This is a genomic window from Verrucomicrobiaceae bacterium (assembly GCA_016713035.1).
Classification (GTDB): Bacteria; Verrucomicrobiota; Verrucomicrobiia; order Verrucomicrobiales; family Verrucomicrobiaceae; genus Prosthecobacter.
In genome coordinates this window covers 748,992-971,779 of sequence record JADJPW010000002.1, presented here as the reverse complement: position 1 = coordinate 971,779, position 222,788 = coordinate 748,992, and the positions used below count along the sequence as shown (strand labels likewise).

The following is a 222,788-nucleotide window of genomic DNA, read 5'->3' as shown; positions in this document are numbered from 1 at the left end:
GGTGGAGAAGACCTCGGGTGGTGGTCGCGGCCGCCTGCTGCTGTTGATCTTGGGGCCACGGCCGAATTCGGAGCAGAGGACGACCAGTGTGGTTCTAGCAGGCCATGCTGGGAAAGGCCCTGGAGCAGGGCGGCGAGTGCGGTGTCGAGTTCGGCCCTTTTCTTCCAGGCCTCTTCGATGTTGTTGTGCATGTCCCAGCCGCCGTTGGCGAGTTCTGAGCGTAGCGGATGCCTTTTTCGACGAGGCGGCGTGCGAGCAGCAGCCTTGGCCGAATTTAAGGTGACCGTATTTTTCTTTAGGGCATCGGGTTCGTCCGCGGTACCTGAAAGGCCTCCAGATCGGCGCTGGACATGATGGAGACGGTTTTCTCGTAAAACTCGCCGTAGCCTTCACGGCGGCGGTCTTGAAGGGTTCGCGGAAGCCGGCGTCGAGCTTGTCGAGCATGGCGAGGCGCTTTGCATGACCTCAGCACCGGCGTCGCTCTGCGAGTATTGCAGGCCTGCATCAGGGTCGAGATGGGCAGTGGGCAGCTGGCGGGGAAGAAACCGTTGCCTGCATTCGGCTGGCGGTTCACGCAGACGCTGGAGGGTAGTGTTTGTGGCTGGAGCCTGAAGTGCTGTGCCCAGGCGCCGATGTTCGGGTGTTGGATGGTGCCACATTGCTCAGCCGCTGCGGGATCGCCGACTGGCCGCTGGCATGCACGCCCGTTTTGGAGGTCATGCTGTGGATGATGGACACTTCGTCGGCCTGTTAAGCGAGATTGACCATGGTCCCACCGAGTTGGAAGTCAATGGGGCCGTTTTGATCGGTGCCAGCAGGCCTGAGGCCGTTCCTTGGGGTCCAGCGTGTCGGATGTGGGCTGCGCCGCCGATCATTTGCAGGAAGATGACGCTTTTGGCCTTTCCGAAGCCTGTGGCCGGCAGTTTCGGCGAAGGACTGGCCGCCCAGGCCATGCAGCACGGTGACGCCGAGGGAGGCTGTGGCCCACTTTTCGCAGAAGGTGCGGCGGGAGAGGGTGTCGAGTTGGTTTTGGAGGTTCATGGGGGTTAGGCGTCTTTGAATGAGGAATGGCAGTTCGAGCATTGAGTCGTATCAGGCGGAATCCAGTTGCCACACCGGGGGAAGGAGTCTTTGCCCCCTTCTTGAGATCAGGGCCGTCTGGGGAACTGTTATTGGTGCTGTTTTCTCATCATCTCGTGAGTCGAAGAGCTGCATCAATCCCAGGAACCAATAAGTGAGCAGACCACCTGACTGTAGCCAAAGTGATGACGAGAAAACCAAAGGATGCGCTCTGGGTGCTATATGATTCTTAGAGAGAATGTAGAGTAGCGTCCCCCAGTAGGCGACCAAATATAGGATGAATCCAGCTCCAACAAAGCCGGCGGGAAGACTTGTGAGGAGAATTGGATTGGGTTCATCATTTAGAATATATATAAAGGCATTGCAGCGGGTTCGTTGGCCTTTGGGCGTGTGTCGGCCTGCGACAGCGGTGTCGACGGGGCAAGGGCTTGCGCCTTGGCCCTCTGCCACCGCACTCCGCGACGCTGGCGCGAGGTTTGTCTGCCGGATGAGCTTCATGTGAGCGCTTTCTGGTTTGGAGCTACTCGACGAAGACGAACTCACGCGTGTTAAACAGCACCCGCCTGAGGTCGCGGGGGTGAGGCCGTTGCCGAGGGCGGCGACGGAGTCGGCGAGTTCGTCCTGAGTGGGTTTGCGGCTGAAGAAGCTCAGATAAAGGCTTTCGACTTGCTGCTCGGGTGTTTTTTGGGCGGTGGCGGTTTGGATGACGAGGGAGTCGCTTTGACCGATGACGCGTTGGGCTTCGCCGTTCATGAGCATGAGCACTTGGGGATGCTGCCTTCGTCGCTGCTGCTGTCGGCGATCTGGCGGTCGCTCTGGCCGAACATGCGGAGGAAGTGCTGGTCTTTTTCCGGCTGCGGTAGTTCGCTGGCGCGGGCGAGGACGAGGCCGTTGCGGATGGGCGGTGTGATTTCGACGCTGTCGTCGCCGTCGGTGTTGGCGGCCTGCATGGGGCGCTTCTTTTTGTTCTTTTTGGGCGCTGATTTGGCTCCGCCATATTGGCGCATGCCTGAGCGGCTTTTGGCGATGTCGGCGACGATGCTTTCTTTGGTGGCGTCTTCGCCGAAGTTCACTTTCATGACTTTGGAGTAAGTCTCGCCGCGATGGGCGTGGAATTTGTCCACGTCGGCGCCGACGACGAGGGTGGCGCAGGAGTCCCAGGCCTGCTCGGCGCTCATGCGGCGCAAAACGGGGCCGGGGAAGAGGTAGGGGCCGCCGTCGGCGATGTCGTAGCTGGTGGCTTCCCGCTGATAGGCCTGGGTGTTGTAGAGCAGGCGCATGAACTGCTTCATGTCGAACTTCAGCCGCACCATCTCACTGGCGAGGTGGTGGAGTAGGGCAGGGTTCACACTGGCGGCGGGGTCGTCGAGGTCGGTGACGGGTTCTTTGATGCCGATGCCGAAGGCCCGCTTCCACAGGCGATTGGCGATGGTCATGGCAAAGCGCGGATTGTCCGGCGAGGTCATCCACGTGGCGAACTGGGTGCGGAGGTCTTCTTCGTTTTTGGTCTGGACGCCTTGGTAGGCCTTTTGGTCTTGTCGTCGCTCCAGGTGACGAGTTTGGGCTTCACGGGGTCGCCAGGTTTGCCGTCGGTGTATTTGTAGTCGTCGGGGAGTTTGAGGTCGTTTTCGCTGCCGTCGGCGACGGCCATGGCATTGACGCGGAGGATGTTTTTGGCCTGCTGCTGGAGCCGTTTGTCGTCGATAGACTGGAGCACTTGGCGCATTTCTTTGCCGTTGTAGCCAGCATTGCCGCGTGTGCCGTAGGTTCGGTAGCGCCAAAGAAGGCGGCCATTTCATAGAACTGGCGCTGCGTCCAGTCGGCGAAGGGGTGGTCGTGGCACTGGGCGCAGGAGACATTGGCCCCGAGGAAGGTGCTGAGGGTGAGGCTCAAATTATCGAGCCGCATGCCGGCGTCACGCAGGAGGTAACCGGTGGCACCGTTGTCGAGCAGTTTGCCGTCGGCGCTCATCATGTTGCGCACCATTTTGTCCCACGGGATGTTGTCGTTGATCTGGCCCTTCAACCAGTCCTGGTAGGTGTAGAAGCGTGCTTTCTGCGCCACGTCGGCCACGCGGAGCATGTCGGCTAGGTAGTTGAAAAGATGGCTGCGGTAGCCGTCGGAGCCGAGGAGCTGGTCGATGACCTTGGCCCGCTTCGAAACGCTGGTGTCGGTGATGAAGGCGAGGGCTTCCTCCCGTGTGGGGATGCGGCCTGCGATGTCGAGATAGACGCGGCGGATGAACTGCTCGTCGCTGGCGAGCGGATTGGGCTTTGGCCTGCTTTGGCGAGCACACCATCGACGAAGAGGTCGATGAGTGCGGCGGCCTGGGCGAGATTGGGGTCGGCGGGGATGCCGAGGCCTTCGGGTTTGAGCTTTTGGCGGCTTCTTGATCTGCGGCGCTGAGTTTGGTGAGTGGAAGGCGGTGGACGAAGCCGTTGCGGACCTGGAGGAAGATGTTTTCGCCCTCGATACCGCGGAAGGTGGCCTCGATCTTGCGGCCCTGTGTGTCGGTCCAGGTGCGATAGACCTCATTTTCTGCTCGGAGGCCGCTGGTGAGCAAGGTGAGGGCGACTAGGGGCAGGATTGTCAATTTCATGGCGTGAGTGCGGCATGAAACGATGAGTCGGCGGGCAAGTTGCGGGAGGTTTCCGCCTGATTGGGCCTGACGGGGGCAAAACGCGATGTCGAGGGGTCTTTGAACAGAAAATGTCCAGTTTTGTCAGTTTTGGATAGCATCATATTTATAATTTCTTTGGACATTGTATTCAAATTGTAATAAATTAAGTTCTATTAACCAACATGGCCTCTTTTCTCGAATCCCCCTCTGTTTTGCGCCACGGTCGTCTTCCGACGCAATTGATCGTATGGGTTTTTACCGCCCTGGGCGCATTTTGGCCGCTAGGGAGTAGCCAGGCTGCGACCTCGAGCATTGTAGGCTTTACAACTTGGGATCTGCCCTCGGGGAACTCGGCATGGGTGTGTGGATTGGTTACGGCGAATGCCTACGAAGGGGCCGCGGCGACTGTGACGGCCGATGGGGATGGAAAGGCGCTGGTGCAGTTCTCAGCCCCAGGATGGACGGTGGGGGCCTTTAATCAGCATTATGCGGAGCCGCTTTCAGGCGGGGGTGCCGGGCTGGCACTGGATATTCTTTGGAATACGGAGGATACGCTGAAACTGGACACGACACCTGCGGAGGCTGGATTGACCAATGGCATGGTCTTTGTGGTGCGGAAGCACACGACGCTGGGTGGCCTGCTGCCGGATGGCGGTGGATTCACGCCGTTTAGCGATACGATCAGTCTGTTTGGCAGCAATGGGCTGCAAACGAGTTATTTTTACAGCAGCTTTCCAATACCTGGATCACCGTGCTGGGAGTGGACTCGACGAATGTGGTGGTGCGGCCTGGACAGGGATTTGTGATACAGGTGGGCACGGCGAAGGCGGTGCTCTTCGGCAAAGGCGAGGTCTGCCATCTGAAGACCACGCCGACACGCATCCGGGCCCATGCGAATGTGCCGAACATCATCGGCGCGATGAATCCGTTGGGGGGGACCAATACGACGCTGGGAGCACTGGGGATCACGACGAGCTTACAGCCCTTCAATGACTCGCTGGTGACGCTCAATCCAGGCAGCTTGACGCAGACAGGCACTTACCTGAGCACCGGCAGTAGTCTGATGAATGTCGGCACGGCCCAAAATGGCGACGCGGTGAACGTGAGCGCCGGCACGGGTGCGGTGATCAATGTGAACTCAGCCAAGAACGTAACTGGCCCCTGTGGGCGTAGCCCCTGATGAGAACCCTGCAAAACACACGAGTAAGCCCATGAAACTCTCCTCGATCCGTTTTGGAATGACGCTGGCGATGACCAGCACCGCACTGCAAGCAGGCACGATCACTCTAAGCAGTGTGGGTGGTGCGAAATTCACGACGAAAAATGGCACCGCGCTGCCTGCGGGCTGTGCGGTGCGGCTGGGCACCTTTTCATTGCCTGATGAGACGCGTGACGCGGTACTCAATAGCCAGGGCGACTATGCGTGGCTGAAATCGGTCTTCTCGCCGCTGGCGGAGGGCTTCGTGGGTGCGGGAGCCTGCCGACCAGGCGGATGGAGCAGGCTCCGTGCTGCGTGCGAATGGCTTCCCTGCTGCGGGGGATCTCTTTGGCTCGATCACGAACATCAGCGCGGCGTATTTGCCACCGGGCACGCGGCTGTATGTGGGGTCTTTAATCATGCTGATCCTGATCAAGCGACGCAATGGGGACTCTACACTGCGCCTGAGTGGACGGCACCGCCAGAGCTGGGGAATCGCACGCTCAATACGGGGGCCAGTGTCTCGACGCTCCAGGTAGCACCGCCACGGGGCAGCTCCGCCTCATCGATGTGCCAGCGACGTATGGGAACTGGGCTTGGCAGAATTACTCGATCCATGCCCCTGCCACTGTGACGAATAATCTGGCCGACCCAGATGGTGATGGGGTGCAAAACATCGCCGAATATGCGTGGCGGCTGAATCCTGCGGCCCGCAGCGATCCGCGCACAGAGCTACTGGCGCAGACTGGCGGTGGCACGGTGACTTTCCGCTTCAAACGTCCGAAAATCTGCCCGGCGTGACGGTGGTGGCAGAGTGCTCTGCGGATCTGAAAACGTGGCAGCCTGCGGCAGCGGCTGTGACTGCCACGGATGCTGATTTTGACACTCTGGAGAGCACCGCCAGCAGCTCCACACCCTGCTTCTGGCGGGTGCGCTTTGATACGGCACCGTAATTTTTATTTTCCACACTTTTCGCCCCAAAAAACATTCCCCGCTCTGATATGAAAAAGCTCGTCCTCACTCTCCTGGCCCTAGTAGCCGCGCAGGCTGCGCAGGCCGCCGTGTCCATCTCTGTGACTAGCCTCGCGGAGTCTCCACTGGGGCCCAAATTTGCAACGAGCGACGGGAATCTGCTGCCTGTGGGCAGCGTGATCCGTTACGGCAGCTTCAATACCAGCGGCGGGAATGTTGCGCTGATGCAGACGAGTAGTGACTACACGATGCTGAATTCACTTTTCACACCACTCGCTGAGGGAGTGCTGGGAGCGGGCACGCTGTCCCAGTCCGGCAATCCAGGAAGCATGGTCATCGTGAATGACTTCATGACGCCAGGCGGATTCATGGCGGGATTCAATAACATCGCCATCATACCTGCCGACAGGCACCCAACTCTACGCATGGGTCTTTAACAGCTCCAGCCCGATCACCGCGACAGAGTGGGGTATCTTCACCGCCTCATCCGGCTGGTTCTTCCCGAATGATCTGGGCTCCGAGACGCTGAACAACATGGAAATCGACACCATTGTCCGCGGCAGCAGCACGGGCGATATTTCGAATAGCGACCGGCTCATGCTGGTGCCGCTGCCAGAGCCCGCAGGGGCCGTGTTGCTGCTCAGTGCAGGATTGGCGCTGCATCTACGCCGTGCCCGCATGATTCGTTGAGCTGGTTTTTTCCTTTTTCTCTTTCTATGAATATTCGCACCATTCTCATCGCCTTGGTGGCGGTGGTCGCTCCCCTCACAGGGTCTTACGGGCAATCCGTAGCTCGTATCTGGAACGAAGAGCTTCTCGATGCCATCCGCCGCGACGTGCCGAATCCGCCAGGACATGCGCGGAATCTGCATCACGCAGCGATGGCGATGTACAATGCCTGGGCGGCTTACTCGACGACGGCGGTGGGATATCAGTTCAATGAAAAAATATCGCCCTTGCCCGTGGATATCGAGCTGGCCCGACATGAGGCGATCAGCTACGCAGCGTATCGCGTGCTGCGCAGTCGATTCGCCGCCAGTGTCGGAGCGGGCACCACGCTACCGAGTCTGGATGCCACCCTGACCGGACTCGGATACTCGACTAGCTTTGGCCAAGGAGCCGTGACCAGCGGCACCACACCAGCCGAAGTAGGCCGTCGTATCGGCCAGATGGTTTTGAATTGGGGGCCTACGGATGGTTTTAGCAACACCACGCATCCACAGGCCTATACCAGCAGCGTGAATCCGAACATGAGCGTCCCCATGAGTGTGCTGGGCACGAATGTGAACTTCCAGCCCAACATGCCTCTCGGCTACGGCATCCCCTCAGGCACCGATCCAAATCTCTGGCAGCCGCTCGATCTCAGTACCGGCGTCACACAAAATGGCATCCCCATTCCCGGCGGGGCGCAGTCTTTTGTCGGTGTGCAGGGATTGAGCACGAAAGCCTTCAGCCTGACACGTCCGAGCAATCTCCTCCCGTGGATCGACATCGGCCCACCATCGAAGCTAAGTACGCCAGGGAACCCAAGCAGCACTGATGCGCTGTACAAGGCTGGTGGAATCGATGTGCTGCAAAAAAGTGCCGTGCTCAACGACACCGGCACCATCGACATCTCACCCGCCTCTTGGGGCAATAACCCAATCGGCACAGAGTCTGGCACAGGCTACGCGACGAACCCCGTCACGGGTGGCACCTACACGGCCAATAATGTGCCCAAGGGCGACTTCTACCGCGTCCTCGCAGAGTATTGGGCTGATGGACCACACTCTGAGACACCGCCCGGTCACTGGCACGTCATTGCCAATCAAGTCGCAGACATGCCCGGCTTCTCCAAGCGCCTCCGTGGCACTGGGCCAGTCGTCAATGACCTGGAATGGGATGTAAAGACCTACATGTCCCTCGCCGGCTCTGTCCATGATGCAGCCTGCGCCGCATGGAGCCTGAAGCGCTACTACTCCGGCACACGCCCCATCACCATGATCCGCCACATGTGCACGAAGGGCCAGTCCAGCAATCCCAGCGGCCCATCTTACCACACCGAGGGCATCCCACTCCAAACCGATGTCGTCGAAGTCATCACCGCCGCCACCGCAGGCTCTGGGGGCAAGCATCAGAGCATCTGGAGCGTCGCACTCAATAGCTACCAGCCCGGCACAAACTACATCGGTCAAATCGCCGTCAAATCATGGCCAGGCGAGCACCCGAATAATCCACCTGCAAGCTCCGGCCTCCCCGCGACGAACCAGAGCACCGTGCGCTGGATGCTGGGACGTGATTGGCTGCCCTTCCAGCGGAAGACCTTCAACACACCTGCCTTCCCCGGCTACATCAGTGGTCACTCCACCTTCAGTCGTGCAGCGGCAGAGTCTCTAGCCCTCATCACGGGCTCCCCCTACTTTCCTGGTGGCTTCCACCATCATACCTACCTGGCCAACACCATGCAGATCGACCTAGGCCCTAGCGTCGATATCGACCTCCAGTGGGCCAGTTACTATGATGCAGCGGATCAGGCTGGTGCCAGTCGGCGCTATGGCGGCATCCATCCCGTCGAAGATGACCTCCCCGCACGTATCGTCGGCTCCACGGCAGGCATCACGGCATTCACCAAGGCAGAGAAATTCTGGCTCGGCACCATTCAGAGTGAGACCGTCATCCCGCTCGTCACCATCCAATCGAATGGAAATGCACTCATCACCTGGACACAGACTCTCGGGCGCTACTACAAGCTCCAAGAGAGCACCAACTTCTCCACCTGGACGGATAGCGCTGAACGAATTTTCGCCACCAGCACCAGTGGCAGCTTCACCGACATCGCACCCGCCGCAGGCATCGCCTACCGCATCATTCCATGTACAACGCCTGGGCCGCTTATCACAGCACCGCAGTCGGCTTCGTACAAAACGAGAAAATCAGCCCCCTGCCTAGCGATATAGAAGCCGCACGCCACCAAGCCATCAGCTACGCCGCCTACCGCGTGCTGCGCAGTCGTTTCCTCTCCAGCATCGGCGCCGGAGTCACCCTGCCACAGTTCGATGCACAGATGACCGCCTTTGGTTACTCGCCCTCCACCGCGCAGGCAGCACTCACCTCCCTCACCACACCCGCCGAGCTGGGCAAGCGATGCGGCCAAGCCGTCCTCACCTGGGGCACTGGAGACCAATTCACCAACACCACCTATCCCCAGGCCTACACCACCGCCGTGAACCCAAACATGGACCCGAACCTCAGCCTCAGCGTCCTCGGCAACAACGGTGAATTCCCCACGCACTACAACATGCCCCTCGGCGTCGGCATCCCCACCAATACCGACCCGAATTTCTGGCAGCCCCTCGCACTCTCTGCCAGCGTCACTCAAAACGGCATCCCCACACCTGGCGGCATCCAGGGCTACGTCGGCGTCCAGGGACTCGCCACACTCCCCTTCTCCCTCACCCGCGACAACCCCGTGATGCCATGGATCGACCTCTACGGCGGCCCCTCAAAGCTCAGCGTCCCCGGCACCCCCAGCAGCACAGACACCATTTACAAAGAAGGAGCACTCAGCGTCATCCGCGCCTCCAGCGAGCTCAATAGCACCGCCACCATCAACATCTCCCCAGGAGCCATCGGCAACAACACCCTCGGAAACGATGACGGAACCGGCTTCACCACCAATCCCATCACCGGCCAGCCCTACCCCACCAACAACGCCACCAAAGGCGACTATTACCGCGTCCTCGCCGAGTTCTGGGCAGACGGCCCACACTCCGAGACCCCCCCAGGTCACTGGCAAGTCCTCGCCAATGAAGTGAGTGACGATCCAGGCTTCGTGAAGCAATTCCGCGGTAGCGGCCCCGTGCTCAACGACCTCGAATGGGATGTAAAAACCTACTTCACCCTCGCCTCAGCCACCCACGATGCCTCCTGCGCCGCCTGGGCCCTCAAGCGCTACTATTCCGGCTCACGTCCCATCACCATGATCCGCTACATGGGCACCAGGGGCCAGAGCAGCAATCCCTCCGGCCCCAGCTACCACAGCCAAGGCCTGCCACTCGAGACCGACGTCTGCGAAGTCATCACCTCCACCACTACTGCCACCGGCGGCAAACACGAATCCATCTGGGACATGTACACCCACAGCTATCAGCCCGGCGCATGGCACATCGGCGAGATCGCCGTGAAATCCTGGCCAGCCGAGCATCCAGATAATCCCGCCGCCAGCACCGGCCAGCCCGCCACCTATCAGAGCACCGTGCGCTGGATGCTCGCCAAAGACTGGGTCCCCTTTCAGCGCAAGACCTTCAACACACCTGCCTTCCCAGGCTACATCAGCGGTCACTCCACCTTCAGCCGTGCGGCCGCAGAGGCGCTCACACTGCTCACCGGCACGCCGAACTTCCCCGGCGGCTTCCACCACCATACCTACGCTGCAAACAGCATGCTCATCGACCTCGGACCCGCCGCTCCCGTCGATCTCCAATGGTGCACCTACTACGACGCCGCTGATCAGGCAGGTCAAAGCCGCCGCTGGGGTGGCATCCACGTCCCAGAAGACGACTACCATGGCCGCGTCATCGGCGCAGAGGCAGGCACCAGCGCAGCCACCCTAGCCTTCAAATACTTTGATGGCAGCATCCTCACTGAAGCACTCATCCCCGAGCAAGTCTATGGCCCCAGCGGTACCGTCACCCTCACCTGCCCCATGCGCCGTGGCCTCTACTGCCACTGGGAATACAGCACCGATCTACAAAACTGGACCGCCCTCACCACCATCTCTCAGGCCACCGAAACCACCATCACCACCACCGACACAGCCCCCGCAGGCGTCCGCCGCTTCTACCGCGTCCGCTACGATGCAGCCCCATGAGCCACGGCGATCGCTGCGTGATGCCCCTCTTGTTCTTGAGGAAGCCAATCGCGCCTCTTTCGTCGGGAGCACGCAAGATGGTCACTGAGTCAGGATATGGCTTTGCACACGCCTCGACCGACATCATTCCTTTGACCGAGCAAATGGGTGCATGCACCTCACGGCACGGTGGTGAAACGATAGATCGTCTCGCTCTCGTAGCGCTCTTCGGGGCTGAGGAGTGTGGAGGGAAAGGCGGGCTGATTGGGTGAATCAGGGAAGTGCTGGGTTTCCAAGCAGAGGCCGCTGCGGTAGGCGTATTTCACCCCACCTTTGCCCTGCTGGGTGCCATTGAGGAAGTTGCCGCTGTAAAACTGCATGCTGGGCTCGGTGGTGAGCACTTCCATGAGCCGCCCACTGATGGGTTCGAGCACACTGGCGGCGAGGCGCAGTATGCCTGGCCTGCCATCAATGACAAAGCAGTGGTCATATCCACGGCCGCGCACGATTTGCTCATCCGTGGTGGAGTCGATGCGGTCACCGATGCGGCTCGGATTACGGAAGTCGAGCGCGGTGTCCTCCACATCGGCGATGTGGCCAAGTGGGATGAATCCGGCATCGATGGGGATGTATGACCGAGCGGAAAGGCAGAGCTTATGATCGAGAACGGTGCCAGCGGCATGCCCAGCGAGATTGAAGTAAGCGTGGTTGGTGAGATTGACGTGGGTCCAGGCATCGGTGACGGCTTGGTAGCGCAAGGATAGCTCTCCTACGGCATTGAGAGTGATCCATACACGAGCTGTGAGTGTGCCTGGATAGCCGTCTTCGCCATGCGGGCTCACACGGGTGAAGCAGACGCCTCCTTCTGTTTCCTCGGCGTCCCACAGATGCCGCCCGAAGCCGACTAGGCCACCGTGGAGATGATGCGGGCCGTCATTGCACGCGAGCTGGTGCGTGTGCTCATTTACGGGTAGGTGCCCACCCGCGATGCGGTTGCCATATCGACCGACTGTGCAGCCAAAGTAGGAGCTGCCCTGTTCGTAACCCCGCACGTCGTCGTAACCGAGGGTAATGTCTTGGAGCTTGCCGCGGCGGTCTGGGGTGTGGAGTTGCACGATCGCTGCGCCGTAGTCGGTAAGGGCCAGGCGGATGCCATTGGCAGCCTTTAAGGTGAACAAGGATGCCTCGCGTCCGTCCGCGAGTTTGCCGAAGGGCTGTCTGGTAATCTCGATCATGGGAGCGTACATCGTAGGCCGCTGTGAGGATGGAGCAAACGGCTTCCACCTGGGATTGGTCTGAAAAACTCAGGCAGCATTGTGCACGATGCCTCTCAGTGCCGAGGCTGACATCATGGGCTGGAGCATGGCGAGTGCTGCCCGGACACAATTTGCATCTGCTCGGTGACGATTATGCACGAGGAGGACATCGGTGGCGAGCGGAGCGAGCGGGGCCGTATCTGCGTAGCTCTCCAGCACCGGTGCGGCATCTAGGATGATCCAGTCCACATGCCCCTGGGCGCGGCTGATCCAGGCACGGTAGCCATCCAGCAGATCACTAGTGGCGTGCGCTGGCAAATCCAGGCCTGGGAGAAGATAGAGGCTACTACTGCCATGGCGGAGGTGCTCGAGGCTGGTGGCCCAGGCACCACGCCCTGTGCTGCCACCACACGGCGGGAAGCACTCATGCAGCATGCCGGAGCGTGGATGACACTCCATGAGGAAGACGCGTCTGCCGAGGTGGCAAAAGGCAGCTGCGATGGCAGCCGAGAGTAGTGACTTCCCTTCCCCACTGAGTGAGCTGGTGATGAGTACGATGCCACTGGTGCCAGTCTGACGGGGAGACTGGCGCTCTAACTCGGAGGTGAGCAGATGGAGTGCGCTACTCGCCCCGACGGGCTCTGGCTTCATCATCTGTTCCAGGGCTCTCTCAGGTGAGGCGGCCCGCACCCATGGAAAAGTGACCAAGGGCTGCGGGATGAGCTGAATGGAGCGTGTCTTATGCATTGGCTGCTGCATGACTGGCTGCAAATTGGGCGATTCTACGACAGTAAGCTGCTGCGGAGATTCCTTTGGCCGATGCAGCGAACTGCCGAGAGCTCTAGCAACGCTGAGCACTCCACGACGCAGATCGAGAGCTCGCATGAGCATTGGAGCCATGGAAAACACGAGTCCGAAAACGGCCACAATCGCCGCGAGTGCGAGCAAAGACCCCGTGCGTTGAGTGCGTGTGGGTATGCTGGCGAGGTTTTGCACTCGGAGCTGGCCTAGGCCATCTTTTGGCGATGCTAAGGCAAAACGGGCGAACTCGTTTAGGATGTTCGCCGCGAGCGTGGCATCTGAATCGGTGAAAAAAAGCTGCAGGGCATTTTTTTCTGCCAAGTGCTCGATGCGGAGGTTTTTCAGCACCTGCGTAGCGAGCGCAGCACGGGCAGCGGTGCCGACTAATGCGGGATTTTCACGTTGGGCGATGATTTCGACGACTTGCGCTGGGAATCCAGCAATGAACCGCTCCATGATGGCCGGATCACGCAGACGGCTCATGTGATGACTCAGCAGCATGGGGACACTCAAGGCAGAACCGCCAGCTTGTGCCGGCTGGTCCAGGGTGAGCCGCGCTTCTGCCTGGAATGTATTCTCACGCCCTCCTAGCCAGGCATAGACCAATGCCCCGAGGCACATTCCCGCGAGCAGCCGCAGCATAAAGCCGCTCTCCAGCAGCGAGAGCAGTCCACTACGCTGATTTGACTCCATGGGGAGAAAGGCCTGCGGCTCTAACACTGGAGATACGCCACTGCTCGGTGCCAGAGGGTGCAGTACCCTCGTGCTGGCAGTGGAGCTGTAGTTCAGCGGCATAGGAGGTGCTTTTTTGACTTCAGTAGGAGGCTGCTGTCTGCCGTCGCTTCAGCACTTGCTCGATCATTCGAGCCAATTCGAACCGAGCGGCCATGAGAGCTGGCATATTGGCATCCCAATCCCCGAGCGAGCGGGCAAAAGTCTCCGTAATCTGGCGCTTTCGATCTGCGAGGCCGAGATCGCGGGCGAGAACGAGGTAATCATAGTCCTCCAGGGCCTCACGTAGCCATTTGAGCCGGATAGAGGCGACGGGAAAGTCACGCCCATGCTGTGCAGTGGTGGCTGGATAGATCATCGCTGTGTCCATGCCAGTGAGGGCAGCCCATGCGCCCGCCTGCGGTGCGGGTGCCAAAGCTTTCTCATGCAACAAACCGGTGATGCCGTATTTGGCGAGGTACCAGGTGAAGACGCGATGCGCCTCTGGTGGAAACGAAGGGCCAAGCACCGGTGGATGGCTGTGGTGGAGTTTCCCAGCCTGCTCGGGGTGGCGTCTCACCCACTCAGCAGGTGGTTGCTGGGGCCGAGTGGCCAACCAGAGCTGATCGCCCGCCTGGCGCCGCACGGCGCTCTCATGCCCGCCTCCCGGCCACTCCATATCCGTCCAGAGATCCGCAGCACTGAGCGCCCAGATGTCTGCCACACCGTCAAGTCGTCCGAGTTTTTTGCTCGCTGGCACAGGTGATGTGGTGACGAGCAACGGCAGCTTCACCCCGTGTTTTTTTTCGACTTCATTTAAAAATGCACCCCACTCTCGCAGTGTGGCATAAGCTGCTTCATCCGCTGGATGATGGAGATGATCGAGAATGACGGGCATGCGACCGACTTGGTGAATCTTTTCCAAAAGTCGGCCATAATCGGCCAAGCAAGTCTCAGCGCGGAGGCGGTCTGCGTGGAGAGGTGCTGCAAATGGCCACTCCGCTCGAATCGGCAGCGCGGTGGCTGGTGCATGGCGATGGAGCAGGTGCTTGCGCAGGGAGAACTCGACCTTCTCCATACTTATTGTGCCGTCGGCGTTCGGTAACAGGGTGTGAACTCGCTCTGCTCCGACCCTGTGCTCGGCGAGCAAATCGTAGTAATCATTGAGTAGTCCAGCCTGACGTAGGCTGATCCGTGCAGGATCCCAGGGCAAGCCATGCGCAGCGGAAACAGCCTCTGGAGTGATGCCGAGGATGCTGTGTAAACTCGGCGTGGCGGGCATATCAAAGTCCCACACATCGAGCGTGAATTTTGCCAGCAAACTGCTGCCATCGGCTAAACGAAAGCTCAACCGCCCGTGGTAGCGACCCGGCCCAGCGGTGTAAGGCACGAAAAAATCGACCCACAGTCTCTGGCACCCGGCTTGCGCTGCTGAGTCTGCTTCAGGTGATGTAGGCACCTCCAGCGGAACTAGTGCGTCTGCGTGGCGGCCCGCTGGGAGTGGGCCTAATTCGGCCCCGGCAGTGATTTCCACATCCATTTGCCGATAAATCCGCGCAGTCGGTAGTAGCGCTCCCGTTTCCGCATGGATGAGGGAGGCTTCCTCTACGATCACAGTTTTGAAGGCAGCGGGTGAGGCATAAAGAATGGCCTGAAGTGGCTCCCACTCTCCTCGGGCGGCATGAAGAGCGGTCGTCTCTTTCAGATTCGCTGGTGGGCTGGCCGTGGCCTCGATTCGGCGCATGGCATCGACAAGCAAAAGGGTAGGCTTCGCCCAGGCCGGTGAAATCCCGACAAATAAGCAAAAAACGAGGGCACAGTGAGCGGCAATACGCATGATCAAAAGCAAAGATACCCTCCTAAAGCCCTCAAATCAATGCACGAGTCGTAAATATCATAATGGGTCGCTTTTTCAGATTTCCTTGTCATCTGCCTTGAAAAGCAAAACACCCGGTCAATCGACCGGGTGTTCTGAAGTATTGAGGAACTAGTGACTCGCCGCAGATTAGGCGAAGATGTCGATGACCGGCACGCCCTTGTCGCCGACGGTGAAGGGGCGATTCGAGGGGGACATGACGACTTCGTCCACGGGGAGGCCCATGGCGTGGCCGATGGTGGCCTGGAAGTCCTGTGGAGTGACCTGCTTGTCAGCGACACGGCGACCATCCTTATCGGTGGAGCCATACACAAAGCCACCCTTCACGCCGCCGCCTGCGAAGACGGTGGAGTAAGCGAGCGGGTAGTGGTCACGACCTTCATTTTCGTTCACATCAGGTGTACGACCGAACTCAGAGGCCATACAGACGAGAGTGGACTCGAGCAGGCCATTGGAGGCGAGGTCTTCGATGAGCGCTGCATAAACACTGTCCATCGTGGCACCAGTGCCGTTGAGGGCGGTGTCGATGTTGTTGTGCATGTCCCAACCACCGAACTGGACTTCGACAAAGCGGACGCCAGCTTGGACGAGGCGGCGAGCGAGTAGAGCACCCTGACCGAAGGAATTACGGCCGAATTTCTCACGAGTAGCGGCAGACTCAGCAGAGAGATCGAAGGCCTTGAGGTCTTCACTCTTCATGAGCTTCATGGTTTCGTCATAGAACTCGGTGTAAGCCTTCACTTCCTCAGATTTGAACTTCTTACGGAAGGCACCATCGAATTCGTCCATGAGGCTGATGCGCTTTTGGAACTGGCTTTCGGTGTTGGTGGTGGGTTTGATGTTTTGCAGTCCAGTCTCAGGATTGGAGATCGGGATGGGGCTGAGTGCAGGTGGGAAGAAGCCAGCTCCAGGATAGGCACTGCCGCTATTCACGACAACGCTGTCTGGGAGCGTGACACCCTTGATGCGTCCCAGGAAGTGGGAAGCCCAAGCACCCAAATTCGGGTGAACGATGGTGCCGCGTGGCTCATAACCAGTCTTCATGATGTAAGTGCCAGACTCATGCACGCCAGTCTTGGAGGACATGGAGCGGATGATGGAAATCTTATCGGACACGGCTGCCATTTTGGTCATGGTGCCACCAAGGAAGTCCACGCCGCCTTTGCCTTTGATAGGATCAGTCGGGCCCTTGGTAGCGCCGGTTTTTGGATCCCAGGTGTCGATGTGGGTCATACCGCCACCCATCCAGAGGAAGATGACGTTTTTAGCCTTGCCGAAGCCAGGGGTGCCTGCGCCAGTGGTGCCAGCAGCCTTGAGGTTCAGCGCAGGCATGACCGTCACGCCGAGGGCGGTCTGGGCGGTGCGCATCATGAAGTCGCGGCGGGATGTCTGCGAGAGCTTGTTCAATTCAGTTTTCATTAGTTTGGTAGTGTGTGGTGTGTTGAAAAATGGGGAGGATTACTGGACGAAGATGAACTCACGGGTGTTGATGAGAGCCCAAATCATGTTGGCATAGCCGTCATCGCCGCTGGAAAGCGCACGCTGGGCGATGTCTTTCTCTGCAAGGGTGGGGCGACGGCTCATGATGGACATGAACAGCGCTTCGACCTTCTCGCCGGGTGATTTCACTTTTTCCATGGTGCGGAAGATGAGCGAGTCATTGTTGGTAAGCATGCTCTGAGCAGCACCATTCATCATCATGAGCACTTGAGGGACAGAACCGACTTTGGAGCTGCCATCAATAAGGTTACGTGGTGATTGGCCGAAGTCAGTCAGGAAGTGACCAGCACGGGCTGGCTGCTCCAACTCCGCAGCACGGCGCAGAGTCATGCCTCCGTAGCTGATGGATGCATTCTCCATCATCATGTCGGAGGCTTTTTCTGCATCCTTACCTTTGGACTTGGATTTACTGCCTTCCATCATCATGTCTCCACCTGCGTCAGCGAGGCTACCGCCCTGCATGGCATTGAGTTTTTCGCCCATTTTACGGAAGGCGTCGTATTTCATGAGGATGGTCTGTGCATCGAGCTTCGGATTGTAGAGGTCGAGGTCGATCGACTTGCTGTAGAGGTCTTCGAGGGGTTTTTTGTATTTGTCGGGCTCGCCAAGAACGAGGGTCATGTAGCTATCCCAGGCCTGCTCGGCAGTCATGCGGCGAAGGACGGGCCCCTGGAAATAATAGGGCTCACCAATGGCGATGACTTCCGTGGTAGCCTCGGACTGATAGGCACGAGTGTTATAGATGATGCGCATGAAGTCCTTGAGGTTGAACTTCACTCGTTTCATTTCTTCAGCGAGATGCTTGAGCAGCTCAGGATTGGTGGACTGGTTCGGATCGTCGATGTTGGTGACAGGTTCCGCCACTGCGACCCCGAACGCACGCTTCCACATGCGGTTGGCGATAGCCATGGCGAAGCGTGGATTGCTCGGATGTGTCGCCCAATTTGCAAAGGAGCCGCGCAGGTCTTCCTCGACCTTGGTCTTCTGCTTATAGGCGGCGAGAGCTTTATCGTCTTTGCTCCAGGTGATGAATTTCGGAGCGACGGCATCACCGGGCTTGGCGTCTTTGTATTTGTAATCGTGCGGGAGCTTGATCGAATTTGTCTGCAAGTCTGCGACAGCGAAACGATTCGCGCCGATGTATTGGTTGATCTGCTGACGGAAGCGAGTGAGGTCGCCGCCATTCTTTTCCACGATGGCTTCGATTTCGGGCATCAGCTTGCGTCCCATGTCTTCCAGGGTTTCACCCTGTTTGGCTTTACGATTATTGGCGACACGTGGGGTGAAACGGGTGCTGGTAGCTCCAAAGAAGGAGGCCATTTCATAGAACTGGTACTGGGTCCAGTCAGAGAAAGGGTGATCATGGCACTGGGCACAGGCCACGTCCGTGCCAAGGAAGACGGCGAGGGAGTTCGCCAAATTATCCAACGGCATGCCGGAGTCACGCAGGAGATAGCCTGCTGCACCATTGTAGGAACCATCTTCTTTTTTGTCCCACATCTTGCCCGTGGCTGTGAGCATATTGAAGACCATTTTGTCCCAGCTCACGTTCTTTTCGACCTGCTGCTGGAGCCAATTGATATAGGGCAGACCACGCACATTATTACCACCACCGAAGTCGTCCTTCACACGGAGCATCTCGGAGATGTAGTTATACATGTGGCTGGAGTATCCAGGGCTATCGAGGAGCATGTCGATGAGCTTTGAACGCTTATCCGGGGCGCTGTTTTTGATGAAGCCAGTAGCCTCTTCAAAGTTCGGAATACGTCCAACGATGTCGAGGTACACACGGCGCACGAACTGCTCATCGCTGCAAGGTTCGTTAAACTTCGTGATCGGAGCCTTGCCGATCTTCACACGCTCTGGATTGGCACGCACGAGGCCACGGGCAACAAAACCATCAATGACCGAAGCAGCCTTTGCGACGGTAGCGTTGGCGAGGTAGGCGGGCTGACCTTCGGCGCCAGCAGCGGGGGCAGGAGCAGCCGCCGCGAGCTTCTTCGCCTCTGCCTGATCTTCTGCGGAGAGAATGGCGAGGGGGAAAGAGTGAGTGTTGCCATCCGCAGTCTGTAGGGTGATTTGGTCACCGTTGAGGCTGAGGAAGGCAGCGGGGATTTGGCGGCCTTTGTTGTCCGTCCAAGTACGCTGCTCCGCTGCGAAAGCGGAACTAGCGAACAAAGCGGAAACGAGGAGGCTGCCGAGCAGTTTCGACGTGGTCTGTTTCATGGTGTGTGTGGATAGAAAAGGGGAATCCGGCTCAAAAACGCGGAAGGAGGCACCTGTATTAGGCGGATCAGGCGAAAATGTGCGTTATTTTGCACTTTTTTGGCGAAAGAGGCAAGACCGACCTTGTTTGAGGCGGAAATAATTCCCTACCACCACACAAAAGGACCTGTGGGGTGGGATTTTATGGTTTGGCCGATTCGATGACCGCCCAAGCGTTGTGATTATGGATTGACTCATAATTTTCCGCCTCGACTCGGAACCAAGTGATACGTGGGTCCATTTTTACCTTTTGGGCGACATTCCGAACCAAATCCTCCACGAACACGGGGTTATCAAAAGCAGCCTCGGTGACGTATTTTTCATCCGGACGCTTCAAGAGGCTATAAAGTTCACTGCTGGCCGATTCCTCGACCAGTTCGATGAGTTCTTCGATCCAGACGATTTCCTTAAATCGCACCGACAGGGTCACTACGCCGCGTTGATTATGAGCTCCCCGAACACTGATCGCCTTTGAGCAGGGACAAAGGGTGGTAACGGGCACCTCCACGGTCAAAAGAAAGTCGGATACCATCGTATCCGCATTGACCTCAAACCGGACTCCATAATCGAGAAGTCCCTCCGCTTGCGTCACCGGAGCTTTTTTTGCCCGGAAGTAGGGGAAACGAAACTCGACGTGCGCCTTGTCCGCATCGAGCTTTTTCATCAATTCTCGCGGCATTCCAGCGATGGTACTAACGGTCAATTCCGTCCCATGGGCATGCAGCACTTCGACAAAACGGCTCATATGCGTTCCCTTAAAGTGATGTGGCAAATCCACTGCCAGGGAGACCGTGGCGACGGTGTGCTGCACCGCACTGTCCCTGTCACGAATACGGAGGGGAAAGCGCAGGCTACGCACACCGACTCGATCAATCGGGAGCTGGCGGTCATCACGTTCGTTCTGGGTATCTGTGAGAGTAGGCATGTTCAAGATTTCTGAGAGACAAAAATCCCACTGCCGCAGGTGCAACAGTGGGATTAAGATGAAGAATCAACTAACCGAGAATAATCAAGGCAGCAGGTTGACCGCGCGGGCACGCTTCACCTCACGAACGACTTTGCGGTGGAGCCAAGCAGGCAGACCGGTGACGCGGCGGGGGATGAGCTTACCCGATTCCGTGGTGAAACGGGCGAGGATTTCTGGATTCGTGTAGGATACTTTTTCCACAGGGATGTCCACGCGGCGGCGGGGCATCTTGCGGTTATGACGGCGCAGGCTGATAAGGCGCTCTTTGGTCTTCGGTTGCATGAGTAAAGGATGTGGGAGTGCTAATTAGCGGATTTCGCGGTGCAGCGTGCGCTTTTTCATGAAGTGATTGAACTTCACCTTCTCGAGGCGGTTCGGCGTTCGCACGCTCTTCTTGTTGCGTGTGGTCACGTAACGCGAAGTCGGCATTCCTGCTGCTTTCGCTTCCGTGCATTCGAGTATGATGATTTCTCGCGGCATAAATTTTTTGGGGCGCGGAGGCTAGGCTACTCTTTACTGAAGTCAAGTGACTCTCCACTGTTGTTCGTATTCGATGCTGTATTGGTCGAGGTTTCCTCCTCATCCTTGTCATCATCCTTATCGTCTTCAGCACTGTCATCCAGGCCGAAGAGGCTATGTACGGGGCGATTCCAGCTGCTACGGCGGCCTTCACGCTCGATTTTCTCCTGCCATTTGATGCCATAGCGGGCAAATGGCATGGCCTCCAAGCGCTCCTCCATGATTTTTTCTCCGGTTCCCTCGCAGATACCGTAGGTGCCATTATCGATACGTTTGAGGGCCTCATTGATCTCATACAGTGCATCTTGCTCCTTGCCCAAAAGGCTCAGTGCGAAATCACGGTCATAAGCGTCACTACCTGCGTCGGCCTGATGCATGCCGAAAGCGGAGGCATCAGCCCCCTCGCGGAAAGTTTCCGCAGAAACGCCCTCGATAGAGTTCATGTAAGCATCGCGCAATTCAAAGAGGCGTTGCTTTTGCTTTTTGAGAAACGGCGTCATTTTCACCGGACCTTTAGCGATCTCGATAGTAGCCCCCTCATCCTCGACCAAGCGAGAGCGCGGAGTGCCTGTTTTAGGGCCACTCGTGAGACTCCGTTTTGGCATCACGGCCAAAGCTGGCTTGGCTGAAGAAGATTTGCTGGAAGGCTTCGCGGTGGGCGCAGTTTTTGCAGCAGGGGCGGCCTTGACTGGTGCTGCCACCTTTACTGGAGCCTTGGCCGGAGCCACTGGCTTCTTGGCTGGAGCGGCGGCGGCTTTTTTCACCGCCACTGGAATTGCCTTTTTGGCTGGGACTACCTTCTTCGGAGCTGGCACAGCTTTTTTAGCGACCGTGTTTTTAGCAGCAGTTTTTTTTGCTATGGGCTTTTTCGCGACGGGCTTTTTGACGGGCGCTTTTTTAGCGGATGCTTTCTTCACAGATTTTAGGGGGGATTTTTTAGCAGGAGCAGGTTTGCTCGCAGCCTTCGGCTTCCCTGATGGTTTAGAAAGAGCTTTTTTTGCGGGTTTCGCAGCAGGCTTCTTAGCTGCGGGCTTAGTTTTCTTCGCAGGCATGTGGTCAGCAGGGTTGAGTTGAGCGGTGAGCTATGGGTGGAGCGGCCTTGCAGGCCGGAAAAAGAGGCGCGGATTCTGGCGTGCCTGCCCGAAAGCGCAAACGGTATTCCTAAAGAGGGAAACTGCTTTAGAAGCCCGTATTTTGGGCGATTGCCGCATCTTCGGGCCGCGCTTACTTTACCCCATGAACAACGAATCCCCCTCCAACTCGCCCGTGAGTCGTCTCTGGTCATTCATCCGCGCCATCCTCGATCTGGTGCTCGACCTAAGTTTTAAACGCCTCGTCACGCCAAAGTTAATCCGAGTCATTTATGCCCTCAGCCTGGTCGGGGCCGCCATCTACACTTGGCGCTGGATTGATGGCTTTTTCGGCTTTTTCACCGCCCCGCTTGCCTTTCTGGCCTACGCAATCTTTGCCCGCGTCATAGTGGAGTTCATCTTGGTCATTTTTCGCATCGCGGAAAAAATCGCCCCACAGGATGGCTTAGCCGCATCCGACACTGACGATGTGCTCTCCAAACTCAAAAAAGCGCCGTAAAACGTCAAACCGAGACGAATTTGCCAGGGTTTAGAATGCCCTTCGGATCAAGAGCCCGCTTCAAGTCCACATGCATCGACCGTGCCGCCTCCGGCACCGCATGCGGATACCAACGAGCCTTCGCAAGCCCAATGCCGTGCTCCCCCGTGATCGCTCCGCCCCAAGCAATCACTTGGTGAAACAGTCGATCCAGAGCGACCTCTGCTCGTTCGCGGATAGAAGGCTCATCCATTGTCGGAACCATGATGTTCACATGTATATTCCCATCCCCAGCATGCCCAAAACAAGCCACCGGAAAACCGCATTCAGCCTGCAACGTTTCTGCGAACTCCACAAGATCGACCAAACGACTCCGAGGCACGACAATATCCTCGTTTAATTTAATCAGCCCCGTATTTCGTAGGCTGTAGCTAAACTCCCTGCGCAGCTTCCAAAGCACTTCGCAAGCATCCTCCCCCACGGCCTCCTCTAAACAAACACAGCCTAGTCCTTTCACCAAATTTGCCAGAGTCTTGAGCTCACCTTTGACAGACTCAGGCTGCCCATCGATCTCCACCAAAAGGTGTGCCTCTCCACTCGGTGTCACTGACTCGCCAAGATACTCACGGGCAGCCCTGAGGGTGAATTTGTCTGCAATCTCCAGGGCCGAAGGCAAAAAGCCACTTCCAAGAATGCACTGGACCGCATTCGCCGCCTCCGCGAACGAACCAAAGCCCGCTGAAAGCATCGCCCTCATCGGTGGATGTGGAATCAATCTTAAAGTGGCCTGAGTCACCACCCCAAGGAGACCCTCGCTCCCCACCATCAGACCCACGAGATCAAAGCCCGTCTTATTTTTGTGACACCGCCCACCAGCCTCGACGATCCTGCCATCGGCCAACACAGCTTGCACCCCCAGCACATAGTGACGAGTGACGCCATATTTAAGGCATCGCGGCCCACCCGCATTGGTGGCAATATTCCCCCCAAGACTGCATTCCTTGAGCGAAGCAGGATCTGGGGGATAAAACCAGCCGACCGCCCGAGCCCTTGCCTGTAAATCCCCTGTGATCACTCCGGGCTCCACCACCGCCACACCGTCCTGGGTATTCACCTCTAAAACACGGTTCATCCTGGCCACCGAGAGTGCGATCCCCCCCTGCATCGGCACCGCCCCACCCACATACCCCACACGCGCTCCCTGCGGCGTAACGGGAATATGATGCTCATTGGCCAGCCTCAGAGTACACGCGACATCTTCAACGCACTGAGCATGCACCACCACCTCCGGAGCATTTGCAGCGAACCATTTGTCCGTACTGTGTAACGACAAATCCCCCTCCGAAACCGAAACACGGTCCGAACCCAAAACCCCCGTCAGCAAATCAATAAGCGAAGCCATAACCGAATATGATCAGTCGCACAAAAAAAGCCAGTGACTTGCTTTTATTTTAATGCCTGGCATTATATTATTGCGCACGAAACATGAAACATTCCACCTTCTCTGAAATCGAATCTAACCGCCGCACCCGAACCATCCCTGATCCTGAAAATTGTATTTCCACATGGGTGAGTGTCGGTGATTCTGCCAGCGCCGCTCTCACTCCAGTGGATGCGAAGACCTCACTCTATCCTTGGGATACGGGGTGGAAGGGGCGGAGGCGGAGGATTCTCGGGGGGCGGGGCTGTCGCTCGCATTGCTACCACGCGATGTCGCGCACTTGCGGTGGGGCGGTGCTTTTCGATGCGGTGGAGAAGGAGGCTCTACGGCGCATTCTCTGGCGGTTGTCGGAGTTCTCTGGCGTGCGCGTGCTCACCTACTGCATCATGAAAAATCACTTCCATGTGCTGGCTGAGGTGCCTGATCAAAAGGCGTGGCTGCAAGATCACTTCGAGGGCGCGGATGGTGAGCAAAAGCTCATGCACCATCTGCGCATTCTTTACAGCAAAAGCTACGTTGAGCAGCTCCAGGCAGAACTGGCTGAGTGGCGACGGCTACGGCATCATCACCTCGCTGAAAAGCGCATTGCGGCTCTCAAAAAGCGCTTTTGCGATATCTCCGTGTTCATCAAGGAGGTCAAGGAACGCTTCAGCCGGTGGTATAACAAGCGGCATGAGCGCAAGGGCACGCTGTGGATGGATCGGTTCAAGTCGGTGCTGGTGGAGGGCAAAGGTGATCCGCTGCTGACGATGGCGGCTTACATTGATTTGAACCCTGTGCGGGCGGGTATCGTGAGCGACCCAAAGGACTACCGATGGTGTGGCTACGCGGAGGCGCTTGGCGGGAATCGGGAGTGCCAGCGCGGCATTTGCCGGGTGACAGGGCGTGATGAGGATGGATGGAGACGCCAGGGCGCGGCGGAGGGCTATCGGCAGATGCTTTTTGATACGGCCGTGGAGCAAAAAAATGCGGAGGGCGAGGTGCAGCGCCGAGGAGTGAGCCGGGAAAGGGCCCAAGAGGTGCGGCTTGAGCGTGGAAAGCTATCTGCGAAGGAGCTGATCCGGCAGCGAGTGCGGTATTTCAGTGATGGGGCGGCACTGGGGAGCCGAGAGTTCGTGGAGGAGGTGTTTGAGCGGCAACGAGGGAGTTTTAGCCCGCGAAGACGCTCTGGGGCACGGAGAATGCCACGAACGGAGGAGCCGTTTTACACGCTGCGGTCATTGGTAGTCGATTCGTGATTCGACTGAGACTTGCGCAGAGGCGGAAATGGATGTTTCGGCTGCTTTTGCCATGCCCACGCCTGACTCTCTCCCCACGAAAATCGATATTCACAGCTTCGTCGAACCTATTTACCGGGGTTCTGTGCAGACTCTGTATGCAGTGCCTTCGCATCCTGGGCTTGTGGTCTGCGAGACGACGGAGGCGGGCTCCGTTTTCGATGTGGGCTCGATTTTTAAGATTGAGGGGAATGACCTGAACCGTGCGGCCTTTCGACATGCGATGTATTCGCGTCTAGGGAAGCCTGAGACATGGCAGCGGGTGAAGTCGGCGATTGAGAAGACGCCGATGGATGATGCTTGGCGCAGGGAATTGCTCACTGGGCCACTGGAGTCGATGCTGGAGCGCGGGGCGACGACGCATCATGTGGGTATGCTTGATTCGGTGACGGGGGAGCTGGTGCGTGAAGGTATGCCTGCCAATCCGAGCTGTTTGAATGTGGTCAGGCGATTTCCGGTGATGCATCCGCCTCAGCGCACGCTTCTGGGGACTCATGTTTTCGATTACATGCAGTTTCACCAGAGCGGGACGTATGTGGTGCCACTGGAGTATATTGTGCGTTTTGGGGTGACGAGTGGCTCTTCTGTTTTGAAGAAGTACCAAGGCCTTTCTGACTCGGCAAAGCGTGCTTATGAGCAGGAATTGGGCTTGAGTGGCCCGATGCGCGTGTGGGAGATGCTGGAGAGGCCGGTTTATGATCTCACGAGCAAGTATGAGCCTGAGGATCGAGCTGTGAGTAAGCAAGAAGCGCTCCTGATGAGTGGGCTGAGTAGTCAGGCCTTTCTGGATACGGTGAAAATGGCGATCCTGGGCGGCTGGGCGGTGCGAGAGCTGCTGGAGTCGGCGGGACTGTTGCTTTGGGATCTGAAGTGGGAGTTCGCGGTGGATGGCGAGGAGCTGCTTTTTGTCGATACGATCGATGCGGACTCGTTCCGTGGGACGAGCTTCCTCGATGTGGATGGACGACGGCTGGTGATTCATTTCAATAAGCAGGCGATGCGTGATTATTACCGCCTCGTGCATCCAGAGTGGTATGCGGGTATCAATGAGGCGAAGCAGCAGGCGCAGAGGAGCGGGGTGCCTTTCAAGCAAACGCTGCGTGAGGGCCAAGCGGCTGGGAAATGGCCTGCGACGCCTGTGGTGGATGCAGAGTTCCTGGCGCTGCAGGCTCGGAAAACAGCTCTGCTGCGTGAGCATGTGCTGGCGGAGCGTGATGCGGCAGCGATTCGGGTCGATCTGGCAGCGGCGGGTCGTGCTGAGACGGAGTTTTATCGTCAAAAGGGCCTACTTCCCGCGCTGCTGGCGATGAATGCGGCTGATTGAGGCGCTTCTCTTCGATTTACCAGATAAAGACAAAGCCGCGCTGTTGAGCGCGGCTTTGCTTTGATTGGTTGGTGGATGTCGAGCGGCTTATTCGGCCGATTTTTCTTCGGAGGCGGCATCTTCGGCTTCAGCGCCTTTGTCACCAGAGGCGGTGACAGCGACTTTGATCTCTGTGGAGATGTCGTAGCCGAGTTTGATCTCGATGTCGAAGTTGCCGGTGTTTTTGATGGGACGCTCGAGGACGATGTTGTGGCGATCGACTTCGATGCCAGCCTGATCTTTGATCCCTTTGGCGATGTCCATGGTGGTGATGGCTCCGAAGGCTTTGCCGCCTTGGCCAGTGGCCAGCGTGAGCTTGAGCTTCACTTTCTTGAGCTTGGAGGCGAGTTTGGTGGCCTCAGCCATTTCAGCGGCTTCGCGCTCGGCGCGGACTGCTTTGAGACGCTCCGTGTGACGCAGGTTGCCCTTGGTGGCCTCGTAGGCCTTGCCCTGGGGGAGGAGGAAGTTACGGGCGAAACCGCGCTTCACTTTGACCACGTCTGCTTCAGCGCCGAGGCCTTTGATTTGTTCTTTGAGGATGACTTGAGTGCTTGCCATAAATGTTTGCCCCCTGGGGAAAAGGGGCGCGATACTACCAGCCAGCTCAGATGTGTCAAATGCTCAGAAACCATCCTTTTCGTGTTCTGGGCTATTAAATGCCTCTGGAGGGCCCCCAGGGAGCCTCAGGAGGCGTGGTGGGCGGCGGCGAGGAGCGCGAGGACGCTGACACTGTCGCGTATGCGTCCGTCACGGGCCATTTGGACGGCTTCACTCAGTGGGAGGCGGAGGAGCTCGAGTTTTTCGGTTTCTTCAGGTTGGGCGCTGCTTTGGGTGAGGTCTGTGGCGAGGAATAGGTCACAAACTTCATCGGTAGTGCTGTTGGAGAGCTGGAGGCCGGTGAGTAATGGGGTGAGCGTCTGGGCGATGAGGCCCGTTTCTTCGCGGAGTTCACGGAGGGCTGCTTCGGTGGGGGATTCGCCAGCGGGGCAGCCGCCTTCGGGGATTTCCCATTCATATCGGTCGTGGCAGTAGCGCCATTGGCCGACGAGCCAGGTGTAGCCTTGTTCATCCACGGGGAGGATGCCGATGGCGCGGTTTTTGTAGTGGACGACGCCGTAGATGCCTTTTCCGCCGGAGGGGTTGATGACTTGGTCCTCGCGTACTCGGATCCACGGGTTGGCGTAGGTCTCGCGGGTGGCGAGCGTTTTCCAGGGATTCGGCTGGGTGGGGAGTTCTCGGCTCAAATGGGTCAAAAAAGGTGGTCTGTGGCCGTGGGGAGCACGTTGAGGCCATCAACGCGAAATGGAAACAAGTGCAGGCTCTGGATAATCGAAGGTTTTGCCTTCGTAATTGCGCAAGAGGACGCGTTGCTCATCACGCAGGAGGACGTAGTCGGGATTGACGGGTATTTTGCCGCCGCCGCCGGGGCCGTCGATGACGTATTGTGGGACAGCGTAGCCGGTGGTGTGGCCACGGAGTTGCTCGATGATTTCGATGCCGTCGATGACGCTGGTGCGCAGGTGTGAGCTGCCTTTGATGAGGTCACACTGATAGAGGTAGTAGGGACGCACTCGGCACATGAGGAGCTTGTGCACGAGGCTTTTCATCACGGCTGCGTCATCGTTGACGCCGCGCAGTAGGACACTCTGATTTCCGAGCGGGATGCCGTGGTTGGCGAGGAGCTCGAGTCCGGCGCGGACTTCGGTAGTGAGCTCACGCGGATGATTTGTGTGGATGCTCATCCAGAGGGGATGATGCTTGGCGAGCATGCGGCAGAGCTCGGGTGTGATGCGCTGTGGGACAAAGATGGGCACACGGGTGCCGATGCGGATGAATTCGATGTGCTTGATGGCGCGGAGCCGTGTGAGCAGGGCATCGAGCTTGGCGTCGGAAAAAAGCAGCGGATCGCCGCCAGAGAGCAGCACGTCGCGTATTTCGCTGTGCTTTTCGAGGTAGCGAAAGGCGGCATCGAATTCGGTGTGCAGTTCCTGCTCGCCGACGCCGCTGACGACACGGCTGCGTGTGCAGTAACGGCAATAACTGGCGCAGCGGTCGGTGACGAGGAAGAGCACGCGGTCTGGATAGCGGTGGACGAGGCCAGGGACGGGCATGTGGCTGTCTTCGCCGCAGGGATCTGCCATTTCATCTGGGTCGTCCCAAGTCTCCTCGATGCGAGGGATGACCTGGCGGCGAATGGGGCAGCCTGGGTCTGAGGGGTCGATGAGATTGAAATAGTGTGGCGTGATGGCCATCGCTAGCTTGTTGCCAGAGAGCAGGACGCCGGCGCGTTCCTCATCGGTGAGGGTGAGATGCTCTTCGAGACCGGCGAGGGTGGTGACGCGGTTTTTGAGCTGCCAGGTGGCGCTGTTCCAGTCTGCGGCGGGGATGCCTTTTTCGGACCAAAAACCGGGTGCATAGGAGCGGAACTCCTTTTCGGGCAACTCTGTGGTTTCGTGCATGTCTGGGCGTGATGAAATAAAGGTGCGAAGCAGCTTTTCGCGAGTGAATCTAACTTTCTGCGGTTGTGGCGGCGGCTTCGACGGAGTTTTCTGCGCCGGATTCAGCCTCAGTACTTTTTTCTCCTTCGATTTTGATGGGATCGACGCGGAGAGAGATTTTGATGCCGTGCTTTTCTGCGGCCACGTTCATGAGCGAGCGGATGGAGCTGATGGTCATGCCATTTCGTCCGATGACGTGTCGCACATCGTCTTTGGCGAGGGTGACGCGGTAGCTGGTGGCACCGTTGGAGCCGGGCCCGACCGCGATGGTGGCCTGATCTGGGTGGTCGATGAGATTGGCCACGATATAGCCGAGGAATTCGCGGAGGGCTTCAGGTGCGTCCATGGCGTGTGTGCAGGTGAATGTTGAAAAAAGGGGGGCTGCCTTGATACGGAAGAACCCGGGCCTTTTCAAGGCTCCGGGTTCTCCAAATACGAATACTCGTCCTGAGAGGAGTGGGTGCGAATCAGGCAGCGGCCTTTTTCGAGGCACGCTTCAGGATGCTGGCGACGGTGTCCGAGGGCTTAGCGCCTTTGGAGATCCAGCTTTGCGCGGCATCGAGATTGATCGTGGCTTTGTCCACGCCCTGCTGAGGGTCGTAGTTACCCAGGATTTCGAGGAATTTACCCTCGCGGCGGATACGCTTGTCCATGGCGACGATACGATAGACCGGGCGACCTGCGGCGCCCTCTTGACGGAGACGGATGACAACTGCCATGATACGGAGTGGGGAAGGGGGAAACGGAGTGGTTTTCTTTGAAGCGGGGGCGGATGGTGGAGACTCTAGGCACGAAAGCAAGCGGTTTTTCACCCCTTGGCATCCTCTCCGGCCCGGCTATGACCTGCATCTCGGTTTTTTTACCCCCTCCCATGGACCGCCCCGCCGCCATTTCCCAAATCCGCGAAGCCTGTAAACAGGTCGCTCTCCAATTCATGAAAATCCATCCTGCAGTGCCGGGTCTGGCCGAGGAGGAGACCCAAAAAGAATGCCTCCGCTGCATGCATGAGATGACGGTGCTGCTAGAGACGATCAAAAAGAAGATCGGACGGCTGGAGCGGGAGGATGGCAGCTCGATTTTATAATCCGGGCAGGCCAAGCAGGCTCTCTCCTCCCCTGCCCTGATGCCGATGGAGCTATTTTCGATTCCACTGACCTAGCCGTGCTTGGTAATCGGCAGCAGGTGCCCCAGCTTTGACGTGGTTGGTGATTTGCGTGACGATGAGCACGCCATTTTCCATGACCACACGTAGATCAGCCCGATCCCCGTCTTTTAGTGGGAGCTCATCTCGGAATGTGACGGTAGTGCGGATCATCTGGGTGCTTGGACGCTGAAGAGCATGGCCGCAAGCCGGGATATGCAAGACTTGCGAGTGCGTTTATGCTCTGCGCATGCCTTCGCCACTCACACTCCATCTCGCTGCCACCTGGATGGTGGTAGGGCTTATTTGGGTGATACAAATCATCGTGTATCCGCAGTTTCTCCGTGTGGGCACAGCGGACTTTCGGGAGTTTCATTTCGGCCATTGTGTGCGCATCGGGCTCATGATCTCGGTGCTGTTGCTGGCAGAGCTAGGGACAGCGCTATGGCTGTATCTGGATGGAAACCGAAGCTCTCCGTTTTTGATCAGCCTGGGCATGTTTCCGGTGATCGGGCTGAGCACGGCTCTTTTTCAGGCTCCGATGCATATTAGGCTGATGGGTGGTTTTGATGCGCCCGTGATCCGTAGGCTCATTTTATCAAACTGGCTTCGCACACTGGCCTGGACGGCGAGAGGCGTGCTGCTTTGCTTCGCAGAGTGAGCCTCCAGGCGCATTGCGTGTGACAGAGTTCATTTCCCATCTGCGTTCCTTGCGCCGCATGCGCACCACTTCCCTTCTCTTCCTTTTTTCGTCCTCACTCCTCATGGCGGCTGATTGGCCAGAATTCCGTGGTCCCACCGCGCAGGGCCACTCGGATGCCACGAATCTGCCTGTGACATGGAGTGACAGTAGCCACGTCAAATGGAAGGCCACCGTGGCTGGTGTGGGCTGGTCATCACCCGTGGTCATCGGTGACCGCATCTTTTTGACCACGGCGGTATCCACCAGCGGGAAGGAAGAGGCTACGGCAGATCGCTCACTACGTGCGCTGGCACTGGATGCGGTGACAGGGAAGCCCGTGTGGGATGTGGAGGTCTTTCCGTCCAAGTCTCCGCGTGCGCATCGTAAAAACAGCCACGCCAGTCCCACTCCGATTCATGAGAATGGGCGGCTCTACGTGCACTTTGGCCATCTGGGCACGGCATGCCTGGATGCCGCCACGGGGAAAGCTGTGTGGGCGACCCAGGAGCACGCCTACACTCCCGTGCATGGCAATGGCGGCAGTCCGGTGCTTTTTGAGGACATGCTCATCTTTTCTGCCGATGCATCAGAGGCTCCAAAAGTCATCGCTTTGGACAAAACCACGGGCAAGCAGCGCTGGGCCTTCGCACGCGAATCGGGAGCAACGCGGAAGTTCTCCTTTTGCACACCGCTTCTCATCGATGTGGGTGGGCAAAAGCAGCTCATCACTCCCGGCAGTGGCGTGGTCAATGCGCTCAATCCAAAGGACGGCACCGAAATCTGGCGCTGCAGCTATGATCAGGGTTACAGCGTCGTCCCCCGCCCCGTTTTCGCCCACGGCATGGTTTTCATCAGCACGGGCTACGATAAGCCATCCGTCCTCGCCATCAAAGTGGATGGAAAAGGTGATGTCACCGATACCCACCTCGCCTGGCGCATCGAGAAAGCAGCACCGCATAATCCAAGCATGGTCGTCATCGGTGAGGAGCTCTACTTCATCGCGGATAATGGCATCCTGAGCTGCGTGGACGCCAAAACGGGCGCAGTGCACTACTCTGAGCGCTGCACGGGGCCGGTCTCTGCCTCCCTCATCGCTGCGGATGGCAAAATCTATGTGCAGGACGAAAAGGGCCTCGGTGTCGTGGTCGCAGCAGGAAAGACCTTCAAAATCCTCTCGCAAAATGAGCTTGAAGGAAAAAAGCCTCGCCTCCTACGCCGTGATCGACAGCGATCTGCTCATCCGCACGGAGGGCCATTTGTACCGAATCACGAAGTGATTCCTGCACGATCTACCTACCGAGTGAAATGCATGTGCCATCACTCCCGTTCTGCTTGCCCCCACTTTCATCATGAAGCGCCTCTTTGCCCTCCTCGCCGCCGTCTCATTCATTAGCCCCGCCATTGCAGCGGAGAAAAAATCCATCGTCATGATCGCAGGCCGCCCCTCACACGGCCCCGGCCAGCACGAGCACAATGCGGGAATCCTCCTGCTCAAAAAGTGCCTCGAGCAGGGCGCTGCAGACAGCCTGGAGATCAAGCATCACCTCAATGGCGAATGGCCATCGCAGGAGGAGCTGTCCAAGGCAGACACTGTCGTCATCTACTCCGACGGCGGCGGCGGACACCCTGCACTCCAGGAAAACCGCCTCCAGCAGCTCGATAAGGAGATGAAACGTGGCTGCGGCTTCCTCACGCTGCATTACGCCGTGGAGCCCGTCATCGAAAAGGGCAATAAAGAATTCATCGACTGGATGGGCGGCTGCTTTGAGATCAACTGGAGCGTCAATCCACACTGGGATGCGAACTTCAAGCAACTGCCCCAGCACCCCATCAGCAGCGGCGTGAAGCCCTTTGGCACGAACGACGAATGGTACTTCTACATGCGCTTCCGCAAAGGCATGGAGGGCGTCACCCCCATCCTCAGCGATGTGGCACCAGACAGCACCATGAGCCGCCCAGACGGCCACCACAGCGGCAATCCTGCCGCGCGTGAATCCGTGAAAAATAAAGAGCAGCAGCACGTCGCCTGGGCCTGTCAGCGTGCCGATGGCGGACGCGGCTTCGGCTTCACCGGTGGTCACTTTCACCAAGGCTGGGCGAACGACGACCAGCGCAAGCTCGTGCTCAATGCCATCCTCTGGACAGCACATGCAGAAGTGCCAGCCACGGGCGTAGCCTCCACCATCACCGAAGCAGACATGAAGGCCAATCTCGACCTCAAACCCGGCCAGGGACTGCCAGAGAAGCCAAAGAAGGCCCCACAGAAGTAATTCACCGGCTCTGGCTCTCCATCCCCATCATCGGTGGCGATTGCTCACGCAAGGCTCTTGCCTCGCCGCCCAGGGAGAGCGAGCTTGGCAGCCTCTGCGATGAATCTGACCGAAAAAGCCGCTCTTTACCGCGAACTGGCGAAACTCGTCGGCTCGGCCTTTCATCTCGATCGCTCCCTGGAGCTGCTGCTCGGGCAAAATCCCTCCCACGCCCGGCGGCGATGGCTGGAGGGCCTAAAAGATGGCCTGAAGGCAGGAAAAACGTCACCGAGTCTCTGCAAACACGAAACGGCGCCTACACCGATGGGCTTGAGCTGACGCTCATCGACGCCGGAGAGCGGAGCGGGCGGCTCGCAGATGCCTTCAGCCACCTCGCACGGTATTTTGAAGCATGGGACATCGGCCTCCGGCAGATGCGTGGAGCGCTGCTCTATCCTCTGGTCCTCGCACATCTGGGACTACTCCTGCCAGAGCTGCCTGCCATGGTCGTCGCAGGCATGGGCGGCACCGAAGAAAGCCCCCTCCGGCGCACGGTCGTGACGCTGCTGGTTTTTTGGTTACTCCTAGTGCTGCTCATCGCAGGCTGGCGCTGGCTTTCACGCAAAGGCCGGGACTCAGCCGAGGTGGAGAGCTGGCTGTGGCGCATTCCCCTCATCGGCAGTGTCCGGCGGCACTGGGCTCTGGCGCGGTTCGCCCAGGTATTTCACGCCTGCCTACTCGCGGGCATGCGGATGACCGAATGCATGCGCCTGGCTGGAGAGGCCTCCCATAGCGGTGTGCTGCGACAAGCCGCACGCGATGCCGAGAAAAAAATCGCCACCGGAGAGATGGTGGCCGGAGCCATGGCCGATGTGCACGGCTTCCCACTCGTCTTCGTGCATAGCGTAGCTACAGCAGAGGAATCCGGCACACTGGACCGTGAGATGAATAGCTGGGCAGCCAGTGAGATGATCGAAGCACAAGAATCCCTGCGCCGTGTGACGGAATGGACGCCAAAAGTCTTTTATGCCCTGGTAGTGTGCTACGTCGCCTGGCGCATCATCGGCATGGCCATCTGGCAGGGGGAGCAGTACCGAAAGATATTAGAGATGTGATCACGGCTTGATACGTAGAGCGAAGGGCTTAGTAGGCACCGAGTGGCCTGCCATACAGCAAACCAAACCGTGCCCCTTTGCCCTGCGCTCTTCGCACTTGGCGATTACGCTCCGAAGTTGATCAGCGGAAAGGGATTCGCCTGGGGCTCCATGGCGTACTCGCGATCCTTGAACTGACCCGCCTTCGGGAAGGGATAGTTACCATCTTTATCCGCGACGATCGGCGGAGCGCTCTCCAGCGTGAGCTTATCCACACCAGGAGAGAACTCGAAGGGACTGTTGATGTAGTCGTTGTAAGTGATCTTCTGGCCCGTGTGAGCAGCCCAGCGGCCCATCGCGGTCGTGACGCTGGATTTGATGCCGCGCTCCACTTCGTTGTACTCCGTGTCGTCGCTGATGGCCTTCACCAGATCTTCCCATTCGAGGTCATAGGGATTGGGCTCAGGCTGCTTGCCACGCCAGATGAGGTTTTGACGGTTGGTGAAGTCCTGGCCTTTGAAAGTCATCGCTTTGGATGGGAAGTGACCCGCCGTGGAAACGATGGCGCAGCCCTTGGTGCCATGCACCTGCGTGGCGAACTGCGTGTGCACATTCAGCGCAGTGCGCCCTTCCAGGAAGAGCTTCGCGCCGTCCTTAAAGGTGTACTCACAGGAGTAATGATCGAAGTTTTGGTCCACATTGTCACCACGGTCGGTACGGCCACCGCTGGCCTGCACTTCGACGGGCCAGTCATTTTTCATCCAGCATGCCTCGTCGATGTTGTGGATATTGAAGTCGCTGAAACCACCACCAGAGGCCCAGAGGAAGCTGTGGAAGTTCCGGAGCTGCCAGAGGAGCTCACTCGGATGCGCTTTCGGATCACGGCGTGGAGTGAAGACACTACCAATGATGCCCTGCATGCGGTAAGCACGCAGCAGCATCAGATCACCGATCTCGCCGTCCTGGATGCGATTGAAGAGCTCTCCACGCACACGGCAGTGGCGGCACATCAGGCCGACGCCGACTTTGAGGTTCTTTTTCTTGGCCTCTTCATTCAGGGCGAGGAGGCGGCGAGCCGTAGGACCATCGGTGCAGATGGGCTTTTCCATAAAGACATTCACGCCCTTCTCGATGGCGTATTTGTAATGCACCCAGCGGAAGGCCACGGGCGTAGTGAAGATAGCCACATCACCTTTGCGCAGGCTGTCGATAGCGTGCTTGTAAGCATCAAAACCGATGAATTTGGCATCCTCCGACACGGACATGCGATCCGGGTGCTTTTTGGTCAAGTTTTCAAAGCTCGAGTCCAGGCGGTCCTTCATCACATCCGCCATCGCGACGAGGCGCGGCATCCGCTGCTTCACGGTCATCGCATTGCTAGCCGCACCCGTGCCACGTCCGCCGCAGCCGATCAGCGCCGCTCGGATCTCATCACTGCCCGCCGCGTGCACATGGGGCAAACTGATACCAGAGAGCACCGAGAGGCCAGCAGTGGCCTTGGTGGCAGTTTTCAAAAAATCACGACGGGAGGCGTTTTCGACGAGGTTTGTATTCATGGGTTGGATTTAACGGATATAGAGACAGCTAATTTACGCAGGAATCAGCGAGACGGTCAAGCATTCGTCAAAACGGCCAAGACAAGGAGCATCTCCATCCTCATCAAGCGCCCAACTTGGTCCGCCGAGCATCCGCAGCGGGCTGATCAACTGAAACGCCTACACGCCTCATTCCAGCGTCCAGATCACGCAAAGCCATCAACTCACAGTCGGCACCACGAATCCTCCGTGCACCGCTCATTCGCGAGGGACCAAACAACCCTCGATTCTGAGCAAAAAACTCGTTCACAAACTCCTTGCTCCCAATCACCGCTCCATCCGTGAAATGCCGCACCCGCGAGCGCACCAACTCAACCAGCGATAGCCGCCCTTTTTGCGCCACAACATCCTCCGCCTGCTGCGCACTCACCCCACGCCGAGCCACCGCCTTCCCATCCGCCGTTTTCACCTCACGCCCCACCGAAAACAACATCTGCCGATACCCCTCCCGCGCTCCGCTCTTCACCCAATCCTTCCCCCCCATATCTCGCCCCGTCACTCGGCAAATTCCCCGCTGGCATTCCTTGTTCCCACCCAACGCCTCCGCATACCCACACCACCGATAGTCCTTCGGGTCCACGACCATCCCCGCTTTCACCGCATTCAGATCAATATACGCCGCCATCGCGAGAAGAGGGTTCCCTTTCCCCTCCACCAGCACACTGCGGAACCGATCCATCCACAACGTGCCTTTCCTCTTGTGCCGCTTGTTGTACCACTTCGTAAACCGCGTCTTCAGCTCCTGCATAAACACCGGCAAATTGCAAAACCGCCTCTTCAGCAACTCCAAGCGCCACCGCACCAGCCCCTCTGCCCCACGCTTCCTCAGTTCCTCGAACTCTTCCCGCAGCCCCTGCACAAACGCTTTGCTATACAGCACCCGCAGATGCCGAAAGAGCTTCGCCTCGCCCTCCGCGTCGCTGAGAGCACCAAATTGCTCTTCGAGCCACCGCTTCTGATCCGGCACCTCCAGCAACAGGTGAAAATGGTTCCCCATCACGCAATAAGTCAGCACCCGCAGACCGCAGAACTCCGTCAGCCGCCAAATCACCCTGCGCAGCGCCTCCTTCTCCACATCATCCCAAAACACCGCCCCGCCACAGGTGCGGGACATCACGTGGAAGCAATTCGTCTGCGCCTGAAACCCCCGAATCCGCCTGGAGCCCCGCCCCGAGCGCAAATACGGCCTCGTTTTGGCATTCACGCCTATGAGGTGTTTTTCAAAATCATCTGCCGTTGAGGCAGTTGAAGCTGTAAACAGGGAAGTGGAGCTATCAGAAGAGTTCATGGCTGGAGAGAGCAAGACTTGGATTACCTCAAGTTGGTTAAAATGCCGCGACATGCAACAATAATATTGCAGCGTGCTTTTTAGCCGAGGAGGCCCCCTGCTATGAAACGGCTACCAAGCCAGAGCGGACCCAGCCTCGCGGGAGGAAGTCCACGCCCACGCACCATCCGAGTGCCATCCGAGCGCCGAAAACGACAACAACCCCGTCACGCTGAACACATCAGATGGAGAACAGAAGTCCAGCGGTGCAGCTCGCCCGCCCGTTTACATGGGTCGTCGCCGCCGTCTGGTCACTGCATCGTCGTATCGACACAAGGGTCCGACAGGTCCTGGGCCAAGCGCCCCGGTGCCCAAGTCGCGACCGGATGAGACCATGGAATGCCAAGGTTCCAGCCGCAAGGCGGGCCACCGGCAGAGACCGCAGTGACACCGTCTGGACAGATTTCAATGCACCCCGCCCACTTTCAACCGTCTCACCAGTCATGTAAAAAAGACCGCCAATCGTTCAAACTTCGCTCTTGCCAACTCCAACTGCCCATGAGGCCTGCATCCGTTTTGTTCGCCCTTGTTGGTGGATATGTGCTGTTCATGCTGTGGCTGATACAGGGCGTCTCCCGGCAAGTAGCAAGCCCACTGTGGCAAGTGGGATACAAATGTGGGGCAGGTAGTATGTAATCGCTGATGACTGACGGGCCAATGTGTCGCGGTCATCCCATGAAGAGTAATGCTCTGCCCACTCACCTCTCCAGAAAGACAGCGTCCAGTAATGCTGGTCCAAGCCCTCTTTCGGGGGTGATGGTGCATCGGGAAAACCAGCGTTAATCTCGTATTGGTAGTTCGTGTAACGAGTCGGCAGCAAGGCAGATATACTCGTAAACTCATCTTCAGTAGGCAATCTGTGCTCTCTGGCGATGAATGAGTGAACTGCGGCTATTCGATCTCGCATGTCCGCTCTCACTTCGATGTTCTTGGCTAGCTGACCCGGAAGGACGATTTCCGAAATCAGCATCACTGCCGACCAAAGAGCGCCGATCAATCCGAGACTGAACAGTAGGAATCGCATCACGAGAGGCTGTATTTGTTGGGCGAACAATGTTGATCATTCACAAATCGCGAGGTTTGTCAGCAGCTTTATAGCACACGTTTTGACAGGAATATCACGGGTTTTTGAGTTCATGGCGGAGTTTTTCCCTCCTATGCCGTACTCGTTCCACTAAAAAGTAGAATATCACTCACATAGCGGATAATGAACCTGTTCTATGAGCAACAGACCTGAAGCCAAACTGGAGCCGACCTTGGAGGAGCGCATCATCGGATTGATGCGCTTTCGTCATTACAGCAGCAGAGAGTGCCGCCACAGCCACGCCGAAGTTTAGCTGGCTGATTAGCGCTGCACTTTCGCATCGCCGCCTTCGGCGAGTTTTTGCACCTCGGGCAGGGTGGCCATGCTGGTATCGCCTGGTGTCGTCATCGCCAGGGCACCGTGCGCGGCGCCTAGATCGACGGCTATTTGCGGATCATTCTCCACCAGCAGACCGTGGATCAGGCCAGCGACAAAGCTGTCCCCTGCCCCGATGCGGTCCAGGATGTCAAAACGCGGGTAATTCCGGCTGCGGAAAAACTCACCACGGTGCCAGCACAGCGCACCCCAATCATTCACCGATGCCGTATGCACACGCCGCAGCGTCGCGGCGATGGCACGCAGATTCGGGAACTGCGCCGCCAGCTTTTCCATCTGCGGGCGCAGCTTCGCGTCCTCGGAGGCGAAAATATCCTCGCTCCCACTCACCACCGCACCGGCTGCGGGTGGCTCATCACTCAGGACGCCGATCATCACGTCGATGTATGGTGCCAAGCGCCGATTCAGCGCCTGCGCTGCGGGGAATCCACCGCGCTCTTGCCACAAGGATGGGCGGTAATTCAGGTCATAGCTCACCGTCACACCGTGGCGCTTCGCTGCCTCGCAGGCCTCGATGGTGATCTCCGCCGTGGACTCGCTCAAACCGGCAAAAATGCCCCCGGTGTGCAGCCAGCGGCAGCCCAGCGTGCCAAAGAGGTAATCAAAATCAAAATCCCCCGGTTTGAGCTGCGAGGCCGCACTGTGACCACGATCCACGCTGCCCTTTGCCCCACGCACGCCGAAGCCACGCTCGGTGAAATTGATCGGATTGCGCACACGCTTGCCCATGCCGTCATACGGCACCCATTTGACCAAAGAGGCATCCACACCGCCCTGGAGGATCAGATCCTCGATCAAACGGCCGATCTCATTGTCCGCGAATGCCGTCAAAATGCCTGTGCGCAGGCCAAAACAGCGCCGCAAGCCGCGTGCGACGTTGTACTCGCCCCCACCTTCCCAAGTGGTGAATTGGCGTGATGTACGCACCCGCCCCTCACCGGGATCGAGGCGCAAAAGGACTTCACCGAGGGAAAGAACATCGTAGGCGGCAGCAGGGCGTGACATAGCGCTCCGTCTATGAAACGGCCCGCGAGCTCATGCCAGTGCAAAGATGCACCGACTCGCCTCACTTCAGCTCCAGCAGCCTCTTGGACTCCTCCAGAATGAACTTCGTATCCGTTAAGGGGATGTAGTTAATGTCCTGCCAGCGCTGCTTACCAGCTGTATCGACCAAGATTGCCGCATGCAGGGCCTCTTTCTCGAAGTCATCATAGGCCCGCACCTTCTTAAAGCTCTCCAAGCTGCTATCACACAGGATCGGGAAAGGCATCGGCGCATCCGCCTTCAGCTCCAGTTTTTTGCGGATATTCTTTGCCACCGGGCTCGGCTCGATGGTCACCGCCACCAGTTGGATGCCCGCCTTCTCAAACTCCGCCTTTGCCTTCGAGAAGGCTAAGATCTGCTCCACGCAGTGCCCACACTCATGCCCGAGGTAGAAAAGAAACAGCGTTGGCTTCTTCGCTGTGAAATCGCTGCTCATCACAGGCCGTGCATCCAGGTCCAGAGCCTCAAACACGGGTGCCACTGGCGGCTGCCAATGCACCGGGCCCAGCGTATCCAGCGCTGGACGAGTGCCGCTATCCGTGCGCTTCGGGGCGGCACCACACCACTCGCCCTGCACGCCGAAACCTGCCGCGAGTGCCTTCATCCGTGGCACCACGGGCAGATCGCCATCCATGGCAAAAGCCAGCTTCCGCATCTCCTCGAAGGCTTTTTTGGCCTCCTCCGCCTTTCCACAGGCATGCAGCACCTCCACCTTCGCTAATTGGCCCGCGAGGTCCTGGGGGAAGTTTTTCACCAAATCTACCGCTTTTGCCTTTTCACCGATTTGCACCCAAAACCGCGCTACACGCTCTTTGGGCACATCCGTGTCCTTCAGCGCTTCGACGAGTTTTTTTGCCACCGCAGCATCCGGCTTCAAAAGTGCCGCTAGAGCCTTCAGCTCGGCCAAGGCGTGGTTTTTTGCCTTCACTTCGGGCTTTTCGGCCGGTTTGGCGCTCTTCGCCTTCGCATCACTCTTGGCTTTCGTATCCGCTTTGGCCTTCGCTTTGTCTGCATCCGCATTTTTCGGCGGAGCAGGTGGTTTCACGGCCTCTAGCTCCTTTTGCGCCTCTGCCAGCAGCTTCGCGTCCTTCAAATAAAACGCCGCCAGTCCCTGTGCACGCAGCCGCGTGATGTCATGCGCAGGATGGCCCGCAGGCTTCGCCGTGAAGGCCTTCAGGTCGTCCCACAGCTCCCATTTGGTCATGGTCTCGATCAACCGTGTGCGGCCATAGCTCGCAGAGGTGTTCTGCTTATCGAGCGTGTTGTTCGCCGGATGGCGTGGATTGCCCATCAGGCTCCGTGAGAGGGCGATGGCATCCTTGGCGCGGCCGAGTTCATTGAAGTTCCGCACCAGCCACTCCTCATTGTGTGCATAATTGTGGATCTGGTCCGGGAGGATGTAGCTGCGGATCATGTAGGCGTGATCTACCCGCGTGCTGGCCTCCTGCTGCCACACCGCATCATCAAAGCGCCGCAGTTTTGAGTAAGTATGCCCCGGCATGTGCCACATATGCGCGATCCCTGGCGAGACCTGCCCACACTGCGCCGCAGAGCCCAGCGCACGCACTGGCTTGCTGCCATCCCACAGATGGATGCGGTAATGATGCGCCGGATGCTGCGGCGACATGGCAAAGATCTGATCCAGCAGCGCATCCACAGCCTGCGGGCTACCGATGGGCACTTCTTCCTTTGAAACATAAATGCGCCACACTAGAAAAGCCCGCGCCTCCACATCCTTCGGGTCATCCTGCATCAGCGCCTCCAGATCGCGGATGTAGTCCAGGCTGCGCTGCTTCTTGTCCCGCTTGTCCTCTTTGTAGAAAGTCTCCAATACGCCGATCCACTGCCGCTCGCGAGTGCTCGCCTTCGCTTTGAGAGCCACCGCCTTTGCGGTGAAGGCCTTTGCACGCTTCTCGTTGTTCACATTGGCCATCGCCATGCCCCAGAAGGCCATCGCGCACTCAGGATCAAGGGCCGCTACTTGGCGGAACGACCGCTCTGCCTCATAATACCAAAACCCGTGCAACTGCCCCACTCCCTGGGTGAAAAAAGCCTGCGCCTCCGGCTTCTTCGAGCTGATCGGGAACTTCACCGCAGCCCCACAGCCAGGCATCAGCACCGCAGCCTGTCGCGGTCCCTCATTAAAAGCCTCCCCATGGGCTGAGTGCCCCGGCAGCGGCTCGGCCGCATGGATTTGCCCGACAAGAAAAAGACCCAAGATCAAATAACAACGCATGACTCTCCAAAACCACTCCCGCCGCCCGCTTCTATCGCCTCACTATCCCGAACGACGCTCGCAATGCATCCAGACTCCCACCGCTTGACCCGCCGCCCACGCTCGCCTTCATAGCCACCCACCGAAACCCTCTAGCACCACCACTATGCCACTCTCCGTCGGCTCCAAAGCCCCCTCCTTCACCCTCAAGTCCAAAAACGCCAACGGCCTCGCCGATGTCACCATCCCCGCTGCTGGTAAAAACACCGTGCTGCTCTTTGTCCCGCTCGCTTTCACTGGCGTCTGCACCCAGGAACTCTGCGAAATCAGCGCCGGACTCGGAGCCTACAGCGCCCTGAACGCCGACGTGATCGGCATCAGCGTGGACAGCCCCTTCGCGCAAGAAGCCTGGGCACAAAAAGAAAAGATCACCATCCCGCTCGTCAGCGACCTCAACAAAGAAGCCACCAAAGCCTACGATGTGCTCTTCCCAGGCCTCGCTGGCATCGGCGACACCTCCGCCCGTGCCGCCTTCGTCATCGACAGCAACGGCGTCATCCAATACGCCGAGCAGACCGCGACGCCGAAGGATCTGCCAAACTTCGATGCCGTCAAAGCCGCGCTCGCCAAGCTGGCCTAAACGAAGCCACCCGCTCACTCCAAGAACGGAGCCCCGCAATGGGCTCCGTTTTTTGTGCCCACGTGGTCCTACTTCGCTCCCATCTGGGCGATGCACTCACGCACGATCCGCAGGCACTCATCCGGGCTCGCAGGCATCGGCAGCGTCAGAGGGTGCCCCTGCACACGAAGATGGCGTGACATTCCGATGCGCTGTACATCTGTCACCACGATGCCGTGATCGGCAAAGAACTCCACCACCTCCTGATCACTCGCATAACGGCTCATTTTCCGGCCCAGAGTTGAATGTGATCGATCTGGCACGTCCCGAAATCCACCGCCTTGAAGTCGATCTGAGCCTGTCCCGTCATATCGATCTTCGCGCTCTCGAAAAGGTGCTTCGCCCCGTCGATTTGCAGCAAAAGAGTCCCCTTCTTCAGCTCGATGACCACATCATGCCACTCATTCAGCGTGAACAATGGCTTTTCGATACTGACCTTCTCCACATCCTTCTTGATCGTCAAAGTCGTGGCCTTCTCTGCAAAGCTGATCGTGTGGATGTGATGCCCTAGATCCAGCAACGGGAAGCCCTTTTGATACGCCTTCGCGTCATAACGCACCCGCATGGCACAGACGAAATTCTCTGGCACCTTTTTGAGCCAGATCACCGGCTTCAGCCCTGCATGAGAAGGATCACCACTAGCCTTCTTCATCGCCTGAAACTCCTTTGACGACTCACAGCCGTGCAGAACACCCTTCTCCACCTTCCAAGTCGAACTCTGCCGCACCTCCCAGAACTCCGTCTGGAGCGCTCCAGCATCAAAAGTGTCCTCATAGACTAATTGAAGGCTCTGGAAAAGCTGCGGCTTATAACTGCCCCCATCTGCGCCATGCAGCGAGACGGAACAAGCCCCCAGCGTGGCAAGAAAGGCGGCACAAAGATAAAAACATCGTTTCATGGCCCCCGACAACGCACACCAAGCACGATCTTTTCACCCACCCTACCCGATCTGAGCCCGAGACCGCTCAATCTGCCTCATGGGGCTGTCCATGAGACGAGGCGGACAAAGAGGTGGTGTTTTGCTGGGCGGTGTAACGCGCGGCTTGTGGCGGGTTTTGGATGAGCGGGCAAACCATTCATCCATCATGAACACAAAACTCATCCGACTGCTGCCTTTTACGGCCTGTCTCATGCTGACGCCTGGTGCGTCGGCTCAGAATCATCCCAAGATGCCTTCTCAGCGCACACAGCCGCCGAAGCAGCAGGCTGGCCAAGCTGGACCACAGGGACAGCCACCCATGCGCCCGCCAATGAATGCGCAGCGTGCGCAGTTTGGTGATCCACTGCCAGGATTGAATCAACGGGAGCTCCAGGAATTCCTCGATGGAAAGGCGGAGTTCGAAAACACCGAGACGGAGGCAGGTGGTCTCGGGCCCATCTTCAACCATTCGAGCTGCGTTAGCTGCCACAGTGGCCCAGCAACAGGAGGCAGCAGCGAGATCACGGTCACGCGATTTGGAAAAAGCACGAATGGTGTGTTTGATGCGCTGGATTCGCTCGGCGGCTCTCTTTTACAGAGTCAGGCGATCAATCCGGCGGTGCAGGAAGTGGTTCCACCAGAGGCCAATGTCACTGCGCAGCGACGCAGCACGGCGCTTTTCGGCCTGGGTCTTGTTGAGGCCATCCCTGATGGTGAAATACTGCGAAATGCACGCCAGCGCCCGCAGGATGGAGTGCTAGGAAAGCCGAGTTTTGTGCTCGATGTGGCTTCTGGAAAGACGCGTGTTGGCCGCTTTGGCTGGAAGGCCCAGCAAGCCACGCTGCTCGCTTTTTCGGGTGATGCTTATCTCAATGAGATGGGCGTCACGAGCCGTCTTTTCCCAGTGGAAAATGCTCCGAATGGGAATCAGGCCCTCTTGCAGCAATATGACCAGATCATGGACCCTGAGGACACGGTCGATCCGGCCACAGGCCTCAGTGACATTGATCATTCAGCGAATTTCATGCGCTGGCTGGGAGCGCCACCGCGGCGGGCTCCCACGCGCAATAGTGCGCTGGGCGAGCGGCTCTTTCACGGCATTGGCTGCGCGATCTGTCATGTGCCGATGCTCATGACGGGCCCGCATCGCTCTAGGGCTCTGGATCGGAAGCCAGTTTTTGCGTGGTCGGACTTTTTACTGCATGACATGGGCAGTTTGGGGGACGGGATTACTCAGGGACGTGCTACGGCACGCGAGATGAAAACAGCGCCGCTATGGGGACTCGGTGCACAGACTAGCCTCCTGCATGATGGCCGCGCACGCACCATCGACGAAGCCATCCGCGCTCATGATGGTGAGGGCAAAAACTCCAAGGACCGCTACGCAAAGCTGACAGATCGCGATCGAGCGATGCTCCTCGAATTCCTACAGACGCTGTGACAAGCCACGTCACGCCTCTGTTTGGCAAACCACGCATCGCAGGCCGTTGGGAGGCGGCCTGCGATGTTTTTTTACTTGGCTGATACCAGGTCGAGGTTAGCTCGCTAGCGCGGACTGACGTGTGTTTTTGGTTACGAGAGCCATCAGGGCTTCGACGAGGCCGCCATTGGCACCGCCGCCGTTCACGAGCACATCTGGCACCACGCGGAGATTTTTCTCGGCGATGATTTGGAAGAGCTGCATGAGGGCGTAGGTGTCTTGGCCGACGGCCTGAATACCGGCGTAGTGGGCTTCGGCTTTGGCCTGACCGGTGCTGCGGATGGCATCAGCTTCACCAGCGGCACGGAGGCGGGTACTGGTGGCATCGCCCTCGCTCTTTTTGACGGCGGCACTGGCTTGCAGCTCGGAAATGCGCACGCCTTGCTCGGCGCTGACGACTTGGTTTTGGATGTCGGCCAGCGAGGTCTGACGAACGAGCTGCTGACGCTGCATTTCGGCGGCTTCCTGCATTTCGTAGGTCTTGCGATGCTCCTCGGCGATCTTGCGATCGGTTTGAGTCTTCATGAGCGACTCGGGTGGCGTGATGTCGCCGATGAGCGTGTCGATGGCCTCGACATCGTATTCACGCAAAGCGGCGGCGATGTGCTGCGCGGCCTCGTTTTGCCGCTCGGTGCGGGCGCTGAGGAAGTCCAGCACGGTGTAGGCCTGGGCGCTGTTGCGGAAGTAGTTTCCGACAATCGGCTGCAAGGCGTGGTCGATGAGGTTTTGCACCGAACCGGCCCGCGAAATGACTTTTGGGGCTTCATTGGCTCCGATGTGGATGATCTGCGAAACGTCGAGATTGAAGGCGAAGCCATCGCGTGAGCGCACGGTGATGGAATTGAGCTTTTCATCAAACTGATGCGCTTCGGTGCGGTTGGCCCAGTTGAGCACGATGTTGGTGGTGGGCACGAGTTCGACCCGCATGATGCGAGTGTTGATGGGATGCTTGCCGGGCAGCAATGGACGCACCCACACGCCTTTGTGGCCCACTTCGACGAGGTCGCCGTGTTTGAAATCAGGACCGCTGACGTCTTCATGCAGATTACCGACATAGCTGATGACGACGCCGACGTGGCCGATGGGGATTTCGACCATCTCGACCTGCTCCACATGGGCGAACCACGGATTGAGGTTCCACTGACCGCTGAGCAAGATTTGCTCTTGCAAACCACGGCGACCTCCGGCGCTGAGGAAGGCCTGGGCGTCTTGGAAGTTGTTGTGGCCGGGCACGATGGGGCCTGCGATCTCGCCTTGCTCGATACAGGCACCGTCTAGCGTGGTGACGATGCCGACTTTATCGGGCTCGATGTTCAGTAGGCGCAGCGCGGCAGGTGAAATGCCATGCTCATGGCAATTCCGCGTCACCAGCACCTGAAAGAGCGCGGGATTGATGCGATACGATCCTGCGGTGATCACCGCGAGCTGGCGACCCTTTTCACCGCCGTTTTGGAGGAAAGCGCGGGCGTCTTGGAAGTGGTCACACTTCACTACGCGGCCCAAAATGCGCTCCGGCGGGATGGCGCTGCCTGTGCGAGCCACGACGAGCGCTAGCTCACCCTGCGGCACGACGACCATCGGCACGCACTGGACGCTGAATTGCCACTTCCAGTAACCAAAATGAAGTCCTGGAGGCAATGTATCGGCCTGATAGCCCGCTTCGCCATTAAGAGCGATGATTTCGCCTGCTGGCAAGCTACGCATGGCAAAGCGTTTGATGACGAGTCCCACCTGCTGCTCGCCGATATGGACGACGCCGAAGAGATTGATGAGGAGAAAGAAGAAGAGGATGAGCGTGGCCCACCAGTAGGTGAGCATGAGATGAAAGAGAGTGTTCATGAGATTGATGATTTTAGATTTCTGATTGATGATTTGGATCGTTCGGATCTGACCGATGAGTAGGATTGCGCGGCATGAGTGCCTCCTACGGCGGCGTCACCGCGCTCACGAAGGCCTCGGGATCGTCGCACGAGAGGACGATGGTCTTCTCTGACAAGCGCAGCACGACGGGGCGCTTCCAGTCGTTCACAAAGGCGCGGTAGTGACCGAGCCGTTTGTTCCAGTAGCGGCCCGTGTTGGAGAAGCCGCCGCCATTGCCAAAGGTACGGAGGCTACCACGGCAGGCGTCTGGAATGCTCTCTGCGCTTTGCAGGCCTGTCAGCGGGATTTCGGTGTCCCACCACAGTCGATGCACGAGCAGCGTGCTGTTTTGTATCGTGAAGCCTCTCACCACGAAAGGAATCATGGAGAGCAGGCAAACAATCGGCACCAAGATGGGAAACCAGATGCCGGAGCCAAGCTGGCGAAGCGCGGGCACAAAGAACCCATCAAAGATGCTGATGCCGAGGCAGATCAGCGTCACCAAAGCTGAGCTCCATTTCAAACTCGTGCCCCAAGGGGCCTTGAAGTGTGTTTTCATGATGATGGGCCTCCTATTTGGTGATGAGATCGAGGCGTTGGCACTGTGGGCAGTGCCAGGCGCTGACTTTGCGGGCTTCGCGCTTCACGCCGAAGATCCAGGTATGGAGCTGACGCAGGATGGTGATGTCCATCGGTGTGGGACTGACCCAGACGTTGTTATTGAGGAGGCAGCCGCGTGTCATCGGGCTACCGCAGTCGCGGCAGGTGGCACGGGCACGGGATTCCACGGGACGGCTGAGGGGAGCCGTGCCGCAGGATGCGGTGAGGTTCATGGATGTGTTGGTTTCTGTTCTGACAGGGAAACCATGGTCCCGATGCACTGGCACCGGGCAGAGGATCGCCCTTCCAAATCGGCCTGCGAGGTTAGCTGTCGGGCTGGTCCTTGGAAGTGGACTGGTCAGCGGTTGCCCGCTTTCCTGCGCCCCGCCCTGGGTCTTTCGACTCAGGGAGTTTGGGTCCCCCGTGCCAGTGCTCAGGAAGGAGCACCGACTTCGGCTGCGGCGCAATTCACGCACGGCGCACACACTTTGTCAAAGCCAGCGATATGCGATGAATGAACAGCGCGGCATTTTGGCGCTGAAATGCTGCTTGACCGCTTGCGCCATCAGCAGCTCGCGTTAAGAGCAGTGGATGGAAAAATCTTCCAAATCCGTTCTGACCGACCTCCAGTCTCTCGACACCGCCGCGCATAAAGCACGGCTCGGTGAGCTTCGGAGGTATCTTTGACGTCCCTAGACTCACCGACGAACTTGCCATGCTGGAGGACCGCATGGGCGCACCTGGATTCTGGGATGACCCGAATGCGGCGCGAAAGACCATCGACCGCACCAATGTGATCAAGAAGAAGATCATCCCGCTCGGAGAGCTGGAGACGCGTGCTGCGGACTTTGATGGCTTGATCGAGCTGGCCAAAGAGGCCGGTGACACAGACACCTGGCGCGAAGTCGAGCACGAGCATAAAAAGCTGACCGCCGATGTGGCGAACTTTGAGCTCCAGCAGCTCCTCAGTGGCCCATTTGACCGTGGGAATGCCTTCATCACTATCCACAGCGGTGCAGGTGGCACGGAGGCATGCGACTGGGCAGATATGCTGCTGCGCATGTATCAGCGCTGGTGCGAAAAACGCAGCTACAAGGTCGAAATGATCGACTTCCAGGCCGGTGATGAAGTGGGCGTGCGCAGCGCCACACTCGAAATCATGGGCGAAAACGCCTTTGGTTTCCTCCAGGCGGAGCGCGGCGTGCATCGACTGGTGCGCATCTCGCCCTTCGATGCGGCGAAGAAGCGCCACACGTCCTTTGCCTCCATCGACGTCACCCCAGACTCGGAGGAGGAAATCGACATTGTCGTGCGTGATGAAGACCTCCGCGTGGATACCTACCGCGCGGGTGGCAAGGGCGGTCAGAACGTCAATAAGGTCGAAACCGCCGTACGACTGACGCACATCCCCAGTGGTGTCATTGTCGCCTGCCAGATCGAGCGCAGTCAGCCCAAAAACCGCGCGAAGGCTATGAGCATGCTCAAAGCCAAGCTCTACCAGATCGAGGAAGATAAGCGTGCCGCCGAGCTCAATAAGCAATACGGCGAAAAGAGCGACATCGGCTGGGGTAGTCAGATCCGCAGCTACGTCTTCCAGCCTTATCAGATGGTCAAAGATCACCGTACGGGCGAAAAGACGAGTAACATCGACGATGTGATGAATGGCGACTTGGATGCCTTCATGGAGGCGAAGCTGCGTGGTAAGAAAGCTGGCGCAGATGATGCCGGTGATGACGTATGATGCAGGACCATGAGAACACTCGCATTCCTCCTCTGCGCCATCACATCGATCCAGGCTGCTGACCCAGCTGAGATCCGGCTATGGCCAGAGGGTGCTCCAGGGCAGATGAAGCCGCACTCAGAGGCCACGGCGGAGTTTATCCGCACAAAAGCGGGCAAAAGCACGATCACCGACATCCATGAGCCCACCCTCACGTTCTTCAAGCCTGAGAAGCCGAATGACACGGCGGTGATCGTGGCACCAGGTGGTGGCTACGTGTTTCTTTCTGCCGTACATGAGGGCACCCAGGTCTGTGAGTGGCTGGCCAGCACCGGTGTGACTGGCGTTTTGCTGAAATACCGCACTCCAACGCGGGATGAAGCAGCTCCGCATGAAAAACCAGTGCAGGACGCTGCAAAGGCGATCTCCTACCTGCGTGAGCATGCGGCGGAGTATAGCATCAATCCACAGCGGATCGGCCTACTGGGCTTCAGCGCGGGCGGGAATCTGCTAGCGCATCTGGCCTGTGATCGCTCGCAGGACATGGCGAGGCCCAATTTTGGCATCATGATCTACGGCGGTGGTTTCGTGGACTATAAAGAGCCCACGAAGCTCAAAGCTGGCTTCACCGTACCTGCGGATGCTCCGCCGATGTTCCTAGCCTGTGCGCATGATGATGGTCAAAATCCCATCGCGGCGGCTACGATGTATCTGGAGCTCAAAAAGCACCGCATACCGGCCGAGCTGCATCTTTACACACAGGGCGGACACGGATTCGGCATGCGGGCCAATAACAAGCCGATCAATGCCTGGCCAGCACGCGTGGCAGAGTGGATGCAGTCGATGGGCTGGATGCCGTGAGAGGTGTTTTTATCGCCGTGACTCAACTCAAGGTTGAGTGACACGCATCCTCGCAAAGCGGCGCTGAGTACTGCTGGTGACGGGAATGATGGCCTGTATCTGCTGAGTACTGCCATCTGTGGATACAACGCTGCTGGTGACGCCTGCGGTGCTCCAGTCGTTGATGAGCGTATCGCTCCACTCGATGGTGATGCTGACATCGGTGGCAGAAAGATTTTTCGTGTAGGTGAAGGCGAGAGAGTCTGTGAGGAGTGCGCAGGAGATGGGCAGGGTGTCATTGAGATTGGGAGACATGCCGGTGGCATATTCGAGCAGGTTTTCGACTCCGTCTTGGTCGCTGTCTGCGGTGGGGAGTGCCGCGTCACCCGTGAGGTTATTGGCGGTGGCCCAGGAGTTGTAGGGCGGTTGATTGATGACGAGTGTGCCCGTGGCACTGCCTTGGTAATTCGGGTCCGTGATGGTGGCGAGGACAGCGTAGCTGCCTGCGGCGGTGGGTGCGGTGCTGGTGCCGTCGTAGGTGATGGAGACAGAGAGTCCGGCGGGTGTGGTGGTGGCAGTGATGGGCTTTGGCGTGCCGTCGTAAGACTGTGTGAGATTGCTCAGCGTGATGGCCGCTGGTGCGGGATTCACCGTGAGAGTGGCGATGCCGGAGAGCGAGGCATTCGTGGCCGTAATGATGTATGGACCGCCCGCGCTGGTGGCGGTGAAAGTGCCGGTACTGCTGCTGATGCTGCCACCGCCACTCGTCGTCCAGGTGAAGGATGTCGGCTGTGGGCTCACTGCCTGGCCGAACTGATCGAGCTGACTCGCTGCAAAGGCCTGTGTGCTGCCGACAGTGATGCTGGCAGACGCAGGCGTGACACTGATGCCTGTGGCCGTGGCCAAGACACGCACATTGACGCTGCTGCTGGTCTGGAGCCCCAGTGCATCGCGTGCGACGACGGTGAGGAGGTAGTCGCCCGTGGCCTCAAAGAGCACGGTGGCTGTTTTGGATGCATTGGTGCCATTGATGCTAAAGGAGGGGGCGATGCCGCCACTGTGTATGCCACTCCATGTATAAATAAGGGCACTCTCGCCGCCGTCGTCACTGGCGGTGACGCTGATTTGCACATCCTGACCACGCACGATTTCAAAGATGGTGGAGTCAGGATCGGTGACGGACTCCGTGGAGGCCGTGTCTGCTGCGATGGTGATGACGGGGGCTTGATTGGTCTGATTCGCACCCCCTGTGAGAGCGATGGTATCCACATACCATCCGATGCTGGAGGTGCCGACATTCGTAGCGATACGCCAGCGTGCCCGCAGGCTGTGCCCAGCGTACTTCGCTGTGTCGGTGAGATTGATGATGGTCTGGATGAAGCCGTTGCTATTCCCCGACCAAGCGGGCAGCCCGGCGAAATCACTGCGATCTGCGGGCTTGCCGCCGCTGCTCATGGTGGTGTTGTAGCCATTGCTGGCAAATGCTGCGCCTGAGCCACTAGCGGTCACGTCGAACCAAGCGCCGCCATCGAGTGAGAACTCGAGCTTTCCTCCATCACGAGCACTTTGCAGATTGTAGCTGTGCCAGAAGGTGAACTGCATGTTCGTGGCATTCCCAGGGATGCTCACGCTCGGGCTGGTGAGATTGCATGTCGTCTTTGTAGCAGGACCTGGGGCGAAGTAGGACTTCGTCGGACTGTGGCTGGCAGTGGAGACGACAGACCATGCATTGCTGCCCGTGGTGGCCTGGGAGGTCCAGCCACTGAGAGTACCGTCAAAGCTCTCGCTCCAGAGTGCTCCGACGATGGTGAAGGCATCTGCGAGCACGGTTGTCTCGCTATCTGGATTCGTCACCCGCACACTCCAGGTGCCTGCCGCTGCGCCGGTGAGGTCAAACTGGCTGCGCAGGCTGGTGGTGCTGTTCCATGTGGTGCTCGTCGCGGTGATGTCACTCTGGCCACTGCGCTGGAGCTTCACCACCGCACCCGTTTTAAAACTCACGCCTGCAAGATCCATCGTTACGGCACCAGGGAGCGCGGTCGTCGGTGTGATGCTGGTGATGGAGAGCGGAGGAGGTGGTGGTAGCTCATTCGCACTGCCGCTGATGAGGAGGGAGTAATTCTGAGTATTATTCGTCAAAGTGCCCGTGTAGGTCACGACGCAGCGATAGACGCCTGCGACCGGAGGTGCTGCGAGATAGACTTGCTCCACATTGTCCACATTGTTCACGCCCGTCGTGGCGGGTAGGTCCATGGAGGCCTGCGTCCAGGTGCCGACAAAGGGCATCACATACGGCAGATGCTCGCTGCCAGCAGGCCCGGTGATCTTGAGCTGGAGATTATTGATGAGTCGCGGCGTGCGTAGATCATTGGTCGTGGTGGCGGTGCCTGCTGGGTCCGTCCAGGCCAGTGTGGCACGGATGGGCGACACGCCATCCCACACAAACTCATGGTTCACTGTGGTCGTGGTGCTGGTGATGACACCTTCATTCAAACGCACCTTCAGCGGATTGGCCGCGTGGTCGCGGATCAAGTCTGCTGCGGCGACGCCATTGACTAGGCCCCATCCGTATTTGTAATCCGGCCCTGCATTGCCGCGATCATCCGCCGTGTGGATGAGCAGGCTCTTCAGCGTGCTACTGCGCATCGCGCCGCCTGGAAAGAGCTGGCCATACTGCTGGATGATTAGCGCTGCCGTGCCCGTAGCGTTCGGCGTGGCCATACTCGTGCCGCTGTATATTCCGTACGACGTATCGCTGCCATTTAGGGAGGAAAGGAGCTGATCCCCGTTCGCCACGATGTCCGGCTTGATGCGTCCATCATCCGTAGGTCCCCAGGAGGAGAAATAGCTCACTGTAGCCGCAGCGACACTGCGCAGACCACCACTCACCGCATCCGAGGTGGAGCCCACAGTGATCACATTTTTCCCCAACGCATCAAAAGCCATGCTCTCAAAGCCACCCCGGTAGCTCCCGTCCCCACCTGGATGCGTACTGCTGCTATAGCTGACCACGGTAGAGCTACCGGGTGAGAGCGCCACCGCCGTGCCATCCGTAGGATTATCAGCACGCTCATTCCCAGCGCTGCGGAAGATCAGGTAATACGGTGCGCTAAAGGCCAGCGCATCACTCTGGCGTGAGTAGGTATTGTAGCGGCCAAAATCATACTCATAGCCCGCTGTTGTCGTCCCATCACCATACCATTCCCAAGTGCGTGCAGGACTACCTGCTCCACCGACATAATTCCACCCACTGACGTAGCCGTAGCTGTGATTCGAGAGGTAGAGCATGCCAGACTGCGCAGGGGCCGCCGCAGCGCGGGCTGTCATCTCGGTGATGTCACTATTCCAGTCGTAGCTGTCCACCGTGGCCACGGGGGCCATGCCTTTTGCATTCGCATTCACTCCCGCTGCCGCGATGGTGCCTCCTACATGCGTCGCGTGGTCGATCGAGGCCGATCCGTCCTTCACCACCGCACGTGATCCGGTAGCGAACTCCTGGTGCGTCGCCCGCACGCTACCACCGTCCCACACCCCCACCGTCATCCCCGTGCCCGTCAGTGCATAAGGCGCATTCCGCAGGACATTGGCACCGGTAGAAATCGCCGCATTCACATTGTGTGTGGTGAAATAGACCGGCTGCCCGTGTTCAAAACCTGCCAGCTCCTGCACCACACCACCAGGCCGCTCCACGCGCAGCGGCAATCCTCGCCGCAGAGCCTCCGCCACCGCGCTTTGGCGATTCTTCATCTCGATCAGCTTCATCCGCGCCACCGCTCGCTCGCGGGCTCCCGGCACACTCAGGTCTCCCACCTCCTCCAGTACATCCGCGAAAGTTTGCTCCGACATGGCAGGCAGTTGTGTCGCTTGTGAAGCCGAAACCGGCTGCAGGGCAAGTGGGGCTGCCTTTTGAGCCTGCGGAGCCACAGAACCCTGTGATGCATCATTCGTGGCATTTTGCCGCTCTGGGCCCCGCAGGTGCCAAATCACCACCACGGCCAAAACCAGGCCGAGGAGCAAAAAAATCAGAGTTCGGGTATCGCGACGAAACATGCAGCAAAGCGACCCAAACCTACTGGAACCGGAATCGCCCCACAATAGACATTATCAGCGCCAGGGCGTTGCATCATCACTCCCCCCAGGGGAGAAACCGACTCACAGAGCCTTCACCGCATCCACAAGCGGCCTGACAAAGGCCTCCAGCTTTGCCGCACAATCAGGCGATGAGCCATTTTGCTCGATCAGCTTCACGATAGCGCTGCCCACCACGACGCCATCCGCCTTGCTCGCGATTTCTGCGGCTTGGGATGGATTGGATACACCGAAACCGACACACACGGGCACCTGCGTCGCCGCCTGGATGACCGCCACCTGCTCCGCGATTCCGGTAGCGATCTCCGCCTGCGCACCCGTCACGCCAAGGCGGCTCACATAATAGACAAACCCCTCCGCCGACTTCGCGATGCTGGCGATTCGCTCCGCAGGGCTCGTCGGAGCGATGAGCTGGATATGTCGCAGCTCAGGTGTGGGCCGCAGCTCCGAGTTTTGCGCTGCTTCATCCGGTGGTAAGTCCAGCACCAGCACCCCATCCGCCCCAGCCGCAGCGGCATCATGGTGGAACTGCTCATAACCATACGTATAGACCGGATTGAGATAGGTGAAGAGCACCAGCGGCACCTGGGAGCGAGTGCGCAGCGTGCGGATCATCTCCAGCACCTTTGGCGTAGATGCACCGGCCTTCAGAGCACGATCTGCCGCCATCTGATTCACCACGCCATCCGCCAGCGGGTCCGAAAAAGGCACTCCCAGCTCCACGATGTCTGCCCCAGCACGCTCCAGCGCCAGCACGATGTCAATCGTGGCATCCAGGGTCGGATCACCCGCACAGACATAGGCGACGAAAGCCTTCTTCTTCGCATCACGAAGGGCAGCAAAACGGGCATCAATACGGTTGGTCGGGGCGGGCATGGGGCAGTCTGCGTAGCACGCGAAAGCGCCCATGTCGAATGCCAGCTTGGGTAGAAGAAAAGGTCTCCCTCCTGCATCATTTTCTTCTCGCCACGCCCCCGTCTCCGCTGCTATCACGCTACCCAGCGCACCATGAAGCACCTCCTCACATTCCTCCTTTTGACCAGCACCGCCCTCACAGCGGAAAAACTCAGCATCCTCATCGTGGATGGCCAAAACAATCACAAATGGGACATCACCACCCCCGTCCTACGCCATGCCCTGGAGAGCAGTGGGGCCTTCACCGTCACCGTCGCCACCTCACCGCCCAAAGGAGCCCCCGCAGAAGCATGGGCATCCTTTAACCCCGACTTCAGCGCCTACCGCGCCGTCGTCAGCAACTACAACGGCGAGCCCTGGCCCCAAGCCGTCCGTGACGCCTTCGTGAAATACGTCGGTGCAGGTGGTGGCTTCGTCTCCGTCCACGCCGCCAACAATTCCTTCCCCGAATGGAAAGAATACAACGACATGATCGGCGTCGGTGGCTGGGGCGGTAGAAACGAAAAATCCGGCCCCTGGCTCTACGTCAAAGATGGCAAGCTCTTCCGCGACACCAGCCCCGGCAATGGCGGAGCCCACGGCCCCCAGCACCAGTTCATCGTCGAATTCCAGACCAGTGAGCACCCCATCACTCGCGGCCTACCAAAGCGCTGGCTCCACGCCCAGGATGAGCTTTACAGCAAACTCCGCGGCCCCGCGCAGAATGTCGAAATCCTCTCCGCCTCCATGAGCGACCTCACCGCCGTCCCAGAGCCGAATAACATGGTCCTCAACTACCAAAAAGGCCGCGTCTTCCACACCACCCTCGGCCACGCAGACTACTCCATGCTCGACCGTGGCTTCTACGAGATCCTCCAGCGCGGCACCGAGTGGGTCGCCACCGGTGATGTGAAAGCCACCGCAGACGTACCCACCGATTTCCCCACCGAGCAAGCCGTCAGCGCCGTCCAACTCGAAGGCCACCCAAAGCAAGAGCGCCAGAAGCCGAAAAAATAAAGCTACGCCTCACCTTTCCGTGCGCAGCTTCCCCGCGACTCAAGAAGCCAAGAAAATCAGCGACTTAGGGTAAAGGGTCGTGATCTCAAGGCTGTGCCAAGCGGGCGGCGAGGAGGAGGGCTTCGACGAGGCTGGTGCCGCTGGCTTTGCCCTGCCAGGCGATGTCGCAGGCGGTGCCGTGATCGACGCTGGTGCGGGGCACGGGGAGGCCCAACGTGGTGTTGACGGCGGTGTCAAAGGCGAGGGCTTTCAGCGGAATGAGCGCCTGATCGTGGTACATGCAGATGTAGGCATCGGTCGCTCGACGACGTGCGGTGATGAAGGCGGTGTCTGGCGGTAGCGGGCCTTCGATGGTGATGCCTTGGCTGCGTGCGGCGGCGATGGCGGGGGCGATGATGTTTTCCTCCTCCCCACGTCCGAAGAGGCCATGCTCGCCAGCGTGGGGATTGAGCCCGAGGACGGCTAGGCGGGGCTTTTTGCCACGTACTCGCCGCACGGCGGCTTCTGTGAGTGTGATGACCTCCAGGATGCGCTGGGTGGTGAGCGCGGGGACGACGTCCTGATAGCCGATGTGGACGGTGACGAGGCTGCATATCATCTCCTGGGAGAAAAAGGTCATGCAGGAGTGCTGCGCGGCCATTTTCTCTGCAAACATCTCGGTGTGGCCGGGGTAGGTGATGCCGGCGGCATGCAGGGCTTCTTTATTGAGCGGTGCGGTGGCTACGGCGGCAACTTGGCCTGCGAGGGCGGCTTGGATGCTTTTTTCGACGTAGCGATATCCTGCGGCTCCTGTGCGGGCACTGATCACACCTGGCTCAAAACCCTCTGCATCAAAGCCAAAGAGATCCAGCACTGCGGGCTGGTCCAGGGTGCTGCAGCGCTCTGGCCACTCGATTTCACTGAGGATGCGTGTGGGTGCGGGGAGGCCAGTCTGGCGGGCACATTTGGCGAGGAGGCGTGCATCTCCAAAAATGACCGGGGTGGCGATTTCGCGGACGGATTCGTTGGCGAGGAGTTGCAGGCAGATTTCGGGCCCGACCCCGGCGGGGTCGCCCATGGTGACGGCGATGAGTGGTTTTGACATGAGGTTGCGCGGGAGAGTTATCCCCCGCTGCGGCCATCTGTCACCGTTTTCCTGCTGGTGGGGCTTTTAGTGGTTAAAGAAGAACTCTTTGGAGTTCATCAGTGCCCAGAAGAGGTCTTCAAAGACGGATTGGCGGGCTGCTCCGGCATCGGCTGAGATGGCCTGCTGCAGGGTGCCCCATTCTTTGTCATTCGGCATGCGGCCAAAGACGCGGAGGAAGAGGTCCTCGGCGATTTCGCGGTCGGTTTTCTTGTCGGTGATCATCTTCGCGACGACGCGGCCTTGCTTGATGCGGTCGTTGACGGCATCGCCGTTCATGAGATGGAGGGCCTGGGAGAGAGTGGGCTCCATTTTGACTTCACAGGAGCAGACGGACTCGCGCTTCGCACGGCCAAAGGTGGTGAGGAAGTAGGTGCTGGTGGCTCCATCTGCGATCTGGACGGCGCGGGCTCCGAGCGGCAGGCCCTGGAATTTATTCGGTGTCTCGGTGATGGCGGAGATTGCATCGAGGAGCACTTCTGCACGGACACGGCGGACTTTGGCGTGGGAGAAATTGAGTTTATCTCCTTCATTGGTGGTATTGACGTGAGTGCTGCGCTGGTAGGTGGCGGAGGTGCAGATGTCGCGCACGAGTTTACGGAAGTCGTATTTGTACTCGGTGAATTTATCCGCCAGGGCAGTGAGCAGTTCTGGATTGGAGGGTGGATTACTCACGCGGACGTCATCGACGGGCTCGACGATGCCGGTGCCGGTGAAGTGTGCCCAGATGAGGTTGGAGATGTTGCGGGCGAAGAACGGATTGCGCGGAGAGGCGAGCCACTCGGCGAGCACTTTGCGGCGGTCTTCGCCGGGTTTGAGCTCTGGGGTCTCTCCACCGAGGAATTTCGGCTTCATGACGGCATTGGTGAGGAAGTGACGTGATTCGCCGCCTTTGGAGTTGTACACGATGACTTCCTGCGGGTCATCGGTCTGCTTGCGGCCGATCTGGCTGAAGAAGGCCTTGAAGCCGTAGTAGTCATCCATGGTCCAGCGGTCGAAGGGGTGGTTGTGGCACTGGGCGCACTGCATGCGCATTCCCATGAAGACCTGGGCGACGTTTTCGGTGAGCTTGAGCTGATCGAGCTCGGTCTGGTAAAAATTCACGGGCGGATTGCTCACGGTGCCGCCGCTGGAGCCGAGGAGCTCGATGACGATTTCATTGAGCGGCACATTGCGGCCGATTTTGTCGCTGAGCCAATTGTAGTAGAGCAGTGCGTTTTTGTAGAAGGGAGGCTGGTTGTTGTTGATGGAGGAGCGGATTTGCAGCAGCTCGGCGAATTTCATCACCCACATCTCGGTGAATTCTTTGCGATCGAGCAGGGTGTCCACCATGGCGGCACGTTTGTTCGGATTCTTGTCGGTGATGAACTTGCGCACCGATTCGGCATCTGGGTAGATGCCTGCGATGTCGATATGCGCACGGCGGACGAATTCCTCATCCGTGCAGAGGCCGCTGGGGATGATGCGCAGCTTATGGAGCTTTTCATTGACGTGCTTGTCGATGTAGCTGCTCTCGGCGAGCTGCGGGCGATCGTAGGTGAGCTTCTCTGGGATGACGAGCACTTGGGAAACGATGGAGTACACATCGAAGCGGGCGAGCATGAAGGCCTCACCGCGGTCACCGGAGGTGACGAGGCCGCTTTTGTCGATGGCGGCGGTGGGGTCATTGTTCGACATGAAGAGTGCGAGATTCGTCACATCGCGATCGGTGCCGTCGGAGTAGGTGGCACGGACGGTGATCTGCTGGGTGGCGGCTTTGCCCTCCATGACGAACTGCTTCGGGAAAATCTCGATACCGGTGCACTTGGCGACGTCGGGCTTATCATCCTGGGCTCCGTTGCTGATCCATTCGATGAGGGTTTTGTTATAGACGGAGTCTGGCTCAAAGCACTGGTTGCCAGAGTGAGGCACGGCACCGACGGATTTTTCGATGAGGGCGCTTTCCTCTGGGATGGCCAGATTGATGCGCCGGCCTGGCATCTCGCGAGTGATGCGGATGAAGTCCCCTGCTGGGTCCATGCCGAAGAGAGAGGTGCGGAAGCCATCCTTGCCGCGTGCGGCACCATGGCAGCCGCCCTGATTACAACCACCGCGCATGAAAACGGGCATGCAATCGAGGCGGAAGGACACGGGACGGTCCTGCTGGCCACCTTTGACGGCCACGGTGGCTTTCACCGTCTGTCCACCGAGGCTGGCGGAGATTTCTGTCGTGCCAGCATCGGCTACAGGCTTCAGGCGCAGGTCTTCGAGTGCGGCGATTTTGCTATCGGCCACTTTGAGGTCACAGAGGGATGTGACATCCTTTGTCGTGGCGTCATTAAAGGTGGCCAGTACGACGACGCGGTGGCTGTCACGCTTCGTTTCGAGCGAAAAGGCACCAGGCAGGATGTCGATCTGCTTGAGCGCAGGGAGCTTGGCCTGGAGCTGGGCGAGCGCTTTGACCTCTTCGGGTGATTTGTAGCGGATCGCTACGTTTTGGGGCCAGATGGCTCCTTCAGCCACCCATTGACGAATGAGCGCGATCTGCGCCTCAGGCAGCGGTCCACCCTTTGGCGGCATGATGTCATCATGATCATGTGGGAGCACCATGCGCTTGACGATCTCACTTTGATCCGGTTGGCCCACGATGAGGCCTGCGCCGCTCTCACCGCCCTTGAGGAGATTGGCGGCAGTGTCCATGAGCAACTCGCCCTTCACTTTTTTCGGATTGTGGCATTCGAGGCACTTCGTCTCAAAAATCGGCTGAATGTCCCTCACGAAATCGACGGCAGAGGCCGTAGCGAATGGCAGGACAAAGTAGGCGGTTTTGAGAAGTGCGTGTAGCGGGGCGCACAAGGAGCTTTTCATGGTATTGGAGATTGGTTTGCGACACCTACGGCTTAAACCCGCTTTTTTATCAAGTCTGCGAAAGGTTTTGGCAATTTCACCCCAGGCAGCCCTTTGTTAAAAACCATCTGGGGCTCCGGAAGATGCACAAGGCCTAAACTGGAGCCGTAAGCGGCAGGGCCTCTGAGTCCGCATTTGCACGAGTGCCGGTGAATGGTGCCTGTTTGCCCGTCGCGGCGGCCAGTTCTGTTTCTAGGTTTCGGATATGTTCGGCACTCCGAGCAGCTGCTTCGGTGGTCTGGCGCTGTTTTTCGAGCAGCATCAGGATTTGGGCATTGCAGGCACCGACTTCGTTACGCATCGGCTCTAGTGCCGCCTCGATGGCATCGTGGCGAGCTTTCCACTCCTCGCACTCGCGGGCGAGGCGGCGCTGTTGGCTGCTGAGGGCTTTGTACTCGCTACTGAGTGCTAAATAGGGATCACTCGCTCTCACTTGCTCCTCACTGAGGGCGGAGCCCAGCGGGAGTGCCGATGACCCCACCTCCGCAGGGCTGGCCGTGGTGCCCTCATTGGCGGGACTCTCCAGTGCAGCCTGCGGTGCTATACTCTCTACGGGTGCCAGCGGAGCATGCGCCCGCCCCATTCTCCGCATGAGCGATGCCAGCACCATGCCCATCACCATGCTGAGGAGCACGACTGGCAGGATGAACGGGAATATTTCCTGATACAGATGGAGGTAGTCACTCATGGGGGGCTGACAGAAGGTGCGGGATCAATTTGGAGCTGATCGGTGAGTATCATGTCCGGTAATGCTTGGTGCAATGCCGCGAGCAGCTCATCTCGTTTGGCCTTGGCCACCACGCGACCACGCAGGAGCACATGGCCATGTATCCAAGTGAGGGAGGCATCACGGACATCTCTTTTGAGGAGGGGAAAAAGTGGTGCCACACGCTTCGTGATGTCTGGCGGAGCCTCTTTGCCGACTTTCAGTGTATCATCCACCTCCGCACCAGGGGGCAGCGCCGCGCGGAGGGTGGCAAGAAGCTGTGTGCGGCTCTGGGCATCTGATACCTGGCCAGACACGGATACTCCGCCAGACTCTGCGAAAGCGATGTGCACTCCTGCTTGGCCAGCAGGAATGGCGAGTGGGGGCGGTCGCCATTCGATCGCGGCGAGCGGGCGAAGCACCATCTCCGCAGGTGGCGGCACGACGAGTGCATCTGTGACCTCCATGCTGGGAAAGCGCCTGCGCGATTCTGCGAGCAAAAACAGCCGTGCAGTGGCATCTGGCACCTCACCCGCGAGATGGATGGTTTGATCACTGATTTTGAATTCACCTTTATTCACCAAACGCAGAAAGTGCCGGGTGAACTCACCTGCCTCTGCGATCCATGCTGCCTCACGCACCTGCGGCGAGAGAACGCCCCCCACTGGTAATGTGGTATCACTCAGCGTCGCTAGCAGCGCCCGTGAAGCAGGATCAAAATGTGAAAGCCTGATTCGGAGCGCCGGCTTTTGACCACTTTCGAGTTTCAGGATCAGGTAGGGGGAGAACTCGGGCGCGACCACCCGCAAGTCAGACAAATCAGCACCCGCCAGGCCCGCCTTCTCAGCCCAGGATACCATGGCAGCACGATCCGCATCGGCAGGGACCGTCCCGGACACATACCACTTACCGCCCTCGAAACGGACTGCGCCATTCCAGCTATGCCGCCAAAGCTCACGCAAAAAGTCCGGCAACTCTGGCGGCACAGGCGGCATCGACACAGCGTCATCCAGAGTGATCAGATCCTCCAGCGCCACTCCCTTTGGAAGAGACTCGCGTGCATGTGCCAACACATTGCCCCGAGCTCGTGCATTCGGCACCATCCCAGTGACCTTCAGCCACCCCTTGCCATCATCTCGCAGAAAACCATACGATGCAGGCGGTGCCAGCACCTCCACGCCTCCCACGTCCATCTCCCGCAGCAAAAAGCCGCCACGCTCTGGTGCCCCAGCATTGATCTGCTCAGCCCATGCTTGGACCAGTGCCTGCTGCGCCGCAGACACTCTCCCCACCAGCCGCGCATCACGACCGCGCACCGTCAGCTCTAGCGCACTCGCCAGCCCCGGCACCATCGACTCCATCTCCTGCCGCAGCACCTCGCCTCGATAGGACTCCAGCCTGCCCCGCGCCTCCTCAGTGACATAGACCGTCCCCAGGGACGACCCGAGAAGCACACATCCAGCAGTAAGCAGCGATTTCTTCATTCTCCAGAAAAATGCCACACACTCAAAGCGGCGACCGGACTGAAGTGACGAGCAAACATGCACGGTCAAGGAACTCCATCACCGCCCCCCACCAGCGAATTGACCTGCCTCACCATTTGCACCGCCGGACCCGCCCGGCATACTCCCCATCCCGCACCCTCAACAAACATGGCACACCCTTTCCTCACCGAGGACTTCCACATTCGCTGGTCCACCCTCGACCCCACACACATCCAGGCGGATATCCGTGAAGCGCTCGCCCAAGCGGAATTGCGCCTCGATGCCGTCATCGGACAAGATCGTGGGAAAATGACCTTCGAGAGCGTCGTGCTCGGACTGGATGAATCCACCCGCCAGCTCAACGAAGCCTGGGGGCTCGTCCAGCACCTAGACGCCCTCTGCAACTCCCCTGCCCTCCGCGAAGCACACAACGCCATGCTCCCAGAGGTCACCTCCTTCTTCGCCAAAATCCCCCTCAACGAACACCTCTGGGACCTCCTCGTCACCTACAGCAAAACCGAAGAAGCAACCAAACTGCCCCCCCTGCGCAAAAGAGCCCTCAGCGAATGCATGGAGAGCTTTATCCAAGCCGGGGCCGATCTCCCCCCCGAAAAGAAAAAACGCGTCGAAGAGCTCGAATCCGAACTCTCCCAGGCCACCCAAAAATACTCCGAAAACGTCCTCGACTCCACCAACCAGTGGGAACTGCTCATCGACGACAGCAACAAGCTCCTCGGCCTGCCCCAAACCGCCATCGACGCAGCCCTCGCAGACGCCAAAGCCAAAAACCTCGGCACCGACGAAAAACCCATCTGGCGCATCACCCTCAAAGCCCCCTCCATGATCCCCGTCATGGAATACCTCGAAGACAGCGCCATTCGCCGCCAAGTCTGGGAAGGCACCACCACCATCGGACGCAGCGGCGACCATGACAACACCGCCCTCGTTTGGAAAATCCTCCGCCTCCGGCATGAAAAAGCCCAGATCATGGGCCGGCCCCACTTCGCCGATCACATCCTCTCACACCGCATGGCCAAAACAGGCCGTAGCGCACTCCAATTCATCGAAGACCTGCAAAGCCGCGTCCGCGACGCCTTCCAGAAGGAAACCATCGAGCTCCAAGAATACCGCGCCGACAGCACCCACCAAGCAGCCGACCTCTTCCAACCATGGGAAGTCGCCTACTGGGCCGAAAAACAGCGGAAAAGCCGCTACGACTTCGACGAAGAACAACTCCGCCCCTACTTCCCACTCCAAAACGTGCTCGTCGGCATGTTCCACCTTGCCGAGCGAGTCTTCGACCTCCGCATCACCGAGCGTCCCACCGTCTATCTCGGCCACGGAGCCCCCACCAGCACCAATCTTCCCAGCACACAGCCGGGTAAAACCGGCCCCGTCGAAGTCTGGCACCCCCAAGTCCGCTTCTACGAGGTCAGAAACGAAAAAAACGTCCACATCGGCTCCTTCTACGCCGACTGGCACCCACGTGATGCCAAACGCGGCGGAGCCTGGATGAACTACCTCAAAATGGGCACCCCACCCCACGGAAACCAGGACCGCCGCCTCCACCTCGGCCTCATCTGCGGCAACATGTCCCCACCCGTCGGCGACAAGCCCGCCCTCCTCACCCACGACGAGGTCTGCACCGTCTTCCATGAATTCGGCCACCTCCTCCACCTGCTCTGTGGCAGCGTCGAAATCCCCTCCCTCAACGGCACCAACGTCTATTGGGACTTCGTCGAGCTCCCCTCCCAGCTCATGGAAAACTTCTGTTGGGAACGAGAAAGCCTCGATCTCTTTGCCACGCACCACGAGACCGGAAACCCCATTCCGGCAAAGCTCTTCAAAAAGCTCATCGCCGCCAAAAACTACCGAAGCGCCAGCGACATCATGCGCCAGTTAAGTTTTGGCAAGCTCGACCTCGACCTGCACATGAAGCACGCCGCCACGGCCACAGAAGCCAGCGACCTCGATGCCATCGCACGCCACACCCTCGACGGCTATCTCATGCCCCTGAAAACGGAGGCCCCCACCATGGCGCGGCGCTTCGGCCACCTCTTCAGCAGCCCCGTCGGCTACGCCGCCGCCTACTACAGCTACAAATGGGCCGAAGTGCTCGACGCAGATGCATTCACCCGATTTCAGAAAGAAGGCATCCTCAACCCCACTGTTGGCCGTGCCTTTCGCGACACCATCCTCAGCAAAGGCAACAGCAAAGACCCCGCCCTGCTCTTTGAAGACTTCATGGGCCGCCCCCCAGACGCCCAAGCCCTCCTCATCCGCGCCGGACTCCAGTAAAGCCGCTCTTCACCCTTTGCTGGCGCACAGATCTTCCTGCTTTTTACACAGTGGGAGATGAGGCTCAGCGGATGGCGGTCAGTCGTCGCCGCGTTGCTTGCCGCGGCCGCTTTTGATGCCGGCGCGGCGGCGCTTGGACTCGACGAACTTTCTTTTGAGGGAGCGTGGTTTGGGGCGGTTTTGGCGGCGGGCTTTTTCGCGCTCATTTTGTGCGGTGAGGCGCTCCTGGGCATGCGCGGCCTCGATGCGGTCACACAGCTCTGTGCGGGCGACTTGGCGGTTCTGCGCCTGGGAGCGCTCACGCTGGCAGCGCACCTCGATGCCGGTGGGGAGGTGCCGGAGCACCACGGTGGAGCTGGTTTTGTTGATTTTTTGCCCGCCGGGGCCCGTGCCACGCACAAAATCCTCCTGCAAATCCTCTTCGTGGATGCGCAGATGCCGCATGCGTGCGGCGAGGCCGTCTTCAGCTTCGTTCATGCCGGGCGATCTTGCTGTTTGAAATGCCAGTCGCAACCGCTATGAGGGCCGGATGGAAGAATATCATCGCCTGCTCCGCAAAGTGCTCGATCACGGTAGTTACCGTGAGGATCGCACGGGAACCGGGGCGTACTCCGTTTTCGGTGAGCAGAGCCGCTATGACCTGAGCAGCTCTTTCCCCGTGCTCACGACCAAGAAGCTCCACCTGCGCTCGATCATCCATGAGCTGCTGTGGTTCATCAAAGGCGATACGAATGTGAAATACCTCCAGGAGCACAAAGTGAGCATCTGGGACGAGTGGGCGGATGAAAAGGGCGATCTGGGGCCTGTCTATGGTGCGCAGTGGCGGCGCTGGCAGGGTGCGGATGATGCGGGGACGCATGATCAACTGGCTGGACTGATCGAGGGGCTGAAAAAGAACCCCTACAGCCGCCGCCACATCGTCAGCTCATGGAATGTGGCGCGGATCGATGAGATGGCGCTGCCGCCGTGCCATTGCCTATTTCAGTTTTTCGTCGATCGCGGGCGCTTGAGCTGCCAGCTCTACCAGCGCAGCGCGGATTTGTTTTTGGGCGTGCCTTTCAATATCGCCAGCTATGCACTGCTGACGATGATGGTGGCGCAGGTGTGTGATTTGCAGCCGGGTGAGTTCGTGCACACGTTTGGGGATCTGCATCTGTATCAAAATCATCTGGATCAGGCCCGCCTCCAGCTCTCCCGCGAGCCACGGCCCCTGCCAGTGATGAAAATCAATCCAGCGGTGAAGAGCATCGACGACTTCGTGTTCGAGGACTTTACGCTAGAGGGCTACGATCCGCATCCAGCGATCAAGGCACCCATCGCGGTGTAGTAGAGGTACTTTTAATGGGCAGTGGTTTAAAACCTGCCAGCAAAGAGCAAGCGAAGCAAAGTAGCCATCTCGCTCCGTCGAGATGAGCGGAAAGCTGTCGCCAGCATGCACGATGCGCGTAGATCGCAAACCGGTAAACTTGCCCCGCGTCCAGCTCATCTCGCGGAGCGAGATGGCTACTTTGCTAACGCCTCTTCGTTGCCTGTGGGCGATTTTCAAACACGGCCTAACGGGGCTTGGGTGAATTCTGTCCGTCGCCACGGTTATTGCCACCTCCACCCGTGCTGGTGGGAGCCGGGGTCGGTGCCGGGGTGCTGCTACTGCTCGTCGGTGCACGGCCTGCGCTGATGGTGATGACAGGCACGCCGAAAACCATGCGGATGGGGACGGTGCGGTTTTTGAGGGTGAGATTCGCCTCGATGAGGTCGGGCCACTCGGTCTTGCTCCACTCTTCGTACCAGGTTTCCTCTTTTTCGACGTAGAAGCGCCATTTGAAGGCGATCACGTCGGGTAGCAGTGGCATCCAGTAGCGGCCTTCCTCATCAGTGGTCTCGAGTCCGGCGTCGATGTCGATGCTGCTGGGCTGGAGGCCATCGCGGTAGATGCAGAGATTGTGCACGGGCATGTTGGCATCATCGGTGATGCCTGCGGGATGCGGGCGCAGGCTGAGGAGGGTGTCTTTGAAGCTGATGGGCTGCCTGCCAAAGGGGAAGCAATCGGGTGAGCCGGTGATGGTGAGCTCTTGGATCACGGGCTCGGTGTTTTGCACGAGCTTGAGCGTGAGTGTGCCGCTCGCCGGCATGGTGGTGAAAGCACGGCGGCAGTGCTCGATGAAGCGATTGATGGAGTCACTCTCCCGCTGGGCGTGCTCGATCTCACTGCTGATGTCCACGGAGCCACGGATGACGGCAAAGACACTGCCGACGATGAGGGAGAGCAGCGTGATGCCAAAGACGACCTCGATGAGGGTGAAGCCGGAGAGCGATGGGTGGCGACTAGGCCTACTGTTGAGCGGGCTTGTGGACATAGACGCTGAGGGTGGTTTCTTCCGGGATGCCGTTGTAGGTGCTGCTGGCTTTGATGCTGAGATTGTAGAGATCGGTGAGGGTGCTGCCGCTGGTGGTGATGAGGCTGATGGGCTCTGTGGTGCTGGTGTAAGTGATGCCGTAAGTGGGATCGACGTAGGTGGTGCTCATCTCGGTGAGCGGCTTGCGGCGGATTTCTTCGAGGAAGTTCCGCATGCCGACGCGGGTGATCTGATCGCGGCGGACGAGGCGGGCGCTGTCTGCGGCCTGGCTGAGGCATTTCACCAGCCCTAATGCAGCGACGGAAAAGATGACGAAGGCGATGGCGAGCTCAAAGAGGATGTAGCCCGACATTTGATGCCTGGAGAGCCTGGAGGAGGCTTTGCTGCGCTGGCCTGCGGGTAGTTGGTGAGGCGTTTTCATCGGATTTCGACGGATTCCTTGATGATGTCGCCCGTGAGTGCTGCGAACTCGATGTCGAAGACAGCGGACTGCCGCTCGATGCGGATTTTTAGCGGCATACAGATGCCACTGGGCTGAAAGACCCAGAGGATGACGTTTTCGCCCTCGATGGGCACGCGGTCGTCTTCGACCATGCCTTTTTCGCCTTCCTCCGTGGTTTGGCCGCTGATGCGCCAACTGTTGAGTGTTAAGGTCATGTCGTCGGGCTTGTCGTAGCTCTCGGTCCAGTGTTCGTCGAATTTCGGAGGTGGCGGCGCGAGGGGCAGCTCGGTGGTCTTGGTGGCTCCGCCGCCGTTTTCCTGGCTGTTTTTTTCATAGTCCTCCAGCGGCGCAGGTGGGTTCTGACTCAGATGGATCATGTCCATGAGCTGCGTGCGGGTGAGGTATGGATTCGAGAAGCGTGATGCGGTGAAGCCCGTGGCGTGAAAGGCGATCTGGTAGGGCCGTTTTTCCGTCATGGCGCGGAAGCGTGCTTCACGGGCCAATTTGACCAATGCAGCGACGGGCTCGCGTGCGAGCCGCTCATCCCGGAAGCCCTTCAGCAGCGGGATGGTGCCCGCTGCGAGCACGCCGACGATGGTGAGGGCGATGATGATCTCGATGAGGGTGAATCCTGATGTTAGATTCGTGATTCCTGATTCGCTCCACTTCGACGGTCTTTTGCCGCCGAGAGTGGATTGGGGGAATCTGGGTTCAGGATTCATAAATCAGGAATCACTTCTTCACGTCGCTCTTTTTCCAGTTCCCCAGGTCGTCTTCGGTGCCGTCTTTGCCATCGGGGCCGATGGACCAGACATCGTAGTCGTCTTTGGAGTTCTGGGCGGGGATGCGGTATTTGTATTCTTGGCCCCAGGGATCTTTCGGCATCTCCTTCATGAAGGAGCGGTAGTTTTCCGGCACGGGCTCGATAGTGGGCTTCTCGACCAGGGCGATGAGCCCCTGCTCCGTGGTGGGCTTGCGCAGGGCACGGGATTCGTAGCTTTGGAGTGCGAGGCCGATGGCCTGGATGTCACTGTCCACGCGGGTGTCCTTGGCAGAGTCGATCTGGCCTTTGAGCAGGTAAATCGAGCCAGAGGCCAGGATGGCGATGATCGTGAGCGTGATGACGATCTCGATCAGGGTGAAGGCTGACGAATTCCTGATTTTAGATTCCTGATTCCTGATTTTCATGATGGGGGTGGGTTGTAGGTGTTGGTGATGGTTGAGTGGAAAAGGATGAATCAGGATTCAGGAATCTAAAATCAGGATTTTTACCGGCGATTGATGCCCGTGACGCTCTGGGCGATGGCCGCGACGATGGAGTAGGCGACGACGCCGACCATCACGGCCATAATGACGAGGATGATGGGCGTGATCATGCTGGTCATGCGCTTGATGCGGGTATCGAGCTCTTTGTCGTAGCGCACGGCGCATTTTTCCATGGAGCGGCCCAGGGTGCCGGTCTGCTCGCCCACGGCGATCATGTCCGAGAGCAGCAGCGGGAAATGCCCCACTTTTTTCAGCGAGTTGGAGAGTGGTGCGCCCTCTGCGACCATGCTGGAGACTTTTGCCAGGAGAGACTGGATGAAGACATTCGCCGAGATCTTGGAGACGAGCCGCAGGCTATTCATGAGCGGCACACCATTGGTCACCAGACTGCCTAGGGAGTGCGAAAACTGGGCGTAGAAGCGCATGGCGATGATCGGGCCGAAAAGCGGCAGCCCCAGCCGAATCTGATCCCACCACATGCGGCCAGCAGGTGAGCTGATGTAGCCACGAAAGGCCAAAAAGACCGCCGTGATGATGATCAGAATGACCCACCACCACGCTGCCATGAAGTTATTGAAGCTGATGAGAGCCTGCGTCACGGCGGGGAGCTGTTGGCCGTTTTTGGACATCAGATCCGTGATCTGCGGCACCATGAAGGTCATGAAAACGATCATCAGCATCACACAGGCTCCGATGAGGAAGGCTGGATAAATCATGGCGGATGTCACCTTCGCCTGGAGGTCGGCCATGACGGTCAGATTATTCGCCAAACGGCGCAGGATGCTGGGCAGTGAGCCGCTGACCTCACCGGCAGCGACGAGGTTGCAATACAGTTCATCGAAGCTGGGAGAGGCTTTTTTCAGTGCCTTTGCCACGGTGGAGCCCTCACGCACCTCATTGCGCAGCGTGGCTGCCACGCGGCGCACAGACTCAGACTCCTGCCGCTCCTGCAGCACGCGTAGCGCCTGCTCGATCTGCAGGCCGCCATCCAGCATGTCGGCGAGTTCTTCGGTGAAAAGGATGAGTTGGGCTCTTTTCAGCCGCACAGGGCCGGTAGTCGCCTCGGCAGCTTTTGCCTTCGCGGCATCGGCTTTTTCATCCTGGGCCACTTTGACGGGAGTGAGGGCCTGAGACTCGAGTTTTCGGAATGCCTCGGCCTTCGATGTCACACTCAGGGTGCCAGACACAGTCTGTCCAGTCGTGGTGAGGGCGGTGTAGGTGAAGGAAGGCATCGGCAGGTCGATCGGGCGGTTCTCAAACGCGTGGAGGGCACAGAAGTTGCTGCTTTCCTCATCAAACGCCACCTGCCAATGCAGAACCACGCATCAGCAGAGCGAGGAAGCGCTCCTCAAAGGCCTCCTCCGTGCTCACCTGCATGTAGTCGATGCGGTGCGAGGCACACTCCCGCTCCAGATGCTCGGTGAAGTCGTCAAAGGTCCGCGTGTAGCGCTCGGCATCGCGCTTGGTGAGCCAAAAACGGCGTTTTTCGCCGGTTTCCACCTCGGTGAGCTCATACTCACCATTCAGCTCCGGTGCCCGCTCCTGCGGATGGACGATTTGTAGGAAGTGATTCTCCCCCGCCCAGGCCGCCACGCGGGAGACGGCCTCTGCGGCACTGCCGATCTCATGGCCAAAAAATCACTGATGATGAAGATCACGCCAAATCGCTGCCTCGATGGCCGGAACTCCTCAAAACTCCGCCGCATGTTCGTCACGCCCTCGAATTTCAGGCGCAGCACGGCCTGGATGACCTTTTCGATATTCCCCTGCCCTCTCAGAGGAGGCAGCTCCTGCCGTACGGTGCCATCCACGCTGTAGAGGCTCACTCGCTGCTGCGCACTGAGTGCCAGATACGCCAGCGCCACGGTGAAGCGCAGCGCCTGCCGCCGCTTCTCCGGGAAAGGCCGTGCCATCGACGCACTGGTATCGACGAGCAGATGCAGATTCAGCTCCTGCGTCTCCTCATACAGCCGCACAAAGAGCTTATCCAGCCGTGCGTAGAGCCGCCAATCAATCGCCCGGTAGTCCTCACGCGGTGCGTAGTGGCGGTAGTCCTTGAACTCACGGGTGAAGCCCGTCGCCGGGGAGGACTGCGCCCCGCGCCGCGTGAGCTGCCGCCTTTTCCGCAGGCGCAACGACAGCACCCGCAGCCGGTCGAGGAAGGCTGCGTCAAAGAGATCGTCGTGTGCGAGTGGGGCGTCGTCCGCCATGCTGCGCCATCTGGCCGTGAATGCGCGGCACGGCAAGAGCGCAGGCCTGCTTTTCTTCTCCCCCCAGCCCGAGCGGCTACCGAAAAGTGCGCATAGCTTCTCCACCGCCCTCGCGTTAGCCTCCGCAGCGAATCGTGCCCCCATTTCCCCCCACCCAGAACACCTTCCTCCAGCAGTGCGCAGGCCTGCTCATGGCGTTCTGTTTTCTTCATCCCGCATTTTCCGCAGAGAGCATCACCCGCGCTCTCGACATCCGCACCCTGCCCTACGAGCGCAGTTTGGAAAAACTCCCCGTCGAGCTGACCGCCACCGTCGGCTTCGTGGAGAGCGGCGGGACCGTTTTCGTGCAAGACGACACCGCAGGCACGCATCTGCACTTCAAACCGGCTCGCAATGACCTCCGCGTCGGCGACCGCGTGCGGGTGAAAGGCGTCACCATGGCTGGACTCTACCTGCCGGGCGTCGAAGTGACGGAGATCGACGTTTTGGGCCACGAATCGCCTCCGGCGGGCGTTTCGGCCAGTTATGACGACCTCGACACGGGGCGCTTTCATTATCAAAGAGTCATCGTCGAGGGCCTCGGGCGCACCTTGACGCCGCTGGATGAAAACCGCTCCCTGCTGCGCCTCGCCATGGGCAGTCGTGTGATCGAGGTGCGGGTCGATGCGCCGCTGGAGGCCGCGCCTTCGCTCATCGATGCCCGCTTGCGCATCACCGCCCTTGCCGCCGGTGGCATCAATGACCGCCGCCAGCTCGTCTTTCCCTATTTGCGTGTCACCGACTGGAGTGATGTCGCCCTCACGCAAAGCGCCGCCGCGCCGGACTCGCTGCCCGTCATCTCCGTCGCTGCGCTGCTGCGCTTTGGCGCGGCGGATGAGCCGCATCACCGCGCCCGCATTCGCGGCACCGTCTTGGCCGCGTTTGAAGATGGCCGCGTCTTCCTGCGAGATGTCACCCCGCCGCCACCGCCGCGTGAGGTCAAAAAAGACGAGCCGCCGAAGCCGCCACTCTCACCAGCCATCGCCATCCATCTCTCCACCACGCCATCGCTGCGCTCCGGTGATTTGGCCGAGATCACCGGCTTTCCCGTCATGGCCGGCTTCAGCGCCTCGCTGGCCGATGCGCAGGTGCTCAGCAGCCAGCCAGCCGAGCCGCCCACCGCCGCCGCCGTCACATTGCGTGATTTTCAGGACGGCTCGCATGATGCCGATCTCGTCCAGCTCACCGCGTCGGCCGTGTTGAACGACTTCTTCCGCACCCGCGACGGCTACGAGCTGCGCCTCACCTCCGGCGGCACCTCCATCCGCGCCTTCCTTCTGCAAAACACCGCGCCCAGTCTCCAGCTCGGCTCCCTCTGCCAGCTCACCGGCATCTGCCTCGTCGAGTCCGCCACCACCGACAAAAGCTTCCGCTCCGAGCCCGACCGCGCCTCCCTCCTCCTGCGCTCCGTTGCGGACATCCAAGTGCTCAGCACCACGCCCTTTTGGAATGCCCGCCGACTCGTTTTCGCCATCGCCCTGCTCGGCGGGCTTGTCCTGCTCACCCTCGTCTGGATCACCCTCCAGCGCCGACAGATCACCCGTTTGGAAAGCAAAATCGCCCACCAGGCCACGCTCGACGAGCGCCAGCGCATCGCCCGCGAGTTTCACGATACCTTGGAGCAGGAGCTCACCGGCCTCTCCCTCCGCCTCGATGCCGCCACCACCCGCCCCCTGGAGGAAAAAGCCCGCACCCTGCTCGAAACCAGCCGCAGCCTCGTCTCCCGCATCCAGAGCGAAGCCCGCAACCTCGTCTCCGACCTGCGCGAAACCGGGCACGCCACCACCTTGACCGAGGCCCTCCAACTCCTCGCCACCCGCGCCCCCGAAGGCATCGCCATCACGCTCGATCTCCACCCCATCGGCCCCATCCCCCCGCACGTCACCCACCACCTCCGCATGATCGCCCAAGAGGCCATCACGAATGCCCTCAAACACGCCCACCCCACCCAAATCCAGGTCCACCTCTCCGAGTCTCCGCATCTCCCCCTCTCCTCTTCTCCCCGCCTCCCAATCTCCCCCTCTCCGAGTCTCCTCACCCTCCGGGTCTCCGACAACGGCCACGGCTTCGACCCCACCGCCCAAACCCACGGCCAACCCGGCCACTTCGGCTGCATCGGCATCCGCGAACGAGCCAGGAAAGTCGGCGCGGAGGTAAAGTGGGAGAGCGAGCCGGGAAAGGGAACGGTGGTGTGTGTCGAGCTACCGCTGGGGAAATGAGGAAGGCCGGACTTCTCGGGTCAGATGAGGAAGAGAAAGACTTCTGAACGTCTACAAAAAACACGAGTCGATGGCATTAGCGCTTTCATTTTAGGTGCGCTTGAGCGCTTGCTTGATGGCTTCCCATGGCTCGAAGCCGTCGAGGTTGAAGATTTCCGCGCGTTTCAAGATATCTGCAGCCGCTAGGGCACCGTCCTGTGGAATTGCGATCTGCTTTGAATTGGCCAGCAAGCGATGCAGTAGGACAACCGCAGCACGAAAGCGTCCATAGGTCTGTTGTCTGGCTGCAATTGTGGCGGCACCCACCAACAATTTGTAAGCAGCTTCGGCTTTGATGTTGATGAGCGAAAAGAAGAGATTGTAGTCGCCACTGCGGCGCTTCCATGACTCATAGACTTCGTAGCGAGCGGCTGACTCCTCAAAGTAGTTCTCCAACAGCATCGGATGCGGATGGTCACGCAGAATCTTGAACTCGTCACTACGATCCTGCGCATCGGTTGGCAGCTCGCCCTCATTCTTCAGGTAGCGTTGCCATGCCTGTGCGGCGTATGCGGAAAATGAATCGGCCAGTTTCTTCATTCCGATACACTGTGACGGATCAGAGTCGGTTGCGGATACCTCGTGATCGGCAAGCCACACAGCGTCGCCTTCGATAGTTGTGTCGAAGTACAGAACATTTCCGCCGGGATCCTCACCAATTGCCAAAAATGAATCTGGCCAACCGGGCGAGATGGACCAGCCCTTAGCACGAAGGTCTAGGTTAAACGCAATGATACGCGACGGGTCGGTGAAGATGTCAGATCCAATTCCTGGCAACCTCTCAGGGTGGCCAAGGATGGCACGATAGGCAGCAGGAATCGAAAAATTCGATGCCAAAAAAAAGCGCTCAACAACCGAGATCTTGGCGGCGAGGATTGTGGACTCTGGCATACGAGTAAAAGGTGTCTAACGCGGGTTGAGTTATGAAATCGGAGAAGATTTCTCCAAGTGTAAGACTTTTGAATCCATGCGCCGATGGAAGCGGAAAAGCCGCCTGAGATCAAGCCTTGGCTGCGGCGGGTCGTTGAGGCGGCGGGCGTGTTGGGTGCGATGCCGCCCTTTTTTGGGCCACCGCATGAAGACCACGGAATGGCTTTGAATCTCAACCTTCTGCTGCCCCCATGCTATTGCCATGATCTCCCCGTTGGCAGGGATGACCGAACTTCGGCCCTGGACGGTGGAACGGGGAGCCGCTTCCGAATCCAACCCTGAGAAGACAAAATCATGATTTTACCCTCCATGATTTTGTCTTACCCCGATACGTTAGCCGGGAGACAAGCGCTTGGCTTTGCGTCATGGCATAAGGTGAATTTTTCGGTGATTAGCAGACCAGAAAACCGCTAATTTGACGCTAATCAGACGCTGATATCAGAGGATTGGGATTAGCGTCAAATCAGCGTCTTATTAGCGGTTAAAGATCCCCCATTAGGACGCAGTGCTGCCAAACCCAAAATTCTGCCGATTCAGGAAAACCGCAGATGGAGTTGTTGAGTCAAAAAATCTGTGGCTTCCCTGAATCTGTGGCAAACCCCTCTTCGCAGCGGCATTGATTCTAAACTCGTCTCCCCCCCTCGCCCCATGATCTCACTCCTCCTCATCGACGATCACTTTGTCGTCCGCAGCGGCCTGGTGGCCTCGCTGGAGCTTGAGGATGACCTCCAGGTCGTCGGGGAATCGGATCGCGGGGAGGACGCAGCCCGGCTTTTTGCGCAAAAGAAGCCCGAGGTCGTGCTCATGGACCTCCAACTGCCCGGCATCAGCGGCATCGACGCCACCGCCGCGCTGCTGCGGGAGCATCCCGGTGCCCGCGTGCTCATTTTCTCCACCTTCGCCCGCGATGACGAGATCCACGCCGCGCTGAAAGCCGGAGCGCTCGGCTACCTGCAAAAATCCTCTTCCCGCGATGCCCTGCTGGCCGCCATCCGCAGCGTCGCCCGCGGCGAGCGCTCCCTGCCCGCCGAAATCGAAAAGCGCCTGCAAGACCGCCTGTCCGAGCCCGAGATCACCCCCCGCGAGCGCGAGATCCTCACCCTCGTCACCCGGGGCAACGCCAACAAAGAAATCGCCGCCACGCTCGGCATCGGCGAAGACACCGTGAAGCAGCACGTCAGCCGCATCCTGATGAAGCTGAAGGTCAATGACCGCGCCCAAGCCACGGCAGAGGCGATCCGGCGGGGGCTGGTGCAGGTGTAGCCCTCTGGCTCGGATTTGGTTCCGTGTGCTACACCTGGCCGGAGCATTTGCTGGGCACTCAGAGGCCTGAGGTCCTTTTCAGGCTTTGAGTTATGCGGTCATCATTCGGAGAACTTCTGCGCTCGCATTTCCGCCACTGAGGATGCAGGCCACGCGGGCACCACTCCAGAGCGAGCGCTGCTTTTTCAGCGCGGCAAAAGCGAGTGCGCCGGCTCCTTCTGCGATCTGCTGGGTGCCGAGCTGTATCTCTCGCATGGCTTCGAGTGCTTCATCATCGGTCACGGTCACTACATCATGCGCATGGTGTAGGATGTGCTGGAGGGCGGCCTCATTCGGGGTGCGGCAGGCGACGCCTTCGGCGATGCGGGTGGTGCTGGCCTGCTCGGTGAAGGCCCGGCGCTGAAAGGATAGCGCATACGCCGGTGCATGTGCGGAAACCACGCCAATGATGCGTGTGCGCAGCCCTAGTGCCGCCCGTGCGGCCGCGAGGCCACAGAAACCTGATCCCAGTCCGATGGGGACAAAAACCACGTCTAGCTCTGCGGGGACACGGCGAAAGAGCTCCAGACCATACGTGGCTACGCCACGCACGAGCCAGGGATGAAAGGAGGGCACCGCATGCAGCCCCTCCTGCTGCGCAAGTAAACGCGAGAACTCCAGCGACTCCTGAAACTCACGCCCGTGCTCGATGAGCTCGGCTCCGAGGTCACGCATGGCTTGGTTTTTAGCAGGATTGTTGCCCTGTGGGACGACGATCACGGCACGCAGCCCGTGCTGCTTTGCTGCCGTGGCGATGGAGCGGCCATGATTCCCGGTGGAGGCGGCGATGACGCCACGGACGCTGGGCTCCGCAAGGCGAAGCTCATGTATGTAGATCAAACCACCGCGAATTTTAAATGCACCGGCAGGTGTTTGGTTTTCATGTTTGAGCCACAGCTCGCCATCCCATCCGCTCTCGAGCATGGGCCAGCGCTGGGTGGGTGTCTCCGGTATCTGTGGCCGGATCAGGGCCAATGCGGACTCGATTTCGGCCAGTGTAGGAAGCGGGCAACTCACGCTGGGCATATCATCGGGAAATGAAGGTCACTGCTCGACGCGGAAGATGTGCATGGATACGCCATCGGGCTTCAGCTCCACGTAATTATCTGCGCCGCGCCAGTCGTAGGTGCCGCCATGCAGGAGGTCGATGACTTTGTAGGAGCGTGAGCCATCGAGCCCCAGAGCTGCGAGATCCAGATGCACGAGGCTGGCGGCGGAGTGATGCGCATTGAGACTGATGCAGCAGAGGATGCGATTGCTGAAGTCCGGCGTGGCTTTGCTGTAGGAGATGATGTCGCCGTGATCCGCGTGATGGAAGCGGATGTTGTCGTAGAGGTGCAGAGCGGGGTTTTCGCGGCGGATGAGGTTTAGCTTACGGATGAAGCCGTTGATGTTACCGGGCTGATGGTAGTCCCGCTGGACGAGCTGGTACTTTTCACTGTGATTGTATTCTTCTTTGCCGGGATAGGGCTCGTTTTCGCACAGTTCGTAACCGCCGTAGATGCCCCAGGTGCTGGACATGGTCGCAGCGAGTGCGGCGCGGATACGGAACATCTGTGGTGCGGCATTTTGGAGATGCCCAGGTAGGATGTCGGGCGTGTTGGGCCAAAAATTGGCCCGGTAGTACCATTTCATTTCGCCGTGCATGAGTTCACGGGCGTAATCTTCCAGCTCACGGCGGCTCTCACGCCAGGTGAAGTAGGTGTAGCTCTGGGTGAAGCCGATTTTGCCCAGCACCTGCATCATTCTGGGCTTGGTGAAGGCCTCTGCGAGGAAGAGTACATCTGGGTCCTTCCGCTGGATGGTGCTGATCAGCTCCTCCCAGAAGGCGACGGGCTTTGTGTGTGGGTTATCGACGCGGAAGATCTTCACTCCCAAATCGACCCAGTACTGCACCACGCTGATGAGTTCTTTCCACAGTGCTTTCCAGTCTGCGCAGTGGAAATTGATGGGGTAGATGTCTTGATACTTCTTGGGCGGATTTTCGGCGTAGCGGATGCTGCCGTCTGGACGCTGATAAAACCACTGGGGGTGCTCTTTGACGTAGGGATGGTCTGGGGAGCAATTGATCGCGAAGTCGAGCGCGATCTCCAGATTGCGTTTTTTCGCCTCGGCGATGAGCCAGACGAAATCTTCCTCCGTGCCCAGAGCGGGCTCGATCGCTCGGTGACCGCCGGCCGGTCCACCGATGGCCCAGGGGCTGCCGACATCGTCTGGATGGGCGGTGAGGGTGTTGTTTTTCCCTTTGCGGGCGGTGATGCCGATGGGGTGGATCGGTGGGAAATAAATCACATCAAAGCCGAGATGCGCAGCGTGATCCAGACGGCCTAGACAATCACGGAAGGTGCTGTGTTTATCACTCCTCCCCTCTGCACCGCGTGGGAAGAACTCATACCATGCGGAGAAGCGTGCCCGCTCACGCTCGACGATGACCTGCAACGTCGCGGAGGTGGTGGAGAGGTCACGGTCGGCGAACTGATCCATCAGTGCCTGCATTTCATCGGATTGGAGGACTTCGAGGATGTCCTGTGGGGCGACGGTGGTGAGTAGCTCGGCGCATTCTTCGATGTGGCCAGCGGCGGCGGCGGCACCTGCGGCACGGGCACGCTGCGCAGCCTCTTGGAGCAGGCGTGCGCCCTCGCGTGCTTCGATGGGGACATCTGGGTCATGTGCACCGACGCGGACGGCGAAGGTCTTTTTCCAAGAGCGAAAGGAGTCTCCCCAGGCCTCGACTTGGTATTCCCAGCGCCCGGCTTTCTCTAGGGCGCAGGTGGCGGTCCAGCGATCATTATCGACAAAACGCATGTCCGTCTCGAACCAGCGCCGTGTGCCTGCGAGCCGCCAGCGCAGTACGGCACGCATCACATCGTGCCCGTCTTTGAAAAGATCACAGGCGACTTCCAGGGGCTCGCCAATGACCCGTTTGACCGGATGGCGACCACCCTCGATGCAGGGTGAAAAATTCTCAATGACGACGGTGGGAGCGTGGGCTGGAGCAGGCATGCAGGGCATGGATAGCGGCGCATGGCAGCTTGGCAATGCCGCGTCTGCTACGGAATCTGCTGGAGGCTGCTTATTTGCCTTCCAGTGCTTGCTCGAGGGCTCGCCAGGCGAGCATGGCGCATTTGACGCGTTGGGGGAATTTTTGCACGCCTTCGAGGAGGGTGAGCTCACCGAGGGAGTCTTCATCGGCGGGTTTACCATCACCCATGACGATGCGGCGGAAGTCCTCACGCATGGCGGCGGCCTGGGCGGTGGTTTGGCCTTTCATTTTGACGGTCATCATGCTGGCGCTGGCTTGGCTGATGGCGCAGCCTTGACCGGTGAATTTGAGGTCTGCGATGCGGTTTTGGTCATCGAGCCGGACCCAGAGGTCGATCTCGTCGCCGCAGCTCGGGTTGTCGCCATGGGCGTGGAGGCAGGGTGGTGGTAGCTCGCCCTGATTGCGCGGTTTGCGGCTGTGATCGAGGATGACGGACTGGTAGAGGTCGCGGAGTTCTTCGGGGGACATGAGAGCGGGGCAGTTAGGAGAAGAATTTTCTCGCGGTATGCAGGACTTCGGCGAGGCGGTCGATCTCTTCGGGCGTGTTGTAGAGGTAAAAACTGGCGCGGGTGGTGCCGGGAACTTTGAAGCGCCGCATGAGTGGCTGTGTGCAGTGGTGGCCACCACGCATGGCGATGCCGTGGCTGTTGGCGTATTCGACCATGTCATGCGGATGTGCCCATTCGGCATGAAAGGCGGCTAGGGAGCCTCTGGGGCCTGTCTGGGGCCCTAAAATGCGGATTCCGGGGATTTCGCTGAGTTTGGCCACTGCGAGCTCTGCGAGCTGCAAACCGTGTTTTTCGATGTTTTCGAGCCCTATGGCCTCTAGGTAGTCGATGGCGGCTCCGAGGCCGATGACGCCAGCGATGTCTGGAGTGCCTGCTTCGAATCTGGCGGGTGGTGGCTTGTAGGTGCTGGCTTCGAGTTTGACCTGGAGGATCATTTCGCCGCCGCCGTGCCATGGGGGCATGGATTCGAGGAGTGCGTAGCGTCCGTATAGCACGCCGATGCCTGTGGGGGCACACATTTTATGCCCGGAGAAGGCGAGGAAGTCACAACCGATGTCCTGGACACTGAGTGGGATGTGCCCGGCACTCTGTGCTGCATCCACATAGGTCACTGCGCCCATGGCGCGGGCACGGGTGCACATGTCACGCACGGGATTGATGGTGCCGAGGGAGTTGGAGATGTGGACGAGGGCGAGGAGGCGGACCTGCGGTGTGAGGAGCTGCTCAAAGGCCTGCATGTCGAGCGTGCCATCATCGAGCACGGGGATGTGCTGCAAGGTAGCGCCTGTGCGCTGGGCGGCCATTTGCCAGGGGACGAGGCCGCTGTGATGCTCCATGCCGGTGGTGAGGATGATGTCGCCGGGCCGTAGATTGGCGATGCACCAGGTGTTGGCGATGAGATTGACGCTTTCGGTGGTGCCACGGGTGAAGATGATTTCGTCCTCACTGGCTGCATGGATGAAGCGGGCCACTTTCCGCCGTGCGGACTCGTAGGAGTCGGTGGCACGGTTGCTCAGCTCATGCAGTGCACGGTGGACGTTGGCGTTGTCGTGCTCGTAGTAATGAACGAGCGAGTGGATGACCTGGCGTGGCTTTTGCGAGGATGCGGCGCTATCGAGATAGACGAGTGGGTGGCCATTCACCTGCTGCTGGAGAATGGGGAAGTCAGATCGTATGCGCTGCCAGTCGTGACTCATCTCTTTAGCGTGCGGCCATCTGGGTTTCCTCTGGCTGCACGTGAGGTGGGGCGGGATGCTCTAGTACGGGCCCGGTGCGGATGGGCATGGGTTTTGATTTCCCATTGTTATCAATGAGCAAGGGCCAGGCTTTCATGCCGAGATTCAGCGCCTGATTGATGAGTTGGCAGCTACTCAGCGCCAAGGTGGCGGGGGTGAGGATGAGCAGCAGCAGGGCGCGGGTATGGGTTCTCATGGAATGGGGGAGCTTTGATACCATACCAGGGCGTTCCGCGCAAAAATTCTCTGTAAACGCCTCCGATCAGGGAGGTGGGAAGCGCTTATGGCACTTCCTCACCACTGCCAGTGTAGAACCAGCCTTGGACCTGACCATTCACGACGAGTGCCTGGGCATCCACGGCCTGCGGGCCAAAGATGGTATCGGCGTTGTAGCTGATTTTGACGGCGTAGCCGGTTTTGCCCTGGATTTGGGTGACGACGGGCTCGCCCCAGGAGATGATGGCGGAGGGTTTGATGTCGGTGACTTGGCCGCGGCGGATGCTGGTGAGGAGGAGTGGGTAGCTGCCATCGGCTGCACGGACGGGGCGGCCTGCGTCATCCGCCTCGACGCGGTTGGTATTGGCGGCGGAGGTGACTGGGGCGAGGGCCTTTTTCTGCTCGGCGACTTTTTTGAGGTATTCGGCACGGGCGGCCTTCCATTTCTCATAGCCTGCGGTGAGGATGTCTTTGAGGTCGGTGTCATCGAGCGGGACGATGGCGCTGGCGGTGGAACCCACGGCAGGGATGAGGGCAAGCTGGCCGTCTTTGAAGGCGGTGGCATAGACTTTGCGGCCTGCGGCGACTTTGGAGGCACCAGCGGCCATTTTGAATTCGGTGTCTTTTTTCAAAGTGACCTCACGCGGTGTATGGAAGGCGCTAGGAGGGATATTGGACCAGTTATTGGTGAGTGCCTCGATGGAGCCTGCCTTGGGAGCGGCTGGGGCGGAGGGCGTTGTGGTCGCTACGGGCGTGGTGGGGACTGGAGCGGGTGCGGGGGCTGTTTCTGCTGGTTTCGCTGGTTCGGGAGCAGGTGCTGCAGGCTCGGCTGGGGTCGGCGGGGTGTCCGTGGTAGCGACAGCGGGTGCTGGTTTGGCGGTTTTGGGCGGATTGAGCTCGGTGAAGATGATTTTTTGCCCAGGAGGAGCCAGGAAGTAGTCATACGCGGAGAAGGCACCGCCGAGGAGGAGGAGAGTGATGAATAGGGATTTCATTTTTTTTGGGGGGGGGAGTTTTCAGTTCCTGACCACCACGTAGGCCGTGGGACCAGGACCGTGGGCAATGGCGACGTGTATTGCTTAGGTTTATTGGCGGGGACGTTACATTTTGCCGGAAAAATTTCCACCGAAGGCCGCGAGATGATTTAAATAATCTCTCCCATGTCCAATTCCCTTCTACTCGGTGTCAATATCGACCACGTCGTCACTCTGCGTCAGGCGCGTTACCGCCAGATGCTGGATTCTCCGAATGCGGAGCCTTCAGTGCTGGCTGCTGCCCAGGTGGCTGAGGCTGCGGGCGCGGACTCGATCACGGTGCACCTGCGGGCAGACCGGCGGCACATCCAGGATGCGGATGTGCTTCTGCTGCGGCGAGAGATTGGCACCAAGCTGAATCTGGAGATGGGCAATACGCCTGAAATCCTAGCCATCGCACTGAAGGTGCGGCCGGATTTCGTCTGCATGGTGCCAGAAAGTCGGGAGGAGGTGACAACGGAGGGGGGCCTGGATGTGGCTGGCCAGCGTGATGCTCTGCGAGCGACGGTGGCAGCGCTGCGTGCCAATGGCACACGCGTGAGCATGTTTATCGACCCCGACGAGGCGCAGGTGCGGGCGAGCGCAGAGGTGGGCGCGGAGATGATCGAGCTCCATACGGGTACCTTCGCGAATCATGCTGGGGCACTGCGTGCTGCTGAGACGGCGCGGTTAGTGGCTGCAGCGAGGCTCGGACATTCATTGGGCCTGCAAATCAATGCGGGTCACGGCCTGACGACGGCGAATCTGCCCGAACTGTGGGTGGTGCCGCATCTGCATGAGCTGAATATCGGCCACCACATCGTCTCACGGGCCATTTTTATCGGCCTGGAGGCTGCTGTGCGTGAGATCCGATTTGTAATGCAGAGTTACCAAGGTGGAGTGCTATCATGATCACGGGTATCGGCATTGATTTGGTGGAGGTAGCACGCATCCGCAGCATGCTGGAGCGACATGGCGAGCGCTTCAAGGAACGCACCTTCACGCCTGCGGAGGCTGCTTACTGTGAGCGCTGCGCTGATGCCGCGATGCACTTTGCGGCACGCTTTGCAGCGAAGGAGGCTGCTGCAAAGGCGCTAGGCACTGGCCTGTGGTCTGCTGCGGGTGTGAACTGGACAGACATCGAGGTGCTGCGTGATGAGGAGAGTGGACGCCCCAGTCTATGCATGCATGGAAAGGCAGCACTTTTGACGGAGGGGATGCGTGCGCATCTCTCGATCACCCACACTCAGGACCACGCGATGGCGCAGGTGATTTTGGAGCGGTGTGCCTGACTTAGGGACTGCCACCGCGCCCAGTGGGATTGGGGTCGATGTCGAGATCGAAATTGAGCTGGGGGAATTCTTTGAGCGTAAAGCCGAAGAGCACCCCGAAGTCACTGGAACCATTGCGGTTGTCACGCACGAGTGCCCCGATGGAGAGGAGCCAACTACTAAGGTCACGCGTGAGACTGTAACTCTGGAATTCCATGGTGCCGTCATCTGCTTCGAAAATGTGATTCATGCTGAGTCCCCAGTTTTCCGTGAGACGTGCGTGGATACGTGAAAAGAAGAGATTACTATCCTGGGCGAAAAATGGATGATCCGAGAGGTATTGATGACCGATCTGGAAGGAGAGGTTTTTGCTGGGGAGGAAGGTTATGGCGTGATTCACATCCCAGAAGCTGCCCTGGCCACTAGAGAGCGGGAGCTGCACATTGGAGGTGACATTGATCCACGGCACAGGCCGCCAGAAGAGCTCGTTGTAGAGATTGGACACGCTGCGTGAGAATTCGGGATCCTTGGCGAAAAGATCGACATAGGTGTTCATGCCGGCCCAGGTGTAGGTGCGACCAGCCGAGTCATCGGAGAGACCCGAGAAGCTGCCGTAGCCGTCTGTGGTGTAATAATCGCGGCGTGTCTGGAGGAGGTTATAGACACCGACGCGGGCGACATTCCAGGAGCGCAGGGCATCCACAGCGGTGAAGAGTGCGGGATCGATGGAGCGCGGACGCGTGGTGGCAGAGAGGCGGTCGATGCCGGGCAATCCTTTGTCCATTGGTGCATTGAGATAGCTGTAATTTAGGTAGGGCCGGACGACGTGGCGCAGGCCATCGAGGCCCCATTTTTCACTGCGGAGGTCACTCCATGTCCGAGTGAGCTTGAAGGAGGCCTCCAGCCCTGCATGCAGGATGCCACGAGAGAAGTTTTTCAGGCCAGTGGGGCTGCCGTCGATGCTGTGGTAGCTGGTGAAACCAAAACCGAGGCGCGGAATGAGATTGAGCCATCCAAAGTAAGTCTTCGGGTAAAGGAACTCATGGTACGAATGCATGCGAGCGAAGCCTGGCTCATCGAGCCGTGCATTGAGGATACCCAGACCACTCGTGACCTGAGCCGGGGTGATGACCGAGCCCACAGGCAGGCCAAGAAGGCCAGCATAGAGACTAGCGGCACCAGCGGGGTCTGCATTCACAGCAGGGGCACCGAGGATGCCTAAAGCAGCCAAGCGCTGAAGCTCGGCCTCTTCATACTTCCCGAGCTTTTCATTGTACATGCCGAGAGAGGTGGTGCTCTGGTACTGGATGGCACTGCCAAAGAGTGGGCGGCGAACAGTATCGAGTGAGAATTCAGGGAGGCGCTCGGCACTGCGGTAGAATTTGTTGAGCTGGAGCCTCGTCATGAGCGTGGCCACATAACGATCATCCGTTTTGATGAGGGAGATCTGATTGTCCGGCTCTGGATTGGTGCGGAAGTCATTGAAGAAGAAATCCTCCAGGAAATGCACATCGCTGAACTTATTGATGTCGAAGTCGATGTACCAAGTGCTCACATCTGGACCAGGCAGGTAGATGCGGTGCTGAAAACCGATTTTGTAGCGTGTGTTATCGACCACTTGTCTGGGGGCACCCGAAACATTGAGTGAGGGCTCACGATCATTGAGTGCGTAGAGGCTCAGAGTGCCGAAATTACGCCGATTCGGCGTATGACGCATGGAAAAGAAGTCCACCCCAGCCGCTATCCCACGACGATGGCGAAGATCCAGCTTGTAGCGTGCCTCGGTGTGGGTGCCGTGAAACACCGTGTATTGTGTGAGCATGAAGGCACCCCAGCGGCTGTTGTAACCAGGGCCGAAGCGGAATGCCGCTTCACGATTGATCGACTGACCGACATAGGGCAGCCATAGCAGCGGGGTACGGCCACCGTAGTATTTGAGATCACGCAGTTCGGCTTTGTCTTCCGGCTGGAGATTCATCTCCCGGGCCTGGATGCGGAAGTTCGGGTCCGCCAGATCATGCATGGTAAAAGTCACATCCTCGGCCTCCAAGTGATCGAGCAGCTTGGTATCGGTCTCGAAGCGCTTCGCCGCGTAGTAGAAGGAGCCCTGCCCAGCGGGTAGCGAGGAGCGCACATTGCTGCCACTGAGCACACCAGTGATCGTATTGTAGTCGATGGAGTCTCCGCGGTAAATGGTGCCATCCTTCCAGATGAGCACACCACCAGTGGCATGCACGACACCCGTGACTTGATTGTAACTGGCGCTATTGCACCGCATCTGCATGTCATCGTATTCGACACTCACAGCACCTGTATAGGTCACCATGCCAGTCTCTGGGTCGATGGTGGTGGTGGCTCCATTGATGACGACGCTGCTCTGGAGGCTATCGAGGATGCCCTGGGCATGCACCTTGCTGCCTAGCAGCAGGCAGCAGGCCAGTGACACGGAACAAAGTCTGCGAAAATTCATGATATAGGGAGTAGGGATGAGCCACCCCCGTTCCAGATGAGTGACCGTGGATCGTTTCATAGGCTACCCAGCCATGAGTGACAAGAAAAAGGCTCGTTTTTTGCGATCACTGCCCGGTTCATTTTTTTCAAATATGACTATAAAAACCAAAGCGGCATCCCGGAGACTCCAGGATGCCGCTTGGGGGGCAAAATCTACCAGCATGCAGTTCCGGCCTGCCGCAGCTCAAACCGTGAAAGCTGGAAGCTTCACGATCTTGCCACCCGCCAGCGCAGATTCATGAGCGCAAAGGCCTACACAGGTCCAGTTCGCCGATTGTTTGGCGTTCGGGAAGGGCTGGCGCTTCTCAGTCAGTGCGGAGGCGAATTCATGCGCCAGATGCGGATGGCTGCCACCATGCCCACTGCCCTGGGTGAAGCTGAGGTGCGTCTGCTTGGCCAAATCGTACACGCCTTTGGTCGTGAAGCGCTGAATCGGCTTCGGGAGTCGCTTGGCGAAGTCTGGGGCCTTCACCAGCTTCGGGATTTTGTGCTCGGGCAGCTTTGCACGGTGCATCACCAGTGGCTCATGCTCGATGAGTGGCCACTCGATCGTCGCTTTATCGCCATAGACGTCGATGCTCTCCCGATACTGCCGCGCGGTATCAAATAGGCTACGGATGATGCGTGCGTTCACATCGGTGCCTTTGAATTTAATATGCGCCGTCTCCACGGCGAAGGGGCTGCCATAGCACTTTTGCAGCTCTTTGCGCACAGTGCCGGAGCCAAAGCAGCTCACATATTCCGCCGATTTGCCGATCAAACCAGCCACTGGTCCCACGCAGTGCGTGGCATACCACATCGGTGGCAGCCCAGGCCAGTAATTCGGCCAGCCATCCATGTCCTGCTGGTGGGATGCTTGCACGAATTGCAGCTTACCCAGCTTCCCCTGATCGAGCTGCTCTTTCATGAAGAGATACTCGCGGGCATACACCACCGTCTCCATCATCATGTAGCTCAGGCCGGTTTTCTTCACCAGCTCGACGATTTTTTTGCAGTCAGCGATGTTCGTCGCCATCGGCACTGTGCAGGCCACGTGCTTGCTGGCTTTCAGCGCCTCGATGCTCATCCAGCCATGGTCTGGGATCGGTGAATTGATATGCACGGCATCCACATTGGGGTCCTTCAGCAGCTTTTTAAAGTCCTCGTAACGCACATCCACCCCGAAGGCATCTCCCACGGCATTGAGCTTCTTCGGATCACGCTGACAGATGGCGTAGCAGTTTGTCAGCGGGTGACGCTGCCAGATGGGGATGAATTCTGCCCCGAAACCGAGGCCGACGACGGCGATATTGATCTTTTTGGACATAGGAGGCTGCTTGTTTGCCAAATCCGCCGTGCTTTGCAAAGGACAAAATCACCTACACCATGCTCACCGCCGACTTTGACTACGATCTCCCACCCGCGCTCATCGCCAGTGAGCCGCTAGCGGATCGCTCGGCCTCACGCATGCTCGTGCTCCACCGCGACAGCGGGGTGATGGAGCACCGCAGCTTCAGTGACTTCGCTCAATTCCTCCGTCCTGGCGATCTCTGCGTGCTCAATGACACTCGTGTCGTCCCCGCCCGCTTTTTTACCGCAAAGGGGCATGAAATCCTGCGGCTCAAAGCGCTCTGCTCCACCCGCTGGCAGTGCATGGTGCGTCCAGGTAAAAAATTCCGCCTCGGGCACACCTGCCAGATCGGGCCCGCCACCGGTCGCGTCGTCGATGTTTTGCCAGAAAACGGCGACCGCATCATCGAGTGGGATCAGATCGTCGATGAGGCCGCACATGGCCACCTAGCGCTCCCACACTACATGGGCCGTGATGACCGGCCCGCAGACCGAGAGCGCTACCAGACAGTCTTTTCTCATCATGACGGCTCCATCGCTGCGCCCACCGCCGGCCTTCACTTCACGCCAGAGATCCTCGCCTCTGTGCCGCATGCCTTCGTCACACTGCATGTCGGAGTGGGCACCTTTCAGCCAGTGAAGGCGGAAAAAGTCACCGATCACGTCATGCACCGTGAGGAGTACGAAATCAGCGCCGCAGCAGCAGCTCGCATCCAGTCCGCGCAGCGTGTCCTCTGTGTTGGCACCACCTCGCTGCGCACGCTGGAGTCCGTCGCTCGTGGTCATAGCGGCCAGATTGTGCCTACACGCGGCAGCACAGACATTTTCATTTACCCAGGCTTCCAATTCCGCGCCGCAGGGGCACTCCTCACGAACTTTCACCTGCCAAAATCCAGTCTCATGATGCTGGTCAGCGCCTTCGCCAGCCGCGAGCTCATCCGCGCAGCTTACGAAGAGGCCATTCGCGAAAAATACCGCTTCTTCAGCTATGGTGACTGCATGCTGATCCTGTGAGTAGGAAACATCAGCTCGATCCGTAAAAAACAGAGCCTCTACCCACACACGGAGGTGAGCAGGTTCTTCGTCCGTGGGGTGAACCTGTCGTTGAGTTCTCCAAAACCCGCGCATGATGGCCTCCTCATGTTGAAACGACTTCTTTTTCTCCTCTGTGGGCTCGCCCTCGTCACCCAAGCTGCTGCACAGCGCTCTAGCACGGCGCTGGCCACCACACTGGCGGATGCCTACAATGCATGGCGCAGTGCCATGATCCGTAAGGATGCCCAGGCCTGGGCAAGTGCGATCACCAACTACCGCCAAGTCGTCACCCGCAATGAGATCGTCAGTAGCCGGAAGGCCTTTCCAGAAGCCGTCTTCACCGGCGCGATCGAGCCACCTGATCTCGCAGACATGAAAATGCTCGAAGCTGAAGCTGGGGGCACCACAGCCCACCTGGTCTATTTTGGTGTCGCCGATGTAGAGGAAAAATCTGGCAAAAACGGTGCCGTACTCATCAAACTGAAATTCGGCCTCGAAGGCGGTGTTTGGAAGTTCGACTCCAATCGCGTCACCAGCCTGGAAAATGCCCCTACGGAGCTCAAAGCGCTCGAAAGCGGCCAAAAGCCCGAATTCCTGAATGCGCCGGAATTCACTCCACCAGGCAGTTTCCCACCCACACCGCCACTATGCCGTGTACCTGACTTTAAAGCCGGATTTAAGCTCCAATCCTTTGGCTACGAGACCACGCTGAACATGAATGGCATCGACTATCCGCCAGTGGAGCATGCACTCGATCAACAACTCATCATGGGTGGCCTCGTGCGGGGCAAAAATGAGGTCACACTGCGGCTGAAACCCGCTGCACCAGCAGAAGGGCAGAAGCCCTCCGTGCAGCTCCGCATCTACAAGCTCGATGCCGCCGCTCCAAATAAACCAGGGATCGAAGTCCTGCGCTGGGAGGCCCCCACTAGCGGTGCCCCGGCCACCATCACCCTACCGATCCAGATCGAATAGGCCCGCTCTGCGAGCCTTGGAATCGACAGAAAAGGCGCTCCTTTCATTCTCCACGCTGCACTTTGACCGCTCTAGGCGGGTGGCGATCTGCCTGGATCCACTGCTGGGCCTGAGTCCAAAAAATCTCCATCGGTAGCGCAAAGGTCGTGACACGATCGACGCGTGCGATCTGGACGCCGATGATACGCCCTTCGAGCGTGCTCAGAGGCCCACCCATGTCCACAGGATCGAGTGGGATCGTATGCTGGATCACTTCCGGGAAATTATCCGTGCGGCGGGAGACACCACCATTGGCAAAATCGTCACCAGCCCAGTTTTGGATGACTTTCGTGCGACTAGCAAGTCGGACACGGACGATGTGCTCTCTTTTCCCACGGAGGTAGCGTACTTCGAGCACGTCGCCGGGTTGGCGTGCCTTGATCAGCTCATGCATCTGGCGGTGAGAGCTGGCGGCCTCATCGTCAATGGCCAGGAGGATGTCGCCCTTTTGCAGACCAGCCTCCTCGGCGGGGCTATCTGCGGCGATGCTTAGCAGACGCACTCCTGGGCGAGCGGAGGCACCAGCAGATGACTCCTCCATTTGGATTCCCATCGCAGCGCCATTGCCAGGGATACGGCGGCGTGCAGCACTGAGGACGCCCAGATGGGCCTGCGAGACATGTTTATCATCTTCACCCTGACCACATAGCCACTGGCCCACGCTGAGTGTGCGTGAGGGGCCAAAAGTGGCAGAGCGTGCCGCCGTGATTCCTGCGGCATGAGCCAGAAGAAGATCGAGCCGCGTGTCACGATGCACCTCACGGAGATTGGCACTGCGTCCGTCCGAGAGACGCAGTCGCACGGCCTCTACATCAGGCACATCACTCGCCTTGGTCAAAAGATAGCCATCCTCGCTAACAAGTGTGGCAGCACAAATATCTCGACCGAGTAGGCTCTCAATGCGGGCAGCACAATGAAGCGCCTCGGGGGCCATTTTTCCGATGGCTAGGAGTGTCTCCGCGCCATTGGTGCGCTGCTCAGGAACCAGTGTGGGCCGAGAAAGCTCAGCGGACGCTGGTTTGATGAGAGCGGCACCAAAAATAAACGCAAAGAGCTTCGGCATGATCAGCGGAGCGATGCCCGCGAACGGCTGTGTAGCGTGTCTCTGGAAGTGAACCGAATTTTTCATGCAGTTTCAGCTTTCCGAGGGTTTGCTACCGAGGACGACATTGACCTTGCGGCGCTGGCCATCACGCAGGAGCTGGAGAATCACCGTTTCGCCAGATGGCAGTGCACGGATCGCCGCACGGAACTGGGCTTCGAGCGTCATAGGCACGTCATTGAGACTGAGGATGCGGTCCCCGGCCCGGAGGTCTGCCTTTTGAGCAGGTGAGCCATCAAAGACATCCAGCACCTCCAACTGATAGCCATCCATAATGACGACACCGAGAAAGCCACCTGCCCCGCTATCCCATTCTTTGATGACTTGAGAGGCGAGCATAGCATCCCAAGAGCGGAGGAAAGGTGCCATAGCGATGTGGACATTCTGATCCCGTTCCTCCCAAATGAGGCTGTGGATGCCAATGACTTCCCCCTGGAGATTGAATAGCGGGCCACCACTGTCACCGCCCATGAGCACGCAGTCAGTCTGTAGATTGTTAGCGGTTTGGCGGATGATTTTCCCGACACGCAGCACGGGGCCTCTTTGTGTATCCTGCCCACCCGGATGGCCTAGAGCGAAGCACCATTCACCCGGAAGTGTGCGCCGTGCATCTCGGCAGATCAGCATATGAGGCCAGGGTTTGGTGCTTTTTTTATTGAGCCGGATCATGGCAGCGTCGGTCGTCATGTCCATGCCCAGAGAGGTGGCGGTAGCGATGCTCCCGTCCGCCAGGACCACCCGCAGCTCGCGCCCAGGCTTATCCACGACATGAGCCGCGGTCAGGATGAGCCCGTCAGGACTGATAATGACACCGCTAGCGGCAGCTCCTTCAGGGTCCCGCGCAGCTCCTGGACCTACCTGAACCGCCACCAATGTCTCACGAGCACGCGGGAGAAATTTTTGCACCAGCCCCTGGACCTGAATGAGCTCGGAGAAAGTGTGGACAGGCGTAGCCGGAGCGACCTCGAAAGCACTCTCCGCACGTATCGGCACAGGGCAAAGCAGGAATGCGAGCATGAGCTGCACTGCAATGCGATGGCGAAAACTCGTACGATGAAGTGGCATGGAGAATGGTCGGCTTATAGTCCGCCCAAGACAACGGTCAATCCCCCGCCTCCTCGCAGCCGAAATCCTTACTCTTTCAAGATACCCCCAAGGCATCCCGCTGCAAAAAACCGATCGTGGGTTTGGTTTTATCCATCAGAGCCACATATCTACGACAATAACACTGATTAGCTACGGCTGGCCGACGTCGCTACGTTTCGTGGAAACTAAAACCGTCCAACTTTTGAAGCCATGATTAACAAATGTCCATTCTCGATGCGGTAGGCATTCAAGTTTGAATTCTTCTTTCAAGAACCGGAAATCTTTGTCTTACGATTTGATCACAGGTGCAGCCACGGCTGGTTGCGGGGTTGTTTTAACTGGTGCGTAGTAGTAGCTGGCGTAGTTGTAGTAAGTGTACTCTTTGAGGTTGGAGCTGGAGCGATTCAAGATCACGCCACCGATGTTCACTTGGCGCTCATAGAGAAGATCGAGCGCTTTTCCAGAGAGGCGGGCCATCGTGGAGGACATACGCACAACGAAAAGCACCGTATCAAGCTTCGGCGCAAAGGAAGCGGTGTCATCGGCCACGAGGACAGGAGCGCTGTCAAAGATGACATAATCGTATTCCTCCGACATTTCCTTGAGCATCTCCTCGGCAGTTTTGGAAAGGAGCATTTCGGATGTCTGGTCAAAGACATCTCCACGAGCGAGCAAGTCAAGGTTCCGTGTGCTAGTTTCCTGCACTGCGTCACGCCAATGCAGTTTTCCACGCAGGGCTTCACTAAGGCCAGGTGTGGAGGGGAGTTTGAAGAGCTCACTCACACCACCACGGCGAAGGTCACAGTCCGCGAGCAATACGCGAGCACCAGCGAGGGCCATGGTAACGGCTAAGTTGGAGGTAACAGTCGTTTTACCTTCATTGGGCACAGCCGAAGTGCAAAGAATGGTCTTCGGCGGCCTTCCATTCCAATTTTTGAAGAGGATGGATGAACGAATATTGCGAAATGCTTCGGCGTAGAGATGGCGGTCATCATTGGGGCGAAGGAGTGCCACATCACCGCGCTGCCGCTGCTCTGGAATCTGGCCAAGCACCTGCTCACCGGGAAAGAGTGCCTGGAATTCACTAAAGGAGTTCATGCGGTCATCCAGACGATCAAAGAGAAGGAGAATAATAATGCCAGCGCCTAAACCCACGATCAAACCGACAATGATGGGCATTTTCCAGTCCTCCGTGTGCTCAGCAGCAGAGGTGGCACGCTCCTGCACGGCAACATAGTCACTTTGTGTGTTGAACATATTTTGAAAGCTTTCTGCTTTCTCGAACATCGTTTGGTAGGCAGTCTGAGAAATTTCGGCTTCCTTTTTGAGCTTTTCGTATTCGGACATTTTGGCACCTAGCTCGAGTGCTTCTTTCTGGCGTTCAGCTATCTGCTTGTCGAGAACTTGTACACTGCGCTCAAGGGCTTGCTTTTGAGAGGTCATTTCGGCCTGAATTTGCTCTTCGTATTTGAGAAGCAGAGCTCTTTGCCCCGCGATGTCTTGGCTAATGTCCACAACTTGAGGGTGACTTTCTTTAAAAGTTTCCATCAAAGAATTCTTTTGGGTCGATAGAATGGTGATCTGTTGCTTTGTGCGCAGGTAATCCATCTCGGTCAAGGTGAGACCATTATTCATGGATGATGGATCTGAGTTCACTTGCCCAGCATTACTAGCTTCCGTTGTCTTACCCGGTGCGTTTCCTGCACCACTGACAGCACCAGCATTGGCAAGTCGCTCACGGTTTTGCATTGCGACGCTTACGTTTGTTATGGCCAAATCGATTTCAGCCAAGGCGGTGCGTTTTGCCTCTCTCTGTGCCTTTAAGGCAGTGAGGAAACTAGCTGCCTCATTATTACCATTCGTAATGGTGAGGATGTTGTTGGCCGCGCTGAATTTGTTAAACGCCTCATTTTTTTCCTCCATGGTTTTCTGCTTATTAACCACCTCTTGGAGAAAGGTACTCAGCACTTTACCCTGCGCCTGCTCACGGATAATTTGACGAAATGCGATGAACTCATCGAGCAGTGCATTGAGGAAAATTTGTGTGTATTTTGGTTCTGATCCGGTCGCTAAAATGTTGAAAATAGCGGACCCCTTGGTCTGACGAACGACGATTTCGACATCTGAGTCTTTAAGATCGGGGTGCAGAGAGTGAACGCGTTCGCGTGCCTTGCGGATCATTTCTGCGCTCTCGATGGTCTCGATGATGGTACCATAGAAGTCCTGGAGTTGCTCTTCCCACTTATAATCGGACCCTGCAACCATTCGGCCACCAGCGACCATCTTTGCCAGGGAACGAAAAACTTGCGGTTTACCTGTAATTGTAAGTGCCTGCACGCAAACTCCAATACTGGCTGTCAAAAGGAGAAACCACCAGCGACGCCGCAGGAGGATTTTATACCGCTGGAATTTTGCAGAAGCCTCGTGGATGCGATTCAGGGTGCTGGACTGCATCTGACCGGCATTGGGGAGTGATAGATTTTGCTCCATAAGACGGGATTTGGTTTGGGCTTTTTAAAGTAAAATGTGACGGTCAGCCTGCACCTAAAGGTGCATGATTAGAAATTCACTTTTTTCTCCGGAATGATAAGAACATCATTTTTCCGCAGATAAATGTCATTATGCATTTGGCCTTTGCTCATAATGCTGTCCACATCCACGAGCATAGTTTTATCTCCATTGGGCGTGTGACGGACAACTTTTACATGACCTTTATCAGCAAAGGCCGCAAAGCCCCCGGCACGAAGGATCGCCTGACTAATGGTTACATCCTCTGTCTTGGGTATGTCGTACTTGCCTTGGCGTAACACAAAGCCAAACACGGTGTAAGTTTCTATTTCATCAACACCGGTTTTTAAGGCTTCTGGTGGATAGGCATCAATGGAAATGAGAACTGTTGCGGTTATAAAGAAGCTCTTTTCCAATTCTCGCTTCACATCCAATGCCAACTGTCGGCAAGTCTTACCAGCGGCACGAACCAAGCCAACATAAGGAACCTGCACCTCTCCTGTTTGGGCCACCTTTTGTTGGACCGCGTCTTTTCGGTCTTCCAATACTCGAATACTAATCGTGTAGCCTGCATCAATTGGCTGGCGATCATCAAGTCGATCCATGGACGCAAGTGTTGAGGCACCTGAAACGATACCTGCCCCGCCAGAGTTGTTGGCTGCCTGCGGTGCTGCCGTGGGCCTTGACTCTGGCGGTCTAAAACCTGGGTCTTGGGCAAAGGCGTTCAGTGATAGAAGAATTGCCGTACAGCAGATACTAAATAAGGAACGTTTCATACGGGGACGATGGAGGAAGTGGAGAGGGGAGAGAAAAGGGTCGGCCGAAGGCCGACCCTGTGTGTGGAGCCAGAGCTATGACAGCTAGGCGGAAACCGCGTTAGAAATTGTATGTATATCCAAGAATCACACGATGCTGGTCGAAATTGAGCCCAGAATTGTCAGCTCTGGTTGTAAAGTACCGATAGCCCATGTTGATGGAAGATTTTTGAGTGAGCGCCCACCCAAAATCCACGTTGAAGGCATGCTGATCGAAACCTTGACCTGGGAAGATAGAAGCATCAGGTGGGGCAGAGTGACCATAGTGATAACCTAAACCCATGCGGACCTTCGAGGTGATCTGATGGCTGTAATATGCATCCAAACCATATTGGCGGATGGAAGACTGATTCCTCTCGGAAGAAGGTGTAGCGTCTTCGTAATACCCTGTCAGCGATAGGCGGCCACCCTTGGATGTAATTATTGATACTCCATAATTGATGTAATCGGCAGTAATGAAGTTAGATGTCAGATTGAGAGCTGATTCATGACCCAAGCTCAGAGTGTGGCTCAAGCGGTTGTTGATTTGGTTCGTGATCGAGAAGTTAAAGTAGTAGTCGTCCAAATCATTGAAGTCGCCAATCGCAGGGGCAAGCAAAGTTGTGGGCTTCGAAAACTGCATTCCTTGGTAACCAGCGGCCATTTTGAGGTAAGTTGCACTGCCAAGTTGTGTGCGAAAGAAGGCACCTAACGTAAAGGTATCGCCATCATTCAGAGCAGGTTGCTCGTAGCGTAGGCTGCTATAGCTACTTTCGATTCCTGCACTCCATGTGCCGTGTGGGCTGTAGGTGATATTGCCAGAGATGGTATTGATTATGCGATTATAAATATCAAACCTGCCGTCCAAGGAATTGGCATAGGAATTGTTGAAGCTCAAGGAAGCGGTCCACTTTGAATTGACAGCCCAGTTCATGACGGCACCCAAGTCATTTTGGAACACCCCAAAGATGTTCTGGGTATTGAGCGTAAACGCATTGCTGACAGCAGGGCGAACTGCGACTCGGTCATAAAGCGTCACATAGACAGGCCCGATTTTCATATCAAAAGCCAGCGTACTACCAGGAAGAATATTCAACACCATGTTGCCACCGCCATAAGGAGATGCCTGAGGGTTGCTGAAGTAGTGGTCAAAGCCAAAGCTTGTGGTGAGACTGAGAACGTTGTTTTTAGTGACCCTGTAGTTCGCATCTACGTTGAACAACGTCGTGGATATAAAGTCCGAAAGGCGGGCATTACCGCTGGCACGGTTGATATTGGAATTCCACTCCAAGCCTTGATACAGGCCCAGCCCGACATTGACAGGCCCTAGTTTGAGATTGCGGCGTCCTGAGAGGAATGGATCGGACGTGTATGTCGGAGCAAAGTAGCCGGTGGAAGATGTGTATTGACCAGAATAGTTCGTGTAATCCCCGACAGCACGCGATGCGACTGCTCCACTGCCGCTATTGACAGAAGGTTGAGCGATGGAGCGGGCCTCACGCAGGAGGTCTTCAGGACGCATTTGAGACTCTCCATCTGCTCCTTTGTAGGTCCCGCTATCGTAGTCATACACGACATCACCGCTACGGACGCCTGAACCTGCTTGCTGCATGTGACTGGCACGTCCACGAAAGTCGTCAAAATACGAACTGGTTTGAGAAGGTGAAATTCCAAACTGTGCATAAGCTGCTGTAGTTGCGAAGAACACAATCAAGGATACAGCGAGTTTAGAGGCACGTAACGTCATATGGGGATTCGTTGACTTCGTCAGCATACAGTCTGGGGAGATCTGGTTGAATATTGTGCATATAAAAGCAACCCGTTCTCATTTTGTCTATCTTTAAAACCTCTCAAGTTTGAAAAACCGCACCTAATCATGTGATTGAAGTATGCCATCGGCGGGCTGGACGTGAGCGGAAATCGAATTCGAGCTGAATTTCTCTGGATTCGGCTGTTCCCCAGCCACGAATCGGTAAATCTTGGTTCTTTTTCAGCCATTTTTGATGAAGCTGCCCTAGAAAGGTGATGATTTGTGATGATGGATGACGGGTCATGGGTTTGATCTGCTATATTGAACACTATAACAAGCTGTTCAAGTAAACATACCAATCTTTTCCTCTTCTCGTGGACACCTAGGATACACAGAGGCATCGGCTGCTGTTAACTTGTCCGTTTTCGCATGCCTATTCCCGCTCCCACTCCCTCACGTATCGCCATCCCTGAGTATGCAATGGCATTGGCCCATGTCGCGAGTCTGCGATCTGAAGATCCTTTTCGCAAGGTTGGGGCGGTAGCCTTCGATTTCGCAAATCGCGTCATCGGCACAGCCTACAATGGCCTTGCGCCGGGTTACGACGCGGATGAGGCTTTTTGGCAGGACCGTGATGCACGGCGCAAATTCATGCTTCATGCAGAGGTGAATCTGTGCAGCCTTTTTACACGGGGAAATGTGAAGCTCGTCGCCTGCACGACCAAGCCCTGCACCAGTTGCATGCAGATGCTCTGCGCCTATGGCGTCAAGGAGGTCTATTACCGTGATGACTACCCAGAGTCCGAGGCTGATGCTATCGCTGGGCGTTACGGCATCCCGCTCATCCAGCTCACCAATTACCCCTCCATCGTCGCGGGTATCGACACTTCGCCCGTCCCCCGTTGAAGAAAAGTGGCTGATTTAGCCCAAAAACGCCCGCGCATTTCTCTCCGCTATCTGAGCCGCTTTTTCGCCCGAGAGGCCTGATTCCTGCATTTTTAGCAAAGCGGCCTCTGGGTAAAAAAACGGCGCATGCGTGCCCAGGCAAAGTTTATCCACTGGCCAGATCTGGAGGGTATTTTCCAGCCCACCGACTCCCTCGATCATCGCACAATCTAACCACAGCGAGTTGCAGCCTCGTAGCGCCGTGGTGATTATCGCAGAATTGGCATTGAGCACCATCACTCGGGCCTGCGGGGTGGCTTTCAGCAGTGCTGGCAGCGGCTTCAGATCGACTGGGGGCATCCGCAGGAGTGGATTCTGCGTCCGCACATCCTCCATCTGCGCCACGATCTGTAGTGCCAGACCACATTTTGTCACGGCATCCAGACACTCTCGGAAAACTGGGCTCTCCAGTGTGTAGCCATGGCAAGCCGGTAGCAGCCGAAGTACCTTCATCCCATGCTCCTCCACACAGCGCCGCAGATCTTCCTGCCAGGCCGGCAGGAGCGGATTCAGGCAGCCTGCGGGAAGTAGCACTCCTCCAGAGGCAGCACAGGCCGTTGCCAGCCGCTCATTCACCGCAGCTAGATCGCGATGCAGCACAGCCTCCAGTGAGCCCGTGATCGCATGCGATATCCCACGGCGGCGCAGGCCGGCCACATCCACCGCAGGCACATCCCGCGTCGGCCACTCACCCAGGGAGAAGTTCACATCCAGCATGGCCTGAGGCTCCTCTGCATGGATTTGCAGCGCTGGGGCAGCTAGGAGCGTTGTCGTCGTCGCGATGAAATGCCGTCGATTCATGGTGGAGTGAGATAGGGGTTATGCGTCGATCCTTTTCGCCTTCAAAATGGGCTGCATCAGGCCGCGTAGCGTCTCGCGGAAGATTTGTTGCTTCTGCACATCCGAAATCGCCGCACCATGCACTTTCGCGAGCTGACTGGCAAAACTACGCCCCCCGCAGTCGCTCCCGTAGATCACACGTTCAGCCCCCAGCTCCCGCACAGCCATCTCCGTGTAGCCGGCACAGGGGTCACTGCCAGCCAAGTCCGCGAAGAGGTTCTTCTGATCGCGGATCGCCCGGATTCCCAGCTCCCAGTTCCCTCCCGTGTGGCCGCAGATGATCTTCACATCGGGGAAGCGCCGTGCCAGCGCCACGAGATCCTCTGGCGTGGACTCCCCGGCATCGTTCCCACCGGTCTTGAACCAGGTGTGTTGAAATATCACCGCATGCAGATCCGCCGCACGGCGAATGAGAGGATCGAGATTCTCGTGCGAGCATTTCTCTGCCACCCACAGCTTCACACCCAGCATCGGGCCTTTCGCCACGCAGCGCTCGATCTCCGCTAGGCTCGCCTCCACATGCTTTGGGTTCAGCGTCACAAAGCCGAAGGCACGATCCGGATATTTCGCGATGGCACGCAGCACCTCATCATTTTGGCGGCGCAGATCCTCGGGTCCAGGATCACGCGACCACTTCATCCCCATGTACACGCACAGCCGCTCGATGCCCATGCGATCCGCATACCGCAGTAGCTGACCTAGCCTCTCCTCCGGCGTCAGTCCCGGCACCCCGGAGAGGTGGCAATGAAGATCCCAGATGTGAAAAGATAACGAAGAGGCCATTTCACTCCATCAAACGCCCGTTGGACACGAATTCTCCGAGCCCTCCCAAAAAACTTCGCCGAGAAGGCGAACGGACGAGAATGAGTCGGCTCATTATTCCATTTCACAAAGTCGCGAGATGTGAGGTATAGGCGCGACGATGCCTCATATCTCCTGCGAGACTCGCTATTCATCATTTCCGCCTCACCGCCCTAGCGGAGGCGGTGTCTTATTTACTGCTGCTTGGCATCGCGATGCCACTGAAATACCTCTGGGGCATGCCGCTGGCAGTGAAGATCATCGGTAGCCTCCATGGACTACTTTTTGTGGTCTTTTGCATCACGCTGGTGCGGGCTTGGCAGATGGCGGGGTGGCCGTTCGCACGGGTGGTGATGCTGTTTATCGCCTCTTTGATTCCGCTGCTGCCGTTTTGGCTCGATAGGCAGCTCCAGCGCTGGCAGGAGGCTGCGGCATGAAAAAAATCATCATTCACAGCGACGGCGGTTGCCATGGAAATCCTGGCCCCGGCGGCTGGGCGGCTGTTTTGGCCTATGGTCGGCATTTGAAGGAAATCACCGGCGGAGTGCCCGCGACCACCAACAACCGCATGGAGCTCCAAGCGGCCATCGAGGCCCTCAATGTGCTCAAGGAGCCCTGCGAAGTCGATTTCCACACGGACAGTGAGTACGTGCGCAATGGCATCACGACCTGGATCGCAGGCTGGAAGCGCAATGGCTGGCGCACCGCCGCGAAGAAGCCGGTCAAAAACGCAGATCTTTGGCGTCTGCTCGATGAGGCAGCAGCTCGTCACACCATCCGCTGGCATTGGGTGAAGGGCCACTCAGGTCACAGCGAGAATGAGCGCTGCGACACCCTGGTGCAGGAAGTCATCGCAAAGGTGAAGGAGAGCCACTCATCCGCGCAGCTCGCAGCGGCGCTGAAGGAGTTCCAAGCTCAGGAGTGACCCGCTGCATCTTGCTCTCACTCTTGCTCTTCATCTTACTCTCTCCTGCCGTGCCGAGATCAAAGATGAAGAGCGAGAGCAAGGGCAAGAGATGAGCCTACGGATTGCTCACGGGCAGTGGCTTGGCGACGACTTCGTTCGGCGGCATGATGGTGACGTTGATGCGGGTCATTTTGCCATCGAAGGGGGTGCTGTTGGGGTAATCTTTGGCATTGAGGATGCCAAAGCTCTGACCGGCCACGAGGCCGACTTTGGGCTCTGCGGGAAAACCGCCGGGGAAGGGCGTGAGGTCGAGGATTTCGCTCTTTCCAGGCACCGCGATGGACATGAAGCCACTGTTGCTGATGAGGGCGCGGATCTGGGCCGATCCAGCTTCCAGGGTGTCGGCGGCGATGCTGGTCGCCTTCCCATCGACAAAGAGGGTGAGCGTGGGCCTGCTAGCGACGAGGTGGAGCACGTAGCCGAGCTGAGAATCTCCGTGGGAAAGGAGCGTGCTATCGCTGTCGATCTCTGGGTTGTATTCAAAAGCAGCATTGATGTAGATGCCGCGCTCTTGGATTTTCGGGGCATTCTGCGGGGCGATTTCATCTCCGGCCTGGAGCCCTAGCTCCACACTGCCAGCGGAGCTGAGTTTACCATTGACCTCGGCAGCGGGGCGGCTGGCCGATTTGAACTCCGGGGGGAAGGATGCGGCGAGGCGGGTCTTTTCGGCAGCGAGCTCCGGTTTCGCAGCGAGATTGGTCCACTCATGAGGATCTGTTTCATGATCATAGAGTTCCTCACTTCCGTCTGCATAGCGGATGTAGCGCCAGCGGGCATCCCGGGCGGCGTAGGAGGCGTTTTCGCCACCGCCACTGGTGGTGATGGCGGGTTTTTCACGCGTAGCGGTGGGATCAGCCAGGAGGGGCTTCAGGCTTGTTCCATCGAGGTGGGCGGGAGGCTTGACGCCGGTGATGTCGCAGAGTGTGGGATAGAGATCGACGAGGGATGCGGGTTGGGCGCTGACGCTATCAGGTTGGCTGATTTTCGGTGCGACGATGGTGAGCGGAACGTGGGTGGTTTCCTCCCAGAGCTTGCCTTTATGCCACATTTGCTTTTCGCCAAAGTACCAGCCGTGATCGCTGGTGAAGACGATGGCGGTGTTTTTGGAGTGTGGGCCTTTTTCGAGCGCATCGAGCACTTGACCGAGCATGGCATCGCAGAAGGCCACATTGGCCAAGTAGGCTCGCACGGCTTCTTTCCACTTACCGGCTTTCGTGATGATCTGGTGGTGATTTTCGCCTTTGAGATGGCCTTTGGCGGCCTCTGGCACGTCGTTGAGGTCATCTTCACGCACTTCGGGCAGGGTGATGCTCTCCAGCGGAAAGAGGTCATAGTACTTCTGCGGCACATACCAGGGCGAATGCGGGCGGTAGAGCCCTAGAGCGAAGAAAAACGGCTTTTTCTGCTTTTTGCCGAGGAAGTCCGCCGCGTAGGCCACGCACTGGCCATCATCGGTCTGGGCGTCTTCGACCGGGATTTGGCCCCAGTCCCAGTGCCAGATATTCAGGCCATTGAAGTTCTGCCCGGTGTGTACGGGTAGGTCAGGGATCTGCACGCCTGCACGCGGAAAGCGCTGGTCCCAGGCGCTATCGAGCTCAAAGCCGCGCCTACCGCCGTGCCAGCCTGCGAGCCGACCTTCTGGCCCGCCATGGTTGGCGTGAAAAATTTTCCCAGCTGCAGCGGTCATGTAGCCACTGGCTTTGAAGTGCTCTGGCATCGTAGGCTTGCCGGTGAGCTGCACGCTGCGCCGCCAGTCCTGCTCATTGCCAAAGACGCCACTGCTGGAGGGCAGCATGCCCGTCAGCAAGCTAGCGCGGGAGGGATTGCAGAGGGCGTAATTGCAGTGCGCATTGGTGAAGCGCATGCCCAGCTTCGCCAGACGGTCCATGTTCGGCGTCTTGGCCTGGGGCAGCAGTCGCAGATCATCCGCGATGATAAAGAGCACATTCGGCTTGCCGTAGGCAGAGGCAGAGCTGCTACGGCTGCTTTTCTTGCGGGTGGCAGCATGTAGCGCCGTAGCGGTGAGAAGAAGGAATACAAAAAGGAGGCGCATGGGGCAGGTTTTAACTCAAGCGGATACGCCCTCTGTCAACCAACCTTCCGTCAGAGGTTTGGTGCGCTCGGATCAAATCATGCCGTGGGTGAAAGTGCTCAGTCCCCAGTGCTCAGTCGGATTTTCGGCCGTTCGACTACTGAGCACTCCGCACTGAGCACTTTGGCGAAAAGCCCCGAAATCAGCAAAACCTTCATCCCCTGCCCTGCCGGGCACGCTTGGCCTCCTGCTTGATGAAGAGCGGCTCCAAATGCTCACGTATCCAGCAGAAGGCTGCTTCTAGGCCCTGCTGCTGATAGAGGACACCGATCTGCGCCTCGACCTCGGTCGGATTTCCCGTGCAGGAGAGGAATTGGTTGCAGGTGAAGCGTGTCTTCATCTCCGCATCCACTTTACCATGCTCACGCAGGATGTGGGAGCGCACGTAGAGCTCCAGCACGGCGTCTCCGATCCACGCTTTTTCGCGTACTCGCTGAGTGAGTTGGGGGGTCGTCATGGGTGGGGAGAAAAAATCGCTCGCCGTGGCTCATGGCTCATTCCCACGCCAATTCGGTGCCCACGGGCAGCAAGCGCAGTGCACGGGCCAGATCCCAGTTCGTGAGGCGGAAGCCGCCAATGCTCTCCTGCTTCGCCATGTGGCCGGGGATGCTCGTGCCATGCAGACCATAGGGCAGCGGTTTCAAGTCGCTGGCCTTTGCCAGATGGACCCACGCGAAGCCGACCGGATTATTCGGCCCCTGTGGCAGGCGGATGGGGCTGCTCAGTGTCAGCGTGTCACTGCCGCTGCTAATGAGGCACGGGCGGTCGATGTGCTCCAGGATCACCCAGGCCCCACGACCTCGCAGGCCGGGCCGAGCAACGGAGATGGGCATGTTTGCGACCACCACGTCACCACGGCGGATGATGAGGCGCTTCAGTCCAGCGATGACGGCCTTCACTGGCGCAGCGGCATCCGCAGCAGGCCGTTCCGTGCCTCTGGCTGTCTTCTCGATCTCAAACGGCTCCACATTCGGCACCAAGAAAACGGTGCCAGGTGCCTCTGCATTCTTCAGAGCGGGATTGATCCGGCGGAGGAAGGACTCGGACGCGTGGAAGCGCTCCGCGACGAACTCCCACGCATTTCGGTAAGCGAGGAAGCTCTGCGATGTCAGCGACTCCAGCGTGACGGGCGGAGCGGCATCTTTTTTGCCAGTGCTGATCACGGGCTCTGGCGAGATCCAGCGCAGGTCTTCATCCCGCAGGGTGTACTCGGTGTAGGCACCGCCGATGGCGAGCATTTCGGCGGAAGGCTGGCCCTGTGGTGTGAATAGCCGCCCCGGTGTCGCAGCTTCAAAGGCCGTGAATGCCGCATTGTAAGTCGGGCCCGGCTGTCCGTCGATCGGGCCGATGGTGTAGCCCTGCCGATCGAGAAAGACCTGCGTGCGCACCAGCGATGCAGCCCCCCACGCATAGGTCCCGATGGAGCGACGCGGCTTGTGAGAGATGAGCAGCTCAGCGAGCTGCTCCTCACGCGTTTTGCGCTTGGGCTTCTCTGTCGGTGGGGGCGGTGGAGCTTCTTCCTTTTTGGCCTCAGCGCTTTTGGGCTCCTCTTTGGCCGGTGGGGGCGGTGGAGGCGGCGTCATGGCCTTGATGTCGTCCACGCCGGGGATGCGGAGCTTTTTGCCGACGAGGATTTTGTCCGTCGTCATGCTGTTGAATTTCTTGATTTGCTCCACCGTGACGACGTAGCGCCGTGCGATGAGGCCCAGCGTCTCACCACGGCCGATGGTGTGATCGAGCGCCTGTGCTGGCGCGGTTTTCACGGGCTCTGGAGCCTTGACGGCTGCGGTGGGGGATGTCGTCGGGGCTGCGGGCGCTGGGATGGCGGACTGCGGGGGCAGCTCTGGCTTCTTCACCTCGATGGGCAGGCCCCACCCGGCTGCATCCGTGGCCTCTGGCTGCCAGAGCCACTTCACGGCCTGCTCCAGACCGGGCTCGATGGTGGGCGCGATGAGTGACGGTGGCGTGACCTGCTGCGCGAGCGTGGCGGTCATGCCGAGGGTGAAAATGAACGCGGCGTGTTTCATGCGGCCTGCTGGGCTGTAGATTTACTCGACGAGATAAAGGATGCGTCCGCAGGAATCGCAATGCGTGAGGCCCGTGGCCTGCCGTAGGGACTGCACAGTGCTGCTGACCACCTTCACATGGCAGCCGCGGCAGACACCGCCCTCCATCGCCACCACGGCGTCGGACTTCTTGGAGAAAATGCGTGTATAAAGCTCCATCATGTCTGCATCGACCGGGGTGGCCAGTTTGACCCGCTCTGCCTGGAGTTCATCCACGCGGGCCTTCACCGCTGCGGAGCGTTCATCGAGTGCCTTGATCTCCACATCCACGCGGGCCTGTGTCTCGGCCAGTTTCGCCTGCGCGGTCTTCAGGGTGGCTTTGGCCGTCTCCAGTGCCTCCATCTGCTCCAGCTCGCCATCTTCCAGCTTGGTGACATCCGTCTTGTAGCGCTCGATTTCATGGCCCAGGGCGGAAAACTCGTCGTTCTTGCGTGTCTCGAACTGCTGGTCCTGGAGGCGCTTGATGGTGTTTTGCCGGGTCTGGATGTCGAGCTCGATGCTTTTGATCTTCACTTCGATCTCCTTCATCTGCTGGGTGGCCTTTTCGACGGCGGCCTGATCCCCTGCGAGCTGCGTCCGTGCCCGCGCCTGCTGGAGCGGGATGTCTTTGAGGTCTTTTTGGAACTTCAGGATGCGCTGATCGCGTTCCTGGACTTGGAGGAGCTGGGTAAGGACTTCGAGCATGTGTGTGAGATGCTTCTAAGTGGTTTCGCAAACCACTTCAATGCCTATATGGGCGACGCATGCCTCTTTCCGCCCCTGACACACCTGTATCCACCGCGCCGCTCGGCATCGAGACGGCGCTGGGGCTACGCCACAGCCCCGCACCGGGCTGGCGGCGTCTGCGCCTCACCGTGGCCTACTGCGGCACGCCCTGGCGCGGCTGGCAGACGCAGGAAGGCGGCGGTGGTGTGCAGGATGAAATCCAAAAAGCCATCCGCAAAGCCACCGACATCACCACCACCGTGCATGGCAGTGGCCGCACCGATGCCGGCGTGCATGCCCTAGCCCAGACCGCTCACGCAGATGTGCCCGAGAGCGTGCGCATGAGTGCCGATGCCTGGATCAATGCGCTCAATGCCTGCCTGCCCCCCACCATCCGCATCACCAGCGTGGAGGATGTGCCACCGCTCTTTCACGCACGCTTCGATGCCTGTGGGAAGATCTACCGCTACCGCATCTGGCGTCCGCGCATGCTTTCGCCCTTCGAGGCGGATCGTGCCTGGCATGTGTACGGCCCGCTGGATCTCGATGCGCTGCACTGGTGCTGTGAGAAGCTCATCGGCACGCACAACTTCCTCCGCCTCAGCGCCAATCGCGGTGACATGCCCGAGACACTCCGCCGCACGCTGCCAGAAAAAACCACCCGCACCATCCACCGCGCCGACATGCGTGAAACCGAGGGCGGCAATGTGCTGGAGTTCGAGTTCCAGGGCAGCGGCTTCCTTTATAAAATGGTCCGCCTCATCACTGGCAGCCTCATTCACGTCGCACGCGGTCGCGAGCCGCGCGAGTGGTTCGGCAGCCTCCTGAGTGATCCCACCGGTCGCCAGAGCAACCAAACCGCACCCGCACAGGGCCTCTACCTCGTCCATGTGCTCTACCCAGACACAGCACCCTAATTTTTTCCCAACATGCCGCTCCAGGCCCCATCCGACACCATCGCCCACATCCGCGCCGCCTTCCCGCCGCAGGGATTCTTCGCGGACAAAGAATGGCGCCTCTCGCCCCAGGCCTTCCCGCTGGATGCAGCCACGCTCGGCCTCATCCGTGATCTCGGCCCCGCTTTGCGAGCCTTTCAGCGTGCCTGCAACGAGCTCTACTTCGACGAAAACCACGCCTGGGTCGCAGCCTTGCTCGATCAGGGAAAACCGGAGCACGTCCGCCGACTCGGTCGCCTAGCCGCCACTCGGCACGAGCTCCCCCGCGTGCTGCGGCCCGATCTCGTGCTCACGGAAGACGGCGTCTGCATCTCCGAGCTCGATTCACTCCCCGGCGGCATCGGACTCACCGCATGGCTCAATCAGACTTACGCCCAACTCGGACAATCCGTCATCGGCGGAGAAAACGGCATGCTCAGCGCCTTTGCCCATGCTTTTCCCACCGAGGACATTCTCATCTCCCGCGAGTCAGGCGACTACACACCCGAAATGAGCTGGTTGGCCGAAAAACTCGGCCGCCGCGTCCTACGGCCCTGGGAGCTCATTCCTCATGAATGGATCGGCGGTGCCCTGTACCGCTTCTTTGAGCTTTTGACCTCGAAAACGTCGAAAATGCCCCCCGCACTGCTCCGCATGGCCGAGCGCGGAGAATTGGCCTTCACACCGCCCCTGAAGGCCTTTTTGGAAGAAAAACTCTGGCTCACCCTCTTCTGGTCACCCGCGCTCGAATCCTGGTGGCCCACGCATCTCCGCCCAGAGCACCTTCAACTGCTCCAGCGCTGCATCCCGCGTGGCTGGGTGGTCGATCCCACTCCCCTGCCCCCGCATGCCGTCCATCCCGAGCTCGACATCCACTCCTGGCATGAGCTGAAGACCTTTGGCTCACGCCATCGCCAGCTCGTGCTGAAAATCAGCGGCTTCTCCGAGCGCGGATGGGGCTCACGCGGCGTCTTCATCGGCCACGATCTACCGCTCGACCGCTGGTCCACCGCCATCGACGAAGCGCTCACCAGCTTCCCCGCCCATCCCTTCGTCCTCCAGCGCTTTCACCACGCCAAAGTCATCCCGCATCCCGTCTGGGATGATACGACTCAAAGCACACGCCCCATGCCCTCCCGCGTGCGACTTTGCCCCTACTACTTCGGCCCTGCCGAGAGCCCCGATCCCGTCCTCGGCGGCATCCTCGCCACCGTCTGCCCCAGCGACAAAAAAATCCTCCACGGCATGCGCGACGCCATGATGCTGCCCGTCAGCGGCTAAACAATGGCAGGCACGGGCGTTTAATCAGCCATCATCATGAACGCTCGCGCCCTTCTCAGCCTCCTGCTCCTCACCACCGCGCAGCCCCATCTGCACGCAGCAGAAACAGCCGCATGGACACTCTGGTCCCCACGCCCAGAAGCCGCACCGCGCTCCACCTTGGATCAAACCTGCGGCCATCATGGCCAGCCCTCCTACATCCTCGAAACCGGTCCCGGCGAGCACTGGATCGGCTGCTGGCAGCGCACCATCCCCGTCCGCGGCGGGCAACATTACGAATTCAGCGCCTGGCGAAAACACAGCGCCATGCCCCTGCCCCGTCGCAGCATCTACGCACGCGTCATTTGGCAGGATGACCATGGCAAACCCGTCACCTGGGAATCCCCCGCCAAGCAAGGCTACGCCAAAGGCACTATCCCCCGTGCAGAGCCCGAATACCCGCTCGATCCCACTAGCCCGCCCGACACCTGGGCACAGACCAAAAGCACCCTTCGAGCCCCCGCCCTGGCCAGGCAAGCCAAGCTCGAACTCTACCTCCAGTGGGCCGCCAATGCCCGCGTCGAATGGAGCGACATCAACCTCCGCGAAGTCCCCGCACCCGCCCCACGCATCGCCCGGCTCGCCACCATCCACCTCCAGCCCCATCAAGGCAAAATCCCCAGCGACAAGCCCCCGCAATTCGCCACACTCATCGCCCAAGCCGCCCAGCAGAAAGCCGATCTCGTCGTACTACCCGAGACCCTCACCTACTACGGCACCGGCAAGACCATGCACCAATGCGCCGAGCCCATCCCCGGCCCCAGCACCACCTACTTCGGCCAACTCGCCAAAAAGCACGATCTCTACATCGTCGCCGGCCTCGTCGAGCAAGACGGACTCACCCTTTACAACACCGCCGCCCTCCTCGGACCCGATGGCAGCCTCATCGGCAAATACCGCAAAGTCACCCTCCCCCGCAGCGAAATCGAAGCCGGCATCACCCCCGGCAGCGACTACCCCATCTTTGACACCCGCTTTGGCAAGCTCGGCATCATGATCTGCTACGACGGCTTCTTCCCAGAAGTCGCCCGCGCCCTCACCATCCGCGGTGCCGAAGTCATCGCCTGGCCCGTCTGGGGCTGCAATCCCCTCCTCGCCCGAGCCCGCGCCTGTGAAAACCACGTCTATATCGTCAGCAGCACCTACACCGATGAAAAGCAGCACCAGTGGATGATCTCCGGCATCTTTGATCACTACGGCGACGTCCTCAGCAAAGCCACCGAATGGGGCACCCTCGCCATCGCCGAAGTCGATCTATCCAATCCCACCCACTGGAACAGCCTCGGCGACTTCAAAGCCCAAATCCCCAGCCACCGCCCTCCTCCACTCAAAGAATAGCCGCCCAAAGAATTCAATTTTCAGTTCCTCCATTTTCAGTTCTCCCATTCAAATGCGTTCACGAGCCGGGCATGCTCTACAATGGCCATTGAATGCATGCGTGATTCGAGAAGTTCAAAGCTGCTTATCCTGAGGTGTGCTGGCCATACCACGAGACCTGACTCCCCAAGCACGAAACATAAAACTCACTCCAAACACCAACCAGAATATCGGCAGGCCGATACCAATACCTACCATCCACTGAGCTGTGAAAGCAGAACCCAAAGCGGGTTCCTTGGTAAATGCGAAAGAGAGGAGGAGATGCGCCATCCAAATTGAAGCGACGGCAATAAGGAGAAAAACAGCAGCCTTAATCCGATCTCGTTTTGGCTCGGTAAGCCGCATGAACGCCGCCGAGATGAGAGCCACGACAGTTGCGAACAATAAAACTAGCAACAGGTGCCATGAATGCTGGCTGTAATACTCGATCACCTTGTATCGGCTGACCGAATCAATGATGTCATAGGCAACGAAAGCGCCGACCAAAAGGCAAACCACTATGTTTATTGTCGATCTCATTGAGAGGCACCGCATTTTTAGGCCTACTGTAGTATGATCCCAATCAACGTTGGACAGCCCTAATTCGTCCACCGCTTTTTATGGAATAACCGGATTATATCGAGGCAAAACCTGACTTTCACATCTCTCCCCTCCCCCGCTCCACTTCTGCCAATTGATTTCAGACGCCAATGACCGTGCAGCAAAGCTCGCCGAGCACAGCCATGATTTTGCCCTCTCAGGGTTAGCGTTTAGCACCTCATAAATCAATCTGCTGGCCTCCCTGAATCTGTTGGTTCAGCTCTCAATCCATACCCGCCATCAGAACCAACCGATGACCCAAATTCGCACCTCACTACATTTGTAGTTGCCAATTCACGACAAATGTAGTGAAATACATTGAATTCATCAAATCATGCCCGCTGCCCCTGACATCTCCGACTCTGAATGGACCATCATGGAAGCTCTCTGGGAATCTGCTCCCCAGACTGCCTCCGAAGTGACGAAGACGCTCCGCGCCTCCACCAACTGGGCCGAAAACACCGTCCGCACGCTCCTCACACGCCTCGCCGACAAAGGAGCGCTCAAGACCAGCGAGAACGCATCCGGCACCCGCACCTACTCCCCCGCCGTCAAACGTGAAACCTGCGTCCGCGCCGAAAGCCAGTCCTTCCTCGACCGCATCTTCGGCGGCGCAGCCAAGCCCCTACTCGTCCACTTCGCCCAAAACTCCAAGCTCACCGCCGAGGAGGTCAAGGAACTCAAAAAACTCCTCGATCAGCAACTGAACTCCTAACTCACCACTCACATGCACTCGCTGATTCCATTCTTCGACTGGCTGGTCACGGCCAGCCTGCGGGCTTCGGTATTGATGGTGGGTGTTTGCCTTGTTCAGTTCGTACTGCAAAAGCATCTCTCGCCGCGTTGGCGCTATGCTCTGTGGCTGCCGGTGCTCATCGTGCTCCTCATGCCCATCCAGCCGGAGAGCCGCTGGAGTGTGGCAAGCGTGATGGAATGGAACGCGCAGGTGATGGAAACCTCCTCGCTGCCAGTGGTCACGGATGCCGTCCCATCATCAGTCCCGTCGTTATTGCCATTGCCGACCGAACACTCTCGGGCATTCGATTGGCAGAAAATGCAAGTCTTGAGCTGGGCAGCAGGTGCCATCTTAGTGCTCCTGTTCGGTGCCGTGTCATTCGCTCGCACCTTGATCCGATTTCGGCGCACACGCCTGTGTATCAGCGATCAACTGACAGCCAGCCTAGATGAAGTGACGCGTGAAGTGGGCCTGCGGCGTAAACCGCGTGTACTGATCTCTCCGAGCATACAGAGCCCCGCTGTCACAGGCCTGTTGCGCCCCCTACTGCTTCTACCAGCCGATTTTGATCGCGAGTTTACCACCGAGGAAAAACACCTCGTCCTTCAACACGAATTGATGCATCTGAAACGCGGTGATCTGCCGCTCAATACCCTGCTTTGCGTGCTCATTGCCCTACATTGGTTCAATCCGCTTCTGTGGCTCGCCTTCCTCAAAGCCCGCGCCGACCGTGAAGCGGCCTGCGATGCCCAGGTGCTCGAAAATGCCACGCCACAGCGTCGCAGCGCCTACGGACATGCTCTACTAAAGCTGGAATCCAATTTTGCTCCGCTTCGCCTGAGCCTCAGTTTCATCGGCATTCTTCAAAAGCACGCCTCCCTCCGAGCCCGCATCCAGAGCATCGCCGCACCGACACGCACAAAACCGCTCACAGGCATCCTCGCAACCACATGCATGCTGACGATGACTTTTCTCGGTGTCACTCGGGCAGAAAAACCTGCCAAGGAGGAAGAATTCGTATTCACCTCGAAAAAGCACCACCTTGAGATCCTACTTATCGAATTCGATCAAGAAAGCGATTGGCGCTTTGGAAATAGGCTGGGAGCACCACCTGCAAAATTAAGTGACTCTGACGAGGGCCAGTTTTTGAAGCAGGAAGTCGTATCGCAGCAGGAACGCGCTATGCTCGTGGCAGAAACTTTGAAACAGAAAGGCGCAAGGAAAACGGTCAATCCCAAAATGGTAGTAGAGGACGGGGGGAAGGCCTCCATCCGCTCCGTGGTGAACCAGCCCGTCATCTCAGAGAGTAAACAGGACGGAAACACCGCAGAAGCTGCCATCGAATACTTGTCCATCGGCTTCATCGGAAACTTTATGATAAAGACTCTCGCAAACGACAATCTCCGTCTCGACATAGACATCACGAACACCCGAATCATTGGAGAAACAATGGTCAATGGTAACCCTTACCCCATCGTGAGCAGCCAAGTTATTCAGGCTCCTATCGAGTTAGCCGCAGGTATGAGTGCTCTGTTCTACGGATGGAAGGATGAATGGAAGAATGGCAAGCGCCAGAAGCCGAGGCCGGTGCTCTATGTCTTGACACCCAGCGAAGCCAAAACGGATACTTCCCCTGAAAACAAAACACCAAGGTCTAAAACCACTTCCGGTAAGAAGCCCGTCGCCACACCGGTCATCACGGCCAATAAAGCCGCCTTTGACCAGCAAAAAAAACTGAGTCGTTACATCGGTGACGCAAAGCTAGAGATGCCTCAAGGCAAGGAAGGCAAGATGACCGCATCCGCGAGCGAGATTGTCCACCTTCAAGCAGAAGATGTAATCGTGCTCAAAGCACCGTGGGAATTGGTAGCCAATTCGACACGCATGTCCTCGCAGCACGATAATTGCGAAGCTCGTATTTATTTAAAACCATGGAAATTTGAGTTCCATGGTGGTTCCGTCAAAACGGAAAGAATAAATGCCACCCCCTCGCCTGAAGAAACTCTTCGCTCCGCCAAACCGAAAGCATACGAGTTCAAAAAGATACCCCCTTCATCTTGTTCTTCTCCGTTTGGCAGACGAAGCAGAATTGAACCTTGTCGGCGGTCTTCCAGATAACTCTCCAGAAGCCGAAAAGTTAATCACTTTCACCACCCACGGCAGTCCATTCCGAGTTCTGGAGACCATCTGCAAGGCGAACTCCCTAACGCTGGTTCACGACAACCAGTCTTGGTATATTCGTCCTTTTGATGAACGTGACTTCATTGGAAAAAGCTACTTATACACAGAAATATCTGCGGAGAATTTGGAGACAGTTATCCATGACCTGAAGTCTTTGCTTAACATCGATAAAAAGCCTGATGTGCCTGGTGAACCTAGCATTGTTCAACATCAAGATTCTTCCGCTCTCTACATCACGGTGCCCCAAACTCAGCACAGTTGGGTCAAAGGATATTTGGAGGCCCTCAGTCGCAGCAAGGCACCTTAGCCAGCTCTGTACCCAGACCACCAAACTCAATTCAACCATCGAAAAATGAACACGCTCACCGCCTTCTTCGACTGGCTCCTCACCACCAGCCTCCGCACCTCGATACTGACGCTCCTCGTGCTCGGGGTGCAGTTCATGCTGCGTCGCCAGCTCAGTGCTCGGGCACGATATGCGCTGTGGCTGCCGGTGCTCATCGTGTTGCTCACCCCTGTCTTCCCGGAGAGCCGTTGGAGCCTTGAAAATGTCTTCCGTGCCGAGACCGCGCCGCTGCTGCCGTTGCCCATGCTCACTGAGGCTCTCATCTTTGACGCTGTTTCGGAGCCGATCACGCCACCGCCTGCACCCATCGACTGGGCCAAAATCGGCCTCCAGGTCTGGTTTGGCATCAGCTTGGCTCTTTGGGGTTTCATCAGCTTTTCCTTTATCCAAACCCTGCGCCGCTTCAAAAGCACGCGACTGCCCATCAGCGACGAATTGAGCGAAAAAGTCGCCCAAATCGCCCGGGAGGTCGGTTTGAGCCGCACACCGCGAGTGTGGACCTCAGCGGCTATTCAGAGCCCCGCCGTCACCGGGCTGTTGCAGCCCATTTTGCTCCTCCCCGCGCTGTTTGAGCGTCATTTCACCGCTGCGGAGTCACGCCTCATCCTCAAGCACGAACTCACGCATCTGAAACGCCACGATCTGCCGCTCAATGCGCTCCTCTGCCTGCTCATGGCGCTGCATTGGTTCAATCCGCTGCTGTGGATCGCCTTCTACAAAGCACGCCTCGATCGCGAGGCCGCGTGCGATGCGCAGGTGCTCGAAAACGCACCGCCGCAGCGTCGCGTCGAATACGGCCATGCGCTGTTGAAGGCCGAGACAGCCTTCGCGCCGTTGCAGCTCAGTCTCGGCTTCGTCGGGCTCTTCCAGCGCGGCGTGGCTCTACGATCCCGCATCCAGTCCATCGCCAGTCATCACCAACCCCACCCAGCCATGAAACTCATCACCCTAGCCAGCATCAGTCTTCTGACTTTCCTCGGCATCACTCGTGCTGAGGAGCCCTTCAACGTCATCGGCAAAGCGGAATTCCGTCCCGGTGACAGCATCCGCATCACGAATGTGCAACGCGCCGACGACTTCCTCACCGTCACCGCCGATTACGAGCTCGCCAGCGAGTCGGAGGCCACCATCGCGCTCTACATCACCGCCACAAAAGGCGACGGCAGATCGAAAACCGCCGAGACCCAATCCAAAACCATCACCAAAGGCAAAGGCACCGTCACCCTGCATCACCCCGCCATTAGCGAAGGCATGCCACACATATCGTTCTACCCGCCCAAGGGCGGGCGTGTGTTTGGCGGCGTCTATTTCGGCACCGCAGCCGAAGCGGCTGCCTCGCAGAAGATGGAGTGGAGCATGACGAAAGCCCCCGTTGCACCAAAAAACCCGCTCGCGGCCAAGCTGAAGGCCATCATCCTGCCGCACGTGGCTTTCACCAACGCCACGCTCGAAGAAGCCATCGAATTCATCCGCCTCAAAAGCCGTGATCTCGATAGCGCCACGACGGATGCCGCCCAGAAAGGCGTGAACATCATCCTCAAAGAGTCGGCGCAAAAGACGACAGCAAAGATCACCCTCCATCTCAAAGACGTGCCGCTTGGCGAGCTTCTCCGCTACGTCACCGAACTCAGTCAGACGAAGTTTCAGATGACTCCCTTCGCCATCCTCATCACCGGCATCAGCGAACCGGAGGTGAAACCAGCCACCGCCACTGCCCGTGCAGTTCCTGTAGCCGCGAAGAACGAAATCATCCTGCCGCAGGTCGAGTTCCAGGAGGCCACGCTGGACGAGGCCATCTCCTTCATACGCATCAAGTCACGCGATGCTGATCCTGCCAAACAAGGCGTGAATATCCTCCTCAAGCCAGGTGGGGGTGCCAACGCCAAGATCACGCTCTCCCTCAAAAATGTGCCAGTGAATGAAGCACTGCGCTACATCGCCGAGCTCACGGGGCACAAGCTCAGTGGAGAAGCTGGGACCTACATCATCGCCCCGATGAAATAAGTGTCACCCCAGACGCTATTCACACACGCCCGAAGGCACAGACCTCATTTTTATTCGCGCAGAGTCGCTTCAGATGGAAGTCCTCGCATTGCGATGCGGCATGCTCTTTGAGCTGACGGAGCAGCCCATATTCATCACCACCCTGGAACTTGATCGTGACGACAAAGTTCCGCATGCGGCGGTCTCGCAGCCATTCGAGCAGGAGGTCGATGCTGCGCAGGGGTGCGGCGATCACATCACAGATGAGCCAGTCCACCACCTCTGGCGGCGCAAACTTGAACGCATCTCCTGTCTGGAAGCGCAAACGCGGATTTCGCATCAGATCCTCACGCAGCTCACTGCGATCCAGCGCCGTGACAAAAGCCCCGCGTTGCAGGGCGATGTAGGTCCAGCTCCCCGGAGCCGCGCCGAGATCGACCACGGTCTCTCCCGCCGCGATTTGCTTGCCCAGGCGGAGCTCAGACTCGACCAGCTTCGCAAAGGCTCGCGAAGGGGCATTTTTGTCCTCCGCCCACGGCAGCCAACCTCCGATAAAGGGCGAGATGAGGCCCCGCAGCGCATGTGCATCTGGAGCCCTGCACACAGAGAGCCACCCCGCATCCGGCGCGGTGAGCACTGCCTGCACGAGGGAGGTCTGTGGTGTCAAAATGCTGTCCGCATCCTCCAGTGAGCGCAGCAGATGCCGACGGCGCTTCTTCATGCGCTCCATCAGCGCCGTGCGGATGAGTGCGCAGCGATTCATGCCTGCCCTGCCCTCTCCATACACAGGCCAGAGATGCAGCCGCCACGGCTGCTCATCCGGCAGCACACCCGCCACGGCGTCGATGATGGTATCTGCCCACGCATTGATCGAGGCAGCGCTCACCGCATGCACGTCTGGCAGCACCTGCCGGGCAAAAGCTGCGCAGCGCAGCGCTGCAAGATCGACTTCCGCCATGAGGCCGAGATCTGGCACTACCTGCGTCACGGCAGGGCGCAGCTCCTCCACCAGAGGTTTTTCAAAATCAGGGTCCGAGAGGAAAAGATGCACGATGGTGGCTGGTAGGCCGCGTGAGGCCAGTTTCACTCAAAAATCCACTCCACCATGCTCAACGCCAATTTCCTGGTGCTGAGGAGTGTGACCGATAAAACGACTCAAACTGCCCCCGCGAGCCATTGAAGAGATTCCGATCACAAAAGTGCCGCAGTGAGGAACTACCGCCACTGCGGGTGTAGGCCGCGCCGACTTGTCCGCTGAACTCATGCGCCGCTAGGGCATGCTTTGGCCTGCCAGACACATCACCGCAGTACTGCCACAGCGTCCAATCACCAAACACACGCGGCACACTGAAGGTCACGCTACCAGATGCCCCATCTCCATAGCGCGGAACCCACAGGCCACAGGCACGCAGCGTCTCCTTGTCATGCGAGGAGAGATAACTCAGCTCCCGCGTCTGTTGATTGAATGCAGCCGTGCCAGGCGACGGCACACTGCAATAGAGCAGCGGCCACACACCTGTATGCCCGCGCACCTGCCGCGCTGCCACAGCCAGCCGGTCCCAGGAGACTCGATCCGTGCCCTCATTATCGAGCACCAGCATCACGGGGTGCCCCCAGGTGCCATTGCGGGCGGAGATCGCCCGCACCGTGCTGACAAAGCGGTGGATCTGAGCGGAGAGATTCTCGCTGCGCTTGATGTAGTGATACGCACCCCATTTCAGCCCTGCGGAACGCGCAGGCCCCTCTCTCCGGGCGTAATCATCGTCCGTCTTCGTGCCGCCGCGTGTCGCCCGGTGAATGAGCAGATCCACGCCGATGCGCCGCATCTCGTGGTAGTTGATCACTCCTCCATCCCAGCCGAAATCGACCACATTATTCGAGCATGATCGGGCCTGGCTGATCGTGATCCGCTTCGTCATGATCTCGGATGTGCAGGAAGTGAGTGCCAGTAGGACGGCGAACAGGGCTGGTGGTAGAAATTGCTTCATGGATAGGGGATGAAAATCTGTCCCTTATACAAGCTGCCGCGTTCAGAGCACAAGGCTCTTCTCACTCCACCTTCACGGCCACCATTTTTTCTGCATCACGCGCATAGAGCACGCCAGCGGAGTAGGCCGCATGGCTGCGGTGCCCGCTGCGCAGGATTTGATCTGCCCGCACTCGCTCATACTTCTTCCCGTCTGCCTTGACGATCCAGAGCTCGCCTTTTTCGGTCACGATGAGGAGTTTATCCCCCACACGGATCAGCGTGCCGCCCGGCACTCGATCAGATGACTCCCACTGCACTTTTCCATCCGTAGCGGAGATGCAGCGCAGCACCGCACCGCTCTCCTGCCTGCCATGAAAGCCAAAAACATAGCCCGCATGCGCCACGGGAGTCGAGTAGTGGCAATCCAGCACATCATGCGCCCGCCATGCATTCTCCAGCTTTCGCGTCTGCGCATCCCACTGCCACACACCGCAGCCCACGTCGTAACTGGCGCTAAAAAGCAGCCGCCCCGGCCCACACGGCACAGGAGTAGCCGCATTCACGCTGGCGTCGATGTCTGCACGCAGCGGCTCGTCGGCCAGCACCTTGCCACTGGCTACTTCCAGCAGCGAGATGCCGTTTCGCGTGAAAAAGGCTGCCACGCCCGCATCTCCAGGCATCAGAATGGGTGAGGCATAGCCCGCCTCATGGTCCGTGGCCTTCCAGGCGATCTTACCGCTCTTTGCTTCCAGCGCGATGATGCCTGCACCACCACGCCCACCCACATTCAGCAGCACTTTCCCATCCGCGACCAGGGGCGAGCAGGCCCGGCCAAAAAAGCCCTGCGGCGACTGCAACTCCGCCACCGTGTCATAGGACCAGACTTCCCTGCCATCGGCCAAATCGAGTGCCTGCACGATCCCATCCGCACCGTGAGTGAAAACTAGCCCATCAGCCACACACGGCACCGCACGCGGCCCATCATCAAAGCCAAAGCTATCCCTGTAATTTGTCCCGCGACGATGCACCCACTTCGACTGACCAGTTTTGGCATCCAGAGCCTCCGTCAGCATTTCACCACCCATACGGTGGCACACGATCACCACTCCAGCCGCCACCACAGGACCCGCATAGCCGGACCCCAGGCTTTTTTTCCAAAGCGTCACAGACTCCGCCGCGCCAGACAGCGCCTTTTCATCCTGCGCTGCACCATCACGCCCAGCCCCGAGGTACTGCGGCCAATCCCCGGCGCAAAGCAGACTCACAGAACAAAGGAGAGCGAAAAGTGATTTCATCATACCCACCAGACTGCGCTGGAAGCTCCGAAAGATCAAAAAGACTTTGAGCCTTGAACTTCGCTCCCAAAACCTGAATAAAGACCGCATGCGTCCCTTTCTCCTCCTGCTCTCCCTCACCGCCGCGTCGCTGGCGCAGTCGCCGGGCGTGCCGGTTTACCCAGAAGGACGCGGCAGCAAAGCCGAAGCTGCTTTGATCGAAAAAGCCTCTGCACTGCATGCCGCGAAAAGTCTCCTCACCGAAGCCCAGCGCAGCGCCCAGATGCAGCGAAAGGCCTGCTCCCTCGCCCTTCCCACCGCAGCCACACAGACGCTCTCTGGCCGCGAGCGCTGGCAGCGTGCCCGTGCTGCTCATCTGCGAGTAGGCCATCTCTTCCTCTGCAACAAATGCGATGAATGGCATCTCAATCTCGCAGGCGGCTTTATCATCAGCAGCGACGGCGCTGTGGGCACCTGCGCTCATGTTTTGACAGCACCAGCGCAGTCCAAGGAAAGCTACCTCGTCGCAGCGACCGACATGGACGAAGTGCTACCCGTCAGCGAGATCCTCGCCGTCAATCCTGCCACGGACAGCGCTATCCTGCGGGTGAAGTCCGATATAGCTCTCACTCCCCTGCCCCTCGCTACCGATACCTCACCCGGCGATGACGTGTGGTGCTTCAGCGATCCCTCTGGCGCACGCGGCTACTACAGCGAAGGCATCGTCAGCCGCTTCGTCCAGCGCCCCTTCCTGCGTAAACGCGAGCGTGAACAGGTCAAAGACACCGCCACCGCACAGCAGCGCCCTGTGTGGCTAGAGACCACACTCGACTGGGCTCCTGGATCGAGCGGCAGTGCCCTCATCGACCAATGCGGCAACTGCGTCGGTCATGTCTCCGAAATCCAAGCCGTGCTCGAAAACACACCACCTGCCCGTGCAGCCAAAAAGAAGGACGACACCGCCACCAAAGTCAAAAAAGAGCCCCAGCCCTTCACCCCAGGCACCTACATCGTCTTTCACCACGCCATCGCAGTCGCAGAGCTGCGCAAACTCATTCAAGAGCCCAAGAAGCCATGAAATGCATCGTCATCGGCGGAGGCGGACATGCCCGTGTGCTGCTGGAAACCATCGTCAACTGAGGCCGTCGTGGAAGAATGATCCGCACCTTTCTAACCGCCAAACGCCCATGGAACGCCGCGTTCTTCGTGCTGTGGGTGCTGCTGTTCACGCTGTGTGATGCGCTGCTGCTCCGCGATTCGCCACCGGGACTGCTCGCCGCGGCGGATGCGCTTTCCGCACGCTTTTTGACGCATCTCATCGTGGGTAGCTTGCTGTGGATGGCGCTGCTCGTGTGGGACCGCTGGCCGCTGCGGATCGTCGCCATGGCCACGCCGTTGCTCGTCATCACGAACACTTGGCTCAAACTCTGGTGGGGCAAAGGCATGCAGGAAATGTGGGGCGAGCTCGACATCGGCGGACGGATCGAAATGGAGCGAGCATGGGCTGCTGGCGGAGTCCAAATCACACCTGGAACGGTGCTCGGCATCGCCGCGGTCATTTTGGCCGTGTGGGGCGTTTTTTCGGCCTGTGGGCGTATTTCGCGAAAAAACGGCTGGAGGGTCAGTGTGCTCCAACTCGGCGTTTTGGCCGCCATTTCGTGGATCGTGCTGCAAATCGACCAAGCAGCCGGTTTGAGCCTCAAAAGCCGCGCATGGCTCTGGTGGGAGCGCAAAACCTACTCTCGCCGCATGACCTGGATCGAACCAAAACCGGGCCTCGCTGGATATGCGGTGGAATTTCACAACCCCAAACCCGCGATCACCGCCCAGCAGCTCACACGCAAGCCGGACATCTTCATCTTCATGATCGAGTCGCTGCGTGATGACGCCGTGCGACCCGATGTGATGCCCTTCCTCCACCGCTGGCGTGATCAGGAGTGCCAGCCTCTCGGCGTCACCTGGGCCGCGTCGAACGTGACACATCAGTCCTGGTTCAGCGTGCTCAGTGGCCGCCTGCCGCTATTTTTTTCCGAGGCACGGAAGGAGAAAAAAATGCTCACCCTGCCCGCGCTGCTCAAAGCCAGCGGCTACCGCGTCGAAGCGCGGATGGTGAACGACTTCAACTACATGGACATGGTCGCCACCAACTTCGGCGAGCCACTCGAGGCCGATGTGATGGAGCAGGTCCCTCTCGATTCGCCGGAGAACTTCCACAACGTCCCTGCCCGTGAACAGCGCATGCTCGGAAGGCTCAAACACAGCGTCGAAAGCCGCAGCGCCGGCTCCTTGCTCGCCATCACAGGCCTCGACAGCACTCATTACAAATACCACTGGCCACATACATTCACTCCCCCCATCAGCGACTACGAACAGAGTCCCGTCTTTCCCATGCGGCCGAGCGAAACGGACCGCGTGCTCATCTACAATCGCTTCCTGAACTCTGCCGCGTGGGTGGACACACTACTGGCCGATTTTGTCACCTGGTTAAAAGAAAAAGGTCGCTACGACGACGCCATCCTCATCGTCACCGGCGACCACGGCGAGGAATTCAAAGAACAAGGCAGTTGGTTCCACGGCACGATGCTCAATGAACCGCAAACACGCGTGCCCATCCTCATCAAATGGCCACGCAGCATGACAAAACCGCCCTCACACCCCTGCGCCAGCCACCTCGACCTCACTCCCACGCTGCTCGCCGCACTCGGTGCAGACAAAAAGCTCTACACCAGCCTACCAGGCATCTCTTTACTCGATCCACCACCTCCTGACCGCACCATCGTCATGACCACGCACTTCTGCGGCAAAAATGGCGAGGCTTTGCTCCTCAAACGCGGCGACCACGAAGTCGCCTTTGGCTGGCGTGATTTCTGGCTCCCCGTCGAGCCCCACCACATGTGGCTCGAACGCCAAACCCTAGGCTCAAAGGTTGAAATGCTGCCCTCTATTTTTTCCAAGCTCACACCAGAATGAGCTTGGCAAAAGCGACCGGCTTCGTGTTTGAATGTAGCATGCGTTACGACCCCCCCCCCGGGGCCCCCCCGCGGGCGCCCCCCCGCGGCCCCCCGCCGCGGCCCGCCGGGGGAACCCCGCCGCCCCCCGCGCCCCCCGGCCCCCCCGCGCGCCCCCGGGGGGCGCCCGGGCGCCCCCGCCCCCGCCCGCGCCCCCCCCGCACGGGCGGCCCCGCCCCGCCCCCGCCCAAGCCCCCCCCCCCCCCGGGGGCCCCGCGGGCGCGCCGCCCCCCCCCCCCCCCCGCCCCGCCCCCGGCGCCCCGGCGCCCCGCCCCCCCCCCCGCCCCCTCTCTCCCCCCCCCCCCGGCCGGCCGCGGCGCCCCCCGGCCCCAAACAGGCGTTTCCCCCCCCCCCCCCCCCCCCGCGGGGGGGGGGGGCCCCCCCCCCCCGGGGGGGGGGCCGACCCCCCCCCCCTCGCCCCCCCCCCGCCCCCCCCCCCCCCCCCCCCCCCCCCCCCCCCCCCCGGGGGCCGCCCCCCCCCCCCCCCCCCCCCCCCCCCGGGCCCCCCCCCCCCCCCCCCCCCCCCTGTTTCTGGGCTTGAAAAATGTGGCACTCGCCCGCAGAATGGCGCAGAAACGGAGAGAACTTATGATCGAATCCCCCATGTACGAAATCATCAAGGCCGAGGGCCGCGTCGAAGGCCATGTTGCTGGTCTAGTTGAGGGCCGTGTCGAAGAACGCCGGATCAGCTTGCTAGCGATCCTTGATGAACGCTTCTCGCCTTTGCCTGAAGCGCTTAAGCTCAAGCTTCGCTCCGTCACAGACTACGAAAAGCTAGGCACTTTGGTGACCGCTGCTCTACGCAGCAAGTCACTCACGGAGTTCCAGGAGACACTCTGATTTGCCTCATTCGTAAACCGTCGGATCAGCCAATCCGGCGAGCGCAAATGCCTCAATGCGCTCCACACAGGTGCCGCACTTACCGCAGTGTAGCTCACCGCCTTTGTAGCAGGACCACGTCTTGCCGTAATCCACCCCCAATGCAGAGCCGACCTTGGCGATGCCTGCCTTGTCGAGGTGAATGAATGGGCGCAGTAGCTCCACTGCAGCGTAGGTGCCCTCACGCATCGCAGCGGCCATGGATTGCATGAATGACTCTCGGCAGTCGGGATAGATCGTGTGATCGCCCGCATGGGCCGCGATCACCAGTCCCTGCGCCCCACGGCTCTCCGCGATCCCACAGGCGATGGCTAGCATGACGCCATTGCGAAAGGGCACCACGGTCTTTTTCATGTTCTCGTCCGCGTAGTGCCCCTCTGGCACCTCGCCACCGCTTTTCAGCAGATCGCTGGCAAAAAGCCGGTTCACAAAATCCAGCTCGATCACGTCGTGCGGCAGGCCCATTTCCGCACAGTGCCATGCTGCCAGCGGTAGCTCGCGGTGATTATGCTTCGCTCCGTAATCGAAGCTCACTGCCCCCACCACCTCATGCTCGGCCCGCGCCCAATGCAGCGCTGTCACCGAGTCCATCCCACCAGAGAGCAGCACGAGCGTCTTCATTCCGGTAGGCGGATTTTTTCATCACAATCAGGAAACCGGGCTTCGCATGTGAGCTGGATACCGCCCCGCGCTCCGAATTTCCCACGCACCACCGCCTGCTTCGGCGCACAGGCCTTCACGATGTCATCGAGCACGCGGTTCACGATCGCTTCATTGAACGATGCGTGATTGCGATAGGACGCTAGATAAAACTTCAGCGACTTCGTCTCCACGCACTTCTGATCGGGGATGTAGAGGATTTCTAGATGCGCTGAGTCTGGCTGCCCCGTCACCGGACAGATCGAGCTGAACTCCGGCGCACTGAGGTGAATGCGGTAGTTCCGTCCTGGAGTGCGGTTCGGGAAAGTCTCCAGCACCGCCACATCGGGCGAGGCTGGCAATCGGTTTTCGGAGCGTCCGAGGAGGGTGAGGTCTGTTTCCTGACTCATGGGGCGTCAGTAATGGCTCTTCACGCTCGATTTGCAAACCGCACGATAGCTCCGCCTCGCATTCATCGTCTCCATCTACAATGACTCAGCGCTTTCTCAGCCTTTTTGCCGCACTCACGCTCACCTCTGCACTCCACGCAGCTCCTACACCTGCGCAGATCGAGTTCTTTGAGTCAAAGATACGCCCCATCCTCGCACAGGAGTGCTACGAGTGCCATAGCGAGGCCACCAAGCAGAAAGGCAACCTCGTGCTCGACTCACGCCCCGGCTGGCAACGCGGCGGCGACAATGGTGATGCCATACGGCCCGGTGATCCCGCCAAGTCCCTCCTCCTACGCACCATGCGCTACGAGATCGAGGATCTGCACATGCCGAAAAATGGTGCCAAGCTCGATGAGCAGACCCTCGCCGACTTCGAGCACTGGATCCGTGATGGAGCACCCGATCCACGCGACACCGCCCCCAGCAAAGAACAAGTCGCCAAAGAAACCGACTGGTCCGCCGTGCTCCAGCGCCGGAAGCAATGGTGGGCCTTCGCTCCACTCGCCCCCTACTCACCGGAAAAAACCATCGACAGCTTCATCGATGCCGAGCTCACCAAAAACGGCCTCAAACCCACGCCACACGCTGATGCGGCCACTTTGCATCGGCGCATCTCTTTGGTGCTCACAGGCCTCCCACCTGAGCACTCCGCGATCAAAGACCCCGCCTCAGAAATCGACGCCCTCCTCGCCAGTCCTGCCTATGGCGAAAAATGGGCTCGCCACATGATGGACTGGCTGCGCTACGCTGAGTCCTACGGCTCTGAGGGCGATCCCGCCATCCCCTACGCCTACCGCTACCGCGACTACCTCATCCGCGCCTTCAATGATGACGTGAAATGGCCACAAATGATCAAAGAGGCCATCGCAGGTGATTTACTGCCGCAGCCACGACTCCGGAATGGCATCAACGAAAGCGCCATCGGCCCAGCGCAGCTCCGCATGGTGCTCCACGGCTTCTCCCCCGTCGATACACTCGATGAAATGGTCACCTTCACCGATAACCAGATCGACACCGTCACGAAGGCCTTCCAAGCCCTCACGGTGAGCTGCGCACGCTGCCACAATCATAAATTCGACGCCATCTCCCAGGCCGACTTTTATGCCCTCTACGGCATCTTCACCAGCACGCATCCGGCCGTGATCGACGTGAACGCACCTGGGGCTGGCGAAAAAATTCGTGCTGAAATGCGGGCACTGAAAGCGCAGATCAAAGTCGCCATTCTCAAAGAATCATCCAGCCCAGCAAGCACATCAGACACGTCCGACGCATTCAGATGGCACGGCCTCACTCCCAGCACCGCGGGCGAGCGCTCCCTCACCGAAAAGAGCATCCGCATCTACCCCAGTGGCTTCATTTCGGACACACTCAGTCAAAAAGACCGCAGCGTGCTCTTCTCCGACCGCTTCACCTGCCAAGGCGGCACACTCTGGTTCCGCGTCGCGGGAGGTGGCGGCGTGAAGGCCAAATACGTGGTGCAGAATTACCCACGCACCGGCACCATCCACAAAGCCATCGAGCTGAAGGAGCCCAAGGACGAAAACTTCGCCTGGCGCAGCCTCGATCTCGATTTCTGGAAGGGGGATGAAATCTTCCTCCAGGTCGCCACTAGCGCCGACATGCCTGCGGAGCACAAAGACGGCCCCTCCTGGTTCGCACTGAATCACGCCGTCATCACGCCGGATAAAAACCCACCGCCAGCTCCAAAGCCCTCCACCGCCAGCCCAGAGCAGCTTTTCACCGCCTGGAAAAACAACACGCTCACAGATGCCGATGCAGAGGCGCTCAACACCCTGCTCCAGTCCAAACCACTGCCCCCAGAGGCCACGGCACTCATCCAAAAATACCGCGCACTCCAATCACGCCTACCTGAGCCCACTCGCGTGCCCGGCGTGATCGAAGCAGATGCCAAGGACGCAACCCTCTTCGTCCGTGGCGATCACAAGCAACCTGCCGAAATCATCCCCCGGCGCTTTCTCGATGCCTGGGACGCCACTCCCTTTAAAACCGCACAAAGCGGCCGGCTGGAGCTCGCCCAGCGCATCGCGGACATGCAGAGCAACCCACTCACTGCACGCGTCATCGTGAACCGCCTCTGGCATCACATCTTCGGGCGCGGCATCGTCGCCAGCACGGATAATTTTGGCAAGCTCGGTGAACTTCCCTCAAATCCCGCGCTGCTCGACCATCTCGCCAATGAGTTCATCGCCAGCGGCGGCAGCATCAAGAGCCTGCTGCGTCGTATCTTGAACTCACAGGCCTTCCAGCGCTCCGCAGACACCTCAGAGGTCCAGAATCCGAAATCCGAGATCCTCCTCGCGAGCTGGCCCATCCATCGACTGGAAGCGGAAGCCATCCGTGACTCCATCCTCTCGCTCACTGGCAAACTCGACCGCAAGCTCTTCGGCGAAGCTGTCGGCAGCGGCGAAGAGCGGCGCAGCGTGTATGTGAAAGTCATTCGCAACTCTCTGGATCCCTTGTTGACCACCTTTGATGCACCCGTGCCCTTCAGCACACGCGGCAATCGTGATAGCACCAACGTCCCCGCTCAATCCCTCACCCTCCTCAATGACCCGAACGTCATCCGCTGGTCCAGTGACTGGGCCAAGCGCATGCTCACATCGGACAGCGAGGAGGCCAGCGTTCGTCAAATGTTCCGCGAAGCCTTCGCCCGAGAGCCCGCCGCAGAGGAGGTCACACAAAGCCTCGCCTATCTAAAAGCCATCGAGTCTGAAAATGCCGCTCAGAGCCGCAAACTGGTCTCCCAGCAGCAAAAAGTCGCCCAAATCAGCTCCCAAATCGCCGCCATCCTCGATCCAGCTCGCGAGAAGCTTCAGAGCAAAAAAGCGGCTCCGCAGCCCATTTCCGCCACACCTGCTCCATTGGCCGAATGGCTCTTTGAAGGCGATTTGAAGGATGTACACGGCAAACTCGACCTCAAAGCCGTTGGAGCAGCTCGCGTCGAAAATGGCGCTTTGGTGCTGGATGGTGCCTCCATGGCCAAAAGCGACTCTTTGCCGAAAAAACTACGCACCAAGACATTTGAAGCCTGGGTCATGTTGGACGATTTGAAGCAACAAGGCGGCGGAGTGATTACCGTTCAGGGCAAAGACGGCGGATTGTTCGATTCCATGGTCTTTGGTGAAAAACAAGCCGGCCACTGGGTCGCGGGCAGCAATCACTTTGAGCGCAGTGAACTCTTTGAGGGCCAGGAAGAGACTGAGGCGACTACTCGGCCCATTCATATCGCCATCGTGTATCAACCAGACGGCAGTGTGAGCGGCTACCGCGATGGCAAGCCCTATGGCCGCACTTATCGCAAAGCGCCTGGTGCCACTTTCGAGCCAGAACTCAGTCAAGTGCTCCTCGGCTGCCGACACGGTGCCCCCAGTGGCAATCATGGCCTGCGTGGCCGTATTTTCCGCGCCCGACTTTACGACCGCGCGCTAACCGAACCCGAAATCGCCCAGACTGCCCACATCGAGTCCAGCACCGTGACGGAGGCCGATGATACTCGCCGCACTATCTGAAGAACAACGCCGTGCAATCACCCGCCTGCAAACGGAGCGGGATCACCTCACTCAATCCATGCCCCAAGAACCCGTCGTCGATCCCAAGCTGCAAGCATGGACCAGTCTGGCGCAGTCGCTCATCAACTTGAAGGAGTTCATTTACCTGCGCTAGGCGGCGCATACACCGCAGCGAGCTCACGCAGCAGCTTTTCGAGCTGCGGATAATACGCCGCGTCTCCCAACTCCGCACGGCGAGCATTCAGAGCCTTGATTGCAGACTCCAAGCGGTCTCGGGACTGACGCTGGGCCTCTGTCAGCTTCTTCTCCTCTTCACTGAGCACGAGGACGAGCTGCGCAGCACGCTCTCCATCGGACTTTGCCTCAGCTTTCGAGGTGGTGAAAGCCTCATGCCGCGTGCCGGTGCCATCTCCATTGTCTTCGAGGAGCGCATGCTCCGTGGCGAGGCGTTCCTCGTTTTCATAAAACTGCGCCGCAGCTCGTCCTGCATGCCGAAAAGCCTCCAGCAATGATACCTGGCCATCTTCGTCAAAATCTGCCTCCTTCAGGCCTGTGATGGCCTGGGCGAAGTACTCACCGAAGCGGGCATAAAACACTTCATCCGGGCTTTTCGTCGCGGTGATGATGACGCGGCCCTTTCCAGCCAGTGGGCGCAGGAATCCGCCACTGGATGAGCCAGTGTGAATGAAGACGACTTCCTGCTTCAGCGGCGCGATCCATGCCGCCAGCTCCTTTGCATCAAAGTCTGGCCCCTCCGCATTGAACCGTGCGGAACGACCATCAAAAGTGCCATGACCGATCAGCACCAGCCACAGCGGGCGATCTTTTTTCGCCGCAGCCAGTCGTTTGGCGAGCTGGGCTGTCGTTTCTGCTCCGCGCAGGACTTCTGGCTTCACGTCGCTCTTGGCGCAGGCTGTTTTCCAGGCTTCGAGCTGTGTTTCGAACTTTTGACCATACTCTTTCGTGCCAGCAGTGCCGACGACGAGCAGCACATCCAGATCACGGGCTTGCACCGTCATCGTGAATAACGAACCAAGCGCCAAGCCAACGAGAGTCTTCATCATGCCAGCCCTCCTTTCCGTCGCAGCACCCACTCAGCAAGCAGGAGCATCAAAATGAGGATGAAAACCCACGGCGCATGCCACAGTGGCGTGGAGAGCGTCTGCTCCACTGGCACGCGAATGTGCCGCCGTAGGATGTCTGGGAGCCTAGCGACGTCGTTTAACTTCAGAGCCTGACCACCTGTCTCCTCGGCCATGCGCTTCATGAGCTCGGTGTTGGGCTCCAGCTTGGCAAATTCTGCCGCCAGCGGGTCATGCGTCCAGCCAGTGTGGCGTGTACCCAGAGTGCTGCGCTTTTCTGCATCTTCGACCGTCGCTGTGACACGGTAGTGACCTGGTGCTGCAGAGAAGAACTCGGTCTCGAACAGTCCTGACTCCTTCAGGCTTGGCTCTGCGAAAAGCTGCGATTTGGAGCCATCAGGCAGCGTGACCTCGAATTTCACGAGGGCATCCGTCTGCGGCTTGAAGGCGCGATCACGCAGGCGCAAAATCAGCCTCACCCGCTCGCGATCGGCTGCATCAGGCTCTGCCGTAAAGGCAATGCTATCCGCCACATCGACGACGAGCCAGCGCATGAGCTGACGCCAGAGCCGATCCATATCCTTGTGCGATTCCTCGTTATGCAGCCCCCAGCGCCATAGATCACCGATGAGCACGCTGCCGACCCGCCCTTCACCAAAACGCTGCACCGCAATGGCTGGATGCGTAGCCGCTGCATCACTCACGGTGGCGAGAATACTCGCTCCCGGCTTGATGCTCATGGAGGTATTCACTGCGTGGAATGCCGTCATCGTCGTGAGCCGCTGCTCATCCTCTGCTCTGTCCGTGCGTAGGCGCATCCACGGCTCTAGCCACCCTTCCCGAGTGAGATTGAAGCGTGCATCTGCTACTGGAGAGGCACTGCCTATTTGATCCAGATAGACCGGCAGCATACGACCGATGGGAGTATGCTCATAGCCTCCTTCGCGGAAGCTCTCCTGCCCACCCAGCATCATCAATGCGCCACCGCGCTCACTCACAAAGCGCTCGATGAGATTCATCTGTTCCTGCGTGAAGAAAGCGGCCTCCACATCATCGAGAATGATGGCGCGGAAGTCGGCGAAAAGCTCCTCCGCCGCTTTGGGGAAGCCGTCACTGAGCTCCTTCGCGTCGCGAGTGCCTAGCCGCTGGATCACGGGCTGATCATAGCGCTGCGCCTCCTCGCCCTCTTTGGCTCCAAAACCACGGAAGAGCGGATTCACATTCTCTCCTGCCCGGCCACGCCACTCGAACTTCGGCTCCCGCCTTGCGATGCGAATGAGCGCCGGCATCTGGATGTCCTCGTCTCCTGCGATGGCCCGGCGCAGGAATTTATACTCCCAATTCGGTCGTCCAGAAACATAGAGCACACGGTAGGGGCCGGTGCCGCGATCTGCGGCGAGCAGACGTGTATTGTTGGCCAAAGTGGGCTCATCAGATGCCTCGCCACTGAGTTTCGCCTCATAAAAGGACACTCCAGGCTTTGCGATGGGCACACGCAGGCGCAGAGTTTGTGCGGAACTGCCGCTGAAAGTGATCTTCTCAGTGGCGACGACCTTCTTCTGCTCATCGAGGACTTGTAACATGCCTTTCCCTCTGCCACTCACCCGCGCCGTGATCGTCACCGGCGCATCCTCGAATGGGCTCGTGGCCACGGTCGCATCCTCGATCTTCAGATCGTTTTCCGGTGCCTTTTCGCCTGCGAGCACGGTGAAGACGGGTGCCCCAGTCGGCTCTGCTTTCCACGCAGTGGCATCGGTCGCATTTCCATCGCTGAGGAGGACGACCGCAGCCAGATTCCGGCTACCACTGCGTAGCGTCATCACCGTGCGGCAGAGGTCACTACGCGTGCCATCGAATTTCAACGCACGGAAATGCGGCACGCTCACAGCCTGTGTGCCGACTGTCAGTAAGCGCAGGCGAAAATCCTCCCCCAGAGCATGAATCCAGGCCGCATCTGCATCGCCATGACTGAGTGCGGCCAGCACAGCCTCAGCACGAGATTTCCCGCCACTCTTTTCTACCGCCGAGAGTGAAGCACTGTTGTCCACGATCACGACCACCTCATTTTCGCCCTTTTTCGGCTGAGTGCGTGTCCATTGTGGATCGAGCAGGCACAGAGCCAGCAGTGCAAAGGCAGCCGCCTTGAAAAAGAGTGCTCCAAGACGCCGCCAACCACGCAGAGATGACCGCCGATAACCCCAGATGAGCAACAGCACCGCACACACCCCGATCCCGGCACCGAGCCAGGTGAGTTCGAGGTTTTGCCAAGTGAGGTGCTGCATGGGTGGGTAAAGTTCGATTCCTGAATCCTGATCGTGGGCCGGGATAACGGATATCCGCGCCATAAACTTCTGACCATCTCACAAAGGACTGCTCACAATACCCCAGCAAAGCAGCGCCGCGAAAAGCAGGAGCTGTATCCCGCTCAGGGCCAGGAGGCGATTATGCCCACGGCTGGGCGGCTCCACCAGGATGCGCCACGTGATGAATAGACCGATGGGCAGCGTCAGCAGCGGCAGAGTGAACGCACGCTCCCACCCATGGGCGAACCAATGACAGCCAAAGGCGTGTGCCGCGAGGATGAGCACCACCACCTCCCACCGCGCAAAAGGCACGCCAAATCGAACAGCGAGCGTCCGTTTGTCACTGCGGGTGTCTTCCTCGACATCACGTAAATTATTGATGGCGATGAGTACCGTGCTCAAGCAGCCGATTTGTGCCCCTGCGGCCAATGCATCGAGAAACCACTCACCTGTCTGCACAAAAGCAGTGCCGATCACGGCGATGAAACCGAAGAATAAAATCACAAACAACTCCCCCAGACCGTGGTAGGCCAGGGGCAATGGGCCACCCGTGTAGCCAAAGCAAAAATACAGGGACGGCAGCCCAATGAAGAGAATGGGCATCCCACGAGCCTCGATGAGCGGCAGGGATAACACCGCCGCCAAGACCAACGTGCCCCAAGCCGCTATCCGCATGGTCGAAACACCGATCACGCCTGTCGCCGTCATTCGCTGTGGCCCCAGGCGGGCTCTCGTGTCTGCACCTTTTTGAGCATCCAGCAGGTCATTGAAAAAATTCGTCGCGATCTGCAACGCCAAACAAGCGGCCAGTGTAAAGAAAGCGAGTCGCCAACTCAGGCTGCCGCTGATCCGCTGCGCCAATGCACACCCCACCGCCACCGGAGCCAGGGCGGCTCCGAGCGTCTTCGGCCGAGCGGCGGCGATCCAATCAAAGATGATGCTCATCATAGGCACCGTCATTTATCTCGCAGTTTACAAAAAGTAAGCATAAAAAGAAATCCCCCCCTCCAACTCCGAGCAGGAAGGGCGAACTTTATTGTGCCGCCGTGGTGCTGAGAACCAATTGCCCTTTCCCTCCGGCTCGATACAGGCCTCCGCACCCCATTTATGAGAGTCGAACTCGTCAATACCGGCACGGAACTCCTCCTCGGCGACACTGTGAACACGAATGCCGCCTGGATCGGCCAGCGCCTCGCTGCTCTGGGCATTCAGGTCGCTCGGCAGACCATCGTGCCCGATGGCGCAGTCATCCGTGTCGCCATCGCAGAGGCAGCAGAGCGCTCTGATGTGGTCCTGGTTTCCGGCGGCCTGGGACCTACCAATGACGACCTCACGCGGGAATCCACCGCCGAGCTTCTGAGTCTCCCGCTCGAGCCAGATGAGACCGTTCTCGCCCATCTCACCAACTATTTCGCAAAGCGTGGCAAAGTGCTCAGTGAGTCCAACAAGCGCCAAGCTATGGTCCCACGCGGCGCGGTCGTTTTGCCGAATCCTCTCGGCACCGCACCGGGCCTTTTTTTCCCAGCCTCACTGGGGACACCGCTCGGATGGAATACACACATTTTCCTCCTCCCAGGCCCGCCGCGTGAGCTAAAGCCGATGCTGGAGCACGAAGTGGAGCCCCGTCTCCGCGATTGGTTGCCGGATGGAGCCCTGCGCTGCGTTTTGTATCTGAAAATCACAGGCGTGGGTGAGTCGGAGATCGTCGAGGCGGTGGAAAAAAAGCTCGAGGCCATCCCTGGGCTGGACCTCGGCTACTGCATCCGCAATGGGGATGTCGATGTGCGACTCGCAGGCAGTAAGAGTGCCGTCGATTCAGGCGCGGATATCGTACGGGCAGCTCTGGGAAGTTGCATCGTTTCTGAGGACAGGCGTATCATCGAGGAGGTCATCGTCGGACGCTTGAGTGAGCGGGGGGAAACTCTTTCTACTGCCGAGTCCTGCACGGGCGGCACCATTGCTAGCCGCGTGACCGACATCAGTGGCTCCTCGCGTGTTTTCGGCCACGGTTGGGTCACTTATGCCAATGAGGCGAAGGAGCGGCACCTCGGAGTCGATCCAGACTGCATCGCCACACACGGCGCAGTCAGTGAGCAGGTCGTCCGTGCGATGGCGGAGGGTGCCTTGCGCCAGAGTGGGGCAGATCACGCTCTCGCTGTGACCGGGATCGCCGGCCCGACGGGCGGCACGGAGGAGAAGCCTGTCGGCACTGTGTGGATCGGTTTGGCATCGAAAAATGCCAGCACATGGGCCGTGCGCCGCTTTTACCCAGGAGCGAGAGATCGCTTTAAACTGCTCACTTCCCAGGCTGCGCTCGATTTGCTCCGCCGCCGTCTATTTGACCTGCCTGCGGAAAAATAGCGCCGATTCGTCCATCACGGCGGGCAGCAATCCGCCACACCATCGCCATTGAAGTCGAGCTGCTTTTTCATCTGCTCCAGCGTCTTCGGGCCGATGCCCTTGACTCGTTTTTCCATATCCTCTGCGTCTTTGAATGGGCGCTCTTTGATGATCCGATCGGCGATTTCCGGTCCCACCTCTGCCAGGGTCATGATCTGCTCACGCGTGGCAGAATTGGGATTCACAGGACGAGCCTGACCGCGCCACAGCAAAAAGAGCACCACTAGGACCAGCAGCACCGCGCCACCTATGAGCAGCAGGCGCTGCGTGCGGGCCTCTGCCGCGCTTCGTTGCTTACGTTCTTCGATCAGTTTTTGAATGGCTTCGCTCATAGGATGGAGCGCATCTTTCGACGAGGACGCTCCAAAAATCAAAAACGATCGTTGAGCGCCTCATTTGGGCTCGTAAGGCCGATAGTACTTTTTCGCGCCGAACTCGATGTAGCTATTATCGGCTACTTTGAGATACACAGGCGGCTTGGCGTCTCGCTCGGCGGTCACTGGCTTATACACATGGCAGCGCCCTCCCGACTCGCGTGCTAATTTAAACATGATCGCATCATCGTAGCTCTGAGGCTGCTCCGCACGCCGATAAAGCCCCTCTTCCTGGCCATGAAACTTCAGATTTGGATCATAACGATCATCCTCAGGGCCGAGCACGCTGTAATAAGCCGTATCCCCTAGTGCAGTGGGATACTCCGTCCATTCATAATCCGCAGGATGTAGATGGACTCGCCACGCCAGCACCACCAGCGCGGTGAAAAGCACCGCCCAGGCCAGCAAAAGCCGCCCAGCGGTGTCACGTTGCAGATTTTCACTCATGCTAGGTGGCGGCGATAAATGTCCTCTAGTCGATCGAGCATCACATCGAGACTGTGATGTGTCTCCACCATCACTCGACCCGCCTGGATCATGCGTTGCGTCTCAGTAGGCTGCTCCACAGCCTCGATGATCCGCTTAGCAAATGCCTCAGCATCCCCGATGGGGAAAATGCGACCCGTCTTCCCCTCCTGGATGATTTCTGGGATACCGCCACATTCACTACCAACGACAGCGGTGCCGCAAGCGAGAGCTTGGAGGCCGATCTGCGGCACCCCCTCATGTTTTAGAGAAGGGATGCACAGTACATCGAGTGCACGGAGCACCTCTGGCACATTCTCCAAATGTCCCGTGAAGCGCACCGCATCTTCTACACCATGATGACGAGCCATTTCTGTATAGCGCTCCATGGGAGCACCACCACCGACGACGATGAATTGATAATTCTTCCCCAGGCCACGTAGGAGCCGGATGGTATCAAAAAAGAGAGAATGCCCCTTCCAAGAACGGAGCACCGAAACCATACCGATCACTGGAGGGGCATCTGGCCCGCGCTGCACTGGCAGCTCCGCCCGCGTGCCCTGTGGATGAAATCTCTCCACATCAATGCCTGTGGGCAGTGTGGTGATGTGGTCAGCAGTGAGCTGGAAGATGTCCTGAAAATGGTCGGTGATCTTCTGGCTCGTCGTCAGCACATGATCAGCGAATGTGGTGAACGCATGCCGACTCACCGCAGGATTCGGGTAACTGACGTCGATATGACGACTCCGAATGAGCAGCGGCACACGAGCGATTCGTGCGGCCAGCCCCAGGAGCCATCCATCTCGCGAGCTATGCGGATTGACGATCTCGATGCGATTCTTGTACAGCCATCTCGCCATTTTCATGATGTAAAATGGCAGCAGCGCACGCTGGTCAAAGCGCTGCGCTAGCACTGGAATACCCTCCTTTTCCGCCCGCAGATAAATCTGGCTCTGGGATGGAGCCACCAGAGACACCTGACAGCCGCGCCTCTGAAACCCTCGCAACTCGGCCATCACACGGTGCTCCTGTCCTCCCCAACCGAGGGAGGCTTCCGAGTGAACGATGCGCCAAGGGCGGTGGGAAAAAAACGTTGCGGGCATCGCGTCCCTTTTGCCACACACCACCTGAAATAAAGCAGCTTTTTGGCAAAAAGTTCTCGCTAGGGCCTCATGCTGACTTCATATCCTTCTTTTACTCTTTTCTTTTTCATTGCATGATGTCATCCACCATCGGCATCACCGGTCTCGGTTATGTGGGGCTGCCCCTTAGCCTCCAGTTCGCCCGTTCGTGTAGCACGGTGCTGGGTTTTTATATCGACAGCGTGAAGACGGACGCACTCAATGCAGGTGAAAGTTACATCCTGCACATCCCAGCAGAGGCGGTGAAGGCGCAGCGGAATGCGGGGCGTTTTGCGGCGACGACAGACTTCGCCCGCGTGCAGGAGTGCGAGGCGATTATCATCTGCGTGCCTACACCGCTGGCCAAGCATCGTGATCCTGACCTCACTTATGTTTTGAATACAGGCCGCGCCATCGCCCCGCACCTGCTGCGGGGACAGCTCGTAGTGCTGGAGTCCACGACCTATCCAGGCACCACGGATACAGAGTTGCGTGAGATTTTAGAGAGTGGAAGCGGCCTCAAGGCGGGGGAAGACTTTCACCTAGCCTTTTCACCCGAACGCGAAGATCCCGGTAATCCGCAAAGCGATGTAGCGCACATCCCAAAGATCGTCGGTGGGCTCACTCCAGCCTGCCGGGAGCATGCACTAGCGGTGTATGGCCGTGCGATTCAAACCCTGGTTCCCGTTGAAAGCTGCCGCGTAGCTGAAGCGGTTAAATTGACCGAGAACATCTTCCGCGCGGTCAACATCGCCATGGTGAACGAACTCAAGGTCGTCTATGCGGCCATGGGGATCGACATTTGGGATGTGATTGATGCGGCAAAGACGAAACCTTTTGGATTCATGCCTTTTTACCCCGGTCCAGGTCTGGGCGGGCACTGCATCCCCATCGATCCTTTCTACCTCACCTGGAAAGCCCGCGAGTACGGGCAGGAGACGCGTTTCATCGAGCTAGTGGGTGAAATCAACACCGCCATGCCGGCTTACGTCATCCAACGTGTAGCAGAGGCGCTGGCGGATACGCGGCAGACGATCCGTGGCAGCCGCATCCTCATGATCGGGATCGCCTACAAGGCGAATGTGGATGATGATCGCGAAAGCCCAGCCTACGTGCTGTGGGAAATGCTAGAGAAGCAAGGCGCAGTGGTCGCCTACCATGATCCGCATGTGCCCGTGATCAGACCCTCCCGCGAGCACGCTCACTTCGCAGGCCGCAAAAGCGTCGAATTGACCGCAGATGCCATTACCGGCTACGACCTTGTTTTGGTCGCGACGCACCATCAGGCGGTGGATTGGTCTTTGATCGCCCAAAAGGCCAAAATCGTGGTCGATAGCCGCAACGCACTCGGCAAGGCCATGAAAGGCCAAAAGCACTACTACAAAGCATGAAGGTACTCGTTACCGGCGGAGCCGGATTCATCGGTTCACACATCACAGAGGCGCTTTGCCGTCGCGGAGCTAGCGTTATCGTCCTGGACAATTTGAGCCTCGGAAATGCTGCAAATCTCGCCTGGAAGCAGCCAGGGGACCAGATCGACCTCGTCGAAGGAGACATCCGAGATACGGCACTGCTTGCGAAGCTCATGCCCGGTGTGGACTGGGTCTTTCACCAAGGTGCGCTGCCTTCCGTGCCACGCAGCGTAGCCTCGCCACATGAAAGCAATGACCACAACCTCCAAGGCACTCTCAATGTCCTGATCGCTGCCCGTGATGCTAATGTGAAGCGACTGATGTTTGCGTCCTCATCCTCCATTTACGGAAACTCCGACGCTCCAGCAAAAGTCGAGACACTACCGCCAGCACCACTGTCCCCGTATGCTTTGCAAAAATACGGAGGTGAGCGCTATGCCCAGCTTTTCTACCAGCTCTACGGCTTTGAGACCGTGGCGCTACGTTACTTCAACATCTTCGGTCCTCGGCAGGCCTTTGATTCGCCCTACTCCGGCGTGATCGCGAAATTTTGCACGCTGATGCTCCAGGGCAAAGCACCAATCATCTTCGGTGATGGCTCCCAAGGTCGCGACTTCACCTACGTGACAAATGCCGTGAGCGCGAACCTGCTCGCGGCCGAAGCTCCGGCGGAGAAAGCAGCGGGTAAGATCTTCAATGTAGCTACGGGCCGTAGCATTGGCCTTTTGAAGCTGGTCGAGGACCTCAATGCTCTGACTGGGCAGCAATTGAAGCCTGAATTCCATCCCGCACGCATGGGTGACATCCTACATTCACTGGCAGACATCCGCGCAGCACATGAGGCACTGGGCTACAAGGTCACAGTGAGCTGGGAAGAAGGCCTGGCACGCACCTTGGAGTTTTATCGCCAGCAAGGTTGATTTTGACTCCGGCCCTACCTTTGGGTGCCCACCACCTCTGTGCCTGCCGCCCTGGCGTGAGTTGCGCGTTTTTCTTTCTTGCCGAAAGTGCAGACCTCGGAACAAGATGCGCACTGAAATGCAGTCCCCCTCCCTTTCCGTCTTGCGCCTCCTCGCTGCCGCCGCAGTCGCCGCCGCCGCGCTCACTTCCTGCTCATCGCCACAGATCGGCGAGGACGTCACCGCCCAGGGATACTGGATCGGCGACCGCGTCAGTGGCAGCCCCAAGATCGTCATCGACCTGAGTCGCCAAATCGTCCGCTACTACAAAGGTGGCACCCTCGTCGGCGCGGCACCCATTTCATCCGGGCGGGAGGGGCACGGCACCGTCCGAGGCACCTATCGCATCATGGAAAAGGACGCCGATCACCGCTCCTCACTCTACGGCTCCTTTGTCACACCAGATGGACGCATCGTGGAGAGTGATGTCGATGTGCGCAGCGATGTACCACCTCCAGGCACCCGCTTTCTCGGTGCCAGCATGCGCAGCTTCATGCGTGTCACAGGAGCCATCGGCATGCATGAGGGCTACCTACCCGGTTATCCGGCCTCCCATGGCTGCATCCGCCTGCCCTCACGAATGGCCGCCATTTTTTACCATGCCACACCTCATGGCACCCCAGTGGAGATCATCGGCGATCCACCAGACGGCCATCTCACCACCTACCTGCCCGTCCCCCAAAAACTACGGCCAGAAGACATCGTCCTCGCGCCCAGCGATGATAGCACAGCCCATCTAGCCCGCGGCCGAGTCGCACTCGGAGAGCCCGCACCACCACCCGCGCCGAAAAAGACCCAAATCGCAGCCACCAAGCCCGACACCACCACCACCAACACCCCCTCCATCTGGAGTGGCCTCCTCGGAGGCACCACCTCCTCCGAAGCAAAAGAAAAAACTGCGCCAGCCAGCCCTACAGGCACACGCTACCTTGGAAGCCCAGATCCCAAGCCGATCAGCATAGCCTCCGCACCAGCCACGCCGCGATTCGGCACAATTCCCCCTCCACCACCAAAAGCCGCCGCCCCAGCCCCACTCCCAGCAGCAGCCCCCGAGCCGCAGCTCATCACCTACAAGCCGCTCGCCAGTCTCGCATCCCAATCCGGCTCCAGCAGCAGTTCCACCTGGTTCGGCAGCCCCCAAAAGACCACTCCGAAAGCCCCCAAGCCCGCCAAAGTCCCCAAAGTCACCGTCAAAAAAGCCATTCCCGCCCCACGCGGACAGACCTACTTCCTCCCTGGCTACAACTGACCCAGGCAATCTGTGCCATCCAACAAGCCGCACAGCCCCTCACTTGAGCTTGGATAATTTTACCGTCAGCGCCTCTGTCTGCTGCCGTGGCGTGAAAAGCGCTGTCTCAAACGGCTCATAGCCCTCCGCGCTGATGCGCAGCTTGTGCTCAAAGCGCATCCACTCGCTATCGAGCGTGAATTGTCCATCATGGAAGGTCTGTATATCCCGATCCAGCCAATAAATGTCCGACGAGTTCCGCCCGGAGTCGCCGGGAGTGACTTGGAAGGTATTCAGCGGCAGTCCCGTCTCTACATCCACCACCGTGCCAGTGAAACGCAGCGCCGGACGCAGCACCACCGTGTGCTCCTTGGCACCAGCGACGAGCGGCAGGTCACGCAGCACTCGATCCGAACTCAGCAAAGTCCACTTCACGGTATCCGGTGGTGCTCCAGCCCATTCTAGGCGGCCTTCAACATCGGTAACGCCCTCAAACCATAGCGTGCGCTTCTCTTGCCAGCGATCCGCGATCATGCGCACGCCAGACATCGGCTTGCCGGCCTCATTGACCACCTTGGCTTTGAAAACCGCAGCGGGCTGCAACGTGACCACCACCAGTCTTTTCACCGACTCGGCATTCACATCGAGCTCCACCATCTGCGGTGCAAATCCGGGTGCCTCGAAGGTGAACCACTCTTTACCGGCCTCGTGCATCAGCACCGCGAAACGGCCAGTGGCATCGGTTTTCGCGTTTGGCTCATCAAAGCGGCCATTTTTGTCTTCCGTGATAGTCACCGAGCAGTTCGGAATCGGCTTACCATTCGTATCCGAGATCACGCCGCCCACTTCTAGGCCATCGGATTTCAAGACAATGCGACTGGTGCCATCCCGCAGCGATTCCAAAGGCTGACCGCTCGCCATTTCATAGCCGATGGATACCCGCTTGTATTTCGGATGCTCCACCCGAATGCTCAATCCGCTCAAATCCTCCGGGAATCCTTTCATCGACCATTTCCCCTGCGCATCTGTGGCAGTGTAGCGATCCGTGTTTGCATGAATGTCCGCAAAGACGCCCCAAGTCCTTTCACCGCCAGTGTGAAAGATGAATACTTTGGCTCCCTGTACCGGCTTGCCCGCTACATCGGCAATTATGCCCCCAATCGGCTTCCCGGCCGGAAAGAGCTTCGTTTCATAGGTTTCCGGCAGATTCAGCGGATCGCCGTAGCGACGCCATTGCACGGACTGCATCACAAAACCCGGCTTCATGCCCCAGTAGCGCAAATATCTGACTTCATCCTTCGGGAGCGGGAGGCGCAGCACGCCATTGGCATCGCTGATAAGCTCGGTGCGCTCTGCTTGGTTAATAGCAAAATGCACCTTCACCTCCGGCACCGATTTTCCCGTCTTCGCATGAACAAACCGCGCTTCCAGCCACTCGCCGTGTCGGTGCACACCGTCTTTGGAGACAAAGTGTGAGTCTGCTTTCTCGGGAGGAGCCAGCATCACAGGCGGAATGCTAGGAATCGTCTCGATCGAATTCACCTGTCGCGTGTAGGTGTCCAAACCATCGCTAGAGTGATTTTTTTGCTCTCTGCGGGCAGGATAAGGCGTGCCGTCATTTAGCGATCCCCACGCGAGAACCGACCATTCACTTGAATACGGCTCGGGGCGATTGGGGAATGTTTCACGATACAGAACCAGCCCACGCTTTTCCGTGTCGATTTCCCAAAGCTCGTTTTTGGGATGCTGGCTGGCTCTGCGTTCGATCTGGATGCGACCTTCTGTTTCGCGAATGAGAAAGCTCGAAAGAGAAAATTTTTTGCTGCCGCTGGACTTCATTTGCTGCAAGGAGATCAACAGCTCGCGGCTATTTGAACCGCTCTCCCAAAACGAGAAAAATGCAAAGCTGGGATCTTTGCTGAAGCGAACTTCATCGGTTTCAGTGCCTTCATAGCTCCAGCCTCGCAGGCCATCCGTGGCCTCGGTTTCGTCTTTGATATACCAGGGAGCAGCACCCGCATTCCATTCAGTGACGCGGGGGCGATATTCTGCCCGAGATTGCTTGGCTGGCGCATCCACCCATGCCTCGATCACGCTGGGACGTGGGCTGCTTTTCGGTTCTTTGCCTTCGACGCTCCAGGACTCAGTGAGCTTCACATGCACGCGGGCGAGTTTTGTTACTTGAGTCTCCAGAATGGCCAGCGCACGCTCGACGAGGGCTTTTTCTGCCTCCGTGAGCGGATCGGTTGGTTTTTCCTTCTGATAAACATGCCGCACTTCCACGCCTGCGGCCATCACAGCGGCGAATCCGACCAAAAGAAGAGCAAATCGGGCTTTGAAGTCAAAAACGCTGGATCGGCCCACGCCGCGCAAAAGCGACTTTACGCGATTTTTTACGCCTCCGCGTCCCAGCATAGCCACACCGGCCGCAGGTGTTCCCAGCTCACTGCCAGCAGCAATCTCTACCAGTACCTGAGCGTAATCCGTGGCGGTTATGTTTTGCTGTAATGCACTCTCATCCGCGCTCAGCTCGGCCTCGGCAGTCAGGCGGCTCAGTGCTAGCCAAGCGAGCGGATTCCACCACCAAACAGCGGTGGTGAACCAGCCGAGCCACTGCCACGTGGCATCATGCCGTGCGTGATGCGCCATCTCATGCAGGACTACGGCACGCAGTTTCGCCACATGCCACTGCGCCGCTTCAGTTGGCAGCCAAATTTGTGCTTTTCGCCAGCCTGTAACCACAGGTGACATCAATCCGCGCACCAATCGATGCTCCGTGCCATTCAAGAACTCCTCTGAATGCCGCCGCAGCCAAAAATGGCCGCACATAGCCCGAAACACCCGCCACGCGAGCAGGAGCAACGCCACGCTCCACCAGACGTGGAAGACACGTTCCTCGATCTCGATCATCCAGCCTTTCCGCATCGCCGTGAGCGGCACGGCTATCTCGTTTGCATCACGATACGCGAGCAGCGGTGCCAGCGGCAAAATGACCGGCGGCTGTGTCGCTGTCTCGTTGCCCAAGATGTCGAGGGATTGCGCTTGTTTGACCGTCTGCGACATCAGGCGTGTCGGATAGACATGCACATCCATGCGCCAAGAATCTAGCCATGATGGAGCTAGGCCCCAGAGCAACACGCCGAGCAAGGAAGCGACACAGGCACGCCATGCCCAAAGCCGAGCGAGCGCGGGCTTACGCCGCATCACGACGGTGAGGCCGAGAGTGAAGACCACGATGGCGCTGCTTTTCAGTGCAGCGCTGAGCAGGAAAGTCAGTGCCGGATAAGTGAGGCCGCCGATCAGCCAAGTGTGGATGAAAGTGTAGAAGGGGTTCATTTTTCGCGGGCCTCCTGGATGAGTTTCATGAGTTCATCGGCTTCCTCTTTGGAGAGTTTGGATTTACGGTCGCCGAGCAGCGCCATGGCGGCTGCGCCGACGGAGTTGGAGAAAAAATCATGCACCATTTGGTGCAGCGCCTTCACGCGTGCTTTCTCGGCTGGCATGGGCAGCGTGTACTCGTCGGTGCGGCCATTGAGCGTCTTCACGAGCAGCTCCTTCTCGATCAGCAGTCGCAGGATCGACCTCACCGCCGAATACGTCGGCGCATCAGGCAAGTCCTCTTCGATTTCGCGGGCGGTGGCCGTGCCACGCCGCATGACGATTTCCAGCACCTGGCGTTCCCGCCGGCTGACATTTTTGGAGGCTTTGCTGTCCCACATAGATGTGTTGAATTATCAACACATAGAAAAACCGTCAAGGACTATGTGTTGATATTTCAACACAAGGCCGCTTCGGCCCAACCTACCATAAACACGGCTTACTGTTGCTGCACGTTGACGACAAGCGGCGGCCTCTGGTCGCACTCACAGGCCTCTGAGGAGGGTGCGTTTTATTGTTCCCTACGGCGCAGCACTGCGATCCAGCGGTCCACGGATTTGCCGGGGGCATCTTGGAGGGCGCGGCTGGCTTTGTTGCGCTTGTTGCTGACGACTTCCATGCCCAGAGCCTCTAGGGCACGTAGGGCGAGTCGGTGCTCGACATCAAAGTAGCTGGTGATGACGAGCATGCCGTCTGGACGCAGCTTGGCGATGCCTTGGTCGAAGATTTTTTTCCACAGGTCCTGTCCGTGCCAGAAATTCTGGTGGCGCAGGAAGACTAGATTGAAGTCGTCGCCGATTTCTTTGTGGCGGCTGATCTGGGTGGCATCTTCGATGAGGAACTCGGCTGGCAGGCTGGCGTGGTTTTCCCGTGCCTGGCGGATTTCGCGGATGCGGATGTCTGCGCCCACCATCTGCACTGCGCCGCCTTGCGCGAGCTCGCTGCCGGTCTGGATGAGTGTCTCTGCCTCGTCACAGCGGCCACAGGCGAGATTGAGGATGCGCATGTCTTGGCGCTGAGCGGGCACATGTGGCTCTAGCGACTCGCGCAACATCGTGCGTAGCCGTGCTAGATCCTGCTGGATGCTGTTGGCCGGAGTGATGAGGGGGGAGTCGTGCATGCGAGGGGGGGATTTTAAGACGCAAGCGCTGCTCCTATGCAAGGCTCTCGTGCATGGTTTCTGGTGGTGCGTAGATACGGGATAGAATCGGGGCTAGCAGATCGTAATTTCGCCCCCCCCCAAACTATTAATCGTCTCGCAGCTCGGCTGCGCGGCCTTGTTGCTGCATGGTTTTCCCCTCACTTTCCCGCCCATTTCGATCCGCCGCTTTGCTCGCGGTGGTCTGTGTGGCGGTGTGCAGCTGCACAGGTGCAAAATACCGCTCCTGGGCCGATAAGGAGGTCTTTAGCCTGCTGAAGAAAAAGACCAGCAAGGTACCGAACTCTGGTCAGCACCTGATGGACATCACCCCACCGCCGCCAGCGAATATGGCGAAGCTGACGAAGAACAGCAAAACCGTCGATTTCCTGGGCGAGCGTGCCAACGTGGAGAAAGATGCCCGCGTCATCTCGCTGGCAGATGCGCTGGATTTCGCGGTGCATCGGAATCGGGGCTACCTTTTGCAAAAGGAGGTCGTGTATCTCGCCGCGCTGGATCTGACTCTCACACGGCAAAATTACACGCCGATCTTCAGCGGCGGCGGTGCTAGCACGCTCGACCGTTCCAAAGTCACCAATGGGGTCAATACGCTGGTGAATACGGGCACGCTGACCACCAGTGGCGATTTCGGCCTGGGGATGCTCACACGCACGGGGGCACGATTGGCGGCGGATTTGACGACGGACTTTGTGCGCTTCATCACCGGGGGACTCGACTCGGGGAATTCACGGCTCGCTTTCACCCTGACGCAGCCGCTCCTGCGAGGTGGCGGCTATCTTGCCGCTTCGGAGGCGCTGACACAGGGCGAGCGCTCCGTTCTTTATGCCATCCGCGCCTTCACGCAGCAAAGAAAGGCCTTCGCCGTGGATGTGGCCACGCAGTATTTCCGTGCTATTCAGAGCCGCGAGACAGCAAAGAATGCGCACCTCGGTTTCCTGAGCTTCAATAACACGGTGGAGCGGCAAAAAACGATGATCGCCAATGGCCAGGGCACCTATTCCTCGCTCGGTCAGCTCCTGCAGGCACAGCTCAATTTTGAGCGCATCTGGATTAACGCCATCCGCAACTACGAGCAGCAGCTTGATGACCTAAAGATCACTCTGGGCCTGCCAGTGACGGAGCGCATCGTCCTGAACTACAAGGACCTGGACTCGCTCCAGATCCTGCCTCCACCCGGCACGCTCGATGAGGCACTCCAGACGGCCCTCACGACGAGGCTCGACCTTTGGAATCAACGCGACCGTGTGGAGGATACCACGCGGAAGATCCTCATCGCCAAACAGGATACACTACCAGGGCTCAATATCATAGCCTCCCAGCGCACCCTTGATGATCCGAACCGCAATGACTTCCAGCTCCAGACCGGCAATCGCGGGGCCACCGTGGGTCTCACCAGTGACTTCAATCTCAATCTCAAACCCGAGCGCAACAACCTCCGCGCCGCCATGATCGCTGAGCAGCGTGCCCGCCGTGAACTCGAGCTCGCCGAGGAACAAATCCGCAACGACGTGCGCACCCGCTGGCGTGACTTGGAAGTAGCACGCAAGCAGTACGAGTTCGCCCTCAAGGGCATGGAGATCAGCCAGCGCCGCCTACAGGCGGAAGAGGAATTCACCGCTGTCGGCCAAGGCACCGCACGCGACCTCGTCGAGGCCCAGCGTGACATAAATACGAGCCGCGATCTCATGGTCTCCACCCGCATCAATCATAATCTCGCCCGACTTCAGCTATGGCGGGACATGGGAGTTCTCTTTATTGAGAAAGATGGTTCATGGGTGGACGTATTAAAACGCGAGAAACCCAAGGGAAAATGATGAAGAAAGGAAAAACCATAACCTGGATCACACTCGCCGCCCTCAGTGCGGCGGCTGTTTACATGGGGTGGACGTGGTTCTTCCCCTCCACGGCGGGTGTCGCAGATATCCCTACACGCCCTGTCGAGCGTGGAGACCTCCTCATCAATGTGCTCCAGGGCGGTGAAATCCGCGCCCTCCAGAATCTCGAGATCAAATCCGAGATCGAAATCCCCACCAAAATCCTCTCCCTCATCCCCGAAGGCTACCTTATCACTGACGAGGATGTCAAAAGCAGCAAAGTCCTCGTCGAGCTCGATGACACCGAGGTCAAACAGCGCATCCAGACACACGAGATCGAATTCCAAACGACTGTCTCAAACTACATCGACGCCGATCAGGCCCGTGAAATCCAAAAGAGTGAAAACCAGAGCCTCGTCCGTGCTACCAAAGAGCTCGCCATCTTTGCACTCATGGATTTTGAGAAATACCTCGGGCGAGAAGTGACCGCCGCGATCCTCCAAAAAGCAGGATTGCCCAAAAACGCCGCTGACTTTGAAAAATACGCCGCCGTGCTCGAAACCCAGGCAGATACACCCGTCGATCCAGACGCTGGCAAACCCAAAACTGCCGCCAAATCCACCCCTGCACCCGCGCTCAAGCCCACCAGCACGATCATCGACTTCAGTGCATTCCTAGACTCCAAAACGGCTGGCGACGGTGAGGCCCAGCAGAAGCTCCGCCAGCTCGGTGACGAGCTACTCGTGCGCAAATCTGAGCTGGCCGTCGCACAACAAAAAGTGGAGGCCTCCACCCGCCTCAACTCCCGCGGCTACATCACCAAAGCCCAACTCGAAAACGATCAGGTCACTTATGAAAAAGTAGCTCTCTCCGTGAAGACCGCAGAGACCAATCTGCACCTCTTCAAAAACTACGAGTTCAACAAACAGTGCTCCACCCTCATCTCCGCCTACCGCGAGGACATCAACAAGCTCCAACGCACCATCCGTGAAAATCGCAGCCGCATGGCACAATCCGAAACACGCTTCAACACGGCCAAGCGCCGCCATGAGATGGAAATCGCCCAGCGTGATGACTTGGAGCGCCAGCTCAAGGCCTGCGTCATCAAAGCCACTCAACCAGGCCTCGTCGCCTACGGTGATCTCAATGCCTCCTCCTCCTACAACTACAACAACAGCATCGAAGAAGGCATCAGCGTCCGCTTCCGCCAGACCATCCTCACCATACCGGATATGAGCCAGATGGGCGTCAAAGTGAACATCCACGAATCCCAAGTCAAAAAAGTCCACATCGGCCAACCAGTGCTCGTCCGAGTCGATGCAGAGCCCGGAAAAGTGCTCCAAGGCAAAGTCGCCGAGCTCGCCATTCTCCCAGACAGCAGCAGCAGCCGCTACACGCCCAATTTGAAGGTCTATCCCGCCACCATGCATATCGAGGGCTTTCACCCATGGCTCAAGCCTGGCATGAACGCCAAAGTCGAAATCATCATCAACCAGCTCGCGGATGTGCTCTACGTCCCCGTGCAGTCCATCGAAGTGGACCAAGACGACAAACATTACTGCTACGTCAGTGCGGATGGTGCCCTGCAACGCCGCGCCATCACCACTGGCCAGTTCAACGAAGAATTCATCGAGGTGCGTGATGGACTACAACCCGGAGAAAACGTCGCCATTTCACTGCCGAAAAAAGCCGAAATCGACAGCCCAGCCAGCCTCCCCGCCGCAGGTGGAAAATCCGCCCCGGAGACCAAAAAAGCCAAAAAGGATAAAAACATCGCCGCCAGCGCTGTGAAGCCCACAGCCAAAGAAAGCGGCACTGCAACCGGGGGCGAGTAATTCTCCTCTCCAAGCCGAAAAAGATGCCGCAAGGCCGCAAAGCGGCTCGTAGGCGCACAATCACATCACCAGCGCCGCGACGCATGCCGTGCAGTAACACGCCAGCAAGCCCCCAAGCATCGCTTTAAGGCCAAGCTGGGCCAGTTCTCCACGCCGCTCTGGCACGAGCGCCCCGATCCCACCGATCTGGATGGCAATGCTGGCGAAATTGGCAAACCCACACAGCGCATAAGTGGCGATATGCGCACTGCGAGGCTGTAGGGACGCACTTTTCACCGAATCCGCGAGATGCATGTATGCCATGAACTCATTCAGCACCACTCGCTCGCCCAAAAGAGCACCCACGCGGTTACAATCCTCCCACGGCACCCCCATCAACCAGGCGCAAGGTGCATTGATCCAACTGAGCAAAAGCATGAGTGGCTGAGGCACATCTTGGCCGAAGATCCGCAGGCCTAGCGAGAGCAGGTAATTCCCCAAGGCCACGATGGCGACAAACGCGACCAACATGGCAAGGACATTGATGGCCAGCCGCATGCCATCCGCCGTGCCATGACACAATGCATCCAGACTATTGACCGTCTCACGCTCGATAGGGCGCTGCGCACCCGCGGCAGTCTCGCTCGCCTCCGTTTCGGGAAGGAGAATCTTTGCCATCATGATCGCTGCTGGTGCAGACATCACAGATGCCGTGAGCAAGTGCCCGGCAGACACGCCAAAGGAGACATACGCCGCCAACACGCCTCCTGCGATGGTCGCCATGCCACCTACCATCAGGCACATCAGCTCACTACGTGTCATGCCAGCGAGGTAGGGCTTGATAACCAAAGGGGCCTCCGTTTGGCCCATGAAAATATTCGCAGCAGCAGCCAAGGTTTCACTACCGCTCGTCCCCATGATCCGGCGCATCACCCATGCAGCGGCACTCACGACACGCTGAAGCACACCGAGGTGGTAAAGCAGTGAGGATAAGGCAGAAACAAGGATGATGCTGCCCAGAATGATGAGTGCGACGACCGGCTGATCCGTTTTCCCAAAGACGAACTCGATCCCCTCATCCGCAAAACCCAGTAAACGACGGAAAGCGCGGTCCAGAAACTCAAAGAGCCCCTTCCCTGCATCCGTGCGCAAAATAAGCAGCCCCAGAATGAACTGAAGCGCCACCCCAGTGCAGACCACACGCCATGGGAACAAGCGCCGCGCCTCAGAGCACCCCCACGCCGGCCCCGATGAAGATGACGAGCCCCAAAAGACTGATGTATTGATCCATGGACGAGGAGGCTAGACCAAGCCGCATGCGCTGCAATGAACAAACGGGGTGAAAGCACCTCGTCAGGACAGAAAGAAAAAGCGGAGCCTATGAGGGCTCCGCTTGGTGACTTTGTTGGGAGGAGGAAATCAGCCCTGAAAGGGTTATTTCTTCTTTGGCGCGGCCTTTTTCTTAGCTGGGGCTTTCTTCTCCTTTTTGGGAGCGTCGGCCAGCTTGACGTTGGAGATAGCCAGGGGTGCTTCCTTCTCTTGGAAGCCGCCTTGCTGGTTCTGCTGCGTCGGCTTGACAGCCTTTTTGATCATGTTGACGCCTTCGACCAGAACGCGGCCTTTAGCAGGAGCACACGCAGGACGGTGCCCTGGCTGCCTTTATGCTCGCCGGTGATGACGGTGACGGTGTCGCCTTTTTTGACGTGGGTTTTCATGAGTAAAATTAGAGCACTTCGGGGGCCAGGGAGACGATCTTCATGAAGTTCTTATCGCGCAATTCACGGGCGACAGGGCCGAAGATACGTGTGCCCTTGGGGTTGTTGTCCTTGTCGATGACGACGATGGCGTTTTTGTCAAAACGGAGGATGGAGCCGTCATTGCGGCGGATCGGGTGCGCAGTGCGCACGACGACAGCACGAATGACTTCACCCTTCTTTACAGCAGCAGTCGGCGTAGATTCGCGGACGTGAGCCGTGATGATGTCGCCGACAAAGGCGAAACGGGTGTTTTTCTTGCCGAGCACGCCGATCATTTCGGCCATGCGAGCGCCGGTATTGTCGGCGATCGGGATTTCGGATTCCATTTGAAGCATAAGGTCGGTCCTCCGTGGGTTGGGTGGTTATTGAGATGATTAGTGCTTGAGCACCTCGGCCAGATTCCAGCGCTTGAGCTTGGAAAGAGGGCGGGTTTCGCTGATGAGGACTTTGTCGCCTTCTTTGGCTTCGGACTTTTCGTCGTGAGCGTAGAATTTGGAAGTCTTGCGGACGATCTTTTTGAAGCGTGGGTGGGGAACACGACGCTCGACTTCGACCACGATGGTCTTGGTCATTTTGGCGGAAGTGACGACGCCAACGCGCGTTTTCTGCACGGGCTTCTTGTCGGTAGGGGCGGTTGCGGTAGTGGCCTCGCTCATGGTTTCAGGTGAAAGGGGTGTTTAGAGGCGGATTAAGCGGCTTTCTGGGCCGTTGCGGCCTGGGAGCGCTGGGTGATGATGGTTTCGATACGAGCGATCTCACGGCGGATGTGCTTGAGACGTGCTGGATTTTCAAGCTGGCCGCTCTGCTGCTGAATGCGCAGGTTCAGGGCTTCTTGCTTGAGCTCACGGCGGCGGGCAGAAAGCTCTTCGACGCTGGATTCACGGAGTTCTTTGATTTTCATGACGTTTTCTCGGTTCGCGGGTTCGCTGGGCGCCGTTTCTTATTTGTGGAGGGATTCGCGGGTGACAAAGCGGCTGCGGATGCCGATCTTGTTGGCTGCGAGGCGGCAGGCTTCGCGGGCGGTTGCTTCATTGACGCCGGAGATTTCAAACATCATATGGCCTGGGAGCACCACTGCGACCCAGAACTCTGGAGCGCCTTTACCTTTACCCATTCGGACTTCTGGTGGGCGCTGGGTGACTGGCTTGTGTGGGAAGATGCGGATGAAGACCTTACCTTTACGCTTGAGGAAGCGGGTGAGGGCCACACGGCAGGCTTCGATCTGGTTGTTTTTGATCCAGCCGCGATCAAGAAGCTGCAAACCGTAGTCGCCGAAGTCGAGCTTGTTGCCGCTGGTGGCATTGCCAGCGCGGTTGCCGCGCTGCTGCTTGCGGTATTTGGTTCTGCTGGGGAGTAAGGCCATGGAAGTCTAAATTGGAGATTTGAAATTTGGATTGGGTAATCAGGCGGCAGCAGGTGCTGCAGCTTCGGCAGGAGCGGCTTCTGGGCCGGCTTGCGGGGCTCCACGGCCACGTTGGCCGCCACGGGCACCAGCGCCACCACGGGGGCCGACTCCGCCAGGGCCGTCGTTACGGTCACGGCGTGGGCGGCGCTCTTCACGTGGACGAGCGTTTTCGGATGCATTGCCACGGTTGAGCCAGACTTTACAGCCGATGATGCCGTACACGGTGCGTGCTTCAGCAAAACCATAGTCGATCGGGATACGCAGGGTCTGAAGGGGCACTTTACCCTGGCGATACCACTCTGCGCGGGCGATGTCAGCACCACCAAGACGGCCAGCGACGCGGATTCGGATACCATCGGCACCCATATCCATGGCGGTCTGCACAGCACGCTTCATGGCACGGCGGAAAGAAATACGACGCTCAAGCTGCACGGTGACGGCCTCAGCAACGAGCTGGGCATCGAGTTCTGGTTGCTTGATTTCGAAGATGTCGATCTTGACCTGTCGGCCACCGCACATTTCGGAAATCTTTTGGCTCATGACCTCGATTTCTTGGCCTTTACGACCAATGACGAGACCTGGGCGTGCGCTATGCAGCGTCACGCGGACCTGATTCCAAGCACGTTCGATGACGATTTTGGAGAGAGCGGCCTGCATCAGCTTTTCCTTGAGGTAAGTGCGGATGGCGATGTCGCTGTGAAGGGAATCGGCGAACTCCTTCTTAGGAGCATACCACTTGGAGCGCCAGTCTTTGGTGACGGCGAGGCGGAAACCGATTGGATTAACTTTCTGGCCCATAAGGTGCGTATCGAGGTGTTAAGTGACGAGAGGGATTATTCGGCGGATTTTTTGGCGGCCTTTTTGCGGGCCGGTCTTGCGGCTTTGGAGCTTTCTTCAGCCTTTTCTTCGGGTTTTGCGCCGATGATGACTGTGATGTGGCTCATGCGCTTTTTGATGGCAGCGCCTGAACCACGTGCGCGTGGCATCATGCGGCTGAGGGCTGGTCCAGGAGTGCTGGTAGCGCTGGTGACGATCATTTCGCTGGCGTCTAGCTCGTGATTGTTTTCTGCATTGGCGACGGCGCTGCGCAGAGCCTTGGCAACAATGAGCGCTCCTTTTTTGGGAGTGAAGTCGAGAACGCTGAGGGCCTGGCTCACGGGCATGCCGGTGATTGCGCGGGTGACCTGACGGGCTTTCTGGGGAGAAATCCGGGCGTATTTGTAGGTGGAGCGGACGGTGGCGGGTGCTGACATAATCAGTGACGATGAAAAGGGGATTTAAAACTGGCGGGCGGTGATTTCTGCGCGGCCAGCATCACCGACGCGAACAGGGTCGGCAGGGTTGGCTAGCTCTTGAACAACAGCTCCAGCGACGGTGCTGCGAACTTCTGTGATGAGGACTTTTGCGATGGGCTTGTCCTCGCGATAAATTTCAAATGGCATGCCTGGCTTCACGCCGTCTTTACGGCCCAGATTGATCACGGCGATGCCTAGCTCGGGTTTCATGGAGACGACGCGTGCATTTTGCAGGTCTCCGGCAGCGGCTCCATCCGCTGGTGCAGTGCCGCCGATCTTGCTAAGAAGGCCATCAGCGTTGGTAAGCGTTTTGTTGAGTTTGTCAGCTGCCGCTGGATCTGCATTCGGAGCGCTGCGTGCGAGTGCGACGCTGGCTTCTGCGACTTCCATGAGAGAGCCTGCGAGCTCGTCGCGCTGTTGCTTGATGATGCGCAAGTCGCTGAGGGCAGCGAGGAGGCGCTCTTGGCTCTGATCTTTGCTATTTTCGAGTGCGCCGATGCCCAGGCCTTCGAGTAGTCCGCGGAGTTTTTCGTAGCGGTCTTTGAGTTCGGCGGCTTCCTGATTGGCAGCCGCAGCAGACTGGGCGAGTGCATCGCTCTTGGCCTTGGCGGCTGCGGCGGTGCTTTCGAGCGTTTTGATCTTCTCCGCAGCGACAGCGAGCGTGGTGTGCAGCTCGCGATTCTCCAGTGCGATCTCTGCCACGTTCTGCGCACGCAGGGACGACACGGCTACGAAGAGCAGTGTGGTCATGATGCGTGTTGTGGAACGTGTGAGCATGAGATGTCGCGAGAGAGGAATCGGAGGGGTAGAAGGGATTACTTAGCAGCCTTCACAGTGACAGCACCGTGGGACTTGAAGATACGTGTGAGAGCGAATTCGCCGAGACGGTGACCGACCATGTTTTCCGTGGCATAAACGGAGACGAAGTCTTTACCGTTATGGACGAGGAAGGTATGACCGACAAGATCAGGGGTGATCATGGAGGAGCGAGCCCAGGTCTTGATGGGGCGCTTGCCGCCTTTCGATTCATTCATTTTGTCCACCTTGTCGAGGAGGGCTTGTTGGATGAAGGGGCCTTTTTTCAGGGAACGTGCCATAGGAGTCGGAGAATCAGAATTGAATTACTTACCTTTGCGATGCTGGACGATGAGTTTGCCGGTCGCTTTCTTCTTGTTGCGGGTTTTTTCACCCTTTGCATGGCCCCATGGGCTGAGAAGATGCTGACGACCACCACCCGACTTGGAACGACCTTCACCACCGCCGTTAGGATGGTCAATAGGGTTCATACACATACCGCGGACGGTTGGACGCACACCCTGCCAGCGAGTGCGGCCTGCTTTGCCGGAGACGACATTCATGTGCTCGATATTGCCCACTTGACCGATGGTCGCGTAGCAGACAGCGAGGATTTTGCGGATTTCACCGGAAGGCATGCGCACTAGGGCGTATTCACCTTCACGGTTGCTCAGAACAGCGGCCTGACCAGCAGCACGGGCGGCGACGCCACCACGTCCAGGGACGAGTTCGATGTTATGAATGCTCATACCCAGAGGGATCTTAGCAAGAGGAAGAGCGTTGCCGACATCAGGAGCGGCATTTTCACCAGCCATGACGCTGGCACCGACGCCGAGCTGTGCAGGGGCGAGAATGTAGGCGCGTTCACCGTCCTTATACTCAACCAAGGCAATGCGGGCACTGCGATTTGGATCGTATTCGATGGCGATGACTTTCGCGGCTTCACCACGGCGGAGACGCTTGAAGTCGATCAGGCGATAACGCTTGTCATGACCACCGCCGATATGACGGCAGGTGATACGACCGGTGTTGTTACGGCCACCAGAACGACGCAGAGCCACGGTGAGGCTTTTCTGCGGGGTGTCCTTGGTGATCTCGTCGAACGAGTTCCACTCCTTGTAACGATTCGTCGGTGTGTTGGGCTTGAAGGTTTTCAGCGCCATGGTGGTGTCAGTGTAAAGGGTTGACTAGGGTGTCAAAAAGGTGACGGGGAAACGTAGAATCAGGCGAGGTCGAGTTTTTCGCCCTCTTTGAGACGGACGACGGCCTTTTTCCAATGATTGGTGCGGCCATAGTCGGCGCGGCGTTCGCGCTTAGCTTTGCCAGAAACGTTGGAGGTGCGGACGCCTTCGACTTTCTTACCAAAGAGCTTTTCGATTGCGTGCTTGATGTCGATCTTCGTGGACTGCGGATCGACACGGAAGACGTACTCATTGTTCTTCTCGCCGAGCAGCGTGGCTTTCTCGGTAAGGCGGATGGTCTGGATGACTTTATGCAGGTCTCTCATAATCAGGCGGTCCTCTGGGCAAGGGTTTGAAGGGCGTCACCGGCCACGACGATGGCCTGGTAGCGGAGGAGGTTCTCAGCGTTCACGTCGGTTGCGGCCATGAGTTGGACGTTTTGGACGTTGCGTGCTGCGCGGAAGGTGACTTCGTCGAATTTGTTGCCGATGAGCAGCACGTTTTTAGCGATGCTGAGTTTGCTCACAGCGGAGACGAACGACTTGGTTTTGCCATCTGCTACGGCGAAATCGCCAGTAGTGATGACAGCACCGTCATTGATGCGAGCGGTCAAGGCAGCACGGAAAGCGAGCTTCTTGGCGTTTTTGGTGATTTTCTTGGAGTAATCACGAGGACGAGGGCCGAAGACGACACCACCACCACTCCAGATTGGGGAGCGCTTGGAGCCCATACGAGCATTACCGGTGCCTTTTTGGTTCCAGAGCTTTTTGCCGGAGCCAGAGACTTCTGAGCGGTTTTTCGTGCAGGCAGTGCCTTGACGACGGTTCGCGCGGTAGGCGACGACGGTCTCATGGAGTGCCTGTGAGCCTTGATGGCCCTCAGTGAGGTTGATTTGGGCCGCTTTGGCGGCGTCTGCTGTTAGAACTTGGGACATGGCGATTCAGTTCCTCTGGTGATTATTTAGCGACGGCTTTCTTACCGGGGCGCACGACGACGATGCTGCCTTTGTTGCCGGGGATGGAGCCTTTGATGAGCAAGAGGCCTTCTTCAGGGCGGCTCTGCACGACGACGAGATTCTGGGTGGTGCGGCGGTCCACACCGTCATGACCAGGCATCTTTTGGTTTCTCCAGACGAGACCGGGTGTGAGACGGCAACCGATGGAACCAGGGCGGCGATGCATCATGGAACCGTGCGACTGGGGCTGACCAGCGAAGTTGTAGCGTTTCACGACGCCTTGGAATCCTTTACCTTTGGTGGTGCCGATGACATCGACGATCTGGCCAGCGGCGAAGATGCTTGCGTCATACTTCGCATCAGCGGCGGGGAGCGCTTCGTCGTTCTTGAGGCGGAATTCTTTCACGATCTTCTTGGCAGCGCTGCCATGCTTCTTGAAGTGGCCCATGAGGGGCTTCGTGATGCGGAATTCTTTTTGCTCACCGTAGCCGACCTGCACGGCGGTGTAGCCGTCCTTGCCGTCGCTGCGCTTGACTTGGATGATTTGGTTGCCGCTGACGTCCACTACGGTCACAGCGATAGCTTCGCCTTTTTCCGTGTAGATTTTCGTCATGCCGAGTTTTTTGCCGATTAGTCCGAGACTCATGATGGTGTCCTCCTGGGTAGTGTTAGGGGTGCTCGCAGGAAAAATTAGATGCGGATGGTGATGTCCACGCCGGAAGGGAGGTTGAGCTTCTTGAGCTCATCCACGGTGCGGGAGGTGGGATCGACGATGTCGAGGAGGCGCTTGTGCGTGCGCAGCTCGAACTGGTCCATGGACTTCTTATCGACATGCGGAGAGCGGTTGACGCTGTATTTCTCGATGCGGGTTGGAAGCGGGATAGGGCCTGCGACGCGGGCGCCGGTGCGCTTAGCGGTTTCGACGATGTCCGCTGTGCTCTTATCGAGCGTGCGGTAGTCATACGCGCGGAGACGGATGCGGATGCGCTGCTGGTTAGTCATGACGATGCTGCGAGGTTAAAAAGGGGTTTTTTGAGATAAAATGGAGAGAACGGATCAGGATTTGCCACCGCCGCGCTGCTCGACGATTTGATCGACGATCTGCTGCGGCACCTGCTCGAAGTGTGAAGGCTGCATGCTGTAGCTAGCGCGGCCAGAGGAGAGGGTGCGGATGGCGGTGGAGTAACCAAACATTTCAGCGAGCGGCACTTCAGCGCGGAGCACGGCGGTTGCACCACGCATGTCCATGCCTTGAATCTTGCCACGGCGGCGATTAAGGTCACCGAGGATGTCTCCTTGATAATCTTCCGGTGTGGAGGCTTCCACGGCCATGATCGGCTCAAGAAGGATGCACTTGGCTTTCTTCAGTGCGTCTTTGACGGCGAAGATGCCGGCCATTTTGAAAGCGTTTTCGTTGGAATCGACGTCGTGGCTGGAACCGTCGATCAATTCAATGTGCATGTCGATAACCGGGTAGCCAGCGATGATGCCATTGAGGGCAGCTTCGATACAACCCGCTTTGGCAGGATTGATGAACTCCTTCGGAATGGTGCCGCCGACAACTTTGTTTTCGACGACGATGCCGGAGCCTTTCTCACCAGGGCGAACCGTGATGACAACGTGGCCATACTGACCACGACCACCGGACTGCTTGACGAGCTTGCCTTCACCACCAGCAGCCTGCGTGAGGGTTTCACGGTAAGCGATCTGGGGTTTGCCAGTGTTGGTTTCCACTTTGTGCTCGCGCTTGAGGCGGTCGCAGGGAATTTCGAGGTGAAGTTCACCCATGCCAGCGATGATAGTCTGGCCGGTTTCTTCGTCGGTCTTGACGAAGAAGGTTGGATCTTCTTCGGACAGGCGCTGGAGAGCGTTGCCCATTTTTTCCTGGTCTGCCTTGGTCTTTGGCTCGACAGCCATGGAGATAACGGGTTCAGGGAAAGTTGGCGGCTCAAGCTGAACGTCGAGATCTTCGGAGCAGAAAGTATCACCCGTGCGGACGTCTTTCACACCGACGAGAGCGGCGATATCACCCGAGTAACAGCAGTCGATGTCCTTATGGACAGCAGCCTGGATCTGAATGAGGCGGCCGACACGCTCAGATTTACGTGTGCGCGGATTGTAGATGGTGTCACCCTTCTTCACACAGCCGGAATAGACGCGGAAGAACACGAGGCGGCCAAATTTGTCGGACCAGAGCTTGAAGCCAAGAGCGATGAATTTGCCGTTATCATCCGGCTTCGCTTCGATGATGTTTTCTGGCTCGTCCACCACGGTGCCCTTTTGCGCTTCGATGTCGAGAGGACCAGGAAGGTAGTCGATGACGGCGTCGATAAGATACTGAACGCCCTTGTTCTTGAAGGCGGAACCACCAGCCATCGGGATGATTTTGTTGGCGATCACAGCGCGGCGGAGACCTGCTTTGAGCTCTACAGGGCCTATGGGCTGCTCTTCGAGGAACATCATGCCCAGTTCATCATCCGCACTGCAAACAGCATCGAGAAGCTCGGTGTATGCCGCCTTGCCTTTTTCGATTTCAGCGCCTTCGAGTTCACGCACGTTGTACTTGGAGCCGAACTTTTCGTCATCCGAGTAAATAATGGCTTTTTGGTTCACCACGTCGATCTGGCCGATCAAATTGTCTTCAGCACCGATTGGGATAAGGATGGGGAATGCTGGAGCACCCAGCTTTTTGCGAACGTCTTCCACCACATTGTCGAAATTGGCCCCCGTGCGGTCCATCTTATTAACAAAGGCGATACGTGGAACGCGGTATTTCTCAGCCTGACGATAAACCGTCTCAGACTGCGGCTGCACACCTGCCACACCGCAGAGCACGAAGATCGCGCCGTCGAGCACGCGAAGGGAACGCTCCACTTCAGCGGTGAAGTCCACGTGTCCAGGAGTGTCGATGATATTGACGCGAATGTCTTCCAACTCACGGGACTTGTAGATGCCAGCTTCCTTGAGCTGCTTCCACTTTGCGGTCACAGCAGCAGACGTGATGGTGATGCCGCGCTCCTTTTCCTGCTCCATCCAGTCTGTGGTAGCAGCACCGTCATGCACCTCGCCGATCTTGTGGATCATGCCGGTGTAGAACAGAATACGCTCAGTCAGGGTGGTCTTACCCGCGTCGATATGGGCGCAGATCCCGATGTTCCGGGTGCGCTCAAGTGGGAATTCGCGGTTGGGGGAGTTAGGGTTCGACATGGGTCAGAAAAAAGGCGTGAAGTGTAGAAAAATGCGGATCAGGAGCCTGTAGCGGCAATTAGAAGCGGAAGTGGGCAAAGGCGCGGTTCGCTTGCGCTTGCTTATGCACATCATCACGCTTGCGGACGGCGTTGCCTTGACCTTGAGCGGCGTCACGCAGCTCATTGGCCAGTGCATTGAACATAGGCTGACCTTTGCGACCACGGGCATAACCGATGATCCAGCGCATCGCGAGAGCGACCTGACGATCAGGGGAAACCTCAAGCGGCACCTGATAAGTAGCACCACCGACGCGGCGAGCTTTCACTTCCACGCGAGGCTTGGCGTTTTCGATCGCACGATTGAAAAGCTCAAGCGGATGAACGCTGTCACTCTTTTCGTTGATGATGTCGATCGCACGATAGACGGTACGTTCTGCCAGAGCCTTTTTACCGCTCTGCATGACGCGAGCGATGAGGGCGGAGACGAGCTCACTGTCGTAGCGACTGTCTTTGTGGACTTCCTTGTTATAAACGCGCTTTCTGCGGGCCATGATCGGTAAGAGGAAAAGGGTGGAACGGAATAAGTGACGGAAATTATTTCTTCTTGGCGGCGGCAGCGGCAGCACCGGCCTTCGGGCGTTTTGCACCGTATTTGGAGCGGCCACGACGGCGAGCATCCACACCAAGGCAGTCAAGAGTACCGCGGACGATGTGATAGCGCACACCAGGCAAGTCTTTCACACGACCACCACGCACGAGGACGATGGAGTGCTCTTGGAGGTTATGACCTTCACCACCGATGTAGGCGATGACTTCGAATCCATTGGTCAGACGCACCTTGGCCACTTTACGAAGCGCGGAGTTCGGCTTCTTAGGCGTGCGAGTCATCACCTGGAGGCACACACCGCGACGCTGCGGGCACTTCGCGAGCGCGGGCGACTTGGACTTCACCGCTTTGTCTTTGCGGCCGTGTCTGACGAGTTGATTGATGGTGGGCATGGTGGTTAGGAAAGATCTGTTGCTCTGCGAAACTTCGTTTTCAGTTCCGAAAGACAGTGCCACCACCCACTAAAGGGTCGCGCACAGATTTTTCCGGTTCTGGCTCCGATAATTTGCCGATTCACCGAGGTGAATCTAAACCGGTTTCTCTGGGGGAGGTCCGGGCTGGGGAGCGCGGATGTTGGCGAGTCCCCAGAAGTCCGCAAGCGCTTATTTGGGCTTTTTGCATGTTTTTACCCTTATTTGCCCTCTTGAGACAGCTTGCTGCACCTTCAGCGACGATCCTTTTTACCGCAGGTTTAGGTGCTGCATCAGGTTTTCTGAAAATCAGCGTGGTACGACCGCGATGCCATTCCGCACGACCCAGGCAGGTTTTCCGTAGTCTTCACGGCCATCTTCGGTTTTGAACCACAGGCCCGTCGAGGGCCCACCATCCAAATTCAGCGCCCGTTTGACCTGCAACTCCGGAATGGCTCCAGGCGTCGTTAAAAGCCGTGCCAACTCCACCAAACCGACATTTTGCGCGGTTCCGATAGCCCATTTACCTGCGCCATCGGTGAGGATAAAGGTGCGTGCGTTTTTCGGCTCGGGTTTGTCTAAAGGCAGCGGCGTCCATGGCTTGCCATCACTCACCAGCCAAGGGCTGCACTGCACCATCTCCGTGATCTTCGGGTCATCCTGAAACTCGGTGTCCCAAACCAGCGCCGCTTTCCCATCCTTCACCACCAAACTGCCGCCGAATTCACCGCGATTCAAAAACGCACCGCTGCGCACTCCACCAGCGACTTCCAAGCCCGAGGGCAGCCGCTTGCCCACTTCAAAGTAACCGCCATTGCACACGGCCAGCGCCTTCTGCTCACGCCCCCAGTCATCGAGCTGCTTTTCCGAATTACGGTCCGGATTACTCAGCACCCGCAGTTGGCACTTCGTTTCATCAAAGAACACCAGCCGCAGCATGACGCCATTCACCCGCCGTGGCACAAACTGCGCCCCATGGCCGAGATTCAGGGGCTGTGCGAACAGATCCATCCTCCAGACCGTGAAGATGGACACAGCAACGAGCGCGTACAAAAAAATCGGGCGGACCTTCATGCTCAGACGGTAGTTGCAATTCATGAATCTGCGAATGGCATCTGACACATGCCAAAACATCATGAATAGAGGTGACCGAGCCACGTGACGGCGGCCATCCTGCATCAGCGGCACTGCTCACCAAAGCCAAAGGCTAAAAGCTAGCGCGATAGCCCCTTGATCTCGGTATCAGCGTGAATTCAGCACACTCAGATGGAAAACACCTCGCGGGCATCTGCAATGCTGCCGGTGAGGGCGGCGGCGGCGACCATGACGGGGCTCATGAGCACGGTACGGCCCGTGGGGCTGCCTTGGCGGCCTTTGAAGTTGCGATTGGAGGAGGAGGCGCAGAGTTGATCGCCGATGAGCTTATCGGGATTCATTGCGAGGCACATGGAGCAGCCTGCAGCACGCCATTCGAAGCCTGCTTCGCTGAATACCTTATCCAGGCCTTCCTGACGGGCCAGCACGTCCACGATCTGAGAGCCTGGGACAGCGATGGCCTTCACACCAGCGGCGACTTTGCGACCTTGGATGAATTTCGCCACTTCGCGGAAGTCGCTGAGGCGTCCGTTCGTGCAGCTTCCGATGAAGGCCACGTCGATCTTGGTGCCTTTGATCGGGGCACCGCCCTGGAGCTTCATGTAGGCGAGCGCCTCTTCGGTCGATTCACGCTGCGTGGCGGATTTCGCATCGGCCACGGAGGGGACGTTTTCGGTCACGGCGATGGCTTGGTCCGGGCTGACGCCCCAGGTGACGGTCGGCGGGATGTCCTCGGCCTTGATGTTGACCACGTCGTCAAAAACGGCGTCGGAATCGGTCGCGACGGCTTTCCATTGCTCGACGGCTTTGTCCCACTCCGCGCCTTTTGGCGAGTAAGGACGGCCTTTGAGATATTCGAAGGTCTTTTCATCGGGATTCACATAGCCGCAGCGTGCACCGCCTTCGATGGCCATGTTGCACACGGTCATGCGCTCCTCCATCGAGAAGCTATCGAACAAACTGCCGCCGTATTCATAGGCGTAGCCTTTGCCACCACCAGCACCGAGCAGGCGGATGATGTGCAGCGCCACGTCCTTGGCATACACGCCGGGCTTGAGCTGCCCATCCACATTGATGCGGCGGACTTTCATGGCACTGAGGGCCATGGTCTGCGTGGCCAGCACGTCGCGCACCTGCGTGGTGCCGATACCGAACGCGATCGCGCCAAAGGCTCCATGCGTGGCGGTGTGGCTATCGCCGCAGGCAATGGTGGTGCCGGGCTGCGTGATGCCCTGCTCTGGCCCGACGACGTGGACGATGCCCTGCTTGCCGCTGGCGAGGTTAAAGTAGGTGATGCCTGTTTCGCGGGCGTTCTTATTGAGCTCCTGGATCATCGCTTCAGCCAGCGGATCGGCAAAGGGGGCCACCTGGCTGTCCGTGGGCACGATATGATCCACGGTCGCGAAGGTGCGCTGCGGGTAGGCGACCTTCAGCCCCAAATCACGCAGCATGCCAAAGGCCTGCGGGCTGGTCACTTCATGCACCAGGTGCGTGTCGATGAGGAGCTGGGTTTGGCCATTGGAGAGTGTTCCGACCGAGTGAGATTCCCAGACTTTGGCGAAGAGAGTTTTGCCCATGATGTGATGCGTGCGATTTGGAGGATTTTGGAGGGGCTGTGAGGCTAGCACGCGCCCCTAACAGCGCAAGGCCGAGCCTCGGGATCAAATCGTCATCGACGAATAACCACCGTCCACGACCATCTCATGCCCTGTGACGAAGCTACCACCGCTGCCTGCCAGCAGCAGGGCCGCAGCGACGAGCTCGCGGGCCTCGCCAAAGCGATTCATCGGCGTGTGGCCCATGATTTTCGCCACGCGGTCTGGTGTGAGCACCTTCTTATTCTGCTCCGCTGGGAAAAGCCGGGGACGAGCGTGTGCACCCGGATGCCCAGCGGTGCCCACTCACGGGCGAGGTTTTTGCTGAGATTATGCACCGCCCCCTTCGACATCGAGTAGGTGAAGACACGGCTCAGTGGCAGCAGACCCGACATGGAGCCCAGATTGATGATCGAGGCAGGCGTCTTGTGCTCCACGAAGTATTTCCCGAAGACCTGGCAGGCCAAAAACACCGCTTTGGTGTTGATGTTCATGATCCGGTCGTACTCCTCCTCAGGGATGTCGAGGAAGGGCGTGGGAGAGTTCACACCGGCACCATTGACCAGGATGTGGCAGCCACCGCTGCGCTCCAGCACCTGATCGAGCAGGATTTGCAGATCCGCTTTGCGACTGGCATCTGCGGAGATGAAGTAGGCCTTACCACCCGCGGCATGGATGCTCTCCAGGCGCTTTTCCGCCTTGGTAGCATCACGCCCTACCAGCACCACCTCTGCGCCAGCCATTGCGTAGCCTTCTGCGATCGCGCCGCAGAGTTCGCCCGTGCCACCGATCACCACGGCGGTTTGATTTTGCAGAGAAAAAAGCTCAAAAATGGATGTCATAAGGCCGCGCATGTATGCCAGGATGCCCCTTGGCCGCAAACACCTTCTCGCACTCTGATGAAGAACTCCCTTCCATGAAGCAAAAACCACCGACACCGCACGTTTGATGCTCACTCATTATGAAACTCCAACTCTCCGCCCTGATCGCCCTCACCGCATTCTGCCTCCTCCAGGCCGAGGATAAGCCAAAAACGGCTCCAGAAGCCACACCTGCCACCCCCAAGCCCGCCATCGTGAAAACTGAAGAAGACTGGAAAAAAATCCTCACCGAAGATCAATTCTCCGTCACTCGCATGCGTGGCACGGAGCGTCCCTTTGGCCACATCTATGAGGAATTCGAAAAGCAGGGCGAAGGCACCTACTACTGCGTGTGCTGCGGCGCAGAGCTCTTCACCTCCAGCACCAAATTCCACTCCGGCTGCGGCTGGCCCTCCTTCTACGACAGCTCCAAGGCCAAAAATGTGCTCGAAAAGGTCGATAACAGCCACGGCATGAAACGCATCGAGACCGTCTGCAAGCGCTGCGATGCCCATCTCGGCCATGTTTTCGAAGGCGAGTCCGTCTCCGCTGCCACACCCACAGGCCGCCGCTTCTGCATCAACGGCATCGCCCTCAAATTCATCCCCAAAGGCGGTGAGGCCCCCAAACTGCTCGAAGTCGCCTCCGAAGCCGTGCAGAAGAAAAAGGACGAAGTCGCCAAAGGCGATGCCGCAGCCCCAGAAACCAAAAAATAGCTCCTAGCGGCCAAAAAAAGAACTCCACACGGCCTTTTCGCCATGTGGAGTCCTTCAAATCACTTTTGCAGAGCCGCAGATCACTTCGCGCCACCGAGGAGGCCGCCAAGCAGGCCACCTAGGCCGCCGCCGTCCTTCATCACGCTACCCAGCACATTTTGGAGCTGATCCGCGCCGGGCTCATTTTGCTCGATCTGGCCTTTCGGCGTCAGTTTGTCGATCACCAGGGGCAGAAACTGCGCCAGCAGCGGCGTGAGCGATCCCGCATTCAGACCCAGCTTGCTCGCCAGACCCTGGATCGCATCACCGCCCAGGGCATTCTGCACCTGGTCAGCGTTCACAGGCTGGTTCTCGCCCGTGCCCACCCAGGAGGAGAACTGGTCACCCAGCCCGGCCTTTTGGAACTGGCCCATCAGCCCTTGCAGGCCACCGGATTGATTCAGCAGCCCACTCAGCATCGCTGCTGGGTCTTGCTGTTGGCCGCCGGAGTTTCCGCCGAGCATGCCGCCCAGCACATTTTTTGCGAGTGAATCGAGTAATCCCATAGAGGCCGCGAGATTCAGGGCAGCGGCAGGAATGTCAAGCCCAGTAACCTCTCTTGCCCCACGAGGCACGATCCGCCGCCCGCGAGCGAGGGAATTGCGTGACGGCTTGACCATAAATCGCCAACCGCTACTCTCCGCCCCCCTCAAACCTACCCATACGATCACCATGCCCCAGACCCACGAATTCCAGGCCGAAGTCAAACAAGTCCTCGATATCGTCATCCACAGCCTCTACACCGACCGCGAGATCTTCCTCCGCGAGCTCGTCTCCAATGCCGCAGATGCGATGGAAAAAATGCGTCTCACGCAACTGACCGAAAAGGACATCTTTGATGCCACCGCCGAGCTGCAAATCAGCATCACCACCGACGAAGCTGCCAAAACCCTCACCATCGCCGACTCCGGCATCGGCATGACACGGGCCGAGCTCATCGAGAACCTCGGCACCATCGCCCACAGCGGCTCCAAAGCCTTCGCCGCAGCTTTAAAGAACGCCGGCAAGCAAAACGACGCCACCCTCATCGGCCAGTTCGGCGTCGGCTTCTACTCCGCCTTCATGGTCGCCGACAAAGTCGAAGTCCACACCCACTCCTGGCGCAACGACGGCGAGCACCTCATCTGGACCAGCGACGGCACCAGCAGCTACACCATTGAAGATGCTCCCGGCCAGGCCCGAGGCTGCAAAATCGTCCTCCACCTCAAAGAAGACGCCGCAGACTTCGCCCAGGCATCCACCGTCCGGCAGATCATCGAAAAACACTCCAACTTCGTCAGCTTCCCCCTCCTGCTCAATGGAGAACGCGTCAACACCGTCGAAGCACTCTGGCTCAAATCCAAAGACAGCATCACTGACGAGCAGTACAACGAATTCTACAAATTCACCGCCCACGCCTTTGATGATCCCAGCTACCGCATGCACTTCCAGGCGGATAGCCCCATCATCATCAATGCCCTCCTCTTCACTCCCACCCAAAACATGGAGTCCTTTGGCATGGGGCAGATGGAGCCCGGCGTCTCCCTCTACTGCAAAAAAGTCCTCATCGACCCCAAACCGAAAAAACTGCTCCCCGAGTGGATGCGCTTCGTCCGCGGCGTCATCGACAGCGAAGACCTCCCGCTGAACATCTCCCGCGAAAGCATGCAGGACAGCGCCCTCGTCCGCAAAATCGGCGACGTCGTCGTCAAGCGCCTCCTCAAGCACCTCGACAAAGAAGCCACCGACGACGACGCCAAGTACAGTAAATTCTATGCCGACTTCAGCCGCTTCTTCAAAGAAGGCGTCGCCACCGACCACACCCACCGCGACGCCATCGCCAAGCTCCTCCGCTATGAATCCAGCATGACCCAGCCCGGCGAGACCATCGGCGTCGCCGACTACGTCAAGCGCATGACCAGCGACCAAAAAGCCATCTACTACCAAGTCGCCCCCTCCCGCGCCGCCATCGAAAGCGGCCCTTATTTGGAGGCCTTCAAAGCCAAAGGCATCGAAGTCCTCTACATGTTCGAACACATCGACGAATACGTCATCAGCAGCCTGCACAAATTCGATGACAAGGACCTCAAATCCGTCAACGCCGACGACATCGACCTCGGAGACAGCGACGCCGAAGGCGAAGCCCTCCCCGAAGCCGAAACCACCACCCTCTGCGACTGGATCAAAGAACGCCTCACCGCCCAGGTCGATACCGTCCGCCCCGGCAAGCGCCTCGTCGGCTCCCCTGCCCTCGTTTTGACCCCTGAGGGCGAAATGACCCCGCAGATGCGCCAGATGATGAAAGCCCTCGGCAAAGACAGCGGCATGCCCGGCCCCAAAGTCGTCTTTGAGATCAATCCGCGCCACAACCTCGTCAAAGGCCTCTCCAAGCTCCACCAAAGCGACCCCGAAACGGCAGCCCTCATCTCCGAGCAAATCCTCGACAACGCCCTCCTCTCCGCCGGCCTCCTCGATGAGCCTCAACGCATCATCGAACGCACGCAGAAGCTCATGGAGAAGCTGGCGAAGTAAGGGGGACCGTTCTAGGTTCCTGGTTCGTCGTTCGAGCTTAAGCCAGGTCGGGCGTTCAATGTTGAACGTTCGATGTTGAATGTTCGTAAGCGTCACTGGAAGCACCTAACGCCGCTGCGGCGGGCCCAGCCCCAAAGCGACATGGACGATGATAGGCAAATGTCGATTCACGGCAGGCTGAACAACAACTTTGTCTCAGCCTGCTACGACCGCTTTTTCCTTTGATTTGACCCTATCCTCAGGGATTCGCCATCATGCTCTTGAGTCTCTCCGATTCTGCTGGAGGCATGCTTTTAAGAAGCGGCTTCAGGGTTTCGTTGCCAACCATTTTCCCATCTCGAATGTAAAGCCAATCGGATATATCGACATCAAGGATGTCAATCCGATCTCCGAGCTTCACACTCGCGACGATGCCCGGATCGTTATTGATGGTGCCCAAAGTCTTGCCGTCTCGACGCTCAATGTCCGTGGCCCAAAAATGCTCCGTACCATTCTCGTCGGTGATCTTCACCTTCAGGGAGAAGTCGCTCTCCCCCAATGCTCGCTTGTCAAAGACCTGCCAAAACTGGGGGAGCGTCTCACGCGCCTTGGCAATCGCCGCGATCATTTCAGGATCATTTGCCTCGACGTTAAAGACCTTATCCTTTTTGGAGCACGCAGGAAGCAGCGAGAAAAGGACGGCAATGAATGCGACAACGGAAGTTGGGAAAAGTTTCATGGCATATTCTGGCTCCAAACCGAGCACGTTTGCTCTTTTAACATGGACTTGCCCGGAGCACTATTATTTCAGCTTACCGCTTCGGATGCTGTTTGAAGCACTTCACGATGACCTCGGGGGCTTTTTTCGGGAAGCTGTGGTTGCCAGGGTGGATGGCAGTGATGACGGGGGTGCCGGTGGCGGAGGGATACAGGGTGCAGCTCGGCTCCTGATCCCAGGCGACTCCGGCGCTGCATGCATTGAGCTTTAGCAGGGCCTGGATGGTGGCCTGCTGCCAGGCGTATTTCACGAGGGGATCGTTTTCACCAGCGATGTGCAGCACGGGTTTGGGCTTCAGGGAGGATCGGCTACGTGTGGCGGCTGAGGCGGATGGGGCCATGGCGGCGAAGACGTCTCCGCGCTCTGCCCACAGCAGGTAGGTGAAGCCGCCGCCATTGGAGTGGCCGGTGGAGTAGATGCGTTTGTCATCGACCTGGTAATCGGCCCGCAGGCCTGCGAGTACGGTATCGAAGAGCTTTAGATCACGATCCCCCAATATCCCGGCGGTGCTTTGCCAACCCGGCTTTTTCCCCTCAGGATCGGTGAGTCTGCCGGGTGTGTTGAGTCCTTGGAGAAAGACGACTAGCGCCTCAGGCCACAGTTCATGGATGGGAAACATGCGGGTGGCGTTGTGCATGTTGCCGCCATGTCCGTGGAAGGCGAAGACGACAGGCGTCGGCTGGGTTTTGGCGGTGGCGGGCACATGCACGAGGCCTACACGCTTCACGCCTTCGATCATCCATTCACGCGGCATGGGCTCGGCGGCCAGACTGACCGTGATGAGAGACATGAGGCTGATGAGGGCGAGGTGGTGTTTCATGTGGCTTTATCAAACTCCCCGCCGGGGATAAAGATGCACTTTTTCTGCGGCCGATGGGCAGCATGTCGGGGTCGCTGCTTTGCAGACATGGAGCTTGTCCGCCACAAAAGAAGACACTGACCAGTGTGCTGCTCTGGGCAGCGACTGATCAGTGTCCAAGGGGAGCTTTTGAGCCGGATTAGTGATTGTAACCGGACTCGCCATGCTCGGCGAGGTCGAGGCCCTGGCGCTCGTCGTCGCTGGTGACGCGGAGGCCGATGGTGAGGTCGATAGCCTTCAGAAGAATGATGCTGACGATGCCGGAGAGCACGGCTGTATAGAATGCGGCGAGGAGCTGGGTGGTGAGCTGGGAGCCCATGGTCATTCCTTCGGCGTAACCGAGACCTCCGAGGTCTGGTGAGGCGAATACGGCGACGAGGATGGTGCCAACGAAGCCACCGACACCATGGACGCCAAAAACATCGAGTGAGTCGTCGTAGTTGAACTTCTTTTTCAGCTTGGCGCAGGCGATCCAGCAGACGAGGGCGGAGACGCTGCCGATGCAGATGGCTCCGAGTGGCCCGACTTTGCCCGAGGCGGGTGTGATGGCCGCTAGACCAGCGATGGAGCCTGTGGCGATGCCGAGGGCGCTGGGCTTGCCGAGTTTGATTTTTTCGATCAAGGACCAGACGACGCAGGCGGCACAGGCGGAGAGGTGGGTGACGACGACGGTGAGCGCCGCATTGCCATTGGCTCCGACCTGACTGCCGCCATTGAAGCCGAACCAGCCGACCCAAAGCATGCCTGCACCCGCGATGGTGAAGGGCAGATTATGCGGCATCATGGCGGTGTGTGGGAAGCCCTGACGCCCCCCGACCATGATACAGGCGACCAATGCGGCGACGCCGGCTGTGATGTGGACGACGATGCCACCGGCGAGGTCGATCACATTGGTGAGGCCAAAGAAATTCATCTTATGCCACACGCCCCAGCAGACGGGGACATAGACGAGGAGGCTCCATAGCACGCTAAAGATCATGATGGCGCTGAATTTCATGCGCTCGGCGAAGGCTCCGATGAATAGACCGGGCGTGATGAGGAAAAACATCATCTGGTAAGCGAACCAGAGGTGCTCTGGGATGCCTGGATAGGCAGCGTAGCTACTGCTAGGTGTGACGCCTTTGAGGAAGATTTTATCCAAGGTGCCGATGAAGGAGCCGTCGCCAGTAAAACTGAGCGAGTAGCCACATACTAGCCAGACGAGGCTGAGCACGGCGGTGAGTGCAAAGCACTGCATGAAGATGGAGAGCACGTTTTTCGAGCGCACGAGCCCCGCATAGAAGAGCGCTAGCCCAGGAATCATCATGAATAGGACGAGTGCGGTGGAGGCGAGCACCCAGGCGGTATCGCCAGAGTTGTGTGCGGGGCCATCAGCGGCATGCAGGGCGGGCGCGGCACAGCAAAGCACCGCCGTGGCAACGGCAGCGCGGCCGCGCATGGACAATGCGGGTCGGATCATGATTGGGGAAGGTGATTGGTTGGTTGGAGTGGCTATTCCTGGTTGGGAGAATAGCCAGCTCGTATCAAGCAAGGACCGTGCCAGTTTTTTGTCCTATTTTATTTATGAGCCGTGACTGCCTACCCACGCAGCCCCGGCGGCACCGGGGTGCGTTTTCGCGGCCTTATTTCTTCTTTTTGAGGATGACGTCCCCGAGGCTGAACATGGGGCCGTAGATGGCGTAGATGAGGAAGCCGACCATGACGCCGAGAATGAGCATGGTAAGGGGCTCGATCATTTTATCGAGTGTGGCAGCGAGGTTATCGAGCTCTTCCTCATAGTCATCTGCGATCTCGGAGAGCATTTCTGTGCCGGAGCCGGTCTCCGAGGCGAGCTCGATCATGCCGCAGAGGTTACGTGCATCTGGCCCCATCCAGTGGGCTTCCATGAGGAAGGCCTCATGGAGTGTACGGCCGACGCCGATGTGATCCCGCAGCCGGAGGAAGAGTTCCTTGTAATGGTAGTGCCAGCTGGCCTGTGAGGTGATCTCTAGCGCGGAAGTGAGGCGTACGTTCGACTCGGTGAGCATGGCGAGCGTGCGAAATCCGACGGCTGCGGCGGATTTTCGGACGAGGACGCCTACGACGGGCAGTTTGAGGAAAAAATCCTGCACACCGCGGATGGATGCGATCTTCCCCCAGTTCGAAAAGAAGATATAAAGCCCAACAAAGGGAAGAATGGCGATGTAGGGCCGCTTGAGCAGTATTTCAGAGAGCGCAATCAGCGCCCGTGTGCCGAGAGGCAGCTCCGTTTTGAAGGAGGCGAACAAGTTCGCCATGGCAGGCACGAGAGTCATACTCATGGCAATGACGACGATGACCCCGAGCACGATAACCACAGCAGGATAGATCATGGCTCCCTTGAGCTTTTTGAGCACTTTGGAGGACTTTTTCGCAGCGATAGCGATACGGCGGCAGACTTTGGGGAGCTGTCCCGCCTCTTCACCCGCCATGATGAGCGAGAGCATGTCCTCTGGGAAGAGCTTGGGGAATTTCATCATCGTGTCGCTGAGCTTGTCACCGACAGAGATGCCGTGGATGAGCTCGGCGATCATGCCCTTGTAGCTGGCAGATTTGACGCGATTGGTCTGGAGGGAGAGAGATTTGGTGAGGGAGATATTTCGCTCCAAACAGCGTGCGAGGCCGGAAAAGAAGGCCGCACGATCATCCACATCAGGCTTGGGGGAGGTGAGACGATGCAGCTTTTCATCGACACCAATGATGGTGGTGATGCTGGTTGATTCATTGCTGCTGACGCCTGCGCCTAGGAGGGCCTTGTCATCGGAGTCCGTGTCCACGAGTGCCTCGGCTGATTTGCCGGTGTGGACATTGGTGATTTTGACTTTCTTGAGCATGGCGTGGGCTGTTGGAGAGGCGTTTTTGGACGAAAAAGGGGGCTGCTACGGCGAGACGACGGGGGTGCGCAGGGTCGTGATCAGTCGCGGGCGGTAAGCACGGAGGGTGAGGTCTGCGCCGGAGATTTCTGGCAGGGGTGCATCATCGGTGCCGGGGTCTTTGGAGATATTGACGATGGCCCGGCAAGAGACGGACTCCATGAGGAGGCCGTTGACATTGACGACGCCATTTTCGATGAGGTCGGGGCCTGTGGCATCGTGGCTATCACCGTAGAGAGCGGTATCGAGCAGCGTATTGGCATCCTGCTCCGGCATGATGGCGAGGACTTGCGCACGCGAGAGCCCGAGCTGCCAGAGACGGAGCATGTTTTCTTGGTAATTACGCGTGATGGCGACGCGGAAGGCGAGCTCCTCTTGCAGCATGGAACCACTGGCGAGGCTGACGGCGGCGGTGGCTCCGATGGCTACGACGGCACCTGCGGCGAGTACCTCGATGAGGGTCAGCGCATGGGTGAAGCAGCGATGGAGGCGTGTATGTTTCATGTGTCCTCAGGGTCTGAAATAGGTTTCCTGCCATGCCTCACGGGGCAGAAAGGTGGAGAAAGCAGGTCCCTCTGGGGCATAGCCAGAGGCACTAGGGTCCTCATCTGCTCTGAAGACGAGGCGACTGGGATTCGGGGAGCCCTGGGCACGGCGCTTGACGGTCCAGTTCGTCATGATGCCGCCGTAGATGTGGACATTCCGTGTGGCATTGCCGGGCATGTTAAAGAAGAGGGTGTGATACTCATTGATGAACATGCAGCGCCAGCGGTGGGTATCGCCAGTGAGGGGTGCATTGATCCAATTCAGGTCCACATCACGAGCAGAGTCACTCTTGAAGGCGAGGACATGGCGGCGTGAGTTCTCACGCTCAAAGCGGATGTCACGTATCCAGCGCCCGCTGCCATCTGGCAGGATGGTGATGATGACGGGCTGGAGCTTGGAGGCGTTTTTGAAGTCGTTCGTGTTCGATTGGCCTACGAAGACGATTTGATTGACCACGCCGCTAATGCGGAGATTCCGCAGCGTGGCGGAGCCTAGGACGATATTGAGGATGCGGAGCTTCGGCTCATAGCCAGAGGGCCAGTTCGGTGGTGGATAGGTGGGACTTGCCGTTTCATACATCCACCAAGCGGGCGGATTGACGGATGCCTGCCGGCCATGCACGAAGACGTCGATGACGTCCGTCTGGTTTCTGCCTGCGGCAGCCTCCCGCGCTTGGAAGTTCCACAGGGAGTTATCTGGGTTGTGCGAGTTGTTGATGACATTGAGATAGCCATCGTAGCTTTTCCCCACTCCTGTGCTGCTATCGACGGGGCCGGTGGTGGTCAGTGTAGCCGGTAGATTCGATGGCAGCAGGTCTGAGGAGGGGCCGCCGCCAGTGCTGATGGCGGTGCCATAGATGGGATGCGCCACGGTGGTGTCTGACGCTGTCTGACTCTGCACGTACAGCGATTTCGTCTGAAAGGGCAGCTTTAGTGGACTCGGAGTAGTCGGGACAAAGAGCGAAGGTGCATGACGGATCACCGTGCGCCCCTGGACGATCCACTTCGCGATGTGACCAGCATCCGAGCCCGAGCCGGGGACTTCCGTATGAATGTCCAGCGCAGTGGTGACGCCTTCCGGTTTGCGATAAACGCAGAACAAATCTCCTGCGAGCAGCGGCGACATCGACTTGAAGAAATGCCAGCTCTCAAAGTCATCAAGCACTCCTGATTGGGCCTCTGCAGGACGGGTGAGCCGCTCAGAGCTATAGTAGGCAGCTCCTGGCCGAAAACCCGTGTAGTTATAAGGATACACACTGCCCGTAGAGAGAGCGGGGAAGAAGGTGTTGGAGTAGAGATTGAGGCCTGACCAACCATCCGAACTATTGATGCTGCCTTCTCCAGTATCGAGCAGAAAATCGGTCTGCGCTGCGAGACTGCTGTTGCGCTGAAAGGCAGCGAGGTAAGTCAGCTCACGCCCAAGCTGGCGACTAGTCTCTAGCGCCACGCGACGACGGCTAAAGTCCTCCATGAAGCTGACCTGCATCGCCCGCACATTCATGAGAGAGACCCATGAGGAGATGAAGAGCCCTGCCACGACCAAAAGCATGAGCGAGACGGCCATCAGGGCGCCTGTGGTCATGCGGGTAGGACGTCGAGAGCGAGGTTGCATGATGATGAGTAAGTGCGTGACTTCAAAGAGCGGGGAACATGCGCACGGTAAACATGTAGGAGGAGCGCCCTCCCATGCGGTTATAAGCGGCACGCGGATCAGTCGCGTCGAGTGCGTCAGAAACAGGGCCTAGGTGCCGTGCGAGGGGATCTGGCCACCAAACAAAATAAAAGGGCGACTCTGCGGCACGCTTAAATCGGTCGATGGCACTGCCCTCACGCAGGGCCATGCGAGATGACCGCTCAAAGCTGACGAACACGGGGGCGAATCCATCATCAGCCCATTCATTCGGACGAAGGTGTGAGTAATTCGGCACCGAGGGTGGATAAAACACTTCGTAGCTATGATTGTAGGCTAGCGCAGCGTCATCCATGGCGGTAGCTGGGGCTGCATAACGACGCACGGAGGCGAAAATGCCCTGTGGATCACCCAAGGAGCCCCCTGCGAAACGGACGAGGTCGATTTCATAGATGGCATTGACCTTGAGGAACCCACTGAAGCGACTGTAGCCGAGGATGAAAATACTGGCGTTTTGTGGCTGGATGCTGCCAGAACCTGGATTGCGATAATCGACGTATAGTGTGCTGCTCACCGCTCCGATGGTGATGAGATGCTGACGAAACTTCTGCGGCGTATCGAGCTCAGAATGCGTGAGAGGGTCGTAAGCGATGAGTGAGGGCCGATAGGTATTCAGGCCATTTCGTCCGAGGCAGAAAACGGCCGTCGCTTCATGCACATCGTTGTTAAACTCCTCCCGCATCTGCTCGGCCAATGTGGAGGCACCCGCACTCGGGGCAGGCACGGCTTCAAAGGTGCTGCTAGAGCCATCACCGTAAAAATTGACCATGTTTGCTGCACCTAGCGGCACACTGACCGGACCAGAAAGCGTGCCCTGATTTTGAACGATAGTCCCATACGTCGTCACAGCACCACCGATGACGATGGCGCTGAGTGAGACGACAAGTAGCAGCTCTATCGTGGAGAAACCGCTTGGTCTAGGATGTCGCAGGGATGGCAGCATTAGGGTGATTTAGGCGGTGGGGATGATGGCAGCGGAGCAGATGGGAGGAAGAGCATGCGCGTCATCGTCTCAACGGAGGCATCCTGAGGGCTCGTGGGCGCTGGCTCTGCACTGGCACCGCGGCGTGAGGGCATTTCGGCACCGGGTATCTCAATTTCGACGGGCAGTGCTGCGGGCGCGGTTTGGTTGGGTTTCATGCTTCCAGCCCCCTGCCCTCCTGAAGGAGGCTGCGGCTCTCCATTGCGCCGGATGAGCTCTTGGTAGGTCCTTTTGCCAAAACGGCGGCCTTCTTTCGGCGGAGAGCCAGGCATGACGAAATCGACGCCAGGCCCGAGATCGACCGGGATGACCATGCTCTTGGGTGGGAGGCCCGTGATTTCCTTATCCTGCCATTCGAGCTCAACATATTGATGACTGATGCTTTTGACTCGTAGCTCCACCCGCTGGCCAGTGAACAGAGCCGGGACGGGCTCACCGGGGATGAGCATGATGTCACCGAGCATGATTTTCTCTGGAATGCCTGTGGGTCCGATACGGCGTCCGCCGACGGGGAGCTTCAAAAGCATGTCTCGCACGCGATTTTCCTCAGTGTCACCAGGCGAGTTGCGGTTGGCGACTTCTGCTGCGGATTCAAAGGGATTGGGCTCGTCTGGTTTGACGGTTTCGGGGCTTTTTTCATCTGGGCGGACGAATTGATACTTCACCCGGTTGCCGCCCTCCTCGGCAGCGGCCTCCTGCGCCTGTAGCATGGCTGGAGTAGCCAGCATCAGGGCAACGAGGTAAAAAATGGGATGTCTGATTCTCATGATGGTTCTGTGGGCTGGAGTCAGGACTTGGTGACAGAGGCGAGGTCGAAGAGCGGAGTCTCGAAGGAGACCTCCATTTTAAGTTGGCGGATATTGCCACCACCCGAGACACGGAGGACGCGCACACGCGTGAGCGGTAGGCGGCGCTCGATCTCTCCGAGCCAGTTCCACACCTTCGCGTATTCTTCTTCGACTTCGATGGTGTGCATGACGGTTTTCGGCAGGCCTTTTAAGTTGGTGTTTCGTAGTTCAGAGCGTCCAGAGCGCTTCAGCACACCGCTCTCACGGATGCTCAAGTCCACGATTTGATCCACTTCCGTCTGGGTCTGGCTTTTGCTCAACTGGGATTGCCATGCCTTGTGAAAGCCACGCAGCTCCTCGGTCTCTACTTTCACACGCGTGGCCATGATCTCGGCGGTGGTCCGTTCCGTATCAGCGTTACGAGCAGCCTCTTGGGCACTCTCTGCCTCGTCACGCATGATGCGCACTTTCCCGTGCACGATCTGGGAAACGTACACGATCATGCCGATGAAGATCAGCAGAACGAGGCAGGCAATTTGCTTGGGATTCATGGGGTAAGAAAAGGAACGGTTTACTGATTTGAGCGAACGAGGGTGGACTTGTAATCGACCGTGTCGCCGCCCTCCTGGAGCTTGGAGATTTGGGGAGAATAGCTGCGGTATTGGAGCTGACCGAGAGCAGCCTCGATGGCGGAGATTTCCGAGGAGGAGTTATCGCTAGTGAGGCGTAGAGTGAGCGAGATGTTCGATGGAACCTCTTCACTGCGAGTCAGGGAGAGTTCTCCGAGGCGAGTATCCTGCTTTACTGCACGGGCTAAACGGACTGCGATGGGCTGCATGTTTCTTGCCCCTTCCATCCAGCGTGCGACGACTTCGCCCTTCGCGGCATCTACTTCCAGCCCATCAAGCTCGGACTTAAATGCGTCACGCTCGGACTCAGTGACTTTTCTTTGCTGATCTGCCTCCATTTTCTCCCTCTGAGCCCGCTTGTAGGTAAAATAATCCATCGTCATCATGTAAAGACCACCGATGAGGGCGATGTAGAACATGATCGGTATGAACCGGAATGAATGTGGCAGACGACGCGCAGCATCCGTGCGCGGTGTCTTGAAATCGTGGCAGAGATAATCGCTCATGGTTGGAGAATGAGTTCTGGTTCAGGTTTTAATGCTCGCCGATGACCTTCCACAGCAGGTCATCCTGCGTGAGGTCCACACAGCCGACCTTTTCGAGGTGGGGCATCATTTCGGAGCGGAATTTCCCATCCTGGCCATCGCCGAGGAAGTAGATGGGGCTGCCCTGTGGCACTTTGGAGAGCAGTGGGCTGATGATCTGGAGAGATGTCTCCACCGCCTCTGGCCCCAGGCCGCTGCGGCATCGGATGTCCTTCCACTGACCCTCCTGCTGCACGAGGACGGCAATGGAGCCCTCACACGCGGCGATGAGGAGGAAGTTCGATGGTGTGCCTCCATCTGCTGATTTGGAGATACTGAGCACCGCATGCTCGATGAGGGAAAATAATCCGCAGCAAACGCGGCCAGGCTTCAACTGGATTGCCTTAAGTTGGTCCTCGGTGACCTTCACCATCGACTCCTCCACAGCGAGCAGCAGGCTGGCAGTCGTTTCTGGGTGATGACACACGGCGTAACGCTTTCCGCGATCATATTTAGGCCCCAGCACAGCACGGGGATTCGTGCGCAAGAGCGAGACACTATTGTCACCACGCATGAGGTTGTTTTCCAAGCTAATGATGAAGCGGTGATTGACCGAAACGACACACCAGCCGGCCTCCGTAAGCCCGCGCCAGTCTTCACCTCGCTGCTGCACCACATCCGCGAATTCGCCGTCCATCGCTCCACCTTCGTCGAATTTGCCTTTTTTGCCAAGACCACGCCAGCTCGTCTGATTGCGGCTGATGTTCATGAGTATGGATTTTCGCCCCTCGAAGCGTTTGCCCCAAGCAACGGTAGAATCGTCCGCGTCTGCCTTGAACGCGGAGAAATTGAGGACGTTTTTGATTTCAGCTAGTAGCATAAATGGAAGTGAGTTGTTCTTTGGAAAGGAAGTCGTACACCTCATGCTCGGTGTAACCGGTCTTGCGTGCCTGCGCGGGCTTCCAGCCATCAGCCATGCGCATATTCAGACACCGCTCGAAACTCTGCATCCCACGTGTGAATCCGGCTTCGAGCTCTTGATCGAGGTTTTTAAACTCCCCACGGCGAATCATTCCGCAGACGGAGTCATAAGGCAGCAACAACTCGTGAATGGGGAAGCGCTTGCCCCGCTGCTCATCAAAAAGCAGGCGCTGACAAAGAATGCCACGAATGGAGTCTGCGAAGGAGAGCATGGCGTTTTCCATGCGGTCGGAAGGGATGAGCTTCAGGTAGCGCTGCACGGTCTGAGCAGCGGAGGAGGTGTGTAGAGTGGCGACGACGACGTGGCCCGTCTCAGCGGCCTGGAGTGCGATTTCCGCCGTTTCACCATCTCGGATCTCACCCACGAGGATGACGTCTGGTGCCTGACGGAGAGCGGCGCGGAGTGATTTATTGAAGTCCAACTCATCAGAGCCGATTTCTCGCTGCGAGACCAGCGATGGGATGCCGGATGGATAGACGAACTCGATGGGGTCTTCAAAGGTGAGCACATGCTCCTGGCGGCGCTTGGCACGCTCTAGGATCATGGAGGCAATGGTGGTCGATTTTCCAGAACCCGTGGCTCCACAGACGAGAAAGAGGCCATTTTTAGCTTCCAGGAAGGCTTTAATCGCTGGTGGTGGCACCATGAGCTTGCTGATCTCTGGGATATTTTCTGGCAACAAACGCAGCACCCAGCGCGGACGCCCACGCGTGACCATACGATTCACACGATACCTGCGGGAGCCGAGCTGGAGTGCGTAGTCCACGCAGCCAGGGGTGAACTCAAGCGGTCGCTCTGGCTGATAAACAAAGGAGTCAAAGAAGAGCTTACCATTGCGCTTATATGTCAGCGCCTCCCAGGGAGTGACATAGAAGTCACTCACTCCGGAGTCCTTCGAGAGATGGAGCATCCGGTAGCCGAGTTGACTGCGTTCGTGAATATCTTCCATGAGAGGAGCGTTAGTTGATGATGGGTGTGCTTTTGAAGCGTGCGCGGATTTCAGCGCGGGCAGTGGAGCCCTCAAAGATGAGGAACTGGTTCCCCTGCACGACTCCCGCACCAGGATCGAGCGTGGCCCAGGTGAGCTCCAGCGTGTACTTCACCCCATCGATGGTCACAGAGGCGTCAGTAGTGGCATTGCGGAACTCCACGATGTCTGCACTGGCGAGTCGGTCACTGCTGTTATCCGTGCTAACGAGCCCCAAATTGATATGTGCGACCACTGACTGCGCGAGCGGAGCCGAGAGATTCAACTGTGTGGTCAGCGTCACACCAGCGGCCTCACTGTCATAAAAAGTGGTACCATTAAGCATGCTCATGGAGCCAAATTTAAACCATTTATTCGGCTCGATGGCGCTGAAGTCACTCCGCGTGAAGGACAGGACGTTTTGAACGCCTGCATCCAAGAACTCCCCATTACCTAGATCGAGTCGGGTGTTCCCATGGCGGAATGTGGAGGTGGGATCTCCATTCTCTGCGGCTGGTGCGATCATGTTGGAGCCCCCAGTAGGATTCCCCCAGCTAGTGGTGCCACCACCTGCGAAATTCTGCACAAGGCGGTAATAGCGTTGCTCAGTCTGGGCACTGCTCACCCATAGAGAGGAGTCGAGCGTTTCGTTTTTTGCCCGGATGAGCTGCCCAGAGGCAAAAGGTCCAAAAGTGCCTCCACTGCTAAAATCAGTCCATCCTGATCCTGTATCGACGATGAGCTTCGAAACGGCGGCAGTGGCTCCATTGCTGGTGATCGTCACAGATGAGGGGAACTCGGAGTATTTAAATACGGCCCCAGCAGGTGTTATCAAAGGTACCGGCAACACCGAAGGCGGCGTACCACCGCTGCCACTGCCGCTACCGCCACTACCTGTGCTCGTAGTAGGCCCTGTCGTGGGTGCTGACTCTTCGGGATTGAATCCACTCGCAGGATTTGTCCCAGAGGTATCAAAGCTCGTTGGCTCCACGGCAGTCGGAGCTGGTGAGGTGCCTGCGCCTGTCCAAACCCACCCTTGATTGGTGCCATTGTACTTTATTCCCATGCTACGGCGGGGCTCTGTGCCGTAGTTTTTGGCCGCGAGTGATTCTTCCAGGTAGAATTCATTGATGGCCGATCCACTGGATGCCTGGGTGAGTGCGAATCGCTTTTTCGTCGAGTCCCAATAGGCCCGCACCTGCCTGTTATCCTGCAATGTGGAGCTCATGCGCACACTCATGCGTGGGTCCAGCAAGCGGCCAGAGGCACTGCCAGTGTGTTGGCGGCTATCTGCTTGGGTGCGCGTCCTCTTTAATTTATCGAGCACCGCTTGGGCGTTGGTGACTCCTGTCAGGTCGCCACCATCAGCGAGATAGATGCCCACCATTTGATTTAGAGTGGAGACATCTGACTCTATTTTGGCGCGGTGGATGGCGCTGGTATCATCATACATATATCCGACTAGGACTCCCGCGAGCACCCCGATGACGGCGATCATCATCAGCAACTCAACCAGCGAAAAAGCAGGAGAGCAGCCATGTGACTTCCCGCCTTTTATTTTACTGGTAATGGATTTTTGAATCATCTCACAACAATTAAATATCCAAAGACTGCCAATTTCAATCTAATAATTATTAAATTAATACATACTACTCCAAATTGATTCGGTTGAATTACATTTTGTCACATCTTCCATATATTGTATCAATGAAGTAATTTTTGTAAATTTTAGTTGTTCTTACTTTCTACCTTTTGTATAATTTCAATAATCATGCACCTTCTGCACTTTCCCATGCCTCTCCGCGCTGCCGCACTGTCCTTTTTAGGCATTGCTGTCCTGAGCAGCTCTCTTCGCGGGGAAGTCTCCTCTTTAGAGAGTAGTCTGCGCCTCATGGCCCCTCAGTATGAGGAAGAGGCCCAACGTCTCCGAGAGGCTCCCCCACAGAAGTACGACTTTTCCAAAGCGATGCTCAGTGATGTTCTGCGCTTCCTCGCCACTGACGCGGGCATTTCCTTCTTTTCTCTGCCAGACGACAACCCAGAGGGCAGCAAATTGATCACTTTCTCCATCGAAGCGAGCCCATTCCGCGTGTTGGAGACTCTCTGCAAAGCGAACACCCTCGCCATCCTACCGGACAACGGCATCTGGTACATTCGCCCAGCTGATGACCGCGAGCTCATCGGCAAATCCTACAACATCCGCCACAATGCCATGGAGATGGTGGAGTATAATAGCGCCGCCGGCTTTACCGCCAACAATGGAGCCAGTGGCGGAGCCCAAAGTGCCGCCATCACTGCTCCCAGTGCCAGCAAGACATTTACCGTCGGTCGCAGCCTGATCATCAACTCTGTGCGCGAACTCCTGGGACTCCCACCAGAGACGGTCGGGCCAAATGGCGCTGCTATATCTCCGACGATGACCGCTCAGGGAAGCACCGCCAAAGGAGGTGCCACAGCAGGCAATGGCATGGACAAACCCAAAGTGATCTGGATGTCCGACACCAATACCCTCTTTGTCGTCGCCACCCGCATGCAGCATGTCTGGATCGAGGGCTATCTGGCTGTGGCGGATAAACCCCAGCCGCTCATCGCTATCGAAGTCAAATTTGTCGAAACCTCCAAAGATCCCCGACGTGAATTTGGCATCGACTGGACCGGCACGCTGGAGTCTGGCACCTTCCGCGAGGTCGAGGATGTCACCGTCGATCCCACCACTGGCATGGCCACGGTCGAGACAAACAAGGTCCCCACCTCCGGTGGCTATCGTGCAGACCTCGCCCCATTACTCGGTAGAGTCGCTCTGAATGCGGCGGATGGCGGTGCGAGTTGGATGACCTCGGTGCTCTCTGCGCAGGATCTCAATGTGAAGCTCCGTGCCATCATGCGTGATGAGCAGACCAATACCACCTCCTACCCGCGCATGGTCACTCTCAACAACCGCGAGGTCGCCATCCGCAGCGTGGTCAATCAGCCTGTGCTCGGTGGCTCCTCCACCAGCGTGGGCACGGGGGCCTCTGTTGCAGCTTCCCAGATCACCTACCTGCCCATCGGCACGGTCTTGAACATCCTGCCCAAGAAAATGGATGCCGATAAAATCCTCCTCAATGTCGATGTCACCGTCTCCAACATCATCGGCGAAACCGTCATCGACCTCAATCCTTACCCCATCGCCTCCTCCCGTGTGTACAATGCACCTGTCGAGCTCGAATCGGGCTACACCGTAGCAGTCGGCGGGATGGATGAGGCGCGTGAGCGTGAAGGTGAAGCCGGCGTGCCCTTCCTCCAGCGCATCCCTGGTCTTAAGTGGCTCTTTAGCTATCGCAACCGCAGCAAAAACCACAAGAATCTCATGCTCTTCATCACCCCCACGCTCATCAATGCGCGTGACGGCGGCCTTCCGAGTGAGCCACAGTCCATCGTCCCCCAGCGCCCGAATCACCTCCTGCCCAGCAAGCCCCGCGTGGACTATCACACTGGCGCACTCGCTGGTGGTGTCGCAGATCTTCAAAACGCCGCCGCCTTCGTCTCCCGCGAGGCCGACAAGCTCGAAAACACCATCTTTGAAGCTCGCATCACCGACGACACCAGCGCCAAAGTCCGTGAGCTCAAAATCGCCACGGATCAGCTCATCGTCCAATGCCAACAGCTCAAAGTGGCGCAGCCAGATAGCTTCGCTGTCATTGACCAACATGAACTGGTGCTGCGTGGTGTCTTACAGCGCCTCAGCAAAATGACCCGCACTCTCTGGACGAAGAAATACTTCTGATTGGTGGTGCCCACAGAGCATTCTTACCTCGACGCCACACGTTCAAACACGCGTGGCGTCTTTATTTGTGCGGACTTCGGTTTTGGCTGTGGTTTGGGGTCCAAATTCGCCTTCAGTTCCTCTGGTGAGAGCTTCGATTCGACACCGCTTGCGGGCACCGCAGACTTTGTCACCCAAACCAGGGCATTGAGCACCACTTTGCGCACCTGATCATTGCCCCAGTTCTCATGAAAATGACCGCCCGTGAAGCCAAAGCCACGACCACCATCCTGGCGCTCCACGGTCCACATCATCGTTTCCCCCTGCCCTTTCTCTGCCTGAATATGCGGATACGGCCCCTTCGGATACACATAGGGGCCGTCACGCGTCGCGTCAGTCGGAGACGCAGTCAAAATGGGAGCGAAAACCTCAGCTCCCTCCTTGGCGGGAGCGATCCCATCGCCAAAAGCGGGCCGAAAGCGCATCTGGAAGTACCACTCGTCTTTCGTCGCAAAGGGCTGCACACCCCGCGTCACTTCGTGCTGCGGCAGGCTCGTATAATTGGCCTCCCAGATCGGATTGCATGAAAATGAATTCTCGTAATGCCCGCCCAGCCACGCTTGGAACTCCTTCCCCGCCTGGTCTGGAACCACCTCCACGCCGTAGTGCATGCAGCCAAGACCAACCCCCTTCGCCATGAGGCCCCGCAGCGTCTCCAGATGCCCCTCCACCACCGCCGGATGCTTCCCACCGCCATCTGCATAAATCACCACTGCATCCGCATCGGCGAAGGTCTTTTCATCTTTCACCCAGCCCATCTCATGTCGGTCCACCACTAGGTTTGGCACACTTTGCAGGCACTTCTCCAGCAGGATCGTCCCTGCACGGAATTCATGCATCCCAGGCGGATGAGATGGCTTGCCAGCGATCAGCACCAGCTTGTGCTTTCCATCCGGCGTGATGGCTTGCGATGAGGTGGCGGCTACAAAAGCGGCAAAGGAGCAGAATAGGAGGGTTTTCATGGCAGGTGCAGCATGCATCCCGACTCCACGCCCCAAATCAAGCGCCCTCATACTCGGAAAACTCCACCCACAGCTAGCGTTCACCACCCCACCGTATGAATCGCCGCTCACTCCTCCTCACTGCCGCCAGCGTCGCGGCGGCCATTCCAGCCCCAAAAGCCCGTGCGGGCCTTTTTTCCGGAAAAATCCGCAAATCACTCAAATGGAGCATGGCTGAAAAAGCGGCCAAAGGCATGACTTTGACCGATGCCTTCAAAAAACTACGTGAATGCGGCTTTGAAGGCGTTGAGCCCAGTTTGCTCTTTAAACATGTGACCTTAGAAAATGCCGCCGAATGGGCCACGGCCAGCCGTGACAGCGGCCTCATCATCGACGGCACCGTCGGAGGCCGTGCAGAGAGCCTAGAGGCCGGGATCGACATCACCAAGAAGCTCGGTGGAGACTCCATGCTCGTCGTCCTCGCTTACCCACTCGATCAACCGATCACCAAGACCTGGCGTGAATCCCTCGCTCGCATGAAGCAGGCCGCCCCCTACGCGGAAAAGATGGGCATCAAAATGCTCATCGAAAATGTCTGGAACACCTTCCTCATCAGCGCCTACGACATGGCCCGCTTCATTGATGAAGTCGGTAGCACGCATGTCGGCGTGCATCTCGACATCGGTAATCAAATGCGCTGGGGCATCGCAGAGCACTGGGTGGAAGTCCTGGGCAAGCGCAGCCTCAAGCTCGATGTCAAAGAATACGATCTCGATAAGGCCATGTCCGAAGGCATGCGCAAAGGATTCGACAAACCTCTCGGCGAAGGCAGCATCAACTGGCCCGCCGTGCGTGCCGAGCTCGCCAAAATCTCATTCACCGGCTGGGCTGCAGCCGAGGTGAAGGCCGGAGATTGGAGCTACCTCGCCGATGTAGCGAGGCGCATGGATCAAGTGCTCGACCTCTAGGAGGCGGCCAAGGGGCTTATTTGTCGCCCTTTTTAGCTTCACTGCCTGCCAGCGGCGTGATGACCGGGCGGTCCTTCATTTCGGGAGAGATCAGCCAGGACTTCGAGTTCTTCGGATTTGGCACAAAAGAGATCAGGAAGAGCTCATCAATACGATCCACCAGCGTCTCCTGGGATGTACGCACCGTGACATGGACATAGTTTTTGGCCGACTCACTGCACACGCCCAGAATGCTGACCTTCAGCGTCTCCTTCTTCCGCTTCACCGTCTCCGGCGCGATCTTCAGGCGTGCCTGCCACGCCGCACGGTCTGCGGTGTAAAACTCCTGAGGGGTGAGCTTTTCAAGATCACGGTAATCCTTCACGTTGTAGCCTTGGAGCAGCGCAGCCTCCTCGGTCATCGTCGGAGCATTCTGGATGATGGACACCGTCTCACGCTGGCGGCGCTCGAGCGTCTCTGGCAGCAGCATCGACGCGGCGGTCTTCCAGTCCTGCTCCACCACGGCGGTGAGGTATTTTTTCACCATCTCTGCACAGGGATGATCGAGTGGCAGCACTTCCGCGCGGAGCGCTGCGGAGGATAAAAGTAGAACGGCGGCGAGGAGAGCGGGAACGCGGAGCATGGGGTGGGGGGAGCGGCGGGATCAGCCGCGTGCTGTGTTTATGCGCCGTGTCAGCAGGCGTCAAATGGAGAAAAGAAGCCTCACTTGCTGAAAAAAACCTCTTTCTGTATGAACAAAGACTGCCTAGCTTCCGACGAAGCAAGGGTGCCACAAAGGCCCCCGACATCCCACACTCCATCCTATACGACCATGAAAAAGATCATCCTTATTCTCGTCTCCTCCCTCTCCATCGTCTCCTGCGCATCGGGACCTAACGCACAAACGGGTGCCGTTATGGGCGGCCTCGGTGGCGCTGCCGTAGGCGGCATCATCGGCTCCCAGAGCGGACGCGGCCTCGAAGGAGCTGCCATCGGCGGTGCCATCGGTGCTCTCGGCGGCAATGCCCTCGGCAACTCTCGCGACCAGCAAAACAATGGCGGCTACTACGACCGCAGCCGCACCTACCCGCAGCAGCAGCAAAACAACCAGCAGGGCTACTACGACCGCTACGGCAACTACCACGCCTATTGATGAACTGCGGCAAATCAGCCGCTCTTCACTCGCCCATATTTGAGCCTGTCCCGCGAAGACTTCGTTGGACAGGCTTTTTTGTTTCCGTATTTGCCTAGCACATGACACAGACACTTGCAGATGCGCGGCGCTTCCTATCTGAGAATAACTGGCGCACCATCCTCGCCCGCATTCATGCACGCGACACACATCCGATCATCCAGTTCCTCAAATACGGCATCTGCGGCGTCGGGGCACTCCTCGTCCATCAGCTCATCTGCGCTCTCGTAGCCACTTGGTTCTTCCCAGTGCTCGGCGCAGACCTCGGCCGTGACACACGAGCCTGGAATCTCTTCTACTGCAACGCCATCGCCTTCATCTTCGGCAACTCCTTCGCCTACTGGTCGAATGTGCGCTGGGTCTTCATGCCTGGCCGCCATCATCAAATCCTGGAGTTCATCTACTTCACACTCATCGGCCTCGCCGCCTTCGCCGCAGGCATCCTGGCAGGGCCTTACATGATCCACCTTTTTGACCTCCATCCACTCATTGCCCAGTTGCTTCTCATCATCGTCAGCGTGCTCGTGAATTTCATCTGCCGGAAGCTCTTCGTCTTCCAACACTGATCCGCCATGCTCCATATCGTGCTCTTTCAGCCAGAGATCCCGCACAACACGGGTGCCATCGGCCGACTTTGCCTCGCCACTCAGACCCGGCTACACCTCATCCGCCCGCTAGGCTTCACCTTGGATGACAAACACCTCCGCCGTGCCGGCCTCGACTACTGGCAAGACGTCGAAGTATGCCAATGGGAGAGCTGGCAAGACCTGCGAGACGCAGCAGGCCCCGAAGCCCCCTTTTTCTTCATCGAGTGTGACGGCCCACAGCCCTACTGGGCCGCCGACCTCACCGCGCAGGAAGTTTACCTCGTCTTTGGCCCAGAAACACGCGGCATCCCGCCCAGCATCCTCCAATCCGGCCCCCACCTCCACATCCCCATGCCCGGCGGCACCCGCAGCCTCAATCTAGCCACCGCAGCCGCCATCGTCATGTATGAGGCACTGCGCCAGCGCAGCAGCCGCGTGTGAGAGCACCGTTTGCATTCACCACACAGCCCGTTAATCTCGCCCCACAACCAACACACCCCTCCAAAAACCATGTCAGCCCCCCAAATCACCGCCTACGTCAAAACCTACTGTGGCTGGAGCGAAGGCGTCCGCGCCATCTTCCGCAAATACGGCCTCAGCTACGAAGAAAAAGACATCATCAAAAACCCAGCCTTTCGCTGGGAAATGGAGCAAAAAAGCGGCCAACCCCTCTCCCCCTGCGTCGAGATCAATGGCACCATGCTCCCAGACATCAGCGGAGCAGAAGTCGAGTCCTGGATGATCCAAAACGGCCTCATCACCCCCTCCGAAGCAGAAGCAGATGCCCCCACCAACTCCTCCTGCACAGACGCCCAACACGCCGCCATGGCCGCAGGCATCCTCCCCGGTGCCAGCGTCAAATTCGTCGCCTAACTGACCGCCGCTCCTCCTTTTCCAAAATCACCCTCCCAGCCCATGAAACTGCGCCCCATCCTCGCTCTTTCCCTCCTCGCCCTCACTGCCTGCAACACCGTTTACTACGCCGCCTGGGAAAAACTCGGCTGGGAAAAGCGTGACCTCCTCGTCAGTGCCGTCAAAGCCGCCCGTGGCGAGCAAAAAGACGCCGGTGAGGAATTCCAGGACGCCATGACTCAGCTCAAAAAGCTCAGCGGCTTCCACGGTGGCAACCTCGAAAACGCCTACAACAAATTCAAAACCGAATACGACGACTGCGAGGCCCAAGCCCAACGAGTCCGCGAGGAAGTGCGCGAGGTCGATCAAGTCGCCCGCGACCTCTTCCGCGAGTGGGAGCGTGAAACACGCGAATACCAAAACGCCTCCCTCGCCAGCGACAGCCGCCGCCGCCTCGAAGACACCCGCTACCGCTTTGACCAGCTCTCCGACACCCTCCACGCCGCCGAATCCAGCATGGAGCCCGTCCTACGCCAATTCCGCGATCAAGTGCTCTACCTGAAGCACAACCTCAACGCCGCCGCCATCGGCAGCCTACGCGGCACCGCCGACAACATCCAAGCCAATATCCAGCGCCTCCTCGAGCAAATGAACCACTCCATCGCTGAGGCCGACCGCTTCATCGCCACGATGAAATAGCTCTCTCAAAGCCTCACGAGGGCCACTCGCCCCCATAGCCACACACAAATCAGATAACGAAAGATGCCTTATCCATCCTGGCATCACCCAAGGCTACACTGCGCCTATTTTTGTCCAAAAATGCAGGTGGGCACGAAGAAGCCCCCCAATAGTCCGATTCTCAAAATGAATATTTGAAAGGAAAGACAAGCGCGGCAGCCTCAGTGGCAAGGAAAGAGGGTGGGGGCATTGAACCAATAGCTTACGAGCGAATGACGCCGCCAATGAGATTGCCCCGCCGCCGGGAATCGGACAGACTTCACTAGAAACGGTCTAACCTTACCCGGCGACCAAAACAACCCGGTCAGCGGATTATACCCTCACTAACACGCTAATTCGCCTTCCTCACACTCCGCGTGCATCTGCCTCGCTTTTTCCTTAATCACGACCTCCCACTCTGCTCTCACCTTATCGTGACCTCCTGATTGCTTTTTTCTCGACAGAAAAAGCGGAAACTCTTAGGATTTCCTCATGTATGCAGTGCCACCAAAGTATTCGATCACGAGCCTTCCGTCTTTGAAAGGGTTTATGCCTTTCTTGGCCCTGCTCTCAATCTGCATGGACGCAATACGCTTGGAGGCGACTGAGACTATTTATTTGGAGAGTGGAGATTACCTCGTTGTTGACCCCAGTTATGACTTACCCGGTCCCACGACCATAGCTGATGTCGGGGCTGTGTTTTACCACGAAGGGGGGACAGGAGCTCTGCTCGGTACGCTGAATGGCAGCACGGCCAATGATCAAGTGGGCAGTGGTGGCATTACCTTGTTTGGCAGCGGGGCTTCAGCGGGCTTTGTAGTACGAAGCCCTCAATGGGACAATGGAACCGCCACGGATGCGGGAGCGGTGACGATGGGCGGAAATCCCGGCTACTTCGGCCCATTTGGAGGCGTCGTTTCTGCCACGAACTCGCTGGTAGGCTCCTCGGCCAATGATCAAGTGGGCAGTGGTGGCATTACCTTGTTTGGCAGCGGGGCTTCAGCGGGCTTTGTGGTACGTAGTCCTCAATGGGACAATGGAACCGCTACGGATGCGGGGGCGGTGACGATGGGCGGAAATCCCGGCTACTTCGGCCCATTTGGAGGCGTCGTTTCTGCCACGAACTCGCTGGTAGGCTCCTCGGCCAATGATCAAGTGGGCAGTGGTGGGGTTACTCTTATTAGTGATGGAGGTTTGGAAGGTTTTTTGGTTCATAGCCCAATGTGGGACCATCGAACGGCTACGAATGCGGGAGCAGTAACGATGGGCGGCTTCCCTGGGTATTTCGCTCCATTTGGAGGCGTCGTTTCTGCGACGAATTCCATAGTGGGTTCACACTCGAATGATCAAATTGGAAGCGGTGGCCTTGCGCTACAAGGCAGTCCGTCGGCCATCCACCTGCTAAGTCCAAATTGGTGCTACGGGGCTGGCGCAGCAACACCGGTTCAATTGCCGCCGCTGCCGTGGTCTGGGGTCGTGTCTGCGGCCAACTCGATCGTCGGGGCAGAGAATGCCGAACCCGAAATTGCACTTTTCCAAGCGCCATTGATTGAGCTCGCCAGCGGTGGCATCCTTGATTTTGGCGGCGTGGCAGAAAGCACCACTTTAAGTATCTCTTTGGTCATCAAAAACAACGGCACCGATGATCTGCTTCTAACCGGAACGCCCAGAGTGGTTTTGAGTGGCGCCGATGCTGCACTGTTTAGTATCGGGACGCAGCCGCCAGCCCTGATCGTGGCAGGTGACTCCGCCACTGTAACCGTGGACTTCACACCCAATAGCAGCGGCCAAAAAGCAGCGCAGCTCACCATTTCAAACAATGACGGAAACGAGAATCCTTATTCCATCAACCTCAGCGGCATCATGTTGTTACCGATCGCCAACTGGCGGCAGGCATACTTCGCCAGTTCCGCAAACAGCGGCCCCGGCGCAGATGATGCAGACTTTGATCACGATGGCATACCAAATCTGTTGGAGTACTCCTTCGGATTGAACCCGACTCAAAATACAGCCGGGCAGCTCCCCCAACCTGCCCTAAGTAGCGGCAATTTCGGTGTAAGTTTCAACCATCCGGCACAAGTTAACGGCATCACCTATGGTGCTGAATGGAGCACATCCTTGTCACCTTCAAGCTGGCAGCCAGTAACCGATACGGGAGTCCCACCACAACACATCTTCAGTGTTCCTGTGGCAGGCAACGCAAGAATGTTCATGCGGCTAAAGGTTTCGCCGGCACCTTGATGCGTTCGCGGGGAGCAGGAGTAAAAGGTTAGTTAGAGGCCTCACAACTGTCATGGATGAGTGGTGGACCATCTTTCTTCGCCCAACTCCGCTGAAGCACCTTTCATCTCGTAAACGAGGACGCAGACCAGCCAGTGGCAACCATTCACCAGCCGATGAGCCGCGTGATGGCGGCGCGGAGGGCGGTTTCGAGTATGGCGGCTTCGGAGTGGGTGACGGGGATGGTGACTTTTTTCAGGCTTTTGGAGGCAGACTCCTGGCGTGACATGCTCATGAAAAATGGGGCTTTCTGCGGATCGTCGCGGAAGGTGAGCTCGAAGGCGCTGTTGGCTTTTTCGGACTGGTGAAAGAGCTTCGCCTGCTCTTGGCGGCCTTGTAGGGTGGCTAGGACGCTGCCGAGGTCGCTGAGGCCCCATTTCATGGTGATTTTCTGTTCCCAGTCGAACTGCTTCTCGCCGCTCTGCGTGGCGGCATCGACGAAAACGGCTCCTTTGCTGCGATTGAACTCAAAACGGATCACTCCGCCGTTTCCACGGCCATTGGGTTTGTAGATGGCGTATTCGGCGTTGGGCTTCGACGGGGTGGTGGAGGCTGTTTTTGCGGTCATAGCGGTGCAGATGCTAAAACAACTGCCCCGAGCCGGTAAAGACCCTTTTTTGAGCCCAGCGGTGCTCTTTGACGAAATGCAGGTCTGCACGGCTCGTTTCCCCCGGCGCTATGCATTTCATCTCGGCGGCGTTTTTTTCTCTCTTCCTATGTTTTTCGCTCTCGGCGGCAGAGAAGCCGAATGTCATCCTTTTCTACTCGGATGATCACGGTCATAGCGATCTGGGTATCTACGGTGTGATGAAGGATATTCAGACGCCCCATCTGGATGCGCTGGCACGCAGTGGCGTAGTGGCGACGCATGGTTACAGCACGGCTCCGCAGTGTGTGCCGTCACGCGGCGGAGTGATGACAGGGCGGTTTCAGGGCAGGTTCGATTTGGATAACAACGGCTCCTCTCTGGATGGCTTCAATAAGGAGACGACCATCGCCACGCGGTTGCAAAATGCGGGCTACGTCACGGCGCAGTTTGGCAAATGGCATCTCGGCCCTACGGATTCGATCACGAAGCATGGGTTCAGGCATGTGTTCTCGCAGAATGCGCAGCGGCCTTTTTCGGCAAATATCACGCTGGATGGCAGAGATCGTCCGATGAGTGATCTGGCCCCGACGGCTTACCATCTGGATGGTTGCTCCCAGGCCGCCGCAGCGGTCATCGAGCGCTACAAAGACCAGCCGTTCTTTTTGTATGTGGCCTACCGAGCACCGCATACGCCGCTGGATGCTCCAGCGAGCTACATGGAGCGCTTTCCCGGTGAGATGCCGAATCGGCGGCGGGCTGCGCTGGCGATGCTCTCAGCCATCGACGATGGTGTGGGGCTAATCACTCAGACTCTGGCGAAACACGGCCTCACGGAGAAGACGCTCATTTTCTTCATCGGTGACAATGGTGCTCCGCTGAAGATCCACCGCGTCGATTCGCCGCTGCAGGGAGATGCAGGGGGCTGGGACGGCAGCCTGAACACGCCGCTCAATGGTGAAAAAGGCATGCTGGCAGAGGGTGGTATGTCCACGCCGTTTCTGATCGCGTGGCCGGGTAAAATCCCAGGCGGGCAGGTTTATGAGCACCCGATCAGTGCTCTCGATTTTGCGGCGACAGTTTGTGAAGCTGCGGCGATCCGTGAGCGGAGCGGTCTGGATGGGGTGAATCTGCTGCCGCATCTCACCGGCGAGAACAAAGCGCCACCGCATGATGCCCTCTACTGGCGCTGGATGGCCCAGAGCGCGGTGAGGGAGGGAAACTGGAAACTCCTGCGCGGTGGTGAGCGCGAGTACCTCTATGACCTCAGCACAGACCGCGAGGAGAAGCACAACCTCGCGGCAAAACATCCTGAGATCGCTACGCGGCTCCGCACACGGCTGAAAACATGGGCCGATGGGCTCAATCCACCGGGCATGGCTCTCGACCCGATGGCTCCGGTGTGGAATGACTACTTCGATCATTACCTCGAAGGCAAAACCATCGCTGCGAGCAGCGAAGCGCCACGCAAAGGTGAAAAACCATCCACTGGATCGCACGCAATGGCACGCTGACTGAGAAAGACGGCATCTGGACGCTGACGGCTGAAAAGGCAGCCAAAGGCACCTTCATCACCCGCTCTGGCCTCAAGCTCCGCGGTCCCGTGGCGGCGAAAATCGTGCTCAAGACTGCGGCGGCAGGCCCAGCGAGCGTGATTTGGCGCATGGATGGTGAAAAGGACTTCCTACCGGCGAATCGAATCCCATTTCAGATCACCGCTAAGGACGATTGGCAGACGCATGAGATCACGATCCCCGCGACCGGCCGCATCATCCATGTGCGAGTCCACTTGCCCGCTGGCGGCGCAGAGCTGCGTGAGCCGGTCTTACGCTCCAGTGCTCACTGAGAGCGGTGCTATGGGATTGCTTTTCGGTGTTTGGAGTTGCAAGGAGCGCTGCCTTTCACTTCAAGATCGTAGTCACCGGAAGCCTCCCTCTTACTCCCATGCGCCTCGCACTCATTCGCCGCAGTTTTTCCGCCACAGGCGGAGCAGAGCTGTATTTGCAGCGTTTGCTGGCAGGTCTGGTGGCGGATGGCAATGAGGTGCATCTCTTTGCCGAGCAATGGGAAGGTCAGGCTGAAGGAGTGGAGTTTCATGCGATCGCCAGCGCTGGACCGCGTGCGGAGCGAGCGGCACGCTTTGCGCTGGCGGTGCAGGATGCGGTGCGGGCAGAGGACTATGATTGCGTGCTCAGCCTAGAGCGCACGCTGCGGCAGGACGTGTATCGTGCCGGGGATGGACTGCACCGTGTGTGGCTGGAGCGGCGGCGGCAGTTTGCACCGTGGTGGCGGCGGCCCTTCATCGGACGTGGGCAGTTCCATCAGCGTATGATGCTGCTGGAGGAGCGTGTCTTTGATCCAGCGAACACGGGCCGCGTCATCGTGAATTCGGAGATGGTGCGTGGCGAGATCGCGCGGCACTTTCCAGCTTTCCCGGCAGATCGGGTGCATCTGGTGCGCAATGGCGTGGAGATGCGGCGATTTCAAAAGGTGGATCGTGCGGCGGCGCGGCGGCGCTTCGGACTAGCAGAGCAGGATTTCGTGCTCGCCTTTGTCGGCAGCGGATGGGAGCGCAAAGGGCTACCGTGGCTGCTGCAATACATGGCCACTCAAAAGGCCGATCCCACGCTGAAGCTGCTCGCCATCACACGCGACCGCGTGCGCGGGATGAAGCCACCGAATGTCATCCTCCCTGGCCCATTGCGTGAGGTGGAGCAGGCGTATGCAGCGGCAGATTTGCTCGTTTTTCTGCCTATTTATGAGCCCTGCTCGAATGTGGTCAGTGAAGCACTCGCCTCTGGCATCCCGGTCATCACCTCGGTGCAAAATGGAGCCAGTGAGCTGATCACTCCTGGACTCAATGGCCATGTGCTGGACGATCCGCGTGATCTGGCCACGCTGCATGCGCACATCACGAGCTGGCGGCAAACGGGCCGCTGCTGGGTGGGCGCGGATGCGCCACTGGACATCGACCTGAATGTGCAGGGAACCCTCCGCGTGCTCGAAATGGCCGCTGCCGAGCGAAGAGCCGGCCTCTGGCCGATCAGAGGATGAAGCCACGCCTTGGGCATTGATAACATCCCGCGTGGTGTCAGGATGACGCACTCTGTCGTATTCTGTTTCCCCCCCCCTTCCCGCTCTCGCCACTCATGTCCGCACGCTCCTTTCTCCGCGAATCCTGCCGCAACTGGAAGACCGTGGGCGCGGTGGCTCCATCCAGCCAGAACCTGGCAGATCTGATGATGAAAAGCTGTGCCATCCGCGATGCACGGAAAATCTTGGAGCTAGGACCCGGCACGGGAGCTTTCACCCAGGCCATCTCGGAGTTCATGTCTGCCGATGCACGTTATCTGGGGCTGGAGGTGAATGAAGCCTTTGTGCAGCAGCTCCGCACACGGTTTCCGGCCATGCGCTTCGAGCACGCTGGGGCGCAGGAGTTCGATCTAGGTGCGGCGGAGTTCGCAGGCGGCTTCGATGCCGTCATCAGTGGTCTGCCCTGGGCGGCTTTCCCAGAGGGACTACAACGTGCCATCCTGGGCAATGTGCTGCCGCACCTCGCTCCGAACGGCTTGTTTGTCACCTTCGCTTACTACGGCTTTCATCAATTGCCTGCGGGTCGTCATTTTCGTGAGTTGCTGGAGAGTCTGCTGCCAGATGTGCATATGACTGAGATCGTATGGGGGAATGTGCCGCCCGCGTTTGTCTATGTGGGGAGAAAACAGAGTGCGTGATCCATGATTTCTGAGCTCACACCACCACCGCCGCGCTGGTTGCCGCCGCTCATCGTGGGCGGTAGTCTGCTGGTAGCCGTAGTGATGGCCATCACTGCGGGAAAAGGTGCCTCAGAGGTGTGGGCAGCGGCGTGGGGACTGTGGACCGTAGATGGCCTCTTTGCTCGCTGCATGCACAGCGGAGTGATTTTGCTCGTAGCACTCGCTTTGGCCACCAGCACGGGTTTTTGCCTGCAACTAGCCTTTGGTCAGCGAGGACGGCTTTTTCTCGAAGCTGGCGGCGCCGTGCTAGCGCTATTTCCCATCACAGCACTGACATGGGGGCTAGTGAATGCATGGATCGTGCAGCGCGGGCTTCCTATCGAGACCCTCATGCCACTGGAGCTCCCGCGTGGTGATCCTGATAGCTCCATCTGGCTAGGACGGCTGCTCTGGAAATATCTAGCTCCCGCGCTCATGCTGACCGTGCCGCTACTGGGTGCCGTATGCATGACCACCCGCCTCCCACTGCGCACACGTGTGCTCGCCCTGTGCATGCAGGCCCCTGCTTGGCTCATCATCATCGAAGATGTGCTGCATTTCATGGGCTGGGGTGGCTGGATGGCCCAGAGCATCCGTGCGGGCGATGCACTCGCCGCCGCTGCGGGAGTGAGTGCCAGTGGATGGCTCCTCGCCGCCATACTGCTGATACTGGGGCTCATACCGACCCGGGCGAAAAACTCCGTCCCCCACTTCGGCACCCTGAGCTGGCTACCCTGGCCGCTGTGGGTGCTCTGTGCAGGAGCGTGCGGGCTTTCACAGACAACATCCTGGGTGCTGATGTGGCTGGTGCTCTTTGGCATGAGCTGGCCTTATTGGCTAGCAGACCTTCGCGGCCTACACTCCACTCGGCATGCCATGCACATCGCCGCGTGGAGCCTAGAGGTGATGTCGATGCTGCTCATCTGGGTGGTGGCCGTGGCCTCCGTCCATCCGCAGCCACTCAATGGTGCCGTCATGCGTGTCTTTCGCCCACTGGTGGTGACGACCCATGAGCAGGCTGCATCTACCCTCCTTCATCCAGAGTCCGCCCTGCGACTGGGCGGGCTCCTGCTCGCTGTAGCGCTCGTTTTGCATGCTGGCAGCCGCTTCCTACGTCACTGGCAGCCCACAGCCCAGAAAAGCCCTCCCCGACACCGACACCAGAGAGTCAGAAAGCCTGACGTCTTCCTCATCATTCCCCGCCTCACCCCAAACGTCATGTCCACACCACTGCTCACTGTACGCGACTTGAAGATCGCCTTTCGGCGTCAGGACGCCGAGCCCACCCTGGCCGTGAAAGGCATCGACCTAGAGCTCATGCACGGCGAGTCCCTCGCCCTCGTCGGCGAGAGCGGCAGCGGCAAAAGCGCCACCGCACTCGCCCTCGCACGCCTTTTGCCAGAGCCACCTGCTCAAATCAGCGCCATCGAGCTGAACCTCGCCGGACACGAAATCTTGAGCCTCCCACCGAAGGAGCTGCGCAAAGTGCGTGGCAAAGAAATCGCCTACATCTTTCAGGAGCCCACCACCTCGCTCAATCCCGTGCTCACCATCCGCACCCAGATCGGCGAGTCCCTCGCCCTGCATCGGCCGGATGTCTCCAAAGCCGACCGTGATGCCGAGATCGTGCACTGGCTGACCAAAGTGGGCATCACCCAGCCGGAGAAGCGGCTCCACGCCTATGCGCATGAGCTCAGTGGCGGCATGCAGCAGCGGGTCATGATCGCCATGGCACTCTGCTGCCGCCCGAAGCTCCTCATCGCCGACGAGCCCACCACCGCACTCGACGTCACCATCCAAAAGCAAATCATGGACCTCCTCGCCGATCTGCGGCGTGAGCTCGGCATGAGCATCATCCTCATCACGCATAACCTCAGCATCATCCGCTCCGTCGCCGACCGCGTCGCAGTCATGTTCCGTGGTCAAATCGTCGAAACCGGCAGCGCCGATGCCGTCCTGAAAAATCCCCAGCACCCCTACACGCGAGCGCTCGTGAACTGCATCCCCAAAATGGGCCCCAAGCAGCCCCGACTCCAAGCCATCGACTACGAGCTGCTGAAATCAGCGTGATGTGGATGCTCGACAGTGTTGGTCATTCAGGACTGCACCTAGCGACTAATCAAACCTTCCAACTGAGGCCACCAGCACGCCTTACACAGACTAGGCGAACTGAAAACCAAGGCCAAAGCCATCCAGCGATCGAGTGTTATCCAGCATTCGTTTGTTGGGCGTTAGGAATTGGCTCTGCAAGGAGTTCAGTAAAAGAAAAGCGCCTTACAATTCAAAGACGAATCAAGCCCTAAAGGGCTAATAAAGATCAGAAAAATGTAATACAAGTCAGATCCACCGCTCTCACTTCATGACTAGGTCTGAGTTGTATGCACACGGCAAATAAACTTGGGTATCCGTACGTGTTTCACATATTGGGTGCCTATGAAAACACCTCGCCTCATCCAATTTATAACGATCATTGGCTTACTAGCCATCTCCTCGATCTCGAACGCACAGCTTGTTTTCAACGGCAGTGTAGCCGAATGGAACTTTAGTGGTAATGGCAGTTCCAGCTTACTCCCTACAACGGTACATCCTTGCATTACCGCAGATGCGGCACTCCCATATATTCTCAATTATAGTTGGTCCACGAGAGATTCGCTGACCGGTGGGCCATCTGGTGCGAATTGTTTCTCCAATTGGAATAGCGGTGATTATGTGGGCTTCACGATGCATGTTAACTCTGCCACATATCTCAGTCTGAGCGCCATCCAATTCTCTCTCGGAAATTATGGTAACATCGCAGACCCGACTTCCTTCTTTGTACAAACTTTCGTCGATGGATCGCTAGTAGGGACTTCAGCAAACTACACGATTCAATCCATCGATACGGGCTCTGGAGCTACCCTCCCCTGGAATCCCAGCACCTATTATACCTTCAACATGGGAGCTTTGGGCCTCACGAGTGGTCCTGTCTCAAACTTTGTCGATAGAGAATACTCCTTTCACATTGTTGCCACTGGAGCCAGCGGCTCAAATGGAAGGATCGCCTTAGATCATTTCAACATCAATGCCATTGGTGTATGTGTACCCGAGCCTGGTTCAGCACTGTTGCTGTTCGCCTCCTGCGCCCCCTGCCTTCTACGCCGCAGCCGTGGATCAAAGACTGCTTGAGTGTGTTATAGCACATGACAAAATCAGTGTGCTCTAAACACCTAGCCAGACAAAGCGCATAAGCTACGTCTTCACAATTCAAGCCCTCCATTTTGGAGGCTATCGCATGGGCGGCTTCAGAAACGGCACCGCTAAGTCGTCCGGGTGATTCGCATTGCGAAAAAAGGCTCTATCTTCCGATGCCATCTCGCGAGCCAGTGGGGAGCAGGCATCAATCACAGGCTGGAGGGCGAGATGTCGCTGGTGGAGTGCTTTTTGCATCACAGGAAGCATGCGGGGCTCATACACCGCACACAGGGCCTCCCAGCCGTGCTCTCCGCGAAAAAAGCCGCCGGGGAGGACTCGCTCACGCAGAAAATCCGCTGTCATCCACGGCATATCCACCGCGAGCACCAGCAGCGGCATCTGCACCAGCTCTAGGCAACGCGTGATGGCACCCAGAGGGCCATCATCGCTCCCAGGCGGATCATAGACACACTCCGCTGCCGGATGCCGGATGCCCTGCTCCTCCCGGCAAGACAGCAAAAGGCGTACGGGAGCGAGTGTGCCGAGTTTTTCGATTTGGAGTGCCCAAAGCGGCTGCCCATGCCACTCGAAGAGGGCCTTATCCCGGCCCATACGCGTGGATCGGCCACCACAGAGCAAAACAGCCGCATAGCTCATGACACGCGGAGGACACCATCCGTGAGAATTTTCGCCCGTAGCCCGCCGTGGCCCTTCATCGCCTCCTCGGCCCCCTCCGCGAAGGCTTGATTCATCCAGTAGCACGGAGCGCTCTCCTGCGTGCCCAGGAAACGCACCCCCTGCACCTCAAACTCGGCCCCGATGAGCGCGTTCAGGTCCACACCCCGCGTGATGACATTCCGCCGGAAAACCGATGGCGGCACACCGATCACGCCAAAGCGCTCACACAGCCGCTCATACACCTCATGCTCGAAAAAAGTGACCTGGCCTTTGTAATCCTCTTTAAAGCCAAAAAAGCGATCCCCGCGCAGTCCCTTTCCCGCCACGCACTGCACCTCTGGCACCTCGATCATCGGTGCCTGGCCGGCGGGCTGGCCGTGGTGCCCGAAGAAATTGTGCTCCGGGGAGATGTAGATGTGACGGAGAGTCATGAATGCAGATGAGCGAAGAGCGGGGAACAGAACACTTGCGCCCCCCACCGCATAGTCGATGAATCCAAACGATCAACTCATGAGCATGGAACAAAACAGCATCCGTATCGGCATCATCGGTGCCGGCGGCATCGTCAAAGCACGCCACATGCCGGGGCTACGGGCCATCCCCGGCGTGACGATCACCCGCGTGTGCAATCGCAGCACACAGAGCGCCGCCGCCTTCTGCGCCGAGCATGCCCCCGAGGCCCAAGTCACCGCCGACTGGGGTGATGTCTGTGCCGCAGAGGATGTGGACGTGGTCTGGATCGGAGCACATCCGTATCTCCATGCCGATGCGACCTGCCTGGCCCTAGCGAATGGGAAGCATGTCTTCACCCAGGCACGCATGGCGGCGAATCTGGCAGAGGCGCAACTCATGTGGGAGGCCAGCATGCGCCACTCTGATCAAGTGACCGCCATCTGCCCTGCCCCGCATGGCATGAAGGGCGGTGAAATGATCAAAAAGCTCCTGGCAGAAGGTGCCATCGGCACGCCGCATCAGCTTTTGCTCCACAGCTTCAGTGATGCGTGGCTGGATGCCACGGCCCCGGCACACTGGCGGCAGAGAGAGGAGCTCAGCGGCATCCAGATTCTCACCCTCGGCATCTACACAGAGGTGCTCCAGCGCTGGTTAGGCCACATCACCGAGGTGGAGGCCCGTGGCCAAGTCGTGACGGCCATGCGTGATGGCTACGAGGTGCAGATCCCGGACTTCGTGAATGTCATGGCCCGCTTCCGCAGTGGGGTGGAGGCCGTGATGCTCTTCAGCGGCGTCGCTGCACATGCACCGAGTGACAAACTGTGGATTCACGGCTCTGAGGGCTCGCTCAGCTATGATTTCGTCTCGGATGAGCTGTGCGTGGGAAAACGAGGCGGCAAGCTAGAGTCCATCTCCATCCCCACCGAGCTGCAACGGAGCTGGACCGTCGAAAAAGACTTCATCGCCGCCGTACGCGATCCCCGTGCCCCGCGCCCCACTCCCAGCTTCGTGGAAGGCATGTGCTACATGCGTGTCGTCGATGCCGTGTGGCACGCCATGTCCTCCGGCGCCGCCATCGAGCTCTCGTAATGAAAACCGCAGCAGATGGCCTTCAATCTGTGAAATCTGCGTAATCTGTGGATACATCAAAAAGTCCCCCCAAACCCCGCCCCCGTCCTCTTTAGCTCTGCTTTCATGCTTTCACGCAGGGCGGTGATGCGCTCGGCATGCGTGGAGGAGTGAATGAGGTTTTTGAGCTCTTCGGGGTCGTTTTTCAAGTCGTAGAGTTCTTCACCGGATTCACCATCGAGGTAGTGGATGAGTTTGAAGCCATCCTGAATGAGCGCGGTGTACATCGGCACGCCCTGGTAATGATCCTGCGGGCGGCGGAGGCGGATCGTTTCTGTGGTGGTGGAGCCATATTCATTGCCCATGTGCTCGTAGAGGCAGGGATGCGGCCAGGCCGCAGCCGTGGGGTTTTCCAGCAGCGGCGTGATGTCGCGGCCGTGGGCAGGTAGCGGGGCCTTCACACCCATCATGCCGATGAGGGTGGTCATGAGATCGGTGCCATTGACCGGTGTGGCGCAGACTTGGCCGCGGGGGAAGCGCTTTGGCATGCTGATGATGAGCGGTGAACGGTAGTTCGCGTCATACGGTGCCAGCTTCGTGCGGAAGCCGTGGTGGCCCATGCTGAAGCCCTGATCGGCGGTGTAAATGATGAGCGTGTTGTCGTATTGGCCGCTTTCTTTGAGTGCTGCGATGAGCTGGCCCACGCCTTCGTCGATCGCTGGCACGCACTCATTCATCTGGCGCACCCATTCATCGTATCGCTTGGCTTTTTTCGCTTCGCCAAAGGCCTCCCCACCTTTTCCAGCCACTGGATGCCCATCTGCACCGCGCTTCCAAGCCTGCATTTGATCGAGGTAGGCAGGCTTGCCCTCGCGTGGTGGGAAAATGTCCGCCGGGACATCCACTGCGGCGTCTTTGTACATGCCGAGATGGCGCTTTGCGGGCTTCGATGGGCCATGGATGCTGCCGTAGCAGAGCCAGAGATACCAGGGCTTCGTCGCATCACGTTTTTTGCCGTGGATGTAGTCGAGAGCCCATTGGGTGTAGTTGTCCGCAGGGTATCCCTCCACCTTCTGCTCCACGCCGTCGATGCTGAGGATCTGCGTCTCGTAGTAGGCACCGGCGTTCTCTGGATGCAGTGGGCGATTCCACACGATCTGGTGATCCCAATCACGTCCCCAGCCGCTATCGGTGCCGGTGTGCCATTTTCCGATATGCGCGGTGTGGTAGCCGGATTTGCGCATTTCAGCGGGGATGAATGGCGTCTGCGCTGGGTCGTATTTACTGCCGGGATACTTGCCCTCCATGGACATGCTCTCGATGCCATGCGGATGCCGCGCGGTGAGCAGCGTCGCCCGCGATGGCATGCACCAGGAGCCCAAGTAGGCAGCGTGAAAGCGCACTCCATTCTTTGCCAGGGCATCAATGTTCGGCGTCTTCACCCACGGCCATGATTCCGGGTAGCAGCCCACCGTGCGGTAATTCTGATCATCCGCATAAATGAGCAGCACATTCGGTCGCGAGGCCGCTGCGGCGTGCAGACATGAGACAGCGAAAAGAAAGAGTAGCGTGATGGAGCGCATGGCAGCCCCGGTAACGTCCGCAGCGGCATTTTCTTGAGCGTGGTTTTCCAACCAGCGTGTTTTACATCAGGCGACCCATGCTGGCTGCTGGGCCTCAAAGGTGGCGCGTTGCTTCGTCAGCGGATGCGTGAAAGTCAGCCGCCAGGCATGCAGGCAAAGCGGTGGATCGCTCAAGGCGTGCGTTTGCGTCTCGCCGATGCCGCCTTCGGCCAAATAGGTGCTGTCGCCCACGATCGGATGCCCGAGGTGGCGCAGGTGCAGGCGGATCTGATTCGTGCGACCCGTGCGGGGGCGTGCCTCCAGCAGCGCAGAGCCATCTGCATCACGCTTCAGCACGCGGAACTCCGTCAAAGCTGCCTGCCCGCCTTCATCAATGCCGCGTGAGCCGTGCCTGCCGGCCTCAGTCCCCACGGGTGCATCACACTGGAAGGCATCCATGGCTGGATGGCCCTGCACGCGGGCGAGATAGACTTTTTCCACTTCACCACGCTCGAACTGCGGCGCGAGCAGCCGCGCAAAGTGCTGGGTCTTGGCCAGGAGCACGACGCCCGTGGTGTTCGCATCCAGGCGGTGGATGGAGCGTGGGCGCAGGGGCTTCCATACGGCATTGATGAGGTATTGCAGCGTGTTGCGACAGTAGCGGCCACCTTCATGCATGGGCAGCGGCGCTGGCTTGTGCAAAACGAGGATGGCCTCGTCCTCATGCAGCACACGCAGATCTGCGCACACATCCGGCTCACGCACCGCTGGCGTGTGGTGCACGTAGTGCTCCCCCGCACGCACGGGATGCTGTGCCCCGACGGGGATGCCGTCCTTTGTCGTCATGCGTCCTTCATCACACAGGCGCAGCCAGTGCTCACGCCCGAGATGCGGCATGATGTGACAGAGCATGTCCAGCAGGGTGAAGTGGTCACAGGCCGCAGGCACATGCAGCGGACGCTCCAGATCATACGGCAGACTGCCCGGCAGCGGCGTGGCGGCCTGCTGGAGAGCTGCGTGCCGCTTTTCCACATTCTCACGCTGCTGCTGCTCGGTCGTTTTAAAGCAGTAGGGGCAGGACACATGCTCCACGAAGCGCGGATCAGCCTGCTCCTCCGCCGTGAGCGGCGTCTGGCAGGCGAAGCACTGCGAGCTGGCTGTCTCCTCCAAATCCGCCCCCAGTCCCACGCGTTGATCGAACACAAAGCACTCGCCATCGTAGTGTGCGCCGCCGCATTCCTCGAAGTACTTCAAGATGCCGCCTTCGAGCTGCCAGACGTGCTCAAAACCGGCAATTTCCATGTAGGGAGCAGCTTTTTCGCAGCGGATGCCGCCGGTGCAAAAAGTGACGACGTGGGCCTTTTTGAGCTCGGGAGGTAATTTGGCCACAGCGGCGGGAAAATCGCGAAAATGGTCGATCTGCGCTGGAATGGCGTTTTTGAAGGTTCCGAGCTTCACCTCATAATCATTGCGTGTGTCGTAGAGAATGACATCGCGGCCCTCATCGAGCCATTTTTTCAGCTCGCGTGCCTCCAGGCGCGGGGACGTGTAGCGAGCGGGGTCGATGCCATCCACGCCAAAGGCGATGATTTCCTTTTTGATACGCACCAGCATGCGGCGAAAGGGCTGCTCCGCGCTCTCGCTGTACTTCGGCGTGAGTTTTTCCAGTCCCGGAATGGCCCGCAGCAGGTCCAGCAGAGCATCCACATCCCCACGCAGCCCAGCGATGAAGAGATTGATGCCCTCCGTGCTCAGGAGGATGGTCCCCTTCAGCCCATGCTGCTTGCAGAAGTCCAGCAGCCGAGCCCGCAGCTCCTTCAGCTCCGAGAGCGGGGCAAAGAGGTAGCAGGAAATGTTCGTGATGACGGAATGGGCGACTGCGGCTGGCATGGGGCGGGTTTCAAAGCACACCTTGGGCAAAATCGCGAGGCGAAACACAATACGGATATTGCCAGTTGAACGAAGTGATTTAGAATTTCTCCCATGAATGCTCTCAGGCTTCTCCTCCCGTTGCTGAGTCTTTTGCTCACTCCCCTATCCTTATTTGGCCAAGGCGCACAGACGATTCGCCCTCCTTTGACGCCGCCCGCAACCAGTCTTTTCGGTGGCTCCTCAGCCAATTATCTCATTCCGATGAATCAACCATCGGACGGCTGGGAGGGCAAATCCAGCATGGAGCTGCCAAAAGCCGCGACAAAGGAGCAAATAGACGCGGATAACCAGGTGATGCTAAGCCAACTCGGCGAGAACTCGCCGAAGTATCTCGCTTACCGCCTCAATGCAGTGATGGAAATGGCGCGGAGGAATGACAAGGATCAGGCCGAAGCCATCTTCAGTTCCCTAAAGCCACACGTCGAGGCTGAAATCAAGAATCCCGCGATGGATGACAAGGGGAAGGAAGAACTCCTGCAACTGAAGCACCAATATTACTCTGCCCAAGAGTTCCTCTGCGTGCTCAACAACCGCTACGACCAGCTCATCAATTTAAGCAAAGAGCACATCAAGCTCTTTGAAAACGACAACAATCCCCGCTCACGAGCCACCCAGATCGGAACCGCCGCTGGGCTGATCTTTTACCTCAAAGAGAACAAGCGCTACGCGGAGTGCCGGCCCTGGGTAAAGCATGTGGCAGGTTTAATCTCTGCTCCTGACCTCCCAGGTGAAATGGAGCTAGTCGCACATCTCATCCGCGTAGCCCAAGAGGCCGTTGAATTGGAGATGAAGGATGAGGGGCGCAAAATCAGCGAGAAAGCACTCCAAATGTCCGAATCCGCCGCTGCGGCCACCAATGACGATCAGTTTTTCAGCATGCTCAACATGGCTCGCATCCACCTGAATCAATCACGCCTGCTGGAGGCCGAAGCGATGATGAAAAAGACGCAGGATTTCGTGAAAAAAGTGATGGGATCAAAATCCAAGTACATGAGCATGATTCTCAATAACCTGGGCATGGTTCACCAGAGGATCTACGACTTCCAGGGGGATAAAGATCGGCTCGATCAAGCGGAGAAATGCTACGAGGAGGCTCGTCGGCTAGCCAAAATCGACGGTGATAGCAAACAGGCCGACCGTATTTATTGCTCCAGGAAACTCAGCCTCGCGGGCATCAAGGCGAGAAAGGGCGAGCTCCTCGAATCCACCAGCCTCTACAAGGAGGCTCTAGCAGATGCGGAAGAACTACTCGGCAGGATGGACGAGCAGACACTCGATGCACTGGCGAGCATCGCCTTGAGTTTGCAGGCGCAGGGAAAGCTGACCGAGTCCATCGAGCTCTATCGCGATAACCTAAGCCGCTCGAAGGAGCGCTTTGGCGACATCCATCCCCGCGTCGGAATCGGCCATTTCCTCCTCGGAGGTGCCCTGATGAAGGCCGGCCGATTTAAAGAGGCAGAAAACTGCTTTGAGCGCTGCACCGGCATTCGTGAGCGCACCTATGGACCTGAGCATGAAGAAACGGCCCGTGGCTACTTCCACCTGGGATTGATCCGTGAGGCCCAGGAGGACTACCCTGCGGCCCGGGCCTATTTCGAGCACGTCTTGAAAATCGACCGCAAAGCTCTGGGCGATGATAGCGATGAGGTCGCTGGCGACATCGCCGCGATGGCGAGGAATTTCGCCATGGAGGGCAAATACGATGAGGCCGTGACACGCCTGAACACACACCTCAACTACGTCGAGAAGAAATTCGGCTCCGATAGCATCGCCCTGTGCAGCACCCTCCAGGGCCTAGCCAACGTGGAGACCAAGCGCGAGCGCTACCGCGAGGCTGAAAAGCTTTTCCAGCGTGTGATCGATCTGCGTGTGCAGAACCTAGGAGCCGAGCACTTGACCGTGGGCGGTGCCCTGGCGGAGTATGGCATGTTCCTAGCCGCGAGAAATAAGCTCACCGTGGCTGCATCTCAGTTCAAGCGAGCCGCCATCATTTTCGCCAGACAAAACAAGCGTGAAGGCACCAGTGCGGACGATAAGAAGGCCTGCATCGACTACTACACGCTCATTCTGCGCAAACTGCGCTACGATGAAATCGACATCTCGAAGCGTGTCCGCGCACTAGAGGCTGGAAGTGACCCCGATGGCCTGAAGCATTCGGATGTGTGACCAGATCTATCACCAGCACTCTCCGCAGTCACGGCAGCCTGCGGTGCTGCGGAGATAGAGGTAGGTTTCCGCCAGCGTGCCGTCTTCGAGAGTGATGGGGACTCGCTCGTATTCGCCGCCAGCGGTGTCTTCGAGCAGATCGAGCCGGGCTAGACCCTCTGCATCGACTTCCCAGAGCTCGCCTTCGATGCAGAGCCCCTCTTCACTGCGGATCATGCCTGGATAACCGCCGAGATCATACAGACGATAAAACGCCTGGGTGCGTGTCTGGGTGATGAATCGCTGATCGGCGATCCAGCCGTGGTTCTCACATCCGCGCTTCAGCGTGCCATAGACGAAGATGAGCGTGTTCATAGCACATCATCGCGCTCGGTGAGCCACTCGGGTCTGCGGTAGCGCTTTTCGGCCAATTCATCGGCGCGGAGGCGGATCGGCGTGGGCATGTCTGGCTGCACATGCACGCTGGTGGCCAGTTTTTTGGCAAACAGGGGCCAGAAGGTGTTTTCGAGCGTGACTTGCTGGATGCTACCTTGGTGCAAGAGGCCGGTTTTTCCGCGTCGTTGGCCTGCGCCGGAGATTTTCACCTTTCCGCGGATCACATCGTGCAAGGCGGGTGCGACGAAGCAGAAGGCGTCCTCGATCAAGTCCTCACGCTCGGCGAGTCGACAGCCTGAATGGCCATTTTCATCGAGTGTGGCTGCCAAAGCGGCATGGATGAGCCGGTAGCTATCCAGCGGGCGTGTCTCTGCCCAGGGATGGATGCCAGGGATGATGACGGAGTAGGTGTAGTCTGCCTGATGCAGCACCACACCGCCTCCGGTCCAGCGGCGGATGATGGGCCAGCCGGGTGGGAGTGCGGCGGCGAGCTTCGCGTGAGTCTGTGCGTAGCCGAGTGTGACGGTGGGCTGATCCCACGGATACACACGCAGCACAGGCACGGGACTGAGCTCCAGCCAGGCCTGATCTGCGGCCATGTTCCATGCCCCATCATGAGGCTGGGGGTCGATATGGAGATGGATCACGTCGAGCATAGGCTGCAACATCGGATCAGGCCACAGCGCGGCGCTGCTTCAGCTCAGTGAGTGCCTTGAGGATCTTCAGCCGGTGCATCTCATGCACTTCGATCTTACGGCCGATCTCCGGCACGAGCGTGACGGTCAATTCACCGCCGAGATGCTCGCGAAACTCCTCCAGCCCCTCCAGGATGGCGGGCTCACCACTGCGGCCTGTCTCCATGAGATGCGGGGAGTAGGTATCAAAGCCGATGCGCTCGATGAGCTGTAGCACACGCTCACACGTCTCGGCATCGAGGATGCCCTCGATGCGTGAGTACACCAGATCGACCGCGATGCCGATGGCGACGGCCTCGCCGTGCGTGACGGCGAACTCGGAGATCTGCTCCAGCTTATGCGCGGCCCAGTGACCGAAGTCGAGCGGCCGAGCGCTGCCGAGCTCAAAGGGGTCGCCGCCAGTGGCGATGTGCTCGACGTGTAGCTCAGCGCTGCGTTGGATGACTTTTTCCAGCGCCTCCTGCTGGAGGGCGGCGAGATCATCGGCGGCGGCTTCGATCCGGCCAAAAAAGGCCGCATCGCGAATGAGGGCGACTTTGATGGCCTCGATGATGCCATTGCGCCGCTCGCGCTCGGGCAGGGTTTCGAGAAAAGCGAAGTCGTTCACCACGGCGTAGGGCACCGAGAAGCTGCCGACCCAGTTTTTCTTGGCGAAGTAGTTCACACCGTTCTTCACGCCGACACCGCCATCTCCCTGACTGAGCGTGGTGGTGGGAAAGCGAACATGGCGGATGCCGCGATGCGCCGTGGAGGCCGCAAAGCACACCAAATCCAGCACTGCGCCGCCACCGATGACGAAGACATAGCTGTGACGATCTAGTGCGGCTTCATGGATGGCGTCCCAGCAGCATTCGACGAGGCGGAAGTCGTTTTTGCACTCCTCACCACCGGGGATGAGCACGGGCTGATCCACCAGCGTGAGCGCATCCTGATGGGCGAGGCCGTAGGTCATGATGTCATCGACCAAATCGCGATTCTCCGCCGCGACACGCTCATCGACAAAGACGAGCACGCGTGGTGTCTTGCGCGGCGTATCGAGTGCCAACAGCCGGCGGATGGTGTCGTTGCGGGCAGAGAATACCTCACGCGTGAAAAGGACGCGGTGGGTGTGTTCGAGCCTGATGGAGTGCTCCAGCATGAAATTTATAGGGGGGGAATGAGGGCGGTTTCCTGCCTGCGACCGGGTTGCGGGTCAAAGGGAAAGGCCAAACGGCCCAGGATGACGAGTGTTTACGCTTTGTTTTGTGCCTGCCAGGCCTGGAACTGCGCTTTTGTGGTCCGAAACACCGCTGCGCAGCGCGGGCAGGTCACCTGGGCCACGCCATCCTCGAAAATGTGATCCAAGTCTTCCTGCGGCAAGCGACCGATGATAGGCAGCAGTCGCTCCATGCTGCATCCGCACTCGAACTGGTATCCGCGTGTCTCCAGCAGTGTCAGCGTCTGTTTTTCACCGATCTGGAGGACATCCTCCAAAGTGATGCCTGCGAGCCAATCCTCATCGCAATCCGGCTCGGCGCTGATTTGGACGAATTCCTCATCTGGGAGGCGAAAGAGCCGCGTGAGCCGCTGCTCGCTGGTGGTGTAAAAAGTCTCCACACCGCGAAAAACATCCGCACCGTGAAAGTCGATCATGCTCTGACGCACGGGGTGATTCGGGCGTGTGGTCTGGGCGATGAAAAGTGCTTCGCCCTCCTTTTTCACATCCTCGATGAAAAGACGACCCGTGATGCGGCCTGGATGGGTGCTACCGGTGACAAAGAGATTCGCCCGCCGTGGCTCCTTCACATGGACCGTCCACGCCACGGTCTCATCCTGTGGGCGGGAGCAAAGGTGCAGAGCCAGCGCCGCGAGGGAGTCCTTCAGCATCTCATCGAGTGCCTCTGGGTGCTGGAGGCCGTGCTGCATGAGGTGCAGGTAGTAATCAATGTAGAGTGGCTGGAACTTCCCCCGCACCAGAAGTGCATTGCGCCCGCGAACGAAAAAGGAGCGGAGTTCGATGAAGGAGAGTTCGGGCTGGGGCGGTGATTCAGGCATGATGGCGTACGGCATGGAGCAAGGGAGGCGTCACCACGCAAGAGGACTTTGCGCCGTAGAGGAACAGCGTGCCTCACTTTTTGCCAAAGCAGTAAGCAAACCTGTTCGAGCGGAGGAATAGGCGGCCATCACTCACGGCGGGACTGGCATTGGTGATGCTGGTATCGTCTGCGATGACATTGGTGGCGAGCAGCTCGAACTGGGGCTTCGCAGCGATGACGTAGGTGCCGGTTTCGCGTCCGACGCAGTACATTTTATCACCTGCGAGCAGCGGCGTGGCATAGAAACGGTCACGCTTCGGCTTCTGGGCCAGGGGTTGCTCATAAACTAGGGCTCCCGTGGCGGCATCCAGGCAGGTGACCACCCCGCGTGAGTCATTGATGAAGTAGAGGTGCCCATCTTTATAGACGGGCGAGCTGACATTGCTGCCTTTTTGCGTCTGCCACAGCACTTTGCCACCCTTCACTGCCTGACTCTGGCCGCCAGGATGACCGATGACGAAAATCACGCCATCATGGGCGATGATGCTGGGGCAGAGTTCCGCCGCTTTGATGCTATCGCAGCTCCAGAGCTCTTTGCCCGTGAGCGGCTCAAAGGCGCGGAGCTTGCCACTGGAGTTCACCACGAGTTCATCGTGGCCATCGACTCGGACGAGCGTGGGCGTGTTCCAAGAGGCCGGGAAACCAGTGGCACTCCACACGGTTTTGCCGGTTTTGCGATCCAGAGCGAGGAGCTGATTGCTCTCCAGTGCCGCATTCACGATGAGCAGATCACCGTAGAGGATGGGAGATGAGCCGACACCCCAATCATGCGCCTTTTCACCGACGCTGACGTTCCACACGGCCTTTCCACCCATCGTGTAGGCGAATACGCCCGCATTCGCCATGAAGAAGAAAACGCCCTTCCCATCCGTGACGGCGGAACTCGATGCGTAACCGTGTGTGGTGATGTAGGTGCCGGTGTAGGGCTTGTTCGGCAGATCGGTGACGATCTCGTGATTCCAGAGGATTTTGCCCGTGGCCTTGTCTAGGCACAAAGCATGGCGCTTGAGGTTTTTCATGTCCCCAGGCTCTTTGATGTCGATGCCGTAGCCGCTATAGCTGGTGAGGAAGACTTTATCTCCGCTGATGATGGGGCTGGAGGAGCCAGGGCCGGGCAATTCTGTGCGCCAGATGAGATTTTCCTTCTCACTCCAGGTCAGAGGCAAATTCGTGTCTGTGGTGACGCCATCGCCCGTCGGTCCGCGAAACTGCGGCCAGTCTGCCGCATGTGAGGAACCGACGGCGGCGAGGAGCAGGAAGATCAAGCGCATGATGTGAGTGTGGTTGGCAGAAGAGAGTCTAACGGGTTGCGCTGGGATAGTTTGCATTCTCCGAGCGAATGCCGGGGCCAGGAATGCCTTGTAGGTGCCGTCTCCTGACGATCAGGAGGCGGACTTTGAGTCTTCTGCATCCATCTTATAGCTCGCCCATTTTGCCGAGCTGGTAGTCCTCGAAGGCTTGTTGGATTTCCGCCTTGGAGTTCATCACGAAGGGACCGTAGCCGACCACGGGTTCAGCGATGGGCTCGCCGCTCATGAGGAGCAGGTGCGTGTCAGAGCTGGCTGCGACAGTGATGGCATCGCCTTGGTGAGAGAAGATGGCGAGATCGCCCTCGGCGGCGGATTGACCATCCTGCACGGCGACCTCACCAGACAGCACGAGGAAGGAGGCGGTGTGGCCTTCGACCAGGGGCAGCGTGGCAGACTTGCCAGCCTTGAGCCTCACGTCCCAGAGATTGATGGGCGAGAAGGTCATGGCGGGTCCGCGTGTGCCGTTGAGTTCACCCGCGATGATGCGTGCGGTGCCTGCATCGTCCGGCAGCGTCGCGGTGGGGATGTCGGCATTGAGCAGCGTCTGGTAGCGTGGTGGCGTGCTCTTGTCCTTCGCCCGGAGATTGACCCAGAGCTGCACCATGTGGAGCGTGCCGCCGTTCTTGGTGAACTCGGGTGAGTGAAACTCCTGATGCACAATGCCATTCCCTGCGGTCATCCATTGCACATCGCCTGCACCGATCTTGCCGCCTCCGCCGCTGGAGTCGCGGTGCTCTAGTTCGCCTTGATAAGCGATGGTGACGGTCTCAAAACCCTTGTGCGGATGGGCCTCCACGCCACGGCGTTCGCTGCCGGGCTTGAAGGTGTGCGGCGCGGCGTAGTCGAGCAGCAGGAAGGGTGATAGCTCACGACCGAGGCCGTTGTAATCAAAGACAGAGCGCACGGGGAAGCCGTTGCCGACCCAATGCATGGCGGAGCTGTGATGGATGTGATGGAGTGTTTTCATAGTGGTGTGTTTTGCTTTCACGAAGCGAGACTAGAGCGATCCCATCAAACCGTGAAATACCTTGTCGCTAGGGTGAGCATACCTAGTGCGTTATACTCGCGACTCACGCATCACTGAGGCGTGGATTGAGCGAACGCCGCAAAGCCCGTGACGAAGCTCCGCAGCCTGTCCTTGGTACCCGCATCCGTGAGCTGGCCTTCGCTGTCGAACAAACCCGCCGCACGCGAGACCGGCAACCGCGCACCGAACCATGGGCGCGTCTCCAACGTCCGCAGCACGGTCAACCAAGCGTCTTGCGCCAGCAGCGTGCCGAAGCCTCCCGGCGATGCACCGATGACGGCCACGGGCTTGCCAGCAAACACCGGCGCTGCTTCATCAGGCAAACGGGACAGCCAGTCGATAGCGTTCTTGAACGGCCCAGGGATGGAGTTGTTGTATTCCGGCGTCGCGAGCAGCAGTCCATCCGCTTCCGCAATGGCCTTGCCCAGCTCGACCACGGCAGACAGGATGCCCTCGGCAGCTTCCAGGTCGCCATCGTAAAGCGGGATGCCGTGAATGGTCTTCACGATCAACTCCGATCCCGCAGGCATCGGGCCCGCCGCAGCATGCAGTAGGGCCGTATTGTATGAACCGGAACGCAAGCTGCCGGAGAGTCCGATGATGGTCATGGTGTTGCTAGTCATGAGGAGCAGCTTGAACGATGGAAGTGGAGATGTCTTGAATCATTTTTTCAGGTTCCGCATTTCCTTCATCTCACCAGTAAACGCTCTCGGTTAAGTCCTTCTATTTCAACCCTCCGTCTGCTGCTTCATTTGCACCACGACTTTGCCTTTGGCTCTGCCTGTTTCAAGGTAGGCCAGAGCTTCCTTTGCCTGATCGAACGGGAACACGCGATCCACCACTGGCCGGATGCGCCCAGCCTCGATCAATGCTGCGATGTGGGCTAGCTGGCTGCCGTCAGGGCGCACAAACAGAAAGGAATAATCTGCGCCCTTCTTCTGGGCGAGACCGATGATCTTGCGGCTCAGCAACCCAAAAACAAAACGCATGAGGAAGTTCATCCCCCGGGCACGGGCAAACGCGGCGTTTGGCGGTCCAACGAGCGAGACGATGTGGCTTCCGGGTTTCAGGATTTGCAGTGCGTTCTCGATGGTGTCGCCCTTCAGCGTGCCCAGCACCATATCGTAGTCCCGCAGCACGTCTTCGAACTCCTGCTTCTTGTAATCAATCACTTCATCCGCGCCGAGGCTCCGCACCAGCTCGACATTGGTTGTGCTCGTTGTCGTGCCAACGAATGCTCCCAGCTCTTTGGCGAGCTGAATAGCAAAGGTGCCAATGCCACCGGAGCCCGCGGGAATGAATACCCTTTGACCGGGCATGACTTTGGCCCGCTCCTTCAGTGCCTGCCATGAAGTGAGGCCGACCATGGGGATGGAGGCTGCCTGCACGAAGTCCACATTCGATGGCTTGAGTGCGGCGGCACTTTCCGACACGACGGCGAACTCGGCGAGTGTGCCCGTTCCGAGATCGAAGACACTGGCGAACACGGCATCTCCCGGCTTGAAGCGCGTGACTCGGTTTCCCACCTCGACCACGATGCCTGCCAGATCGCTGCCTAGCGTGGCTGGCAATTTGAATCGAAGGAGGGGCTTGAATTCGCCTTTGGGAATCGCGTTATCGATCGCATTCAAACCAGCAGCGTGGACCTGAACGAGAATCTCGTCGGGCTTGAGCTGAGGTCGTGGAATGTCGGCGAAGGCGATGTGATCGGCTCTGCCATACTGTTTCAGGATGAGTGCTTTCATGTTGTTGCGATAAAGGTTCTCGAGGTTTGGGTAAGCTGCGTTTGAATGGATGGAATCATGAGAGTCGGGCTCCTTTGCGGATCAACCAATCGAAGACGGCAGCAGGGAGATAGCGGCGCAGTCGGCTCACCCAGACCCCTCTGCCGACGGGATAACGCAGTCGCGGCTGTTGCACCGTGACCGCTTGAAGAACAGCCTCCGCGATGAGTCGGGGATCGTCTCCATGGGCGACACCCTTGTCGATGGCTTCCTTCGTCCGCTGGCGTTGCGCGGCATACTCATGGAGCGCGGTCTGTGCGGACCTCTCGTTTTGGCTGATGTTGCTTTTCGTGTAAGAGGGTTCGACCAACATGGCGCGCACGCCGAATTCCCGCACCTCGTGGTCCAGCGTCCAGGTGTATCCTTCCACGGCGTGTTTGCTTGCGGTGTAGATTCCCATGTAAGGAGCAGGGATGAATCCGACCACGGAACTGATGTTGGCGATTCTCCCATAGCCCGACTGCCGCATCTGCGGAAGCACAGCACTCGTCACGCGCAGCACACCGAAGAAGTTGGTTTCAAACTGTTGCCGTGCTTCCGTGAGACTTGTCTCTTCCAAGGCTCCCGTGAGGCTGTAACCCGCGTTGTTGATCAGAACTTGAATCGGCCCGGCCTTCTGCACGATGCTGTGAATCGCATCGTTCACGCTGGCATCATCCGTGACGTCCATCTGAACGATCTCTACGCCTGGAATAGCCTTCGCCGATGCTGGATTGCGTGCTGTGCCGAATACACGCGCGCCTCGCTCTGCGAACAAGATGGCAATTTCGCGACCTATGCCGGAGGTGGCTCCGGTGACCAGGGTGGTTTTGTTTTTGAATGGGGTGTGCATATACACTTATGGGTCTGAGTGAATCGTCTGCTGTGTTTTGTTGGGGCTACTTGCTCAACGCCAAGGCTGCCTCTTCCAGATCGGAAAGGATGGCTGACCAGCGTTTTTCGCCGAGTGTTGCGACCATGGCGCTTTGAGCGTTTCTCCACGCTGGAGCGAGCTTCGCAACTTGCTTCCGGCCCTTGGCGGTGATCGTGAGCTCCACCAGATTGCCGCGTCCACCCCCGGTGATTTCCACGAAACCATCTCGTTGCAAAGGTCGAAGATTCCGCACTAAAGTCGTGCGCTCCATGCCGAGCCAATCACTCAGCTCAACCATGTTCCAACTATCCTTGGTCTGCAAGGCCGCCAGGATGGAACCCTGAGTGGGACGAATCCCGTGCCGCCGCATCTCGGCGTCATAGAACGCCGTCACCGCCCGTGTCACCCATCGCAGGTTGAAGCACACGCAGTTCTCTCCAGCGGTCATGTCGAGTTGTTTTGGCATTGTTAGTGTGTATATGCACTTCTTGGAGCAAGCCGTCAACCCGCAGTTTATACATTGGCCGGATGAACAGGCGGATGGCCATATCTGATGACCCGTGAACCCTCAAGGGCACTCGGGTTCGCTTTCAAAGGCAAGCTGGAGGCGGCAAGGGTGTTTGGGCAATGGTGCTGACGCTTTCGCGTCCTGGATTACCGCGCGCCTGGTAGCAAGCGTGAAAAGCCTGCACGCTCGGTCCACAAGAGGAACAGGGCTAGCACTGCGACCAGCAAGGGCGGGCCGACCAATCCTGCGCCCTTGGTTAGGAATACATGGAAGCACAAAATGTTCACGATGATCGGACCCAAGGCCAGTAGGCCGAGCGGGCGCGTGCGTGGAATGGCGACGAGGATGCCACCGGTGATCTCTAGCCCTTTGACAAAGGCGAAGTAACCAGTCGGAATCATCGCTCCGAGAAACATCGCAGGCGGGGAACCTTCTGGCGGTGCAGGCATGTCAAAGAAGTGCAGGAAAAAGTTCCATGCTACGATGTTAAAGATGAGGCCGAGCAGGACTCCGGCGAGATTGGAGGCGAGTTTCATGAGTTGATCGGGTTCGAGTGAAAGGATGAGGGAGAGAGGCCCGCGACCTCTCTCCCGGTGATGCGCTGGGCTTGCGCTACTTGTTCTTGTTCTTGTTCTTCTTGCGCTCGGTTTCGAGCTTGAAGAACCAACCCGCACGACCGTGGTCGATGAAGGTCTGGAGGAATCCAGGCACGGTCTGCGTGCGATTCCAGTCGCGCTGCAATTCGCAGTGCACGGAGTTCCACGTCGTCGGCTTTGCGCCAGCCTGAACCATCCGCTCCATTGCGGCGCGATGCGCTTCGTGGGAAGTGCCACCGATGGCGTCCGTCACGGGATACACCTCATAGCCTTCGTTGAGTGCATCCAGCGTGGGGAAGAGCTGGCAGGCTTCGGTCCACAGTGCGCACATGATGAGCTTCTTGCATCCAGTGGCTTTCACGGCATCGACGAAATCCTGGTCTTCCCATGAATTGATGCTGGTGCGGTCGATGGCCTTCACGTCGGTCAACACTTCACGGAGTTGCGGAATGGTGTCCTCATTCACGCCATTGCTGACGTTGACGGTCGAGACGATGATGGGCAGGCCGTGCAGCTTGGCGGTCTTGGCAAGCGCGACGACGTTGTTGATGAGCGTTTGGCGGTCGATGGACTCGACGGTGGAAACTTGCGGTGGCTGGTAGTCGATGAGGATTAATGCTGCATTTCCAGGCGCAAGCATGATGTCTTTTTTGGGATCGCGGATCGGTGTGCTTTTCATTTGGTTGGTTTCTTGGTTTCTGGTTTTGGTGAACGAGCTTGGTTGTGAGAGGGAAGGTCAAATCACCACCTTGATGATGTCGCCCTCGACGACGACATCGAACTTCTGGCAGTCGTGCGTTTTGATTCCTGCTGTCAATTTTCCAGCCTTGGCCAGATAGGCGGCCAGTTCTGGTGGGGCTTGATCTGCGCCTGCGGGACGAACCAGCACGGCGTCGCCGACTTTGCCTGCGGTGGCCACGTCGAACCGTGCTGAGTGGAAGGCACAGGTCACGACATTGCCTTTCAGCACGCCGTCGGCGAGCGAGGCGTTCATGTGGCCGCAACGGCGACTCATGGCGAATAGGCGTCCGTCTGCATTGACGAGCAGGAGTTCGAATCCGGCGACATCCACGGCACGCATGGTGCCAGGAGGGAATTCACTGACTTTGGCGACTTCGATGGCTTGGGGTGTCATGGCATTGATTTGCGTTGGTGGTTGGCATCAGACGGGGCGGGCCGTGAGTGGCCCGCCCCGTTGACTCGAAGGGCGCTTTAGGCTTTCTCGCCGGGCAGCACGAGCTTCTCTAGCTTGGTCTCGTGGCCTAGCTTTTGCACGCTCTGGGCTTTGCCGTAGCTCTCGTTGAGCAGGCGATAGTGCGGCACGATATGGTCCACCATGATATTGGCGAACTCCATCGCATCGGGACGATTCCAGGTGGACATGATCTCCGCGAGGACGGCGTAGGTGTCGATGGGCATCGCACCAGCCTGCACGACTCGCGCCATGGTGATGTCCGTGGCCATCTTGGACCAGTTGCCGGAGGCGTCGATGATGGTGAAGACCTTGTAGCCTGCGGCGAGCGCACTGAGCGTGGGGAAGGACATGCAAACGCTGGTCAAGGTGCCTGCGATGAGCAAGGTCTTGCGTCCGGTCTTCTCGATGGCCTCGACCCACTTGGGATTGTCCCAGGCATTGATCTGGCCCGTGCGCGGGATGTAAACGGCGTCGGGATTGGCCGCGTGAATGTCTGGAATGAGCGGTCCATTGGGACCATCCGGGACGGAAGCCGTCGTGAACGTGGGGACCTTGGCGAGATGTGCGACCTTGGCGAGTGCGGTGACGTTGTTGCGCAGGGTCAGCATGTCCATGTCTGCCACGAGTGGAAGAGTCCGCTCTGATGGTCAATCAGTAGCATAACAGCGTCGTTAGGGTCGATCATGGTCTTGATGGTGGTGCTCATAGTGTTTTTGGATTCAGGTTGGTGTGAGTTCGCTGTCGAACTCCCTCACCCCAGAGCTTCGGTGAAGTGTGCCGGACAATACCTTGTCCCTTGGCTCACCATGCCTGCCGTGTATGCTAGCGATTATGGAACTACGCCACCTTCGTTACTTCATCGCGGTCGCCGAGCATGAGAATATCACTCGTGCGGCGGCGCAGTTGCGTGTGGCGCAGCCGTCGTTGAGTCGGCAGATTCGTGACTTGGAGCAGGAGCTTGGCTTTGAATTGTTCGATCACGGGGCCAAATCTCTGCGACTCACGGAAGCGGGTCGTGTGTTCCTCGATCATGCTCGCAAGGTGATGCGCGGAGCAGGCGAAGCAGTGGAGGCTGCCCGTGCGGTGGCGAAGGGTCAAGTGGGTGAGCTGCATCTTGGCTATGCGCCCTCACTTGCTGTGGAGATGCTGCCACGGCTGCTGCGTGCGTTTCAGGAGCAACACCCTGGTGTGCGTGTGCAGCTACACGACCAGTCCACGCAGGAGATGCTGCGCGGTCTGCGCACGGGCTCGCTGCACATGGCGATGCTGTTGAAAGTCAGTGTGAGGGTCATGGAGGGACTCGATTTCATTGAAATGGATCGCCAAGCGGTGAGTGTCTTGATGCGTCCTGACCATCCATTGGCCAAGCTGAAGAAGATCAGCCTCAAGCAACTCGCAGCGGAGCCTTTGGTAGCCTTCACGCTCGCCGACTATCCTGAGCATCACGCCTGGATCGCGGATCTCTTTGCCGACTTCGCTCGACCACCGCAGATCGTGGAGGAGCACGACAGCGCTACGAGTTTGATCGCCGCCGTCGAAGCAGGTCGAGGCGTGGCGCTGGTGTCTGAACGGATGGATTGCATGGCAGGAGTGCGGTTGAAAATCATTCCCCTGAACCCTGCACCACCGCCACTCATCATCGGCATCACTACGGCGAAAGGCAGTCACTCGATCCCGGTGGCGAACTTCCTGAAGTTGGCGCGGGAGAAAGTGCAAAAGCATGGAGTCGCCCATGACGAGCGCTCGGCACTTCGACGCTGGCACGGAAAACGTCGTCTTCAGCTCCACCACCTTACCGTCGCCTAGCTTGGCATCGGTGGGCCAGTTGGTTTGGTAATTGTTCTGCGCCTCGCGGGGCTTTTCGAGCTGCTTGAAGACGAGCGGTTTCACGAGCCACGTCACGGTGTAGTCGCCAGCGGGCAGCTTGCCGAGGTTCACCGCGTCCACCTCGTAGTAGGTGAAGGTTTTGAAGTAGTTTCCCTGCCAAATCGCCTCGTGCATTGTGATGGTAAAGGCTGAGCCGCTGCGCTCGATCTTCTCTATCCACACGCGGTCATTGTCATCGAGTTGGCGGGTGCGGAAGAGAAGCCAAACGTCGTCGCCCGCAGTGACGCTCGGCCTTTTCTCGGTCAGGTCATCGATCCAATCATCAAGCGACAAGCCTTGTGGTTTCTTGGCAAGCGATGGAGCGTGCAGGAGCATCGCCGCATCGTTCCACTTGCCCGTATCGCCACGCACGAGCTGGCGCTGATCGCTCAGCGTGCCGCGTTCAGAGGCGGCCTTGATGGCCTTAAGTGTCGTGGCCTCTTGAGCGTGGAGTAGGCCTGCGGTGATGAGAATAAGGAACGCGAGTTTCATGGCGGGTCACTTCTTGTTCTGGATTCGATATAGCCACGAATACGTGCGGATCAGCAAGCTCCCTCTCGCAATGGCAGGCGTGGCCCAGGCGACGTCGCCGAGGGTGTTCTTGTGCAGCAGCTTGTATTCGGGGCCGTCGTCGATGACCCAAGTGTCGCCGTTTTCATTGAGCATGAAGAGATGGCCATTGTAGGCCCAGGGCGAGGCGTAGAAGCGGCTTCCCTTGGTATTGAGGCGTTGTTTGGCGATGATCTCAGCGCCGGTCTTTGCATCGAAGCAGCCGAGCAAGCCGGAGTCGTAGCAGACAAAGAGCCGGTCGCCGCTGATGAGGTAGCCGGGATGGATGCTGGAGCCGCGCTTCTGACTCCACACGATGAACTCATTGCTCGTCGCGTCGCCTTGCAGCGTGATGTCGCCCTTCGCGCCGGGTTTGATGGCATAGAGAGGGCCATAGTGATAGCCCGCGCCGACGTAGAGCAGGCCATGCTTTGAGACAGGGATCTGGCTCACGAGTCCGGCGGTGCCGCTGAGTTCCCAGAGCAGCGTCCCATCTTCCACCGCATAAGAGCGGACTTTGTTCATGCCGATGGTGATCAGCTCCGTGCGCTGACCGCTCTCCCAGACATACGGCGTGGACCAGGTGCTGCGCTCCTCGCGCGCAACACGCCAGAGCGACTTGCCTGTGAGTGCATCCAGCGTCTCGACGAATGAGGCTTCCTCATTGTCATTCTGGATGAAGATGCGTCCGCTGTGCAGCACTGGCGACGAGCCCGTGTTCCAACCATCGCGCATCGGGTAGCTCGGCCAGCGATGTTCCCAGAGCTTCTGCCCTGTCATGTCGCAGCAAAACAAGCCGATATTGGCAAAGTAGGCATACACGCGCTCGCCATCCGTCACTGGAGTCTCATTGGCAAAAGAGCTGCGCGGATGCCGCATCTGCGGTGGGATACCCTTGTGTGCCTCGAACTCCCATAGAATCCGCCCTGTCTCGAAATCGAGGCACCACAGCATCCAGCGATGCGTCTCCTTTTGTTCCAGATGCCCACCCGGATAACCGCCCACATGCGGCGTCGGCAGTTCCTTCTTACCGGCCGCCGAAGTCACGAAGACCTTATCGCCCCACACAATCGGCGACGACCACCCCCAGCCCGGCACCTTCGCCTTCCACACCACGTTCTCTGTGTCACTCCACGTCACAGGTAATGTCAAACCCTCGCCTAAACCATCCGACTTCGCTCCACGAAACTGCGGCCAGTTTTCCGTATCAGAAGCCGCGACGGAGACTGCCAGTGTGATGATCAGTAGGCAATGTTTCATAAAGATAAGAGCGAAGAACCCTCAGCGTGCAAAAAGCAATATGCGAGCCTGCATACCCTCTAGCAGCGGAGCCATTTCCAGCTTTGTCGCGAGTGGAGCTTGCTTGAAGAACATGCCGGCATCCTTTAGCAGCGCTTTCTCGAAATCAGCCGCACTTTGATCGAGCAGGAGCTGCATCTCTGGGCTCTGCGTGCCGCGCTTTTTCATGTCACGCTGGATAGCACCAGTCACACGGCGGCGCTCTTCGGGTGGGAGCTTTTCGATGCCCTTCATGACGGAGAGAAAGGTTTGCTCCACAATGCGTGAGATGTACTCGCCCTTTTCGTCCTCGGTGAGGGATTTCATGAAGCGGTCCACACTCTCAGCGCCATCCTCGCGCATGGTTTCTCGCTGGTTGTAAGTGAGCCGGGAGACGGAGGCGATGACCTTATCCAGATGTGTGCCGCGCTGGCGTGGACCGAGGCGTTCATTCACATACCAGGGCGACTCATTCATCAATACGAGCGTCTTTTCAGGCGTAAAGACATGGTCCTCTGTCCACCACAGCACGACAGCTAACGCGCCCCATACGAGGGCGAGAAAGGCGGCGACCTGGAGCCAAAGACGTTGCTTATTCATACACGAATCACTTTTTACCGAAGCGTCGGCTCAGAATCGAGAGAAATTCGGAGGATTCCTCCACTCGCAGCCGCTGCGTCACCATGAAGTAAAGAACGGCCGAAAGACTGATCGTGAGCCCGAGCCTCAGCATACGGGCGATCAGGCCCAGATGCTCCCAATCCGCCAAAATCGTGTATTTCGCCGCTACGCACACCGCGCTCATGGCGAGCACGGCCCCACCGACACGCAGCATCGTCGCCATGAGTGAGCCCGTCTCTAGTCCAGAGGCAAAGCGCCGCATACACACATAGAGCACGGTAAAATTCAGCGCCAGCCCCACGCCCGTGCCCCACGCCAGCGCGGTATGATCCCACTTTAACACAAAGACCGTAAAGGCATTCGCTGCCGCAGTGAAAACAATGATGCCCAGGGAGGTGTACATCGGAATAAAACGCCGCCCGATGGTGTAAAACGATGGCTGCAGCACCTTGATCCCTGAGTAGAACACCAGACCGAATGCAAAGGCCTGAAGCGGCGCAGCCGTCTGCACCACATCATACGATTTGAAGCGGCCATGCTCAAAGATGACCGAGATGATCTCATGCGCCAAAAGCGACAGCCCCGCCGCACATGGCAGCGTGAGGAATAGCACCAAGCGCAACCCTTTGGCCAAAGCCGCACGAAACTCCGGCGTGATACCCTCTGTAGCGAGCCGACTGAGCATCGGCAGCGTCACCGTCGCTACCGCGACACCGAATAGACCCAGCGGGAGCTGCTGGAGCCGCTGCGCATACGCCAGCCACCCCGATGCTGACTCCTGCCCAGGTGTGTACGAGGCAAAAATCGAGTTCAGCAGCACATTCACCTGCGTGCCGCAGGCCGCGAGCAGAGATGGCCACATCAAATGCAGCACATCCTTTACCCCACTGTCCTTCCAGCCGAAATCCAGCCCGAAGCGGAAGCCCACACGCTTCAGCGAAGGGAGCTGCACGGCGAGCTGCATCGCTCCACCGATCAGAGTGCCCACTGCAAATCCCATCAGGCTCCGCTCCGTGATCACGCCCTCACGGAAGGCCGGGTCCATCATCCAAGCCACCGCATAGCCACCGAGGATGCACCCCAGGTTAAAAAACGCTGATGCCACCGCCGGAATGAAGAAAACCTTCTTCGCATTGAGCATCCCCATGACCAGCGCCGTGAGTGACACGATCGTGATGAATGGATACATGATCTGCGCCAGCGTCACCCCGAGCTCGATACTAGCCTCATCCTTCCACCCCGGTGTCAGCAGCCGGAAAATCCATGGTGCCAGCGCCACACCTGCCATCGCCACCATTGTCATGAAGCAAAGCGAGAGCGATACCATTTTCCGCCCGAGCTGCCACGCAGCCTCATCCCCCTCTAGTTTGATTTTCTTGGAAAAAGTGGTGACGAAGGCCGTGGAGAGCGCCCCCTCTGCAAAGAGATCGCGCAGCATATTTGGCGTGCGAAACGCCATCGCGAAAATGCCCGCGAACTTCATCCCAAAAACACCCCCGAGCACCTGATCCCTCACCAGCCCGAGAATACGGCTGCAGAGGATAGCGATAGAGACGATGCCGGTAGAGCGGGCCTGGCTGGACATGAGGCCCCCATGAATGCGCAGCCCGCCTGATCAAGCAAGCGCGGCAGGGTGAAGGTTTTGTGAAATCGCCGGGGAGGAGTGCTTCTTAAATTGGAGCCCTGGAGGCCCCTCGGCTCAATGCGCCTTGAACCAATCCATGCCCGTTCCCGCTTCGACCTCGGCGGGGACGCCGTGGGGGAGCTGAAGGGCGTGTTTCATTTCGTGGAGGATGATGGAGCGGGCTTGTTCGACTTCGGATTCGGGGAGTTCGAAGAGGAGCTCGTCATGCACTTGGAGGAGCATGCGGGTTTGTAGGTTGGCGGCGCGAAGGGCGGTCTCGACGCGGATCATGGCGAGCTTGATCATGTCGGCGGCGGTGCCTTGGATGGGGGTGTTCATCGCCACGCGTTCGGCTTGGCCACGGATGGTGGCGTTTCCGCTAGTGAGGTCGCGGATGGCGCGGCGGCGGCCGGTTAAAGTCTCGACGTAGCCGCTTTTGCGGGCATCGGCGACGATTTGATCCATGAAGGCTTTGATGCCGGGGAACTGCTTGAAGTAGTTGTCGATGATGGTGGCGGCCTCACCACGCGGGATGCCGAGGCGTTGGCTCAAACCGAAGGCGCTAATGCCGTAGATGATGCCAAAGTTGACCATCTTGGCCGTGCGGCGCATCTCGGGCAGCACGCCGTCGAGTGGCACGCCATAGACGCGGGCGGCGGTGGCGATGTGGATGTCCTGGCCCTGCGCGAAGGCCTCGATCATTGCGGCGTCGCCGCTGAGGGCGGCCATGACGCGGAGTTCGATCTGGGAGTAGTCGGCGCTGAGCAAAACCCAGCCGTCGTGGCCGGGGATGAAGGCCTTTCTTATTTCGCGGCCCAAGTCGCTGCGGATGGGGATGTTTTGCAGGTTCGGATTGCTGCTGGCCATGCGGCCGGTGGCGGCCATGAGCTGATGAAACGTGGTATGCACGCGGCCTGTGACGCGTGAAACGGCATGTGGCAGCGCTTCGACGTAGGTGCTGTTCAGCTTGGTGACTTCACGATAATCGAGGATGTCCTGGATGATGGGGTGCGTGCCCAAAAGCGACTGTAGCACCTGCTCATTGGTCTGGTATTGGCCTGTGGCGGTTTTCTTCGGCTTGTCGCTGAGTTTGAGCTTATCAAAGAGCACTTCGCCGAGCTGTTTGGGGCTGTTGAGGTTCACCGCCATGCCAGCGACCTCGTGGATTTTGCGTTCGAGTTCTTTGGCTTTTTTGTCGAGCTCTATCCCGTATTCACGCAGTGCCTGGACATCGATTTTCACGCCGACGTGCTCCATGCGTGTGAGCACGGGGAGCAGCGGGCACTCGATTTCTTCAAAGACTCGCGTGTGGCCGGTGGTGGCGATTTGTGGGCGCAGTTTCGCGGCGAGCTGCCAGGTCACGTCGGCGTCCTCAGCGGCGTAGTCGGCGACTTTTTGCGCATCCTCGGCAGCTGCCTGCGCCATGGTGGTGCTGAAGAGGTCATCTTTCTCCGTGCAGATGACCTGCGTGATCGGCACGGGCGTGTAGCTCAACAGCGACTCGGAGAGGTAATCCATGCCGTGGCGTTGATCCGGGTCGATGAGCGCATGTGCGAGCATGCTGTCGAAAAATGGCCCGCGGACCTCCATGCCGTGGGCGAGGAGCACGCTGAGGTCGAACTTCAAATTGTGCCCGATCTTCTCCACGCCTTCGCGAGTGAGCAGCGGGCGGAATTCCTCCAAAACGGCCTTCGCGACCTTTTGATCACGCGGGAAGTACACGAACCAGCCCTCATGCGCCTGCCATGAAAACGCGATGCCGACGATCTGCGTGTCGCGGGGATCGAGTCCGGTCGTTTCGAGGTCAAAACAGTAGCTTTTCAGCTCCGCGAGCGCCGTGAGCAGTTTTTGGCGTTCTGCGGCACTTTGGACCAAATGATACACATGCGGCGTGTCGGCGATGGTAGTCAGTTTCGTCGGCGTGGGCGTGGATATGGCCTCTGCGGCGAAAAGATCGCCTGCGGGTGCTTCCGCAGCCGTTTTGCGACCGCGACCGGCTTTGAAGTCATCGCCGAAAACACGCTTACCGAGGGTGTTGAACTCGAACTCGGTGAAGAAGGCCTTCAGCTCTTCATTCACATGCGTTTGGATGACGAGGTCGTCGATGCCCGTGTCGAAAGGCGCATCGTGCATGATGGTGGCGAGCTTTTTGGAGAGGATGGCATCCTCGCGGCAGGCTTCGAGCTTTTCCTTCTGCTTGCCTTTGAGCTGATCGATGTTGGCGAGCAGGTTTTCGATGCTGCCGAACTGCTGGATGAGCGCGGTGGCGGTCTTTTCGCCGAAGCCTTTGACGCCGGGGATGTTGTCCACCGCGTCACCCATGAGCCCGAGGATGTCGATGACCTGCGCAGGGCGCTCGATGCCCCAGCGCTCGCAGATTTCCTTCACTCCGAGGATTTCCGTGTCGGCACCCGCACGTCCGGGTTTGAAGATTTTGACATGCTCAGTGACGAGTTGGCCGAAATCCTTGTCCGGCGTGACCATGAAGGTCTCCAGGCCGACTTTATCCGCCTGCGTGGCGAGGATGCCGATGATGTCGTCGGCCTCCAGTCCGTCCTTTTCCAGCATGGGCACGTTCATGGCCCGCAGCAGCCGTTTCACGTTCGGGATGGCGAGTGAAATGTCCTCCGGCATCTCTTCACGCTGCGCTTTGTAGGCAGGGAAGATTTCATGGCGAACGGTCGGTGCGGCGTTGTCAAAGGCGACGCCGAGGTGTGTGGGTTTCTGGTTGTGAATGATGTCCAGCAGCGTGTTGGCGAATCCGTACAGCGCGGAGGTATTCAGCCCATCACTGGTGCGGATGGGGTTTTTCATGAAGGCGAAGTGCGCACGATAAATGAGCGCCATCGCGTCGAGGAGGAAAAGCCGTTGGGACATGTGAAGAGAGCCTGTAGGCGGCTGGGGTGGCTCTACAATCGGCAACTGAGGGGCAAAGCTTGACCTGGGTGCGGATCGGCAAACCTAATCAATCGTCAATCGAGCATTCCCAACTCTCGCGGTAACCGGAGGGATTGACGATTGTCGATTCCTCGATTGCTGATTTTGGAGGGGAAAAGCCTCCTCGCGGGGGGGCGAAATCGGCTTACCTCGACAATCTGCAATCGATTGCTCTTCAATCGTCAATCGAGCATGCCCATGGCTCGCGGTAGCCGGAAGGATTGACGATTGTCGATTCCTCGATTGTTGATTTTGGAGGGGAAAAGCCTCCTCGCGGGGGCGAAATCGACTTACCTCGACAATCTTCAATCGTTTGCTCTTCAATCGTCAATCGAGCATGCCCAGCGCTCGCGGTTGCCGGAAGGATTGACGATTGTCGATTACTCGATTGTTGATTTTTGAGATTTTTAGCCACCTTGGTGCCCTATGAAAGACCAAGCCGCCATTCTTGAGGATCGTCTCGTGAATTTTGCTGTGCGTGTGATCAATGTCGTGGAGGCACTGCCAGACACCAAGGCCGGAAAACACCTCGCGGGTCAGTTGGTGCGTTCTGGCACGTCGCCCGCATTGAACTACGGCGAAGCGCAAAGTGCTGAGTCCCGAAGCGACTTCCTCCACAAGATGAAGGTGTGTCTCAAAGAGCTTCGCGAAACGCTCATCTGCCTCAAAATCATCGAACTAAAACCCATGTGCCCAAAAACCCTGCTGTCACCGTTACTCAAAGAGTGCAATGAGCTGACGGCTATTTTTGTGAAAAGCATCCAAACGGCAGAGCGGAACAAAAAGCTATGAGGAGGATGATTTGAAGGTTGGAGAGCGATTTCTCATCAATCGTCAATCGAGTGTGCATAGTGCTCGCGGCAGCTGGAATGATTGACGATTGTTGATTACTCGATTGTTGATTTTTGAGGGGCAAGACCTCCTCCCCCTCCTTGACTGGCATGCCCTGTGCTGCAAGCTCTCCACCCCATGAGACTCTCCCAGACGACTTTTTTCCTCGCAGCTTTCGCCGTGCATGCTTTGGCGCAGCAAACTGGGATGGTGGAGGTGCGGACGCATGCGGATTTGGAGAAGGTGGCGGCCAAGTTGGCGCTGGAGCCGTATGAGGCACCGACGCAAAAGCTCGATCCTTTTTATGATGGGCTGAAGTATGATGACCATCGCCGCATTCAGTTCCGCAAGGACAAGTCGCTCTATGCGGACAGTGGAGCGTTCGCTATCGAGATGTTTCACCCTGGGTGGATGTTCAAGAAGCCCATCTACTTCCATGAGCTGGCCGGTGACAAGGTGAGCCCGCTGGCTTTTGACCCGAGTCTGTTTGACTACTTCGGGCTCCAGGTGCCCGCAGGGGCGGTGCCGCCTGCGGGCTACAGCGGCTTTAAGCTCATTCACATCAGCCCAGATGGAAAAAGCCGACCAGAGGTGCTGGCTTTCCAAGGCGCGAGTTACTTCCGTGCCGTGACGGATCAGCTCGGCTGGGGCATCTCGGCTCGCGGGATCGCTGTGAATACGATCGGTGGCGACGCAGAGGAGTTTCCCGACTTTACGCATTTCTGGTTCGCCAAGCCGGAGGCGGGAACGAAGGCCTTCAAACTGCTGGCACTGCTGAACGGGCCGAGCGTGACGGGTGCCTATGAATTTGAAACCATGCCTGGGAACACGACCGTGATGAAAATCAAAGCGACGCTGCATCTGCGAAAGCCGGTCAAGATGCTGGGGATCGCACCTTTTTCGAGCATGTATTGGTTCGGGGAGAACTCGCACCCGAAGCCCTATGACTTCCGCCCGGAGGTGCATGATTCCGATGGTCTTCAGGTCGAGATCGAGGGTGGGCCGACGATCTGGCGGCCGCTGGATGTCAGCCGCGACATGCGCCTGAGCCTTTTTGAGACGGACAAGCTGAAGGGCTTTGGCCTGGCGGAGCGTGATCGTGATTTCAAAAACTTCGAGGACCTGGAGGCGAACTACCACCGCCGCCCCGCTGTGTGGGTGGAGCCAAAGAGTGGTTTCGGCGCGGGCGCGGTCACGCTGGTGGAGCTATCCACCGGTGAGGAGACCTGGGACAACATCGTGGCGATGTGGAGCCCGAAAAAACTGCCCACGACGCCGCAGGAGCCGCTCAAGGTGGCCTACGACATCCAGTGGCTCGACCAGCATGAGCCAGGTGGTCTTTGCAAAGTGACGAGCACACGCCGTGGCTTTGTGATGGATAGTGATGATCATCTTTATGTGATCGACTTCGCAGCTGGGAAGGAGCCCGTGCCGGGCACGCCGGACTGGGTGCCTGAAATCGAGCTCGTCGTCAGTGGCGATGCCGCCAAGATCATCGA

The 222,788-nt window shown here is 58.4% G+C and carries 205 protein-coding genes and 6 pseudogenes (1 of these 211 only partly in view); 71 read left to right on the top strand and 140 right to left on the bottom strand.

The window, feature by feature from the left end; all coding sequences use genetic code 11:
• From IPK32_11155 to IPK32_11135, 5 genes are all read right to left on the bottom strand, one after another.
• Positions 1-191, bottom strand: a 191-nt coding sequence (locus IPK32_11155; GenBank protein ID MBK8092508.1) for a DUF1501 domain-containing protein, incomplete at its 3' end; no start/stop codon positions are given.
• Positions 192-750: 559 nt separating this feature from the next.
• Positions 751-1,041 carry a hypothetical protein gene (locus tag IPK32_11150; protein ID MBK8092507.1) on the bottom strand — a complete coding sequence of 97 codons (291 nt, stop codon included), beginning with the start codon at positions 1,039-1,041 and terminating at the stop codon, positions 751-753.
• 788 nt (positions 1,042-1,829) lie between these two features.
• Positions 1,830-2,546, bottom strand: coding sequence for a DUF1553 domain-containing protein (locus tag IPK32_11145; protein ID MBK8092506.1), 717 nt, complete (start codon positions 2,544-2,546; stop codon positions 1,830-1,832).
• Entirely contained in the window at positions 2,543-2,806 is a 264-nt protein-coding gene (locus IPK32_11140; GenBank protein MBK8092505.1) for a hypothetical protein, read from the bottom strand. The genes IPK32_11145 and IPK32_11140 overlap by 4 nt, the downstream gene beginning before the upstream one ends.
• Before the next feature lie 189 nt (positions 2,807-2,995).
• Positions 2,996-3,679 carry a hypothetical protein gene (locus tag IPK32_11135; GenBank protein ID MBK8092504.1) on the bottom strand — a complete coding sequence of 228 codons (684 nt, stop codon included), beginning with the start codon at positions 3,677-3,679 and terminating at the stop codon, positions 2,996-2,998.
• 203 nt (positions 3,680-3,882) lie between these two features.
• On the opposite strand from IPK32_11135, the gene IPK32_11130 reads away from it, so the two are divergent.
• The 9 genes from IPK32_11130 to IPK32_11090 all read left to right on the top strand — a co-directional run bounded on the left by IPK32_11130 (position 3,883) and on the right by IPK32_11090 (position 10,719).
• Positions 3,883-4,506 carry a hypothetical protein gene (locus IPK32_11130; protein MBK8092503.1) on the top strand — a complete coding sequence of 208 codons (624 nt, stop codon included), beginning with the start codon at positions 3,883-3,885 and terminating at the stop codon, positions 4,504-4,506.
• Positions 4,461-4,880: a hypothetical protein gene (locus tag IPK32_11125; protein ID MBK8092502.1), complete on the top strand. Its 420-nt coding sequence runs from the start codon at positions 4,461-4,463 to the stop codon at positions 4,878-4,880. Before IPK32_11130 ends, IPK32_11125 begins: the two co-directional genes overlap by 46 nt.
• Before the next feature lie 31 nt (positions 4,881-4,911).
• Complete coding sequence (locus IPK32_11120) at positions 4,912-5,532, top strand: hypothetical protein (protein MBK8092501.1); 621 nt, start codon at positions 4,912-4,914, stop codon at positions 5,530-5,532.
• Positions 5,529-5,699 carry a hypothetical protein gene (locus tag IPK32_11115; protein MBK8092500.1) on the top strand — a complete coding sequence of 57 codons (171 nt, stop codon included), beginning with the start codon at positions 5,529-5,531 and terminating at the stop codon, positions 5,697-5,699. Before IPK32_11120 ends, IPK32_11115 begins: the two co-directional genes overlap by 4 nt.
• Positions 5,696-5,851, top strand: coding sequence for a hypothetical protein (locus IPK32_11110; GenBank protein MBK8092499.1), 156 nt, complete (start codon positions 5,696-5,698; stop codon positions 5,849-5,851). The genes IPK32_11115 and IPK32_11110 overlap by 4 nt, the downstream gene beginning before the upstream one ends.
• A gap of 48 nt (positions 5,852-5,899) precedes the next feature.
• Positions 5,900-6,307 (top strand): hypothetical protein, encoded by a 408-nt coding sequence (locus IPK32_11105; protein MBK8092498.1) that lies wholly within the window; start codon positions 5,900-5,902, stop codon positions 6,305-6,307.
• Between the two features lie 97 nt (positions 6,308-6,404).
• Complete coding sequence (locus IPK32_11100; GenBank protein MBK8092497.1) at positions 6,405-6,560, top strand: hypothetical protein; 156 nt, start codon at positions 6,405-6,407, stop codon at positions 6,558-6,560.
• Between the two features lie 26 nt (positions 6,561-6,586).
• Entirely contained in the window at positions 6,587-8,806 is a 2,220-nt protein-coding gene (locus IPK32_11095) for a vanadium-dependent haloperoxidase (GenBank protein ID MBK8092496.1), read from the top strand.
• On the top strand, positions 8,722-10,719 hold the full coding sequence (locus IPK32_11090; GenBank protein ID MBK8092495.1) for a vanadium-dependent haloperoxidase: 1,998 nt from the start codon (positions 8,722-8,724) through the stop codon (positions 10,717-10,719). Before IPK32_11095 ends, IPK32_11090 begins: the two co-directional genes overlap by 85 nt.
• 158 nt (positions 10,720-10,877) lie before the next feature.
• On the opposite strand, the gene IPK32_11085 is transcribed toward IPK32_11090, so the two are convergent.
• The 9 genes from IPK32_11085 to IPK32_11045 all read right to left on the bottom strand — a co-directional run bounded on the left by IPK32_11085 (position 10,878) and on the right by IPK32_11045 (position 21,093).
• Positions 10,878-11,945, bottom strand: a complete 1,068-nt coding sequence (locus IPK32_11085; GenBank protein ID MBK8092494.1) for a galactose mutarotase — start codon at positions 11,943-11,945, stop codon at positions 10,878-10,880.
• A 57-nt stretch (positions 11,946-12,002) separates the two neighbouring features.
• A complete protein-coding gene (locus tag IPK32_11080) occupies positions 12,003-13,448 on the bottom strand; it encodes a hypothetical protein (GenBank protein ID MBK8092493.1) in 1,446 nt (481 codons plus the stop codon).
• 121 nt (positions 13,449-13,569) lie between these two features.
• On the bottom strand, positions 13,570-15,210 hold the full coding sequence (locus tag IPK32_11075; protein MBK8092492.1) for a DUF4091 domain-containing protein: 1,641 nt from the start codon (positions 15,208-15,210) through the stop codon (positions 13,570-13,572).
• 261 nt (positions 15,211-15,471) lie between these two features.
• Complete coding sequence (locus IPK32_11070; protein MBK8092491.1) at positions 15,472-16,761, bottom strand: DUF1501 domain-containing protein; 1,290 nt, start codon at positions 16,759-16,761, stop codon at positions 15,472-15,474.
• A gap of 39 nt (positions 16,762-16,800) precedes the next feature.
• Positions 16,801-19,068 carry a DUF1549 domain-containing protein gene (locus IPK32_11065; GenBank protein ID MBK8092490.1) on the bottom strand — a complete coding sequence of 756 codons (2,268 nt, stop codon included), beginning with the start codon at positions 19,066-19,068 and terminating at the stop codon, positions 16,801-16,803.
• Positions 19,069-19,249: 181 nt separating this feature from the next.
• Positions 19,250-20,032 carry a GTP cyclohydrolase I FolE2 gene (locus tag IPK32_11060; protein MBK8092489.1) on the bottom strand — a complete coding sequence of 261 codons (783 nt, stop codon included), beginning with the start codon at positions 20,030-20,032 and terminating at the stop codon, positions 19,250-19,252.
• 84 nt (positions 20,033-20,116) lie between these two features.
• Positions 20,117-20,356: a 30S ribosomal protein S18 gene (rpsR, locus tag IPK32_11055; protein MBK8092488.1), complete on the bottom strand. Its 240-nt coding sequence runs from the start codon at positions 20,354-20,356 to the stop codon at positions 20,117-20,119.
• A gap of 24 nt (positions 20,357-20,380) precedes the next feature.
• The gene (gene rpmG / locus IPK32_11050) at positions 20,381-20,554 is read right to left on the bottom strand and encodes a 50S ribosomal protein L33 (GenBank protein MBK8092487.1); all 174 of its coding nucleotides are present in this window, start codon (positions 20,552-20,554) and stop codon (positions 20,381-20,383) included.
• 26 nt (positions 20,555-20,580) lie between these two features.
• Entirely contained in the window at positions 20,581-21,093 is a 513-nt protein-coding gene (locus IPK32_11045) for a TraR/DksA C4-type zinc finger protein (GenBank protein ID MBK8092486.1), read from the bottom strand.
• An 85-nt stretch (positions 21,094-21,178) separates the two neighbouring features.
• On the opposite strand from IPK32_11045, the gene IPK32_11040 reads away from it, so the two are divergent.
• Together IPK32_11040 and IPK32_11035 are read left to right on the top strand one after the other, a co-directional pair.
• Positions 21,179-21,667 (top strand): hypothetical protein, encoded by a 489-nt coding sequence (locus tag IPK32_11040; protein ID MBK8092485.1) that lies wholly within the window; start codon positions 21,179-21,181, stop codon positions 21,665-21,667.
• A 162-nt stretch (positions 21,668-21,829) separates the two neighbouring features.
• Positions 21,830-22,183, top strand: coding sequence for a DUF4282 domain-containing protein (locus tag IPK32_11035; GenBank protein ID MBK8092484.1), 354 nt, complete (start codon positions 21,830-21,832; stop codon positions 22,181-22,183).
• A 4-nt stretch (positions 22,184-22,187) separates the two neighbouring features.
• Here the strand turns inward: IPK32_11035 and IPK32_11030 are convergent, their stop codons facing one another.
• Positions 22,188-23,564 (bottom strand): FAD-binding protein, encoded by a 1,377-nt coding sequence (locus IPK32_11030; GenBank protein MBK8092483.1) that lies wholly within the window; start codon positions 23,562-23,564, stop codon positions 22,188-22,190.
• A gap of 308 nt (positions 23,565-23,872) precedes the next feature.
• Between IPK32_11030 and IPK32_11025 the strand changes: the two genes are divergently transcribed.
• Entirely contained in the window at positions 23,873-24,841 is a 969-nt protein-coding gene (locus IPK32_11025; protein ID MBK8092482.1) for a hypothetical protein, read from the top strand.
• Positions 24,842-24,893: 52 nt separating this feature from the next.
• Positions 24,894-26,204 (top strand): hypothetical protein, encoded by a 1,311-nt coding sequence (locus IPK32_11020; GenBank protein MBK8092481.1) that lies wholly within the window; start codon positions 24,894-24,896, stop codon positions 26,202-26,204.
• Positions 26,205-26,291: 87 nt separating this feature from the next.
• Here IPK32_11020 and IPK32_11015 read toward each other — a convergent pair whose 3' ends face one another.
• The 5 genes from IPK32_11015 to rpsP all read right to left on the bottom strand — a co-directional run bounded on the left by IPK32_11015 (position 26,292) and on the right by rpsP (position 29,460).
• Complete coding sequence (locus IPK32_11015) at positions 26,292-26,801, bottom strand: 50S ribosomal protein L9 (protein ID MBK8092480.1); 510 nt, start codon at positions 26,799-26,801, stop codon at positions 26,292-26,294.
• A gap of 125 nt (positions 26,802-26,926) precedes the next feature.
• On the bottom strand, positions 26,927-27,487 hold the full coding sequence (locus IPK32_11010; GenBank protein ID MBK8092479.1) for an NUDIX hydrolase: 561 nt from the start codon (positions 27,485-27,487) through the stop codon (positions 26,927-26,929).
• 48 nt (positions 27,488-27,535) lie between these two features.
• Entirely contained in the window at positions 27,536-28,702 is a 1,167-nt protein-coding gene (locus tag IPK32_11005) for a KamA family radical SAM protein (GenBank protein MBK8092478.1), read from the bottom strand.
• Between the two features lie 49 nt (positions 28,703-28,751).
• The gene (locus IPK32_11000; protein ID MBK8092477.1) at positions 28,752-29,087 is read right to left on the bottom strand and encodes a KH domain-containing protein; all 336 of its coding nucleotides are present in this window, start codon (positions 29,085-29,087) and stop codon (positions 28,752-28,754) included.
• Positions 29,088-29,208: 121 nt separating this feature from the next.
• Positions 29,209-29,460, bottom strand: coding sequence for a 30S ribosomal protein S16 (gene rpsP / locus IPK32_10995; GenBank protein ID MBK8092476.1), 252 nt, complete (start codon positions 29,458-29,460; stop codon positions 29,209-29,211).
• Between the two features lie 152 nt (positions 29,461-29,612).
• Here rpsP and IPK32_10990 point away from each other — a divergent pair, with 152 nt between their 5' ends.
• Entirely contained in the window at positions 29,613-29,825 is a 213-nt protein-coding gene (locus tag IPK32_10990; GenBank protein MBK8092475.1) for a hypothetical protein, read from the top strand.
• A 51-nt stretch (positions 29,826-29,876) separates the two neighbouring features.
• Here the strand turns inward: IPK32_10990 and IPK32_10985 are convergent, their stop codons facing one another.
• Positions 29,877-30,056, bottom strand: a complete 180-nt coding sequence (locus tag IPK32_10985) for a hypothetical protein (GenBank protein MBK8092474.1) — start codon at positions 30,054-30,056, stop codon at positions 29,877-29,879.
• A gap of 76 nt (positions 30,057-30,132) precedes the next feature.
• On the opposite strand from IPK32_10985, the gene IPK32_10980 reads away from it, so the two are divergent.
• From IPK32_10980 to IPK32_10965, 4 genes and pseudogenes are all read left to right on the top strand, one after another.
• Positions 30,133-30,543, top strand: coding sequence for a hypothetical protein (locus IPK32_10980; protein ID MBK8092473.1), 411 nt, complete (start codon positions 30,133-30,135; stop codon positions 30,541-30,543).
• Between the two features lie 58 nt (positions 30,544-30,601).
• Positions 30,602-31,841, top strand: a pseudogene (locus IPK32_10975) (PQQ-like beta-propeller repeat protein).
• A gap of 69 nt (positions 31,842-31,910) precedes the next feature.
• The gene (locus tag IPK32_10970) at positions 31,911-32,834 is read left to right on the top strand and encodes a ThuA domain-containing protein (protein MBK8092472.1); all 924 of its coding nucleotides are present in this window, start codon (positions 31,911-31,913) and stop codon (positions 32,832-32,834) included.
• A gap of 221 nt (positions 32,835-33,055) precedes the next feature.
• On the top strand, positions 33,056-33,928 hold the full coding sequence (locus tag IPK32_10965) for a type II secretion system F family protein (GenBank protein MBK8092471.1): 873 nt from the start codon (positions 33,056-33,058) through the stop codon (positions 33,926-33,928).
• A gap of 104 nt (positions 33,929-34,032) precedes the next feature.
• On the opposite strand, the gene IPK32_10960 is transcribed toward IPK32_10965, so the two are convergent.
• From IPK32_10960 to IPK32_10945, 4 genes are all read right to left on the bottom strand, one after another.
• Complete coding sequence (locus IPK32_10960; protein ID MBK8092470.1) at positions 34,033-35,463, bottom strand: Gfo/Idh/MocA family oxidoreductase; 1,431 nt, start codon at positions 35,461-35,463, stop codon at positions 34,033-34,035.
• Positions 35,464-35,566: 103 nt separating this feature from the next.
• Entirely contained in the window at positions 35,567-36,616 is a 1,050-nt protein-coding gene (locus IPK32_10955) for a hypothetical protein (GenBank protein ID MBK8092469.1), read from the bottom strand.
• A gap of 1,558 nt (positions 36,617-38,174) precedes the next feature.
• Positions 38,175-39,254 carry a sugar kinase gene (locus tag IPK32_10950; protein MBK8092468.1) on the bottom strand — a complete coding sequence of 360 codons (1,080 nt, stop codon included), beginning with the start codon at positions 39,252-39,254 and terminating at the stop codon, positions 38,175-38,177.
• Positions 39,255-39,315: 61 nt separating this feature from the next.
• Positions 39,316-41,511: a redoxin domain-containing protein gene (locus IPK32_10945; protein MBK8092467.1), complete on the bottom strand. Its 2,196-nt coding sequence runs from the start codon at positions 41,509-41,511 to the stop codon at positions 39,316-39,318.
• Between the two features lie 163 nt (positions 41,512-41,674).
• Between IPK32_10945 and IPK32_10940 the strand changes: the two genes are divergently transcribed.
• The gene (locus IPK32_10940; protein ID MBK8092466.1) at positions 41,675-42,148 is read left to right on the top strand and encodes a redoxin domain-containing protein; all 474 of its coding nucleotides are present in this window, start codon (positions 41,675-41,677) and stop codon (positions 42,146-42,148) included.
• A 68-nt stretch (positions 42,149-42,216) separates the two neighbouring features.
• Here the strand turns inward: IPK32_10940 and IPK32_10935 are convergent, their stop codons facing one another.
• Both IPK32_10935 and IPK32_10930 read right to left on the bottom strand, forming a co-directional pair.
• Positions 42,217-42,414 (bottom strand): hypothetical protein, encoded by a 198-nt coding sequence (locus IPK32_10935; GenBank protein MBK8092465.1) that lies wholly within the window; start codon positions 42,412-42,414, stop codon positions 42,217-42,219.
• The gene (locus tag IPK32_10930) at positions 42,411-43,085 is read right to left on the bottom strand and encodes a hypothetical protein (GenBank protein ID MBK8092464.1); all 675 of its coding nucleotides are present in this window, start codon (positions 43,083-43,085) and stop codon (positions 42,411-42,413) included. Before IPK32_10930 ends, IPK32_10935 begins: the two co-directional genes overlap by 4 nt.
• A 187-nt stretch (positions 43,086-43,272) precedes the next feature.
• Between IPK32_10930 and IPK32_10925 the strand changes: the two genes are divergently transcribed.
• Positions 43,273-44,547: a hypothetical protein gene (locus IPK32_10925; GenBank protein ID MBK8092463.1), complete on the top strand. Its 1,275-nt coding sequence runs from the start codon at positions 43,273-43,275 to the stop codon at positions 44,545-44,547.
• Between the two features lie 96 nt (positions 44,548-44,643).
• On the opposite strand, the gene IPK32_10920 is transcribed toward IPK32_10925, so the two are convergent.
• The 3 genes from IPK32_10920 to IPK32_10910 all read right to left on the bottom strand — a co-directional run bounded on the left by IPK32_10920 (position 44,644) and on the right by IPK32_10910 (position 47,279).
• A complete protein-coding gene (locus tag IPK32_10920; GenBank protein MBK8092462.1) occupies positions 44,644-46,425 on the bottom strand; it encodes a flotillin family protein in 1,782 nt (593 codons plus the stop codon).
• Positions 46,426-46,510: 85 nt separating this feature from the next.
• A complete protein-coding gene (locus IPK32_10915; GenBank protein ID MBK8092461.1) occupies positions 46,511-47,005 on the bottom strand; it encodes a hypothetical protein in 495 nt (164 codons plus the stop codon).
• A 13-nt stretch (positions 47,006-47,018) separates the two neighbouring features.
• Positions 47,019-47,279 (bottom strand): hypothetical protein, encoded by a 261-nt coding sequence (locus IPK32_10910; protein MBK8092460.1) that lies wholly within the window; start codon positions 47,277-47,279, stop codon positions 47,019-47,021.
• 416 nt (positions 47,280-47,695) lie between these two features.
• Here IPK32_10910 and prfB point away from each other — a divergent pair, with 416 nt between their 5' ends.
• Together prfB and IPK32_10900 are read left to right on the top strand one after the other, a co-directional pair.
• Positions 47,696-48,787 (top strand): peptide chain release factor 2, encoded by a 1,092-nt coding sequence (prfB, locus tag IPK32_10905; protein ID MBK8092459.1) that lies wholly within the window; start codon positions 47,696-47,698, stop codon positions 48,785-48,787.
• Between the two features lie 9 nt (positions 48,788-48,796).
• The gene (locus tag IPK32_10900) at positions 48,797-49,627 is read left to right on the top strand and encodes an alpha/beta hydrolase (protein MBK8092458.1); all 831 of its coding nucleotides are present in this window, start codon (positions 48,797-48,799) and stop codon (positions 49,625-49,627) included.
• 27 nt (positions 49,628-49,654) lie between these two features.
• Here IPK32_10900 and IPK32_10895 read toward each other — a convergent pair whose 3' ends face one another.
• On the bottom strand, positions 49,655-53,452 hold the full coding sequence (locus IPK32_10895) for a S8 family serine peptidase (GenBank protein ID MBK8092457.1): 3,798 nt from the start codon (positions 53,450-53,452) through the stop codon (positions 49,655-49,657).
• Between the two features lie 306 nt (positions 53,453-53,758).
• Complete coding sequence (locus IPK32_10890; GenBank protein ID MBK8092456.1) at positions 53,759-54,571, bottom strand: tryptophan synthase subunit alpha; 813 nt, start codon at positions 54,569-54,571, stop codon at positions 53,759-53,761.
• 132 nt (positions 54,572-54,703) lie between these two features.
• Between IPK32_10890 and IPK32_10885 the strand changes: the two genes are divergently transcribed.
• Positions 54,704-55,606, top strand: coding sequence for a ThuA domain-containing protein (locus tag IPK32_10885; protein MBK8092455.1), 903 nt, complete (start codon positions 54,704-54,706; stop codon positions 55,604-55,606).
• A gap of 85 nt (positions 55,607-55,691) precedes the next feature.
• Here IPK32_10885 and pdxA read toward each other — a convergent pair whose 3' ends face one another.
• From pdxA to IPK32_10865, 4 genes are all read right to left on the bottom strand, one after another.
• On the bottom strand, positions 55,692-56,690 hold the full coding sequence (pdxA, locus tag IPK32_10880) for a 4-hydroxythreonine-4-phosphate dehydrogenase PdxA (GenBank protein MBK8092454.1): 999 nt from the start codon (positions 56,688-56,690) through the stop codon (positions 55,692-55,694).
• 66 nt (positions 56,691-56,756) lie between these two features.
• A complete protein-coding gene (locus IPK32_10875; GenBank protein MBK8092453.1) occupies positions 56,757-59,576 on the bottom strand; it encodes a PSD1 domain-containing protein in 2,820 nt (939 codons plus the stop codon).
• 133 nt (positions 59,577-59,709) lie between these two features.
• Entirely contained in the window at positions 59,710-60,303 is a 594-nt protein-coding gene (locus tag IPK32_10870; GenBank protein MBK8092452.1) for a hypothetical protein, read from the bottom strand.
• Entirely contained in the window at positions 60,300-61,805 is a 1,506-nt protein-coding gene (locus IPK32_10865) for a hypothetical protein (GenBank protein MBK8092451.1), read from the bottom strand. The genes IPK32_10870 and IPK32_10865 overlap by 4 nt, the downstream gene beginning before the upstream one ends.
• A gap of 168 nt (positions 61,806-61,973) precedes the next feature.
• On the opposite strand from IPK32_10865, the gene IPK32_10860 reads away from it, so the two are divergent.
• Complete coding sequence (locus tag IPK32_10860) at positions 61,974-64,103, top strand: M3 family metallopeptidase (protein MBK8092450.1); 2,130 nt, start codon at positions 61,974-61,976, stop codon at positions 64,101-64,103.
• Between the two features lie 78 nt (positions 64,104-64,181).
• Here IPK32_10860 and IPK32_10855 read toward each other — a convergent pair whose 3' ends face one another.
• Positions 64,182-64,580 carry a peptide chain release factor-like protein gene (locus IPK32_10855; GenBank protein ID MBK8092449.1) on the bottom strand — a complete coding sequence of 133 codons (399 nt, stop codon included), beginning with the start codon at positions 64,578-64,580 and terminating at the stop codon, positions 64,182-64,184.
• Between the two features lie 52 nt (positions 64,581-64,632).
• Between IPK32_10855 and IPK32_10850 the strand changes: the two genes are divergently transcribed.
• Positions 64,633-65,430 (top strand): thymidylate synthase, encoded by a 798-nt coding sequence (locus IPK32_10850; GenBank protein ID MBK8092448.1) that lies wholly within the window; start codon positions 64,633-64,635, stop codon positions 65,428-65,430.
• A gap of 226 nt (positions 65,431-65,656) precedes the next feature.
• Here IPK32_10850 and IPK32_10845 read toward each other — a convergent pair whose 3' ends face one another.
• The 7 genes from IPK32_10845 to IPK32_10815 form a co-directional block, all read right to left on the bottom strand.
• Positions 65,657-66,457: a prepilin-type N-terminal cleavage/methylation domain-containing protein gene (locus tag IPK32_10845; GenBank protein ID MBK8092447.1), complete on the bottom strand. Its 801-nt coding sequence runs from the start codon at positions 66,455-66,457 to the stop codon at positions 65,657-65,659.
• Positions 66,432-66,878 carry a hypothetical protein gene (locus IPK32_10840; protein MBK8092446.1) on the bottom strand — a complete coding sequence of 149 codons (447 nt, stop codon included), beginning with the start codon at positions 66,876-66,878 and terminating at the stop codon, positions 66,432-66,434. Before IPK32_10840 ends, IPK32_10845 begins: the two co-directional genes overlap by 26 nt.
• The gene (locus IPK32_10835) at positions 66,875-67,621 is read right to left on the bottom strand and encodes a type II secretion system protein (GenBank protein MBK8092445.1); all 747 of its coding nucleotides are present in this window, start codon (positions 67,619-67,621) and stop codon (positions 66,875-66,877) included. The genes IPK32_10840 and IPK32_10835 overlap by 4 nt, the downstream gene beginning before the upstream one ends.
• Positions 67,622-67,631: 10 nt before the next feature.
• The gene (gene gspG / locus IPK32_10830) at positions 67,632-68,087 is read right to left on the bottom strand and encodes a type II secretion system major pseudopilin GspG (protein ID MBK8092444.1); all 456 of its coding nucleotides are present in this window, start codon (positions 68,085-68,087) and stop codon (positions 67,632-67,634) included.
• Positions 68,088-68,167: 80 nt separating this feature from the next.
• Positions 68,168-69,487: a type II secretion system F family protein gene (locus tag IPK32_10825; GenBank protein ID MBK8092443.1), complete on the bottom strand. Its 1,320-nt coding sequence runs from the start codon at positions 69,485-69,487 to the stop codon at positions 68,168-68,170.
• Positions 69,459-69,665, bottom strand: a complete 207-nt coding sequence (locus IPK32_10820; GenBank protein MBK8092442.1) for a hypothetical protein — start codon at positions 69,663-69,665, stop codon at positions 69,459-69,461. Before IPK32_10820 ends, IPK32_10825 begins: the two co-directional genes overlap by 29 nt.
• Before the next feature lie 23 nt (positions 69,666-69,688).
• A complete protein-coding gene (locus tag IPK32_10815; protein MBK8092441.1) occupies positions 69,689-70,375 on the bottom strand; it encodes a DUF58 domain-containing protein in 687 nt (228 codons plus the stop codon).
• 134 nt (positions 70,376-70,509) lie between these two features.
• Here IPK32_10815 and IPK32_10810 point away from each other — a divergent pair, with 134 nt between their 5' ends.
• Complete coding sequence (locus IPK32_10810; GenBank protein MBK8092440.1) at positions 70,510-72,633, top strand: sensor histidine kinase; 2,124 nt, start codon at positions 70,510-70,512, stop codon at positions 72,631-72,633.
• A 90-nt stretch (positions 72,634-72,723) separates the two neighbouring features.
• On the opposite strand, the gene IPK32_10805 is transcribed toward IPK32_10810, so the two are convergent.
• Positions 72,724-73,563 carry an SMI1/KNR4 family protein gene (locus tag IPK32_10805; protein MBK8092439.1) on the bottom strand — a complete coding sequence of 280 codons (840 nt, stop codon included), beginning with the start codon at positions 73,561-73,563 and terminating at the stop codon, positions 72,724-72,726.
• A 687-nt stretch (positions 73,564-74,250) separates the two neighbouring features.
• Here IPK32_10805 and IPK32_10800 point away from each other — a divergent pair.
• Positions 74,251-74,865: a response regulator transcription factor gene (locus tag IPK32_10800; protein ID MBK8092438.1), complete on the top strand. Its 615-nt coding sequence runs from the start codon at positions 74,251-74,253 to the stop codon at positions 74,863-74,865.
• A 90-nt stretch (positions 74,866-74,955) separates the two neighbouring features.
• Here the strand turns inward: IPK32_10800 and IPK32_10795 are convergent, their stop codons facing one another.
• The 6 genes from IPK32_10795 to IPK32_10770 all read right to left on the bottom strand — a co-directional run bounded on the left by IPK32_10795 (position 74,956) and on the right by IPK32_10770 (position 80,902).
• A complete protein-coding gene (locus IPK32_10795; protein MBK8092437.1) occupies positions 74,956-75,930 on the bottom strand; it encodes a threonine dehydratase in 975 nt (324 codons plus the stop codon).
• A gap of 18 nt (positions 75,931-75,948) precedes the next feature.
• Positions 75,949-77,907 (bottom strand): alpha-1,4-glucan--maltose-1-phosphate maltosyltransferase, encoded by a 1,959-nt coding sequence (locus IPK32_10790; GenBank protein MBK8092436.1) that lies wholly within the window; start codon positions 77,905-77,907, stop codon positions 75,949-75,951.
• Positions 77,908-77,977: 70 nt separating this feature from the next.
• Positions 77,978-78,415, bottom strand: a complete 438-nt coding sequence (locus IPK32_10785; GenBank protein MBK8092435.1) for an SUF system NifU family Fe-S cluster assembly protein — start codon at positions 78,413-78,415, stop codon at positions 77,978-77,980.
• Between the two features lie 13 nt (positions 78,416-78,428).
• Entirely contained in the window at positions 78,429-79,652 is a 1,224-nt protein-coding gene (locus tag IPK32_10780; GenBank protein ID MBK8092434.1) for a cysteine desulfurase, read from the bottom strand.
• 4 nt (positions 79,653-79,656) lie between these two features.
• Entirely contained in the window at positions 79,657-79,887 is a 231-nt protein-coding gene (locus tag IPK32_10775; protein MBK8092433.1) for a hypothetical protein, read from the bottom strand.
• Between the two features lie 85 nt (positions 79,888-79,972).
• A complete protein-coding gene (locus IPK32_10770) occupies positions 79,973-80,902 on the bottom strand; it encodes a hypothetical protein (GenBank protein MBK8092432.1) in 930 nt (309 codons plus the stop codon).
• A gap of 165 nt (positions 80,903-81,067) precedes the next feature.
• Between IPK32_10770 and IPK32_10765 the strand changes: the two genes are divergently transcribed.
• Together IPK32_10765 and acpS are read left to right on the top strand one after the other, a co-directional pair.
• On the top strand, positions 81,068-81,832 hold the full coding sequence (locus IPK32_10765) for a pyridoxine 5'-phosphate synthase (protein ID MBK8092431.1): 765 nt from the start codon (positions 81,068-81,070) through the stop codon (positions 81,830-81,832).
• Complete coding sequence (gene acpS, locus IPK32_10760; protein ID MBK8092430.1) at positions 81,829-82,212, top strand: holo-ACP synthase; 384 nt, start codon at positions 81,829-81,831, stop codon at positions 82,210-82,212. Before IPK32_10765 ends, acpS begins: the two co-directional genes overlap by 4 nt.
• 1 nt (position 82,213) lies before the next feature.
• Here the strand turns inward: acpS and lptD are convergent, their stop codons facing one another.
• Both lptD and IPK32_10750 read right to left on the bottom strand, forming a co-directional pair.
• Entirely contained in the window at positions 82,214-84,661 is a 2,448-nt protein-coding gene (gene lptD / locus IPK32_10755; GenBank protein ID MBK8092429.1) for an LPS assembly protein LptD, read from the bottom strand.
• A 225-nt stretch (positions 84,662-84,886) separates the two neighbouring features.
• Entirely contained in the window at positions 84,887-86,008 is a 1,122-nt protein-coding gene (locus tag IPK32_10750) for a Gfo/Idh/MocA family oxidoreductase (GenBank protein MBK8092428.1), read from the bottom strand.
• Between the two features lie 59 nt (positions 86,009-86,067).
• Here IPK32_10750 and queA point away from each other — a divergent pair, with 59 nt between their 5' ends.
• Positions 86,068-87,045 (top strand): tRNA preQ1(34) S-adenosylmethionine ribosyltransferase-isomerase QueA, encoded by a 978-nt coding sequence (queA, locus tag IPK32_10745; protein ID MBK8092427.1) that lies wholly within the window; start codon positions 86,068-86,070, stop codon positions 87,043-87,045.
• A 126-nt stretch (positions 87,046-87,171) separates the two neighbouring features.
• Positions 87,172-88,041 carry a hypothetical protein gene (locus IPK32_10740; GenBank protein MBK8092426.1) on the top strand — a complete coding sequence of 290 codons (870 nt, stop codon included), beginning with the start codon at positions 87,172-87,174 and terminating at the stop codon, positions 88,039-88,041.
• A gap of 43 nt (positions 88,042-88,084) precedes the next feature.
• Here the strand turns inward: IPK32_10740 and IPK32_10735 are convergent, their stop codons facing one another.
• From IPK32_10735 to IPK32_10710, 6 genes are all read right to left on the bottom strand, one after another.
• Complete coding sequence (locus IPK32_10735) at positions 88,085-89,143, bottom strand: serine protease (protein ID MBK8092425.1); 1,059 nt, start codon at positions 89,141-89,143, stop codon at positions 88,085-88,087.
• 72 nt (positions 89,144-89,215) lie between these two features.
• Complete coding sequence (locus tag IPK32_10730; GenBank protein MBK8092424.1) at positions 89,216-90,199, bottom strand: trypsin-like peptidase domain-containing protein; 984 nt, start codon at positions 90,197-90,199, stop codon at positions 89,216-89,218.
• A gap of 357 nt (positions 90,200-90,556) precedes the next feature.
• On the bottom strand, positions 90,557-92,758 hold the full coding sequence (locus tag IPK32_10725; GenBank protein ID MBK8092423.1) for a polysaccharide biosynthesis tyrosine autokinase: 2,202 nt from the start codon (positions 92,756-92,758) through the stop codon (positions 90,557-90,559).
• A 68-nt stretch (positions 92,759-92,826) separates the two neighbouring features.
• The gene (locus IPK32_10720) at positions 92,827-93,552 is read right to left on the bottom strand and encodes a polysaccharide biosynthesis/export family protein (GenBank protein ID MBK8092422.1); all 726 of its coding nucleotides are present in this window, start codon (positions 93,550-93,552) and stop codon (positions 92,827-92,829) included.
• A gap of 100 nt (positions 93,553-93,652) precedes the next feature.
• Complete coding sequence (locus IPK32_10715; GenBank protein MBK8092421.1) at positions 93,653-95,317, bottom strand: hypothetical protein; 1,665 nt, start codon at positions 95,315-95,317, stop codon at positions 93,653-93,655.
• Between the two features lie 127 nt (positions 95,318-95,444).
• Complete coding sequence (locus IPK32_10710; protein MBK8092420.1) at positions 95,445-95,624, bottom strand: hypothetical protein; 180 nt, start codon at positions 95,622-95,624, stop codon at positions 95,445-95,447.
• 176 nt (positions 95,625-95,800) lie between these two features.
• On the opposite strand from IPK32_10710, the gene IPK32_10705 reads away from it, so the two are divergent.
• Positions 95,801-96,226: a deoxycytidylate deaminase gene (locus IPK32_10705; protein ID MBK8092419.1), complete on the top strand. Its 426-nt coding sequence runs from the start codon at positions 95,801-95,803 to the stop codon at positions 96,224-96,226.
• 15 nt (positions 96,227-96,241) lie between these two features.
• Here the strand turns inward: IPK32_10705 and IPK32_10700 are convergent, their stop codons facing one another.
• Positions 96,242-97,066 (bottom strand): metal-dependent hydrolase, encoded by an 825-nt coding sequence (locus IPK32_10700; protein ID MBK8092418.1) that lies wholly within the window; start codon positions 97,064-97,066, stop codon positions 96,242-96,244.
• Positions 97,067-97,084: 18 nt separating this feature from the next.
• The gene (locus IPK32_10695; protein ID MBK8092417.1) at positions 97,085-97,888 is read right to left on the bottom strand and encodes an amidohydrolase family protein; all 804 of its coding nucleotides are present in this window, start codon (positions 97,886-97,888) and stop codon (positions 97,085-97,087) included.
• 146 nt (positions 97,889-98,034) lie between these two features.
• Here IPK32_10695 and IPK32_10690 point away from each other — a divergent pair, with 146 nt between their 5' ends.
• A complete protein-coding gene (locus IPK32_10690) occupies positions 98,035-98,343 on the top strand; it encodes a DUF3817 domain-containing protein (protein ID MBK8092416.1) in 309 nt (102 codons plus the stop codon).
• Positions 98,340-98,831 carry a ribonuclease HI gene (rnhA, locus tag IPK32_10685; GenBank protein MBK8092415.1) on the top strand — a complete coding sequence of 164 codons (492 nt, stop codon included), beginning with the start codon at positions 98,340-98,342 and terminating at the stop codon, positions 98,829-98,831. Before IPK32_10690 ends, rnhA begins: the two co-directional genes overlap by 4 nt.
• Before the next feature lie 97 nt (positions 98,832-98,928).
• Here rnhA and IPK32_10680 read toward each other — a convergent pair whose 3' ends face one another.
• The 4 genes from IPK32_10680 to IPK32_10665 form a co-directional block, all read right to left on the bottom strand.
• Positions 98,929-100,926 (bottom strand): sulfatase, encoded by a 1,998-nt coding sequence (locus IPK32_10680; GenBank protein ID MBK8092414.1) that lies wholly within the window; start codon positions 100,924-100,926, stop codon positions 98,929-98,931.
• A 193-nt stretch (positions 100,927-101,119) separates the two neighbouring features.
• Complete coding sequence (locus IPK32_10675) at positions 101,120-101,422, bottom strand: hypothetical protein (GenBank protein MBK8092413.1); 303 nt, start codon at positions 101,420-101,422, stop codon at positions 101,120-101,122.
• 37 nt (positions 101,423-101,459) lie between these two features.
• On the bottom strand, positions 101,460-102,992 hold the full coding sequence (locus IPK32_10670) for a LysM peptidoglycan-binding domain-containing protein (protein MBK8092412.1): 1,533 nt from the start codon (positions 102,990-102,992) through the stop codon (positions 101,460-101,462).
• A gap of 21 nt (positions 102,993-103,013) precedes the next feature.
• The gene (locus IPK32_10665) at positions 103,014-103,715 is read right to left on the bottom strand and encodes a hypothetical protein (protein MBK8092411.1); all 702 of its coding nucleotides are present in this window, start codon (positions 103,713-103,715) and stop codon (positions 103,014-103,016) included.
• A 59-nt stretch (positions 103,716-103,774) separates the two neighbouring features.
• Between IPK32_10665 and truA the strand changes: the two genes are divergently transcribed.
• From truA to IPK32_10650, 3 genes are read left to right on the top strand one after another with little or no spacing between them, the layout of a single operon-like run.
• Positions 103,775-104,653, top strand: a complete 879-nt coding sequence (gene truA / locus IPK32_10660) for a tRNA pseudouridine(38-40) synthase TruA (GenBank protein ID MBK8092410.1) — start codon at positions 103,775-103,777, stop codon at positions 104,651-104,653.
• 12 nt (positions 104,654-104,665) lie between these two features.
• Entirely contained in the window at positions 104,666-105,952 is a 1,287-nt protein-coding gene (locus IPK32_10655; GenBank protein MBK8092409.1) for a hypothetical protein, read from the top strand.
• A gap of 36 nt (positions 105,953-105,988) precedes the next feature.
• Complete coding sequence (locus IPK32_10650) at positions 105,989-107,329, top strand: carbon-nitrogen hydrolase family protein (GenBank protein MBK8092408.1); 1,341 nt, start codon at positions 105,989-105,991, stop codon at positions 107,327-107,329.
• Positions 107,330-107,443: 114 nt separating this feature from the next.
• On the opposite strand, the gene IPK32_10645 is transcribed toward IPK32_10650, so the two are convergent.
• Positions 107,444-107,854, bottom strand: a complete 411-nt coding sequence (locus IPK32_10645) for a hypothetical protein (protein ID MBK8092407.1) — start codon at positions 107,852-107,854, stop codon at positions 107,444-107,446.
• 427 nt (positions 107,855-108,281) lie between these two features.
• Between IPK32_10645 and IPK32_10640 the strand changes: the two genes are divergently transcribed.
• From IPK32_10640 to IPK32_10625, 4 genes are read left to right on the top strand one after another with little or no spacing between them, the layout of a single operon-like run.
• Complete coding sequence (locus IPK32_10640) at positions 108,282-108,662, top strand: BlaI/MecI/CopY family transcriptional regulator (GenBank protein MBK8092406.1); 381 nt, start codon at positions 108,282-108,284, stop codon at positions 108,660-108,662.
• A gap of 12 nt (positions 108,663-108,674) precedes the next feature.
• Positions 108,675-110,801 carry a hypothetical protein gene (locus IPK32_10635; GenBank protein ID MBK8092405.1) on the top strand — a complete coding sequence of 709 codons (2,127 nt, stop codon included), beginning with the start codon at positions 108,675-108,677 and terminating at the stop codon, positions 110,799-110,801.
• Entirely contained in the window at positions 110,755-111,171 is a 417-nt protein-coding gene (locus tag IPK32_10630) for a hypothetical protein (protein MBK8092404.1), read from the top strand. The genes IPK32_10635 and IPK32_10630 overlap by 47 nt, the downstream gene beginning before the upstream one ends.
• Positions 111,172-111,216: 45 nt before the next feature.
• Positions 111,217-113,214, top strand: a complete 1,998-nt coding sequence (locus IPK32_10625; GenBank protein ID MBK8092403.1) for a hypothetical protein — start codon at positions 111,217-111,219, stop codon at positions 113,212-113,214.
• Between the two features lie 19 nt (positions 113,215-113,233).
• On the opposite strand, the gene IPK32_10620 is transcribed toward IPK32_10625, so the two are convergent.
• The 3 genes from IPK32_10620 to IPK32_10610 all read right to left on the bottom strand — a co-directional run bounded on the left by IPK32_10620 (position 113,234) and on the right by IPK32_10610 (position 116,427).
• Positions 113,234-114,280 carry a hypothetical protein gene (locus IPK32_10620; protein ID MBK8092402.1) on the bottom strand — a complete coding sequence of 349 codons (1,047 nt, stop codon included), beginning with the start codon at positions 114,278-114,280 and terminating at the stop codon, positions 113,234-113,236.
• 22 nt (positions 114,281-114,302) lie between these two features.
• Entirely contained in the window at positions 114,303-115,181 is an 879-nt protein-coding gene (locus IPK32_10615) for a glycoside hydrolase family 25 protein (GenBank protein ID MBK8092401.1), read from the bottom strand.
• A gap of 61 nt (positions 115,182-115,242) precedes the next feature.
• A complete protein-coding gene (locus tag IPK32_10610; protein MBK8092400.1) occupies positions 115,243-116,427 on the bottom strand; it encodes a PQQ-binding-like beta-propeller repeat protein in 1,185 nt (394 codons plus the stop codon).
• 118 nt (positions 116,428-116,545) lie between these two features.
• Here IPK32_10610 and IPK32_10605 point away from each other — a divergent pair, with 118 nt between their 5' ends.
• The 3 genes from IPK32_10605 to IPK32_10595 all read left to right on the top strand — a co-directional run bounded on the left by IPK32_10605 (position 116,546) and on the right by IPK32_10595 (position 120,284).
• Positions 116,546-117,514 carry a trypsin-like peptidase domain-containing protein gene (locus tag IPK32_10605; GenBank protein ID MBK8092399.1) on the top strand — a complete coding sequence of 323 codons (969 nt, stop codon included), beginning with the start codon at positions 116,546-116,548 and terminating at the stop codon, positions 117,512-117,514.
• Between the two features lie 77 nt (positions 117,515-117,591).
• Entirely contained in the window at positions 117,592-119,406 is a 1,815-nt protein-coding gene (locus IPK32_10600) for a sulfatase-like hydrolase/transferase (GenBank protein ID MBK8092398.1), read from the top strand.
• A 641-nt stretch (positions 119,407-120,047) separates the two neighbouring features.
• The gene (locus IPK32_10595; protein MBK8092397.1) at positions 120,048-120,284 is read left to right on the top strand and encodes a hypothetical protein; all 237 of its coding nucleotides are present in this window, start codon (positions 120,048-120,050) and stop codon (positions 120,282-120,284) included.
• Positions 120,285-120,290: 6 nt separating this feature from the next.
• Here the strand turns inward: IPK32_10595 and queC are convergent, their stop codons facing one another.
• Entirely contained in the window at positions 120,291-120,944 is a 654-nt protein-coding gene (gene queC / locus IPK32_10590) for a 7-cyano-7-deazaguanine synthase QueC (GenBank protein MBK8092396.1), read from the bottom strand.
• Positions 120,941-121,372 (bottom strand): NADPH-dependent 7-cyano-7-deazaguanine reductase QueF, encoded by a 432-nt coding sequence (gene queF / locus IPK32_10585; GenBank protein ID MBK8092395.1) that lies wholly within the window; start codon positions 121,370-121,372, stop codon positions 120,941-120,943. The genes queC and queF overlap by 4 nt, the downstream gene beginning before the upstream one ends.
• Before the next feature lie 80 nt (positions 121,373-121,452).
• Between queF and IPK32_10580 the strand changes: the two genes are divergently transcribed.
• On the top strand, positions 121,453-124,944 hold the full coding sequence (locus tag IPK32_10580; GenBank protein MBK8092394.1) for a DUF1553 domain-containing protein: 3,492 nt from the start codon (positions 121,453-121,455) through the stop codon (positions 124,942-124,944).
• 137 nt (positions 124,945-125,081) lie between these two features.
• On the opposite strand, the gene IPK32_10575 is transcribed toward IPK32_10580, so the two are convergent.
• The 3 genes from IPK32_10575 to menA all read right to left on the bottom strand — a co-directional run bounded on the left by IPK32_10575 (position 125,082) and on the right by menA (position 129,277).
• Positions 125,082-126,008 (bottom strand): hypothetical protein, encoded by a 927-nt coding sequence (locus IPK32_10575; GenBank protein ID MBK8092393.1) that lies wholly within the window; start codon positions 126,006-126,008, stop codon positions 125,082-125,084.
• Complete coding sequence (locus tag IPK32_10570; protein MBK8092392.1) at positions 126,005-128,308, bottom strand: hypothetical protein; 2,304 nt, start codon at positions 128,306-128,308, stop codon at positions 126,005-126,007. The genes IPK32_10575 and IPK32_10570 overlap by 4 nt, the downstream gene beginning before the upstream one ends.
• A gap of 78 nt (positions 128,309-128,386) precedes the next feature.
• The gene (gene menA, locus IPK32_10565) at positions 128,387-129,277 is read right to left on the bottom strand and encodes a 1,4-dihydroxy-2-naphthoate octaprenyltransferase (protein ID MBK8092391.1); all 891 of its coding nucleotides are present in this window, start codon (positions 129,275-129,277) and stop codon (positions 128,387-128,389) included.
• 159 nt (positions 129,278-129,436) lie between these two features.
• On the opposite strand from menA, the gene IPK32_10560 reads away from it, so the two are divergent.
• A complete protein-coding gene (locus tag IPK32_10560) occupies positions 129,437-130,690 on the top strand; it encodes a competence/damage-inducible protein A (GenBank protein ID MBK8092390.1) in 1,254 nt (417 codons plus the stop codon).
• Positions 130,691-130,704: 14 nt separating this feature from the next.
• On the opposite strand, the gene IPK32_10555 is transcribed toward IPK32_10560, so the two are convergent.
• Genes IPK32_10555 through IPK32_10545 form a run of 3 tightly spaced genes read right to left on the bottom strand, consistent with a single transcriptional unit; the run spans position 130,705 to position 132,584 of the window.
• Positions 130,705-131,061: a helix-hairpin-helix domain-containing protein gene (locus IPK32_10555; protein ID MBK8092389.1), complete on the bottom strand. Its 357-nt coding sequence runs from the start codon at positions 131,059-131,061 to the stop codon at positions 130,705-130,707.
• Positions 131,062-131,121: 60 nt separating this feature from the next.
• Positions 131,122-131,550, bottom strand: a complete 429-nt coding sequence (locus IPK32_10550) for a hypothetical protein (GenBank protein MBK8092388.1) — start codon at positions 131,548-131,550, stop codon at positions 131,122-131,124.
• Positions 131,547-132,584: a glycosyltransferase family 4 protein gene (locus IPK32_10545; GenBank protein ID MBK8092387.1), complete on the bottom strand. Its 1,038-nt coding sequence runs from the start codon at positions 132,582-132,584 to the stop codon at positions 131,547-131,549. The genes IPK32_10550 and IPK32_10545 overlap by 4 nt, the downstream gene beginning before the upstream one ends.
• Positions 132,585-132,784: 200 nt before the next feature.
• On the opposite strand from IPK32_10545, the gene IPK32_10540 reads away from it, so the two are divergent.
• The 3 genes from IPK32_10540 to IPK32_10530 all read left to right on the top strand — a co-directional run bounded on the left by IPK32_10540 (position 132,785) and on the right by IPK32_10530 (position 136,309).
• Complete coding sequence (locus tag IPK32_10540) at positions 132,785-134,080, top strand: nucleotide sugar dehydrogenase (protein MBK8092386.1); 1,296 nt, start codon at positions 132,785-132,787, stop codon at positions 134,078-134,080.
• A complete protein-coding gene (locus IPK32_10535; protein ID MBK8092385.1) occupies positions 134,077-135,021 on the top strand; it encodes an SDR family oxidoreductase in 945 nt (314 codons plus the stop codon). Before IPK32_10540 ends, IPK32_10535 begins: the two co-directional genes overlap by 4 nt.
• Before the next feature lie 118 nt (positions 135,022-135,139).
• The gene (locus tag IPK32_10530; GenBank protein ID MBK8092384.1) at positions 135,140-136,309 is read left to right on the top strand and encodes a L,D-transpeptidase; all 1,170 of its coding nucleotides are present in this window, start codon (positions 135,140-135,142) and stop codon (positions 136,307-136,309) included.
• A gap of 39 nt (positions 136,310-136,348) precedes the next feature.
• Here IPK32_10530 and IPK32_10525 read toward each other — a convergent pair whose 3' ends face one another.
• The 3 genes from IPK32_10525 to IPK32_10515 form a co-directional block, all read right to left on the bottom strand.
• Entirely contained in the window at positions 136,349-139,624 is a 3,276-nt protein-coding gene (locus IPK32_10525; protein ID MBK8092383.1) for a carboxypeptidase regulatory-like domain-containing protein, read from the bottom strand.
• Positions 139,621-140,007, bottom strand: a complete 387-nt coding sequence (locus tag IPK32_10520) for a BlaI/MecI/CopY family transcriptional regulator (GenBank protein ID MBK8092382.1) — start codon at positions 140,005-140,007, stop codon at positions 139,621-139,623. Before IPK32_10520 ends, IPK32_10525 begins: the two co-directional genes overlap by 4 nt.
• 170 nt (positions 140,008-140,177) lie before the next feature.
• Positions 140,178-140,786, bottom strand: a complete 609-nt coding sequence (locus tag IPK32_10515) for a class I SAM-dependent methyltransferase (GenBank protein MBK8092381.1) — start codon at positions 140,784-140,786, stop codon at positions 140,178-140,180.
• Between the two features lie 167 nt (positions 140,787-140,953).
• Here IPK32_10515 and IPK32_10510 point away from each other — a divergent pair, with 167 nt between their 5' ends.
• Together IPK32_10510 and IPK32_10505 are read left to right on the top strand one after the other, a co-directional pair.
• Positions 140,954-142,639 (top strand): TolC family protein, encoded by a 1,686-nt coding sequence (locus IPK32_10510; GenBank protein ID MBK8092380.1) that lies wholly within the window; start codon positions 140,954-140,956, stop codon positions 142,637-142,639.
• Positions 142,636-144,474, top strand: coding sequence for an efflux RND transporter periplasmic adaptor subunit (locus IPK32_10505; GenBank protein ID MBK8092379.1), 1,839 nt, complete (start codon positions 142,636-142,638; stop codon positions 144,472-144,474). Before IPK32_10510 ends, IPK32_10505 begins: the two co-directional genes overlap by 4 nt.
• 60 nt (positions 144,475-144,534) lie before the next feature.
• Here the strand turns inward: IPK32_10505 and IPK32_10500 are convergent.
• From IPK32_10500 to IPK32_10400, 21 genes and pseudogenes are all read right to left on the bottom strand, one after another.
• Positions 144,535-145,744, bottom strand: a pseudogene (locus IPK32_10500) (NupC/NupG family nucleoside CNT transporter).
• Between the two features lie 143 nt (positions 145,745-145,887).
• Positions 145,888-146,168, bottom strand: a pseudogene (locus tag IPK32_10495) (50S ribosomal protein L24).
• An 8-nt stretch (positions 146,169-146,176) separates the two neighbouring features.
• A complete protein-coding gene (gene rplN, locus IPK32_10490) occupies positions 146,177-146,545 on the bottom strand; it encodes a 50S ribosomal protein L14 (protein MBK8092378.1) in 369 nt (122 codons plus the stop codon).
• Positions 146,546-146,584: 39 nt separating this feature from the next.
• On the bottom strand, positions 146,585-146,866 hold the full coding sequence (gene rpsQ / locus IPK32_10485; GenBank protein ID MBK8092377.1) for a 30S ribosomal protein S17: 282 nt from the start codon (positions 146,864-146,866) through the stop codon (positions 146,585-146,587).
• A gap of 32 nt (positions 146,867-146,898) precedes the next feature.
• Entirely contained in the window at positions 146,899-147,111 is a 213-nt protein-coding gene (gene rpmC / locus IPK32_10480; GenBank protein MBK8092376.1) for a 50S ribosomal protein L29, read from the bottom strand.
• Between the two features lie 39 nt (positions 147,112-147,150).
• Positions 147,151-147,573, bottom strand: coding sequence for a 50S ribosomal protein L16 (gene rplP / locus IPK32_10475; GenBank protein ID MBK8092375.1), 423 nt, complete (start codon positions 147,571-147,573; stop codon positions 147,151-147,153).
• 39 nt (positions 147,574-147,612) lie between these two features.
• A complete protein-coding gene (gene rpsC / locus IPK32_10470) occupies positions 147,613-148,413 on the bottom strand; it encodes a 30S ribosomal protein S3 (protein MBK8092374.1) in 801 nt (266 codons plus the stop codon).
• Positions 148,414-148,448: 35 nt separating this feature from the next.
• Positions 148,449-148,868, bottom strand: coding sequence for a 50S ribosomal protein L22 (gene rplV / locus IPK32_10465; GenBank protein ID MBK8092373.1), 420 nt, complete (start codon positions 148,866-148,868; stop codon positions 148,449-148,451).
• 24 nt (positions 148,869-148,892) lie between these two features.
• Entirely contained in the window at positions 148,893-149,687 is a 795-nt protein-coding gene (locus IPK32_10460) for a hypothetical protein (protein MBK8092372.1), read from the bottom strand.
• A gap of 38 nt (positions 149,688-149,725) precedes the next feature.
• On the bottom strand, positions 149,726-150,007 hold the full coding sequence (gene rpsS / locus IPK32_10455) for a 30S ribosomal protein S19 (protein MBK8092371.1): 282 nt from the start codon (positions 150,005-150,007) through the stop codon (positions 149,726-149,728).
• A gap of 24 nt (positions 150,008-150,031) precedes the next feature.
• Entirely contained in the window at positions 150,032-150,868 is an 837-nt protein-coding gene (rplB, locus tag IPK32_10450) for a 50S ribosomal protein L2 (GenBank protein ID MBK8092370.1), read from the bottom strand.
• A 59-nt stretch (positions 150,869-150,927) separates the two neighbouring features.
• Complete coding sequence (gene rplW, locus IPK32_10445; protein ID MBK8092369.1) at positions 150,928-151,212, bottom strand: 50S ribosomal protein L23; 285 nt, start codon at positions 151,210-151,212, stop codon at positions 150,928-150,930.
• Between the two features lie 2 nt (positions 151,213-151,214).
• The gene (gene rplD / locus IPK32_10440; GenBank protein ID MBK8092368.1) at positions 151,215-151,820 is read right to left on the bottom strand and encodes a 50S ribosomal protein L4; all 606 of its coding nucleotides are present in this window, start codon (positions 151,818-151,820) and stop codon (positions 151,215-151,217) included.
• A gap of 22 nt (positions 151,821-151,842) precedes the next feature.
• On the bottom strand, positions 151,843-152,487 hold the full coding sequence (gene rplC, locus IPK32_10435) for a 50S ribosomal protein L3 (protein MBK8092367.1): 645 nt from the start codon (positions 152,485-152,487) through the stop codon (positions 151,843-151,845).
• 44 nt (positions 152,488-152,531) lie between these two features.
• Entirely contained in the window at positions 152,532-152,843 is a 312-nt protein-coding gene (gene rpsJ / locus IPK32_10430) for a 30S ribosomal protein S10 (GenBank protein MBK8092366.1), read from the bottom strand.
• Positions 152,844-152,897: 54 nt separating this feature from the next.
• Positions 152,898-155,048, bottom strand: a complete 2,151-nt coding sequence (gene fusA, locus IPK32_10425; protein ID MBK8092365.1) for an elongation factor G — start codon at positions 155,046-155,048, stop codon at positions 152,898-152,900.
• Positions 155,049-155,106: 58 nt separating this feature from the next.
• The gene (gene rpsG / locus IPK32_10420; GenBank protein MBK8092364.1) at positions 155,107-155,580 is read right to left on the bottom strand and encodes a 30S ribosomal protein S7; all 474 of its coding nucleotides are present in this window, start codon (positions 155,578-155,580) and stop codon (positions 155,107-155,109) included.
• A gap of 43 nt (positions 155,581-155,623) precedes the next feature.
• Positions 155,624-156,028, bottom strand: coding sequence for a 30S ribosomal protein S12 (locus IPK32_10415; protein MBK8092363.1), 405 nt, complete (start codon positions 156,026-156,028; stop codon positions 155,624-155,626).
• A gap of 327 nt (positions 156,029-156,355) precedes the next feature.
• Complete coding sequence (locus IPK32_10410) at positions 156,356-157,057, bottom strand: phosphodiester glycosidase family protein (GenBank protein MBK8092362.1); 702 nt, start codon at positions 157,055-157,057, stop codon at positions 156,356-156,358.
• A 251-nt stretch (positions 157,058-157,308) separates the two neighbouring features.
• A complete protein-coding gene (leuC, locus tag IPK32_10405; protein MBK8092361.1) occupies positions 157,309-158,718 on the bottom strand; it encodes a 3-isopropylmalate dehydratase large subunit in 1,410 nt (469 codons plus the stop codon).
• A gap of 84 nt (positions 158,719-158,802) precedes the next feature.
• Positions 158,803-159,578, bottom strand: a pseudogene (locus tag IPK32_10400) (SDR family oxidoreductase).
• Positions 159,579-159,697: 119 nt separating this feature from the next.
• On the opposite strand from IPK32_10400, the gene msrB reads away from it, so the two are divergent.
• Positions 159,698-160,312 carry a peptide-methionine (R)-S-oxide reductase MsrB gene (gene msrB, locus IPK32_10395; protein MBK8092360.1) on the top strand — a complete coding sequence of 205 codons (615 nt, stop codon included), beginning with the start codon at positions 159,698-159,700 and terminating at the stop codon, positions 160,310-160,312.
• A gap of 80 nt (positions 160,313-160,392) precedes the next feature.
• On the opposite strand, the gene IPK32_10390 is transcribed toward msrB, so the two are convergent.
• A complete protein-coding gene (locus IPK32_10390; GenBank protein MBK8092359.1) occupies positions 160,393-160,857 on the bottom strand; it encodes a DUF937 domain-containing protein in 465 nt (154 codons plus the stop codon).
• A 166-nt stretch (positions 160,858-161,023) separates the two neighbouring features.
• On the opposite strand from IPK32_10390, the gene htpG reads away from it, so the two are divergent.
• Complete coding sequence (htpG, locus tag IPK32_10385) at positions 161,024-162,862, top strand: molecular chaperone HtpG (protein ID MBK8092358.1); 1,839 nt, start codon at positions 161,024-161,026, stop codon at positions 162,860-162,862.
• Between the two features lie 238 nt (positions 162,863-163,100).
• On the opposite strand, the gene IPK32_10380 is transcribed toward htpG, so the two are convergent.
• The 13 genes from IPK32_10380 to IPK32_10320 form a co-directional block, all read right to left on the bottom strand.
• Positions 163,101-163,607, bottom strand: a complete 507-nt coding sequence (locus IPK32_10380) for a DUF2314 domain-containing protein (protein ID MBK8092357.1) — start codon at positions 163,605-163,607, stop codon at positions 163,101-163,103.
• A 46-nt stretch (positions 163,608-163,653) separates the two neighbouring features.
• Complete coding sequence (locus IPK32_10375) at positions 163,654-164,439, bottom strand: esterase (protein ID MBK8092356.1); 786 nt, start codon at positions 164,437-164,439, stop codon at positions 163,654-163,656.
• 178 nt (positions 164,440-164,617) lie between these two features.
• Positions 164,618-165,922, bottom strand: coding sequence for an ammonium transporter (locus tag IPK32_10370; protein MBK8092355.1), 1,305 nt, complete (start codon positions 165,920-165,922; stop codon positions 164,618-164,620).
• Between the two features lie 178 nt (positions 165,923-166,100).
• A complete protein-coding gene (locus IPK32_10365) occupies positions 166,101-167,330 on the bottom strand; it encodes a type II secretion system F family protein (protein ID MBK8092354.1) in 1,230 nt (409 codons plus the stop codon).
• A gap of 45 nt (positions 167,331-167,375) precedes the next feature.
• Positions 167,376-167,873, bottom strand: a complete 498-nt coding sequence (locus IPK32_10360) for a hypothetical protein (GenBank protein ID MBK8092353.1) — start codon at positions 167,871-167,873, stop codon at positions 167,376-167,378.
• Between the two features lie 6 nt (positions 167,874-167,879).
• Complete coding sequence (locus IPK32_10355) at positions 167,880-169,526, bottom strand: hypothetical protein (GenBank protein MBK8092352.1); 1,647 nt, start codon at positions 169,524-169,526, stop codon at positions 167,880-167,882.
• 22 nt (positions 169,527-169,548) lie between these two features.
• Positions 169,549-170,547 (bottom strand): hypothetical protein, encoded by a 999-nt coding sequence (locus IPK32_10350; GenBank protein ID MBK8092351.1) that lies wholly within the window; start codon positions 170,545-170,547, stop codon positions 169,549-169,551.
• Entirely contained in the window at positions 170,547-171,353 is an 807-nt protein-coding gene (locus IPK32_10345; GenBank protein MBK8092350.1) for a hypothetical protein, read from the bottom strand. Before IPK32_10345 ends, IPK32_10350 begins: the two co-directional genes overlap by 1 nt.
• Positions 171,354-171,373: 20 nt before the next feature.
• Positions 171,374-171,925, bottom strand: a complete 552-nt coding sequence (locus IPK32_10340; GenBank protein ID MBK8092349.1) for a hypothetical protein — start codon at positions 171,923-171,925, stop codon at positions 171,374-171,376.
• A 20-nt stretch (positions 171,926-171,945) separates the two neighbouring features.
• Positions 171,946-172,509, bottom strand: coding sequence for a hypothetical protein (locus IPK32_10335; protein ID MBK8092348.1), 564 nt, complete (start codon positions 172,507-172,509; stop codon positions 171,946-171,948).
• Between the two features lie 28 nt (positions 172,510-172,537).
• On the bottom strand, positions 172,538-173,296 hold the full coding sequence (locus tag IPK32_10330) for a hypothetical protein (GenBank protein ID MBK8092347.1): 759 nt from the start codon (positions 173,294-173,296) through the stop codon (positions 172,538-172,540).
• A gap of 97 nt (positions 173,297-173,393) precedes the next feature.
• Positions 173,394-174,458, bottom strand: a complete 1,065-nt coding sequence (gene tadA, locus IPK32_10325; protein MBK8092346.1) for a Flp pilus assembly complex ATPase component TadA — start codon at positions 174,456-174,458, stop codon at positions 173,394-173,396.
• A 10-nt stretch (positions 174,459-174,468) separates the two neighbouring features.
• Positions 174,469-175,977: a choice-of-anchor K domain-containing protein gene (locus IPK32_10320; GenBank protein MBK8092345.1), complete on the bottom strand. Its 1,509-nt coding sequence runs from the start codon at positions 175,975-175,977 to the stop codon at positions 174,469-174,471.
• Positions 175,978-176,268: 291 nt separating this feature from the next.
• Between IPK32_10320 and IPK32_10315 the strand changes: the two genes are divergently transcribed.
• Positions 176,269-178,242: a hypothetical protein gene (locus tag IPK32_10315; GenBank protein MBK8092344.1), complete on the top strand. Its 1,974-nt coding sequence runs from the start codon at positions 176,269-176,271 to the stop codon at positions 178,240-178,242.
• Between the two features lie 23 nt (positions 178,243-178,265).
• Here IPK32_10315 and IPK32_10310 read toward each other — a convergent pair whose 3' ends face one another.
• A complete protein-coding gene (locus IPK32_10310; GenBank protein MBK8092343.1) occupies positions 178,266-179,294 on the bottom strand; it encodes a ThuA domain-containing protein in 1,029 nt (342 codons plus the stop codon).
• A 44-nt stretch (positions 179,295-179,338) separates the two neighbouring features.
• Between IPK32_10310 and IPK32_10305 the strand changes: the two genes are divergently transcribed.
• Positions 179,339-180,190, top strand: a complete 852-nt coding sequence (locus IPK32_10305; protein ID MBK8092342.1) for a sugar phosphate isomerase/epimerase — start codon at positions 179,339-179,341, stop codon at positions 180,188-180,190.
• A 16-nt stretch (positions 180,191-180,206) separates the two neighbouring features.
• Here the strand turns inward: IPK32_10305 and IPK32_10300 are convergent, their stop codons facing one another.
• A complete protein-coding gene (locus IPK32_10300) occupies positions 180,207-180,812 on the bottom strand; it encodes a hypothetical protein (protein MBK8092341.1) in 606 nt (201 codons plus the stop codon).
• A 189-nt stretch (positions 180,813-181,001) separates the two neighbouring features.
• Here IPK32_10300 and IPK32_10295 point away from each other — a divergent pair, with 189 nt between their 5' ends.
• The 6 genes from IPK32_10295 (at position 181,002) to IPK32_10270 (ending at position 185,758) form a co-directional block, all read left to right on the top strand.
• Entirely contained in the window at positions 181,002-181,322 is a 321-nt protein-coding gene (locus IPK32_10295; GenBank protein ID MBK8092340.1) for a hypothetical protein, read from the top strand.
• A gap of 101 nt (positions 181,323-181,423) precedes the next feature.
• Complete coding sequence (locus IPK32_10290) at positions 181,424-181,927, top strand: GtrA family protein (protein MBK8092339.1); 504 nt, start codon at positions 181,424-181,426, stop codon at positions 181,925-181,927.
• Positions 181,928-181,933: 6 nt separating this feature from the next.
• Positions 181,934-182,389, top strand: coding sequence for a tRNA (cytidine(34)-2'-O)-methyltransferase (locus IPK32_10285; GenBank protein ID MBK8092338.1), 456 nt, complete (start codon positions 181,934-181,936; stop codon positions 182,387-182,389).
• A 69-nt stretch (positions 182,390-182,458) separates the two neighbouring features.
• Positions 182,459-182,821, top strand: coding sequence for a glutaredoxin (locus tag IPK32_10280; GenBank protein MBK8092337.1), 363 nt, complete (start codon positions 182,459-182,461; stop codon positions 182,819-182,821).
• A 42-nt stretch (positions 182,822-182,863) separates the two neighbouring features.
• Positions 182,864-183,499 carry a DUF2959 domain-containing protein gene (locus tag IPK32_10275; protein MBK8092336.1) on the top strand — a complete coding sequence of 212 codons (636 nt, stop codon included), beginning with the start codon at positions 182,864-182,866 and terminating at the stop codon, positions 183,497-183,499.
• A gap of 510 nt (positions 183,500-184,009) precedes the next feature.
• Positions 184,010-185,758: a choice-of-anchor D domain-containing protein gene (locus IPK32_10270; GenBank protein ID MBK8092335.1), complete on the top strand. Its 1,749-nt coding sequence runs from the start codon at positions 184,010-184,012 to the stop codon at positions 185,756-185,758.
• Between the two features lie 145 nt (positions 185,759-185,903).
• Here the strand turns inward: IPK32_10270 and IPK32_10265 are convergent, their stop codons facing one another.
• Positions 185,904-186,365, bottom strand: coding sequence for a hypothetical protein (locus tag IPK32_10265; protein MBK8092334.1), 462 nt, complete (start codon positions 186,363-186,365; stop codon positions 185,904-185,906).
• 110 nt (positions 186,366-186,475) lie between these two features.
• Here IPK32_10265 and IPK32_10260 point away from each other — a divergent pair.
• From IPK32_10260 to IPK32_10240, 5 genes and pseudogenes are all read left to right on the top strand, one after another.
• A pseudogene (locus tag IPK32_10260) lies at positions 186,476-188,229 on the top strand (sulfatase-like hydrolase/transferase).
• Positions 188,230-188,327: 98 nt separating this feature from the next.
• Complete coding sequence (locus IPK32_10255) at positions 188,328-189,437, top strand: glycosyltransferase family 4 protein (GenBank protein ID MBK8092333.1); 1,110 nt, start codon at positions 188,328-188,330, stop codon at positions 189,435-189,437.
• Between the two features lie 95 nt (positions 189,438-189,532).
• On the top strand, positions 189,533-190,114 hold the full coding sequence (locus tag IPK32_10250; GenBank protein ID MBK8092332.1) for a methyltransferase domain-containing protein: 582 nt from the start codon (positions 189,533-189,535) through the stop codon (positions 190,112-190,114).
• A gap of 1,239 nt (positions 190,115-191,353) precedes the next feature.
• A complete protein-coding gene (locus IPK32_10245) occupies positions 191,354-192,205 on the top strand; it encodes an ABC transporter ATP-binding protein (GenBank protein ID MBK8092331.1) in 852 nt (283 codons plus the stop codon).
• A 363-nt stretch (positions 192,206-192,568) separates the two neighbouring features.
• Positions 192,569-193,300, top strand: coding sequence for a hypothetical protein (locus IPK32_10240; GenBank protein MBK8092330.1), 732 nt, complete (start codon positions 192,569-192,571; stop codon positions 193,298-193,300).
• A 99-nt stretch (positions 193,301-193,399) separates the two neighbouring features.
• On the opposite strand, the gene IPK32_10235 is transcribed toward IPK32_10240, so the two are convergent.
• Both IPK32_10235 and IPK32_10230 read right to left on the bottom strand, forming a co-directional pair.
• Positions 193,400-193,963, bottom strand: a complete 564-nt coding sequence (locus IPK32_10235) for a molybdenum cofactor guanylyltransferase (protein ID MBK8092329.1) — start codon at positions 193,961-193,963, stop codon at positions 193,400-193,402.
• Entirely contained in the window at positions 193,960-194,415 is a 456-nt protein-coding gene (locus IPK32_10230; protein MBK8092328.1) for an MOSC domain-containing protein, read from the bottom strand. The genes IPK32_10235 and IPK32_10230 overlap by 4 nt, the downstream gene beginning before the upstream one ends.
• A gap of 85 nt (positions 194,416-194,500) precedes the next feature.
• On the opposite strand from IPK32_10230, the gene IPK32_10225 reads away from it, so the two are divergent.
• The gene (locus IPK32_10225) at positions 194,501-195,526 is read left to right on the top strand and encodes a Gfo/Idh/MocA family oxidoreductase (protein MBK8092327.1); all 1,026 of its coding nucleotides are present in this window, start codon (positions 194,501-194,503) and stop codon (positions 195,524-195,526) included.
• 56 nt (positions 195,527-195,582) lie between these two features.
• Here the strand turns inward: IPK32_10225 and IPK32_10220 are convergent, their stop codons facing one another.
• Together IPK32_10220 and IPK32_10215 are read right to left on the bottom strand one after the other, a co-directional pair.
• Positions 195,583-197,088, bottom strand: a complete 1,506-nt coding sequence (locus IPK32_10220) for a sulfatase-like hydrolase/transferase (protein ID MBK8092326.1) — start codon at positions 197,086-197,088, stop codon at positions 195,583-195,585.
• A gap of 66 nt (positions 197,089-197,154) precedes the next feature.
• The gene (locus IPK32_10215; GenBank protein ID MBK8092325.1) at positions 197,155-198,957 is read right to left on the bottom strand and encodes a sulfurtransferase; all 1,803 of its coding nucleotides are present in this window, start codon (positions 198,955-198,957) and stop codon (positions 197,155-197,157) included.
• A 243-nt stretch (positions 198,958-199,200) separates the two neighbouring features.
• Between IPK32_10215 and IPK32_10210 the strand changes: the two genes are divergently transcribed.
• Positions 199,201-201,165, top strand: a complete 1,965-nt coding sequence (locus IPK32_10210) for a tetratricopeptide repeat protein (protein ID MBK8092324.1) — start codon at positions 199,201-199,203, stop codon at positions 201,163-201,165.
• 9 nt (positions 201,166-201,174) lie between these two features.
• Here IPK32_10210 and IPK32_10205 read toward each other — a convergent pair whose 3' ends face one another.
• The 14 genes and pseudogenes from IPK32_10205 to IPK32_10140 all read right to left on the bottom strand — a co-directional run bounded on the left by IPK32_10205 (position 201,175) and on the right by IPK32_10140 (position 212,289).
• Positions 201,175-201,519, bottom strand: coding sequence for a gamma-glutamylcyclotransferase (locus IPK32_10205; GenBank protein MBK8092323.1), 345 nt, complete (start codon positions 201,517-201,519; stop codon positions 201,175-201,177).
• Positions 201,516-202,196, bottom strand: a complete 681-nt coding sequence (locus IPK32_10200) for a hypothetical protein (protein ID MBK8092322.1) — start codon at positions 202,194-202,196, stop codon at positions 201,516-201,518. The genes IPK32_10205 and IPK32_10200 overlap by 4 nt, the downstream gene beginning before the upstream one ends.
• A 16-nt stretch (positions 202,197-202,212) precedes the next feature.
• Positions 202,213-203,373, bottom strand: a complete 1,161-nt coding sequence (locus IPK32_10195) for a 3-dehydroquinate synthase (protein MBK8092321.1) — start codon at positions 203,371-203,373, stop codon at positions 202,213-202,215.
• A 92-nt stretch (positions 203,374-203,465) separates the two neighbouring features.
• Positions 203,466-204,269 carry an Hsp33 family molecular chaperone HslO gene (locus IPK32_10190; GenBank protein ID MBK8092320.1) on the bottom strand — a complete coding sequence of 268 codons (804 nt, stop codon included), beginning with the start codon at positions 204,267-204,269 and terminating at the stop codon, positions 203,466-203,468.
• Positions 204,270-204,342: 73 nt separating this feature from the next.
• Positions 204,343-205,581 (bottom strand): PQQ-binding-like beta-propeller repeat protein, encoded by a 1,239-nt coding sequence (locus tag IPK32_10185; GenBank protein ID MBK8092319.1) that lies wholly within the window; start codon positions 205,579-205,581, stop codon positions 204,343-204,345.
• A gap of 145 nt (positions 205,582-205,726) precedes the next feature.
• Positions 205,727-206,587, bottom strand: a complete 861-nt coding sequence (locus tag IPK32_10180) for a pirin family protein (protein ID MBK8092318.1) — start codon at positions 206,585-206,587, stop codon at positions 205,727-205,729.
• A gap of 110 nt (positions 206,588-206,697) precedes the next feature.
• Positions 206,698-207,255, bottom strand: coding sequence for an NAD(P)H-dependent oxidoreductase (locus IPK32_10175; GenBank protein ID MBK8092317.1), 558 nt, complete (start codon positions 207,253-207,255; stop codon positions 206,698-206,700).
• A gap of 120 nt (positions 207,256-207,375) precedes the next feature.
• The gene (locus tag IPK32_10170; protein MBK8092316.1) at positions 207,376-208,392 is read right to left on the bottom strand and encodes an NADP-dependent oxidoreductase; all 1,017 of its coding nucleotides are present in this window, start codon (positions 208,390-208,392) and stop codon (positions 207,376-207,378) included.
• Positions 208,393-208,447: 55 nt separating this feature from the next.
• Positions 208,448-209,263 (bottom strand): SDR family NAD(P)-dependent oxidoreductase, encoded by an 816-nt coding sequence (locus IPK32_10165; GenBank protein MBK8092315.1) that lies wholly within the window; start codon positions 209,261-209,263, stop codon positions 208,448-208,450.
• Positions 209,264-209,309: 46 nt separating this feature from the next.
• Positions 209,310-209,750 (bottom strand): winged helix-turn-helix transcriptional regulator, encoded by a 441-nt coding sequence (locus IPK32_10160; protein MBK8092314.1) that lies wholly within the window; start codon positions 209,748-209,750, stop codon positions 209,310-209,312.
• Positions 209,751-209,938: 188 nt separating this feature from the next.
• Positions 209,939-210,328: a hypothetical protein gene (locus IPK32_10155; protein MBK8092313.1), complete on the bottom strand. Its 390-nt coding sequence runs from the start codon at positions 210,326-210,328 to the stop codon at positions 209,939-209,941.
• A 76-nt stretch (positions 210,329-210,404) separates the two neighbouring features.
• Positions 210,405-211,067 (bottom strand): hydrolase, encoded by a 663-nt coding sequence (locus IPK32_10150; GenBank protein MBK8092312.1) that lies wholly within the window; start codon positions 211,065-211,067, stop codon positions 210,405-210,407.
• A gap of 57 nt (positions 211,068-211,124) precedes the next feature.
• Positions 211,125-211,523 (bottom strand): Rieske (2Fe-2S) protein, encoded by a 399-nt coding sequence (locus IPK32_10145; protein MBK8092311.1) that lies wholly within the window; start codon positions 211,521-211,523, stop codon positions 211,125-211,127.
• Positions 211,524-211,600: 77 nt separating this feature from the next.
• Positions 211,601-212,289 (bottom strand): annotated as a pseudogene (locus IPK32_10140) (isochorismatase family protein).
• A 125-nt stretch (positions 212,290-212,414) separates the two neighbouring features.
• Between IPK32_10140 and IPK32_10135 the strand changes: the two are divergent.
• A complete protein-coding gene (locus IPK32_10135) occupies positions 212,415-213,389 on the top strand; it encodes a LysR family transcriptional regulator (protein ID MBK8092310.1) in 975 nt (324 codons plus the stop codon).
• A 558-nt stretch (positions 213,390-213,947) separates the two neighbouring features.
• Here the strand turns inward: IPK32_10135 and IPK32_10130 are convergent.
• The 4 genes from IPK32_10130 to polA form a co-directional block, all read right to left on the bottom strand.
• Positions 213,948-215,258, bottom strand: a complete 1,311-nt coding sequence (locus tag IPK32_10130) for a PQQ-binding-like beta-propeller repeat protein (protein MBK8092309.1) — start codon at positions 215,256-215,258, stop codon at positions 213,948-213,950.
• A 21-nt stretch (positions 215,259-215,279) separates the two neighbouring features.
• Positions 215,280-215,876, bottom strand: a complete 597-nt coding sequence (locus IPK32_10125) for a hypothetical protein (GenBank protein ID MBK8092308.1) — start codon at positions 215,874-215,876, stop codon at positions 215,280-215,282.
• Positions 215,877-215,883: 7 nt separating this feature from the next.
• Positions 215,884-217,482 carry a murein biosynthesis integral membrane protein MurJ gene (murJ, locus tag IPK32_10120; protein ID MBK8092307.1) on the bottom strand — a complete coding sequence of 533 codons (1,599 nt, stop codon included), beginning with the start codon at positions 217,480-217,482 and terminating at the stop codon, positions 215,884-215,886.
• Between the two features lie 114 nt (positions 217,483-217,596).
• Positions 217,597-220,398: a DNA polymerase I gene (polA, locus tag IPK32_10115; GenBank protein MBK8092306.1), complete on the bottom strand. Its 2,802-nt coding sequence runs from the start codon at positions 220,396-220,398 to the stop codon at positions 217,597-217,599.
• Positions 220,399-220,884: 486 nt separating this feature from the next.
• Between polA and IPK32_10110 the strand changes: the two genes are divergently transcribed.
• Together IPK32_10110 and IPK32_10105 are read left to right on the top strand one after the other, a co-directional pair.
• Positions 220,885-221,250 (top strand): four helix bundle protein, encoded by a 366-nt coding sequence (locus tag IPK32_10110; protein MBK8092305.1) that lies wholly within the window; start codon positions 220,885-220,887, stop codon positions 221,248-221,250.
• Between the two features lie 177 nt (positions 221,251-221,427).
• A protein-coding gene (locus IPK32_10105) for a glucan biosynthesis protein G (GenBank protein ID MBK8092304.1) crosses the window boundary here: on the top strand, positions 221,428-222,788 show its 5' portion. It continues 154 nt past the right edge of the window; the window shows 1,361 of its 1,515 coding nt (coding positions 1-1,361); the start codon lies at positions 221,428-221,430; the stop codon falls past the right edge of the window.

What these genes read in the sequence shown, in the direction of transcription:
- IPK32_10180 (MBK8092318.1), bottom strand. Translation starts at nt 206,587, where the DNA reads ATGAAAACACTCCATCACATCCATCACAGCTCCGCCATGCATTGGGTC.
- IPK32_10695 (MBK8092417.1), bottom strand. Translation starts at nt 97,888, where the DNA reads ATGGCCTCTTCGTTATCTTTTCACATCTGGGATCTTCATTGCCACCTC.
- IPK32_10415 (MBK8092363.1), bottom strand. Translation starts at nt 156,028, where the DNA reads ATGCCCACCATCAATCAACTCGTCAGACACGGCCGCAAAGACAAAGCG.
- rpsQ (MBK8092377.1), bottom strand. Translation starts at nt 146,866, where the DNA reads ATGAGCGAGGCCACTACCGCAACCGCCCCTACCGACAAGAAGCCCGTG.
- IPK32_10230 (MBK8092328.1), bottom strand. Translation starts at nt 194,415, where the DNA reads ATGACTCTCCGTCACATCTACATCTCCCCGGAGCACAATTTCTTCGGG.
- IPK32_10835 (MBK8092445.1), bottom strand. Translation starts at nt 67,621, where the DNA reads ATGAATCCTGAACCCAGATTCCCCCAATCCACTCTCGGCGGCAAAAGA.
- rpsR (MBK8092488.1), bottom strand. Translation starts at nt 20,356, where the DNA reads ATGCAACCGAAGACCAAAGAGCGCCTTATCAGCCTGCGCCGTCATAAC.
- IPK32_10345 (MBK8092350.1), bottom strand. Translation starts at nt 171,353, where the DNA reads ATGAGAATCAGACATCCCATTTTTTACCTCGTTGCCCTGATGCTGGCT.
- menA (MBK8092391.1), bottom strand. Translation starts at nt 129,277, where the DNA reads ATGATGAGCATCATCTTTGATTGGATCGCCGCCGCTCGGCCGAAGACG.
- IPK32_10805 (MBK8092439.1), bottom strand. Translation starts at nt 73,563, where the DNA reads ATGCCAGAGTCCACAATCCTCGCCGCCAAGATCTCGGTTGTTGAGCGC.
- IPK32_10720 (MBK8092422.1), bottom strand. Translation starts at nt 93,552, where the DNA reads ATGAAACGTTCCTTATTTAGTATCTGCTGTACGGCAATTCTTCTATCA.
- IPK32_10795 (MBK8092437.1), bottom strand. Translation starts at nt 75,930, where the DNA reads ATGCCCAGCGTGAGTTGCCCGCTTCCTACACTGGCCGAAATCGAGTCC.
- IPK32_10525 (MBK8092383.1), bottom strand. Translation starts at nt 139,624, where the DNA reads ATGAACCCCTTCTACACTTTCATCCACACTTGGCTGATCGGCGGCCTC.
- IPK32_10650 (MBK8092408.1), top strand. Translation starts at nt 105,989, where the DNA reads ATGAACGCTCGCGCCCTTCTCAGCCTCCTGCTCCTCACCACCGCGCAG.
- IPK32_11045 (MBK8092486.1), bottom strand. Translation starts at nt 21,093, where the DNA reads ATGACGCCGTTTCTCAAAAAGCAAAAGCAACGCCTCTTTGAATTGCGC.
- IPK32_10575 (MBK8092393.1), bottom strand. Translation starts at nt 126,008, where the DNA reads ATGATGAAGACTCTCGTTGGCTTGGCGCTTGGTTCGTTATTCACGATG.
- IPK32_10715 (MBK8092421.1), bottom strand. Translation starts at nt 95,317, where the DNA reads ATGACGTTACGTGCCTCTAAACTCGCTGTATCCTTGATTGTGTTCTTC.
- IPK32_10255 (MBK8092333.1), top strand. Translation starts at nt 188,328, where the DNA reads ATGCGCCTCGCACTCATTCGCCGCAGTTTTTCCGCCACAGGCGGAGCA.
- IPK32_10320 (MBK8092345.1), bottom strand. Translation starts at nt 175,977, where the DNA reads ATGATGATCGCCGTCATCGGGGTGCTCGCGGGAGTCCTAGTCGGATAT.
- rplN (MBK8092378.1), bottom strand. Translation starts at nt 146,545, where the DNA reads ATGCTTCAAATGGAATCCGAAATCCCGATCGCCGACAATACCGGCGCT.
- IPK32_10150 (MBK8092312.1), bottom strand. Translation starts at nt 211,067, where the DNA reads ATGAAAAGCACACCGATCCGCGATCCCAAAAAAGACATCATGCTTGCG.
- rpmG (MBK8092487.1), bottom strand. Translation starts at nt 20,554, where the DNA reads ATGCCGCGAGAAATCATCATACTCGAATGCACGGAAGCGAAAGCAGCA.
- IPK32_10240 (MBK8092330.1), top strand. Translation starts at nt 192,569, where the DNA reads ATGAAAACACCTCGCCTCATCCAATTTATAACGATCATTGGCTTACTA.
- IPK32_10635 (MBK8092405.1), top strand. Translation starts at nt 108,675, where the DNA reads ATGCACTCGCTGATTCCATTCTTCGACTGGCTGGTCACGGCCAGCCTG.
- IPK32_10980 (MBK8092473.1), top strand. Translation starts at nt 30,133, where the DNA reads ATGCCTTCGCCACTCACACTCCATCTCGCTGCCACCTGGATGGTGGTA.
- IPK32_10235 (MBK8092329.1), bottom strand. Translation starts at nt 193,963, where the DNA reads ATGAGCTATGCGGCTGTTTTGCTCTGTGGTGGCCGATCCACGCGTATG.
- IPK32_10595 (MBK8092397.1), top strand. Translation starts at nt 120,048, where the DNA reads ATGTACGAAATCATCAAGGCCGAGGGCCGCGTCGAAGGCCATGTTGCT.
- IPK32_10205 (MBK8092323.1), bottom strand. Translation starts at nt 201,519, where the DNA reads ATGAACACGCTCATCTTCGTCTATGGCACGCTGAAGCGCGGATGTGAG.
- IPK32_10750 (MBK8092428.1), bottom strand. Translation starts at nt 86,008, where the DNA reads ATGTCCAAAAAGATCAATATCGCCGTCGTCGGCCTCGGTTTCGGGGCA.
- truA (MBK8092410.1), top strand. Translation starts at nt 103,775, where the DNA reads ATGCCTCTTTCCGCCCCTGACACACCTGTATCCACCGCGCCGCTCGGC.
- IPK32_10850 (MBK8092448.1), top strand. Translation starts at nt 64,633, where the DNA reads ATGGAAGAATATCATCGCCTGCTCCGCAAAGTGCTCGATCACGGTAGT.
- IPK32_11065 (MBK8092490.1), bottom strand. Translation starts at nt 19,068, where the DNA reads ATGAAACAGACCACGTCGAAACTGCTCGGCAGCCTCCTCGTTTCCGCT.
- IPK32_10285 (MBK8092338.1), top strand. Translation starts at nt 181,934, where the DNA reads ATGCTCCATATCGTGCTCTTTCAGCCAGAGATCCCGCACAACACGGGT.
- rpsS (MBK8092371.1), bottom strand. Translation starts at nt 150,007, where the DNA reads ATGGCACGTTCCCTGAAAAAAGGCCCCTTCATCCAACAAGCCCTCCTC.
- IPK32_10860 (MBK8092450.1), top strand. Translation starts at nt 61,974, where the DNA reads ATGGCACACCCTTTCCTCACCGAGGACTTCCACATTCGCTGGTCCACC.
- IPK32_10510 (MBK8092380.1), top strand. Translation starts at nt 140,954, where the DNA reads ATGGTTTTCCCCTCACTTTCCCGCCCATTTCGATCCGCCGCTTTGCTC.
- lptD (MBK8092429.1), bottom strand. Translation starts at nt 84,661, where the DNA reads ATGAATTTTCGCAGACTTTGTTCCGTGTCACTGGCCTGCTGCCTGCTG.
- IPK32_10800 (MBK8092438.1), top strand. Translation starts at nt 74,251, where the DNA reads ATGATCTCACTCCTCCTCATCGACGATCACTTTGTCGTCCGCAGCGGC.
- IPK32_10555 (MBK8092389.1), bottom strand. Translation starts at nt 131,061, where the DNA reads ATGAGCGAAGCCATTCAAAAACTGATCGAAGAACGTAAGCAACGAAGC.
- IPK32_10920 (MBK8092462.1), bottom strand. Translation starts at nt 46,425, where the DNA reads ATGAACACTCTCTTTCATCTCATGCTCACCTACTGGTGGGCCACGCTC.
- IPK32_10615 (MBK8092401.1), bottom strand. Translation starts at nt 115,181, where the DNA reads ATGAAGCAATTTCTACCACCAGCCCTGTTCGCCGTCCTACTGGCACTC.
- IPK32_11070 (MBK8092491.1), bottom strand. Translation starts at nt 16,761, where the DNA reads ATGAAAACTGAATTGAACAAGCTCTCGCAGACATCCCGCCGCGACTTC.
- IPK32_10675 (MBK8092413.1), bottom strand. Translation starts at nt 101,422, where the DNA reads ATGACGACCCCCCAACTCACTCAGCGAGTACGCGAAAAAGCGTGGATC.
- IPK32_10730 (MBK8092424.1), bottom strand. Translation starts at nt 90,199, where the DNA reads ATGCTCGCATTCCTGCTTTGCCCTGTGCCGATACGTGCGGAGAGTGCT.
- rplV (MBK8092373.1), bottom strand. Translation starts at nt 148,868, where the DNA reads ATGTCAGCACCCGCCACCGTCCGCTCCACCTACAAATACGCCCGGATT.
- rpsJ (MBK8092366.1), bottom strand. Translation starts at nt 152,843, where the DNA reads ATGACTAACCAGCAGCGCATCCGCATCCGTCTCCGCGCGTATGACTAC.
- IPK32_10765 (MBK8092431.1), top strand. Translation starts at nt 81,068, where the DNA reads ATGTCCAATTCCCTTCTACTCGGTGTCAATATCGACCACGTCGTCACT.
- IPK32_10900 (MBK8092458.1), top strand. Translation starts at nt 48,797, where the DNA reads ATGAGAACACTCGCATTCCTCCTCTGCGCCATCACATCGATCCAGGCT.
- IPK32_10950 (MBK8092468.1), bottom strand. Translation starts at nt 39,254, where the DNA reads ATGTCACGCCCTGCTGCCGCCTACGATGTTCTTTCCCTCGGTGAAGTC.
- IPK32_10315 (MBK8092344.1), top strand. Translation starts at nt 176,269, where the DNA reads ATGCCTCTCCGCGCTGCCGCACTGTCCTTTTTAGGCATTGCTGTCCTG.
- IPK32_11135 (MBK8092504.1), bottom strand. Translation starts at nt 3,679, where the DNA reads ATGAAATTGACAATCCTGCCCCTAGTCGCCCTCACCTTGCTCACCAGC.
- IPK32_11105 (MBK8092498.1), top strand. Translation starts at nt 5,900, where the DNA reads ATGAAAAAGCTCGTCCTCACTCTCCTGGCCCTAGTAGCCGCGCAGGCT.
- IPK32_10865 (MBK8092451.1), bottom strand. Translation starts at nt 61,805, where the DNA reads ATGAAGAAATCGCTGCTTACTGCTGGATGTGTGCTTCTCGGGTCGTCC.
- IPK32_10300 (MBK8092341.1), bottom strand. Translation starts at nt 180,812, where the DNA reads ATGCTCCGCGTTCCCGCTCTCCTCGCCGCCGTTCTACTTTTATCCTCC.
- IPK32_10275 (MBK8092336.1), top strand. Translation starts at nt 182,864, where the DNA reads ATGAAACTGCGCCCCATCCTCGCTCTTTCCCTCCTCGCCCTCACTGCC.
- IPK32_10560 (MBK8092390.1), top strand. Translation starts at nt 129,437, where the DNA reads ATGAGAGTCGAACTCGTCAATACCGGCACGGAACTCCTCCTCGGCGAC.
- IPK32_10110 (MBK8092305.1), top strand. Translation starts at nt 220,885, where the DNA reads ATGAAAGACCAAGCCGCCATTCTTGAGGATCGTCTCGTGAATTTTGCT.
- IPK32_10965 (MBK8092471.1), top strand. Translation starts at nt 33,056, where the DNA reads ATGGCTGGAGGGCCTAAAAGATGGCCTGAAGGCAGGAAAAACGTCACC.
- IPK32_11085 (MBK8092494.1), bottom strand. Translation starts at nt 11,945, where the DNA reads ATGTACGCTCCCATGATCGAGATTACCAGACAGCCCTTCGGCAAACTC.
- IPK32_11145 (MBK8092506.1), bottom strand. Translation starts at nt 2,546, where the DNA reads ATGACCTCGCCGGACAATCCGCGCTTTGCCATGACCATCGCCAATCGC.
- IPK32_11100 (MBK8092497.1), top strand. Translation starts at nt 6,405, where the DNA reads ATGGAAATCGACACCATTGTCCGCGGCAGCAGCACGGGCGATATTTCG.
- IPK32_10125 (MBK8092308.1), bottom strand. Translation starts at nt 215,876, where the DNA reads ATGAATAAGCAACGTCTTTGGCTCCAGGTCGCCGCCTTTCTCGCCCTC.
- IPK32_11025 (MBK8092482.1), top strand. Translation starts at nt 23,873, where the DNA reads ATGTCGCGCACTTGCGGTGGGGCGGTGCTTTTCGATGCGGTGGAGAAG.
- rnhA (MBK8092415.1), top strand. Translation starts at nt 98,340, where the DNA reads ATGAAAAAAATCATCATTCACAGCGACGGCGGTTGCCATGGAAATCCT.
- IPK32_10145 (MBK8092311.1), bottom strand. Translation starts at nt 211,523, where the DNA reads ATGACACCCCAAGCCATCGAAGTCGCCAAAGTCAGTGAATTCCCTCCT.
- IPK32_10245 (MBK8092331.1), top strand. Translation starts at nt 191,354, where the DNA reads ATGTCCACACCACTGCTCACTGTACGCGACTTGAAGATCGCCTTTCGG.
- IPK32_11005 (MBK8092478.1), bottom strand. Translation starts at nt 28,702, where the DNA reads ATGCACGAAACCACAGAGTTGCCCGAAAAGGAGTTCCGCTCCTATGCA.
- IPK32_10515 (MBK8092381.1), bottom strand. Translation starts at nt 140,786, where the DNA reads ATGCACGACTCCCCCCTCATCACTCCGGCCAACAGCATCCAGCAGGAT.
- IPK32_10295 (MBK8092340.1), top strand. Translation starts at nt 181,002, where the DNA reads ATGAAAAAGATCATCCTTATTCTCGTCTCCTCCCTCTCCATCGTCTCC.
- IPK32_10710 (MBK8092420.1), bottom strand. Translation starts at nt 95,624, where the DNA reads ATGACCCGTCATCCATCATCACAAATCATCACCTTTCTAGGGCAGCTT.
- IPK32_10655 (MBK8092409.1), top strand. Translation starts at nt 104,666, where the DNA reads ATGCCGCTCCAGGCCCCATCCGACACCATCGCCCACATCCGCGCCGCC.
- IPK32_10640 (MBK8092406.1), top strand. Translation starts at nt 108,282, where the DNA reads ATGCCCGCTGCCCCTGACATCTCCGACTCTGAATGGACCATCATGGAA.
- queC (MBK8092396.1), bottom strand. Translation starts at nt 120,944, where the DNA reads ATGAAGACGCTCGTGCTGCTCTCTGGTGGGATGGACTCGGTGACAGCG.
- IPK32_10955 (MBK8092469.1), bottom strand. Translation starts at nt 36,616, where the DNA reads ATGTCCCGCACCTGTGGCGGGGCGGTGTTTTGGGATGATGTGGAGAAG.
- IPK32_11035 (MBK8092484.1), top strand. Translation starts at nt 21,830, where the DNA reads ATGAACAACGAATCCCCCTCCAACTCGCCCGTGAGTCGTCTCTGGTCA.
- IPK32_10680 (MBK8092414.1), bottom strand. Translation starts at nt 100,926, where the DNA reads ATGCGCCTCCTTTTTGTATTCCTTCTTCTCACCGCTACGGCGCTACAT.
- IPK32_10225 (MBK8092327.1), top strand. Translation starts at nt 194,501, where the DNA reads ATGGAACAAAACAGCATCCGTATCGGCATCATCGGTGCCGGCGGCATC.
- IPK32_10220 (MBK8092326.1), bottom strand. Translation starts at nt 197,088, where the DNA reads ATGCGCTCCATCACGCTACTCTTTCTTTTCGCTGTCTCATGTCTGCAC.
- IPK32_11140 (MBK8092505.1), bottom strand. Translation starts at nt 2,806, where the DNA reads ATGCGCCAAGTGCTCCAGTCTATCGACGACAAACGGCTCCAGCAGCAG.
- IPK32_11020 (MBK8092481.1), top strand. Translation starts at nt 24,894, where the DNA reads ATGCCCACGCCTGACTCTCTCCCCACGAAAATCGATATTCACAGCTTC.
- rplD (MBK8092368.1), bottom strand. Translation starts at nt 151,820, where the DNA reads ATGTCCCAAGTTCTAACAGCAGACGCCGCCAAAGCGGCCCAAATCAAC.
- IPK32_10165 (MBK8092315.1), bottom strand. Translation starts at nt 209,263, where the DNA reads ATGCACACCCCATTCAAAAACAAAACCACCCTGGTCACCGGAGCCACC.
- IPK32_11150 (MBK8092507.1), bottom strand. Translation starts at nt 1,041, where the DNA reads ATGAACCTCCAAAACCAACTCGACACCCTCTCCCGCCGCACCTTCTGC.
- IPK32_10985 (MBK8092474.1), bottom strand. Translation starts at nt 30,056, where the DNA reads ATGATCCGCACTACCGTCACATTCCGAGATGAGCTCCCACTAAAAGAC.
- IPK32_10460 (MBK8092372.1), bottom strand. Translation starts at nt 149,687, where the DNA reads ATGCTCACACGTTCCACAACACGCATCATGACCACACTGCTCTTCGTA.
- IPK32_10550 (MBK8092388.1), bottom strand. Translation starts at nt 131,550, where the DNA reads ATGAGTGAAAATCTGCAACGTGACACCGCTGGGCGGCTTTTGCTGGCC.
- gspG (MBK8092444.1), bottom strand. Translation starts at nt 68,087, where the DNA reads ATGAAAATCAGGAATCAGGAATCTAAAATCAGGAATTCGTCAGCCTTC.
- IPK32_11015 (MBK8092480.1), bottom strand. Translation starts at nt 26,801, where the DNA reads ATGGCAAGCACTCAAGTCATCCTCAAAGAACAAATCAAAGGCCTCGGC.
- pdxA (MBK8092454.1), bottom strand. Translation starts at nt 56,690, where the DNA reads ATGTCAAAACCACTCATCGCCGTCACCATGGGCGACCCCGCCGGGGTC.
- IPK32_10875 (MBK8092453.1), bottom strand. Translation starts at nt 59,576, where the DNA reads ATGAAAAGCTCCTTGTGCGCCCCGCTACACGCACTTCTCAAAACCGCC.
- rpsG (MBK8092364.1), bottom strand. Translation starts at nt 155,580, where the DNA reads ATGGCCCGCAGAAAGCGCGTTTATAACAAGGAAGTCCACAAAGACAGT.
- IPK32_10960 (MBK8092470.1), bottom strand. Translation starts at nt 35,463, where the DNA reads ATGAATACAAACCTCGTCGAAAACGCCTCCCGTCGTGATTTTTTGAAA.
- IPK32_10705 (MBK8092419.1), top strand. Translation starts at nt 95,801, where the DNA reads ATGGCATTGGCCCATGTCGCGAGTCTGCGATCTGAAGATCCTTTTCGC.
- IPK32_10870 (MBK8092452.1), bottom strand. Translation starts at nt 60,303, where the DNA reads ATGAGTGACTACCTCCATCTGTATCAGGAAATATTCCCGTTCATCCTG.
- IPK32_10360 (MBK8092353.1), bottom strand. Translation starts at nt 167,873, where the DNA reads ATGAAACATACACGCCTCCATCGCTGCTTCACCCATGCGCTGACCCTC.
- IPK32_11130 (MBK8092503.1), top strand. Translation starts at nt 3,883, where the DNA reads ATGGCCTCTTTTCTCGAATCCCCCTCTGTTTTGCGCCACGGTCGTCTT.
- rplP (MBK8092375.1), bottom strand. Translation starts at nt 147,573, where the DNA reads ATGGCCTTACTCCCCAGCAGAACCAAATACCGCAAGCAGCAGCGCGGC.
- IPK32_11080 (MBK8092493.1), bottom strand. Translation starts at nt 13,448, where the DNA reads ATGGAGTCAAATCAGCGTAGTGGACTGCTCTCGCTGCTGGAGAGCGGC.
- msrB (MBK8092360.1), top strand. Translation starts at nt 159,698, where the DNA reads ATGAAACTCCAACTCTCCGCCCTGATCGCCCTCACCGCATTCTGCCTC.
- IPK32_10990 (MBK8092475.1), top strand. Translation starts at nt 29,613, where the DNA reads ATGGACCGCCCCGCCGCCATTTCCCAAATCCGCGAAGCCTGTAAACAG.
- IPK32_10340 (MBK8092349.1), bottom strand. Translation starts at nt 171,925, where the DNA reads ATGAATCCCAAGCAAATTGCCTGCCTCGTTCTGCTGATCTTCATCGGC.
- rpsP (MBK8092476.1), bottom strand. Translation starts at nt 29,460, where the DNA reads ATGGCAGTTGTCATCCGTCTCCGTCAAGAGGGCGCCGCAGGTCGCCCG.
- IPK32_10265 (MBK8092334.1), bottom strand. Translation starts at nt 186,365, where the DNA reads ATGACCGCAAAAACAGCCTCCACCACCCCGTCGAAGCCCAACGCCGAA.
- IPK32_11075 (MBK8092492.1), bottom strand. Translation starts at nt 15,210, where the DNA reads ATGCGCCGAATCGAGGCCACGGCCAGCCCACCAGCGAATCTGAAAGAG.
- IPK32_10935 (MBK8092465.1), bottom strand. Translation starts at nt 42,414, where the DNA reads ATGAGCCGTTATGCGAGTGATCAGGAGGTGGTGGAGTTCTTTGCCGAT.
- IPK32_10185 (MBK8092319.1), bottom strand. Translation starts at nt 205,581, where the DNA reads ATGCGCTTGATCTTCCTGCTCCTCGCCGCCGTCGGTTCCTCACATGCG.
- IPK32_10925 (MBK8092463.1), top strand. Translation starts at nt 43,273, where the DNA reads ATGAACACAAAACTCATCCGACTGCTGCCTTTTACGGCCTGTCTCATG.
- IPK32_10170 (MBK8092316.1), bottom strand. Translation starts at nt 208,392, where the DNA reads ATGAAAGCACTCATCCTGAAACAGTATGGCAGAGCCGATCACATCGCC.
- fusA (MBK8092365.1), bottom strand. Translation starts at nt 155,048, where the DNA reads ATGTCGAACCCTAACTCCCCCAACCGCGAATTCCCACTTGAGCGCACC.
- IPK32_10350 (MBK8092351.1), bottom strand. Translation starts at nt 170,547, where the DNA reads ATGCTGCCATCCCTGCGACATCCTAGACCAAGCGGTTTCTCCACGATA.
- IPK32_10200 (MBK8092322.1), bottom strand. Translation starts at nt 202,196, where the DNA reads ATGCTCGACGTGATCCATCTCCATATCGACCCCCAGCCTCATGATGGG.
- IPK32_11060 (MBK8092489.1), bottom strand. Translation starts at nt 20,032, where the DNA reads ATGCCTACTCTCACAGATACCCAGAACGAACGTGATGACCGCCAGCTC.
- IPK32_10195 (MBK8092321.1), bottom strand. Translation starts at nt 203,373, where the DNA reads ATGCTGGAGCACTCCATCAGGCTCGAACACACCCACCGCGTCCTTTTC.
- IPK32_10605 (MBK8092399.1), top strand. Translation starts at nt 116,546, where the DNA reads ATGCGTCCCTTTCTCCTCCTGCTCTCCCTCACCGCCGCGTCGCTGGCG.
- IPK32_10670 (MBK8092412.1), bottom strand. Translation starts at nt 102,992, where the DNA reads ATGAAACACGCCGCGTTCATTTTCACCCTCGGCATGACCGCCACGCTC.
- IPK32_10250 (MBK8092332.1), top strand. Translation starts at nt 189,533, where the DNA reads ATGTCCGCACGCTCCTTTCTCCGCGAATCCTGCCGCAACTGGAAGACC.
- rpsC (MBK8092374.1), bottom strand. Translation starts at nt 148,413, where the DNA reads ATGGGCCAGAAAGTTAATCCAATCGGTTTCCGCCTCGCCGTCACCAAA.
- IPK32_10535 (MBK8092385.1), top strand. Translation starts at nt 134,077, where the DNA reads ATGAAGGTACTCGTTACCGGCGGAGCCGGATTCATCGGTTCACACATC.
- IPK32_10845 (MBK8092447.1), bottom strand. Translation starts at nt 66,457, where the DNA reads ATGTCCACAAGCCCGCTCAACAGTAGGCCTAGTCGCCACCCATCGCTC.
- IPK32_10280 (MBK8092337.1), top strand. Translation starts at nt 182,459, where the DNA reads ATGTCAGCCCCCCAAATCACCGCCTACGTCAAAACCTACTGTGGCTGG.
- IPK32_10365 (MBK8092354.1), bottom strand. Translation starts at nt 167,330, where the DNA reads ATGCTCAAGAAAGTCAAAATCACCAATGTCCACACCGGCAAATCAGCC.
- IPK32_10790 (MBK8092436.1), bottom strand. Translation starts at nt 77,907, where the DNA reads ATGCCTGCTCCAGCCCACGCTCCCACCGTCGTCATTGAGAATTTTTCA.
- IPK32_10130 (MBK8092309.1), bottom strand. Translation starts at nt 215,258, where the DNA reads ATGAAACATTGCCTACTGATCATCACACTGGCAGTCTCCGTCGCGGCT.
- IPK32_10940 (MBK8092466.1), top strand. Translation starts at nt 41,675, where the DNA reads ATGCCACTCTCCGTCGGCTCCAAAGCCCCCTCCTTCACCCTCAAGTCC.
- IPK32_10210 (MBK8092324.1), top strand. Translation starts at nt 199,201, where the DNA reads ATGAATCAACCATCGGACGGCTGGGAGGGCAAATCCAGCATGGAGCTG.
- IPK32_11120 (MBK8092501.1), top strand. Translation starts at nt 4,912, where the DNA reads ATGAAACTCTCCTCGATCCGTTTTGGAATGACGCTGGCGATGACCAGC.
- leuC (MBK8092361.1), bottom strand. Translation starts at nt 158,718, where the DNA reads ATGGGCAAAACTCTCTTCGCCAAAGTCTGGGAATCTCACTCGGTCGGA.
- rplC (MBK8092367.1), bottom strand. Translation starts at nt 152,487, where the DNA reads ATGAGTCTCGGACTAATCGGCAAAAAACTCGGCATGACGAAAATCTAC.
- IPK32_10355 (MBK8092352.1), bottom strand. Translation starts at nt 169,526, where the DNA reads ATGCAACCTCGCTCTCGACGTCCTACCCGCATGACCACAGGCGCCCTG.
- IPK32_10735 (MBK8092425.1), bottom strand. Translation starts at nt 89,143, where the DNA reads ATGCCGAAGCTCTTTGCGTTTATTTTTGGTGCCGCTCTCATCAAACCA.
- IPK32_10665 (MBK8092411.1), bottom strand. Translation starts at nt 103,715, where the DNA reads ATGCTCGAAGTCCTTACCCAGCTCCTCCAAGTCCAGGAACGCGATCAG.
- murJ (MBK8092307.1), bottom strand. Translation starts at nt 217,482, where the DNA reads ATGTCCAGCCAGGCCCGCTCTACCGGCATCGTCTCTATCGCTATCCTC.
- IPK32_10785 (MBK8092435.1), bottom strand. Translation starts at nt 78,415, where the DNA reads ATGTCCCCCGAAGAACTCCGCGACCTCTACCAGTCCGTCATCCTCGAT.
- IPK32_10540 (MBK8092386.1), top strand. Translation starts at nt 132,785, where the DNA reads ATGATGTCATCCACCATCGGCATCACCGGTCTCGGTTATGTGGGGCTG.
- queA (MBK8092427.1), top strand. Translation starts at nt 86,068, where the DNA reads ATGCTCACCGCCGACTTTGACTACGATCTCCCACCCGCGCTCATCGCC.
- IPK32_10390 (MBK8092359.1), bottom strand. Translation starts at nt 160,857, where the DNA reads ATGGGATTACTCGATTCACTCGCAAAAAATGTGCTGGGCGGCATGCTC.
- acpS (MBK8092430.1), top strand. Translation starts at nt 81,829, where the DNA reads ATGATCACGGGTATCGGCATTGATTTGGTGGAGGTAGCACGCATCCGC.
- IPK32_10885 (MBK8092455.1), top strand. Translation starts at nt 54,704, where the DNA reads ATGAAGCACCTCCTCACATTCCTCCTTTTGACCAGCACCGCCCTCACA.
- IPK32_10375 (MBK8092356.1), bottom strand. Translation starts at nt 164,439, where the DNA reads ATGAAACACCACCTCGCCCTCATCAGCCTCATGTCTCTCATCACGGTC.
- IPK32_10600 (MBK8092398.1), top strand. Translation starts at nt 117,592, where the DNA reads ATGATCCGCACCTTTCTAACCGCCAAACGCCCATGGAACGCCGCGTTC.
- queF (MBK8092395.1), bottom strand. Translation starts at nt 121,372, where the DNA reads ATGAGTCAGGAAACAGACCTCACCCTCCTCGGACGCTCCGAAAACCGA.
- IPK32_10725 (MBK8092423.1), bottom strand. Translation starts at nt 92,758, where the DNA reads ATGGAGCAAAATCTATCACTCCCCAATGCCGGTCAGATGCAGTCCAGC.
- htpG (MBK8092358.1), top strand. Translation starts at nt 161,024, where the DNA reads ATGCCCCAGACCCACGAATTCCAGGCCGAAGTCAAACAAGTCCTCGAT.
- rpmC (MBK8092376.1), bottom strand. Translation starts at nt 147,111, where the DNA reads ATGAAAATCAAAGAACTCCGTGAATCCAGCGTCGAAGAGCTTTCTGCC.
- IPK32_10930 (MBK8092464.1), bottom strand. Translation starts at nt 43,085, where the DNA reads ATGAAACGATGTTTTTATCTTTGTGCCGCCTTTCTTGCCACGCTGGGG.
- IPK32_10305 (MBK8092342.1), top strand. Translation starts at nt 179,339, where the DNA reads ATGAATCGCCGCTCACTCCTCCTCACTGCCGCCAGCGTCGCGGCGGCC.
- IPK32_10895 (MBK8092457.1), bottom strand. Translation starts at nt 53,452, where the DNA reads ATGTCGGAGCAAACTTTCGCGGATGTACTGGAGGAGGTGGGAGACCTG.
- polA (MBK8092306.1), bottom strand. Translation starts at nt 220,398, where the DNA reads ATGTCCCAACGGCTTTTCCTCCTCGACGCGATGGCGCTCATTTATCGT.
- IPK32_11095 (MBK8092496.1), top strand. Translation starts at nt 6,587, where the DNA reads ATGAATATTCGCACCATTCTCATCGCCTTGGTGGCGGTGGTCGCTCCC.
- rplB (MBK8092370.1), bottom strand. Translation starts at nt 150,868, where the DNA reads ATGGCGCTGAAAACCTTCAAGCCCAACACACCGACGAATCGTTACAAG.
- IPK32_10160 (MBK8092314.1), bottom strand. Translation starts at nt 209,750, where the DNA reads ATGCCAAAACAACTCGACATGACCGCTGGAGAGAACTGCGTGTGCTTC.
- IPK32_10310 (MBK8092343.1), bottom strand. Translation starts at nt 179,294, where the DNA reads ATGAGGGCGCTTGATTTGGGGCGTGGAGTCGGGATGCATGCTGCACCT.
- IPK32_10505 (MBK8092379.1), top strand. Translation starts at nt 142,636, where the DNA reads ATGATGAAGAAAGGAAAAACCATAACCTGGATCACACTCGCCGCCCTC.
- IPK32_10580 (MBK8092394.1), top strand. Translation starts at nt 121,453, where the DNA reads ATGACTCAGCGCTTTCTCAGCCTTTTTGCCGCACTCACGCTCACCTCT.
- IPK32_10625 (MBK8092403.1), top strand. Translation starts at nt 111,217, where the DNA reads ATGAACACGCTCACCGCCTTCTTCGACTGGCTCCTCACCACCAGCCTC.
- IPK32_10335 (MBK8092348.1), bottom strand. Translation starts at nt 172,509, where the DNA reads ATGAGCGATTATCTCTGCCACGATTTCAAGACACCGCGCACGGATGCT.
- IPK32_10890 (MBK8092456.1), bottom strand. Translation starts at nt 54,571, where the DNA reads ATGCCCGCCCCGACCAACCGTATTGATGCCCGTTTTGCTGCCCTTCGT.
- IPK32_11090 (MBK8092495.1), top strand. Translation starts at nt 8,722, where the DNA reads ATGTACAACGCCTGGGCCGCTTATCACAGCACCGCAGTCGGCTTCGTA.
- IPK32_10410 (MBK8092362.1), bottom strand. Translation starts at nt 157,057, where the DNA reads ATGGATCTGTTCGCACAGCCCCTGAATCTCGGCCATGGGGCGCAGTTT.
- IPK32_10770 (MBK8092432.1), bottom strand. Translation starts at nt 80,902, where the DNA reads ATGAAATCCCTATTCATCACTCTCCTCCTCCTCGGCGGTGCCTTCTCC.
- IPK32_10330 (MBK8092347.1), bottom strand. Translation starts at nt 173,296, where the DNA reads ATGAACATCAGCCGCAATCAGACGAGCTGGCGTGGTCTTGGCAAAAAA.
- IPK32_10570 (MBK8092392.1), bottom strand. Translation starts at nt 128,308, where the DNA reads ATGCAGCACCTCACTTGGCAAAACCTCGAACTCACCTGGCTCGGTGCC.
- IPK32_11030 (MBK8092483.1), bottom strand. Translation starts at nt 23,564, where the DNA reads ATGGCTTCGCTTATTGATTTGCTGACGGGGGTTTTGGGTTCGGACCGT.
- IPK32_10700 (MBK8092418.1), bottom strand. Translation starts at nt 97,066, where the DNA reads ATGAATCGACGGCATTTCATCGCGACGACGACAACGCTCCTAGCTGCC.
- IPK32_10840 (MBK8092446.1), bottom strand. Translation starts at nt 66,878, where the DNA reads ATGAAAACGCCTCACCAACTACCCGCAGGCCAGCGCAGCAAAGCCTCC.
- IPK32_10915 (MBK8092461.1), bottom strand. Translation starts at nt 47,005, where the DNA reads ATGAAAACACACTTCAAGGCCCCTTGGGGCACGAGTTTGAAATGGAGC.
- IPK32_10530 (MBK8092384.1), top strand. Translation starts at nt 135,140, where the DNA reads ATGCAGTCCCCCTCCCTTTCCGTCTTGCGCCTCCTCGCTGCCGCCGCA.
- IPK32_10780 (MBK8092434.1), bottom strand. Translation starts at nt 79,652, where the DNA reads ATGAGTCACGACTGGCAGCGCATACGATCTGACTTCCCCATTCTCCAG.
- tadA (MBK8092346.1), bottom strand. Translation starts at nt 174,458, where the DNA reads ATGGAAGATATTCACGAACGCAGTCAACTCGGCTACCGGATGCTCCAT.
- IPK32_11000 (MBK8092477.1), bottom strand. Translation starts at nt 29,087, where the DNA reads ATGGACGCACCTGAAGCCCTCCGCGAATTCCTCGGCTATATCGTGGCC.
- IPK32_10855 (MBK8092449.1), bottom strand. Translation starts at nt 64,580, where the DNA reads ATGAACGAAGCTGAAGACGGCCTCGCCGCACGCATGCGGCATCTGCGC.
- IPK32_10520 (MBK8092382.1), bottom strand. Translation starts at nt 140,007, where the DNA reads ATGTGGGACAGCAAAGCCTCCAAAAATGTCAGCCGGCGGGAACGCCAG.
- IPK32_10910 (MBK8092460.1), bottom strand. Translation starts at nt 47,279, where the DNA reads ATGAACCTCACCGCATCCTGCGGCACGGCTCCCCTCAGCCGTCCCGTG.
- IPK32_10545 (MBK8092387.1), bottom strand. Translation starts at nt 132,584, where the DNA reads ATGGCCGAGTTGCGAGGGTTTCAGAGGCGCGGCTGTCAGGTGTCTCTG.
- IPK32_10175 (MBK8092317.1), bottom strand. Translation starts at nt 207,255, where the DNA reads ATGACCATCATCGGACTCTCCGGCAGCTTGCGTTCCGGTTCATACAAT.
- IPK32_10270 (MBK8092335.1), top strand. Translation starts at nt 184,010, where the DNA reads ATGTATGCAGTGCCACCAAAGTATTCGATCACGAGCCTTCCGTCTTTG.
- IPK32_10740 (MBK8092426.1), top strand. Translation starts at nt 87,172, where the DNA reads ATGTTGAAACGACTTCTTTTTCTCCTCTGTGGGCTCGCCCTCGTCACC.
- IPK32_10215 (MBK8092325.1), bottom strand. Translation starts at nt 198,957, where the DNA reads ATGCCAGCCGCAGTCGCCCATTCCGTCATCACGAACATTTCCTGCTAC.
- IPK32_10815 (MBK8092441.1), bottom strand. Translation starts at nt 70,375, where the DNA reads ATGGCGGACGACGCCCCACTCGCACACGACGATCTCTTTGACGCAGCC.
- rplW (MBK8092369.1), bottom strand. Translation starts at nt 151,212, where the DNA reads ATGAGAGACCTGCATAAAGTCATCCAGACCATCCGCCTTACCGAGAAA.
- IPK32_10190 (MBK8092320.1), bottom strand. Translation starts at nt 204,269, where the DNA reads ATGCCTGAATCACCGCCCCAGCCCGAACTCTCCTTCATCGAACTCCGC.
- IPK32_10135 (MBK8092310.1), top strand. Translation starts at nt 212,415, where the DNA reads ATGGAACTACGCCACCTTCGTTACTTCATCGCGGTCGCCGAGCATGAG.
- IPK32_10155 (MBK8092313.1), bottom strand. Translation starts at nt 210,328, where the DNA reads ATGAAACTCGCCTCCAATCTCGCCGGAGTCCTGCTCGGCCTCATCTTT.
- IPK32_10290 (MBK8092339.1), top strand. Translation starts at nt 181,424, where the DNA reads ATGACACAGACACTTGCAGATGCGCGGCGCTTCCTATCTGAGAATAAC.
- IPK32_10775 (MBK8092433.1), bottom strand. Translation starts at nt 79,887, where the DNA reads ATGAGAACCCATACCCGCGCCCTGCTGCTGCTCATCCTCACCCCCGCC.